This is a genomic window from Streptomyces sp. 7-21 (assembly GCF_016741785.1).
Classification (GTDB): Bacteria; Actinomycetota; Actinomycetes; order Streptomycetales; family Streptomycetaceae; genus Streptomyces.
This window is the reverse complement of the sequence record NZ_JAERRL010000011.1, coordinates 1-172,067: the sequence shown is the minus strand read 5'-3', so window position 1 is coordinate 172,067 and position 172,067 is coordinate 1. Positions and strand designations below refer to the sequence as shown.

The following is a 172,067-nucleotide window of genomic DNA, read 5'->3' as shown; positions in this document are numbered from 1 at the left end:
GGCACCGCCGGGTGTGCCCGCTCCCTCCGGTCGCGAGCAGGAGGGAGGGCGAGGGCTTGGCCTCCGGCCTGCGCCCTTTCGAACTGTAGGCTCCGAACCGTTTCTTGCATGGGACGGGCCGGTTGCGCTCCGCGCTACCGGCCCGTGCTTCGTGGTGGCGGATGCCGGGGTGGCGGGTGGGGGCGTTGGTCGCGATGGTGATGCTCGCATTTGCGGGCGGAGTGCTGTGGAGCCGCGCATCGGTGGACTACCCGCGTGTGTCTTTGGGGGACCGGTGCCGCGGGACTGTGCCGGTCGCTGACGCCCGCGCCTATTTGGAGAGCGACATCCTGACTATCACCCGTTCTTCTTCCCCCGGGGATCCTGCTCTTGCGGAGGGAGCAGCAGAGTCGTCGGAGCTACTGCGGTGCCGGATTGTGCCCTCGGCTGCAGCAGTTTGGTCCTGAGGTCACGGTCGCCATCGGCCCGACGCCGACATATCGGGGGAACTCGTCATCGGTCCCAGCAACGCGCTCGAGGTTCCGTTCGGCCATGGCTGGGCGGGCAATTTCACGGCTTCCCTCCTCGGCGCTGACGCAGAGGCCATCTTGCTGACTGAGTGCGCGGATGCGCCCGGCGGTGGGCTGATGACCGTTGTGAACGGCAGCTGGTCGGGGGAGGACGAGCGGCTGGAGCGCTCTAAACAGGCCCAGCTCGCGGTTTTGGCCGCTGCCATAGCCCGCAGTGTTGCTGAGGTCAGGGCTGCGGGGGTCAGCCTGGCGAGATTCCCGACTCGTACCGGGTGTCGCACGACCACTCCGAGGACATCCCGCCCTCGGAAGCAGACGGGACCTGCCAGGGCACCGTGGACAGGCCCGGTTTGGAGAGTGAAGCCGGGCTTGCCCTGGCGGAGTTGTGCACTTTGTTTGTCGACAGCGAGGACGACGACTCCCGCTTCGCCTATTACCTCACTGCCTATTACGGCCCTGCCGCTGATTATCAGGAGCAGGCACCGCGGTCCGGAGACGTCGCTTTCGCCACTGAGCGCACTGGCTGCGTGCATGGCCAGACTCGCGGCTATTACACCGTCGAATACGGTCAAGATGGCATATGGCAGGCCGAGGCGCCTGACCCTGGTGCCATGGAGGCTCTTCTTCACCGGTTTGCCGACGCTTCCGCCGAGCGTCACGACTGCGGGCAGCCGTAGCCACCGGCCGGTGTACCGGGGTGAGGGAGGGCGTCGTTGCAGAGGTGTGGAATGGTTGCCGGGGACGGCGGGCGGACGTCTTTCGTTGTCGTGGGTGTTGGTGACGATTATCCGGTTTACCGGTCCCGCGCTGGGGACGGGCGCGGGAGGGCGACATCGTTGTCTGGCTTCGTAATCTACTGGCTGCCTGCTGTGGGTGGGGCCTCGTTGGGTCGCTGCGGTATGGGTGCGGCTGAACTATTCGGCCTGACTGCGCACGCCGACCGGATATGAGCGGATTGGGGGTTGGCGCGCAGCGGGCGTTACGGGGTTGGGTGGGCGTTGGTTGTGTGCGTGGGCCGCCGCCAGAGGGGGACGATGGCGGCGAGGCCGGCGAGGCAGGGCAGCAGGGTCAGGGTCCCGTGCTGGTAGGGGACGATGACGTCGTAGTGCTCGCCACTGAGGGAGAGGTTGAGCAGCGCTGTGAACGTGCCGGCGGCGAAGGCGAGGGTGGCTGCGGTGCGGGCCCAGCGTTTGCCGGTGGTGAGGGCGCGGATTGTCACGAGCCACAGCGGGATGCCGAGGGCACTGGTGGCGACGAGGTAGGTCGCGATGGCGTTGCGGTCTTTGGCTACCAGGTCGGGGCCCCAGTCGGGGTAGGCGTCGCGGACGTGGCTGGTGAGTGTGTCGATGGTCGCGATGTCGATCAGTGGTGCGAGTGTGGCCAGGACGGTCAGTGCCAGGCCGGTGTACAGGGCGGCGGGGCGTGTGCCGGGTACCGCGGCCCGCGGGGTTGTGGGGGTGGTCGCGGTCATGGTGTGTCCCTCCGATTAATTCTACGCCGTAGGTTTCAGCTCTCACGGTAAATTCTACGGCGTAGGTTTTGCAAACGAGAGAACGGAGCGGACATGCCCCGACGCACGCGAGGCACGTCGGCGGGGCTCGACCGCCGGCGTATCGCGGAGGCCGCGGTGGCCCTGATCGACCGGGACGGACTGGAGCGTTTCGGGGTGCGGCGGCTCGCGGACGAGCTGGGAGTCGATCCGATGTCGATCTATCACCACATCAAGGGCAAGGCGGCGCTCCTGGACGCGGTCTCGGAGGCGGTGCTGGCCGAGGCGGAAAGCGACGCGGACGACGCGCCCGGCGACTGGGAGGAGATCGCCCGCGCCACGGCCCGCCGCTACCGGACCATGGCCTACCGCCACCCCAGGGTGTTCCCGCTCCTCGTCACGCGTGCCCAGACCTCGCCGGTGGCCGTCTCCGCGCTGGAGCGGCTGGTCGCCGCCATGCGGGAGGCCGGGCTGCCCGACCGGGTCGTGGCTGACACCCCCATGGTGCTGTTCGGGTTTCTCAATGGGCACCTGCTGGCCCGCACCAGCGCCGCGTCCGAGGGGGCCAGCGCCGTGCCAGCCTTCGATGCCGAGGCGCACCCGGCGATGGCCGCCCTGGCCCCTTTGCTGGAAGACTTCGGCTCCGCCGACGAATTCGACCGCATGCTGGGCACCGTCCTTGACGGAATCAAGATGCGGGCCGGGCTGGGCGGTCAGGCCTGAACCGTCCGCCGCTGGCAGCCCGGCGGCCGACACGGTCATCACCGGTTCTGCTGCAGGCCGGTGACGCCCCTCGGTCTCACGAAGCAGCCTTGCGCTCTGCTCAGCGGTGCCCCTGCCCCGGAAGCGTCGGTGGTGCTAGTGGAACCTGGAGCGTGGCGGTCTCGCCACGCTGGATCAGGTAGTGGATGTCCGGGAAGAACGGCTCGTCCAGTTGCCAGGTACCGCCTGGATTGAACGCCGCCGGGTCGAGGACTTCGGCTCGTGCCCCGTCGCGCTGCCGCGCACCGTGAAACTGCTCTTGCCGTGCGCCGGGGAACGGCCGTGCGCGTCGAGCAGCGAGAGGAATCTTGTACGGTCCATGCTTGGCTTCAGGAAGCGGCCCGGGGCAGCCCAGCGTCTCCCCCACGGGTCCTCTCGTACTCGTAGCGGCCTCTGTCGCGCTGGTCCGGTCCGTTGTTGCACGGCCTCGTGGTCCAGGCGGCGCGCCCGGTGAAGGCAGGAGCAGGCAGGCGCGGTCCCATCCTTCTCACGGATGCCAGGACGCCGGACGGCGTGCCCTGTGCCGTTTCACCACTCCTCGGAGTCCCGCACGTCCTGGAGGAAGGCGTTCGCTGACGCGCCGTCGTCGACCAGGTCGGGCATCAGGTCGATCGAACTGAGCAGGGCGGCGCCCCTGCCTTCCCGGCGCTGCCATTGCTCAGCGATGACGCGCTGCTTGTCTTCGGGCTGGTGTTCCAGCCACTCCCGGTTCTCAGGGCTGAGCTGCCGGAGGAAATGGGCGAGCGGGTCCTTCGTCATGGCAGTGTCTCCTTCGGCGGTCGCGGGTGTAGACGACGGGTGGCCGGGATCAGTCTGCGTGAGGCTCGCGTATGCCGGGGGACGACACTGCCGGAACGGTGCCTACGAGTAGAAAATGACAGCTGTCATGACCACATGGTAAGGGTCATGATCATGCCGATGACTATCATGAGGCAAATCACGACCAAGCTCATCAGGCAGCCAGTGAGAAAGGGGCGCTCCTCGACATACGGCACGATTCCCGGGTAATCCCGGGCAAGCTGGCGGGCGGTGACCGGCTGGCTGGGGCCGCCGGTGGGCAGCCGGAGGTGGGCGACGAGCCGCTCCAGGGCTTCCTCAGGGTAGGTGCCGCCGTTGAGCCGGGCGAGGACCGTGCCCTGGCTGCTGAGTACGAAGACCACCGGGAAGGCTGGGCCCCGGGGCGGAATGAGGACCGCCCGCACCACCTTGGCCGCGTCCGCGCGGGCGCGGACGCGGTGGCGGAAGAAGGTCTGGGTCTCGATGTGATGCTCCGTCACTACGGTGCGCATGCGGGAGGCCCGCACCAACAGCAGGACGCACAGCAGCGCCTCGGCTGCGGCGGTGGCGACCACCACGGGCACCTCGGCTACCTCCGCCACCTGTGGCAGGAGGGCGACGCTTGGGACTACTGAAACGATCACAGTGGCCCAGCGCACCCGGGCGGCCGGGCGGAGGACGAGTGGGGCCGCCGGTCCGGCCGGATAGCCGGAGGAGTCAGAATGGCGGTACCCGTGTGCGGTTGGCTCCCAGTGCATGCCCTCAAGGGTGGCACACGGTTACTGCTTACGGGCGGCCGACTGCTGTGAGCGGTTTCCCGCCGCACCGGGTTTGGGCCGGGCTGAGGTTATCGACAGACGTTGCCGGCACACGGCTGGCGGGCGGTTAGGTTCACGACTATGGACGAGATGAGCCTGCTGCGGCTGTCCGGCGGCCCGGTGACGCGCAGCCGTATCGCGCGCGATCTGGCCGCGCTGGGGGTCGGCGAGGGAGACGTGGTGATGTTCCACACCCGCCTGTCCGCGCTGGGGTACGTGACGGGAGGGCCGCAGACGGTGATCGGCGCTCTGCTTGACGTGGTCGGCTCGCGGGGCACGCTGATGGTGACGACCGGCTGGAATGACGCGCTGCCGTACGAGTTTCTTTCCTGGCCGCAGCAGTGGCAGGACGCGGTACGGGCCGAGCATCCGGCGTTCGATCCCGCGCGCAGCGAGGCCTGTCACGACTACGGGCGGCTGCCGGAGGCGCTGCGCTGCTGGCCGGGGGCGGTGCGCAGCCGGCACCCGGACGCCAGCTTCGCGGCGCTGGGGGCGGCGGCGGACGCGCTGATGGCCGAGCACCCGTGGGACGACCCGCACGGTCCGGGCAGTCCCCTGGCGCGGCTGGCCGAGTGCGGCGGCAGGGTGCTGCTGCTGGGTGCCCCGCTGGACTCGATGACGCTGCTGCATCACGCGGAGGCGCTTGCGGAGGCGCCGGGGAAACGGTTCGTGGAGTACGAGCAGCCGGTCCTGGAGAATGGACGGCGCGTCTGGCGGCGGTTCCGTGACATCGATTCGGATGAGGGGGCGTTCGACTACTCCGGTGCGGTGCCGGCGGGGCGGTGGCCGTTCGAGGTGATCGTCCAGGACATGCTGGCGGCAGGACTGGGGAGGCGGGGGACGGTCGGTGCGGCGGAGAGTTACCTGTTCGAGGCGGCGCCGGCCGTCCGCTTCGGGGTGCGGTGGATCGAGGAGAAGCTGGGAGGCGGCCGGGCACCTGACGGCAGGCGGGGGTGAGGGGGCGGGCGCCCGGGGCGGTGCGGCTTCACGCGGGGGAGCCACCACCCGGCTTGGGGGTAACGGGCGGTCAGGCGCGATTTCGTGTGCGGCCACCGACACGGCCAGGGCGCTGCTGACGTGCAGCACTGCCTGGTCAGCATGGCGGGCGTGGTCCCGGTATGAGCGGTTCCGGGCGGCGAGGTGATACTGCCCGTCTGCTTCTGGCCGTGAGCCGGTGCTGTGGCCCGTGACGGGCCGGGTAGGGGATTAACTCGCTGGTCACAGGGTGTTCGTGGGCGTGCAATGGCCACGCGCGACACTGGGAGCATGCTGCGTTTCCCTGATGTCGCTGTGGAGTCCGGCCCCGAGAGCGGCCATGGGCCGGATGTGGTGCTGCGGTGGGGCGGGCCCGGGGATGCCGAGGGGGCGCGGCGGCTGCACGCGCGGTGTTCGGCGCAAACGCTCCGGCGGCGCTATCCCGGCCCGCCGGAGGAGGCCGACAGCTACCTGGGGCATCTGCTGGACCCGCGTCACGGTGACGTGGTCGTGGCGGAGGCGGAGCCGGGTGAGCTGGTCGGGATGGGGCATCTGCTGCGGGACGGCACGGAGGCGGAGGTGGCGCTGCTGGTCGCCGATGCCTGGCAGCGGCGCGGGATCGGCTCGGCGATGCTGCGGTGGCTGCTGCGTGCGGCCACGGCCGAAGGGTATGAGGCGGTGTACGCGGTGACGGAGGACCCGCACGAGGGGATGGCCGCGGTGATGCGCGGAACCGGGCTGCCGGTGGTGTGGGACCCGGCAGGCGGGACGCTGGTGATGCCGGTGGGAGTGCTGGTGCCCGCAGGGAGCTTCGCCACGTTCTCGTGAGAGGTGGTGACGGGCGCCGGGTCGGCGTACCAGGATGGCGGCATGCCTGATCAGACTATGCCGCTGCCGCGCCAGCTGGCCGACGAGTACGTCGACGCGTTTGTGGAACTGGACCCGATCACCGGAACCTATCTGGGGGTGGCGGAGAGCGCGAGCCGCCTGCCGGACTTCTCCCCTGCGGGACAGGAGGCGGTGGCCGGGCTTGCGCGGGACACGCTGGCGCGGCTGGCCGACGCCGAGAAGCGGCCTGAGGCGGGGGAGGACACAGAGCGGCGGTGCGCTCGGCTGCTGCGGGAGCGGCTGACCGCGGAGCTGGCGGTGCACGATGCCGGGGAGCATCTGCGGCGGGTGAGCAACATGTTCTCGCCGGTGCACGATGTGCGTGATGTGTTCACGCTGATGCCGGTGGCGTCGGAGGAGGACTGGGCCGCGGTGGCGCGGCGGCTGCGGGCGGTGCCGCAGGCGCTGGAGGGGTACCAGGCCTCGCTGCGGGAAGGGCTGGCGCAGGGGCTGCTGGCGGGGCCGCGGCAGGTGGCCACGGTGATCGACCAGCTCACCGAGTGGGTGACGGCCTCGGACGGCAAGGGCTGGTTCGCCGGGTTCGTCGCGGACGGCCCTGAGTCGCTGCGGGAGGAGCTGCCGGCGGCCGCCCGGGTGGCGACGGAGGCGGTGGCCCGGCTGCGGGACTGGCTGCGGGACACGTACGCGCCGGGTGTGGAGGGCGCGCCGGAGACCGTGGGCCGGGAGCGGTACGCCCGATGGGTGCGGTACTGGAACGGCACGGACCTGGATCTGGACGAGGCGTACGCCTACGGCTGGGAGGAGTTCCACCGGCTGCGGGCGGAGATGGAGAAGGAGGCCGCGAAGATCCTCCCGGGGGCTGGTCCGTGGGAGGCGCTGCGGTATCTGGACACCGAGGGCGAGGCGGTCGAGGGCGTCGAGGAGGTGCGGGTCTGGCTGCAGAACCTCATGGACGAGGCGATCGAGGCGCTGGACGGGACGCACTTCGAGCTGGCCGAGCGGGTGCGGCGGGTGGAGTCGATGATCGCCCCGCCGGGAAGCGCGGCGGCGCCGTACTACACCAGCCCGTCGCTGGACTTCTCGCGGCCGGGGCGGACGTGGCTGCCGACGCTGGGGGCGACGCGGTTCCCGGTCTACGACCTGGTGTCGACCTGGTACCACGAGGGCGTGCCGGGGCATCACCTGCAGCTGGCGCAGTGGGCGCACGTGGCGGACCAGCTGTCGCGGTACCAGACCACGGTGGGGATGGTGAGCGCGAACGCTGAGGGGTGGGCGCTCTATGCGGAGCGGCTGATGGATGAACTCGGCTTCCTGGGCAACGCGGAGCGGCGGCTGGGGTACCTGGACTGCCAGATGATGCGCGCGGTCCGGGTGATTGTGGACATCGGCATGCATCTGCAGCTGCCCATTCCGGCGCACTCGCCGGTGGGTGCCGGGCAGCGGTGGACGCCGGAGCTGGCGCAGGAGTTCTTCCGGCGGCACAGCAGCCGTCCGGAGGCGTTCGTGGAGAGCGAGCTGGTGCGGTACCTGGGGATGCCGGGGCAGGCCATCGGCTACAAGCTCGGGGAGCGGGCGTGGCTGCGGGGCCGGGAGGCGGCGCGCCGGGCGCAGGGTGAGGCGTTCGATGCCAAGCGCTGGCACATGGCGGCGCTGTCGCTGGGTTCGCTGGGTCTGGATGACCTGGAGGAGGAGCTGGCCCGGCTGTAGCCGCGGCGGGGCGGTGCCTGCGGGCGCCGCCCCGTGCGGTGGCCGGGGCAGGCCTGGTGCTCGGGCCGCGGGCTCAGGCGCGGCGGGAGCTGAGGGAGGAGAGGTAGGCGTTGTAGGAGGCGAGTTCCCGGTCGCCGTCGCGGTCGGCGGCGCGGTCCAGGCGGCGGGCACGGCGCTGCTCGGAGACGTACCACTGGATGACGAGGGCGACGAGCACGATCACCGCGGGGATCTCGCTGAAGGCCCAGGCGATGCCGCCGGCGGCGTTCTGGTCGGAGACGGCGTCGGTGGCGAGGCTGGCGGGCGGGCTGTCGAAGGTGCCGACCATGGGTGCGGAGGCCATCATGAGGGCGATGCCGAAGAAGGCGTGGAACGGCATGGTGGCGAACAGTTCCAGCATGCGCATCAGGTGGCTGGGGCGGCGGGGGCCGGGGTCGACGCCCATGATCGGCCAGAAGAAGACCAGGCCGACGGCGAGGAAGTGGAGCATCATCGCGAGGTGCCCGACGCGGCTGCCCATGAGGGCGTCGAAGAGGGGCGTGAAGTAGAGGGCGTAGAGGCTCGCGATGAAGAGGGAGATGGTGACGAGGGGGGTGGTGATGAGCCGGACGTAGCGGCTGTGGAGGAAGGCGACGACGATTTCGCGCGGGCCGCGGCGGCCGCGGGGGGCGGCGGGAAGGGCCCGGAGCAGGAGGGTCACGGGCGCGCCGAGCAGCATGAGGATCGGCGAGACCATGCTGATGACCATGTGCTGCACCATGTGGGCGCTGAAGAGGACCATGCCGTAGTCGTTCAGCCGGGTGCAGGTGACGAGGGCGACGCTTAGGACGCCGAGCGTGAAGGCTGCGGTGCGGCCGGGGTTCCAGGTGTCGCCGCGCAGGCGGAGGCGGAGGACGCCCCAGGCGTAGAGGGCGAGGGTGACGAGACAGCCCGCGAGGAAGACTGGGTCGCCGCCGGGGTCGAGCGCGCTGGTGACCGTGAGGGGCGGCAGGTCGGTGGTGCCGTGGTCGCCGTGGTCCATGGGGTGCGCTCCGTCCTGGCCTGGGGTGTTGTTTCCCTTATGCACGATAGGACGGCCCCCGGGCGGTGCGGTCGCCGGGGGCCGGGTTCGGCGCGGGGTCAGGTGGCGGCGGCGGTGGCCGCGGCGATGCGTTCGGCCCGCAGCGCGTCGTACCAGCGGTCGTCGACGGGGGTGAGCGCGTTGACGTCGAGCGCGAGGCGGATGAGGAGGTCCGCGATGTGCGGGTTGCGGGCGAGCACGGGGCCGTGCATGTAGGTGCCGAAGATGGTGTCGCACCAGGCGCCCTCGGTGCCGTCGCCGGTGCCGTTGCCGTTGCCGAGGCGGACGCGGGCGAAGGGGCGGACGCCGGGGCCGAGGTGGGTGACGCCCTGGTGGTTCTCGAAGCCGGTGAGCTGCGGCAGGGCGAGCTGCTCGTCGATGTCGGCGAGAACGTCGCCGACGCAGCGTTCGGCGGTGCCGCGGGCGCTGGTGACGTCGAGGAGCCCGAGGCCCGGTTCGCGCTGGCCGAGGTCGTTGATGAACTCGTGGCCGAGGATCTGGTAGCCGGCGCAGACGGAGAAGATGACGGCGCCGTTGTCGGCGGCGCGGTTGAGGCCGCCGTCGCGGCGCAGGCGCTCGGCGGCCAGGCGCTGCGGGCGGTCCTCACCGCCGCCGATCAGGTAGATGTCGCCGGAGGTGGGAACGGGCTGGTCGGAGCGGATGTCGACGCGCTCGACGGGCAGGCCGCGCTGGCGGGCGCGGCGCTCGGTGACCAGCACGTTGCCCTGGTCGCCGTAGGTGCTCAGGAGGTCGGGGTAGACCCAGACGAGCCGGAGGCTTGAGGTGCTCATGGGGGCGTCCTTGGGCGGTCAGTTGCCGACGGTGCGGCGGAGGTCCTGGAAGGCGGTGTAGTTCGCGATGGCCTCGATCCGGCCGGGGGGCGACTGCTGGACGGCCTCCTGGAGGGTGGTGCAGACGCGGAAGTCGACCCCGGCGACCTCGAGGCGGACGGCGAGGTCGAGGCGGCGGTCGCCGATGACGGCGATGGGGTGGCCGGCGAGGCGCGTGTAGTCGACGTCCCACAGCCAGGAGGTATCGGTGCCGTCGGCGCTGCGGGCGTTGACCGAGAGGATGACGGGTGTGGGGGGCGGGTCGATGAGGGAGAAGGTCTCCAGCCAGCCTGCAGGGTTTTTCGCGAGCAGGAGGCGGATGTCGCGGCCCTGGTAGCTGACGACGTCGTACCGCCCGGCGACCGCGGTGACGGACTGCATGCGCTGGAGCGCGATCTGGGGGGCGACGCCGAAGGTGGCGGCGACGGCGGCCGCGGTGGTGGCGTTGGCCTTGTTGGCCCGGCCGGGCAGCTGGAGCTGGATGGGCCAGGCGGTGCCGTGGGGGTCGAGGACCGTGTCGCCGGAGAGCACCCAGGTGGGGCTCGGGCGGCCGAAGCCGCAGGATGAGCACTGCCAGGTGTCGCCGGGGCGGGAGAGGACGCCGCCGCAGGACGGGCAGGACCAGGCGTCGTCCTTCCATTCCTGGCCGGCTGCGACCCAGACGACGTTGGGCGAGGAGGAGGCTGCCCAGACGACGAGGGGGTCGTCGCAGTTGGCGATGAGGGTGGCCTTCGTTCCCTGGAGTCCTTCGCGCCAGCGTTCGGCGAGCATGCGGGTTTCGGCGGCACGGTCGAGCTGGTCGCGCGAGAGGTTGAGCAGCGCGATGGCCTTGGGAGAGACCTCGCGGGCGACGGCCGCGAGGTACTTCTCGTCCACTTCGAGGACGCCGTAGCGGGCGTTGCCGCCGCTGGAGAGTGCGCTGGTGATGCCGGCGGGCATGTTGGCGCCGAGCGCGTTGGAGACGACCTCGCCGCCGGCGCGGAGCGCTTCGGCGATCAGCCGGGTGGTGGTGGTCTTGCCGTTGGTGGCGGAGACGAGGACCACATCGAGGTGGCCGGCGAGGCGAGAGAGCAGGTCGGGGTCGAGCTTGAGTGCGATGCGTCCCCCGATCACCGATCCGCTGCCGCGGCCCGCGGCGCGTGAGACGGCCGCTGCCGCTTTCCCGGCGGTCACGGCCAGCCTGGCTCGTGCCGACAGCGGCTGCGTGCGTTCTGCCATCGTCCTTGCTCCTCCTTGCCCTTGGCCGGAGGCCAGCCTACCGAGCCTGACGGGGCGTTCCGTACCGGCTCACCTGTTGCCCGCCCGGCGGGGCGCGGGCGGTCGCGGGCTCGGGGGAGCTTCACCCGGGTGCGCGCCGGTCGTAATCATTATCCGCTTTGCGGCTTACAGTACGTACGGTGAGTAATGATCATGCATACCGGGAGTTGCCATGAATCTCTCTGTTTCCGGCGTCGTACTCCTCGGCGTGGTGGTGTTCCTGTTCTTCCGCAAGGACGGACTGAAGGTCTCGCACGCGGTGGTGTGCGCGCTGTTCGGTTTCTACCTGGCGGGGACGGCTGTGGCGCCGAGCATCGAGGCCGGCGGGGAGAGCCTGGCAGACCTGCTGGGCGGGATCCGGCTGTAGCGCGGGTGGTGCTGGCGTAGCGGCAGGCGGACGTAGGGGTGTGCTGGGGGCCAGCCCGGCCTGGAGGGCGTGCGGCCGGGTGTACGAGCCGGCGTGGCGGACGGGGGCGGCGGAGGACAGGCGCGGAGGGTCAGGCAGTGGGTTCGAGGGCTCCGAGCGGGTCGTCGAGGACGGGCTGCCAGGCGAGTTCAGCGGCGCCGACGAGGCTGTTGTGGGCAAGCGTGCAGGGCAGGACGGGGATGTCGCCGCTCCTCCCCCACAGGCTGTGCCGTTCGACGACGGCGCGGAGCCGGGGGGCGTCGGCCTCCAGGAGCCAGCGGTGCAGGCCGCCGAGAATGATGCGGTCGGGGTTGAGGATGTTGACGAGCCCGGCGAGGCCCAGGCCAAGCCGGTCGATGACGGTGCGGGCGGCGGCCTGGACGGCGGGGTCGTCAGGGTAGCTGGTGCGCAGCAGCTCACGGGACTGGTCCAGGAGGGAGCCTTCAGGGCCCGGTTCCCGGCCGGCGGCTTCGAGGAAGGCGAGGGGGTCGGTCTCGACGTCGAGGCAGCCCCGGCTGCCGCAGTGGCAGGGACGGCCGTGGGGGTCGACCGTGAGGTGGCCGACTTCGAGGGCGAGGCCGGCGCTGCCGGTGTGGAGCCGGCCGTCGAGGACGAGGGCGCCGCCGACGCCGCGGTGCCCGGTGGCGACGCACAGCAGGTGCCGGGAGCCGCTGCCCGCGCCGTGGCGGTGCTCGGCAAGGGCCGCGAGGTTGACGTCGTTGCCGCTGAAGCCGGGGACGTCGAGGCCGGCGTCGGCCAGGCACTGGTGGAACAGGTCGCGCACGGGGGCGCTGGCCGGCCAGGCGAGGTGGTGCGGGCTGAGGGCGGTGCCCTCCGGCTCTGCGACGGCGGTGGGCACGGCGAGGCCCGCGCCGATGCAGCGGCGTCCGGTCGTGGCGAGCAGTCCGGCGCCGGCGTCGACGACCTGGCGGAGCACCTGGGCGGGGTCGGCGCTGACGGTGACGCAGCCGGGGGTGGTGGCGATGATCCGGCCGCCGAGCCCGACGAGGGCGGCGCGGAAGCCGTCGGCGTGGATCTGGGCTGCCAGGGCGACAGGGCCGTCGTCGGCGATCGCGAGGCGGTGGGAGGGGCGGCCGTGGCTTCCGGCGGAGGCGGCGGGGCGGGAGTCGACGGTGATCAGGCCGAGGGACTGCAGCTCGGCGGCGACGGCGCCGGCGGTGGCGCGGGTGACGCCGAGTGCCGTGGTGAGGACGGCTCGGGTAGGTGCCTGGCCGGTGTGGACGAGTTCCAGCGCGGGGCCGAGGGCGTTGCGCCCCCGTTCGAGCCTGGTCCTGGTGCGGGTCACGTCACCCATTGTCGCTTTGTGTCTTCACGAAACAAACTGGGGGACGCCGGGGCCCGCACGCGGCGGCGGAGGCGGAGGCAGCCGCCTGCCGGCCGCCGCGCGGTGGACGGCAGCGTCAGTTGCCCGTGCCGAGCTCGTGCATGGCTATGGACGGGTACCGGTCACCGCGGGCGGCGCCGGGCGGCACCGCCGCGTCGAGCGCGGCGAGGTCCTCGCCGGTGAGCCTGACGCCGAGGGCGGGCAGTGCCCCGGCCAGCCGCTCGCGGGTCCTGGCGCCGACCAGCGGGACGATGTCCGGGCCCTGCGCGGCCACCCAGGCGATGGCCAGCTGGGCGATGGTGCACCCCTTCGGCCTCGGCGAGCGGGCGCATCGCCGCCACCAGGGCGAGGTTGTGTTCGACGTTCCCGCTTGCGAAGCGCGGGCTGCGGCTGCGGCCGTCGCGGGGGTCCTGCGAGCGCTCGGGGAACCAGTGCCCGGAGATCAGGCCGCGGGCCAGTACGCCGTACGCCGTCAGGCCGATGCCCAGCTCCCGCAGCGTCGGCAGGATCTCCTGCTCGACGGCGCGGGAGATGAGCGAGTACTCGATCTGGAGGTCCGCGACCGGGTGGACGGCGTGTGCCCGGCGGACCGTCTCGGCGTCGGCCTCGGAGAGGCCGATGTGGCGGACGTACCCGGCGTCGACCAGCTCCTTGACGGCGCCGACCGTGTCCTCGATCGGCACGCTGGGGTCGCGGCGGGCAGGGCGGTAGATGTCGATGTAGTCGGTGTTCAGGCGGGTCAGGGAGTAGCTGACGAAGTTCTTCACGGCGGCCGGGCGGCCGTCGTAGTGGCCGAACCCGAGGCCGGGTCCGGTCATAACGCCGAACTTGACGCTGATCTGGTAGCTGTCCCGGGGCCGGCCGCGCAGCGCCTCGGCGAGCAGCATCTCGTTGTGGCCGCTGCCGTAGTGGTCGCCCGTGTCGATGAGGGTGACGCCGGCGTCCAGCGCGGCGCGCACGGTGGCGATGCTCTCCTCCCGGTCGGCAGGGCCGTAACTGCCCGACATGCTCATGCCGCCCAGGCCGAGAGCGGAGGTGGCGGGGCCGGCTGTGCCGAGAGTCCGAGTCTCCATGCTGGGTCTCCTTCGCGGTGTCTGCACGCCCCACCCTGGGGCCGCCCGGCGGGTGGCGGGAGCGGAGAGTTCCTCCGGGGAGCGGCACTCCCCCGTGCGGCGCCAGCCGGCAGGCTCCGTCCCGGGGGCCCGCGCGGGGACCGCGGAAGGGGGTGCGGCGGACAGCCCGGGCCGGCATACCCGTCGCGGTCGCAACGGGGTGCGAAGGTCACGTGAGCCAGCCGGGTCGGACCAGGCCGGTCTCGTAGGCGAGGACGACGAGCTGGGCGCGGTCGCGGGCGCCGAGCTTGACCATGGCGCGGCTGACGTGGGTCTTGGCGGTGAGCGGGGAGACCACCAGGCGGCGGGCGATCTCGTCGTTGGTCAGGCCCATGCCGACGAGGGCCATGACCTCGCGTTCGCGGTCGGTCAGCTCCGCGAGGCCGGCAGGTTCAGCCGGTGCCCTGGAGCGGGCGGCGAACTCCGCGATCAGGCGGCGGGTGACGCCGGGTGACAGCAGGGCGTCGCCGGCGACCACGGCGTGGACGGCGCGGACCAGCTCGTCGGGCTCGGTGTCCTTCACCAGGAAGCCGGAGGCGCCGGAGCGGATGGCCTCGAAGACGTACTCATCGAGCTCGAAGGTGGTGAGCATGACGACGCGCACACCGCTGAGCGCGGGGTCTTCGGTGATGCGGCGGGTGGCGGTGAGCCCGTCGAGGCCGGGCATGCGGATGTCCATCAGCACCAGGTCGGGCCGGTGTTCGCGTACCAGGGCGAGCGCCTCGTTTCCGTCGGCCGCCTCCCCCGCGACCTCGATGCCGGGCTGGGCATCGAGGAGGGCGCGGAAGCCGGCGCGCACCAGGATCTGGTCGTCGGCGAGCAGGACGCGGATCACGGGTTCTCCCTCGGGGTGGTGAGCGGCAGCCGGGCGGTGACGCGGAAGCCGCCGCCGGGCCGGGGGCCCGCCGTGACGGTGCCGCCGCACGCGGCGGCTCGTTCGCGCATGCCGATAAGTCCGTTGCCGCCGCCGGTGGTGCCGCCGGCCGCGGGGCCGTCGTCGTCGACGCGGATGCCGAGGTGGCCGCCGGTGTAGTGCAGGCGGACGCGTGCGGTGCGGGCGGCCGAGTGGCGGACGGTGTTGGTCAGCGCCTCCTGGATGATGCGGAAGGCGGCGAGGTCGGCGCCGGGCGGCAGAGGGGAGGGCTCGCCCAGCGTCTTTGTCTCGACGTGCAGGCCCGCCCGGGCTGCCTGGTCAGCCAGTTGGGGCAGCTGCCGCAGCCCGGGGGCGGGCGCGCGGGGTGCGGCGCCGGGGGTGCGGAGGGCGTCGAGCACCTGCCGTACCTCGCCGAGCGCTTCCCTGCTGGCGGCCTTGATGGTGGTGAGGGCGGTGCGGGCCTGGTCGGGGTCGGAGTCGAGCAGGGCGAGGCCGACGCCGGCCTGGACGTTGATGACGGACATGCTGTGGGCGAGAACGTCGTGGAGTTCGCGGGCGATGCGGAGGCGTTCCTCATCGGCGCGGCGCCGTTCGGCCTCTGCGCGGGCGCGGCGCTCGCGCTCCCGCTGTTCGCGGCGGACGCGGAGCAGTTCGGCACCGGCCAGGGCGGCGGCGGCCCACGCGGCGTTCCCGGCGTCGTCCTGCCAGGAGGCGGGGGTGTCGCCGCCGGGCGGAAGCCAGCGGTAGAGCCAGTGGCCGGTGAGCAGCAGGCCTGTCCACAGCACGCCCATGGCGGTCCAGGCGGAGCGGCGGTGCCCGGTGAGGACGGCTGCGGCGCAGCCGGCGATGGCGCTGAGGAAGACGGGACCGTAGGGGTACCCCGCCGCGAGGTAGGCGAGGACGGCGGCGGTAGTGGCGAACGCGGTGAGGCGCGGGTAGCGGTAGCGCAGCAGCAGGAGCAGGGGCCCGGCGGCGAGCAGGGCGCGCCCGGCGGTGTCGAGGGCCACCCGGTCCGGCTGGTTCTCTGCGGCGAAGTGGGAGCCGGCCAGCTGAATGAGCAGCACCGCACCCGAGGAGAGCCACGGCAGCCGGGCCGCGGGGGGCGGCATGGTGAGCCAGCGGCGCCAGGGCGGCTCGCGGGGCTCGTCCCCGGGTGCGGTGTGCCAGGTCATGCTCCTCACGCTAGCCGCCGTGCGTGGCGCGGACGTCCGTCGTGCGGGGTGGTCCGGTGTACTCCCGCTGTCGTACGGCGACGCCCTGGGAGGGCGGTGCGAGGGCGGCCGCTGGCGGGCCCCGCTGGTGACGGGCACCGGCGCACTGGCTGAGGCCGTGGCTGGGGAGCTGTGCTGCGGACTTCGGCCCGCTGCGGCCGGGCGCCGCCGCGGCGGTGCCCGGCCGCGGCGTCAGGAGCGGTCGAGCGCGGTGAGCGCCCGCCGGGCCAGAGGGTAGGTCCGGACGATGCCGGCGAGGGTGGTGGAGCCGCGGGTGATCTGGGTGAACGCGTTCCAGGCGGGGCGGAACCCGATCATGGCGGCGTGCAGCAGCCGGGGTCTGCTGGCGAAGATGGTCAGCAGCCGCCGGCCGACGCCCATCTCCACGCCCAGGCCGGACTTGATGGCGAAGGTGTAGTTCAGGGCCTGGCGGCGGGCGTCCACGGCGTCGGCGGCCTCGGCGATCCGCACGGCCCACTGGCCGGCGAGACGTCCCGAGCGCAGCGCGAAGGAGATGCCCTCGCGCGTCCAGGGCTCCAGCAGCCCGGCGGCGTCCCCGCACACCAGCACGCGGCCGCGGGAGAGCGGCGAATCGTCGGTGCGGCAGCGTGTCAGGTGCCCGGAGCTGATGGCCGGTTCGAAGCCGGAAAGCCCCAGCCGGGCGATGAAGTCCTCCAGGTACCGCTTGGTGGCGGCGCCGTCGCCGCGGGCGGAGATGACGCCGACGGTGAGCGTGTCGCCCTTGGGGAAGACCCAGCCGTACGAACCGGGCAGCGGGCCCCAGTCGATGTGCACGCGGCCGGCCCAGTCCCTGGCGACCTCCGGCGGCACCGGGATCTCCGACTCCAGGCCCAGGTCGACCTGGTCGAGGCGGACCCCGACGTGTGCTCCTATGCGGCTGGCGCTGCCGTCGGCGCCGACCACGGCGCGCGCGAGCAGCGTCTCGCCGCTGGCGAGGACGACGGCGACCGTGCGGCGGTCCGGCACGGCGGGTCCGTGCTGCTCGACGCGGGAGACGGCCGTTGCGGTGCGCAGCTCGGCCCCGGCCTTCACGGCCGCTTCGACCAGGCGCTGGTCGAACTCGGGCCGGTTGACGAGGCCGAAGAGCATGCGCCGGGAGCGCCGGGTCCGGGCGAGCTTGCCGTTGAGGGAGAACGTGACGGCGTGGACCCGGTCCCGCAGCGGAAGTTCGAAGCCGGGCGGCAGGGCGTCACGTGACGGGCCGATGATGCCGCCGCCGCAGGTCTTGTACCTGGGCAGCTCGGCTTTCTCCACCAGCAGCACGCGCCGCCCGGTCTCGGCGGCCGCGCGCGCGGCGGCGGCGCCGCCGGGGCCCGCGCCGACCACGATGACGTCCCAGACCTCAGTGTTCCCAGCCGCGTTTCCGGATCCGTTGTCGCTGCTCACGATGGGCTGTCGCTCCCCGCTGCGTCTCGTCCTCGGCCACCCCAGGGCATCCTACGGCGCCGGGATCAGCGGGCAGGCTGTGGGAGGATCGGCGAGATTCCGGACTGTCGTCGAGGAGGTCGTCTACCGTGGAGCAGCACAGCGCCGAGCACGCCGGGATCGCGGCGGCCGTGGAGTCCCTCATGCCGAAGGCCCGGGAGGAACTGGCGGAGCTGGTCGCCTTCCGGTCCGTTGCCGATGCCGCGCTGTACCCGGCCGAGGAGTGCCGGAGGGCGGCCCGGTGGGTCGCGGCGGCGCTGCGGGCCGAGGGCTTCGGTGACGTCGAGGTGCTGGCCACGCCGGACGGGAGCGAGACGGTGTACGGGCATCTTCCGGCGCCTGAGGGCGCGCCGACGGTGCTGCTCTACGCGCATTACGACGTGCAGCCGCCGCTGGATGAGGACGCCTGGACGTCGCCGCCGTTCGTGCTGACGGAGCGTGAGGGCCGCTGGTACGGGCGGGGTGCGGCCGACTGCAAGGGCGGCGTGATGATGCATCTGCTGGCGCTGCGGGCGCTGCGCCGCACCGGCGGGATCCCTGTGGGGCTCACCGTCGTCGTCGAGGGCTCGGAGGAGCAGGGCACCGGAGGGCTCGAGCAGTACGCGGAGGCGCACCCGGAGCGGTTCGCCGCGGATGCCATGGTGATCGGCGACACGGGGAACGTGCGGGCGGGGCAGCCGACGCTTACGGCGACGCTGCGCGGCATGGTCGCGGTGCGGGTGCGGGTGGACACGCTGGAGGGCAACCTGCACTCGGGTGCCTTCGGCGGCGCGGCGCCGGACGCGCTGGCCGCGCTGGTGCGGCTGCTGGACACGCTGTACGCCGAGGACGGCTCGGCGGCGGTAGCGGGGCTGCCGTCGGAGGGGGTGTGGGAGGGTACGCCCTACGACGAGGACACCTTCCGGCGGGACGCCGGGGTGCTGGACGGGGTGCCGCTGGTGGGGTCGGGTTCGGTGGCCGACCGGCTGTGGGCGCGGCCGTCGGTCACCGTGCTGGGTATCGACTGCCCGCCGGTGTCGGGCGCGACGCCGTCGGTGCAGGCGTCCGCCCGCGCCCTGGTGAGTCTGCGGCTGCCGCCGGGCACGCCGGCGGAGGAGGGCACCCGGCTGCTCACGGAGCATCTGCGGGCGCACGCGCCGTGGGGGGCGCGGGTCACGGTGGAGCCCGCGGGTGAGGGCCAGGGGTTCCGTGCGGACACGGGCAGTCCCGCGTACGCGTCGATGGCGTCCGCGCTGCGCGAGGCGTACGACGGCACGGAGACGGCGGTGGTGGGGCAGGGCGGCTCGATCCCGGTGGTCGGCACGCTGGCGGGGCTGTACCCGGAGGCGGAGGTGCTGATGGTCGGTCTGAGCGATGCGGCCGCCCGCATTCACGCGGTGGATGAGAGTGTCTCCCCCGATGAGCTGCGCCGGATGGCCGTCGCCGAGGCGCTGTTCCTGCGCCGGTACGCGGCGTCCCGGGGTGGCACGCGGGCGTAGGCGGCGTGTGCCTGGCTCGGGTGGTCCTGGGGGCAGAGTTTGAGTCTCCAGCGGCTGGAGGGTGAAGGGTGAACGCCGTGACCGACCACACCGAGCTGTTCACGATCGGCGAGCTCGCCCGCCGCACCGGCCTGCCTGTGCGGACGATCCGCTTCTGGTCCGACAGCGGTCTCGTCGCCCCGGCCGGCCGGTCGGCGGGCGGGTACCGGCTGTACGACGCCGGGGCGGTCGCCCGCCTTGATCTGGTCCGCAGCCTGCGGGAGCTGGGTCTGGACCTGGCCACGGTGCGCCGGGTGCTGGAGCGCCGGGCGACGGTGCGCGACGTGGCGGCGGCGCATCTGCACGCGCTGGAGGCGGAGATCCGTGTCCTCCAGGTGCGGCGTGCGGTGCTGCGGTGGGTCGTGCGCAGCGGCGGTACGACCAAGGAGATGAGGCTGATGCACAAGCTGGCCCAGATGTCCGCCCGGGAACGGCAGCGCGTCATCGACGACTTCGTCAGCGAGGCGTTCGAGGGCGTCGGCCCGGACGCGCCCGGCGCCCGTATCGCGGAGAGCATGCGTACCCTGCCGGCCAGCCTGCCTGAGGACCCCGCACCGGAGCAGGTGGAGGCGTGGGCAGAGCTGGCGGAGCTGGTCGGGGACGCGCAGTTCCGGCGGCGGGTGCGCGAGATGGCCCTGGCGGGCGCGCGTGGCGGCCGGGAGGAAGCGGATCCCGGTGCCCTGGACGCGGCGTTCGTCCAGGAGCACGCCGGGCGGGCGGTGCGCGAGGGCATCGCCCCGGAGTCGGCGGCCGGCCAGGAGGTCCTGGCGCGCCTGGTGGACGCGGACCTGCCCGCGGCGGACCGGAACCGGCTGGCCGATCAGCTGGCGGTGTTCACCGACCGGCGGGTGGAGCGGTACTGGCAGCTGCTGGGGGTGCTCAACGGCTGGCCGCCGGCGCCGCCGCAGGTCCCGGCGTTCGAGTGGCTGATCGCGGCGCTGCGCGCGCACGCGTAGCGCCGGCTCAGGTGCCGACCGGGACGCCCGCTTCCAGGTTGAAGGGGCGGCCCTCCGCCCGGGCGCGCAGGGCCCACTGCAGACGGGCGTAGCGGCCGGGCGAGAGCATGCCGCGTGCCTCGTCCTCGCCGGCGAAGCGCCAGGCGCGGAGTTCGGCGCCGGGCAGGAGGAGTTCCCGCATCCGGGCGGCCTCCAGGCGTCCGCCGTCGAAGAGGAGGCGGAGCCCGCCGTAGCGCGGCGGGCTGGGCGGTTCCCAGTCGACGATGAGCAGCGGGGGCTCGTGCGCGAGGTGGAGGCCGAGTTCCTCGGCCACCTCGCGCACGGCCGCGCGGGCGGGGGGCTCTCCCGCCTCGACCACGCCGCCGGGGAACTCCCAGCCCGGCTTGTAGGTCGGGTCGACCAGCAGCACCCGGTCCTGGTCGTCGAAGAACAGCACCCCGGCGGCGAGGGTCTCGGCGCGGGGCGGGGGGGTCTGGACGATGTCGCAGATGCCCGCCCCTTCCTGGATGGCCGCGGCCAGGCGCTCGGCGGTCTGGCGGGGGGTGAGGTGGGAGGTGTCGACGATGTGGGCGTCGGCGGTGAGCCAGGACAGTGCGGCGCCGTAGCGGGACAGGTGGCCCAGGCACCACCGGCGGTTCTCTTCTCCGTCCACGAGGGCGCGCTGGTCGATCCGCTCTCGGAGGAACGTTTCTTCAGCGTGGAGCAGGAAGTGCTGCACGGGGATCCGGCGGGCCGCCAGTCCGCCGAAGATCTCGTCCCGGTACTCCTGCCGGAGCAGGGTCATGGGCACGAGCAGGGGGCCTGGCATCTCTGTCAGCAGCGCGGCGGCCGTGTCCACGACGAGCCGGCGCCACGACGGGAGGTCCTGGAAGTCGTCGACCTGCGCCAGCCGCTCCTTGGGCAGCATCGTCCGCAGCCCCGATCCGACCAGCTCGGGGTCGAAGAGCGCGCTGCCTGGCAGGAGGTCGAGCGTTTCCTGGGCCGCCGTCGTCTTGCCGGCGCCGAAGGCGCCGTTGAGCCAGATGATCACCGGTTCCCCTCCTTTCCCGCCCTTGAGTCAGGTGCCCGTTGCACCACGCGCCGGAAACGTCCCCGCCTCATTCCAGCGCGCGGCGGCGGCACCCACGAGGCCGGCGTCGGTGCCGAGCTGCGCCGGGACCACCTCGATGCCGTGCGTGAACGGCAGCGTGGCGTACTCGCCCAGGGCGCGCCGCACCGGGCCGAACAGCACGTCTCCTGACTGGCTGACGCCGCCGCCGATCACCACGGTCTCGATCTCGACGAGCGTGGCCGTGGCGGCGATGCCGGCCGCCAGCGCGCGGGCGGCGCGGTTGAAGGCGTCGAGGGCGACCGGGTCGCCCTCACGGGCGGCGGCGGCCACGCCGGCGGCCGTCGCGTCGCCGTCCGGGTCGGCAGGGCGCCAGCCGGCGTCCCTGGCGTAGCGGGCGATGCTGGTGCCGCTGGCGATGCGCTCGACGCAGCCCCGGCCGCCGCACGGGCAGAGGTCTCCGTTGACGTCGACGCTGATGTGGCCGATGTGGCCGGCGTTTCCTGTGGGACCGGGCCGGAGCCTGCCGTCCAGGATGAGGCCGCCGCCGACGCCGGTGGACACCACCATGCACAGGGCATTGGTGCGGCCGCGGGCCGCGCCGAGCCAGTGTTCCCCGGCGGCGATGGCCGCGCCGTCGCCGACGAGGGTGACGGGGAGTGCTCCCGTGGTCTTGCGGATGCCCTCGACCAGTGGGAAGCCGCGCCATCCGGGGATGTTGACAGGGCTGACGGTGCCGCTGCGCGCGTCGACGGGCCCGGCGCTGCCGACGCCGATGCCGGTGACGTCCGCCCACCGCTCGTGCTCGGTCAGGAGGGCGATGACGTCGGTCACGGCGCGCAGCACCCGTTCCCCGGTCTCGCGGGCGGGGGTCGGAAGCTGGACGCGGTGGCGCAGCGCGCCGTCCGCGCCGACGAGAGCGCCCGCGATTTTGGTGCCCCCGATGTCGATGGCAGCGACAAGTTCCGTGGTCATGGTCAGGAAGCCTGGGCCGGGGCGGGGCGGATTGTCCAGTCGGGCCGGCATGGCCCGGTGACGGGCCGTGCTGCCAGGCGGCGGGGCCCGGGCGTGCCGTGGGGCGGTGGGGGCGTGTGTGACGGCAGCCATGTCATCGTGTGTTCACGCCGCGGGGGCGGACGGCCACGGGAGATTGACCCGGGGGCAAACCCGGCGTCACATGAGCTGGGGAAGCTGGAGTCCGGCGGAGAGATCCGCGCATATGCCCGTGTCTGCTGATGTGGGAGGACATCATGGACTTTTCCCAGCTTGCGATGGGGCTCGTGCTGGTGCGGCGCCCTGAGGACGACGGCAGCGGCCCGCCGCCGGCGGTCCCCGGTCACGAGGCGGACCGGCGCGTGAGCCGCGCGGCCGCCCGGCACCAGAACGCCCCGGCCGGAGCGGGCAAGCGGCGCCGGCTCCGGCCGGGGCGCGGGCGTCAGGCGGCGCCCGCCGCCGTGACCTGACGCCCGGCGGCGGGCTCCCCGGTCAGCCCTTGCGGGCCTTGACCTCCTCGGTCAGGGCGGGGACGACGTCGAAGAGGTCCCCGACGACGCCGTAGTCGGCCAGCTCGAAGATCGGTGCCTCGGCGTCCTTGTTGATGGCCACGATGGTCTTCGAGGTCTGCATGCCGGCGCGGTGCTGGATGGCGCCGGAGATGCCGGCCGCGATGTACAGCTGGGGGGAGACGGTCTTGCCGGTCTGCCCGACCTGGTTGGAGTGCGGGTACCAGCCCGCGTCCACGGCGGCGCGGGAGGCACCGACGGCACCGCCGAGGGCGTCCGCCAGCTCCTCGATGAGCGCGAAGTGCTCGGCGCCGCCCAGGCCGCGGCCGCCGGAGACCACGATCGCGGCCTCGGTGAGCTCCGGGCGCCCTGTCGTCTCCCGCGGCGTCCGCGTCACGACCTGGGTGCCGGACGCCAGGGCGGAGAAGGTGACCTGGAGCTGCTCGACGGTTCCGGCGGCGGGGGACGGCTCGGGAGCGGCCGCGTTGGGCTTGACCGTGATGACCGGCATGCCCTCGGTGACGCGTGAGACGGTGGTGTAGGAGGCGGCGAACACCGACTGGGTGGCCACCACGTGGCCGTCCTGCTCGGCCACGTCCACGGCGTCGGTCAGCAGGCCGGAGCCGGTGCGGACGGCGAGGCGGGCCGCGATCTCCTTGCCCTCCGCGGAGGAGGGGACGAGAACGGCCGCGGGGGAGACGGCGTCGACGGCCGCCTGGAGGGCGTCGACCTTCGGCACGACGTGGTAGTCGGCGAACTCGGGGGCGTCGGCGGCCAGGACGCGGACGGCGCCGTGCTCGGCGAGGGCGGGAGCGGCCTGCTCGGCCCCGGGGCCAAGGTGGACGGCGACCGGGTCGCCGAGGCGGCGGGCGAGCGTCAGCAGCTCGAGGGTCGGCTTGCGGACGGCGCCGTCCGTGTGGTCGACGTAGACAAGGATGTCGGGCACGGTTGTTCCTCTCCGGCGAAGAAGGACGGGGCGGGCGGTCAGATGAACTTGCGCTCGGCGAGGAAAGCGGCCAGCTGCTTGCCGCCCTCGCCCTCGTCGGTGACGATCTCCCCGGCGGTGCGCGGCGGCCGCTCGGTCGCGGACAGCACGGTGGTGCGTGCCCCGGCGAGGCCCACCTGGGACGGCTCGATGTCCAGGTCCTCCAGGTCGAGGGTCTCCACGGGCTTCTTCTTGGCGGCCATGATGCCCTTGAACGAGGGGTAGCGCGCCTCGCCCGACTGGTCGGTGACGGAGACGACGGCGGGCAGCGAGGCCCGCAGCCGCTCCGTGGCGGCGTCGCCGTCGCGGCGGCCGGTGACAGCGCCGTCGGCGACGGAGAGCTCGGAGAGCAGCGTCACCTGGGGGACGCCCAGTCGCTCGGCGAGCATGGCGGGCACCACGCCCATGCCGCCGTCGGTCGAGGCCATGCCGCAGACGACCAGATCGAACCCGGTGTGCTCGATGGCCTTGGCGAGCACCAGGGAGGTGCCGAGGGCGTCGGTGCCGTGGAGGTCGTCGTCCTCCACGTGGACGGCCCTGTCGGCGCCCATGGACAGCGCCTTGCGCAAGGCGTCGGTGGCGTCCTCGGGGCCGATGGTGAGGGCGATGACCTCGGCGTCGTCAGCGTCCTCGGCGATCCGGAGCGCCTGCTCGACGGCGTACTCGTCCAGCTCGGAGAGCAGGCCGTCCACGGCGTCCCGGTCGGTGGTCAGGTCCTCGGCGAACGTCCTGTCTCCGGTGGCGTCGGGCACGTACTTCACACAGACAACGATCTTCAAGCTCACGCCGCTCTCCTTCTGCCATCGGTCCGCGCGGGGCGCCCCGGAAGATCAACCCCGTTGTTACCGGCCAGTACATACAAGGATAGCGGGTGGCATCAAGCATGCCGCACTGTGATGTGGCCAACGCGCCGGGACGCCGCCGCGGCGTGCCCTCAGCCGGCGACGGCGGCGCCGAGCGCCGCGATGACGTCGGCCGTGCGCGGGACGCCGGCCGCCCGGCGCACCACGCGGCCCTCCGCGTCGAGCACCAGGACTGTGGGCGTGCCGCTCACCTCAAGGCTGCGCACCAGGTCCAGGCGGGACTCGGCGTCGATCTCGATGTGCGCGACGCCGTCGACCATGTCCGCCACCCGCGCCAGCACCCGCCGGGCGGCCCGGCAGGGCTGGCAGAAAGCGCTCGAGAAGTGGACGAGCGTGGCCCGCTCCCCCAGACGCGGCGCCCCGAGCCGGGCGGCGTCCAGCCGGTCCGGGGACGCGCCGGGCGCACTCACCTGGCCATCTCCTCGCGGAGGGCAGCGACGAAGCCGTCCACGTCCTCCTCGGTGGTGTCGAAGGAGCACATCCAGCGGACGTCGCCCGCGGCCTCGTTCCAGAAGTAGAACGGGTAGCGCTTGCGGAGCCGGTTGCTGGCCTCGTGCGGCAGCCGCGCGAAGACGGCGTTGGCCTCGACGGGGTAAAGGATCTCGACGCCCGCCACGGCGCGGACGCCCTCGGCCAGGCGGGCGGCCATGGCGTTGGCGTGCCGGGCGCTGCGCAGCCACAGGTCCCCCGCCAGGAGCGCTTCGAACTGCGCCGAGACGAAGCGGGTCTTGGAGGGCAGCTGCATCGACAGCTTGCGGATGTGCTTCATCGCGCGGACAGCGTGCGGGGTGAGGACCACGACGGCCTCACCGAAGAGCATGCCGTTCTTGGTGCCGCCGAACGACAGGACGTCGACGCCGGCGTCGGTGGTGAAGGCCCGCAGGGGCTCGCCGAGCCGGGCGGCGGCGTTGGCGAGGCGCGCGCCGTCCATGTGGACGGTCATGCCGCGGGCGTGGGCGTACTCGCACAGGGCGCGGATCTCGCCGGGCGTGTAGGTAGTGCCGAGTTCGGTGCTCTGGGTCAGCGAGACCACCTGCGGGGTGGCGCGGTGCTCGTCGTCGAAGCCGTACGCCTCGCGCTCGACGAGGCCGGGGGTGAGCTTGCCGTCCGGGGCGGGGACGGGCAGCAGCTTCAGCCCGCCGACGCGCTCGGGGGCGCCGCACTCGTCGGTGTGGATGTGGGCGGTCTCGGCGGTGATGACGGCGCCCCAGCGGTCAGTGAGCGCCTGCAGGGCGACGACGTTGGCGCCGGTGCCGTTGAAGACCGGGTAGACCTCGGCCTCCGGCCCGAAGTGGCGGGCGAAGACACCGCTGAGGTGCGCGGTGTAGTCGTCGGCGCCGTAGGCCGGCTGGTGGCCGCCGTTGGCCAGGGCCAGCGCGGCGAGGATCTCCGGGTGGACGCCGGCGTAGTTGTCGCTGGCGAAGCCCCGGGCGTCCGGGTCGTGGTGGCGGCGGGCGTCGGTGGGTGTCACGGCTGGGGGGTGAGCCACTGGCGGGTTCCGTTCACGTCGCTGGCGGGCTTGTCCCAGAGCCCGGTGATGGCACTGGCGAGATCGGTCACGTCGGTGAAGCCGGAGAACGCGGCTCCGGGCCGCTCGGCGCGCAGGGCGTCGTGGACCAGGGCCTTGACGACGAGCACGGTGGCGGCCGCGGGCGGCGGGCCGCCCCTCCCCGCCTTGCGGAAGCTGTCCGCCAGGGCCAGGGTCCACGCCTCGGCGGCGGCCTTGGCCGCGGCGTACGCGGCGTTCCCCGCGGTGGGGCGGCTGGCCCCGGCGGCGCTGACGAGGGCGAAGCGGCCGTTGCCGCTGCGGGCCAGGGGCGCCTCGAAGGCGAGGGAGGTGTGCTGCACGGTGCGGATGAGCAGGTCGTGCAGCGCGTCCCAGTCGGCGAGGTCGGTCTCGGCGAAGGAGGCGGAGCCGCGCCAGCCTCCGACGAGGTGGACCAGCCCGTCGACGCGGCCGTACTCCTCCTCCGTCTTCGCCGCCCACTGCCGGGCGGCGTCGAGGCTGAGCAGGTCCACGGTGTCGCCGGTGACGGTGGCGCCGCCGTGGGCGTACCGGGCGCGGTCCACGCCCTGCGCCAGCCGCTCGGCGTCGGCGTCGGCCGCGACCACCGTGGCGCCCGCCTCGGCGAGGCGCAGCAGGGTGGCGTGGCCGGCGGGTCCGCCCGCGCCGGCCACGGCGACGACGGCGCCCTCGAGCGGGCCGCCGGTTGCGCCGCCTGGGGTTCTCGGGGTGCCTGGGGTGGTGCTCATCGTTCTCGCTTCCTTGGGTCCCATGATGCCGCCGCGCCGGCGGCCCGGATCAGGCGGCCTGGGGCTCGGGAGTGTCCGCGGTGATGCCCCGGGTCGATTCGATCACCTTGCGGAGCTTCCTGGCCAGGGCCTCGTAGAACAGGCTGAGGGGGAACTCGTCAGGAAGCACGTCGTCCACCAGCTTGCGCGGCGGCAGGCTCAGGTCCAGCGCCTCGGCACCCTTGGCCCAGGTGGAGCCGGGGTGGGGGGCGAGGTAGGAGGAGACCAGCTCGTACGCCTTGAGCCAGTGCACGATCTTTGGCCGGTCGATGCCGCGGCGGTACAGGTCCTCGATGTCGGCGCGCAGCCGCACGGTCACCTCGCGGGCGCGGTCCCAGTCGAGGCTGAGCTTGTTGTCGCGCCAGCGCAGCGCGTCGTTCTGGTGGAGGCAGGCGAACAGCAGCTGGCCGCCGAGGCCGTCGTAGTTGCGGACGCGGGCGCCGGTGACGGGGAAGCGGAAGAGCCGCTCCAGCAGCACCGCGTACTGCACGTCACGGCCCTGGGGGTAGCCCTCCTCAGCCAGGCGGATCGCCTCGTGGAAGGCGGTCAGGTCGCAGCGCAGCTCCTCCAGCCCGTACATCCAGAACGGCTGGCGCTGCTTGATCATGAACGGGTCGAACGGCAGGTCGCCGTGGCTGTGCGTGCGGTCGTGGATGAGGTCCCAGAGCACGAAGGTCTGCTGGCAGCGCCGCTGGTCGGCCAGCAGCTCCCGCGCCTCGTCCGGCAGGTGCAGGCTGGTGACCTCGCAGGCCGCATTGACCACGCGGCGGAACCGGGCGGCCTCGCGGTCGCAGAAGATCCCGCCCCAGGTGAAGCGCTCGGGGGCCTTGCGCACGGAGATGGTCTCGGGGAAGAGCACCGCCGAGTGGGTGTCGTAGCCGGGGGTGAAGTCCTCGAAGGTGATGCCGAGGAACATCGGGTTGTCGAAGCGGGTGCGCTCCAGTTCGGCCAGCCACTGCGGCCACACGACGCGGAAGACCACGGCCTCCAGGTTCCGGTCGGGATTGCCGTTCTGCGTGTACATGGGGAAGACGACGAGGTGCTGGATGCCGTCGGCGCGCGTCTCGGCGGGGCGGAAGGCCAGCAGGGAGTCGAGGAAGTCCGGCACGCCGAAGCCCTCACCGGCCCAGCGGCGCAGGTCGGCCTCCAGCGCGCGGTGGTAGGCGGCGTCGTGCGGCAGCAGCGGGGAGAGCGTGCGCAGCGCCGCGATGACGCGCTCGATGAGGCGTTCCAGGTCCGCGCGGGAGGGCGCGTTCTCGGCGCCGAAGTCCACGGAACCGTCAGCCGACTGGGCCGGCCGGATGGCCTCCACCGCCGCCTTGAGCTCGGCCCACGCGGGATGGCCGACCACGCGCTCGTCCGGCGATCCGTCGAGAACCTCCTCCACAGACGCAAGAGTTTCCGCCATGACCCCTCCTTCGCTGGATTTTTTCCTTCTCAACACGCTATCCAGCCCAGATCCTCCTATCAACCGGGCGGGCGCACCTCGCGCGCGCCGGGGTGCAGGGCGGCTAGGGTGAGCCCATGCCGCTGCTGACCGTCGGGCACCGCGGGCTGATGGGCGCCGAGCCGGAGAACACCCTGCGGTCCTTCCGCCGCGCCGACCGCGAGGGACTGGACGCCGTGGAACTCGATCTGCGCCTGAGCAAGGACGGCGAGCTGGTCGTCATGCACGACGCGGAGGTCGACCGCACCACCGACGGCAGCGGGGCCGTGGCGGCCCTGACCCTGGCGGAGCTGCGGGGCCTCGACGCCGGGCTGGGAGAGCGCGTGCCGCTCTTCACCGAGGCGCTCGACGCGGTGCGCGCGCCGCTTCAGGCGGAGATCAAGGACCGGGCGGCGGCGCAGGTGCTGGCGCGCGTGCTGGCCGAACGGGACGAAGACCGGCGGGTCACCGTCATCTCCTTCCACGATGAGGCGCTGCGCGAGATCAGCGCCCTGCTGCCGGGCGTCGCGCGGGGGCTGGTGGCCGGCCGCTCAGCGCCCTCGGTCCCGGAGCGCGCCGCGGCGCTGGGGGCGTCGCTGGTGTCGTGCGAGCTGCGGTGGCTGGACGAGGAGACCGTCGGCCGGTGCCACGACGCGGGCCTGACCGTGCTGGCCTGGACCGTCAACACCGGTGAGGAGCTGTCCCGGGCGCGGCAGCTGGGCCTGGACGGCATCGTGACCGACCGGCCGGAGATCGCGGCGCGCATCAGGCGAGAGGCTTGACGAGCACGGCGAACTCCAGGTCGCCGCGCAGCGGCACGCCGAACCGCTCGTCGCCGTAAGGGAAGGGGCTGGTCTCGCCGGTACGGACGTAGCCGCGGCGGGCGTACCAGGCGATGAGGTCGGCGCGGGCGGAGATGACCTTCATCCGCATCTCCCGGGCTCCCCAGCCGGTGCGGGCCCGCCGCTCGGCCTCCGCCAGCAGGCGCGAGCCGATCCCGGCGCCCTGGCGGCGCGGGCTGACGGCGAACATGCCGAAGTAGGCACTGGCCCCTTCCCCGCGCCCCGCGGTTTCCTCCGGCCCGGCCGGCCCGGCGACGCGCTGGAGGTGGCAGCAGGCCACGAGGCTGCCGTCATGCTCGGCCAGCAGCAGCTGGCTGGCCGGGTCGGCGATCACCGCACCGACCTCCGCGGCATCGGTGCGCTGGCCGGCCAGCAGATCGGCCTCGGTAGTCCAGCCCGCGCGGCTCGCCTCGCCCCGGTAGGCCGACTCCACCAGGGCCACCACGGCGGGTACGTCCGCCGGCCCGGCGGCGCGGAATCCGAGTGCGGTCAGGGGCGTCACGGCACCGCATCGTACGCAACCGGCCGCCGCCTGCCCTCGCCGCCCGGGTGAGCGGTGCCCGCGAGGGAACGAACTCCCCGCTCGCGGGGGCGCGTTCCCGCTTCGCCGGGCGCCGTTCTAGGCTGGCGGCATGCTGATCGCGCTGACGCTGCTCACGCTCGGCGGGCTGACGGCGGCCACGGCGCCCCGCATCATGGCCCGGCGCACGTGGCCGGACCGCGAGCCGGTGCTCGCGCTGTGGGTGTGGCAGTGCGTCGTGGCGGCGGTGCTGCTGTGCTGCGTGCTGGCGATGGCGCTGGCCGGGTCGGCGGCGTGGCACGAGGTGCGCGGGCACGTCTTCGCACCGGCGCCGAGCGCCGTGATCGAGGCGTACGCGCTGCCGCACCAGGGACAGCGGTGGGCGGCCGCGGTGGCGGTCGCGCTCGCGGGCGGCGGGGTGTGGACAGCTGTGATGCTCACCCGCGAGGTGCGGCGCTCCCGCGCCGAGCGCCGGCGGCGCCGGACCGAGCTGCTCAGCCGCGCGCCGCGGCTGCCGGGCGAGCCGGCGGAGCCCGGTGACCGGCTCGTGGTGCTGGAGGACGACCGGCCGGGGGCCTGGGCGCTTCCGGGCCCGGTGACGCGGCTGGTCATCACCACGGGCGCGCTGCGGCGGCTCACCCGGCGGCAGCTGGATGCGGTGCTGGCGCACGAACAGGGGCACGCGCGCGCCCGGCACCACTGGCTGCTGTACTGCGCGGGCGCCCTGGCCAACGGTTTCCCGGGGGTGCCGGTCTTCGCGGAGTTCCGCCGGCAGGTACACCGGCTCACGGAGCTGGCCGCCGACGACGTCGCCTCGCGGCGCGTGGGGCGCCTGGCCACCGCGCTGGCGCTGACGGGCCTGAACGAGGACCGCGGCGTCTTCGGCTGCCACGCCCGGCGGGAGGGGCAGCTGCCGCAGCGCGTCGACCGGCTGCTGTCCCCGGCCCGGCGGTGGACGGCGGGCCGCCGGCTGCGGATGACGGCGGCGGCGGCCGTGGTCCCCGTCGTGCCGCTGCTGGTGGCGTTCGCCCCCGGGCTGTCCGCGCTGCGCGGCTGAGGCGGCCGTGCGGTAGCGGGGGTGCCCGCCGGGCGGCAGGATCGTGGAATGGCCATCTCGGGAGTGCTCTTCGACTTTTCCGGCACGCTGATGCGCATCGAGCCCTCGCCGGTGTGGCTGGGTACGGTCCTGCGCCGGGCGGGGATCTCGCTGCCCGCTGCGGAGCGTGACCGGCTCGCCGCCGCCCTGGACCAGGCGGGGGCGCTGCCCGGGGGGTCACTCCCCCGTGAGGTACCGCCGCCGCTGGCCGGGCTGTGGCGTGACCGCGACCGGGACGCGGCCCGCCACCGGGAACTGTTCACGGCGCTGGCACGCCAGGTGCCGCTGCCGGACCCCGCGCTGTACGACGCCCTGTACGACCGGCACATGGAGGCGGACGCCTGGCACCCGTACCCCGACGCCGCCCGCGTGCTGCGGGAGCTGCGGGAGCGGGGCGTGGGCGTCGCCGTGGTGAGCAACATCGGCTGGGACCTGCGCCCGGTGCTGGCCGCGCACGGGCTGAGCGACTATGTCGACGCGTACGCGCTGTCGTACGAGCACGGCATGGTCAAGCCGGAGCCGGGGCTGTTCGCGGCGGCCTGCGAGGCACTGGGGGTGGCACCCGGCCAGGCGCTCATGGTGGGCGACAGCGTGCCCGCCGACGGCGGTGCGGCGGCGCTGGGCTGCGCGGTGCACTTCGTCGAGCCGCTGCCCGTGGAACAGCGGGCCACGGCGCTGCTGCCGGTGCTTGAGAGGGCGGGCTGACGGGCCGGCCGGGAAGGGCGGCAGCAAGCCGCGGCACCGACGCCGCATCGGGCGGTCCCCCGCGCCGCCCGATGCGGCATCTGTGCACACCGCGCACCCCGGCCAGGGGGCCGGGGGCGAGTCTGAAGGACGCGCTCAGTATATTGGCTGCGAGCCAGTCAACGCGGGAGTCCAGCATGTCCCCTCGCAGCGCATCCGTCAATGAAGAGCTGCGCCGGCGTTCGCGGCAGCGACTGCTCGAGGCGGCGGTCGAGCTGGTGTCGGAGAAGGGGTACGAGGCCACCACCATCGCGGACATCGCCGACCGGGCTGGCTCCGCGCGCGGCCTGATCTCCTACTACTTCCCGGGGAAACGCCAGCTTGTGCAGTCCGCCGTGCACCGGCTGATGCACCTGACGCTGGCGGAGGCGCTGGAGCGCGAGCCGCGCCCGCAGGGCCCGCGCGCGGGGGACGAGATGCTGGCCAGGGCCATCGACGCCATCCTGGGCCTGGCCCGCGACCAGCCGGTGCTGATGCGGGCGCACATGGCGGGCCTGCTCCAGGAGGAAGGTTTCATCCAGTGCGCCGAGCAGCAGCGGCTGGCCGAGCTGCTGCGCGAGACGGTGGCGCGCTACGGGGCCGCCGACCCGGAGCGTGACTACACGCTGCTGCGCGCCCTGCTGATGGGGGCGGTCGTGGCGCAGCTGCTGCCGGGGGCCCCGATGCCGCTTTCCCGGCTGCGGGCGGAGCTGTTCGCGCGCTACGGGCTGCCGTGGGAGCGCGGGTTCCCGCCGGCGGACGGCGGCTGAGAGCACCGGACGCCCTCTCCCGCCCGCCGCCGTCCGGCGGGCCCCTGGTAGCGCCGTGGTGACTTCCGGCGCAGGGAGCAGGCATGCCGCGAATCGCTGCTGCCGGGTCCGGGCCGAGCGGGGTGTACACGGCGCAGGCGCTGCTCGGCCTCAGCGGCGCGTGGCGGGATCTGCTGCTCGTCGATGTCCTGGACCGGATGTCCTGGACCGGCTGCCGTGCCCGTACGGCCTGGTGCGGTACGGCGTCGCTCCGGACAACGAGAAGTTCACGTCACTCCAGCACAGTCTGCGCCGCGTCCGGAGCGGCCCGGGGCGCGGTCCCCGGGCAACGTGCCGGTCGGCGAGGGCGGCGTCAGCCCGGCGGAGGTGAGACAGCTCTACCACGCGGTGGTGTAGGTGCCGCCTGTGACCGCCGGCTGGGGATCCCCGGCGGGGATCTGGCGGGGAGCGGGCCGGCGACGGACATGCCGCAGGCGCCGCTGGAAGCGCTGGCCGCCAGCGGGGTGCGCGAGGTGGACATGGCGGGCCGGCGCGGGCCGTCGCAGGCGAGGTTCACCACCAAGGAGCTGCGGGAGCTGGGCACGCTGCCGGGCGTGCGCGCCGGCGTCGTTCCCGGGGAACTGGCCGCCGGCCCCGGCTGCGCGGACCCGGCCGGGCTGCCGGGGCGGCGCGGCTGTGGCTGCGGTTCTTCCTGCGCCCGGCCCCGGTCCTTAACGACGGGCGCGGCGCGGCGCGGGCGGTGCGCTCCGAGCGGACCGCGCCCAGCGGCCCGGGGGGGGGCACCGGCACCGGGCGGTCCGTGGAGATCGCGGCCGGCCTGGTACTGCGGTCGGTCGGCTACCGGGTGCCGTTCGACGCGGACCGCGGAACGGTCGCACGCGGCGGGCCGGGTGCTGCGGGACGGCGCCGCCTCACCGGGCGAGCACGTGGCCGGGTGGATCAAGCGGGGGCCGAGCGGCGTCATCGGGTCGAACCGGCCGTGCGCGCAGGAGACGGTGTTCTCGCTGCTGGCCGACCGGGAGGTGCTGGGGCCGCTGGACGCTGCGGGCGGCGGGACCCGATCCGGTCGGGTGGCCCGGAAGGCTGCGCATCGAGGCGGCGGAGGCGGCCCCGGGGCGGTCGCTGTCGCGCGGCACGGTGACGATCCCCGGGTGGGCGGGGCTGCTGGCGGCGCGCGCCGCGTGACGCGCGGTACGGGGTACGGGACCGGGCCGCGGCGGTGCCTCGATGCGCAGCCATCCGGGCCAGTAGGGTGACGGACCGTGGCAGCACGACCATTGGATGAGATCGTCGAGGCGGGCTGGGCGAAGGCGCTGGCCCCGGTGGCCGGGCGGATCGCCGCGATGGGCGACTTCCTGCGCGCTGAGGTAGCGGCGGGCCGGACGTACCTGCCGGCGGGCGACCGCGTTCTGCGGGCCTTCCAGCAGCCGTTCGAGGAGGTGCGGGTGCTGATCGTGGGTCAGGATCCGTACCCCACGCCGGGTCACGCGGTGGGCCTGAGTTTCTCGGTGGCGCCGGAGGTCCGGCCGCTGCCGGGCAGCCTGGAGAACATCTTCCGGGAGCTGACAAGCGACCTGGGCCTCCCCCGCCCGTCGACCGGGGACCTGACGCCGTGGACCGAGCAGGGCGTGCTCTTGCTGAACCGGGCGCTGACGACGGCGCCGCGCCGGCCGGGCGCGCACCGCGGCAAGGGCTGGGAGGAGGTCACCGACCAGGCGATCCGCGCGCTGGCGGCCCGGGGCACGCCGCTGGTGGCGATCCTGTGGGGCCGGGACGCCCGGAGCCTGCGGCCGCTGCTGCGCGGTGTGCCGGCGATCGAGTCGGCCCATCCGTCGCCGATGTCGGCGGACCGCGGCTTCTTCGGCTCCCGTCCTTTCAGCCGGGCCAACGCGCTGCTCGCGCAGCAGGGGGCGCCGCCCGTGGACTGGAAGCTGCCGTGACCGGGGCGCCCGCGGCATGGGTGCTGGGGGTGGATTCCGGCGGCTCCGGCTTGCGCGTCGCGCTGGCCCGCGCGGGCGCAAGCGGCGAGCCTGAGCCGCGGGGCGAGGCGCCGGCGGCGGATCCGGTGCCCACGGGCGGCTCCGGTATCGACGCCGAGGCGCTGCTGTCGCGGGTGGTGCCCGCCGCGCGGGAGCTGCTGGGCCGGGCCGGGGCGGGTGAGCGGGTGGACGCCGTGTGCGTGGGAGCCGCGGGCATGGCGACGCTCGGCGACGACCTGCGGGCGGTGCTGCCGGGCGCCCTGGCAGCCGCGCTGGGGGTGCGCCGCCTGGCGCTGGCGGCCGACGCGGTGACGGGCTACGCGGGGGCGCTGGGCGAGCGTCCCGGCGTGGTGGTGGCGGCGGGCACCGGCGTGATCGCGGTCGGCACCGACCTGCGGCGGTGGCACCGGGTGGACGGCTGGGGCCACCTGCTGGGCGACTGCGGTGGCGGGGCGTGGATCGGCCGGGCCGGGCTGGAGGCGGCCCTGCGGGCCTACGACGGCCGCGAGGGCGGTTCCGCGGCGCTGCTGGCGCGCCTGCGGGAGGTGTTCGGCGAGCCGGCCGGCCTGCCCGGGCAGCTGTATCCGCGGCCGGACCGGCCCGCGCTGCTGGGACGGTTCGCTCCCGAGGTGGCCGCCTGCGCGGCGGCCGAGCCGCCCGACGAGGTGGCGGCAGGCATCCTGCGGGAAGCGGCCCGGCAGATCGCCGTGACGGCCGCGGCCGCGTGCCCGGGCGGCGAGGGTGAGGTGGCCCTGACGGGCGGGCTGTTCGGCGCCGGCGAGCCGCTGACCGGGCCGCTGCGTGAGGAGCTGGCGCACCGGATTCCCCGGGCGTCGGTGGTGTCCGCCCGCGGTGGGCCGCTGGACGGCGCGGTACGGATCGCGGCCCGGCTGGCCGCCGGCACGCTCCGGCTGCCCGCTGATCCGGCACTGCTCCGCGTGGCGGGCTGAACGGCGGGCACGGGCCCGGCCGCAGGGGCGTGGCGCAACGGGTCCCCCGGGGGAACCACGGCTGGCCGCAAGGCATTAACATGCCACGACATGAGCTCCCCCACTGGGCCAGCTTCCGGCCTGCCCGTTCGAATGCCGCGACCCCGCAAGCCCGGTCGCCACCGGCGCCCGGAGCCCGTCACCGCGCCCGAGGGCGCGCCCTCGCTGGTGCTGGCCGTGCCCGGTCAGCCGTCTTCGGCGAGCCGTGGTCTCGCCGAAGAGGTGGTGAGTATCGCGCGGGCGGAGCTGCCGGGCCTGGACGCCCGTGTGGCCTTCGCCGAAGGGGCCGACAATGACGAGGAGTTCCCCGCGCTGGCCGGGGTGCTCGCGCAGGTGGCCGCGGCGGAGCGCGGCGGTGAGGCCGGCGCCGAGTGGCCGCCCGCGGTCGTGGTGCCGCTGCTGACGAGCCCGGGCAGCGCCCACGGCGAGGTCATACGCCAGGCGGTGAGCGACAGCGGCACGGGCGCAGCGGTGACCGACGTGCTGGGTCCCCACCCGCTGCTGGCGGAGGCGGTGCACGTGCGGCTCTCCGAGGCGGGTCTGGCCCGCGCTGACCGGGCGCGGCTGTTCACCGTCGCCACGGCCGCCGACGGCATCGTGCTGGCCGCCGTGGGCGGCGAAGAGGCCGTGAAGGCGGCGGGCATCACGGGCATGCTGCTGTCGGCGCGGCTGGCGGTGCCGGTGCTCGCGGCGGCGCTCGACCAGGAGGGGGCGGTCGCCGAGACGGCGAACAAGCTTCTCGAGTCGGGGTCGCAGCAGCTGGCGCTTGCGCCCTGTGCGATCGGTCCGGAACTGCCCGAGGGGCTGCTGAAGTCGGCGGCCACCGAGGCGGGCTGCGCGGCCTCCGAGCCGCTGGGGGCCTATCCGGCCGTGGGCAAGCTGGTGCTGTCCGCGTACATGACCGAGCTGGGCATCAACCCGCAGCAGCCGGGCGCGCCACTGCGCTGACCCGGCGTCAGCGGGCCGCCCGTTTCCGCGCCGTTCCCGGCCGGTTTCCGCCGGCCGCACGGAACGGCGCTTTCGCGTCTGGCGCTCTGCCCCGTCCCTGCCGGGGCGCCGGCCGGGCCCCGCGGACCTGCGCTGCGGGCCGGCGCTGCGGCGAAGCCCCGGAAGCCGCGGAGGCGAGGGGGCTCCTACCGCAGCGAGCGGGTGCGGACCGGGTGCAGCGCTGCCTCGCGTATCTCGAGCACGGGCTGGGCCGTCTCAGGGCGCACCCGCGGGTCGACGTACACCCGCGTGTCGGGGTCCCAGGCGAACGCCCGCAGCCGCAGGCCACCGTCCCGGACCGCCTCGCGGTGGGGCGTCAGGTCCACCTCGAGCGGCCGTCCCGACCAGAACTGGTCGGCGATGAGCCGCTCGCCCGCGTAGACGCGGATGACGTCGCCTGTCCAGTCCAGCCGCAGGATCACCTGCTCGGCGCCGTCGAACACCTCGTCGTCCACCGGCACCGCTACCGGCGTGAGCGCCGCGAAGTCGGCGTCCGTGGGCGCGGAGAGCCGCCCGGCGCTGCCCCCGGTGCGCACGGGCGCCACGGCGGGATCCGTGAACGGCGGGACGGCGAGGCGGCGCACGCCGTCCTGGCCCGGGACGGTGTAGCGGGTGAAGACCGTGCCCGCGGCCGGTGCCTGCGCAAGGTCCGCGTGCCGCAGGGCGGGGCAGACGCCGATGACGGCCGCCCGGTCCGGTTCCACGACGCGGAAGCCGTCCTCGTCGAACCATCCGTCCCCGTGCCACACCACGAGGCTTTCCCGGCCGTCGATGGTGCCCTTCCATACCGCGTCAGCCGTGGCGGGATCGAGGAAGACCAGGGTCGTTCCGGCGACGGTGACCTCGGCGCCGAGACCGGGCGCGGCGTGGGGGACGGCGAGGAGGCTGCCGTCCTCCTCGCGGACGCCGGCACCGCTCACGTCCGCCGCCGCTACGCCTTCCAGCCGCAGTTCGACGTCCACTCCCCCGGTGGCGGCGAACAGGACGACCGGGCCGCGCGCGGTGTCGATCCGGGTGAGGGGCTGGGCGGTCGCGGTGAGGGCCGGGATGCTGCCGACGCGCTGCCGCAGCGGCCATACCCCGTAGGCCCCGGACGGCAGGGTGCAGGGGGCGCTGGGCACGGTGACGGTGCGGGTGCCGAGTTCCACCGTGAACTGCACGTCGCCGGCGTCCGGCAGCGGCGCCGCGGCCGGCTGGTGGTTGGTGAAGAAGAGGTATCCGCGCTCGCCGTCCCCGCGCACCGCCCAGCGGACCGGGTCGCCGGGTGGCGGCAGGACCGCCGGGTACGTGGCGAGCTGGCTGCCGAAGGCCTCAAGCAGCAGGTGCTGGCGGCGGAGCTGGTGGTAGTGCGGGCGCTGGCCCCCGGCGGCGCCGACCGGGGCGAAGAAGTCGTAGTCGAGCACGGGCAGGTCGTTGGGATAGCCCGTCGCGTGCGACTCCTGCGTGGTGGAGAGGTCGCCGAGGACCTGGGTGACGCCGTGGTAGAGGTAGTACCCCTGCCAGGCGGAGCCGCTGCCGAGCTTGGTCAGCGCGAGGGCGGCGACGTCATCGGGATCGACCAGGGGGCGCCGGTGGTAGGCGGTCTGCATGCCGCCGCCCAGTTCGCAGGTCGCGAAGGGCCACGGGTCCTGGCTGTCCGCCGCGCCGGAGGAAGTGCCGGCGGAGGTGCCGCGCAGGTCGGCGCCCACCGACAGGTCGTCGCGGAGCGTGGTGTAGGTGAAGTGCGTGGCGGCGGACGCGGGCCAGCCGGTCTCCGAGTCTTCCCAGAAGGCATCCGGGTAGCCGGCGTACACGGGCAGCAGCGCGCCGCGGGGCAGCTGGGCTCCGCCCCAGCCGGTCGCCGTCCACAGCGAGGCGCGCATGCCCGCCTGCTCGGCGAGCTGGCGCAGCGTGCGCAGGTGTTCCGGCTGGTCGTACAGCTCGTTGTCCACCTGGATGCCGATGACGGGCCCGGCGGGGTTGTCCTCGCCGTGGAAGAGCCCGCGTACCTGCTCCGCGATGGCGGTGTACCAGCCGCGGACGAGCTCCAGGTAGGCGGGGTCGTTGGTGCGGTGGGCCAGGGGCAGCGCCTGCAGCCAGTCGGGGAAGCCGCCGTTACGGGTCTCGCCGTGTGCCCAGGGGCCGATGCGCAGCACTACCTCCAGGCCGGCGCGGCCGGCGGTCTCGACGAAGCGGCGCAGGTCGCGCTGGCCGTCCCAGCGGACGGTGCCGCGGACCTCCTCGTGGATGATCCACAGCAGGTAGGTGGCGACGACGCTGACGCCGCCGGCCCTCATCTTCCGCAGCTCCCGCTCCCAGCGGGCGGGATGGTCGCGGCTGAAGTGGTACTCCCCCATCACGGGGAACCACGGGGAGCCGTCGCGCTCGAGGTAACGCGACGTCAGCCGCAGGCGCTGCGGCAGGCCGGCCGGGTCTCCCATGGCGAGCGGGGCGGGGATCACGGGCGCGGGCCCGGGCACGCGGATACGGCGGGGCCGCGCCGCTGTGCCGGAGTGTCCGGGCTGGTGGGAGCCGTCGGGGCGGGGGGTCTGGTTCACGGTGCGGTAAGCCATCCGATCGGTGTGACAGCGGTGGTCGCAGGGGCGGTCGTGGGGCAGTCGGCGGGGCTTGCGGCGCGGTGCTGCTCCGCCGGTGGTGCTGCTCCTTCCGCCCGGCCCGGCGGGGGTCCGGCGGGTCAGCTGGGGTCCGCGCCTGCCGCTGCCCGCCGGGCGGCTGCGCGCCGCGGTGCGCCGGTCAGGCGGTGCGACGTCCCCGCGACCGGATCAGCCCAGGAAACTGAGCCGCACCTGGCGCTGCGGGTTGTCGCCGTTGGTGTCCACCAGGCACACCGACTGCCAGGTACCGAGCATGAGCTGGCCGCCGACGACGGGCAGCGTGGCGTGCGGTGGCACGATCGCGGGGAGGACGTGGTCCCTGCCGTGCCCCGGGCTGCCGTGGCGGTGACGCCACCGGTCGTCGGCGGGCAGCAGGTCACGCAGCGCGGCGAGCAGGTCGTCGTCGCTGCCCGCGCCGGTCTCGAGGATGGCTACGCCCGCGGTGGCGTGCGGCACGAAGACGTTCAGCAGTCCGTCGCGCCCCGCGGCGGCCTGGGCGAGGAACTCCTCGCAGTCGCGGGTCAGGTCCGTGACGGACTCGGTGGAGCCGGTCGTCACGTGCAGGACGCTGGTGCGGAAGGTGTCGCTCATGTATTCCACGCTACGGGTCTGAGGGGACCGGGCGGCCGCGCCGGTTCAGCCGCGGGGACCGCGGCTGGACTCGCGGACGACCAGCTCCGGCTCGAAGACGATGCGCTGGTGCTGGTGGCGGTCGGCGCCCTCCCCCGTCTCCTCCAGCAGCAGTTCGGCGGCCTGCCGCCCCATGCGGACCGCGGGCTGGCGCACGGAGGTGAGGGGCACGGCGGCGGCCGCGGCGAACTCGATGTCGTCGTACCCGATCAGCGCCATGTCGTCGGGCACCCGCACCCCGGCGGCGAAGAGCGCCTGGAGCACGCCGAGCGCCAGCAGGTCGTTGGCGCAGAACACGGCGGAGGGCCGGGGGTCCATGGCCAGCAGGCGGCTGCCGGCCTCGCGCCCGGACGGCACGTCCAGCAGCCCGGCCTGCACGTGGTGCAGGGCGGTGTCGTCCAGCCCGGCCTCTGCCAGCGCGGCCAGCGCCCCCTCCATCCGGTCCTGGCACTGCTGGAGCGACATCGGGCCGCTGACGTAGGCAATGCTGGTGTGCCCCTGCTGCAGCAGGTGGCGCACGGCCATGGTGCCGCCGAGGACGTCGTCGACGGAGACGGAGCAGCCCTCGGCGCTGGGCAGCACCCGGTCCACGAAGACGAACGGGATGCCGTGGCGGCGGAACTCGGACAGGTTCCGGCCCGACATGTCGGCGGGCGTGACCAGGACGCCCCTGACCCGCTGCTCGGCGAAGAGGGAGAGGTAGTCGGCCTCCTCCGAGGCCGACTGGGCGCTGTTGCAGAGCATGACGCCCAGCTGGGAGGCACGGGCGACGCGCTCGGCGCCGGCGGCCACGTCCACGAAGAACGGGTTGCCCATGTCGAGCACGAGCAGGGCGATGATGCGGCTCTGCCCGGCGCGCAGCTGCCGTGCCGACTCGCTGCGGACGTAGCCGAGCTCGCTGATGGCGGCCTGGACGCGCAGGCGGGTCTCCTCGGCCACCATGTGCGGCCGGTTGATGACGTTGGAGACCGTTCCCACCGACACCCCGGCCTGCCGCGCCACCTCTTTGATGCCCACCGTGTGCGCCATCTGCCGTGCCCCGTTCGTTTCGTTACCGGCGGTTACCGCCGGGCCATCGTAGACATTCGGCCACCCGTTCACACGCCCTCGTACCAGGGAGTCTTCCGTCCGGGCGGTCAGGGTCAGTCGAGGTGGAACACCTCGGTGAGGGGTTTCATGGCCTCGTCGGGCCGCGCCCCGTCGAGCGACTCGAAGAACGGCGCCATCTCGGCCTGCCAGCGGGCGTTGACGTCGGTCTCGGCCATGGCGCGCTGCGCCGCCTCGAAGTCCTCGGTCTCCAGGTAGCCGACGAGAAGGCCGTCCGGGCGGAGGAAGAGCGAGTAGTTGTGCCAGCCCGCCGCCGACAGGGCCTCGCGCATCTCCGGCCACACCTCGGCGTGCCGTTTCTTGTACTCCTCGGCCCGGTCCTCGCGGACCTTCAGCAGAAAACACACCCGCTGCACGACGTCGACGCCCTTCTGAAAGGTTTCATTTCCAGGATTGGACGCAAGCTAGCCACCGGCCCGGCCCCGGTCAAGGCCCGCTCACTCGATCGAGTGGCGCTCCGGTACGCGACGTCTCCCTTGACAGCGCCGCTCCGCCACTCTTAGCGTCGACGCTCAGTGAAACGATTCATTACGGTCCAGGGAGCCCTGATCGCATGACCGTCCCCTCCGCCGTTAAGGCGGCCCTGACCTCACAGGTCATCGAAACCCCGTCGTGGGGCTACGGAAACTCCGGCACCCGCTTCAAGGTTTTCGCTCAGCCCGGAGTGCCGCGCACTCCGCAGGAGAAGCTCGACGACGCCGCGCAGGTGCACCGTTACACCGGTGTCGCGCCCTCTGTCGCGCTGCACATCCCGTGGGACAAGGTCGACGACTACGCGGCGCTGGCCGACTACGCCCGCGGCCTCGGCCTGCGCATCGGCGCCATCAACGCCAACGTCTTCCAGGACGACGACTACAAGCTCGGCAGCGTCTGCCACCCGGACCCCGCCGTGCGCCGCAAGGCCCTGGGCCACCTGATGGAGTGCGTCGACATCATGGACGCGACGGGCTCCCGCGACCTGAAGCTGTGGTTCTCCGACGGCACCAACTACCCCGGGCAGGACGACATCCGCTCCCGCCAGGACCGGCTCGCCGAGGCGCTGGCGGCCGTCTACGAGCGGCTCGGCGACGACCAGCGGCTGCTGCTGGAGTACAAGCTCTTCGAGCCCGCCTTCTACACCACCGACGTGCCTGACTGGGGCACCGCGTTCGCCCACTGCCTCAGGCTGGGACCGAAGGCGAAGGTCGTGGTGGACACCGGCCACCACGCGCCGGGCACCAACATCGAGTTCATCGTCGCGGTGCTGCTGCGCGAGGGGAAGCTCGGCGGCTTCGACTTCAACTCCCGCTTCTACGCCGACGACGACCTGATGGTGGGCGCGGCCGACCCGTTCCAGCTGTTCCGCATCATGACCGAGGTGGTGCGCGGCGGCGGGTACACCGACGAGGTGGCCTTCATGCTGGACCAGTGCCACAACATCGAGCCGAAGATCCCGGCGGTCATCCGCTCGGTGATGAACGTCCAGGAGGCCACGGCCAAGGCGCTGCTGGTGGACCGTGAGGCGCTGACGGCCGCGCAGGCCGCCGGCGACGTGCTCGGTGCCAACGCCGTGCTGATGGACGCGTTCAACACGGACGTCAGGCCGCTGCTCGCCGAGGTGCGCGAGGAGATGGGCCTGGACCCGGATCCGATCGCGGCGTACCAGCGTTCCGGCTGGGCGCAGCGGATCGTCGAGGACCGCAAGGGCGGCCAGCAGGCCGGCTGGGGGGCGTGACGATGACGCAGCAGAGGCAGCAGACGCACAACAAGCAGAAGGACACTACGGCCGGGCACCCGGCGGTGCAGGCGCTGCTGGAGCGCTCGCACCGGCTGGGCGCCGACCCGAGGAACACCAACTACGCCGGCGGTAACGCCTCGGCGAAGGGCACCGCGACCGACCCGGTCACCGGCGACGAGACCGAACTGATGTGGGTCAAGGGTTCCGGCGGCGACCTGGGCACCCTGCGCCCCGAGGGCCTGGCGGTGCTGCGCCTGGACCGGCTGCGGGCACTGCGCGAGGTATACCCGGGCGTCGAGCGCGAAGACGAGATGGTCGCCGCGTTCGACTACTGCCTGCACGGCAAGGGCGGCGCCGCTCCCTCCATCGACACCGCCATGCACGGCCTGGTCGAGGCGGCGCACGTCGACCACCTGCACCCGGACTCGGGCATCGCGCTGGCCTGCGCGGCCGACGGCGAGGCGCTGACCAAGGAGTGCTTCGGCGAGCGTGTGGTGTGGGTGCCGTGGCGGCGTCCGGGGTTCCAGCTGGGCCTGGACATCGCGGCGGTGCAGCGGGCGCACCCGCAGGCGATCGGCTGCGTGCTGGGCGGCCACGGCATCACGGCGTGGGGCGCGACCAGCGAGGAGTGCGAGGCCAATTCGCTGCACATCATCCGCACCGCCGAGGCGTTCCTGGCGGAGCGGGGCAAGCCGGAGCCGTTCGGTCCGGTGCTTGAGGGATACGAGCCGCTGCCCGAGGCGGAACGCCGGGCGCGGGCCGCCGCGCTGGCGCCGGTGGTGCGGGCGCTGGCGTCCGCGGACCGGCCGCAGGTGGGGCACTTCAACGACGACGACGTGGTGCTGGAGTTCCTGGCGCGCGCCGAGCACCCGCGGCTGGCGCGGCTGGGCACCTCCTGCCCGGACCACTTCCTGCGCACCAAGGTGCGGCCGCTGGTCCTGGACCTGCCCGCGAGCGCCCCGCTGGAGGAAGCGGTGGCGCGGCTGAAGGAACTGCACCAGGAGTACCGCGAGGAGTACCGGGCGTACTACGAGCGGCACGCCACCGAGGACTCACCGCCGATGCGCGGCGCCGACCCGGCGATCGTGCTGGTACCGGGGGTCGGGATGTTCTCCTTCGGCAAGGACAAGCAGACGGCGCGCGTGGCGGGCGAGTTCTACATCAACGCCATCAACGTCATGCGCGGCGCTGAGGCGGTGTCCTCCTATGCGCCCATCGAGGAGTCGGAGAAGTTCCGCATCGAGTACTGGGAGCTGGAGGAGGCCAAGCTGCGGCGGATGCCGCCGCCCAAGCCGCTGGCGACCAGGATCGCGCTGGTGACGGGCGCGGGCTCGGGCATCGGCCGGGCGACGGCGGAGCGGCTGGCCGCGGAGGGAGCCTGCGTGGTCGTCGCGGACGTGAACGCCGAGGCGGCCGAGCGGGTCGCGACCGAGCTGGGCGGCCCGGACCGGGCGGTGCCGGTGACGGTCGACGTCACCGACGAGGAGCAGGTGCGGGCGGCGGTGGACGCGGCCGTGCTGGCGTTCGGCGGCCTGGACCTGGTCGTCAACAACGCGGGCATCTCCGTTTCCAAGCCGCTGCTGGAGACCACGGCCGCCGACTGGGACCGGCAGCACGCCATCATGGCGCGCGGCTCGTTCCTGGTGTCGCGGGAGGCCGCGCGGGTGATGATCGCGCAGGGGCTGGGCGGCGACATCGTGTACATCGTCTCCAAGAACGGCGTGTTCGCCGGTCCCAACAACGTGGCCTACGGCGCCACCAAGGCCGACCAGGCGCACCAGGTGCGGCTGCTGGCGGCCGAGCTGGGTGAACACGGCATCCGCGTCAACGGCGTCAACCCGGACGGCGTGGTGCGCGGCTCCGGCATCTTCGCGGGCGGCTGGGGCGCCCAGCGCGCGGCGGTGTACGGCATCGAGGAGGAGAAGCTGGGCGAGTTCTACGCGCAGCGGACCCTGCTGAAGCGGGAGGTGCTGCCCGAGCACGTGGCGGCGGCGGTGTTCGCGCTGACGTCGGGCGTGCTCAGCCACACCACGGGGCTGCACATTCCCGTGGACGCCGGTGTGCCCGCCGCGTTCCTGCGGTAGCCGGGCGCCGCGCGCCCTGAAGCGGCCGGGGGGTGTCCCCCGGCCGCTTGGTTCCCGCCGCCGCTGCTGTCGTTGTCATCGCGTCCGTCTGTCGAGTGAGCGCCGCGAGGTGTGCTGTGTCTGAAGCCGGTTCCGGTCCTGCCCGGTGGTTCGCCGCCGTCGATCTGGGCGCGTCCAGCGGACGCGTCATGCTGGGGCGGGCGGGCCCCGGCACGCTGTCGCTGCGGGAGGTGCACCGCTTCCCCAACGAGCCGGTCCGGGCGGGCGGCACCCTGTACTGGGACGTGCTCGCGCTGTACCGGGGGGTGCTCGAGGGGCTGCGCCGGGCCGGCCGGGAGACCGGCGCGGAGGGCCTGGCGGGCATCGGCATCGACTCGTGGGCGGTGGACTACGGCCTGCTGGACGCCACGGGGGCGCTGCTGGGCAATCCGGTGCACTACCGGGACGGCCGCACCGAGGGCGCGGCCGAGGCGGTGGCCGCGGTGGTGCCGCCCGAGGAGCTGTACCAGGCGACCGGGCTCCAGTTCCTGCCGTTCAACACGGTCTACCAGCTCACCGCGGCCCGCGGCACGCCGCAGCTGGCGGCCGCCGAGCGCCTGCTGCTGATACCGGATCTGATGGCGTACTGGCTGACGGGCGAGCAGGGCACGGAACTGACGAACGCGTCCACGACGCAGCTGGTCGATCCGCGTACCCGGGACTGGCACCGGGAGCTGGCGCAGCGGCTCGGCATCGACCTGGGCCTGTTCGCGCCGCTGCGGCGGCCGGGCGACCCGGCCGGCGTGCTCACGCCGGAGACGGTGGCCGCCACCGGACTGCCCGGTCCGGTGCCGGTGACGGCGGTCGGCTCGCACGACACGGCCTCGGCGGTGGCGGCGGTCCCGGCGGCGGGTGAGGCCTTCGCCTACATCGCGACCGGCACGTGGTCACTGGCGGGGCTGGAGCTGCCGGAGCCGGTGCTGACGGAGGAGAGCCGGCGCGCCAACTTCACCAACGAGCTGGGCGTGGACGGCACGGTGCGCTATCTGCGCAACATCATGGGCCTGTGGCTGCTCCAGGAGTGCCTGCGGCACTGGGAGGCGGAGGGCGAGCCGCGCGAGCTGGGCGCGCTGCTGGCCGAGGCGGCCGGGGCCGAACCGCTGCGGTCGGTGGTGGACGCCGGGGACCCGGAGTTCCTGGCGCCGGGCGGGATGCCGCAGCGGCTGGCGCGCGCGTGCCGCCGCACCGGGCAGCCGGAGCCGAGGACCGCGGCAGAGACGGTGCGCTGCGTGCTGGACTCGCTGGCGCTGGCGCACCGCCGGGCGGTGCGGGACGCGGTGCGGCTGTCGGGCCGCGCGGTGGAGACGGTGCATGTGGTGGGCGGAGGATGCCACAATGAGCTGCTGTGCCAGCTGACAGCCGACGCCTGCGGGCTGCCGGTGGTGGCGGGTCCCGCCGAAGCGGCGGCGCTGGGTAACGTCCTGGTGCAGGCGCGGGCGGCGGGCGCGGTGAGCGGAGGGCTGGCCGAGCTGCGCAAGCTGCTGCGGGCCACGCAGCCGCTGCGGCGCCATGAGCCGGCTGGTGACCAGTCGGCGTGGGACCGTGCCGCGGCGCGCATCGCGCCCGGCGGGAGGGAGTGACGGTTGCGGGTCGCCCTGTTCGTCACCTGTGTCAACGACACGCTGTATCCGCGCACCGGCCAGGCGGTGGTGACGCTGCTGGAACGGCTGGGGGTGCGGGTGGGCTTCCCCCTGCAGCAGAGCTGCTGCGGGCAGCCGCAGTTCAACACCGGGTACCGGCACGAGACGGAGCCGCTGGTGCGGCGGTTCGCCCGGGCGTTCGCGGGCTACGACTACATCGTCGCGCCGTCGGGGTCGTGCGCGGCGATGGTGCGGGAGAACTACCCGCGGATCGGGGCCAGGGCCGAGGCGGAGGGGCGCGGCAGCGCGCTGGCCGAGGCGGCGGCCGACGTGGTGCCGCGGACGTACGAGCTGACGGAATTCCTCACCGACGTGCTCGGGGTGGAGGACGTGGGGGCGTACTACCCGCACACCGTCACCTACCATCCCACCTGCCACGGGCTGCGGATGCTGCGGCTGGGTGACCGGCCCAGGCGGCTGCTGGAGCGGGTGCGGGGGCTGACGCTGGTCGATCTGCCGGGCGCGCAGGAGTGCTGCGGCTTCGGCGGCACGTTCGCGGTGAAGAACCCGGCGGTGTCGGCCGCGATGGGCGCGGACAAGGCCCGGGCCATCACGGGCACGGGCGCCGAGGCGGTGTGCACGGTGGACAACTCCTGCCAGATGCACATCGGGGGCACGCTGTCGCGGATGGACTCCCCGGTGCGCCCGGTCCACCTCGCGGAGATCCTGGCCAGCACGGAAGAAGAGCCGTGGTGAGCGCCGCGGCCCGATGCGAGGAGGCGCTGTGAGCGGCACGTACCTGGGCATGCCCGCCTTTCCCGAGTCCGCCGGGACCGCGGTGCGCGACGAGCGGCTGCGCGGCAACCTCCGGCACGCCACGCACTCCATCCGCGCCAAGCGGGCGAAGGCGGTCGCCGAGCTGCCGGACTGGGACCGGCTGCGGGCCGCGGGGGCGGCCATCAAGAACCGGACGCTGCGTCACCTGGACGTGTACCTGGAGCGGCTGGAGCGGGCCGTGACCGAGGCGGGCGGGCAGGTGCACTGGGCCGCCGATGCCAGGGAGGCCAACCGGATCGTCACGCGGCTGGTGCGGGAGACCGGCGAGACGGAGGTCCTCAAGGTCAAGTCCATGGCGACGCAGGAGATCGGGCTGAACCAGGCGCTGGCGGCGGCGGGCATCCGGGTCAGCGAGACGGACCTGGCGGAGCTGATCGTCCAGCTCGGCGACGACCTGCCGTCCCACATCCTGGTGCCGGCGATCCACCGCAACCGGGGCGAGATCCGGGACATCTTCACGCGGCGCATGGCGGACTGGGGCCGCCCGGCCCCCGAGGGGCTGAGCGACTCCCCCGCCGAGCTGGCGGAGGCGGCGCGGCTGCACCTGCGGCAGAAGTTCCTCAACGCCAAGGTCGCCATCTCGGGCGCCAACTTCATGGTGGCGGAGACCGGCACCCTGGTGGTGGTGGAGTCCGAGGGCAACGGGCGGATGTGCCTGACGCTGCCGGAGACGCTGATCTCGGTGGTGGGCATCGAGAAGGTCGTGCCGACCTGGCAGGACCTGGAGGTCTTCCTGCAGCTGCTGCCGCGTTCCTCGACCGCGGAGCGGATGAACCCGTACACCTCGATGTGGACCGGCACGACGGACGGCGACGGGCCGCGCACGTTCCACCTGGTGCTGCTGGACAACGGCCGCACCGACGCGCTGGCCGACACCGTCGGGCGGCAGGCGCTGCGCTGCATCCGCTGCTCGGCGTGCCTGAACGTCTGCCCGGTGTACGAGCGGGCGGGCGGCCACGCCTACGGCTCGGCGTACCCGGGCCCGATCGGGGCGATTCTGACGCCGCAGCTGCGGGGCACGGCCACCGGCCTGGACGCGTCGCTGCCGTACGCCTCGTCGCTGTGCGGCGCGTGCTACGAGGTGTGCCCGGTGGCCATCGACATCCCGGAGGTCCTGGTGCACCTGCGCGAGCGCGTGGTGCAGGGCGGGGAGGCGACGGTGCGCGGGCGGCGCACCCGGATCCGGCCGGCGAAGGGGCACGCGGCGGAGCGCGCCGCGATGCGCGCGGCCCGCTGGGTGCTGGACCACCCCCGGGCGCTGCGTTCCGGGCAGCGCATGGCGGCGCGGTCACGCCGCCTGGTGCCGCCGCAGCTGCCGGGGCCGGGGCGGGCGTGGACCGACAGCCGGGACGTGCCGGCGCTGCCGGCGGAACCGTTCCGCGACTGGTGGCGCCGCACCCGCGGCGGCGAAGGAGGTGACGCGTGAGCAGCAGGGACGTGGTGCTCGGCAGGATCCGCCGCGCGCTGGCGGACGTGCCGCGGCAGGAGACGCCCGAGGACGTGGCCGTGGTCCGCGACTACCGACGTGACGACTCCCCCGGCGATCCGGTGGCGGTGCTGGCCGAGCGGCTGGCGGACTACCGGGCGGCGGTGCACCGCTGCGCCGAGGCGGAGGTGGCGCCGGTGGTCGCGCGGCTGCTGGCGGCGCGCGGCGCGCGGTCGGTGGTGGTGCCGGACGGGCTGCCGGAGGAGTGGCTGGCCGGGGTGCCGGAGGAGGTGCGCCGGGTGCCGGACGAGGCCGGGCTGACGCCGCACGACCTGGACGCCGTCGACAGCGTGGTGACCGGCTGCGCGGTGGCCATCGCGGAGACGGGCACGCTGGTGCTCGACGCCGGCCCCGGCCAGGGGCGGCGGCGTGTCACGCTGGTGCCTGACCACCACGTCTGCGTGGTGCGGGTGCCGTCGCAGGTGGCGGGGTCCGTGCCGCAGGCGCTGGAGCGGCTCGACCCCGGGCGTCCGCTGACGTGGATCTCCGGCCCGTCCGCGACGAGCGACATCGAACTGAGCCGGGTGGAGGGCGTGCACGGGCCCAGGACGCTGGAGGTCGTTCTGGCGGAACCGTGAGGGCGGTGCCGGCGCGGCCGCCTAGTCTCGCCGCATGACGCATGGCCAGGCAGCGGGCGTCCCGCAGCGGATGGGCGACGGACCCGTCCCATCCATGAGTGGTTCCGCGAGTACCTCGCGGCGGCGCGGAAGGAGCTGGCCGCGCTGTTATCCGGCGGGCGGTGCGAGCCGGACGTGACGCGCCAGCCGCTGCGCCGCTGCCGCGAGTTCTGCCACTACCTGCACGGCCACCACGCCGCCGAGGACGCCCGGATGTGTCCCGCGCTGGAGCGCGAACGGCCGGACTTGGCGGCGGTGTGCGCGCGGCGGCGCGAGCACACGGTCGTCGCGGCGCTGCCGGACGAACGCAACGCCCTGCTCGACGCGGCCGGTGAGCAGGAACCGGCGGACAGCGCCACGCACCAAGGCCGAGTTCGACCGGCTGGCCGGCGAGCTGGAGGGGCATCTCGTGTACGAAGAGGAGCACCTGGTGCCGCTCCTCACGGCGGCGCGCCTGAGCCGGGCGGTCAGTCCGACAGCTGAGCGGCGGGCGCGCCGGCCGTCAGCAGGTGAGTGACGACGCGGCCGGCGCGCGGCGCGAGCAGGGCGGTGAGCTGCTCCACGGCCGCGTGCACGGCCTTCGCCCCGGCGTCCGCGTCGACGGCCTCCAGCAGGAACAGCACGTCCCGCGCCTGGGGCGTGACCTTCGTGCGGTCGCTGTCGCGGTGGTTCCAGTGGCGGGTGAGCACCGGGTGCTCGGCCGCCTCGTCCGCGTAGACGACCTCGCCGGGCCGGGCCTCCTCGGGCCCGTCCGGCTGTCCCAGCGGGAGGAACGACTCGCCCTCGCGCGCGTAGCGCACGCGGATGTCGCCGCGTACCGCCGCCAGGTCAAAAGCCCCGGCGGGCACGCCGTGCGTCACGGACACCGCGTTGTACGCGTCGACAACGGGGCTGATGCGCGGCAGCCGCCCGGACTTGGCGAGCCGCCGGGACAGCGCGTCCACGCTCGGGCGCATGCGCCGGGGGTTGGTGCCGAAGGCACGGTAGGCGGCCTGCCAGGAGGCCAGCCGGGGGTCGTCCTCGCTGAGCGGCTGCCAGGCGCCCGAGGCGGCGTCCGCCTCCAGGGCCGCGAGCAGGCGCTCCGGTTCCTGCCACGGGCCGGAGCGCAGGCCGGTGGCCGTTACCGCGGCGATGGTCAGTGCCGGGAACGCCTCGCAGACCTCCTCGGCCACGGACAGCTGTGTCATCTCCTCGCCTTCCCGTCCCGGCTGCTGGCCTGTCCCGCGCGCCAGCCGCGCCTGAGCGGTCACCTTACCCGGCTCGGGGCGGCCTGGCGGACAGGTGACGCCGAGACAGCACGTCGGCAAAGAGACTGCACCTGCTGTGTCGACATGTTCACCTTCTTTCCCTGCCAGAGCGCCAGCCTCGCCATCCCCGGGCCATCCGCGGTCCAGCTGCACCAGGCTGGCGGCAAGCCGGTACCGGCGGACACCTCCAGCGGACAACAGCGGACAAGCGGGCGGACCGCTGGCGCCATGACGCCGGGGCGCGGGCTGGCCGCCTGCCTGCCTCAGTCGTCCGTCTCGCCGAGGGCCTCTCCGAAGGCGCGGTAGGCGGCCTGGTCGAAGAGCACGAAACGCACCTCCGCAAACGGCCGCTCCGCCACCGCCGCGCGCACGGCCGCAACGGCGATCCGCGCGGCGTCCGCCACCGGCCAGCGGTAGGCCCCCGTGGAGATGGCGGGGAACGCGACGGTGGCGGCGCCGAGCCCGGCTGCGACACGGAGCGACTCCCGGTAGCAGGACGCCAGCAGCCGTGACCGGTCCTCGGTGCGGGAGTAAACGGGCCCGACGGTGTGGATGACCCAGCGCGCCGGCAGCCGCCCCGCACCGGTCGCGGCGGCCTGGCCGGCGGGCAGGCCGCCGCGGTAGCGCGAGGCGCGCAGTTCCCGGCACTCGGCGAGGATGCCGGGACCGCCCTTGCGGTGGATCGCGCCGTCCGCTCCCCCGCCGCCCAGCAGGGAGGAGTTGGCGGCGTTGACGACCGCGTCGACGTGCTGCTCCGTGAGGTCGCCGTGCACGCGGGTCAGCGCGGTCACCGGTCCTCCTCCTGCCAGCGGGCCGCCCAGGACAGGCCGCCGAGCAGGTGCTGGCGGAAGACGGGGTCGGCGTACGACTCGGAGGTGTGGCCCAGGGCGGTGTAGAAGGAGCGCCCGCCCGCGCGCTCGTGGCACCACACCAGCGGGTGATCGGCGCCCATTCGCCCGCCCTCGTAGGTGCTTTCGTCGGCCGTGGCCAGCACCCGCACCCGGCCCCGGGGGTTGCTGGTGAAGTTGTACCACTCGTCGGTGAACTCCCAGCGGTCGCCGAGGTGCGCGGTGGCCGGGTGGTCGTGGTCGGTGACGTCGAGGACGCCGGGCTGGAGCGCGGGGTGGCCGTCGAAGACGGCGCCGACGACGCTGTCGCCGTACCACGGCCACTGGTACTCGGTGCAGGCGGCGCCGTGCACGCCCACGAAGCCGCCGCCCGCCGCGAGGTAGTCGCGCAGCGCGGCGCGGGCGGCGTCCGTCAGCACCTCGCCGCTGGTGGACAGGAAGACGGCGGCCGCGCAGCCGCCACCGAGCGAGGCGGCGAGTTCCCCGGGGTCCTCCGTGGCGAGGACGGAGAAACCGTGCTCCTGGCCCAGCGAGCGGAACGTGTCGATGCCGTCGGGGATGGAGTCGTGCCGGTAGCCGGCGGTCCTGGTGAAGACCACGATCGTGCGAGCGCTCATGAGGCGCCATGGTAGGGGCGGCCCCGCCCGGCGGCGGGGGACCGGGCGGCGGCGTTCCGGGCAGGCCCTTCCCTCGCGGCCCGCCCGGGCCCATGATCGTGAGACGTCCCGACACACAGGCGAGGAGTACAGATGCCCCCGGATGCGATGGTTGCTTCCTTCCGCCAGCAGGCCGACGCCTGCGGCCGACTCGGCTCCCCGCTGTACGCCGCACTGCTGGAGCGGGCGGCCGACGACGTGGCGGCGGGCGGGCCGTGCGCCGAGGCGGTCGCTGCCCACGCGGAGGCAGCCGCAGCGGACGCGGTGCCGCTGCGCCTGGCCGGGGGCGTGCACGCGCTGGCGCTCACCGGGCGCGCACCCCGGCTCGCGGCGCACTACCCGAGCGCGGGCGGCGTGTTCGATTCCGGCAACGCCGCGGCGGCGTGGCCGGCGTTCCGGGAGGCGGTAGCCGCGGAGCTGCCCTGGCTGCGGGCGTGGCTGGCGCGCCCGCCGCAGACCAACGAGGTCGGCCGCGCCGTGATGCTGCTGGTGGGACTGCTCAGCGTGCTGCCCCGGCCGCAGCTGCCGGTGCGGCTGTTCGAGCTGGGCTCAAGCGCGGGCCTGCTGCTGCGCGCCGACCAGTACCGGTACGTGTCGGACGCGTTCACCTGGGGCCCGCCGGACTCGCCGGTGCGGCTGACGGAGGCCTGGCGCGGCGAGGTGCCCGACTGGCTGCGCCAGGCCGCGGCGCGCAGCCCGGCGCTGCGCGTCGTGGAGCGGCACGGCTGTGATCCGGACCCCATCGATCCGCTGTCGCCCGGCGGCGCGCTGGCGCTGCGCGCCTACCTGTGGCCGGACCAGCTGGCGCGGGCCGCGCGGCTGGAGGGCGCGCTGTCCGTCGCGGCGAAGGTCCCGGCGACCGTGGAGGCCGCGGGCGCGGCCGAGTTCCTGGCGGGGGTGCAGCTGGAGACGGGGACCATGACGGTGGTCTGGCACTCCGTCGCCCGGCAGTACATCGACCCGGCGGAGTGGGCGCGGGTCGAACGCGAACTGGACCGGCTGGCCCGGGCGGCGACCGCCGACGCGGGCTTCGCGTACCTGTCGTTCGAGCCGCACGAGCGGGAGGGCTTCTGCCTGACCGTGCGGACGGGGCGGGCCGGCGAACGCCATCTGGCGGTGGCGCCGGCACACGGCCTGCCCGCTTCCTGGCATGGCCCCGGCTGATGGCGCAGGATGACCGCATGGCACGGACGATGACCGACGAGGAGTGGCGCGCGTTCGCCTCCTCGGGCACCCGGACAGCGATGGCGGCCACGGTGCGGGCGGACGGCAGCCCGCGCGTGGCCCCGGTGCGGTCCCCGCTGCTCGACGGCCGGGACGTGGTGCTCACCACGGGCACGGAGACGGTGACGGGACGGTCGATGGACGAGACAGCGCCGTACGCCTCCGTGATGCGGCACGGCCGGGTGCGGCTGAGCGAGGCCCCGGACGAGCCGCGCACCTGGGCGACACAGACCGCGGACCGGTACCCGGACTCCGGGGACGAGGCCGAGGCGTCCGGGGCACGGCACGGCGTGCCGGGTGAGCTGCTGGCGCGGGTCACGGTGAAGCGCGCCGTCGCCGTGTCCGGCGGGGCCCGCTGAGCCATGCCGCCCGCGCGTTTCAAGGCCATCGCGCTGGACGCGAGGGACCACCAGGCGCTCGCGGACTGGTGGTGCGCCGCGCTGGGGTACCGCAGACGCCCGGCGCCCGGAGACCGCGACTGGCCGGAGTCCTGGCCGGTGCCCCTCCACGATCCATCGGGCGAGGGGCCGGTGATCTGGATCAACCCGGTGCCGGAGCCGAAGACGTGCAAGAACCGCATGCACCTGGACGTCAGGGGCGACACCGGGGAGCTGCTGGCGATGGGGGCGAAGCTGCTGCGGCGCCGCCAGGGCAGCGTCGAGTGGGATGTCCTGGCTGATCCGGAGGGCAACGAGTTCTGCGTTTTCCCGCCGGAACGGCAGCCCGCGGTGCGCCCGTCGGTGCGCTAGCCGCCGGCACGAATCCCGTTGCGGTCACGGCCGTGCCCGTGCGACTATCGCCGGCCGGCGGAGGACACGCGGCCGGGTGCGCTCCGCCGCAGCAGACGGCCGGAGCGAGCGGAGGGCGGCGGCGGGTGACGCGGCTGATCGACACGGTGGCCTGGGTGCATGTGCGGGACGGGCGGGTCCTGGGGGCGCGCTCGCGCGGCAGGACGCTGTTCTACGTCCCCGGCGGGAAGCGGGAGCCGGGCGAGAGCGACCAGCAGGCGCTGCTGCGGGAGGTCACGGAGGAACTGTCGGTGTCACTGCTGCCCGGCACGGTGCGGCACTTCGGCACCTACACCGGGCCGGCGGACGGGCAGCCGGACGGGACGCTGGTGCGCATGGCGTGCTACACGGCAGACTACCGGGGCACGCTGGCCGCCAGCCGCGAGATCGAGGAGATCGCCTGGCTGTCGCTGGCGGACCGTCACCGCACCGCGCCGGTGGACCACGCCGTCTTCGACGACCTGGCGGCCGCCGGATACCTGCGCTGACGGCGGCCAGGCACCGGCGGGTGACGTGTGTCGCTGTTCGGCACGAAACGGCACAGCCCCGTAACAAGATCAGGTTTTCCCCTTCCGTACGGGCTAGTCTCCCTGCCAGCTGATATACGGAGACGTCATTTGCCGCAGAGGGGAATGCCATGCGCATCAGGACCATACGGGCAGCGATTCCGGCCGTGACGGTGGCGGCGGCGCTGGTGCTGACGGGCTGCAACGGGGACGAGGAGGAGCCGGCACAGAGCGCGCCGAACGAGGAGACACAGCAGGACGGCGGCGAGGACCAGGACGGCGGCGAAGACGAGGGCGGCGACGCCGGCTCCAGCGAGTCGGAGGGTCCCAAGCCGTCCGACGTGTCGGAGATCGACCCGGCCAGCCTGCCGGGCGACATCACCCCTGACGACCTGCGGGACCTGATCCCGGATGAGATCGCCGACCTCATCCCGTGGGAGGAGCTGCAGAACCTGCTCCCCGGCTCCGAGGAGGAGCGGGTGCCGGCGACGGTGGAGGAGCTCGAGGGCAGCTGGTACACCGGCCCCGAGGACTCGGATTCCACGCTGCACTTCGACAACGGCGAGGTCATGTTCATCGAGGACTGGCTGGCGGAGGGCGACATCTGCTACGGCGCCGCGACCGACGAGGGGACGATGGAGCTGCCCTACTGCACCATGTACGGCGACGAGGAGTGGGCGTCGCGGACGGCCACCCTCGAGTTCCAGGGTGAGACGCTGATCGTCACCTGGGAGGACGGCACGGAGCAGGAGTACCTCGGCACGATGCTGTGACCCGCAGGCCCGCCCGGCCCGCCCGGCGCGGTCGGTCCGCGGGGGACCGGGCCGCGCCGGCGCCGGCTTCCGGGCTGCGTCAGGCCGACGCCCCGGCCGCGGGCTCGGCCGCCGTGTCGCGGCGGACCAGCGCCGCGTACCGGCCGCCGAGCGCCAGGAGTTCGTCGTGCGTGCCCAGCTCCGCCACGCGCCCGCCGTCGAGGACGGCGATCTGGTCGGCGTCCCTGACCGTGGACAGCCGGTGCGCGATCGTGATGGTCGTCCGGCCGTCGGCCAGCGCGTCGACCGCCCGCTGCACTGCCCGCTCCGTGCGGGTGTCCAGGGCACTGGTGGCCTCGTCGAGGATGAGGACGGGCGGGTCGCGCAGGATCGTCCGCGCCAGCGCGAGCCGCTGCTTCTCGCCCCCGGAGAAGCGGTAGCCGCGCTCACCGACGACCGTGTCGTAGCCGTCCGGCAGGGCGGCGATGTACTCGTGGATCTGCGCGGCGCGGGCGGCGGCCTCGATGTCGGCGCGGGTAGCGTCCGGCCGGGCGAACCGCAGGTTCTCGGCGACGGTGGCGTGGAAAAGGTATGTCTCCTGGGAGACGACGCCGACCGCCCGGGTCAGGGTGTCGAAGCTCAGGTCGCGCACGTCCACGCCGTCGAGCAGGACGCGGCCCTCGGTGACGTCGTACAGCCGGGCGACCAGGTAGCCGAGGGTGCTCTTCCCGGCGCCGGTCGGGCCGACGACCGCGAGCGAACTGCCCGCGGGAACGGTCAGGTCGATGCCGCTCAGCGTGGCCGCGCCCTCCGGGTCGTAGCGGAAGGAGACGTTCTCGAACCGGATCTCGCCGCGCGGCGCTGCCAGGTCGACCGGACGGGCCGGCTCGGTGATGGCGGGGCGCAGGTCCAGGTACTCGAAGATGCGCTGGAACAGCGCCAGGGAAGCCTGCACGTCCACGCCGGTCGACAGCAGGGAGACCGTCGGCCGCAGCAGGCCCTGCTGGAGCGTGGCGAAGGCGACGAGGGTGCCGATCGACGGGGGCGTGGTGCCCAGGGCCAGCAGGGCGCCCGTGGCCCAGTACAGCAGAGCCGGGATGGCCGCCATGATCATGCCGATGACCGCCATCCGCCAGCGCCCCGCCATGCTGGCCTTGATCTCCAGGCTGGCCAGGTTGTCCGACTCCTGCTCGAACTGACGGGTCAGCGCCTCGGCCCGGCCCATGGTGCGGCCCAGGAGCACGCCGCTGACCGACAGCGATTCGGTGACGAGCGCCGCCATGGCAGCCATCTGCTTCTGCCGCTGTGCGGTGATGCGCTTGCGCTCCCGGCCGACGCGCCGGGCGATCCAGACGAAGAACGGCATCAGCGCCAGTGACAGCAGCGTGAGCCGCCAGTCCAGTGCGAGCATCGCGACCACGCTGGCCACCACGGCCGTCAGGTTCGACACCAGGGACGTCGCGGTGGAGGTGACGGTGGCCTGCATGGAGCCGATGTCGCTGGCGATGCGGGACTGCACCTCACCGGTGCGGGTCCGGGTGAAGAAGGCCAGCGGCATCTGCTGGAGCCGGGCGTAGACGCCGGTGCGCAGGTCGTGCATCACGCGCTGCCCGACCGTCGTGGAGATCAGCGTCTGGAGCACGCCGAAGACGCTGCTGACGACGGCCGTGAGAATCATGCCGAGCGCGAGCAGGGCCAGCAGGCCGGTGCGGCGTTCCGGCAGCGCGGTGTCGATGATCTCGCGGAGCAGGAACGGTGAGGCGACGGCGACCAGTGAGGAGGCGCCGACCAGCAGGCCGACGACGGCGAGGCGGCCGCGGTACGGGCGGAAGAGCCGCAGGACGCGCCGGATCTGCGCCGGCCGGGCCGGCGGCGGCGCGGCCAGGTCCGGCTGCGGCGCGGCCGGCCGGGGAAGACTGTCGTGTGGCATGAGCCCCTTCGGGTGGCCGGGAGTCGTGACAGCCTTCCAGCCTACGGCCGCCCGTGGGGGGCCGGGCGGATCATCCGCCGCCCGGGGGCGGGCCGGGTGCGCCCGGCGCGGGGCAGGACACCGGGGCGGACGGGAGGGCTCACCCCCTGGCCAAGGCGCGTGCGGAGAGCCGGGGCTCCGCTCCCCTGGCCGGTGCCGGCTCCGCTGGGCTGTGCCTCTCCGCCGGGCCGGTGGGGGCGCCGTGGGGCGCGGCCCGGCGGGAGGCGGTTGAAGGCGGGTGCGCGGGAAGGCCATCGCTCGTTCCCCGCGCACCCGCGGCTTGCGGGCGCCCGCGCTAGGCGAGCCAGCGGTAGCGGCTCACCAGCGGGGTGCGTTCCCAGACGCGTCCGAGTCCCCAGACTCTCCCGGCGGAGCAGGCCGCCAGCACGATCATCACGACGGCGTAGATCACGTGCTGGTCGATGAGGGGATTCGCCGACATGCTCGGGGAGCCGTCCGACAGGTGCCGGGCGGGCGGGAACTCGCCGAGCCACAGCATGAGCATCATCAGCGAGCCGCCCACCGCGGCGACGCGCAGCCCTATCCCGGCGACGAGGGAGACTCCCAGGCCGAGCATCCCGGCCATGTAGGCCAGGTCGACCCAGGTTTCACCGGCCCAGGCGTGGAAGACGGACTCCATCGGACCCGCCGAGACGGAGCTGAGGTAGCCCTCTGCCGGGGAGCTTCCGCTGGTCCAGGCGCTCTCGGCGGGGGTGGCGTAGCCCCAGCCGAAGGTCTTGTCGAGAAAGGCCCACAGGAAGATCATCCCGGTGGTCACGCGCAGCACGGCGAGCGCTCGCGCGGCGGGCGCCGTGAGGGCGGCGGTCCTCGGGCCGTCCTGGGGGGCGAGGCCGGGCGCCGCGTCCGGGCGCTGGTGAGGTGTGCGGACGGCCATCTGATCCTTCTTTCGGTGGTGTGAGTGCCCTCGTAACCGCTTGTCCGCCGTCGCTGTCACCGGTCGGCCCCCGCTTCCGGCTCGCTGCCCCAGACGAGTTCTCCCGCCTCGTAGAGCGTGATCTCTGCGACGCGGGCTGCCTCCTCCCCGAGGGACTGGTACGACCAGTCGTTGGCGGGATCCCAGCCGTCCCCGCCGGTGGTCCGGAACTGGATCTCGGCGCGGTGCTGCGACTGGCCGCCCGGGAAGATCTCCCGGCCCGCGCAGGTCAGCTCGGCGTAGTACAGGTCACCGGAGACGTGGTGGACGGTGCCTCCGGGCTCGACGCACTCGTGGTAGTTGGTGGTGACGGTGATGCCGTCAGGGTCGACGCCCTCGTCGAGGGTGAACCAGTAGCGGAGGGCGGCGTCGCTGAGGGAACGGGCCGGCCATCCGGACTGGTTGCGGATGGTGGCCTTGATCTCGGTGAAGCCGGAGCCGGTGGCGTTGAGCGAGCCCTCGACGAAGATCTCGTCGTCGTCCGGCTCCTCGGGGGGCGGGAAGTCCGGCAGCGGGCTGCCGCCGTACTCGCCGGCGAGATAGGCCAGGGCGCCGGAGAAGCCCGCGTTGTAGTCGGTGGCGACCTCGTTGGCCACGTAGTCCTGGCGGCTGTCGGTGTACTGGTCGTCGGGCGCGGAGGGACCGCCGACGAGCGCGCCGTACAGGACGTGGCGGTTGTCCTCCGGGAAGGTGAGCTGGTCGGTCCAGGAGCCGTGGGCCGTGCGGTGGTGCGGCTCGCGCGGCGGGTTGTTGCCGAAGCCCACGACGTAGCTGGACTGCCTGGGGTTGTCACCCAGCGCGTAGTTGATCTGTCTTTCGCCGAATTCCCGGTAGGTGCGGGCGCGTTCTTCGTCAGTGGCGGCGAGCCAGTCGCTGTAGACCAGGGCGGCGAACGCGGTGTTGGCCGCGTACCGCAGCGAGCCCCAGGAGTCGAGGACGGCCTGGCCGCCGGGTGAGTAGGGGACGGTCTGGCCGTTGACGCCGGTGGTCCAGTAGTCGAGCCAGCGGTTGGCGTCGTCGACGTACCGCTGGTCTCCGGTCTCCATTGCCAGCAGGACGTAGGCGCCGTAGGACTTGTCGTCCCAGGCGATGGTCCACCGGTAGCTGCGGGTGTCGGTCTGGGGTTCCGTGCTGAGCAGGTCGTACTCGGCCTCCGCCTTGGCCAGGTAGGCGGGGTCACCGGTGGCCTTGTACAGCCAGTACGCGCCCCATACCAGCTCGTCCTGGTAGCCGGACCAGGAGCGGTAGAAGTTCCCGGCGGGGACGCAGTCGGAGTAGACGCCGCGGTGCTCGTCGGCGAACGCGTACAGCTGCTCGGCGTGCTCGACAAGGGTGGCGGCGTAGCCGGGGTCGTCCTCGGCGAAGAGCAGGGACGAGGAGGCCATCGCGGCGGCGGTCTCGGCCGCGACGTCGGATCCCGGGCAGCTGGGATCGACGCGGTAGGAGGGCCGCTCCATGGGCATCACCTCGGCCGGGCCCCACCACTTGTGGTCCTCGTCGCCGTCCCCGACCTGGGCGTACAGGACGTCGGGCTCGGGGTGGGCGCGGATGAAGTAGTCGTTGACCCACCGCAGGTTGTCCTTCAGGTAGGTCATCTGGCCGGACTGCTCATAGCCGTCGGCCGCGGCGAGGCCGCCCCAGGCGAGCATCGTGGCGGTGAACGCCATCGGCAGGCCGAACTTCACGTGGTCACCGGCGTCGTACCACCCCCCGGTGAGATCGAGCCCGGCGTCGGCCCCGTCGTCCAGGGCCGAGTCGCCCCGCCAGGACACCCGGTTGTCCTCCGGCAGCGGGCCCGAGCGCTGCGCCTCGTAGAAGTACATCGACTTCTGCAGCGCCTCGGCGTAGTTGAACTCCGGTTCCTGGGCCCGCGCTTCGCCGGTGACGGCGGCGGGGGCCAGCAGGCCGCTGGCGAGCGCGGCGGCGCAGGCGGCGGCCGTGAGCCGTGCGCGCCGGAGCCATGAGGTCCGGCTGCGTCTGAGAGGAGAGTCGGTGCGCGTAGGGGGAGGCATCATCGCGGCCCTTCTCGCTCCTGAGTGATCAGGTCGACGGTGGGAACCGCCGCCGGGTGGCGACCGGCGCGTCACCCAGTGCGGGTGAGCGGCAGTCTCGTTGGGAGCGCTCCCACCCGACGGCGGCACCCCACATGCTGCGGACTAGTCATGATCTCGTCAATAACTATTGCACGTTCAACTTCCAACAATTTTCCGCCAATCGCGCCACACCCACCCCGGATGGCTTCACAACTTGTCGGCACCAAAGCCATCCGGGGCAGGACTGCCGGGGCTCCGTCCGTCCCCGACGGAGCCCCGGCAGTGGGGTCACCCGCGCCCGCCGGACACCCCGGGGCAAGGGGTGCGGAGCGGCGGAGCCGGCAGGGCGCGGGGGTGGCGGTGACGGAGGCGGGTGGGCTGCCCGCCCCTCAGAAGGTCTCAGAGTCCTTCGCCCCGGCTTCGGCGGTTGAACGCACTGCGCCGGTTGGCTTCCTTGATCCGCTCCCAGAGCAGCGGACGCCTGTCGGTGGCGCGCGGGGGCGCCTCGGACTGCTGCGGCTCGGCAGTCTCGTCCGGAACCGCCGCTGACGGCAGGGGGTCTGCGGTGAGACGGGGGCCTTCGCGCGCCGTCTGGATGCCTTGGGGGGGTGGCATGGTTGCGGCCCTTCTCGAGCTGTGCTCTCCGTGCAAGAGAACCTCCGCAGGGAAGTCGCGCCAAGCCCTGGAATGGGAGCGCTCCCACCCAACGGATGCCCCTCATAGTGAAGGCAGATAACGGCGCGGTCAACAGGTCGCGCGTTCCTTTTTGAAGCGACCAGCCGCCGGAAGCACCGGATCCGGCCAGGCTCCGTGCACGGCGTGAAGGGGTCACGGGCCGTCTGGCCCCCGCCTGCCACGCGAGGCGGCACCAGGCTTCGGGGGTTGAACCGGTCCGCTCGCCCGCCAGCCACCCGCGCAAGGCCCTGCCGCCCGGCACCGTGCGTGAGAGGCACACGGTGGCGTAAACAGGGACGGGCCCCCGGCCCGCGGCGGCCCGCGGGCCGGGAGGAAAATCCCGTTGATTCCGGCGCCCGATACCTGGAGTCTTGCCAGGCTGTCCACTTCGCCCCGCGCACCGAACCAGGGACGTCATGCACATTCGCGATCTTCCGCACCCCGACCCCGGAGAGCCGGACGTACGGTCCGGTTTCCGGTTTCTCGTCTGGCTCTTCCGGCGGCAGCTCGGCGGACAGGCCCGGTCCCTGGCATGGGGGACGCTGCACATGGCGTCCGTGGGCGCGCTGCCGCTGGTGCTGGGGCTCGTCGTGCAGGCGGTCGCCGACGAGTCCGGGCGCGGCCTCGCGCTCGCGGGCGCGCTCATGCTGGGGCTCACGCTCACCATGACGGCCGCAGACACCATGCTGCACCGCACCGCCGTCACCAACTGGATCACGGCGGCGGCGCGGGTGCAGCAGCTGCTCGCCCGCCGGACTGCCCAGCTGGGCGGCGCGCTGACGCAGCGGATAGCCGCGGGTGAGGTCGTCAAGGTCTCCACAGGAGACGTGGAGAAGATCGGGTGGTTCGTGGAGTCCTTCTCCCGGTTCGCCGCCGCCGTCGTCGTCACGGCAGGAGTCTGCACCGGCCTGGTGGTCTACGAGCCCCGGCTCGGACTGCTCGTCGTGGGAGGCGTGGCCGCCGTGGTGCTCAGTGTGTTCCCGCTGCTGCCCGCGGCCACCCGCCGGGCCGACCGGGAACGGGCGCTGTCGGGGCGGGCGACGGAGCTGGCATCCGACACAGTCGCGGGCCTGCGGGTGCTGAGGGGCATCGGTGGTGAGCGGCTCTTCCTGGAGCGCTACCGGCGGGCGTCGCAGGACGTGCGGGCCGCCTCGGTGCGCAGTGCGCGGATGTGGTCGCTGATCGACGCCGTCCAGGTGGTGATGCCGGGCCTGCTGCTGCTCGGCGTCGTGTGGCAGGGCGTCAGGCTCGCGCGGGAGGGCACGCTGTCCCCGGCCGGACTCGTCACGGTCTACGGCGCCGTCACTTTCCTCATGTTCCCGCTGCGGCTGTTCCAGGAGGCGGCCATGGCGTTCACGTTCTCGCGGCCGTCGGCGAAGCGCGCGGTGCGGGTACTGAGCCTGCGCCGGAGCGGCGGCGGGGGCGCGTCCGCAGACGCCGCGCTTCCGCTGGAGGGCGAGCTGCGGGATCCGGCAACGGGGCTGCGGGCGGCTCCGGGGCGGCTGACGGCCGTGGTGTGCGGGGACCCCGACGAGGCGGAACGGCTGGCCGAGCGGCTGGGCGGGCATCCGGTGCGCGGCGGCGACGGCCCGTCGGCCGAGCTGGGCGGCGTCGCGCTCGACAGCGTGCCGCTCGCGGCGGCGCGCGCCGCCGTCCTGGTGCAGGACAAGGATCCCGTGCTGCTGTCCGGCACGCTGCGCGAGCTGCTCGACGTGCCCTCCTCCGGGCGGGTGTCCGCGGCGGAGGCGCTGCGGGCCGCGCAGTGCGACGACGTGCTGGCGACGCTGGCGCGCACGGCGCCGGACAGCAGCCGCGACCCGATGCGGGCGCGGCTGACCGAGCGGGGACGCTCCCTCTCCGGCGGGCAGCGGCAGCGGCTGGCGCTGGCACGGTCGCTGCTCGCCGATCCCCCGGTGCTGGTGCTCGACGAACCCACCTCGGCGGTGGACGCGCACACGGAGGCCCGCGTCGCCGAGGCGCTGCGCGCGCTCCGGGCGGGCCGGACGACCGTGGTGTTCACCTCAAGCCCGCTGTTGCTCGACCGCGCGGACGAGGTGGTATTCGTCCGCGGCGGCCAGGTGGCCGCGAGCGGCTCCCACCGCGCCCTGCTGCACGGCGCACCGGCGTACCGCGCCGTCGTCACCCGTGAACCCGATGCCCTGTCCTCCCCCCGATTCGCCGAGGAGTCCGCATGATCGGCGTGAAGCCGCCCGCCTACGACCCCGCCTCGCAGGAGGCGAGCACGAGGCTGCCTGTGGCGGGCCGGGCCACGGTGCGCCGGTACGTGCGCGGACTGCTGCGCCGCCACCGGCGGGCGTTCGGCGCGCTGATCGCGGCCAACGCCATCGCGGTGGTCGCGTCCATGGTGGGGCCGGCCCTGCTGGGCCAGGTGATCGAGCAGCTGTCCGGCGGTGCGGGGGAGCTGCACCTGGAGCGGACGCTCGCCCTGTTCGCGGTGGCGCTGGCCGTGCAGGCGCTGTTCGTGCGGATGGTGCGGCTGCGCGGGGCCGTGCTGGGCGAGCGGATGCTCGCCGACCTGCGGGAGGACTTCCTGGTGCGGTCGGTCGGCCTGCCGCCGGGCGTGCTGGAGCGCGCGGGCACCGGGGACCTGCTGGCGCGGATCAACACCGACATCGACCGGCTGGCCCAGGCGATGCGCGAGGCGGTGCCGCAGCTGACGATCGCCGTCGTGTGGGCGGCGCTGCTGCTGGGCGGCATCGTCGTGACGGCGCCGCCCCTGGGGCTCGCGCTGCTGCTCGCCGTGCCGGTGCTGCTGACGGGCTGCGTGTGGTATTTCCGGCGGGCACCCGCGGGCTACCGGTCCGAGGCGGCGGGCTACGCGGCGGTCGCGGGAGTGCTGGCCGAGACGGTGGACGCGGGGAGGACAATCGAGGCGCACCGGCTGGAACGGCGCCGGGTGGCGCTGTCCGACCTGCGGATCAAGCAGTGGACGTCGTGGGAGAGGTACACCCTCTGGCTCCGCTCGGTGCTGATCCCGACGATCAATCTCTATCACGCCACGGTGCTCGGTGGCGTGCTGCTGCTGGGCGGCTGGTTCGTGCTGGAGGACTGGCTGAGCGTGGGCCAGCTCACGACGGGGGCGCTGCTCGCGCAGATGCTGGTCGAGCCGGTGGGCATGATCGTGCGCTGGTTCGACGAGTTGCAGGTGGCGCAGGTCTCCCTGGCCCGCCTGGTCGGCGTGCAGGAGATCGAGGACGAGCCCGGCGACGGCACCGTGGTGCCGCGCGGCCGGGAACTGTCCGCCCGGCACGTCACGTTCGGCTATCTGCCGGACACGGACGTGCTGCACGACGTGTCGCTGCGCGTCGCGCCGGGCAGCAGGGTGGCGCTGGTGGGGCCGTCCGGCGCCGGCAAGTCCACGCTGGGGCGCCTGCTCGCGGGCATCTACGCGGCGCGGCGCGGCGAGGTCACGCTGGGCGGCGCGCGCCTGACGGAGATGACCGCGGAGCGGGTGCGTGAGCAGGTCGCGCTGGTGAACCAGGAGCATCACGTGTTCGTGGGCCCGTTGCGGGACAACCTGCTGCTGGCCAGGGAGGACGCGACGGACGCCGAGATCTGGGCGGCGCTGGGGGCTGTGGACGCCGACGGCTGGGCGCGGGCGCTGCCGGACGGGCTGGACACCGAGGTGGGCTCCGGCGGGCTGGTCATCACCCCGGCTCAGGCCCAGCAGATCGCGCTGGCCCGGCTGGTGCTGGCGGACCCGCACACGCTGGTCCTCGACGAGGCGACGTCGCTGCTGGACCCGCGGGCGGCCCGGGACCTGGAACGGTCGCTGGGCCGGGTGCTGGAGGGGCGCACGGTGATCGCGATCGCCCACCGCCTGCACACCGCGCACGACGCGGACGTCATCGCCGTGGTGGAGGACGGGCGCATCAGCGAGCTGGGCAGCCACGATGAGCTGGTCGCCGCGAACGGCGCCTACGCACAGCTGTGGCGCTCCTGGCATGGCTGAGCGTGAACGGGCGGGTGCCGTGCGGATCCGGTGAGACGCGGGCCGACCGGCCCCCGGCCGGGGCCGGGGGCCGGGTGTCAGGCGGCCATGGCCAGGGCGCTCAGCCCGCTGGCGGCGCCGGCCACCATGAAGGCCGGCATGAGTATGCGGTTCTCCACCCAGGCTCCGGCGCGGAACCGCATGAAGCGCGGGGTGCCGAGCGGGTACCAGCGCTTGCCGGCTATGGGCAGCGGCCAGAGCATCGGGCAGCCGGAGATGGTGAGCGCGTCGCCGAGGGTGTGCACGACGGCGCCAAGGACGATGGGGAGCCCGATCCACAGGTAGGGCTGGCCGTCGAAGAGCCAGTCGGAGCCGTTGCCCGGCTGGTCGAGGACCGCGGCCAGGAGCCAGGCACTGGTGGCGCCCAGGAGCCAGACGAGGACGTCGCTGGAGACCCTGGCCATGCGCCACAGCAGCCCCTCGACGGCGAGAACCATGTGGATGAACAGGATGGCGAGCACCGCCCAGCGGTCGAATGCCACGGCTGCCAGGGAGAAGCCGGAGCCGATGAAAACCGCCCACACCCAGGTGTGCGTCAGGGTGCGGTGGCCGCTGGTGCGGCGCCGCTCGCGGGTGCTGCGCGTGGCGTTGTACACGGCGGCGGCCAGTCTGCCGATGAGGACAGCCAGGATCCGGGAGAGGGGGCCGAAGGCCCGGGATATCGTCGCGGACGGCTGGTCGAGGTCGGGGGCCAGGGCGGCCCCGGCACAGATGAGCGCGCCGACGAGGAGGACCGGCCAGGGCATGGGGTGGCCGGCGTAGGCCGCTGCCGCCCCCACCCCCAGCCAGGCCGCCGCTCCGGACAGTGAGTGCGCCGGTCCCATCATGGCTGCGCCCCGCCCCTTCCCGCCTTGAGTCTGTGGAGTTCGTCTCGCCCGGAGAAGCGTAGTGCTCGGTGATCTTCGTGCACCGGGCGGTTCCCGGATCGGCGGGGAGTGCGGGCAGTATGGGAGGGTGACGCTTATCGATCAGATGCCGACTGACACGGACCCCGACGCACTGTTCGACGCCTTCTCGGCGTGGACGACGGAGCAGGGTATCGAGTTGTACCCCGCTCAGGAGGAGGCACTGATCGAGGTCGTCTCGGGGTCGAACGTCATCCTCTCCACGCCCACGGGCTCGGGGAAGTCGCTGGTCGCCGCCGGCGCGCACTTCGCGGCGCTGGCCCGTGACGAGGTGACGTTCTACACGGCGCCGATCAAGGCGCTGGTCTCGGAGAAGTTCTTCGACCTGTGCAAGCTGTTCGGCACGGAGAACGTGGGCATGCTGACGGGGGATGCCTCGGTCAACGCCGATGCCCCCGTGATCTGCTGCACCGCGGAGGTGCTGGCCTCGATCGCGCTGCGCGACGGGGCGGAGGCCGACATCGGCCAGGTCGTGATGGACGAGTTCCACTTCTACGCCGAGCCGGACCGGGGCTGGGCGTGGCAGATCCCGCTGCTGGAGCTGCCGCAGGCGCAGTTCGTGCTGATGTCGGCGACGCTGGGCGACGTCTCCCGGTTCGAGGAGGACCTGACCCGGCGGACGAAGCGGCCGACGGCGGTGGTGCGCTCGGCGACCCGGCCAGTGCCGCTGAGCTATGACTACCGGGTGACGTCGCTGACGGAGACGGTCACGGAGCTGCTGGAGACGGACCAGGCGCCCATCTACATCGTGCACTTCACACAGGCCCAGGCCGTGGAGCGGGCGCAGGCGCTGATGTCCATCAACATGTGCACCCGGGCGGAGAAGGACGAGATCGCCGCGCTCATCGGCAACTTCCGCTTCACCACCCGGTTCGGCCGCAACCTGTCGCGGTACGTCAGGCACGGCATCGGCGTGCACCACGCGGGAATGCTCCCGAAGTACCGCCGGCTCGTGGAACGCCTGGCCCAGGCCGGGCTGCTGAAGGTGATCTGCGGCACCGACACCCTGGGGGTCGGCGTCAATGTGCCGATCCGCACGGTGCTGTTCACGGCGCTGACGAAGTACGACGGCAGCCGGGTGCGGGTGCTGCGGGCCCGGGAGTTCCACCAGATCGCCGGGCGGGCCGGGCGGGCCGGGTTCGACACCGCCGGGCTGGTGGTCGCGCAGGCGCCCGAGCACGTGGTGGAGAACGAGAAGGCGCTGGCGAAGGCGGGCAACGACCCGAAGAAGCGGCGGAAGGTGGTGCGCAAGAAGCCGCCGGAGGGCTTCGTCAACTGGAGCGAGGACACCTTCCGCAAGCTGATCGCCGCGGAGCCCGAGCCGCTGACGTCCCGCTTCCGCGTGACGCACGCGATGCTGCTGGCCGTCATCGCGCGGCCGGGAGACCCGTTCCAGGCGATGCGGCGGCTGCTGGAAGACAACCATGAGCCGCGCCGGCAGCAGCTGCGGCACATCAGGCGGGCGATCGCGATCTACCGCTCGCTGCTGGACGGCGGCATCGTGGAGCGGCTGCCCGAACCGGACGCGCAGGGGCGCACGGTGCGGCTGACCGTCGACCTCCAGGCGGACTTCGCGCTCAACCAGCCGCTGTCGACGTTCGCGCTGGCGGCCTTCGAGCTGCTCGACCCGAACTCGCCCTCCTATGCCCTGGACATGGTGTCGGTCGTGGAGTCCACGCTGGACGACCCGCGCCAGATCCTGGCGGCCCAGCAGAACCGCGCCCGGGCCGAGGCGGTGGCGGCGATGAAGGCGGAGGGGGTGGAGTACGAGGAGCGGATGGAGCGTCTGATGGACGTGACGTACCCGCGCCCGCTGGAGGACCTGCTGGTCCACGCCTACCGCGTGTACCGCAAGAGCCATCCGTGGGTGGGCGATCACCCCCTGTCGCCGAAGTCGGTGGTGCGGGACATGTACGAGAAGGCGATGACCTTCTCGGAGTTCGTGGCGCAGTACGAGCTGGCGCGGACCGAGGGCATCGTGCTGCGGTACCTGGCCAGTGCCTACAAGGCGCTGGAGCACACCGTGCCGGAGGATCTGAAGTCCGAGGAGCTGCAGGACATCACGGCGTGGCTGGGCGAGATGGTGCGGCAAGTCGACTCCAGTCTGCTGGACGAGTGGGAGCAGCTGGCCAATCCGGAGACGGAGGACGCCAGCGAGGCCCAGGACCGGGCGGACCAGGTCACGCCGGTCACGGCGAACGCCCGTGCCTTCCGCGTGCTGGTGCGGAACGCGATGTTCCGGCGGGTGGAGCTGGCGGCGCTCGGCCGCACGGACGAACTCGGCGAGATGGACGGCGAGTACGGCTGGGACGCGGAGGCGTGGTCGCGGGCGATGGAGGCGTACTGGCAGGAGTACGACTCGCTGGGCACCGGGCCCGACGCGCGCGGGCCGCGGCTGCTGAGCATCGAGGAACGGCCGGAGGAAGGGCTGTGGCTGGTGCGGCAGACTTTCGACGACCCGGCGGGTGACCACGACTGGGGTATCTCCGCCGAGGTCGATCTGGCGGGTTCAGCCGCGGCGGGACGGGCCGTCATCCGGGTCACCGACGTCGGCCCGCTGTGAGGCCACCGGGGGCGGTCCGCTCCGCCGGGCCTCGCGGACGGCGAGGAGCAGGAGGCTCTCGTACCACCGCGACTCGTCGGGGTCGGTAGCGCGCGTCACCTCGCGGACCGGCGGCGGCCAGTCCTCCAGCGGCGGCCGGAGCGGTACGTCTCCGGTGAGCGGGGGGCGGAGCGCCCGCAGCGCCTTCCGCTCGCGGAGGTCCGGGACTGCGGCCCGCACCGTGGCCGGGGTGAGCACTGCGGCGGGAACAGCGGCCTTTTCCCAGGGGCCGCGGGCGTGGCGGATGAGCTGGCCGGTGCGGCGGCCCCGCCAGCGCCGGGGGCGCCAGTCCTCGCCGCGGCGCAGTGCCTGGCGGAGGCCGGGCGGCAGCGGGCCGGTCAGCAGCTCGGGCCGCATGCGGGCGACGCTCAGCAGCTCGGCCGCCGGGTAGCGCCAGACCAGGACGCCGTGCCGGTTCGGGTAGAAGCTGAGGGGGGAGAAGAGTCCGCCCCGGGCGAGCCTGGCGAAGCGGGCGGAGCTGATCCGCAGCAGCTGCGCGCCTTCCGAGGCGTTCACCAGGCGGACGCGGGCCCGCAGCAAGCCGGGGAAGCCGGGATCGCCGCGCAGCCGGTCGACGTCGCGGCGGGGGACGCGCCGCTGCCAGGGGCGGTCGCCGGGGACCGTGGGGAGCAGGCCGAGGTGGACGGCGGCGTCGAACTCCCAGTAGGTGAGGCCCAGGGCGCTCGTGGCCCGCGGGCGGGAGAGCGAAGGGACACCGGACGCGGGGCGCGGGGCGGCTGCGGGGGCGTGCAGTACGGGCACGGGAACTCCTCACACGACACGAGCAACTACTCTCAGTAGTTACTCTAGCGAGAGGATCCCGTGGTGGCAACTCTCTGTAATCACACCTGCATGTGAAAGGCGCCCGGTCCGCGCTCAGCCGGAGTCGCGCGCGGCCAGCCCCATGTGCTCGCCGACCTTGCTCACCAGCAGGGTCATCTCGTACCCCACCTGCCCGACGTCCGCGTCGGCACCCGTCATGACGCACAGGCAGCTGCCGTCGCCCGCCGCCGTCACGAACAGCATGCCGTCGTCGAACTCGATCATCGTCTGCCGGACGCCACCGCACTGGAAGTGCTCCCCCACCCCTTTGGCGAGGCTGTAGAGCCCGGAGGCCACGGCCGCCAGGTGCTCGGCACTGCTGCGCCGCAGGCCACGGCTGACCGAGGTGACCAGCCCGTCGCTCGACAGCAGCAGGACGTGGCGCACCCGAGGCACGCGCTGGGCGAGGTCGTCCAGCAGCCAGTCGAGTGTGGTGCTCAGTGCCATCCCCGGCTCCCCCTTCTCGTAAGGCGACTGCTGTGTCAGCCTTCCCCAGGTCGGCGCCGCGGGCAACCATGCGGGACGGTCACGATCCGGAAGGGACCCTATCGTTTGGCCGGCGCGGGCACTAGCGGCCGAGCTCCCGGCGGCCGACGCGGCGGAGCCGGCGGCGCTGGGAGGGGTCCAGCAGCAGGTAGGCCGCGGCCGGGAGGCCGACCATCACCGCCACGGCGATCCAGAAGTTCGTCAGCAGCCACAGCACGAGGCCGATACCCAGGGCCGCGGCGGCGATCTTGGCGTTTCGGGACACGTTCCCACCTCCTCGACAGGGCGGCGGGCAGGCCGCCCCACGCGTGCACGTACTGTCCAGTGTCCACCCTCGGCAGGCGGGGCGGTGGCGGTCCTGTTGTGCCGCCCCGCCCCGGCACCGGGCGGCGGGGCCGGTCAGCGGCGGCGCAGCGGCGCTCCCACGGCGTGCATGTGACTGAGCGCCTGCCGGTAGGAGTCAAGGAGCGCGGCCTCGGTGTACTTCACGCCCTGCTCCTCGCAGTAGCGCCGCACCACCGGCCTGGCCAGCCGCAGGTGCGGGCGCGGCATGCTCGGGAACAGGTGGTGCTCGACCTGGTGGTTGAGGCCGCCCATGAACCAGTCGACGACCTTGCCGCCCGTCACGTTGCGCGACGTGAGGACCTGGCGCTTGAGGTGGCCCCAGCGCTCGCCGTCGCCGTCGGGCATTTCCATGCCCTTGTGGTTGGGAGCGAAGACGCAGCCGAGGTGGAGCCCGAAGACCGCGTGGTGCACGAAGGCGAACGCCAGGGCCCGCCCGAGCGGCATGGACACAGCGAGCAGGGTGACGTAGCCGGCGTAGTGGGCGGCGAGCAGCAGGCCCTCGACCAGCCGGCCGCGGCCCCGCCGGTCCCAGCCGTCGCCGGCAATGATCATGCGGATGCTGGAGACCTTCAGGGCGATGCCCTCCAGCAGGAGCAGCGGGAAGAACAGCCGTGCCTGGTTGGCGGTGAGCCAGCGGGCCAGCCCTTCGCGCCGCTCCGCCTGCGTCTGGGTCCATACCAGCACGCCGACCCCGACGTCAGGATCCTTGTCTACGTGGTTGGGGTTGGCGTGGTGCCGGTTGTGCTTGTCGTTCCACCAGGCAGAGCTCATGCCCAGCAGCAGGTTGCCGTGGAGGAGGCCGAGCCACTGGTTGACCCGGCGGCTGGAGGAGATCTGCGAATGGCCGGCGTCGTGCCCGTAGAACGCCGTGCGCGCCCAGAAGAGCGCCAGCACCGGGGCCAGGGCCAGGACCCACCAGCTGTCCCCCAGGACCGGGACCGCCGCGGTCACAGCAACGAGGATGACCGCGTTGACGGCGATGCCCGCGGCGTACCAGCCGGTGCGGCGTTCCAGCAGGCCCTGGCTCTTGACCAGCCGCAGCAGCGGGGCGAACTCACCCGCGCCCGCGCGGCGCGGCGCGGACGTGGTGAGGCTCGCGGAGGAAGGGGGCATGTCGTCTCCGATGAATAAGCGAACGATGAGATCTCCACGCTAGAAAGCCCAGGCCGCCAGGGACATGGCCGCAGCCCCCGTAACAGGGTGTACGCAGCCCCCTTGTGCCAGGCGGGCTCTCCTCTCTAGGATCCGCGCGCGTGCGAGAGGCGCGCGCAGCGAGCCGAATGGGGGAATCCCGTCCGTCCGGGGCCCTCACCAGTCAAACTGACGAGCGCTCCCGCGCGTGACACCCGGCCGGAGACCACCGTTCCCGCTGCCGCTGAAGGCAGCGGGCACGGGTGGCTGAACCTCACGCGCGCCGAGCACGTCGTGCACGACGACCGGGTGGAACCCCGCGCTCGAGGCGCAGCCCACCGCCCGGGCCTACCGGATCGGCCAGGACCAGCCCGTCCAGGTGCACCGGCTGATCGCCGAGGGCACCGTCGAGGACCGGATCGCCGCCCTGATGCGGCGCAAGCAGACACTCGCCGACGCGGTCCTCACCGCCGGCGAGGCGGCGCTGACCGATCTGACCGGCGCTGAGCTGGCGGAACTGGTGATGCTGCGGAGGGACGCGTGACGGGCCAGGAACGGTCATCCAGGCGCTCCCGCCGGTGCGCGGCCGCGGCTTCGCGGTCACCTGGCGGGAGTGGAGCTGGCTGGCTGCACTGGAGGACAGCGCCCTGGACGCGGAGTGCTGCGGCGCGGCAGGCGGCTCGCCCGGGCGGGGGCGGTGGGGCGGTATCCGTGCGGCCGGGCCGGCTCACGGCCGCACGGGCGCGGCGCCGACGGCACGGCGTACCGGGGCGGACGCCTGCTGCTCCGCCTGACGGACCCTGACGGACGCGGAACAGGACCGGCCGCTGACGGCCCTCGCGGGCCCGTCAGGGCGCCCGGCGGCGCTGCTCGATGGCGACCTGGCCCCGCCGCTGGCCACGGGCCCGACGCAGCCGCCGGCGCTGGCCGGGGCGGCGGAGCAGCCGCCGCCGGGAGTCGACGCGGAAGCACTGGGGTTCCCTGGTGGCAGCGGCGGCGGCGCGGGCGCGGCGGCTGCTCGCCGGGGCCGGCCCGGAGGGAACGGGCCGCTGGCGGGACGCCGTGCGCCTGGCGGCACAGCGGGCGGCGGAGCGGATCCTCCGGCGCCTGGCGCGGGGCACGGGCCGTGGCCCGCGTGACCTGCGGGCGGCGGTGCGCGCCTGGGAGGCGGGCGGCGCAGCGGCACTGGAGGTGCTGGAGGATGCCGGCGGGCCAGTTCCGGAACGGCCGCTTTGGCAGCTGGCGGCGGCGTGGCGTGACACCCCGGCGCGGCCCGCGCTGCGGGGCCGACGCCGCTGGTGGCCGTACCGGAAGGAGGGCGGCCGGCGGTGGCCGGCGGGCCCGGCGGCTTCCGACCCGGCCACCGCGCTCAGCGCCGCGCTGGATGACGCGCCCGGCGGAGCGGAGCCGCGGTGACAGGCCGGAAGCCGAGGAGGGCTCAGGCCAGGGATTCGAGCACGGCGTAGTAGCCGCCCGCCTGCCCCTCGGCGGTCGGGTGGTACGAGTCGCCGATCGGCAGCGTCACGCTGTGGAGCCACTCGTCGTCCGAGCAGATCTCATGACCGGTGAAGGCGGAGCGCACGTCGCCATAGGTGAAGCCGTGGTCGGCGGCGCTCTTGCCGATGACCTCGCTGAGCAGGTCCGCCGCGCCGTTGATGGCGGCGCGGGACTCCTCGCTGATACCGAACAGGCAGCTGCCGTTCAGCTCGTACATGCGGGGGTAGCCGAGAACGACGACCTCGGCGTTGGGCGCCCGGGAGGCGATCTCCTGGTACACGGCGTCGAGACGGCTGGGGAGGGTGCCGCTGATGTAGGCGTTGGCCTCGGCGATGCGGTCGAGGCAGGCGCTGGTGCCCCAGAGCACGCAGGTCTGCATGGCGTCGGCGAAGCCCGCGTCGTTGCCGCCGATGCTGATGGTGACCAGTGAGGTCCCGGAGTCCAGCGGGCCCAGCTGGTTGTTGAGGACGTCTGTGGTGGTGGCGCCGGAACAGGCGGTGAAGTCGAAGGAGGCCGGGGCGTTGGCGTCGGCCCACAGCTCCGGGTAGGCCACGGTGCTGCGGCGGCAGTCGCCGCTGGCGTCGTCGTACGAGCCGGCTCCGACGCCGGAGGAGTAGGAATCGCCCAGGGCCACGTAGCCGCCCGCGGCCGCGGGGTTGTCCTGCGCGGTGGCCGCGGCGGGGCTGAGAAGCGTCACGCCGGCGGCGAGGACCGCGGTAGCGGCCGCCGCCAGAACGCGGCTCAACTTCATGGATTCTCCTTGGAGTTGTTCGTGGGGGTGATATGTCCGTGCACAGTCAAGAGCTCGGGACAGCTGCGCCATACCCCGTCAGCAGACGTCCATGCCGGGGGAGTTACAGCCGTTACCGATAAGTAACGACACTGTCCCGGCCGGGTTTCGGTGCGACTTTTGCGGAGCCTTGTCGAGAACGCGCAGGCGCCTTAGCGTGACCGAACACCGAAGCACAGGAACCAACAACGCGACGCGGTCGCCACGGCCGCCGTCCCGTTTGAGGAGACGCATGCAGCACCGGCCTGGCCAGGCTCCGGCCGCCCCGCTCCCCTACTACGAGGACCCCTCCCCCGGCACCGGCGCCCTGCCCGCGCGTGCCTGGTACGCCGCCTCGGACGCCAGGCGGCTGTCCCTGAACGGCACCTGGTCCTTCCGCCTCTCCCCCACCGCGGCGGGCACCGGCACCGGGTTCACCGCCGACGAGGCCGAGCTGGCCGGCTGGGACGAGGTGACCGTGCCCGGCCACTGGGTGCTCCAGGGACACGGCGCCCCGGCCTACACCAACGTCACCTACCCCTTCCCCGTGGACCCGCCGCGGGTGCCGGAGGAGAACCCGACCGGCGACCACCGCCGCGTGTTCGACCTGCCCGCCGGCTGGCCCAGCGGCGGCGAGACCGTCCTGCGCTTCGAGGGCGTGGACTCCTGCGCCCGGGTGTGGCTCAACGGCACCGAACTGGGCACGTTCACCGGCTCACGCCTGCCGCACGAGTTCGCCGTCGGCCGCCTGCTGCGCCCCACGGGAAACGTGCTGGCGGTGCGGGTACACCAGTGGTCCGCGGGCTCGTACCTGGAGGACCAGGACATGTGGTGGCTTCCGGGCATCTTCCGCGACGTCACCCTGCTCCACCGGCCGGAGCACTCCCCCTCCGACTTCTTCGTGCACGCCGGCTATCACCACACCACCGGCCAGGGCACCCTGCGCGTGGACTGCGACATATCCGGCCGGGTCACCGTCCCCGAACTGGGCATCGACATCGCCACCGGCGAGGAGACCACCGTGCCGGCCGAACCGTGGAGCGCGGAGATCCCCCGGCTGTACGACGGTGAACTGGCCACGCCCGGCGAGCGGATCCCGCTGCGCATCGGCTTCCGCACCATCAGGGTCGAGAACGGGGTGTTCACGGCCAACGGCCGCCGGATACTCTTCCGCGGCGTCAACCGCCACGAGTTCCACCCCGCCACCGGCCGGGCGGTGGACGTGGCGACCATGCGGCAGGACATCCTGCTGATGAAGCGGCACAACATCAACGCCGTGCGCACCTCCCACTACCCGCCGCACCCCGCCTTCCTGGACCTGTGCGATGAGCTGGGCCTGTGGGTCATCGACGAGTGCGACCTGGAGACCCACGGCTTCTGCCTCTTTCCCGGCTGGCGCGGCAACCCCGCCGCCGACGACCGCTGGACTCCCGCCCTGCTCGACCGCGCCCAGCGGATGGTCGAACGCGACAAGAACCACCCCTCGGTGGTGGTCTGGTCGCTGGGCAACGAGTCCGGTTCCGGCGCGGGCCTGTCCGCCATGGCCGCCTGGATCCGCGAGCGCGACCCCTCCCGCGCGATCCACTACGAGCACGACCCCACCTACCGGGACAGCGACTTCTTCTCCCGCATGTACGCCTCGCACGAGGAGGTCGAGCGCATCGGCCGCCGCGAAGAGGAGCCGCTGCCCGACCCGGAGCTGGACGCCCGCCGCCGCACGCTGCCGTTCCTGCTGTGCGAGTACGCGCACGCCATGGGCAACGGGCCCGGCGGCCTGGCCGACTACCAGCGGCTGTTCGACACCTACGAACGCTGCCAGGGCGGCTTCGTGTGGGAGTGGATCGACCACGGCCTGCCCCGGCGCACCGACGACGGCCGGCTGTACTACGGCTACGGCGGCGACTTCGGCGAGGAGCTGCACGACGGCAACTTCGTGTGCGACGGCCTGCTCTTCCCCGACCGCACCCCCTCTCCCGGCCTGCTGGAGTACAAGAAGGTCATCGAGCCGGTGCGCCTCACCGGCGACGCCGCGGCCGGCACCGTCACCGTGGCCAACCTCCACGACTTCGCCGACACCTCGCACCTGGCCTTCACCTGGGCCTACGAGGTCGAGGGGGTGCCCGTCGCCGAAGGCGTGCTCCGCCTGGCAGCCGTGCCGCCCGGCGGCTCCGCCCAGGCGGCGCTGCCGCCCGCGCCCGCCACCGGCCTGACCGGAGAGGCGGTGTGGACCGTCCGGGCGGTCCTCGCCGGGGACACGCCGTGGGCGCCGCGCGGCCACGTCGTCGCCTGGACGCAGCTGCCCGCCGGCGAGCGGGGCCCGGCCGCGCCGCCGCCCGCTCCGGCCGACACGCCGCACCGGGAGGAGGGCGAGATCCGGCTGGGCCCGGCCGCCTTCGACGCCGGCACCGGGCTGCTGCTGCGGCTGGGCGGGCTGACGCTGCGCCAGGGTCCGCGCCTGGACGTCTTCCGTGCCCCCACCGACAACGACCTGGGCGCTTCCTGGGTCAACGAGCCGCGCGCCGGCGAGGAGTGGCGGCGGATCGGCCTGCACCGGGTGCGGCACCGCACCGACGCCGTCGAGCTGGACGACGGGGCGCTGACGGTGCGGACCCGCGTGGCCCCGGCCGGGACCGATCTCGGCCTGCGCGCCGACTACCGCTGGTCGGCCGCCGGGGACGGGCTGCGGCTGGAGGTCGGCGTCACGCCCGAGGGCGACTGGCCGTGCCCGCTGCCGCGGCTCGGCGTGCTGCTGGGCCTGCCGGAGGAGTTCAGCCACGCCACCTGGTTCGGCGGCGGCCCTCACGAGGCCTACCCCGACACCCGGGAGGCGTCCCTGCTGTCACGGCACGCGATGACCGTCGACGAGATGCAGACGCCGTACGTGCGGCCGCAGGAGAACGGCGCGCGCGCCGACGTGCGCTGGGCGGAACTGCGCGACAGCGCCGGCGCCGGGCTGCGCGTGGCCGCCGACGCGGCGCCGGTGTGGTTCACGGCCCGCCGCTGGACCAGCCAGCAGCTCGACGCAGCCGCGCACCACACGGATCTGGTGCCGGGCGACACGGTGTGGGTCACCCTGGACCACGCCCAGCACGGCATCGGCAGCCAGTCGTGCGGCCCGGGCCCGCTGCCGCAGTACCACCTCACGGCCGCGCCGGCACGGTTCGCGCTGCGGCTGACGGAGCTGGCCGGCCGCTGAGACGGCAGCGGCGGGCGTTCCCGCACAGGGGAGCGCCCGCCGCGCCCGGCCGCGCCCGGGCCGGCCCCGCCCTGTTCAGACGAGCAGGAAGTCGGCGGCCCCGGCCTTGACCCCGGTGATGAACCGCACGATGTCGCCGTGCGAGCAGATCAGCGCCGGCCCGTCCGGGTCGTCGGACTGCCGCAGCGCCACCCGCCCGTCGCCCAGACGGAGGGCCTCGACGCAGCTGCCGCCGTTGCCGCCGCTCCAGGGCTTCCGCCAGCCCGTCGTGCCCAGCTCGGTGGCGGGCATGCCGTTGTAGATGCGATCCATCGTTCAGATCTCCTTGCGAATACCACTGAGGAGGGCCTCGGTTCGGTGCACGGGCTCCGCCTGCGCGCACATCCGGTCCAGGGCCTCGCGGAACGCCGAGACGTCCTCGCGCTGCTCGTAGTACGCGGCGCCGATGAGGTTCTCGGCGCAGACGACGTCGGGCAGCTCCGGAAGCGGGAAACGGAAGATGTGGAACGGCCCGTACATGGCCGGGTGCAGGCCGGCCGAGAAGGGCAAGATCTGCAGCCGGATGTGCGGTGAGGCGGTGGCCTCGATGAGCCGGGAGATCTGGGCACGCATGACGTTCGGGCGGCCGATGGGGCGGCGCAGCACCGTCTCGTCCATCACCACCCACAGCAGCGGCGGCTTCTCCCGGGTGAGCAGCTCCTGGCGGGCCAGGCGCAGCGACACCAGCCGCTCCACCTCGCGGGCGGGCGCGTGCGGCATGCCGGAACGCAGCACGGTGGTGGCGTACGCCTCGGTCTGGAGGAGCCCGGGCACGTAGTGCGGCTCGTAGGCGCGGATCTGGTCGGCCTCGCCCTCCAGGCTGACGAACGCGCTGAACCACTCGGGCAGCACGTCGCGGTAACGGTGCCACCAGCCCGGGCGGTTGGCCTCGCGGACCAGCGACAGGAAACCGTCGATCTCGGACTGCTGCGTGATGCCGTAGCAGCGCAGCAGCTTCTCGACGTAGGGCACCTTCAGCCCGACCTGGGCCTTCTCCATGCGCCGGATGGTGGCGTGGGTGACGTCGAGGGCGCGTGCGGCGTCCTCGAACGACATCCCGGCGGCCTCACGGAGGTCCTGGAGCCGTTTGCCGAGCACGAGACGCAGCGCGGTGGCGCCGCCTGCCGGCTGACGTCCCGTCACCCGTCTGCCTCCCCTGGTGGAGTCATGGCACAGCAGTGTGCCATGCCCGCGAAGATAAGACAGATTGAAACCAACGATTCTGTAATTTGCAGGATGCCTCTTGCCGGATGCGAGGCACACGACTCACAGTAGGAACGTGGCTTTCTCCCCGCACGCTCAGCCCCTGGGGCGTGCTGACGCCGCCGTCCCCCCGCAGGGAGCGCGTGTCAGCTTCCGCCTGCCGGCCGCCGACACCTCCGCATCGGAAGCGCGCCGGCGCACGCGCCGGCAGCTGGCCGACTGGCGGGCGCCGGAGGAGACACAGGAGAACGCGCTGCTGGTGATGTCGGAGCTGGTGACCAACGCGCTGCGGCACACCAGCAGCACCAGCGTAGGCTGCGAACTGCGCATGCTCGGCACGCTGCTGCGGGTGGAGGTCGCCGGCGACGGCCGGGGGCCCGTGGCCCCGGCGGCCGCCGCGGCGGAGGACGACGAGTCAGGCCGCGGGCTGTTCCTGGTGTGCGCGCTGTCCGAGCGCTGGGGGGTGCGCCCCGCCGACTCCGGCCGCGGGCACGTCGTCTGGGCGGACCTCGCCCTTCCCTGACCGGCAGCGCGCGGGGTTCAGGCGGCCCGCGCCACGCGGGGTGCCGCCATGGCGCGCAGATGGCGCGCGCCGAGCAGGGCCACGCTCACGGCGCAGCAGCCGCAGGCGAGGCTGAAGAGATAGCCCGCCCGCGGGCCGCCGGCGTCGACGACGAACCCCGCGGCCGAGACCCCCAGGGCCTTGCCCACGCCGACTGCCGTTGCTGCCCACGCCATGCCTTCGGTCAGCATCCCGGCCGGCACCCCCTCGCGCACCAGGCTGTACCCGGCGATAACCGACGGGGCGATCAGCACACCCGAGACGAGGGACACCGCCCACAGCGCGGGCACCCCCGGCAGCGCCCACAGCGGTGCCACCCCGGCCACCATCGCGGCCAGCGCCAGCCGGAACCGCCGGTCCAGCGGGAGCTGCCAGTGGCGCGCGCCGTACCACAGCCCGCCCGCCGCACTGCCCACCGCGTAGGTGCCGAGAACGGCGCCGGTCTGCCAGGGCTCGCCGTGCTCCCCGACGAAGGCCATGGTGCTCAGCTCGTGGCCCGCGAACATCGCGGCGGTGCAGACGTAGGCCCCGCAGATCACCCGCAGCCCCGGCACCGCGATGGCCCGCCCGGAGGCGGGCCCGCGCGGCAGTACCGGCGGCTCGGTGCGGCGCTGCGCCGCCAGGCCCAGCGCCCCTGCCGCGCCGCACAGCGACACCGCCGCGACCCCGGCGGCCGGATGCAGCAGCACCGCGGCCGACACCAGCGGCGGGCCGAGCACGAAGATCAGCTCGTCGGCGACGGACTCGAAGGAGTACGCGGACTTCAGCAGCCCGCCGTCCCCGCCCGCCAGATGGCTCCAGCGGGCCCGCACCAGGGCGGCCAGCGGCGGCATGGTCGCACCGAACACCGCCCCGGCCGCCACGATCTGCCAGGCCGGGGCACCCTCCCGTGCCGCCAGGACGAACGCCGCGCCCGCGGCCGCGAAGACCCACGCCAGCGGCACCAGCACCCGCCGCTGGCCGAACCGGTCGACGAGGTAGCCCAGCTGCGGCACGAGCAGCGCGTAGCACAGCGCTCCCGCGGAGGCGACCGTCCCGGCCATGGCGTAGCTGCCCGTGACGTCGGTCACCAGGAAGACGGTGGCCAGGCTGAGCGTCGCCATCGGCACCCGCCCGACGAGCGAGGCGGAGACGAAACCGGCCGCACCCGGAACGCGGAGGACATCGCGGTAGACCCGCAGGCCGGCGGCGGATTGCTTCATGGCATCCGATGATGCCGGTGCGGTTCCCGGCCCGGCAGGCGCGGGGCACGTCACCTGGCCGCACCGAGGCGGGACTTTGCCATTCCATTACCATTGCCGGACGGCCGCCCGCGCGCGTGGGCCGGGGCGGCGCGGGGGTACGCGGTGACGGACGCGGCCGTGAGCGGCGGCCGGTTGCGTTCCGCCAGCCAAGCGAAGCACTCGTCACCGGAGGAACGTTGGACGTCACACTCGCCCTGTGGGTGGTCACCGTCGTCGCGCTGTGCGCGCTGATCGCCGTTGACTTCTTCTTCGGCCGCAAGCCGCATGAGGTCAGCGTCTCAGAGGCCGCCGGCTGGTCGGTTTTCTGGGTTGTCCTGGCCGTCCTCTTCGGCGCCGGGCTGTTCGTCTTCGGCGATGCGCAGGCCAGCGGCGAGTTCTTCGCTGGCTACGTGACCGAGAAGTCGCTGAGCGTGGACAACCTGTTCGTCTTCGTGCTGATCATGTCGAAGTTCGCCGTCCCGGCGCAGTACCAGTCGCGCGTGCTGATGGCCGGCGTGCTGATCGCCCTGGTGATGCGCGCGGCGTTCATCGGGCTCGGCGCCGCACTCATCGCCGCCTTCTCCTGGGTCTTCTACATCTTCGGCGCCTTCCTCATCTGGACCGCCTGGAAGCTGGTCAGGGAGGCGCGCGCCGAGAAGCCCGAGGAGGAGTACGAGGAGAACCGCTTCCTGAAGATGGTCGAGCGGCGTTTCCCGGCCACGGACCAGTACCACGGCACCAGGCTGGTGATCCGCGACGGCGGCCGGAAGCTGATGACGCCCATGCTGATCGTGATGCTGGCGATCGGCAGCACCGACCTGCTCTTCGCGCTGGACTCGATCCCCGCGATCTTCGGCCTGACCGAAGACCCGTACATCGTCTTCACGGCGAACGCCTTCGCGCTGATGGGCCTGCGGCAGCTGTACTTCCTCATCGGCGGGCTGCTGGACAAGCTGGTCCACCTGTCGTACGGCCTGTCGGTCATCCTCGGCTTCATCGGCGTCAAGCTCGTGCTGCACGCGCTCCACGAGTCGGGCGTCCACGCCCCGGAGATCAGCACCCCGGCCTCGCTGGCGGTGATCGTCGCCGTACTGGCGGTGACCACGGCGACCAGTCTGTACGCCGCGCGCCGGGAGCGGCAGGAGTCCGCGCCGGGCCGGTGAGTGCGGGCCGGCGCGGGCGGGAACCTGCGCGGGCGCCGGGGCGTTCCCTGAGAAGGACGTCCCGTGCAGTGCGCGCGCCGAGGGTGAACGGGAGGCGGTCATGCCGGCAGACGAGCCGCGAGACCAGGAGGAGCCGCGCCCCAGCGGCTCCGGGAGCGACGAGTGGGACGAGTGGGACGGCGTCGTGCTGGACGAGGAGTTCGTCCGCGGCGCCGATGTCCGGGAGCCCACCGCCCGGACCAGGATGCTGCAGGAGCGGTGGAAGCACGAGGCGCCCGCGCCGCAGCCCTGGCGCTCCGATGCGCCGCCTGCGGGCTGGATACACAGCTCGCCGCAGCGCCGCTCCCGCTCGGGCAAGCCGCGGCGCCGCTGGTTCCGCAGGAAGGGCCGGGGCGGCACCGGGGAGTGACGCGCGCGTCCGGGCGGCGGTATCGTCCGCGCCGGCCTTGAAAGCGCTTTCCCCCGGAGCTGACACATGACACCCGGCCCGGCCCGCACCCCTCCCCCGCCCGCCGGCTTCCACGCGCTGGACTCCGGCCCGCCGCCGGAAGACGGCGGCGCCCCCCTGCTGCTGGTGCACGGCTGGGGCAGCGACGGCGGCGACTGGTCGGCCCACGTCCCGCTGCTCGCCGGCCGTCACCGCGTGCTGGTGCCTGACCTGCCGGGCCACGGCCGCACGCCGGACCGGCCCGGCCGCTGCTCCCCGCGCGCCATCGCCGCCGATCTGGCCGCGTGGCTGCGGCGGAAGGGGACCGGCCCGGTGGTCGCCGTGGGCCACTCGATGGGCGGGCAGGTGGTGGCGGCCCTGGCCGTGGAGCACCCCGCCGCCGTGCGCTCGGTCGTGACGGTGGCCACGGGGTACGGCGGCGACAACGGCCGGCCCGAGCGGCTGCGCGCCGAGCAGCGGGAACTGGAACGGGAGGGGACGGCCTGGGCGCTGCGCTTCGTGCGCCGGGCGTGCACCGCGGCGACGCCCCCAGCGGTGCGGGAGCGGCACGAGCGCCTGATTGCGGCCATGGACCCAGGGGTGCTGGCCCGCTACCGCGAGGCCATGTACCTGGCGCCCGGCGCGTTCGGCCTGCGCCCGGCGGCCGCCCCCTACCTGCGCCGGCGCCGCTGCCCCGCGCTGTCCGTACACACCTCGCACGCCGCCGCCGCGTGGGAACGCTCGCTCGGCGGGCATCCGCTGAACCGGACTGAGGTCTGGGAGGACTGCGGGCACTACGCGCATGAGGAACGGCCCGCCGCGCTCGCCGCCCTGCTGCGCGAGTGGTGCGCGGCCACCGCCGCCGCGGGGCAGGGCGGCGACCGGTAACTTTCAGCGTCAACAGCACCGGAGTCCATACGGGCGCAGTGTGCGCGAGGAGTAAACCAGCGACTCAACTGAACGGACCGGGAGCTTGGGCACCATGCCCGGCCCTTGCCATCGGTGCACGCCTTCCGCGGCACGGACAGAGCACCGCGGCTGTCGTTCCGGTTGCCGAGCGGCTTGCGCCCCCCTGTCACACGCACCGGTATCCTGCCGATTATGCGTTCGTCCTACTGGCACGCCGTCACGCCGCCGCCCGCCCGCTGAGGGCGCGCGGACGCGTCACCCCGCTCCGTCCGCCGGGGCCCGTCAGGCCCCGCGCCGCGAGCGGTCCCGGGCCGCGCGGCGCGCGCCCTCGTCCCGAGGTTCCTTGACTGGGTACACACACGGAACAGGACGCGCATGACCTCCCCTGATCTCTCCCCTGCTCTCTCCTCTCCTCCGGTCTCACCGGCATCCCCGGACTCCGGCGCCGCCACGGCCGCTCCGGCGCCCCGGCGCCCCGGCACCCGGGCAGCGGAGCGCCGGGGCGCGGCCCTGGTGCTGGCGGCGTCCGCGCTATGGGGGACGACCGGCACGGCCGCGACGTTCGCCCCGGCCGGCGCCTCCGGGCTGTCGGTGGGCGCGGCCACCATGGGTCTGGGCGGGCTGCTCACGCTGGCGCTGGCGGGACGGTCCGCGGCGGCGGTGCTGCGCGGCGGACGGCCGGTAGTGCGCGACGCGCTGCTGGGAGCGGCCGGGGTCGTGGTCTATCCGCTGGCGTTCTACACGTCGATGGCCTGGGCCGGGGTGGCGGTCGGCACCGTGGTCAGCCTGGGCTGCGCCCCGGTGTTCGCGGCGGTGATGCAGCGGCTGTCGGGCGGCCCGCGGCTGGGCGGCCGGTGGGCGGCCGCGACGGCCGCGGCGGCGCTGGGCTGCGCGCTGCTGGTACTGGCCGGGTCCGGGCCCGGTGCGGACGGCGGCCGGGTGCCCGGCGGCGTGGCGCTGGGCCTGCTGGCGGGGGCGGCGTACGCCGGGTACGCACACTGCGGGGCGCGCATCATCGCGCGCGGCCACTCCTCGCGGGCGGCCATGGGGACGCTGTTCGGCCTGGGCGCGGTGGTGCTGCTGCCGGTGCTGGCCGCGACCGGCAGGCCGTTGCTGGGCTCAGCGGCCGGGGTGGCGGTGGCCGCCTACCTGGCGGTGGTGCCGATGTGCCTGGCGTACGTGCTGTTCGGCGCCGGGCTGGCCCGGGTGCCGGCGAGCACGGCGACGGTGCTGAGCCTGTTCGAGCCGGTCGTGGCGGCGGTGCTGGGGGTCGTGGTGGTCGGGGAGCGGCTGACCGGCCCGGCGTGGGCGGGGGTCGCGCTGGTGGCCGCGGGCCTGTTCGCCCTGACCGCGCGGCGGGGCGCGGCGTAGCGGCCGGAAGACGGCGGCGGCCGCCCGCGCCGCTGGGTGCGGGGCGGGCGGCCGTCAGGTGCCGGGCGAACGGCGGTCGCTTCAGTCGCGGGCCTTCAGCAGGTGGTCCATGGCGAGCTGGTCGAGCGCCTCGAAGGCCATCGAGCGCTCGGCGGCCGCGTCCGGGTCGAAGTCCTCGAAGGCGCTGCGGTCGGCCAGCAGGTCGGCGGCGGTCTCGCCCTCGTTCAGCGTGGGCTGGGCCAGCTGGTCGAGGCGGGAAGCGCGCAGGGCCTCCTGGACGGCGGGGTCGGCGCGGAAGGCGGCGGCCCGCTCCTTGAGGATCAGGTAGTTGCGCATGCACCCGGCGGCCGAGGCCCACACGCCGTCGAAGCCCTCGGTGCGCGGCGGCTTGAAGTCGAAGTGCCGCGGGCCCTCGTAGCCGCCCGACTCCAGCAGGTCCACCAGCCAGAAGGCGGCGCGCAGGTCGCCGGCGCCGAAGCGCAGGTCCTGGTCGTACTTGATGCCGTTCTGGCCGTTGAGGTCGATGTGGAAGAGCTTGCCCGACCACAGGGCCTGGGCGATGCCGTGCGGGAAGTTCAGCCCGGCCATCTGCTCGTGGCCGACCTCGGGGTTGACGCCGAACAGCTCGGGGCGCTCCAGGCGGTTGATGAACGCCAGGGCGTGGCCCACGGTGGGCAGCAGGATGTCGCCGCGCGGCTCGTTCGGCTTCGGCTCGATGGCGAAGCGCAGGTTGTAGCCCTGGCTGGTGACGTAGTCGGCCAGCAGGTCGAAGGCTTCCTTCATCCGGTCGAGTGCGGCCCGGACGTCCTTGGCGGCACCGGACTCGGCGCCCTCGCGGCCGCCCCAGGCGACGTAGGTCTGCGCGCCCAGCTCGGCGGCCAGGTCGATGTTGCGCATGACCTTGCGCAGGGCGTAGCGGCGGATGTCGCGGTCGTTGGCGGTGAAGCCGCCATCCTTGAAGACGGGGTGCGTGAACAGGTTGGTCGTCGCCATCGGCACGACCATGCCCGTGGCGTCCAGGGCCTGGCGGAAGCGCTTGATGTGGCCCTCCCGCTCCGCCTGCGAGGCACCGAAGGGGATGAGGTCGTCGTCGTGGAAGGTCACACCCCAGGCGCCGAGCTCGGCGAGCCGGTTGACGGACTCCACCGGGTCGAGGGCGGGGCGGGTGGCGTCGCCGAACGGGTCACGTCCCTGCCAGCCGACGGTCCACAGACCGAAGCTGAACTTGTCGGCGGGGGTTGGCTGGTAAGACATCTCGGCTCCTTGAGTCCCCGGGTTGTCACCGCGGCATGCCGCGGGTATTTCGTCATGGCCGTTGACAAATTAGTATGCACGAGCCCGGCGCGGAAGCCCCTTCGCGTCCTTGGCCTGTCGGACCAGTCAGACCCGCTAGAGAGGACCGTGCTCATGGCCGCACCCGACGGACCCCTTGTCATCGGCGTAGACAGCTCCACGCAGTCCACCAAGGTGCTGGTGGTTGACGCGGCCACCGGCCAGGTCGTGGCCAGGGGCCAGGCCCCGCACGTGGTCACGGCCGAGCACGACAGCGACCCCGAGCAGTGGTGGCAGGCGCTGACCGACGCGCTGGAGCAGTGCGGGCCCGTCGTCGGCCAGGCCGCCGCCGTGTCGGTGGCCGGGCAGCAGCACGGGCTCGTGACGCTCGGCGCCGACGGCCGTCCGGTGCGCAACGCGCTGCTGTGGAACGACACCCGGTCCGCCCCGCAGCGCGACCGGCTGCTCGCCGAGCTCGGCGGGCCCAAGGCGTGGGCCGAGCGCGTCGGCAGCGTCCCGCCGGCGTCGTTCACCGTCACCAAGTGGGCATGGCTGCGCGAGGAGGAGCCGGAGGCCGCCGCGGCGACGCGGGCGGTGCGGCTGCCGCACGACTACCTCACCGGGCGGCTGACCGGCCAGGGCGTCGAGGGCGGCACGACGGACCGCGGTGACGCCTCGGGCAGCGGCTGGTGGTCGACGGCCACCCAGAGCTACGACGAGGAGATCCTCGCCCACGTCGGCCTCGACCCGGCCCTGCTGCCGCGCGTGGTGGCACCGGGCGAGCCCGCGGGCACGGTCGCGCCCGGGCTGCCGCTGCCCGAGGGGATCCTGGTCGCGGCCGGCACCGGCGACAACATGGCGGGCGCCATGGGCCTGGGCATCGAGCCGGGGCAGGGCGTGATGAGCCTGGGCACCTCCGGCACGGTCTACGCCGTCACCGACCAGCGTCCGGCCGACCCCAGCGGCGTGGTCGCGGGCTTCGCCGACGCCAACCACCGCTGGCTGCCGCTGGCCTGCACCCTCAACTGCACGCTGGCCGTCGACCGGGTCGCCGCGCTGCTGGGCCGGGAGCGGGAGGAGGTGGAGCCGGGCGGCACGGCCGTCATGCTGCCGTTCCTGGACGGAGAGCGGACCCCCGACCTGCCGTACGCCTCCGGTCTGGTGCACGGGCTGCGCCATGCCACCACGGGCGGGCAGCTGCTCCAGGCGGCCTACGACGGCGCGGTGTTCGCGCTGCTGCGCGCCCTGGAGCTGGTGCTCGGCGAGGACTCGGACCCGTCGGTCCCGCTGCTGCTGATCGGCGGCGGCGCCCGGGGCACGGCCTGGCGCGAGACGGTGCGCCGGCTCTCGGGCCGCCCGGTGCGGGTGCCGCGGGCGGAGGAGCTCGTGGCGCTGGGCGCGGCGGCGCAGGCGGCGGGGCTGCTGCTGGGCCGTGACCCGTCGGCGGTGGCGCGCGAGTGGGACACGGCGGCCGGCGAGGACTACCCGGCGGTCGAGCGGGACGACGAGGCGCTTGAGCGGATCGCAGGCGTCCTGGCGGACGCGGATGCGCTGCTGCGGCGGGGCTGACCGGAGCGCCCCGTGGCCCAGCCCGCTCCGCAGTCGCAGGCCGAGATGCGCCAGCGGAACCTGTCGCGTGTGCTGCACGCGCTGGCCGCGGGCGGTCCGCTGTCGCGCGCGGCCGTGGCCGCCCGCATCGGCCTGACCCGGGCGGCGGTGTCGACGCTGGTCGAGGAGCTGATCCGCGGCGGCCTGGTCGTCGAGCGCGGCCCGGGCCGTTCCGGCACGGTGGGCCGCCCCGGGACGCAGCTGCTGCTGGCGGACCGGGGGCCGTGCGGGATCGGCGCCGAGATCGGCGTGGACCACCTGGCGGTGTGCGTGATGGACCTGCGGGGCGAGGTCCGTGCCCGTGCCGCGCTGGAGTCGCGCAACCAGGGCGGTGACCCCGAGCAGGTGCTCGGGCGGCTGGTCCGCCTGCTGCGGCGGGCGGAGAGCGGGGCGCGGGCCGCCGGGCTGCGGCCGGCCGGGCTGACGGTGGCGGTCCCGGGCCTCGTCGCGCGGGGAACGGCCACGATGACGCGGGCGCCGAACCTGCGCTGGCCGGAGACGGACCTGGCGGCGGCGCTGCCCACCGATCTGGGGCAGGTCGCCGTGGAGAACGAGGCCAATCTCGGCGCCCTGGCCGAGCTGTGGTTCGGGCGGCCCGGCCAGGAGGAGCCCGCCGGGCCGCCCGCCAGCTTCGTGCACGTCTCGGCCGAGATCGGCATCGGCGCCGCGGTCGTCGTCGACGGTGAACTGCTGCGCGGCGCCCACGGCTTCGCGGGCGAGCTGGGCCACATGCCGGTGCGCCCCGGCGGCGACCGGTGCTCCTGCGGCGGCCGGGGCTGCCTGGAGACCTACGCCGGGGAGGAGGCACTGCTGCGGGCGGCCGGGCTGCGCCCGGGGCAGGGCGTGCGGATCGGGGCGCTGGCGGCCCGGTGCGAGGCCGGGGAGCCCGCCACGCTGCGGGCGGTGAAGCGGGCCGGAACGGCCCTGGGGATCGCGCTGTCGGGGGCGGTCAACCTGCTCGACCCGCGCGAAGTGGTGATCGGCGGCGCGCTGGCGCGGCTCGCGCCCTGGCTGCTGCCGCCCGTGCGGCGGGAGCTGGCGCGGCGCACCACCGCGGCGGCGGGCGGCCGCAGCACGCCGGTGCCGGTGACCGCCTCGCCGCTGGGGCCGGACGGCCCGCTGCTGGGCGCGGCGCGGTCAGCGGTGCTCGCGCTGCTGGACCGGCCGTCGGCGCTGGCCGCACCGGACCCGGGCTGAGCGCGCCAGCCGGCCGCGCCAGCCGGGCCCTCAGCCCAGCTCGTGCGTGAGGGTGCAGGCGACGGCGGACTCGCCGTGCCGGGCGGTGAACTCGCCGTGGCCAGGACGGTGGCAGAGCTGGCACGGCGCTGCCCGCCGCCGGTGCCGCCTGCCTCACGCGCCGGGCACGGCGGGCCCTAAGGGTGTCTAGCATGTGGCGATGACCACCCTGTTCCCCGCGCTGGCCCGCCCGACCGCCGCGACCGCGCTGCGCGTGGGCACGGACAGCCTCAGCTACACCCAGCTCGCCGCCGAGACCGCCGCCCTGGCCCGCAGGCTGCCGCGGCCCGCGGACGGCGGGGCGGCCGGACCCGTCGCGGTCTGGGCGACGCCCACGGCTGACACCGCCGTCGCCGTGGTGGCGGCGCTGCGCGCCGGCGTTCCCGCCGTGCCCGTGAACCCCCGCATCGGCGCCCGCGAACTCGCGCACCTCACCGCCGACAGCGCCCCGTCGCTGGTGCTGGCCGCGCCCGGTGAGGAGCTGCCGGGCGCGCTGGCCGGGCTGCCGCGGCTGGCGCCCCGTCCGCAGGCGCCGGTGGCGGACGCGGCCGGCGGGGAAGGGCTCGACGCCGGCGGGCCGGAGCACCCCGCCCTGATCATCTACACCTCCGGCACCACCGGGCCGCCCAAGGGGGTGGTCCTGCCGCGGCGCGCCCTGGCCAGCACCCTGGACGCCCTGGCGGAGGCGTGGCAGTGGTCCGGTGCCGACACCGTGGTGCACGGCCTGCCGCTGTTCCACGTGCACGGGCTGGTGCTCGGCGTGCTCGGCCCGCTGCGCCGCGGCGGGACGGTGCGGCACGTGGGCAGGTTCTCGCCCGACGCGGCGGCGGAGGCGCTCGCCGCAGGCGGCACGATGCTGTTCGGCGTCCCGACGATGTACCACCGGCTCGCCGAGGCCGCCGCGTCCTCCCCCGATGTCTCCGCGGCGCTGGCGGGCGCGCGGCTGCTGGTCTCCGGCTCGGCGCCGCTGCCGCTCCCGGACCACCAGCGCCTGAAGGCGGCGACCGGCCGTGCGGTCCTCGAGCGTTACGGCCTGACCGAGACGCTGATGAACACCAGCGTGCGCGCGGACGGGCCCCCGGCGCCCGGCACGGTGGGGGTGCCGCTGCCAGGCGTGGGAGTGCGGCTGGTCGAGGAGGACGGCACGGAGGTGACCGCCCGGGACGGGGAGACGATCGGCGAGATCCAGGTGCGCGGGCCGAACCTGTTCACGCACTACCTCAACCGCCCCGACGCCACCGCGGCGGCGTTCGACGGCCCGTGGTTCCGCACCGGCGACATGGGCACGCGCGACGCCTCGGGCGCCTTCCGCATCGTGGGCCGGAAGTCGACCGACCTCATCAAGAGCGGCGGCTACAAGATCGGTGCCGGGGAGATCGAGAACGCGCTGCTGGCCCATCCCGAGGTGGCGGAAGCGGCGGTGACCGGCGTGCCCGATCCGGACCTGGGGGAACGGGTGGTGGCCTGGGTGGTGGCCCGCGACCCGCTCGCGCCGCCGGACGCGGACGACCTGGCCGGGCACGTGGCGCGCGAGCTGGCGCCGCACAAGCGGCCCAGGGAGGTGCGCTTCCTCGGGGCGCTGCCGCGCAACGACATGGGGAAGGTCCTCAAGCGCGAGCTGGCGTAACCGCCTTTGCCGGTCCGTAACTTACTAGCGGGTTACATAAGCGGCCCGGCGGTGCTTCACTGCCCTCACCCGGTGCAAGCCGCCCTCAGGCACCGCAGCGAGTGAAGGAGCGTGCCGTGACACCCCCACTGCCCGCCGCCCGCCGGGCCCTGGTCAGCGCGCTGACGGCCGCCGTCGCGGCGGCAGCCCTGGCCGCCGCCCCCGCGCCCGCCACCGCCGCCGGCCCGCCGCCCCGGGAAGCGCGCCCGGCGGCGGCCGTCCCGGAGTTCTACGACCCGCCCGCCGAGCTGCCGCCCGGCAACGGCACCCTGATCCGCAGCGAGCCGCTGCCGCTCGGCGTACGGCTGCCCGGCCCCGGCGGCACCACGCTGCCGGGCACGGCGACGCGGCTGATGTACACCTCGACCGACGCGAACGGGCAGCCCGTCGCGGTGACCGGCGCCTACCTCGAGCCGGCGGCCCCCTGGCCGCACGACGGGCCGCGCCCGCTGGTGGCCCTCGCCCCCGGCACCATGGGCCAGGGCGACCAGTGCGCGGCGTCGCTCGCGCTGGAGCACCCGCTCGCCGTCGACCTGGGCGAGGGCACCGTCTCCGTCGGGTACGAGAACATCGCCGTCTACCGGCTCCTCGCCCGCGGCATCGCCGTCGTGATCACCGACTACCCCGGGCTGGGCACCACCGACCGGGTCCACACCTACGTCAACCGGGCCGACGAGGCCCACGCCCTGCTGGACGCGGCCCGCGCGGCACACGCCGTGGCGGGCACGTCGCTCACGCCCGGCTCCCCCGTCGGCCTCTACGGCTACAGCCAGGGCGGCGGTGCCAGCGCCGCCGCGGCGGAGCTCCAGCCGTCCTACGCGCCCGAACTCCCCCTCGTGGGGGCGTACGCGGGCGCGCCGCCCGCCGACCTGACGCAGGTGATGACCGGCATCGACGGCAGCGCCCTGGCGGCGGCGATCGGATGGACCGTCAACGGCATGATTGAGTCGCGCCCCGGCCTCGGGCCGCTGGTCGACGGCTACCTCAGCGACGCCGGGCGCGAGGCGCTGGCGGAGGTGTCCGGCATGTGCGTCGGCGACGCGATCCTCGGCTACGCGTTCACCGAAAGCACCCGGTGGACGGCGGACGGGCGGTCCGTCGCGGACATCGTCGCCGCCGAGCCGGAGGTGCGGGCCTTCCTCGGCGAACAGCGCATCGGCCGCACGGCCCCGGCCGCGCCGGTGCGCGTCGCGACGGGCGTGGCGGACGACATCGTGCCGCACGGCCAGGCACGGCAGCTCGCCGCCGACTGGTGCGAGCGCGGCGCCAGCGTGACGTACGTGCCGGTGCGGCTGCCCGACCTGGGCGACGGCCTGCTGACCAACCATCTGGTCCCGCTCGTGGCCGACCAGGGGCACGCGATCTCCTGGCTCGCCGACCGCCTCGCGGGCGAACCCGCCGGCTCCACCTGCGGCTCGCTCCCCGGCCAGCCCTGACGTCGCGGACCGGCTACGCCCGGCCCGGCAGGCCGGCCAGGTCTGCGAGGAGGGCGTAGGAGTCCAGGCGGTCGCCGGGATCGTGAGTGTTAAGCGTGACCAGCACCTCGTCGGCGCCGGTACGGGCCAGCAGGCGGCCCAGCGTCGCGCGGACCTCGCCGGGCGTCCCGTGGATGTGGGAGGCACGGGCCTGGCCGATGTAGGTCCGCTCGCGGTCCGTCAGCTCCCGCGCGGCGACCTCACCGGGCGGGTCGAGCGGCGGGAAGACGCCCCGGGTGCGCGAGTACGCGGTGGCCCACGCCTCGGGAAGCTGGAGCAGCCGCGCCCGTTCCCGGGTGGACGCCACGGCCACGTTCGCCGCCAGCACGACGTATGGCCGCGCGCCGTGCGGCGAGGGCCGGAACGCCTCGCGGTAGCGGTCCAGCGCACCGCGCATGCGGTCCTCGTCGGCCAGATGCGCCAACACCAGCGGCAGCCCGAGCGAGGCGGCGGTCTCCGCGCCCGCCCCGACCGCGAGGACGAACGCCGGCACCCGCAGCCCCCGCGACGGCACCGCCCGCACCGCACCGGGGGCGCCCTCGCCGAAGTAGCCGAGGAGCTCTGTCAGCTGCGCGGCAAACCCCTCAGCGGCCTCCTTGTCCGCGCCGAGCGCCCGCCGCACGGCGGCCGTGAAGCCGACGGAGCGGCCGAGCCCCATGTCGATGCGGCCGGGGAAGAGCGACTCCAGCACGCCGAACTGCTCGGCGACCACCAGCGGCCGGTGGTTGGGCAGCATCACGCCGCCGGTGCCGACCCGGATGCGGCTGGTCGCGGCGGCGACGGCCGCGGCCAGCACCGTGGGCGCCGAGCCCGCCACCCCCGGCACCGCGTGGTGTTCAGCGACCCAGAACCGGTGGTAGCCGAGTGCCTCGGCCTGCTGGGCGAAGCGCACGGTCTCGCGCAGCGCCTCGGCGGGCTGCTGGCCCCTGCGGATCAGGGCGCGGTCCAGTACCGACCAGCGCACCGACCCCAGCGGTCTGGTCGCGTCGTTTCCGGTGCCGTTCACGTCTGGTGCAACACGCTGCGGGCCTCAGGGTTTCCCGGTGCCGGTGCCGCTGCCGCCGCCGTCGCTGCCGAGGAGGCCCGCGTCGTGGACGAGCAGGGCGATCTGCACCCGGTTGTTGAGGTCCAGCTTGGCCAGGATCCGCGAGACGTACGCCTTGACCGTGGGCACGCTCAGGTGCAGCGCGCGGCTGATCTGGGCGTTCGACAGCCCCTGTCCCACGGCGAGCGCGACGTCCCGCTCACGCTCGGCGAGCCGGGCCAGGCGCGCGCGGGCGCGTGCCGCCGTCCCCGCCGCGTCGCCGGGGGCCGTGACGTGGGCGATCAGGCGGCGGGTGACGGCCGGCGAGAGGACCGGGTCGCCCGCGGCAACGCGCCGGACCGCCTCGACGATCTCGGCCGGGGGCGTGTCCTTGAGCAGGAACCCGGCCGCCCCGGCGCGCAGCGCCCGCAGCACGTGCTCGTCGGCGTCGAACGTCGTCAGCACCAGCACCTCCGGGGCGTCCGGCCGGGCCCGCAGCGCCTCGGTGGCGCTCAGGCCGTCCATGCCCGGCATGCGGATGTCCATCAGGACCAGGTCCGGCCGCAGCCGCCGGACCTCGGCCACCACCTCCTTGCCGTCCCGTGCCTCGCCCGCCACCTCGATATCCCGGGCGGAGCCGAGCATCAGCCGCAGACCGGACCGGACCAGGGGGTCGTCGTCGACGACAAGCACGCGGATCGTCATGCGGGCAACGGTAGCCAGGCGGGCGGCGGACGGCGCGTGCCGGTCACGTTCCGGCCCGGGTGCCGGCCCCGCTGGTCTCCGCGGCCTCAGCAGCCTCAGCAGCCGCAGCGCCATCAGCGGCCCTGGTGGCCCCGCCGGTGCCGGGGTAGGTGACCACGCGGTCGCACCAGCGCCGCAGCAGCACCCGGTCGTGCCCGACGGCCAGCAGCGCGGCACCGCTGGTGCGCCGGTACTCCTCGACGACCGCGACGAGCGCGGCGGTGGTGGACGCGTCGAGCATGGCCGTCATCTCGTCGCAGACCAGCAGCCGGGGCCGCAGCACCAGGGCGCGTGCCAGGCAGGCGCGTTGCAGCTGGCCGTCGCTGACCTCGTGGGGGCGGCGGCGCAGCAGGTCGCCGCCGAGCCCGGTGGCCTCGGCCAGCTCCGCCACGCGCGCGGCGTGGCTGCCGGGGGCGCGGGTGGCGCGCAGCGGCTCGGCGATCAGGTCGCCGAGCGGCAGCCGCGGGTCCGCGGCCAGCCGGGGCTGCTGGAAGACGACGCCGACCATGGTGCGCAGCTCGCGCGGGGCGCGGTGGCGGAAGCCGCGTACCTCCCGCCCGGCCAGGCGGACCGTTCCGGCGTAGGGGCGGTGCAGCAGGGCGGCGACGCGGGCCAGCGTCGTCTTGCCGCAGCCGCTGGGGCCGAGCAGGCCCACGGCCTCGCCGTCGCCGACGCGCAGCGAGACGTCGCGGACGACGGGGGCGCGGCGGTCGTAGCCGGCGGTGACGGCGCACAGCTCGAGGGCGGGGGTGGCGTCGCGGCCGGAGGTGTCAGACATCGGCGGGCTCCGTGGCGTGGTGGCAGGCTACCCCGTCGGCCAGTGGCGGCAGCGTGGCGCAGGCGGCCGTGGCCCGGCCGCAGCGGGGGGCGAACGCGCAGCCGTCCGGGAGGGCGTCGAGCTCGGGCGGCATGCCGGGGATGGGGGTGAAGGACCGTTCGGGGAGCGCGTCGAGCAGGCCGCGGGCGTAGGGGTGGCGCGGGCCCGGGGCGCCGAAGAACGCGGCGGCGTCCGCGAACTCGACCAGGCGGCCGGCGTACATCACCGCGACGCGGTCGGCGACGCGTTCGGCCGCGGCCAGGTCATGGGTGATCAGCAGCAGGGCGCGGCCCTCGCCGACGTGGCGGCGCAGCTCGTCGACGGTGTGGTCGACCAGGTCGCGGTCGAGCCCGGTCGTGGGCTCGTCGGCGAGCAGCAGCGGCGGGTCGCCGACCAGGGCCAGGGCGGTGGCGGCCCGCTGCGCCAGGCCGCCGGACAGCTCGTGCGGGTAGCGGTCGAGGTGGCTGACGGGGAACGCGGCGCGGCGCGCGGCCGCCTCCGCCGCCTCGCGCCGCCGGCCGCGCGGCGTGCCGCGCAGTTCCCTGACCGTCTCCTCCAGCTGGGACCGGACGGTCCGCACCGGGGTCAGGTGGTTGGCCGGGCTCTGCGGGATGAGCCCGGCGCGGCGGCCCCTGATCTCGCGGGCGAGCGTGGCCTCGGGAGCGGACAGCAGGTCGGTGTCCCCCAGAAGTGCCTGGCCGCGCGTGACGGCGTTGGCGGGCAGCAGCCCGAGCAGGGCGGACACCAGCACGGATTTGCCGCAGCCGCTCTCCCCGACCAGCGCCAGGCACTCGCCGGGGGCGAGGTCGAACGACACGTCGGTCACGGCGGCGACGCGCCGCCCGCCGGGCATCAGGAAGCGCACGGACATGTGCCGGACGGACAACAGGCTCACAGCATCAGCTCCGATCGGCGGCGGGGGTTGAGGCGTTCGCGCCAGACGCCGGCCAGGCCCGCGAGGGCGAGAGTGGTGACGACGAGGAACAGCCCGGGGAACAGCGTGGGCCACCAGTCGCCGGCGGCAAGGGAGCCGCGGGCTCCGTTGATCATGGTGCCGAGGCTGGCCTGGTGCGCGGGGATGCCCAGGCCCAGAAAGGACAGCGCCGACTCGTGCCACATCGCGTGGGGCACCATCAGCACGGCGGCGAGCCCGGCCTGCGGCAGCACCGCGGGCATCAGGTGCCGGCGGGCGACGCGCCAGCGGGAGGCGCCGCCGGAGACGGCGGCGTCCACGAACGGCCGGGACCGCAGCGACAGCACCTCGGCGCGGACGATGCGGGCCGTGGAGACCCAGTGGGTCAGGCCGACGGAGACGACCACCGGCCAGACGCCGGGCCGGAACATCGAGACGATGACGATGCCCATCAGCAGGTGCGGCACGGCGGTGAAGGCGTCCGTCAGGCGCATCACGAGGCGGTCGGCGCGTCCGCCGAGCGCGCCCGCGGTGCAGCCGATGGCCAGGCCCAGCACGCTGGCGACGAGCGCGGCGGCCAAGCCGACGAGGAGGGACACCCGCAGGCCGTAGACGCTGCGCAGCAGCACGTCCCGGCCGAGGTCGTCGGTGCCGAACGGGTGGCTGGCCGAGGGCGGCAGCAGCTTGGCGGTGAGATCGACGGACTGCTGGTCGAGGGGCGCGAGCACCGGCACCAGCAGCACGGCGAGCACGGCGGCGGCCAGCAGCACGGCCGAGACGGCGGCCCGCACGGTGCGGGTGCCCCGGCGCGGGGCGCTGCGGGCGCGCCAGGCGCCGCCGTCGCGGGCGGTGCCGGCGGTACCAGCGGTGCCGGCGGCGCTTGAGGAGGTGTCTGACGGTGCGGGCGTGGTCATGGCGTGGCTCCCATCACGTCACCTCACGTCACATCACGGCGTGGTCGACGCGCGGGTCGGCCAGCCCGTAGAGCAGGTCGGCGAGGAGGTTGCCCGCGAGCACGGCGAGCGCGGACAGCACCGTCAGCGCGGCCAGCAGCGGGAAGTCGGTGGCGGTGGCGGCCCGCACGGTGGCCGCGGCGATGCCGGGCCAGCTGAAGACCGTCTCGACCAGCAGGGCGCCGGTGATCAGCTCGGGCACGCGGGTGCCGGCGAGGGTCAGCACGGGCAGCAGCCCGGACCGCAGGGCGTGGCCGAGCAGCACGGTCCGCTCGCTCAGGCCCCGCGCGCGGGCGCCGCGCACGGCGTCCTCGTGGAGCGCGTCCGACACGCCCTGCCGGACGTAGAGCACGAACCACGGCAGCTGCGAGACGGTCAGCACCGCCGCGGGCAGCGCGAGGTGGCGCAGCAGCGAGCCGGGGGTCACACGGTCGCTGCCGGGGTCGGTGAGCCCGCCCGCGGGAAGCACGTCCAGCTGGAGCGCAAAGAGCCACACGGCCAGCAGCGCGAGCCAGAACGGCGGGGCCGCCTGGAGCACGTAGCCGAGCGAGCTGACGATCCGGTCGGTCCAGCCGCCGGGCCGGCGGGCCGCGAGCACGCCGAGGGCGGTCCCGCACAGCACCGCGGCGGCGAACGCCACGGCGCACAGCAGCGCGGACCAGCCGATCCGTTCGCTGATGACCTCGCTGACCGGCTGCCGCAGCGACAGCGAGTCGCCGAGGTCGCCGGTGAGCGCGGAGGTCAGCCAGGTCCACCACTGCTCGACGAACGTCCCGTCGGCCTCCAGGTTGGCGCGCAGGTCGTCGAGCGTGTCGTCGGAGACGGAGACGCCCGCGCCGACGTACTGCCGCACCGGGTCGAACGGGGAGACCGCCGACAGCGCGAACATACCGAGTGTGACGGCCGCGAGGACCGGCACGGCGGCCAGGGCGCGGCGCCCGGCCAGCCGTGCCATCGCGGCCCAGGGCAGGGGACGTCTCACCGCCTGATCCGCCACTCCTCCACGTTCCACCAGGGACCGTGGCCCAGGCCGTGGTCGTGCGGCTCCGGCTGGGTGGTGACGCCCTCCCAGCGGTCGGCCATCACGTAGACGTGGTCGATGTGGGTGAGGAAGGTGTAGCCGGGGTTGTCGGCCAGTTCGCGCTGCACCGTCTCGTAGGCGGCGCGGCGCTCCTCCTGGTCCGCGGCGCGGCGGCCGTCCTCAAGGGCGCGGTCCACGGCGGGGTTGTCGTAGTGCGCCATGTTGTTCCAGCCGTCGCCGGCCAGGCTGGAGTGGAGCAGCCCGTACAGGTCGAAGTCGGGGTCGCCCGGGCTCCCGCCGCCGGCGAGGACGGCGTCCTCGCCCATCAAGGGCTCGATGACCTCCCAGGAGCCGGACTCGACCGTGATGGCGATGCCGATCTCCCGGGCGTCCTGGGCGTAGGCGAGGGCGTGTTCCTGCCGGAGGGTGTCGCCCGCCGGGTACCACAGGGTGAACGCGGCGCGCTGGCCGTCCCTGACGCGGATCCCGTCGTCGCCGGGCCGCCAGCCGGCGTCGTCAAGGATGCGCCGGGCCTCCTCCGGGTCGTAGGGCCGCTCGGTGCCCTCAGCGAACCAGGGGCTGCTGGTGGGAACCGGGCCGTAGGCGGGGGCGCCGGCGCCGTTGAGGATGCTGTCGACCATCAGGTCGCGGTTGGCGGCGAGGTCGAGGGCGCGGCGGATGGCGCGGTCGCCGGTCACGGGGTTGCCGGTCGGGAGGGTCACGGCGCGGTAGTCGGCGCTGTCCGCCTGGTGCGTGACCATGCCCTCCTCGTCGGCGAAGTCCTCGGCCAGCTCGGGCGGCAGCACGGCCGCGTCGAGGTCGCCGGAGCGCAGGCGGGTGGCGCGGACGTCGTCGTCGGGGACGATGACCATGGTCAGGCGGGTGACCTCGGGGGCGCCGCCCCAGTAGTCGGGGTTGGCCTCGAAGGTCAGGCGCTCGCCGCGCGACCAGTCGGTGAGCACATAGGGGCCGGTGCCGACGGGACTGGTGTTGTACGGGCCGGTGTTGACGTCCTGGCCGCCGGCCGCCTCGGCGGAGGCAATGGGCAGGACGGTGCGCTCGGCGAACGGGGCGTACGGGTAGCGGAGGGTGAACTCGACCGTGTAGTCGCCCCGGGCCTCGACGGACTCCAGCGCGTGCAGCTCGTCCTTGTAGGGGTTGTTGGTGTCCTCGTCGAGGATCGTTTCGTAGGTGAACTCGACGTCGCGCGCGGTGAAGGGCTGCCCGTCGCTGAACGTCACATCCTCGCGCAGGGTGTAGGTGTAGGTCAGGCCGTCGTCGCTGATCTCGGGCAGCTCCGTGGCGAGGGCGGGCTGCAGTTCCAGGTTCTCGTCGTGCCGCAGGAGGCCGTCGAAGATCTTGGAGTTGCCGTCCTTGCCGTAGCCGAGAAGCGGGCTGAGGGTATCGGGTTCGGTGGCGATGCCGACGACCAGTTCCTCGCCCCCGCCGCCGCCCTGCCCGCCGCCGTCCTCGCCGGACGGGGCGGAACAGGCGGCGGCCAGCAGCGCGGCGCCCGCCGTGACGGTGACCGCTCGCCGCGTGATCCCGCGAGCCATACTCGTCTCCCTGCTGAAGATCCTATGTTATTGCGAAGCCTTCGCAATTAAACAGCAGAGGCAGATGTGAGCGGGAGGGGGGAGGAGTCCTCAGCCGCTGGTCCGCGCGCCGCCGAGGCCGCGCTCGGCGAGCCAGCGCAGCTGCCGCTCGCGCTGGGCCGAGCGGCCGCCGGAGTGGTCACCGAACGGCCAGACGGCGATGTCCTTCTCCCCCGCGTACCGGTTGTACGCGGCGAAGACGGTGGACGGCGGGCAGACCGGGTCCATCAGCGCCGCGCTGAACAGGGCGGGCGCGGTGGCGCGCGGCGCGAAGTGCACGCCGTCGAAGTAGCTGAGCGTGGCGAACGTCTCCTCCGGGGTTCTGGCCTGGTGCCAGCCCAGGTACCGGGCGATCTCTACGTAGGGGCCCTCCGAGGCGGTCTCGGCGCCGCGCCGGTAGTGGCACAGGAAGGGCACGTCGACCAGCGCCGCCGCGACCGCGTCGCCCGCCAGCGCGGCGGTGGCCAGCGCCAGCCCGCCGCCCTGGCTGATGCCGGAGGCGATGACGCGCCGGGCATCCACCGCCGGGTGCGCGGCCAGCGCGTCGACGGCCCGCACGCAGTCCGTCATCAGGCGCCGGTAGTAGTGGTGGTCGGGGTGGTCGATGCCGCGGGTCATGAACCCGGCGACGTACTGCGGCGCGGGCGAGGGGTCAGGATCGGGCGTGGCGTGACCCTGCCCGCGGCTGTCGACGACGAGGTGGGCGTACCCGGCGCTGCACCACAGCAGATGCTCCAGCGCGCGGCCCCGCCCGCCCGTGTAGCCGATGTAGGTCACCACCCCCGGCAGCGGTCCGCTCACCCCCGTGGGCAGCAGCAGCCAGCCCGCCACCGGCTGCCCGTCCCAGCCGGGGAACCGCACGTCGTAGACCTCGGCCGTCGCCAGCGGCGGGTCGTCCACACGCCGGTACTCGGCCTCCCCTCCCCCGGCGGCCCGCGCGGAGGCCAGCGTCGCGGCCCAGAAGTCGTCGAACCCCTCGGGCTCGGGTATCTCCGGACGGTAGTCACGCAGCTCGTCAAGGGGCAGGTCCGTCAGCGGCATCGGGTGCGGCCTTTCGCGTCCAACCTATGTGCGCGATGAAACTATGCCGGGGGATGTCGCAGGTCAACGCCCCGGCCACGGCCGCGGAACGGCGGGAAGGCGGCAGAAAGGTGGTACCCATGGGGAATGGACTGGCTCGCCCTCGACGACGCCTGGCTGAGCAGGCTCGTGCTCCAGCGCGGCCTCGCGGCCATCTACCTGCTGGCCTTCCTGAGCACGGTCCGGGAGTTCCGCGTGCTCGCCGGCGAACGCGGGCTCACACCGGCCGGCCCCTCTCTGCGGCGGCTGCCGTTCTGGCGGGCCCCCACCCTCTTCCGCCTGCGGTACTCCGACCGCCTGCTGGCCGCCGTCGCCTGGTCAGGCGCCGCGCTGGCGGCGGCGGTGGCGCTCGGCCTGGCGGACGCGCTGCCGCTGTGGGCGTCCCCGCTGCCGTGGCTCGTGCTGTGGCTGCTGTACCTGTCGGTCGTCAACGCCGGGCAGATCTGGTACGCCTTCGGCTGGGAGTCCCTGCTGCTGGAGGCCGGGTTCCTGGCGATGTTCCTGGGCAACGACGGGACCGCACCGCCCACGGCCGCGCTGTACCTCATGGTGTGGCTGGTCTTCCGCGTCGAGGTGGGCGCGGGCCTGATCAAATGGCGCGGCGACGCCTGCTGGCGGAAGCTGACCTGCCTGTACTACCACCACGAGACGCAGCCGATGCCGGGCCCGCTCAGCTGGTACTTCCACCGGCTGCCGCGCCCCCTCCACCGCGCCGAGGCGGCGGCCAACCACGTGGCCCAGCTGGTCGTGCCGTTCGGCCTCTTCCTGCCGCAGCCGATCGCCACGTGGGCGGCGCTGGTGATCATCGTCACGCAGCTGTGGCTGATCGCCTCGGGCAACTTCGCCTGGCTGAACTGGCTGACCGTGCTCCTCGCCGTCGCGGCGGTGGACGGGGCCCTGGCGGCCCGGCACCTGCCGCTGCTGCCGCCGCCGCCCGCCCACCAGCCGGACCCGCCCGGCTACTTCACCGCGTTCGTGCTGGCGGGCGCCGCCCTCACCGCCGTGCTCAGCTACTGGCCGGTGCGGAACATGCTCTCCCGCTCCCAGCAGATGAACCGCAGCTACAACGGGCTCCACCTGGTCAACACCTACGGCGCCTTCGGCAGCGTGACCCGGCTGCGGCACGAGATCGTCTTCGAGGGCACGCGGGACACCACGCTCACCGGGGCCACGCGCTGGCACGAGTACGAGTTCTACGGCAAGCCCGGGGACGTGCGGCGGCTGCCCCGGCAGTTCGCGCCCTTCCACCTCCGCCTCGACTGGCTGCTGTGGTTCGCCGCCCTCAGCCCCTCACTGCCCCGGGCGTGGACGCGGGCCCTGGCCGAGCGCCTGCTGGCGGGCGACCGCGCCACCCTGCGGCTGCTGCGCGTCAACCCCTTCCCCGACGCTCCCCCGGCCCACGTCCGCGCCCGGGTGTACCGCTACCGCTTCACCACCCGCGCCGAACGCCGGGCCACCGGCGCCTGGTGGCACCGCACCCTGGTCGGCGACTACCTGCCCCCGCTCTCCCTGGACGGTACCCCGGGGGTGTGAGCGAGCACTGCCCCGGATGCGGTATGGTTCAAGGGCACGGTGATCAGGGGCCCGAAGCCCCGGCCGCACCGGGCACCGGGACGTGGCGCAGCTTGGTAGCGCACTTGACTGGGGGTCAAGGGGTCGTGGGTTCAAATCCCGCCGTCCCGACTGTGTGAGGTCCTTCGCAGGACGATCCTGCGGGGGGCCTTTTGCTGTGGTCCGGCGGCCCTGCGTTTCGCGGCCGTGCGGCAAGGATGAGGGACGCCTGGTGTGCCTTCCCGGGGACCGTGGGTGCCGGCACACCGCCGGTCCTGACACAGCGGGGTCAGCCATGCCGGCGGTAGCGCGCCTGGCAGCGCAGCCAGAGCCAGATGCCCCTTACGTGCGGCATGCCGAAGGTGTGCGACGTGGATGAGGTGCAGGGGGCGCACGTGCCCGGATCGCCCAGGAGCTGCCGGCCGCGCTGGTCCCTGGCCGGCCTGGCACGTTCGAACCGGAGCGGGTCCCGTACCTGGATGCTCTCCTGGACCGCCCACCGGGTCTCTGCGCTCCCCGCCACGTCGCGTGCTTGCCTCAGGCCGTCCACGGCCCGCGCTGACGCGGCCCCGGCGCCGGTGTGGCTGCCCGCGCATGACCCGCACCAGGTGTGCACCCGGTATCCGCCCGCACCGACCGGGGCCCGGTTGTATGCCCACCACCCCGCGTCAGCACCGAAGCACTGACGAAGATCACCCCGTAGGTGGCGGCCACCGGCAGCCCCACCCGCCGCAGCAGCCTGCTCTCACGGCGGCGGCCCGGCCGCTGCCCCCACCGCCACGGGGAAGGCCCACATGCCCCAGCCCACCGCACCGGGCAGCCCCAGCACGGCCCCCGGCCTCAGCCGCACCGCTCCCCAGCAGCACTGCGGCCGCCGGCCGCCCCCGGCCCGTACCACGCAGCGTCACCGTGCACACCACCGGACCGGCCGAGACCAGATGCGCCAGGCACACCCAGCGCACAAACCACTCGACATCATCGCGTGACTCCGGGCGCACCGACAGCGCCTCGGACAGCAGCGGCGCGCACAGCGCCAGCAGACCGCCCACCACGAACGTGGCCGCAAGGCAGATGCGGGCGAAGCAGGCCGCCGAGGCCATCACCGTGCCCTTGCCGCCACGGCCAGCGGCCAGCGCCGCGGCGACCTGGTTGTCACACTGACCGCCGCCTCCACGGCGACGAACACGAAGACGACCGGCATGAACAGCGACCGGGCGTAGCGCGCTTCACCCCCCATCCGGCTCATCAGGATGACGACGAGCTGGGGCACGAGCGTGCCGATCAGCTCAGCGAACGTCAGAGGCCACGCTAACCGCAGTACCGGACTGCTGCTCAGTCATGCCCGCATTCTCCCCAACGCCCGCGCAGAACGGGAGATTCCCCGGTCCCGCCGGCCCGGCAGCCGCCCGCGCCGCGGGCCATGCCCTCGCCGGCCGCGGGACGTGGGGAAACACGCTGCCCGGCCGACGGCGGTCAGTGAGCGTCCGCGCCGCGCGCGGCGGCGGAGGTTGTGCGGGCGGAGCCGAAGTAGGAGGACGACTCCCGCGTCCACAGCAGGGCGACGGCCGTCAGCCCGGCCGCGCAGGGGACGAGTCCGGCCACGGTCATCGCGAGCGGGTGCGGCTGGCTGAAGTTGTACGCGGCCAGCGCGGTCCCCAGCAGGACGGCCGCACCGCCGGCGCCCCGCACCCAGCGCCGCCCGCGGCGGCTGCCCCAGGCCATCGCCACGAACAGGCAGGCCCCCAGCGCCGCGAGCGTGAACAGGTAGGTCAGGATGCTGGATTCGGCCATCTCGATCTCGTCGGCGGCGCGCTGCGGGTAAGCCTCCCGGAGGTGTTCGGCGAGGTTGTTGTCCGTGGCCTCGACGCCGACGATCACTGCGACGCTGACCGCTGCCAGCGCGGTCGCCACGTACAGGGCGCACACGGCCTTGCGGACGGAAGCGGGCAACTGCTGCGACGGCATGGGCCCTCCCGGGATTCGTGGACTTGAGATATCGTGTCTCATACGGATGGAAGGATACGAGCCAGCATGACCGAAGAGCAACCCGAGGGACGGGTGACCCGCAGACGCCGCCGTCTCTCCGACGCCGAGACGGCACAGCGCATGCTCGACGCGGCGGCGTCGAGGGTCGAACGCACCGGGCTCACGGTGAGCCTGGAGCACCTCAGCTTCGAGGACATCATCCGCGAGGCGGGCGTGGCGCGCGCCGCCGTGTACCGGCGCTGGCCGTACAAGGACCTGTTCTTCAGCGACCTCCTCGTCCGGCTGGCCCGGAGCGCGCCCGCCGCGGTCGGCGCCGACGGGCAGGTCGGTGAGGACGCCATCCGGTCCCTCGCCCTGGAGCGGATCGGCCAGTTCGCCACCGCCCAGGGACGCCACGAGCTGCTCGTTGAGCTGCTGCGGCTCGGTGCACTGCGGGACTTCGAGGCGATGCGCGCCTCCAGACAGTGGCGTACCTACATCGCGCTGCACGCCACCTTTCTCAGTCTTGCCGACGGCGACGTGCGGCGCGAGGTCGCGGACGGGCTCGCCGCCGCCGAGCGTGACCTGACCGACCGGATCGCCGGCTCCTACCGGCGCCTGGCTGAACTCTTCGGCCTGCGGCTGCGGCCGGATCTCGGCCTCACCTTCGAAGAACTGGCGACACAGCTGAGCGCCACCATGCGCGGTTTCGTCCTCACCGCGCCCGCCCGGCCCGAACTCGCCGGCAGGCGGGTCCAGCACGGCGCCTTCGGCACGGCGGATGACGCCGAATGGTCACAGCCCGCTCTCGGCATCGCCGCCACCGCGCTGTCCTTTCTCGAACCGGACCCGGCGGTGGCGTGGGATGAGGAACGCCTCTCCTGGCTGCGCCGGACGCTGCGGGAGTGACGCCCGGCTGGCGGGCAACTGGACGGTAAGAACGTCGGATCGCGGTCCTGGCCGAACCCGCCGCCGGCGGGCCGCTTCCCGACGTGGAGGCGGGGGCCGGTCACGTGACCGGTGGCGCGCACGCGGCCGGCGGCGCTACCACCGGGGCGGGACGCGGATGAGCGGGGTGAAGCGGGCGATGCCGCGGGGCTCGCCGACCGGGGAGCCCTCGGCCTCGATCCAGGCGTGGGCGGAGAACGGCGGGGTGCGCACGCCGGTGCACCACGTCGGCCACGTCCCCCGCAGCCGGCACAGCAGCGCCGCGGCCAGCGAACGCTCCAGGCAGTACCGGCCCGCGCACCGCGTGCTGGTGGCCGTCACGTCGCGCCGGGCTCTCAGCGCCTCGGCATGGGTGGCCGCCCGGGCGCCGCGGCGGACCGCGCGCAGCACGGCGCGGATCCGGCGGGGCGGCAGCCTCGCGACGAGACGCGCGGCGAGGACCACGGCGCGGACGGCGGCCCGGGTCAGCGGGCCGGGGCGCTGGCCTGAGGTGTCGAGAACCTGGCTCATGTCGCCGGCGTTCCCTCGGTCAGCCGTGCGGCCGCCAGCTGGGCCACGAGCGCGTCGATGTCGGCGGCGGCCCGCTCCTGCCGGACGTCGTGCGTGGCCGCCAGGCCGGCGGCGATGTCCCCGGGGGCCGTGCCGTGCAGCAGGGCGCGCAGCACGCAGGCGCCGGTATCGTTCAACTGCCAGTAGCGGCCCGTGTGTTCATCGAGCAGCACCATGCCGTCCGCGGTGTCGCAGGCGGTGACGTCACGGCGCAGCCGCAGGCGGGCGGGTGGCACCTGCACTGGTGTGCTCCTTCAGGTAGGCGGGACGGGGGTGGGCTTCCAGGTCGCGCAGCCACGCCTCGGCGCCGATGGTGTGCTCCAGCACGGCGGCGCCCGTGGTGAGCAGGCCGGGTGACAGCAGGGCGCGGCGCAGCCGGCCGGGGTCGGCCAGGCCCGCCTCGGCCAGCCGGGAGGCGCCGGCCCAGGCGGCCAGGTTTCTGCGGTGCGCGGCCAGCCCGGCGTGCCACTCCTCACCGCAGTGGTCCTTGGTGGTCCGCGTCAGCACCGCCTCGGGGACGATCCCCCGCATGGCGGCGGCAAGCAGCGGCTTGTAGTGGCCGGGGTGGCCGGTCTGTTCGGGCCGGGCCCGCAGGCAGGCGGCGATGACCGTGTCGTCGCAGAACGGGGTGTCGGCGGGCAGCCCGCAGGCCGCGGCGGCGCGGGCGATCTGGCTGGCGACGGTGCCGGCGAGCCGGGCGCTGTGGACCCAGGCGTGGGTGCCGCGGTCCCGGGCCGGGGGCGCGGGCAGCGCCATGCCGTCGGCGGCGGTGCCGGTGGTGAGGGCCTCGGCGGCGTCGCGCAGGAGGCCGGCCAGCAGGCCGGCGGCGCGGTCGGTGGCCCACGGGGGCAGCGTGAGCGGCGCGCTCCAGCCGCAGCGGCGCTCCCCGGGGTGGCCGGCGGGGGCGAGGCGGCTGGCCTGGCCGGCCAGCCAGCGCCCGAGGGGGCGGGAGTCGGCCAGCTCGCGCAGCACGGGGAGCAGCGGCCACCGCCGCCGCGCCCGGTGGGCGGCCAGGTGCCGCAGTCCCTGGCGGGGGTGGCGGCGCACGAGGCGGTGCAGGTAGGCGGGCGGTGCGGTCACCACGTGGTCGCCGCCGTGTCCCGACAGCCGCCGCTGGGCGCCGTGTTCCCGCATGCGGCGCGCCAGTTCGGCCTGCTGCGCCCGGTCGCGGAGCAGCACGTGGGGTGTGTCGTCCGGCTCGGCCCGCTCGTGCATGCCGTCGAGGTGGCCGGGGAGGGCGGCGGACGGGAGCACCAGGTGGGTCAGGCCGGGCAGGGAGCGGGCGGCGAGGCGGGCATAGGCGGCGTCCTCGTTGGCGGCCGCCGCCCAGTTGAGGGTGACGGCGACGAGCTCGGCTCCGGCCTCGGCGGCCAGGAAGCACAGCGAGGTGGAGTCCATGCCGCCGGACAGGTCAGCGCCCCAGGTCTGGCCGGGCGTGATCCGGGCCGCGACCGCGCCCCGCAGTGCCTGGCGCAGCAGCCGGGCGGCCTGGCTCAGCGGCAGGTCGGACGGCGGCGGGTGCCACCACGGCCAGGCCGAAGCGGTGCCGTCGCGTGCCAGCCGCAGCGCGTGACCGGGCGGGACGGTGGTCACGCCGGGCCACATCGACGCGTGCTCCAGCGGATACGGCAGGTGCGGCACGAGGCGGGCGGCCAGCCGGGCGGGGTCCGGGCGTGCCCCGGTGAGCCAGGCGAGCGTGCGGGCGCGGTCGGCCGCCACGGTGACACCGCCGGCGTCGCTCCGGTACAGCCGCCGGTCCCCCGCTGCGGTGCCCCGGCCGCAGGCGTCGCCGTCCAGGGAGGCCAGCAGGTGGCAGGAGCCGGGGAGGCCGGCGGCGAGCGCGGGCAGGTCCGCGGCGGTGCGCACGGCCTTGCCCCGGGTCCGCAGGCCGGCGGGCGTCAGCGGGTGGGTCCCGGCGAGAGCCAGCCGTACCGTGCCCAGGCTCGCGGTGGTCATGCGCTCTGGCTGCCAGCACCCCACGAGCCAGGGTCTGCCGGAGGCGTGCGGCAGTGTGTGGCAGGCGTAGGGGGCCAGACGTGCCGCGACGCGCGCGGCGGGTGCGCGGTCCGGCAGCATCACGAACCAGTCGGCGCCGCAGGGCGTGGCCGCCGCCGCGGAACGGTTCCGCGCCATGACGTGAACTCCTCCTGTGCCGCGCGGGAATTCCGGGTTTTCGCTGGCGGATATGCCGTCAACTCCGCTGTGTGCTGGCCGTGTCAGGAAGATGCCTTTCCGGCGCGGTGAGCCGGCAAACGGCTGCCGCCAGCGTAAGGCGGCGCGAACGGTGCGTGCGCGCCGCCTTACGCAGCGAAGCGCCGGTTTCCCCCGCAGGCTCGGGGTAGGTGATTGCATGAATCCGCCCGTCGGAATGAGGGGAGGTGACGGCGGTGAGCGAGGAGAGTCATACGGAAGACACGCGAGAGGTTTATTCCCCTCCCGTGCTCGTGGCAGCGGGAAGCTTCTTGACAGAGACACAGGGAGACGACAATCTCGGTATCGCGGAGGGCAACGGCGCTTATTGGTGCGGCGCCTGCGCATGAGGCCACGCGAGGGCAAACGCCGTTCGGTGCCGCTATCGGTGCCGGACGGCGTTCGCTCGCCGTGCCGCGCACTTTGCATCCCCGTACCCCGTCTCTCGTACCTCCACATCCCCCCGCCGTTCGCGTGACAGGCCCGCGCCGGCGGGGGCACAGCGGGCTGAGCCGGCCCTTCAGCAGGGAGAACCCGTTGCCTTCGGGGACGGCCAGGACGTGCCACGGCTCGTCGCCGGCCTGCCTGATGCCGCGTGCACCGAGCGCCCGCCGGCGTGCGAGTTCGGCGCCCTGGGCGCGGCCGGTGCGCTGACGTCGGTATGCAGCCGGGATTTTCCTCATCGGGCTCTTGCCCTGCGGCTGAGAATGTGCGTCGGCTGCGGGCCGCGGAATCCCGGCCGCGGCCCGGTTTCCAGCGTCCCGTCATGCTTGCGGCCGAGAACGACGCCATCGAGGACGTCACACCGGAACCTGGCCAGCCAGCGATTCGGGATCAATTCCGCCGAGCACACGGTCACTGCTGCGGCCCGCCACTGACAGACCTCATTCCTGAACGGAAAATCCCCCGCTAGAAATGCGCCGTTCGTGATCGTGACACAGAACAGTCCGGGTATGGGTACCCGGAACTCCGGATCAGCGCACCCCTTGCGCTGCCCGCGGAGAAGCGGCGCCAGCCATTCCGCAGCGCGGTCCCGCGCACGCCGCCGGCCCGGCCGGGCGCTTTCCGCCTCTCCCGCGTCACCGTGCGCTGGCCCGATATCGGGAGCCGCGGGCGGCGTGGTGCCCGCGAGCCGGGGGCGCTGCCGAGCCGGTTGCCGCGCGCAGCGGCGGAGCCGATGAACGGGCCCGCGGGGCGGGCAGGAAAGAGGGATGGGCACCGGCCCGCGCGGGTTCTTCCCCCGGGGACGCGGCGATCAGCGCGGCGCGCTTGTTATCGGAGAAACTGGCGAAAACAAGCGGGCGCGAGGTATTGACGCTGCGTGTGGGCCGCCTAGGATCCGAGACGCCTGATATCCCGGGCAGCGTTCGTCATACCGAACTCCCCGCGCTGCCCGGCGCGTTCGCGCGGCAGGCACCTGGCACCACCTTCCCGCACGGCGGACCGACCACCCAGCGCTGCCTGCCGGGACACGGCTTCCGGCGCGCCGCGTGCCCGGCGGTCCGCCGGACTACCCCCACACACCCGCGAGGAGAGATCCATGTCGATACGCCGACGTGCCGTGCTGGGCTCCGTGCTCGGCCTGAGCGCGGCCGCGGTCACCGGAACGGCCGCTGCCGCCCAGCCGTCCGGCCGCCGGATCGCGACGCCGCGCCAGGCCCCGTCCCAGCAGTTCGCCATCGGGGTGCGCGAGTTCCAGTGGAGCCGGGGCAGCCGGCAGCTGACCACCCGCATCTTCTACCCCGCCGCCACCGGGTTCCCCGGCGGCGAGCCCGTCGCCGACGCGCCCATCGCCGACGGTGTCTTCCCCGTCGTCGAGTTCAGCCACGGCCTCGGCGGCAACCCGGAGAGCTACGCCCCGCTGATCCGTCCGCTGGCCGAGGCCGGCTTCATCGTTCCCGCGCCGGTGTTCCCCACCACCTCCACCGGCACCGAGGGCAACATCCAGGACGTCTACAACGGCAACCAGTCCATGGACGTCTCGGAGGTCCTCACCCAGACCCTGGCGCTGAACGACGCCGGGGGCGACCCGTTCGCCGGGCACATCGACACCGCCGCCGGCGTCGGCGTGGCCGGCCACTCGCTGGGCGGCATGACCACGCACGGCCTGCTGACCGCGTGGCCCGACGACCGCATCGCGGCGGCCGTGCCGTTCGCCTGCGTCGACATGGGCAACCCGGCATCGAACGTCTCGGCCAACGTCCTGTTCGTCCACGGCGACCAGGACCCCATCTGCCAGTACTCCTCCGCCCGCCAGGCGTACGAGGAGCTGCCGGCGCCCAAGGCATTCCTGACGCACCTCGGCACCGGCCACGACGAGTACATCTGGAGCGGCGTCAACCACACCCAGACCGTCGCCACCTACGTGGACTGGATGCGGTGGAGCCTGTACGGGGACACGGCCGCCCGGGACCGGCTGCCCTCTGACGCGGCCGCGCCCACCACGGTGTGGGAGTCGGTGCTGGAGTAGGCCCGCCCGCTTTCTGGCCAGGGGGCCGGAAGCAGGCTCGTGACGCCGCCGCCCGAGCGGCCCGGTGTGGCGGCGTCACGGGCCGCCGCTGGCGAGTTCGATCGTGCGCTCCACGGCGAATCCGAGCGCGGACAGCGAGGTGTCGTCGGTCAGGCTGTCCTGGAACACGACCAGCCAGCGCCGCGTCGGGTCGGAGGTCTCGATCACGGCCGCCTCGGAGTCGACCCACACCCCGGTCTTCAGCTGGCCGGAGCCGATCTTGGAGGCCGTCACCCCGAAGTTCCGGGGCGGCAGGTGCCGCCGGGAGTAGTCGAGGCACGAGGGGACGTCACCGACGAACGCGGACGTGGACAGCAGCGCGTGCATGACGTTGGAGCTGCCGGGGTCCACCAGGCTGCGGCGGAGGATGTGCGCGCAGAGGTTCGCCATGTCGAAGCAGGTCGAGGCCTGCGCCACCGGGCCGTCGTTCACGCTGTCGATGCGCACGGCGGGCAGCGCGCCCGTGAAGGTCCCGGCCAGCCAGATGCCCGTGCCGGCCGGCGGGAAGAAGAAGCCGCCTGCCTTCAGCGCGCCGTTGATCCAGCTGTAGCCCAGCGCCTGGATGACCGCGGCCGCGTCCTCGTTCTTCCCCTGGACGATCATCCGGTTCAGGTGGTCCTGGAAGTCGGGACGGAACGCGCACACCTGCCCGCCGGGGAGGGGGAACGGGCGGAAGATCCGCTGGTAGTCCGGCAGCCGCTGTGCCCGGGAGAGTCCCGGCGTGTGGGCGATGGCGGGCACCGACGCGTCGATCAGGCCGTCGAAGTCGTGCCGCAGCCGCGTGAACAGCTCCTGCGGCGTCCTCGTGCTGGCGGCCACCGTGTTGACGCTGCGCAGCAGTTCGTACGCCGCGTACATCGCGCCGGCCTTGGCCAGGCTGCCGGTGTAGCAGCTGTCGCCGTACCGCAGCCCGGCGTGCCGGAACTCCGGCCCGCCAGGCGTTTCGTCGACCGCCACGAAGGACATCGCTGCCCGCCAGGGGCGGGCCAGGCCGGGAAACCGCGTCAGCGCCTCGGCCACGGCGGCCTCGAGCGCCGTCTGCAGCACGGGGTCGTCGCTCAGCAGCGTGGGGTACGGGGCGGGGAAGGGCGTCACCTGGCCAGGATCGGCCCTGCCGGCAGGCGCCGCGTGCGCGGGCGGGCCGATCGGGTGAGGCCCGGCGGCCCCCGCGCCGGTCAGCTCCGGGGCGGGGCGGTGCTGGCGCGCGTGACCAGGCGGGTGGCCAGTTCGACGTGTTCCAGCGGCGGCGTCTCGCCCCTGGCCAGGGTGACCGCCATGGTCGCGGCGGTGGTGCCCATCTCCCGCAGCGGCTGGTGGACGGTGGTCAGCGGCGGCACGATCCACGAGGCCGGCGGCATGTCGTCGAAGCCGACGACGCTCAGGTCCCCGGGGATGCGCAGCCCCGCCTCGGCGGCCGCCTGGTAGACGCCGTACGCGGTGCCGTCGTTGCAGGCGAAGACCGCGGTCGGCGGCTCGGGCAGGCGCAGCAGGGCGCGGGTGTGCGTCAGGCCGTCCTCGATCTCGAAGCGGCCGACGCGGATGAGTTCCGGCGCCACGGGCACGCCGGCCATGTCCATCGCCGCGCGGTAGCCGTCCAGGCGGGCGCGGCTGGCCAGCGCGTCCTCGGGGCCGGTGATGATGGCGATGCGCCGGTGGCCGAGCTGGAGCAGGTGGCGGGTCGCGGCCAGGCCGCCGTTCCAGTTGCTGGCGGCGACGGAGGGCGGCTCGTGGCCGGAGTCCCCCGTGGGATCCAGCAGGACGAGCGGGATGCCGCGGACGCGCAGCCGGCGGCTCTGGTCGCCGGTGAGCCCGGAGAAGACGGCGATGACGCCGGTCGGGCGGCGGGCGAGCACGTCCTCGACCCAGCCGCGGCCGGGGGTGTGGCAGCCCTGAAGCTCGGAGAGGACCACGCCCAGGTGGTGCTCGCGCGCCACCTGCTGCACGCCGTTGAATATCTCCACGCCGTACTCGCCGCGGACCTCGTGGAACAGCAGCTCGAGGAGGGGGGCGGGCCGGCTGGCGCGCTTCTGCCGCCGGTAGCCGTGGCGGCGGATGAGGTCTTCGACCTGTTCCCGGGTCTCGGGGGCGACGTCGATGCGTCCGTTGACCACCTTGGAGACCGTCGCGAGCGAGACGCCGGCGCGCTCGGCGATCTCCGCGATGGTCAGCGGCTGGCCCGCCGTTTTCTCCGGCGCCTCACCGGGCGGCTCACCGGCCGTGTCGCCAGCCGCCGGGCTCCCTGCTGCTGCGGTCATGGCCGCAGTTTAACTGTGGGTGGCCGACATTTTCGGCGTTCCGGGCCGCCGCACGGTGCCCCGTCCTCTCACCTGCCCGCCTGCGCCGCCGGGCGCCCACCACCTGTGGTGACGCTCCGTCATCGCGCGCCGCTCCGCCGGTTTTTCGGGAAGATCGGCGAAAAAGAATCCGCTCACGGGTATTGACGCTGCGTGCGTGCCGCATAGGATCCCTGACGTCTGGAGAACCGGTCGTTGTTCGCAATCTCGAACACGCCACCGTTGGGCCGCAGTTGCCCCCCACCGCGGCCCTCACAGACGACAGCACGCGCACCATCCGTAAGTTCCGGTTGGCTCCCCCCACACTTTCGCCACCGTGCCGGAAGCGCAGACCTCGGTGATCCGTGGTGATCCGTGTGGAGCGGGATCCTCCGGCTGAGCCGTCACGGAGCCCCCATGACCGTTTCCGCACGCCGCACCCGCAAACGGCCCCTGCTCGCGGCCGCCGCCGCGCTGCTCACGCTGGGAGCCGCGGTGGCCGCCACCCCGGCGTCCGCCGAGCCGGGCCCGGCCGCCACCGAGGCGCCCGCCGCCGCGGACGCCGCCGAACCGGCGCAGGCACAGCTGCCGTCCAGCTTCCAGTGGACCTCCACCGGCCCGATCATCTCGCCCGCCGGCAACATCAACTCCGTTGCCGCTAAGGACCCTTCGGTGGTCCAGGACGAGAACGGCACCTGGCACGTGCTGTTCACCCGGGTCGACACCAACGGTGACTGGGGCCTGGCCCAGACCAGCTTCTCCGACTGGTCCGAGGCCAGCAGCGCCCCGCAGACCGACCTGGAGGCCAGCTCCGCCATCGGCGGCGGCTACCGCGCCGCCCCGCACGTCTTCCAGTTCGAGCCCACCGGCGAGTGGTACCTCGTCTACCAGGACGGCCTGCCCGCCTACTCCACCACCACCAACATCAACGACCCGACCAGCTGGTCGGCTCCCCGGCACTTCATGGACAGCGTGCCGGACATCGTCCAGGAGAACATCGGCAACGGCAACTGGCTCGACTTCTTCGTCATCTGCGACGACGCCATGTGCTACCTGTTCTCGGCGGATGACAACGGGCACGTCTACCGCTCCGAGACGACCGTGGCGGACTTCCCCAACGGCTTCGGCAACACCCAGATCGTGCTGCAGGACTCCGCCTACGCGCTGTTCGAGGGCGGCGCCGTCTACAAGGTCGGCGACACCGACACCTACCTGCTGATCTGGGAGGCCATCGGCTCCGACGGCCGCCGCTGGTACCGCTCGTACACCGCGGAAGGCCTGACCGGCCAGTGGCAGCCGCTCGCCGCGACCGAGGACAACCCGTTCGCCCGGAGCAACAACGTCTCCTTCCAGGACGGCTGGGCCTGGACGCAGGACATCAGCCACGGCGAACTCGTGCGCACCAGCGCTGACCAGACGATGACGATCGACCCCTGCAACCTCCAGCTGCTGTACCAGGGCATGGACCCGTCGGCCTCGGGCGAGTACTCGCAGCTCCCCTGGCGCCTGGGCCTGGCGACAGCGAACTCCACCTGCTGACCCCGCTCCCGCAGCGGCGGCGGGGCCCGGCACCAGCGACCGGGCCCCGCCGCGCGGGCCCCACCGGCCGCGCCCCCAGCGGCCACCCACCGCGAGGAGACACACCGACATGCCGGCACACCGTTCCGCTCCCAGCCGCCGCACCTTCCTGGCGGCCACGACCGGCCTGGCCGCAGGGGCCGCCGCGCTCCCCCTCAGCGGCACCGCCCGGGCCGCCTCCTCCCCCGGCCAGCCCGCGGTGCTCCAGGGCGACTTCACCAACCCCGTGATCTGGCAGGACTTCGCCGACACCGACATCATCCGCGTCGGCGACACCTTCTACTACTCGGCCTCGACGATGCACTACTCGCCGGGCGCGCCGGTCCTGCGCTCCTACGACCTGGTGCACTGGGAGTTCGCCGGCCACTCCGTGCCCGTCCTCGACTTCGGCGCCAAGTACGACCTCGACGGCGGCCGCGCGTACGTCGACGGCATCTGGGCCTCCACCCTGCGGTACCGGCCGAGCAACCGCACCTTCTACTGGCTGGGCCAGATCGACTTCTCGACCACGTACATCTACACCGCCCCGGCCGCCGAGGGCCCGTGGGAGCGGCACGCCGTGATCCCCGGCGCCTACTACGACGCCGGGCTCCTCTTCGATGACGACGACACCCCCTACGTCGCCTACGGCAACACGACGATCAGCGTCGCCCAGCTGTCGCCGGACGCCACCAGCCAGGTGCGGTCGCAGGAGGTGTTCCAGACCCCGCCGGAGATCGGGGTGCTCGAAGGCGCCCGCTTCTACAAGATCAACGGCAGCTACTACATCTTCCTGACCCGCCCCGCCAACGGCCAGTACATCCTCAAGTCGGACTCCCCCTTCGGCCCGTACGAGCTGCGGCAGGTCCTGCTCGACCTGCCCGGCCCGATCCCGGGCGGCGGCGTCCCCCACCAGGGCGGGCTCGTCGACACCCCGGACGGCGACTGGTACTACATGGCCTTCGTCGACGCCTACCCGGGCGGGCGGGTCCCCGCCCTCGCGCCGGTCACCTGGACCTGGGACGGCTGGCCCGAACTCCAGCTCGTCAACGGCGCCTGGGGCACGTCGTACCCCGCCCCGCTCCCGCCGGTCGAGGTCGAGCCCCTCACCGGCACCGACACCTTCGAGGGCACCACCCTGTCCCCGAAGTGGGAGTGGAACCACAATCCCGACCCCGACAGGTACCGCGTCGGAGACGGGCTCACCCTCCAGACCGCCACCGTCACCGACGACCTGTACCAGGCCCGCAACACCCTCACCCACCGCATCCAGGGCCCCGCCTCCACCGCCACCATCGAACTGGACTGCGCGGGCATGACCGACGGCGACCGCGCGGGCCTGGCGGTGCTGCGGGACGCCTCCGCCTGGATCGGCGTCGCCCGCGACGGCGGCACCCGCCGCGTGGTGATGGTCGACGGCCTGACCATGGACAGCGACTGGAACACCACCGGCACCGGCACCGAACAGGCCAGCGCCGACCTGCCCGGCGAGCGGGTCTGGCTGCGCGCCTACGCCGACATCAGGCCCGGCGCACCCGGCACCGCGACGTTCTCCTACAGCACCGACGGGACCACCTTCATCCCGCTCGGCCCGTCCTTCTCCCTCCACACCGACTGGCGGTTCTTCATGGGCAACCGGTTCGCGATCTTCCACTACGCCACGCAGGCGCTCGGCGGATCGGTCACCGTCTCCCGGTTCGAACTCGCCCAGTCGTAGCCCCTCCCCCCACACATCGCAAAGGAGCCGCAGTGAACAGCGAGACCACCACGGCACGCACCGCCCGGCGAGGGCGCCGGCCCGCCAGGGCCGCCCTCGCCGCCACGCTGGCGGCCGGCCTGGCCGCCGCCGGCACCCTCGTGTTCTCCGGCACGGCCTCCGCCCAGGCCGACACGCTCGCCGCCGCGGCGGCGCAGAGCGGCCGGTACTTCGGCACCGCCACCGAGCCGTACCTCTTCAGCCAGCAGGACTACGCGGCCGTCATGAACGCCGAGTTCAGCAGCCTGGTGGCGGAGAACTCGATGAAGTGGGACGCCACCGAGCCCAACCAGGGCCAGTTCAACTTCGACGCCGGCGACCAGCTCGTCGCGCACGCCCAGAGCCAGGGCATGTCCGTGCGCGGCCACACCCTGGTCTGGCACGCCCAGCAGCCCGGCTGGGTCCAGGGCCTGGGCGGCGACGCCCTGCGCGAGGCGATGCTCAACCACGTCACCGAGGTGGCGGGGCACTTCGCCGGCCAGATCCACTCGTGGGACGTGGTCAACGAGGCCTTCGAGTGGGACGGCAGCCGCCGCCAGTCCAACCTCCAGACCCAGCTGGGCGACAGCTGGATCGAGGAGGCGTTCCGCGCGGCCGACGCCGCCGACCCCAACGCCCGGCTGTGCTACAACGACTACGGCACCGACGGCATCAACGCCAAGAGCGACGCCATCTACGCGATGGTCCAGGACTTCCTCGCCCGCGGCGTGCCGATCGACTGCGTCGGCTTCCAGAGCCACCTCGACACCAACTCCGACCTGAGCACCTACCAGCAGAACCTCCAGCGCTTCTCCGACCTCGGCGTGGAGGTGCAGATCACCGAGCTCGACGTCGGCGGCTCCGGCTCCGCCCAGGCGGACGTCTACCGCACCGTCACCGAGGCGTGCCTGGCCGTCGAGCGCTGCACCGGCATCACCACCTGGGGCTTCACCGACCGGCACTCGTGGCGCGGTGACGAGACGCCGCTGCCGTTCGACAGCAACTACCAGAAGAAGGAGGCCTACTACGCCATCCTCGACGCGCTGAACGGCGCCGCCGCCCGCAGCGAGGACTAGACCAGGACCCGTCAGCAGCGGCCGGGTGACCAGGGGCACCGTCCCCCATCACCCGGCCCGCAGGCAGCGTCCCCGCAGATGTGCCGGGCGCGGCCGCCGTCACAGGCTGCCGCGCCCGGTTCCGTCGTGCCCGGCGCACGGCGCGCAGCGGCCGGGCGGCGATGCCGTCCCGGCCGGTGCCCGTGCACCTAACGGGCCGGGCGCTGCCTCGTGGCGCTGGCCCGGTGGCTGGCGCGGGGCGGCGTGACAGGCAGCGGGCGGTTCCCCAGCAGCCTCCTTACACCTGCCCGGCGCCGGCCCGGCGGCGGTACTCCTGCGGCGGCATGCCGTACGCCTGACGGAACACCCGGCTGAAGTGCGCCGGGTCGGGGAATCCCCAGCGTGCCCCGATGGCGTGCACCGGCCGGGACGCCAGCCGGGGATCCGACAGGTCAGCGCGGCAGCGCGCCAGCCGCCGTTCCCTGATCCACCCGGCGACCGACAGCGGTTCGTCCTGGAAGAGCCGGTACAGGAAGCGCACGGAGATGCCGTGCGCGGCGGCGATGACGGCCGGCGACAGGCCGGGGTCCCCCAGCCGCCGGTCGATGAAGTCGCGGATGCTCGCGCGCAGTCCCTGCTGGTATGCGTCGGCGGGCAGGGCCGCCGCGGCATCCAGCGACTGGCCCAGCCAGGCGGCGACGAGCTCGCGGGTGACGTGGGCCAGCCGGGCACGCGTGGCGGACGAGACCTGGTCGGCGTGGCGCGGCAGGTCCGTCAGGTAGCGGCTGGCCAGCAGGCCGATGCCGGTGCGGCCGGGCAGCCGGACCGCGGTGAGCCGGTCGAGGGCGCGGCGGTGCAGCGGCAGCGCGGCCCGCGGCATGTGGACGACGACGCCCGCGGCGGTGCCGCGCCCCGGGGCGGCCGACGCGAAGCCGCGGAACGGGCGCGAGACGTTGCACAGCACGCCGTCCGGGCGGTGGCAGACGGTCTCGCGGCGCCGCTGGCTGACGCCGACGCTGCCGTCGACCGTCACCCACAGCTGGAAGAACTCGGGGTCGTGACGCCGGGTCATCCGGGCGGTGCGCACCACCTCCATCGGCGGCAGTTCGACCTCCGCGACCGTGAGCGTGCCCAGGTCGCGGCAGCGGATCCGGGGCTGGCGGTCCCCGGCGTGGCGGGCGCGGACGGTCACCGGCATCAGGGCCGGAAGGACGTACTCGTTCCAGTGGTCGTGCCGTTCTCGCGGCGGTGCGTTCCCGGCGGTCTCGGTGGTGAGCAGCGTGGTCCCCCTTCCTCGCGTGCACGCCTCCCGGCGGGCGGTCAGCACCGAGTCTGCGTTCCTGACCAGGGGCGGACCAGTGTCCGGTGCGGTTCCCGGACGGATCCGGACGCGCGGCCGCCGCCGCGTTGTCAGGTGCCCGGGCCGTCGCCAAAGATGGATGGGGTGGGAAGCGCGAGCACCTTTCAGTGGTACGAACCGCGGGACGCCGCCGAGTTCGTCGCCCTCATGAGAGCCCTGAAGGAAGCGTCGGGGCTGTCGTTACGCGAGCTGGAGCGCCGGGCGGAGAAGAGCGGCGAGGTGCTCGCCCGCAGCACGCTCGCTGAAACGCTCAGCCGCGAGACCCTCCCCCCGCCGCACACGCTCACCGCGTTCGTCCGTGCGTGCGGCGACGAGGCACACCTGCCCGCGTGGCTGCGGGCACGCGACCGGATCATCGCCGCGGCGGCCCGCACTTCCCGCGTCCCCCGGCAGCTGCCGCTGGCGCCCATGGCGTTCATCGGCCGCGACCCCATGCTGTCCGTGCTCGACAAGGAGCTGGGCGCCGGCCGGGCGTCCCACACGCCGTCGGTGCCGATCTGCGTGGTCACCGGCCAGGGCGGCATCGGCAAGACGTGGCTGGCGCTGCGCTGGGCACACGACAACGCCGACCTCTTCCCGGACGGCCAGCTCTACCTCGACCTGCGGGGCTTCGCGCCCTTCGGCGAGCCCGCCTCCCCCGAGACCGCCGTGCGCGGTTTCCTCGACGCCCTGGGCGCGGAGCGCGTGGACCCGCTGGCCGGTCTTGACGGCCAGGCCGCCCGGTTCCGCGAGCTGACGCGGAACCGGCGCCTGCTGCTGGTGCTGGACAACGCCCGCGACACCGAGCAGGTGCTGCCGCTGCTGCCGGCCGGTCACCGCTGCGCTGTGCTGATCACCAGCCGCAGCCGGCTCTCCGGCCTGGCCGCGGCCTACGGGGCGAGGCAGCTCACCCTGGAGCCGATGACGCCCCAGGAGTCGCGCGACGTGCTCGCGGACCGGCTGGGTGCCGACGCCGTCGCCGCCGAGCCCCGCGCGGTCGACGTGATCGTGGAGCGGTGCGCCGGCCTGCCGCTGGCCCTCGCCGTCAGCGCCGCCCGGGCCAGCGAGCCGGGGTTCTCCCTGGCTGACCTGGCCCGGGAGCTGCGCGAGCCGGCGCACGCGCTCGACGCGCTGGACCTCACCGACCTCACGGTCAACCTGCGGACCGCGTTCGGCGCGTCCTGCCGGGCCCTGGACCCGCGGCAGCTGGGCGTCTTCCGGCTGCTGAGCCTGTATCCGGGCGCGGACATCGCCCTGCCCGCCGCCGCCAGCCTGACCGCGCTTCCCGCTCCCCGGCTGCGCGTGCTGCTGCGGGCGCTGGAGGACGGTCACCTCGTCCGGCAGCACAGCCCCGGCCGCTACGCCGTCCACGACCTGCTGCGCGGTTACGCCCGCGACCTGCTGGCGGCGGACGCGCCGGATGAGCGCGAGCCGGCGCTGCGGCGGCTGTTCGACTACTACCTGCACACGGCGCACGCGGCCGCGTGCCTGCTCAGCCCGTACGAGGACTGGCCGGTCCCGCCCGAGGCGGCGCCCGGGGCCCAGCCGGAGGCGCCGGCCGGCCCCGAGGAGGCGCTGCGGTGGCTGACGGCCGAACGCGCCACGCTGCTGGCGGTCGTCACGCAGGCGGCGCATGAGGGCTTCGACACCCACGCCTGGCAGCTGGCCCTGGTGCTGACGGAGTTCCTGCAGCGGCAGGGGCTGTGGCACGCCTGGGCCGGGGCGCAGCGGCTGGCGCTGGAGTCGGCGCGACGCCAGGGCCAGCACCGCTGGCTGGCGCACCTGCACCGGGCGCTGGGCAGCGCTGAGGCCAGGCTCAAGCGGTTCGCCGAGGCCGAGGCCCATTTCGAGCAGGCCAGGACGCTGTTCACGCGGGTGGACGACGGCGTCGGGCTCGCCCACATCCACCGCGCGTCCGGATGGCTGTGTGAGCAGCGGGAGGAGCACGCTGAGGCACTCGCCCATCATCAGCGCGCGCTCGCCATTTACCGCGACCACGGCCAGGTGGCCCGGCAGGCCATCGTCCTTAACGACATCGGCTGGCTGCACGCGCTGCTCGGGAACCACCGGCAGGCGGTGGCCGACTGCGAGGAGGCGCTGGTGCTGCACCGGTCCACCGGCAACCTGAGAGGCGAAGCCGACACCATGGACAGCCTCGGCTACGCCCACCACCATCTCGGCGACCACGACCGCGCGGCCGAGTGCTACCTGCGGGCGCTCGCGCTGTACCGGGACGCCGGGGACCGCCCGGGTCAGGCCGCCACGATGGCCCGGCTCGGCGACACGCACCAGGCGGCGGGGCGTGCCGGGGACGCCCGCGAGGTGTGGCAGCGCGCGCTCACGCTGTTCGAGGAGCTGGGGCACCCGGACGCCGCCAGCGTGCGGGACCGCCTCCGGCGCCTGGAACGCGGCGGTTCCGGCTGACCGTCCCGGGGACCGGTCCGGGAGCACCGGCCGGACCGGCCGCGGATGTCAGGCGAAGTGCTGGCGGGCGCGGCGCAGGTCGCGCCAGCGGACGGTGCGCAGGCCGGACGCCTCCCCCACGGTGTCGCCGTCCCCGACGGCCACCATCAGGGCGAGCATCGCGAACCCGGTCAGCCACCGCCTGACCGACCGCCAGAAACCCGGACGGCGGCCGTCGTCCGCCCGCACTACCCGCAGTCCCCACAGCAGCTTCCCGGCGCTGCCGCGCAGCAGCCACATGCCGAACACGTGGTTGACGAACGAGAAGACCAGCGCGGAGCCGACTATCACGGCCACGTTCTCCGAGAAGTCAGACGCGTCCGGCTCAACGACATACGACCCGGCGAACCCCGCGGCCAGCGCGAGGAAGAAGTCCGTGATCGTCGCCGTGAACAGCCTGTCCTCACCAGCCTTTTCCGGCGGCATGGTCATGTGATGTTCTCCTTCTGGATCGTGCCGCGGTCAATCTACGGAAGCGACGGCGACGGGCCGGTCCTGGGCTGGTCGCGGAACCGTGACGGCGGCAAGCGCCACGCCGTGGCCCCGACTGCCGCCTGGGCAGGGAGCGTTCGCGGTCTGACCGGTCGCCGCGGCGGTCTGTACAGGGCGAGCGGGCCCGCTGTACCCTCCGGCGCGTGCGTCCCCCTCACCGGAACGGATCCCCTATGTTTCCGTGCTCCTGGCGCCGTTGGCGCGCCGCCGCCACCGGCCTCGCAGCCCTTGCCGCCGCCGTCTGCGCGGCCGCGCCGCCTGCCGCTGCGGATGCGTCCCCGGAGCCGGAGGTGCGGACCGGCCCGTGGACGGAGGCCGGCTCGGACCGTGCGGACCCGCTGACCGAAAGCCAGGGCCTGGCGTCGGTCGAGGTGCCGGAGGGCAGCCCCAACCGCTACACCGGCATCGGCACCATCCCGATAGATGTGCGCGCCCGGGGCTGGAACCACGTCGGCGACCCCGACGCCTCATACGACGGCTACTACGTCGAGCCGTACCAGCGCGACGACGGAGCGGAGAAGATGTTCCGGGTGCAGTCCCCGGACGGCGCGTGGGCGGAGTACGTCCACGCCCTCGGCCCGGACGAGGCGCTGAACAACTCCTGGGTCGCGATCACGCCCGGCGGCCAGTGGATGCTGGCGGGCGAGTACGGCACGATGGACCGGCTGCTGGTCTTCCCGGCCCCGGGCGCCCATCCGGACACCTCGCCCTCGGCGGATCTGCCGCTGGTCGCCACGGTCGCCCTGGACCATCCCGTACGCGACGTGCAGGGCTGCGACTTCACGGACGCGACCACGCTGCTGTGCTCCTCCGACGACCCCGGCGGCACACTGTTCGGTATCACCAAGCCGCTGCTCCAGATCGACCTCTCCGGCGAACCCGGTGACGCCGGAGACGTCACCGGGCACGTCACCGCCCTGGGCCAGCTCCCGCTGCGCAGCGCCTGCTCCGGCACGTTCGAGGTGGAGGGCATCGACTACGACCGCCGCACGGGAACGCTGCGCGTCATCGTCATGTCCCCGGGGCTGTGCATCCTGACGGACAGCATGACCTACCGGTTCACCCTGGGCTGAGCCGCACCTGAGTCACTCGTGCCGGTGCAGCGGCAGCCCCGCGATGACGGACGTGCCGCGGGTGGGCCGTGGTCTGACAGCCCAGGCAGCGGCGATCTGGTCGACGAGAAGGAGTCCCCGTCCGGACTCGGCGTCTGCGTCCCGACGTGCCAGCGCGGGTGCGCGGCCGCCGCTGCCGGGGCCGGACACGGCGAGCCAGTAGTGCCCGTCCGCGGACCACAGGACGAGTTCGACGAGCTCGCCGTCGTGCTGACTGCCGTACCGGATGGCGTTGGTGACGAGTTCGGAGGTCAGCAAGCTCAAGTTGTCCTGCAGCGTGGGCATGAGCTGGCCCGGCAGCGCTTCGGTGACGGCATGCCGCGCCTGGCTCACGGAGGATGGACGCGCCGGGAAGCGCCAGTGTCGGGGGACGGGAGGAACGTCAGCCATGTCGGTCTCCGGTGCGGTGGGTGCGGTGACGAGGTGCGACGGCGCCAGCGCCTGTACGGACATGCTCGCGCGGTCGGCAACGGGCATTGCGGTCTGCTGGGTATCGACCGCAGCAGGTCAGCGCGGCATCAGCGAGGAACGTCTTCGGACTCTCGCCTGCAACTGCGGCTGTGCAGACGAGGCGTACGTAGAAGCTTTGGTTAAGCTCGCCCGGCCGATTCAGGGGTGGCGGGAGCGTTACCGGGGCGCACTGCGCCACGTGGAATGCTCGACATCGCCGCACTCGAGGCGAACAGTCCTCGCATGCGCATCTGGAACACGGTGCATATCCCGGGCCTGCTCCAGACCTCCGACCATGCCCTGTCCGTCGTCCGCCTGGCCATCCCGCCTCTGCCGGAGCACGAGATCGCGCTGCGTCTCGCCCACCGCACCGAGCGCCAACGAGTCATCCTCGGACCCGAACCACCGCGGTACACAGCCATGGTGCACGAGGCCGCCCTTCGCATGCGCTTCGGCAGCCTTGACGTGGTGCGGGCACAGTTGACGTACCTTGCCGACATGTCAGAGCGGGACAGCATCACCGTTCTGGTGATCCCTTCCGACAGAGGCGGTTTCCCGGGCGCCGGTCAGACCGTTCTGTACGCGGGGAACCCCGTGCCGCAACTCGATACAGTCCAGGTAGACAGCTCGCACGGGCCAGAGTTCGGGTGAGCCGACGGGCAGCTCGCGAGATACCGGGCTCAGTTGGACCGGCTGGAGGAACTGGCACTTCCCCGGACCGTTCCCGCGACGTCGTCCGCACGATCGCACAGCAACTGTGAGGAGCTCTCCATGCCCGGGATCACCTGGGAAGACGCCTTCTGCTCCGAAGGGAACTCCTGCTTTTGCATCGGCACCGAGACACCGACGGCAACGCCTACATAGCCGTCACCGGCCAGGAAGACCATTACCTCACCGACACCCGCGACGCCCTCCGCGCCTCCATCACCGACTTCAAGGCCGGCAAAGCAGACCACCTGCTGTAACCACGGCGACGGGCCGGCGACACCAACCGCCGGCCCGTCACCTTCGCGCGGGTCAGGCCGTGTGCAGGGTCAGCCCGTACACCGCGAGGATTTCGTTGACCGGCTGGAACCAGGTCCCGCCGCCGCTGGAGCAGTCGCCCCAGCCGCCGGAGGTGACGCCCTGGCCCTGGCGGCCGTGGTGCAGGGGCCGCCGGAGTCGCCCGGTTCGGCGCAGACGCTGGTCCGGGTCAGCTCGTGCACGACTTCCCCGCCCACGTACTGCACGGTCTCGTTCGTGCCGAGCAGTGTGCCGCAGTGCCAGCCAGTGGTCGTGCCGGAACGGCAGACCGAGGACCCGGTGGGGGCCTCAGCCGAGCCGCGCACCAGGGCGTTTGAGACGGTGCCCGGCCCCGACGACCGGCTCCGTCCACCAGCCGTTCCCGGCGCTGACCCACGCGTAGCCGTTCTCGGGGAACGAGGAGCCTGGAAGGTCCCGATCACCGTGCCGTCCCAGCCGGACACCGTTGCGCCGGCTGAGCCGCAGTGGCCCGCGGTCACGGACCCGCCGTGGACCGAGAAACCAAGGGAACAGCGGGCGTTGCCCGTGCAGAACGGATCGCCGCCGCAGGGGGTGGTGCGTCTCATGGGTTCTTCTCGTGTCTCGTCACCAACTCCGGGTGGAACAGGGGAGATCCGAGAGCACTCTCGTCACTGTGTTCGAGAGCAGGGGCGGGGTGTCAAGACGTCTAGACCACTGTTCGGAATCCGTGCGCGGACCCCGCTGAGCCCGCCGTTGACCGGCGTGACCGGTGAGGCCGGCGGGGCCGGTGGGACCCGTCTGAGCAGGGGGATTGTCAGTGGTGGCCCCTAGCATGGGAGGCGTTCGGTTGGTTCACGAGTCCTGGGGAGGGACGCCAATGGCCGCCGTCGTCACACCACTTCCGCTGTCCCCGATGAACGTTCCGTTCCCGCAGAAGAAGCGGCTGCCCGCCGGGCAGCCGCGCGCCTGGTACGAGTCGCACAACCGCAGGCTGAAGGCCATGCGGCTGGCGACGGCCCTGCTCGACGCCGGGGTGTACCACCCAGCGCACGCGACGGACGCGCGGATACGCGCCATCGCGCCGCTGATCGGGGTGCGCCGGCCGTCCGACGTGACGTGCCGCATGGTCCGTTCCCTGATGCGGTACTGAGATCCGGGCGCCGCCGGCCGGTGACGCGCGCGACCGGCCGGCGGCGTGCCGCGCGGGCGGCAGGGTCAGCGGACGGTGAAGCCGTCGGCGCCTTGTTCGAGTACGCCGGTCATGGGGTAGCGCAGGGTGCCGTCCCACCAGTGCCACACGACCCGCGGGGTGCCGTCGGCGGCGGTGAAGACGTCCATGCCGCCCGGGCCCGGATGGTCGCCCGGCAGGACACGCAGCGGACCGAGGCCCACCGCCCGGCCGGCGGGCAGGCCCATTCGCCCGGGCCGCCGAACGGCCCGTAGGCGGAGTCCGAGACCGCCCGGCCGATGCACTTCTGGCCGCTGCCCGCGCGCGAGGCGGTGCAGTACATGACGTCCTGGTCGCCGTAGCGGACCACGCCGGGCGCCCAGACGGCGCCTTCGGCCCAGTCACCGGGGCCGCCGGGCAGCGCGTCGCCCGAGGCGCAGTCGGTCATGCCGACGTCGTTGCCCGAGCCGTGCACGAGGAGGGGGACGTACAGTTCGCCCGTCGCACCGTCGCACCGCTCGCCCTGGCCGGCGGGCACGGTGGTGCCGTAGATGACGTACCGGCCGTCCGGACCGGGGATAGCCGCCGCGCGGACGGCGCCGCCGCCCAGCAGCGGGCCGGCCATGGCGGCGAGGACCGCCGCGACCGCGCCGAGGACGCCTGCCGCCCGCCGTCCGCACCAGCCGTGTCCCGTCCGCTCATGGCCCGCCTCCTCGGGTCGCACGGGGCACCGCGCCCGTACCGGGAGGAAACGGCGCGGAGCCTGCGCGCGCTAGGTGTACGCGTCCATGTGACGGGTGGCGCGGACGGGTGCTCGGTGCTTCACTGCGAGGACGTTGCTGACGGCTTGCCACAGGAAGGGATCTGCACTGCGATGCGCCGAGCGAAGCTGGCCCTCGGTCTGGTCACGGTGGGAGCGCTGCTCACGGCGTGCTCCGGTTCGGGAGACGGGGAGGAGCAGGGAACCGGCAGCGCCCAGGACGGCGGGGGCGGGGCCGAGCAGCAGGCGGAGGCGAGCCAGGAGCCGCCCAGCATCCAGCTGTCCGTGCCGTCGCTGTACGACACCAGCCGTGGCTGGGAGTCGGACCTGGAGGGGACGCAGATCCCGCTGCCCCGGTCCGGAGCGGTCGCCGTCTACTCGGAGCAGGAGGACGGCTACCGCTTCACCGTGCTGGACGCCGCCACCGGCGAGAAGCAGTGGAGCAGCGTCCTCCTCCAGCCGCTCGGCAACACCAACCTGCCCTACCTCGTGTCGGCCGTCGGCGGCAAGGAGTACCTGGTGGCCTGGTCCTCCGGGACCACGGACGCCGACGCGATCAACGTCGGCCGGGAGGTCGTCTCGATCGACATCTTCCCCGTGATCCTCGACGAGGTCCCGTCCGGCTCCGGGGTCGAGCCGGTCCACGTCGAGGTGGAGGGCGAGGGAGACGTCCACGGTCTCGGCACCGGGCTGGTGGTGGAGGACGACGGCGACACCGTGGTCGCCGTCGACCCGGCGACGGGAGACACCACCGAGTACCAGCTCGACGAGCTCGCGCCGCCCGCTGGCTGCCCCGACTGCGACGCCGACCGGCAGGTAGTGGCGCTGACCGAGAACGGCCCGCTCCTCACCACCGTCACCAGGGGCATCGACGACTCCGGCTACTGGGTGCCGGACGGCTGGTCGGCCGAAGACCTCCGGCCGGACAACGCCGACCCGGACGAGGAGCCGGTGGTGTCGGCCGTCACCGACAACCTCCTGCTCACCGGCTGGGACGAGGCCGGGGAGACGGACGGGTTCCTGTGGCACGTGGTGGACAGTGCCTCGGGCCAGACGCTCGCGTCGATCCGCTGCGAGGGGGAACAGGTGACGACCGGCGCCGGCTCCAGGCTGTCGGCCAACGGCCGCTACCTGACCAACGGGCCCCGTGTGTTCGATCTGGAGACGGGCAGCGGGGTGTGCTACGAGCGGACCGAGACCACGCACCAGCTGCGGTTCGAGATCGTGACCGACGAGGGCATGGCCTACGGGTACAGCTGGACTGACGACCCGGTGCAGCTCGACATGCGGTCAGGTGAGCTCGCGGAGATCGAGGACCCCACCATCGACTTTCCCTTCGGTGACACCGCTGGCTACGGCCTGTTCTGGGACGGGGTCTCCGAAACCATGGTGGCCTACCCGCACGCCTGAGGGCCCGGCCCGGGAGAAGCGGGGGCCCGCCCGCGTCAGCGGTTGCCCCGCCCTTCGGTGAGGACAACGAGCTGCTGGGTAGCGCGGGTCATCGCGACGTACCGGTCGACCGCCCCGGTGATGCCCTCGCCCCACTCCTCCGGGCGGACGAGGATGACCAGATCGAACTCCAGCCCCTTCGCCAGCTGCGGGGTCAGCGACCTTACCCGGGGCCTTCCCCGGAACGACGGGTCACCGATGACACAGGCGGTGCCCTCGGCGTGGGTGGCCAGCCAGTCGCCGAGAATGGCGTCCCGCTCCGAGACGTGCCCGCGCACGACGGGCGCGCCGCCGCGGACCGAGACCGGCACGTGCACCTCCGGCAGCACGGCCCGGATGACCGGCTCGGCCTCGGCCATGACCTCGCGCGGCGTCCGGTAGTTGGTGCGCAGGGCGGCCACGCGGACCCGCTCGAAGCCGACCCGCTCCAGCCGCTCCTGCCACGACTCGGCGAAGCCGTGTCTGGCCTGGGCGCGGTCGCCGACGATGGTGAAGCTCCGGGACGGGCAGCGGCGCAGCAGCATCTGCCATTCGGCATCGGTCAGCTCCTGCGCCTCGTCCACCACCACGTGCGCGAACGGGCCCGCCAGCCGGCCAGGGCTGGCGGCCGGCAGGGCCTCGTCGTCGGCCAGGGCGTCCCGCAGGTCCTGGCCGCGCAGCATCGTCACCGCTCCCTCGCCGTCGTCGTCGGCGGCGACCACGGTGTCGATGACGTCGGCCATGCGTGCCCGTTCGGCGGCGGCCACAGCCTCGCGGCGGCGTCTGCGCAGCACCGCCTCCGGGTCGCCGAGCCGCTGCCGTGCCGCGTCCAGCAGCGGCAGATCGGACAGCGTCCAGGCCGACGGGTCGGCGCGACGCAGCACGCGGGCGTCGTCGGCGCTGAGCCAGGGCGCGCACAGCCGCAGATAGGCCGGGACCGTCCACAGGTCGCCGACGACATCGGCGGCCTCCAGCAGCGGCCAGGCGCGGCGGAACGCGGTGACGAGTTCCTCGTCCTGCCGCAGTGAGCGGCTCAGCAGCTCGGGCGCTATCTCGCCGCCGAGCTTGTCGCTGACGATCTCGGTGAGCGCCTCCCAGATCTGCTCGCGCGCTTCGTTGTGGGGCGTGCCCGGGGCCGGCGCCTCGAACGCCTCGGCCCAGTCATCGGCGCTCAGCCAGACCTCCGACCAGCCGGCGGTGACCGTCATGCCCTCGGCGGGCGGTTCCTCATAGAAGCGGACGGCCTTCTCGATCGCCCGCACCATGTCCGCCGATGCCTTCAGGCGCGCCGCCCGGGGGTCGGGCTCGGGCACCGCCGAGGCTCCCTCGGCGACCAGGTCGCGCAGGGTGCAGGTGACGACGCTCTCCTCGCCCAGGCGCGGCAGCACGTCGGCGACGTACGACAGGTAGTGCTGGTGCGGGCCGACGAACAGCACGCCGCCCCTGCGGTCGCTGTTCAGGCGCGGATCGGAGTAGAGCAGGTAGGCGGCGCGGTGCAGCGCGACGACGGTCTTCCCGGTGCCCGGTCCGCCGTCGACGACGAGCGCACCCCGTGATCCGGCGCGGATGACGGCGTCCTGGTCGGCCTGGATCGTGGCGAGCACGTCCCGCATCCGCTCCGACCTGCTGCCGCCCAGGCTGGCGAGGAACGCCGACTGGTCGTCCAGTGCGGCGTGGCCCGCCAGCCCGTCGGGGGTGAACACCTCGTCCCAGTAGTCGGTGATCCTGCCGCCGGTCCAGCGGTACCTCCGGCGGCTGGCCAGGCCCATCGGGTTGGCGTGGGTGGCCGCGAAGAACGGCTCAGCTGCCGGGGCACGCCAGTCCACGAGCAGGCGGCGGCCGCTGTCGTCGGTGAGGCCGAGCCGCCCGATGTACACCGGCTCGGGATCGTCCGCTGTGACCATGCGCCCCAGGCAGGTCTCCAGGCCGAGGCGGCGCAGGGCGCGCAGGCGGGCGGTGAGCCGGTGGATCTCCGCGTCGCGGTCCATGGCCGCGCGGCCCGCGCCGCCGGGCGCGCGGCGCACGGCCTGCAGCCGGGCCGTGGTTTCGCCGATGGTCCGCTCCAGGGTCGCGGCGATGGCCGCGAAGTGCCGCTCGTCGGCGGCGATCAGCGCCGGATCGGCCTTGGCGGCGAGCCGTCCGGGAAGGGCGAACGCACTGGCGGCCGCGGGGCCCCGAGGCACTGCTGGGCTGGCTGACGGCTCTGACGAAGACGCACACACTGCGCAGATCCCCCCATATGCACTGGTTCCGGGTTGAGGGCAGCGATTCTGCGGCATGAGGGGGGTCTTGCCGCAAGGCCCCCTGTGCGCTATACGTTGAGAATGGCAAGGAGTGCAGTGCGTAGCACCCTTGCTTTTTTGCTGCGCCTTCTGCTGCTGCTTTGTTGCTGATGACGGCACCGCGCGTCACGGCTCGTCCGGCAGCTCCTGCGCCGCCTCGCCGGTCAGGAACAGCTCGATCACCGGCACGGCATCGGGACGGACCGCGGGCAGCGTGAGCGTCAGCGTCCTAAGCGGGCTGGCCGCCCGTGGCGGTCTGGGCGGATGTGGCCGCCGGGCCGGTCCCGTGGCAGGCGACTTCCGAGGCGTCGTGCAGCAGCTGCGCGTAGGCGACCCTGCCCGCCAGGCCGGGCAGGTGGACGTGCCCGAACGGCCAGGCGAACAGGTGGGGGTAGAGGCGGTCGCCCCCCGGCGGGTGCAGCGGACGTCGGGCGGCGGGGTGAACGGGGCGGGGCCCGCGCCGCGGACGGAACGCTCGTGGAGCCGCATCCACGCCCCGCTCTCCTCCAGGACGGCCAGGGCCGCCGGGGCGAACTCGCCGCGTCCGGTCGGGCCCACGTTCAGCAGCATATTGCCGTTCTTCGACACCCCGTCGATGAGCATCCGCAGCAGCAGCCCGGCGCTCTTGGCGTTGCGGTTGTCCCGGTCGTACCCCCAGCTGCCGTTGCGCGTCTGGCACGCCTCCCACGGCACCGGCACGCCGCCCGAGAGCAGCGGCCGGGCCGGCTGGTACCGCTCGGGCGTGGCGACGTCGCCGGGGCCCGCGGGCGCGTGCGCGGCGGTGAAGCCGGTCAGCCGCGAGTCCCGCAGGCAGAAGCCCTCGTGATGCTTGGCCGTCAGCACGGCGTACCGCATGCCGGCGCGCCGGCCTCGGGATCGAAGTAGCGCAGGTAGCGGGCGGATTCCTCGGGGGCCTGCGCTCGCGGTGCATCACCCACTCGTGGCGGGCGGCCAGCGAGTACAGGCCGAAGTGGACGAACAGCCCGAAGCGGGCGCGGGTGAACCAGGCGGGAACAGGCATCGGGTGTCCTTCCGCGGGACCGCTACGACGCGGCGGGCTCGGCGGGCGTGCCGTGCACGTACGGGGCGAGGATGTCGGCCACGGCGCGGTTCCTCGGCACAGGGATGCCCAGGGGGCCGGCGAGGTCGGCCACTCCCCCGCTGAGCCACGGCAGTTCGAGGCGGTTGCCCCGCTGCAGGTCCTGGTGGAGCGAGGAGGTCATGCCCGACGGAAGGGTGTCGCAGAACGCGAGCTGGCGGTCGGCGAACCCCTCGTCCAGGCCGACGCCCGACGCCCGCGCCACCGCGGCGGTCTCGGCCATCAGGTCGCGCAGCAGCGCCCGGGTGCGGTCGTGGGCGAGGATCACCCCGATCGGCTGGCGGACGCTGGCGGTGGCTCCCGACAGGCCCACGAGGAAGACGAACTTCTCCCAGATCACGCGCCTGACGTCGGCGCTGAGATCCGCCTCCACGCCCGCCGCGCGGCAGGCGTCGAGCAGCCGCCGGGCGATGTCCTCCTGCCCCGGCTCGTAGGGGCCGAACGCCAGCCGGCCCAGCGTGCCGCGGTAGCCGACGACGCCGGGCTCCTCGATGACGGCGGAGACGAAGCAGGTGCCGCCCAGCACGGAGGCGGCGGGCAGATGGCGGCGGAGGATGTCGTCCTTGTGCACCCCGTTCTGGAGCGACAGCACGTACGCCCCCTGCTCGGTGAGGGGACGCAGCCGCGCGGCGACCTCCTCGGTGTCCCACAGCTTCACGGCGACGAGCACGAGGTCGGTGGGGCCGAGGTCCGCCGGGTCGCCGACGGCACAGCCGGGCGGGGTGCGGATCTCCCCCAGCGGCCCGCGCACCAGCAGCCCGGAGCGGCGCATGGCCGCCAGGTGGGCGCCGCGCGCGACGAAGGTGACGTCGTTGCCTCCGGCCCGCAGCCGTGCGCCGAAGTAGCCGCCGACGCCGCCCGCTCCGATCACCGCGATGCGCATTCCCGCTGTCCTCCGTTCCTTCGCTGCGGCGTGCCCGGTGCACGCCGTCCGCACCATGAGCACACCCCACCCCGGCCGTCCCGTCCACCCCAGCGGCTGTCAGTGCCGCCTGCGAGACTCGGGGCATGGGCAGATGGGCGGTGGCGCGGTACGGCGACGGCTCGGTCCGGCTGTGCCCGCTTGACGAGCGGGGCGGCGCCGCCGGGCCGGTGGAGTCGGCGGCGTCCCTGGCGGAGGCGGTGCGCGCCCGTCCCGGCGTGTCCCGGTGGGTGTGGCGGTCCACGGCCGACGCCTATCCCCCGCTGCTGCGGGAGGGCGTGCGGGTGGAGCGGTGCTACGACGTGGAGGCCGCCGAGGCGGTGCTCCTCGGCTACGAGGGGCGGCACGGGCAGCCCCGTTCGCTCGCCGCCGCCTGGGCGCGGCTGCGGGGGCTGCCGGTGCCCGAGGACCCGCCGCCGGCCGCGGCGGACTCCGTCCAGCCGTCGCTGTTCGAGGCGGGGCCCGCCCCGCTGCCGGCGGACGCGGACCCGCTGCTTGTGCTGCGGGAGGTGTACGCGGCACAGCTGGCGCGCACGGCCGCCGCCGCCCGTCCGGAGCGGCTGCGGCTGCTGCTGGCGGCGGAGTCGGCCGGGACGCTGATCGCGGCCGAGCTGCGGCAGGCGGGCCTGCCGTGGCGGGAGGACATCCACCGGGAGCTGCTGGCGCAGCTGCTGGGCGAGCGGTACCCGGGCGGCGGGGAGCCGCGGCGGCTGGCCGAGCTGGCGGAGCGGATATCGCGGGCCTTCGGCGAGGGCGTGCGGGTGCGGCCTGACCTCCCGGCCGATGTCATCGGGGCGTTCCGGCGGGCGGGCATCCGGCTCGCCTCGACGCGTTCCTGGGAGCTGCGCCAGGTCGATCACCCGGCGGTGGCGCCGCTGCTGGAGTACAAGAGGCTGTACCGGATCTGGACGGCGCACGGCTGGTCGTGGCTGCGGGACTGGGTGCGCGACGGCCGGTTCCGCACGGAGTACGTTCCGGGCGGCACGCCGACCGGCCGCTGGACGAGCAATGGCGGCGGCGCCCTCCAGATTCCCCGGGTGCTGCGGCGGGCGGTGGTGGCCGACCCGGGCTGGCGGCTGGTGGTCGCTGACGCCGACCAGCTGGAGCCGCGGGTGCTGGCGGCCATCTCGCGGGACCGGGGGCTGATGGCGGCGGCCAGCGGCACGGGCGACCTGTACGCCGAGCTGGGGCGCCTCGGCTTCAGCGGGGACCGGGAGCAGGCGAAGCTGGCGCTGCTCGGCGCCGTCTACGGCCAGACGTCGGGGGACGGCCTGCGTCATCTGGCCCGGCTGCGGCGCCGGTTCCCCGACGCGGTCGCGTACGTGGACGAGGCGGCGCGCGCCGGGGAGCGCGGGGAGCTGGTGCGCACCTGGCTGGGCCGCACCTGCCCGCCCGCCGGGCAGCGGCCCGGGGACAGCGGGGACGGCGGATCCGGCGACGCGCCGTACGCAGTGGCGGACGGGGCGGCGGACGGGGACAGCGCCCCGCCCGCCGCCACCCCCGCGGCGCGGGCCCGGGGCCGGTTCACGCGGAACTTCGTGGTGCAGGGCAGCGCCGCCGAGTGGGCGCTGCTGATGCTGGCCGGGCTGCGCGCCCGGCTGCGGGGGTCGCGGGCTGAGCTGGTGTTCTTCCAGCACGACGAGGTGATCGTGCACTGCCCGCACGAGGAGGCCGCTGCCGTGGTGGAGGCGGTCGCGGCGGCCGGGCAGGAGGCCGGGCGCCTGGCCTTCGGCGAGACGCCGGTGCGCTTCTCGTTCACGACGGCTGTGGCCGAGTGCTACGCGGACGCCAAGTGACCTGCGGGCACGGGGTACGTACCGGCGCCCGGCCGGGGCGCGGGCGCCGGTACGGCTCACCGGTAGCTGATGTCCGACTCGCTGTAGAGGCAGTGGGTGCCGTCCGGGCCGCTCCCGGTCTGCTCCGGCTCGTCACCGTTGTCGTTGCCGATGTACCGCTGGCACGGCACGACACCGCGGCCGTCGTCGCCGATGATGGTGATGTTGCGCAGGGTGGCGGAGTCGCCGTAGTTCTCGTTGATGCCGGCCAGCCTGCTGGCCGGGACGGTCACCTCCACGCCGTCCAGCACGATGTGCCGCTGGTACTGGGTGGAGCAGTTGCCGCAGGAGCGCACCAGGGTGGCGAAGTCCTCCGCGGCGAAGCCGGTCACCGTCAGGGTGCCGCCGCCGTTGTGCTGGAAGACCTTGTCGTCACTGCCGCGCGCCGCGCCGCCGGTGACCAGGAACCGGGAGCCGTCGCCGCCGCGGAAGGTGGCGGCGTCCTCGCCGATGTCCTCCCACCACACGCTGCTGAGCGTGCAGCTGCCCTCGCAGTGGACGCCGTCCGCGCCCGGCGATCCGATGATGACGTTGCTGAGCGTGCCGCCCTCGGCCACCTCGAAGACCGGCTGCTGGTCCTCGTCCTGGCTGCCGTCGCCGAGCTCGGGGCCCGGCACGTAGCGCACGTTGCCGCCGTCGAAGGTGCCGTCCACCTCGATGGTTTCGTGGACGACGATCTCACCGGCGGGCTCCGGGAAGGAGACCGCGGTGGTCTCCGCGGCCGGGGAGGCGCTGGCGGACGCCGTCATGCCGCCGGCGACCAGGGCGGCAGCGGCGGCGAGCAGCAGCGCGCCGCGTCGTGCGGTGACTCGGCGATGTGGGGATCGCATGGTCTGTTGCCTCTCTGAACGGTTCGTGCCGTCTCGGAGCGCCGTGCCACGGTGCGGACCCCGGCTGGCCGGTCCGCCGCCGGGCAGAGAGCGGTGGCCGCACGGCGCGGAGCGGGAACGGGAATTCCGCGCGGTGCGGCACCGGGTACGGATACGGGTCCGGTTCCGTATCCGTCCCACCCTTGCAGGGTCATGCGGGGAACGCGGCGATACCGGATGTCGCCCGGCGGCTCCCGGAATCCCGCGCGCGGTGCTCGTCCCGCACCGCGCGCTCATGCTGCGGCTCTCTGCTGACGCCCAGTCAGAAAGCGCTTTCTGACTGCCGGGAAACTATCCGTCCGGCACACCGCTGTCAAGCATTCCAGCAGGGACGAACTCCCTTTTATCAAGCGGGAGTTAGCGTGCAGAAAAACCGTGGGACTTACCGCTCACCGCGTGGGCTTCGCCGGCATGCCAGGCCACGGCACCATCCCGGTTCTCCGGTCCGGGCACACGGGAAGGCAGGCCACCGTCCGCCCGGAGCACACACGCCTGGCGCACGTCTCCCGCATACCTCCCGCACCCAGGCGCCCGTCCGGCGCCTCACCCCACACCGCTCGGCTCCGCCTCACCGTCGGACTCCAGCACCGGACGCAGTTCAGCACGGCGCCGGATCCCCAGCTTCCGGTAGGCGCTGGTGAGATGGGTCTCCACCGTCCGGCGGGCCAGGTGCAGCAGCTCCCCGATCTCCGCGTTGGTGTGTCCCGCCGCGGCCAGTTCCGCGATGCGGCGCTCACTGCCTGTAAGCGCGCCGGACCCGCTGTGCGCCGCGCCGGTGCGGCGGGCACCGCCCTCGCGCAACGCCTCCTCGGCCAGCCGCCGCAGCCGCACCGCGCCGCGCCGCTCGGCGCGCACCGCCGCTTCCCGCAGCACGTCACGGGCGCGGGCCCGCTCCCCGGCAGCGGCGAGCAGCCGCCCCTGCGTGAGCAGAGCGGTGACCAGTTCGGTCTCAGCCGGGCTGTCCCGCAGCGTCCGGACGGCCTCCTCCGCCAGGTCCATGCCATGCCGGCCGCCGGTCGCCACCGCCAGGACCCGCAGCGCCCGCCCGACCGTGCGCGGCGTGTTCCACACCCGGGCCAGCCGCAGCTCCTCCTCGGCCAGCGCGAGCGCCTCCCCCGGGTTGCCGAGAGTCAGGTGGCACTCGGCGGCGGCGGTCCGCCACGGGGTGACGACCGGGCTGACCACCTCGCGGGCCGACTGGCGGCGCCCGCACTCCAGGAAGTCGTGCAGCGCGCCCGCCGCGTCGCCCGCCGCCGCCCGCTGCGCGCCGCGCGCATACAGGAAGCGGTTGAGGTACCAGGAGTCCGGCGCATCCCTGAGGTCGAAGCTTTCCGCCATCCACTTCGCCTCTTCCAGCCGCCCGGTCTCCACCATGGCAAGCACCGCGTGGGCCAGCCGGCTGGTCGGCCCGGTCTGCCCCGGGGCAACGCCGGGCGTCTCGCTCAGCAGCCGCGCGTGGTCGCCGCGGGCGGCGTCGATGTCGGCCTTGGTGTCGCGGAGCGCCTCCCGCATCGGGTGCAGCGCGAACGGCGGCTGCCCGGCCAGGCCGCGCCGCACCAGCCGTTCCGCCTCGTCGAGTTCGTCGGCCCACTGGGCGACCACCGCCGCCGTGCCGACGAGGAACGGCTCGGTGAGCGTGTCGGCAGGCTCGGCAAGGAGGGCACGCACCTGCCGCATGGCCTCCTCGGCTGACACCAGTCCGGCCGTGGCCGAGTAGCGCACCAGCAGCGCCATCCCGGCCGTGCCGACGAGCTGCGGCGCGGCGGCCGCCGTGTCCCGCAGCCACTGGTACGCCTCGGCCCGCGCGTGCTGGTCGTGGTCGGACAGCAGCACGGTGGCGTTCCACAGCGTGCGGGCCAGCTCGGGGTGGTCCTCCAGCTCGCCCGCCAGCCCGCGCAGCGTCTCCACGGCCTCGGGCGTCCTGCCCAGGCCGGCGAGCGCGGTGCCGAGCGCGACCGCCGCCCGCGTCCGGTCACGCGGCCCGGTCGCCAGCCGCAGCGCCTCGGCCAGCCGGGGCAGCCCGGCCGCGGGGTGCGCGGCGGCGTACTCCAGAGAGCCGAGTTCGGTCAGCAGGCGCTGCCGCCGCTCATCGGGCATCGGCTCGTCCAGCGCCCGGCGCAGCAGGACCGCCGCGTCGTCGAGGCGGCTGTCACGCAGCGCCTGCTCCGCCGATTCGGTCAGGGCGGCCAGCGCCCATTCCTCCCCCACGGCGTCGGCCCGCAGCAGCTGCCGCGCGGCGGCCTCGGGGGAGGCGCCGTGCCGCACCATCGCCTCGGCCGCGGCGCGGTGCGCGGCCTGCCGCCGCGTCACCGGCACGCCGGTGAGCACCGCGTCCCGCAGCAGCGGATGGGCGTAGCGGGGGCGGCTGGAGGCATCGGTCCGCAGCACGCCGAGCCGGGTCATGGCGGTGATCCAGCCGGAGACCCGGGCCGGGTCGGCGCCGGTCATGGCGCCGATGAGCCCGGGCAGCCCGGTCGTGGTGCAGGAACTCTCCACGGCGAGCTGCTGGTCGCTCCATCCCTCGTCGAGCGCGGCCAGCGCCCGCGCCACCTCTCCCGTCATGGGACCGGCGTTGTCCAGCCACCACGACACGGCCGCCGGGTACGCCCCGGGATACAGCGCGGCGCAGGTCTCCGGCACGGCCGCCAGCCGCCCGCCGCCGAGGTCGTCGAGCAGCGCGCGCAGCAGCAGCGGGTTGCCCGCGCCGGCGCGCACGCAGTCCTCCACCCACGCGGCGTGGGCCACGGGGTGCTCGGCGCGCACCAGCGCCGTCGCCGACTCAGGTGTCAGCGGCCCCAGGGTGTGGGTCCGCACCAGGGACGGCGGCAGCGCGTGGGTGACGCTGGCGCCCGGCGGGTCGACGTCGTACTGGCTCCGCTCGGTCATGGCCATCAGCAGCGGTAAACGGTCAATCCGCAGTGCGGCCTCCGCCAGCCAGCGCCGGGAGTCGGCGTCGGCCAGGTGCACGTCGTCGACGGCGACCAGCAGGGGCCCCTGGTCGGCGTAGGAGCGGAGCAGCCGCCACATCCGGGCCGCGTGGGCACGGTCGTAGGAGTCCGCCGCGAGGTCGGAGAACTCGGGAACGGGGTTGAGGAGCTGCTGGACCACGGCCATGGACATCGTGGTGTCGGCGGGTGAGCACCGCGCCCGCAGCACGCGCATGCCGTGCCGCTGCGCCTCCTCGGTGCCCGCCTCCAGAACGGTGGTGCGGCCGGTGCCGGTGGCCCCGCGCAGCAGGACGAGACGGCCGGAGCCGGCCCGGGCCCGGGCGGCCTCCGCGGCCAGCAGCGCGACGGCCTCCCGGTGTCCGGGCGGCGTTGCGGTCATCGCTGCCTCCTGTCGTGGCTGTGACGGTGACGGCCCGCTCCGGTGAGGGCCGTCTCTGGCTCACGTGCCGCCCGCTCGTGGAATGGCCTCGCGGGCAATCTCGTGGTCCTTCTCGTGGTCATCCACGATTGTGCAGGCGGGCACGTGTCACGGAGTGTTGATGCAGACCAGGGCCGCCCGGTTCACCGGCGGCGTGCACTCCGATGTCGGGAGAGACGGTTTGCGCACTTCATTTCGGACCACAGTCCCGGCGGCGGCTGGCTGCCGCACGCCGGCCGGACGAGTCCCGGTGACGGTTCTCGCCGCGGACCCGATCTCCCGCGAGGGCGCGGTCAGCCAGCTGCGCCGGCACCCGGAGATCGAGCTCCGCAAGGAGTCCGAGACGGGCCCGGGCACCGTGGCGCTGCTCATCAGCGACACCCTCGACGAAAGCGTGCTCACACGTCTGCGGCGGGTGGTGCGCAGCGAAGGAGCACGCGCCGTGCTGGTGGTGGGCACGCTGCGGGAGGCAGAGCTGCTGGAGGTGGTGGAGTGCGGGGCCGGCGCCATCGTCTGGCGCCACGAGGCGACCGAGCACCGGCTGGTGCAGGCCGTCCTGGCGGCCGCGCGCGGGGACGGCGATCTGCCGGCGGATCTGCTGGGTCGCCTGATCAGCCAGGTCGGCGCGCTGCACCGCACAGCGGCGGGAAGGGTCGGGCTCCCCGCCTCGGGGCTGTCACCACGCGAGGTGGATGTGCTCCGGCTTGTGGCCGAAGGGCTCGACACAGGAGAGATCGCCAGCAAGCTGTCCTACTCCGAACGCACTATCAAAAATGTGATGCACGGTCTGACCACGCGTCTGCATCTCCGTAACAGGGCACACGCTGTTGCTTATGCCCTGCGTGAAGGCTACATCTGACCGAAGGGGCACCCGGCGGTGTTCCCCGGGGCACGGTCCTCTTCCCGCACGCCGTCCCCGCCGCGCCTGCGGCCAGGGCGGCGCACGGTGCAGGATGCGGACGGCCGGAACGGCCAGCACGGCCAGCACGGCCACGGCCAGAACGCTGCACGGCAGGGCGGGAGCGCGACACGTGATCCACGAGGTGGACGAGGTCCTCAAAGGGCTGCTCAGCAGCGGCGCGCTGGCCAGGTCCGGCATTGACATCTCGTTCGACGCGCCCACCCGCGACTGGGCGGCACGGCGCAACGGCCCGGTCATCAACGCCTTCCTGTACGACATTCACGAGGATATGAAGCGCCGTCAGAGCGGCTTCGCCCCGGTGTACGACGAGCGCAAGGTGGTGACGAAGCACCGCACGCCGCCGCGCTGGTTCCGCCTGTCGTACCTGGTGACGGCGTGGACGCGGCAGCCGCAGGACGAACACCGGCTGCTGTCGGCGGTACTGGGCTCGCTGCTGCCCCACGACCAGCTGCCGCCCTCCGCGCTGCCGGGCACGCTGCGGGAGCTGGGCCAGACGGTGACGCTCACACTGGGAGGCATCCAGACCGAGACGCGGTCCCTGGCGGAGATCTGGTCGGCGCTGGGCGGCGAGCTGAAGCCGTCCGTCGACCTGCTGGTCACCGCGCCCTTCCCCGCGTTCGCCGAGTACGACGCCGGCCCGCCCGTCACCAAGGGCGGCGCCGTCCGCCTCAGCCGCCTCGACGAGGAACCGCAGGAGCAGCCGCGGGAGCGCGCGCACCGGCCGCATCAGGTGGCGGCCGCCGCCGCGGCGCGGCTGGGCACCGGCGCGCCGGAGGAACCGGAGTGAACGCCGGGCCGCTGCCACCCCCCGCCACCGCCCGCACGGACCCGGCCGCCGCGCTGCTGGCCCGCCTCGCCCGGATACAGGAACGGGTCGCGCTGCTCGTCGAGCGGCGCTCCGCGGACGATCCGACCGCCGGTGACCCGCTGCGCGGGCTCTACCTGTCCGAGGAGGCCGTCCAGCGCCTGCTGCGGCCCGCGGGACCGGCCGTACCGGACCACGCCGGCACGGGCCCCGGCGGCCTGGACGACGGCCCGGCGCTGCTGCTGCCGGACGTGACCGGCGCGGGCGACCGGCTGGACCAGCTCGCCGGGCGGCTGGGGCTGACCGACATCGATGTCACGCTGCTGCTGCTGGCGCTCGCCCCCGACGTGGACCGCTCCTTCGAGCCGCTGTACGGCTACCTCAACGACGACGTCAGCCGCCGCCGCGCCACCGTCGGGCTGGCGCTCGACCTGTGCGGGCTGCCCGCGCACCTGGCGACGGCGCGCGGCAGGTTCCATCCCGCCGCACCGCTCACGGCGCTCGGGCTGCTGGTCGTCGAGGAACCGGAACGCCCGTTCCTGAGCCGCGCGCTGCGGGTGCCCGACCGGGTGGTGGCCCACCTGCTCGGCGACGACACCCCGGACGCCGCGCTGGCCGGGCACCTGCGGCCCCCGCCGCCGCTGGCCCAGTACGAGGACCCGGACCGGGAGTTCACCCGGCGGCTGGCCGCCCGGCTGACCCGCGGCCCGGTCACCGTCTACCTGCGCGAGCACCGCGAGGGTGACGGGCTGGCCTGCGCCGCGGCCGCGCTGCGCGCCGCCGGGGCTGAGGCGCTGTACTACACCGGGCCCGAGGACCGCGTCCCCGACCTGCTGCGCGAGGCGCGGCTGGGCGGCCGCACGGTCGTCGTCCCGTCGCTGCCGGAGCGGCCGGCGGAGCTGCTGCGGGCGCTGGCGGCCCCCACCGACGTGTCCGTGCTGCTGACCGACCCGCGCCCGTACGACCCGCACTGGTGCCAGAGCGACCCGCTGGTGCTCGACGCGCCCCGGCAGCGCGCGGGGGCGGTGCGCGGCTGGTCGGCTGCTCTGGGCCCGGGTGAGGAACCGGACTTCGATCTGGCGGCCACGGTCGCGCCCTACCACCTGGGCGGCGACCGCGTGGCGCGCGCCGCACGCGCCGCCCGGGAGCTGGCCGGTTTCGACGGCACGCCGCTGACGGCCGCGCACCTGCGGCTGGCCGCCCGGCAGCAGTCGGCCTCGGGGCTGGAGCGGCACGCGCGGCGGATCAGGCCCGACGTGGGGTGGGAGGATCTGGTCCTGCCTGAGCAGCCGCTGGCCCAGCTGCGGGAGCTGGCGCAGCGCGCCCGGCACCGCGACCGGGTGCTGGGCGACTGGCGGCTGAGCGCGGGCGGCGGCCGGGGCCGGGGGGTGCTGGGCCTGTTCGCGGGCGAGTCAGGCACCGGCAAGACGCTGTCGGCGGAGGTGGTGGCGGCCGAACTGGGCCTGGACCTGTACGTCGTGCAGCTGTCGTCGGTGGTGGACAAGTACATCGGCGAGACCGAGAAGAACCTCGAGCGGATCTTCACCGAGGCCGACCGCACCGACGCCGTGCTGCTCTTCGACGAGGCCGACGCCGTCTTCGGCAAGCGGTCGGAGGTGAAGGACTCCCACGACCGGTACGCGAACATGGAGAGCGCCTACCTGCTCCAGCGGCTGGAGTCGTTCGACGGCATCGCCCTGCTGACGACCAATCTGCGCGCCAACATTGACGAGGCGTTCACGCGCCGCCTGGACCTGGTGATCGACTTCCCGTTCCCGGACGCGGAGCAGCGGCTGGCGCTGTGGCGGCACGGGCTGGCGCACGTGCCGGCCGAGGAGGGGGCCGGCGCCGCGCTGGAGGACCTGGCCCGCTCCTTCGAGCTGGCCGGCGGCTCGATCCGCAGCGCCGTCGTCACCGCCGCGTACCTGGCCGCCGGGCGCGGCGGGGCCGTGACGCGGGAGGACCTGCTGGAAGGCGCCCGCCGCGAGTACCGCAAGGCGGGGCGCCTGGTGCCGGGCGAGGGCGCGTGGTGACCCGCGCCGGCCCCCTGCAAGCGGGTGCCAGGGCACCGGCCCGCGGTGCCCTGGCGGCTGCTACTCCAACATCCCCCCGCCGGTCTCAAAGTTTTCGTCGTCCTCGCTGCCGACCGGCTCGACGATGCGCCACTCGTGGTCGTCGGTATTGACGCACTCTTCGATGGTGAGCGGGATGTTGATGTCGGTGGGGCTGTACCCCTCCACTTGGAGGCAGGCGTTATTGCTGGCGAAGTTGCGGATCCAGTAGACGTCCGGGCTCTGCTCGTCCAGCCACCACAGCTGGTTGTCCTCGGTGGTGCCGTCGCAGCGGTACTCCGTGACGGGCGTGCCCGGGGGGTTGGCACCGAAGTCCGGCAGATCCATGCACAGGCCGTCCGCCGCGTTGACGATCTGGATGAGCGGCTCACCGCCCGGCCCGCCGCCGGGATCGACGACCTCCAGGTTCCACAGCTGGTTGTCCGGCTGGTTGCACACCGACTGCTGCACGGGGCCGTTGAGCTGGCCCTCTTCGTAGCCGGGGATGTCGGCGCACCGCAGGGTGACGTCGTTGCGCAGCATCACCGTGGTCGCGGGCACGACCGGCGGATCCTCCGGCGGCGGGGGCGGAGCCTCGTCACCACCGCTCTCCTCCTCTTCTTCCTCCTCCTCTTCCTCCTCGTCCTCCGGCTCCGGCGGCGGTGGCTGCTCGGGGGTCTGGGTGGGCTCGGGCTCGAGGACGGCCCCGGTCTCCTCGCTGTCCTCGCGGGCCAGGCTGCGCACGTCGGGCGCGTAGAGGAACCACAGCATCACGAACGTGACCGCCAGGGCCAGCGTGATGCCGAGGACGGTCGCCAGCCAGCCCGGCAGGAAGCCGCGCTGGACGTACGTGCCCTCCACCGGCAGCGGTTCGGCGCCCGAGCGCTGCACAGCCAGGGTGTACGGCCGGGACTGCTTGGAGCCGAACCAGATGATCTCGCGCGGCCGCAGCGTGCCCTTGATGAACGCCGCCCGCCCGGGCTCGATCTGCACGCTGCTCGGCTGGAGGTCGTAGGAGAGCTGGTCGCCGTTGTCCCTGCCGGTGACCGACGCGGTCAGCAGGGTGTTGCCGAGGTTGTCGATGGCCAGGCGCGGCCGCCCCCGGAACCGGCCCTTGACCGTGGGCGGCACGATCTCGGCCCGCACCTCGGTGAACGGCATGATGGTCAGGTTGCCCTCGGGGACCGTGACGGCTTCGGGGTGCTCGGTCGGCACGATCCGCACGGCGTACGGGTTCGGCCCGGCGGCCGCGTCCGGGGTGCGCGGCGGCGCAAACGTCAGCTCGACGGTCCCGGTAGTGCCCGGGTAGAGCCGGAGCGTCTGCGGCTCCACCGTCGTCCAGGGCGCCACGTTCCCGACGGGTTCGAAGCGGTACTCGTCGACGACGTCGCCGGTGTTGCGCACGCGCAGGCGCACCCGCGTACTGCCGCCGGCTTCGACAGTCGCGGAGGAGGGTTCCAGAGAAGTCCACAGGCTCACGCCACGACGCTAGAGCGGCGGGTGCGCGCGGTCAGGAGCCTTCCGGGCACAGCAGAGTGCCCTCGTGACCCGGCGCACTGGGCCGTGCAGCCCTGGCGGGCCACCGCCGGGCGCGGTGACCAGGCACCGGAGCGCCCGCACGGCCAATTGCCCCTGCGGGCAGGGAGGCTGCCCGAGGGCAGGGACGGCAGGCCGTTACACGGGCGCGTCGCGCGGGCGAGGGTTGGTGTCGTCCAGACTCGTACCCCGAGGAGAGCAAAGCATGCCGTCCTATCTGTCGCCGGGCGTTTATGTCGAGGAGGTGGCCAGCGGAGCGCGACCGATCGAGGGGGTAGGCACGTCGGTGGCCGCCTTTGTGGGCCTGGCGCCCCAGGGCCCGCTGAACGAGCCGACGCTCGTGACGAACTGGTCGCAGTTCGTGGCCAACTTCGGCGACTTCACGGACGGGTACTACCTCGCGCACTCCGTCTACGGCTTCTTCAACAACGGCGGCACCGCGGCCTACATCGTCCGGGTCGGCGGCTCCCCCGAAGGCGCGGGCGAGGGCCCGGCCGGCGAGAACGCCTCCCGTGCCCAGGTCACCGGTTCCGCCGCCCCGGCCGCGCTGCCGTCGGGAGAGCCGCAGCGGCTCGGCACGTTCACGGTCGCCGCTCTCGCCGCGGGGCAGAGCGGCCCGCTGACCGTGGAGGTGGCCGACCAGGAGGGCGAGGGCCCGGCCGACCGCTTCAGGCTGATCGTCAAGGACGGCAACAAGACCGCCGAGACCTTCGACGTTTCGGCGAAGAAGAACAGCCGCTCCTACGTCGTCACGCAGGTCAAGGAGCGCTCCCAGCTCATCTCCGTGGCCGAGGCCGCGCCCGCCGGGCAGCTGGCCCGCCCCGAGAACCAGACGCTGACGCTCACGCCCCCCGCCACACCGCCTGCTGCTACCGACGGCGCTGAGGCGGCGCACCCCGGCCCGGCCGAGTACCTGGGCGACACCGCCGACCGCACCGGTTTCGGCGGCCTGGAGGCCGTGGACGAGATCTCCATGGTGGCCGCGCCGGACCTGATGGCCGCCTACCAGGCGGGCGCGATCGACCTGGAGGCCGTCAAGGCCGTGCAGCTGGGCATGATCGCGCACTGCGAGCTGATGGGCGACCGGGTCGCCATCCTCGACCCGCCGCCGGGCATGAACGCCCGCCAGATCCGGGTCTGGCGCCAGGAGACGGCCGGATACGACTCCAAGTACGCGGCCCTGTACTACCCCTGGATCAAGACCTTCGACCCGGGGAGCGGCAAGACCCGGCTGCTGCCGCCGAGCGGTCACATGGCCGGCGTGTGGGCCCGCAACGACGCCGAGCGCGGTGTGCACAAGGCCCCTGCCAACGAGGTCGTGCGCGGGGCGGTGGACCTGGAGCTCCAGATCACCCGCGGCGAGCAGGACCTGCTCAACCCCATCGGCGTCAACTGCATCCGGGCCTTCCCGGGCCGCGGCATCCGCGTCTGGGGCGCCCGCACCCTCTCCTCGGACCCCGCCTGGCGCTACCTGAACATCCGGCGGTACTTCAACTACCTGGAGGAGTCGATCCTCCTGGGCACGCAGTGGGTCGTCTTCGAGCCGAACGACCACCGGCTGTGGGCCCGGATCCGCCGGAACATCTCGGCGTTCCTCGTCAACGAGTGGCGCTCCGGCGCGCTGTTCGGCGCCAGCCCCGAGCAGGCGTACTACGTGAAGTGCGACGAGGAGACCAACCCGCAGGAGTCCATCGACCTCGGCCGCGTGATCTGCGAGATCGGTGTCGCGCCCGTCAAGCCCGCCGAGTTCGTCATCTTCCGGCTCGCCCAGTTCTCCAGCGGCACCAGCGAGCTGGAGGAGTAACCGCTCCCTCGCGCCGCGGCACCACCGTCAGCCTCCGTACCGTACGTCCCCGGCCCCGGCCGGGACGGATTCCCAGCAAAGGACTGAGCGTTCATGTCTCTTCCCCAGGGCAACGCCGTCACCTCGAACAACTTCGGCATCCAGATCGACGGCGTCATGGTCGAGTTCCTCACGCGGGTCGACGGACTCACCGTGGAGCAGACGGCCATTCCCTGCGCACAGAACAACGAGGACGGCAAGCGGAACGTCGCCATCCTGCCGGGCCCGTGGCAGCCCGGGACGGTCACCGTCGAGCGCGGCATGACCCAGTCGTCGACGTTCAACGACTGGATCAACGACTCGATGGCCGGCCGCATGGACTCCGCCCGAAAGAACGCCACCATCATCCAGATGGACCCCGAGGGGAACCCGGTCAAGCGGTGGCACCTGCGCAACGCCTGGTGCAGCGACCTGCGGGCGAGCTCCTCGAGCGCCGATGACTCGTCGGTGCTCACCGAGACCATCACCATCCAGTTCGAGGAAGTCACGGTCGAGTCCGCGTGATGAGGCGTACGGCTGTCAAGACTGCGGGCCCGCGCGCGGACGGCCCGGCACCCGATCCCGCGGCGGCGCCCGCGTCCGCGCCGGGCGCCGCCCCGGCCGCCGGACCGCGGCAGGAGCTGCGGACAGAGTTCCCGTTCCAGCTGCCGCGCGGCTACGTCGACGAGAACGGCACGGTGCACCGGGACGGCATGATGCGCCTGGCGACGGCCCGGGACGAGCTGGTCCCGCTGCGCGACGTCAGGGTCCAGGAGAACCCGGCCTATCTGTCGGTGGTGCTGCTGGGCCGGGTCATCACCCGCCTGGGCACGCTGAACATGGTCCACGACGGGATCGTGGAGAACATGTTCGCCTCCGACCTGGCGTTCCTCCAGGACTTCTACCGCCAGATCAACGCCGAGGGCCACACCCGCGCGTCGGTGGAGTGCCCGCACTGCTCCGAGTCGTTCGAAGTAGAACTCGGCGGGAGCCGCCTGGGGGAATCGTGACGTACGCGACCGACCGGCTGCACAGGGAGATCGCGTACGTCGCCTACCACTTCCACTGGAGCCTGGACGACATCCTCGACCTGGAGCATCACGACCGCCGCCGCTACGCCGAAGAGATCGCGTCCCTGGTGACGGGCACCCGAACGGAGGGCTGAGCAATGGCTTTCTGGGACCGCTTCCGCCAGGGCCCCAGGGAACGTCCCGCTGACGCTCCCAATGCCGCCGGAGCCATCGGCACCACGAGCGGAACGGGCGGGGCGGGCCCCGCCGGCCGGGACGGGAACGGCGCGCCCGCGCCCGGCTCCCCCACCCGGGCGGCGGGGACCGCCTGGGCACGGCTGCCGCGGATCCAGCGGGCGCTGGACTTCGGACGCGGCGTCGCCGACAACGCGTTCAGCGGGCGGCTGGCGACGTTCCAGAACCCGTCGTTCGCGGGCACGGCCTCCCCTGCGGTGCTGGACGGAACACCGCCGGAGCGGATCGGCGGCTCGCTCGCCGCGCCGTCACGGCCGGTGCCCGGTCTCGAACAGCCCGCCTACTCCCTGCCCGTGGTGCGGCCCGAGCCCACGGCGGACCCCGCACCGGCGGGGCCGGCCGCCCTGCCCGTTCCGCCGTCACCTCCGTCGCCGAGGCGCGGCGTGCGGGTGGCCCCGGCCGCCGAACGCCCCGAGCGGCCGCGGTCGCTGACGCGGACGGCACCGGCCGCGGCCCCCGTGCAGCGCCGCGTGCTTCCGGCGGTCCGCCGCGAGCCGGGGCCTGCTGGCCAGACAGCGGGCGCGCGCCCGGCTACCGGCTCGGCCACGGATTCCCCCAAGGCTGGAGGAACGGTCGCCCCCTCGGCCGGTCCTCCCGCTCCTCCCGGCGGACCGGCGGGTCCGGACGCCCCCGCCGCGAGAGGAGCCACGGGGCGGGCCTCCCGTGGCGAGGCAGCCGTCCAGCGGACGGCGGCCACGCCCAAGGCCCCATTCCCCGACAAGGCGGGAGGGCCAGCCGCCTCCTCGGCTGGCCCTCCCGCCGCCAGTGCCCCGGCGCGTCCGCCCGCGCCCGGCTCCGCTCCCGCCGCCGCGGTCACGCCGCCGTCGCGGGAAGCGCCGCGTACGTCCCGTGCCCCGCGCGTGCCGCCGCGTCCGGCGGCGGACACCGCCCCGGCCGCACCAGCGGCCCCGGCGGCTCCCGCCACGCCGCCCGCACCCACGCACCCGGTGCAGCGCAAGGCCGCACCCGCGAACCCGCCCGCGGGCAAGCCCACCGGCACGTCCGCGTCCGCCGTGCGGCCGCAGCGCACGGCGGACGGGAAGTCCGCCGCTCCCGCAGCGGCGCCGTCCCGGCCGTCCCGGCCGTCCGGACCGTCCGCGCCACAGACCGGGGTGCGGCCCGGATCCGTCACGTCCGCGGACGCCGCGGCCACGCCGTCGCGGGAAGCGCCGCGTGCCTCCCGTGCCCCGCGCGTGCCGCCGCGTCCGGCGGCGGACACCGCCCCGGCCGCACCAGCGGCCCCGGCGGCTCCCGCCACGCCGCCCGCACCCACGCACCCGGTGCAGCGCAAGGCCGCACCCGCGAACCCGCCCGCGACTACGCCTGGTTCCGCTGCCACGCCCACACCGCCCACGCCGTCCAGCCCGGTGCAGCGCACGACCTCTTCCCCCGTCCCCACCGCACCCAACGAGGCGACGCCCCCGGTGCGGCGCGAGAGCGTGGCCTCGCCCGACGCCAGCCCCACCGCGCCGCCCGCGCCGCCCGCGTCCGCGCCCCGCCCCGTGCGGCGCGAGACCGCCTCGCCGAAGGACGCGCCACGCCCCGGCAACGCCACTGCACTCCCCACGCCGCCCGCGCCGGCGCCCCGCCCTGCCACCGCTCACCCCTCTCCCGCCACCCGGCCCGCGGCCATGCCGGCGGACGCCCCTGCCGCCGGCACGCCGGCCACGCCCGCCCGCGGCAGGGCCGCGTCACCGGCCGCACCCGTGCAGCAGTCGGCGAGCACGCCGGCGGCCAAGCCGGTGTCCCCCCGCGCGCAGCAGCGTTCCTCCGCGCCGCGCGCCTCCTCCCCGGTGCAGCGCCGTGCCGACGCGCGGCGCACGGGCGCCGGGGCGGGCCCCCGGCTGGGACTGGGCGCTCCCACCTCCCAGCCGGTTCCCGCGCCGGAAGCAGGCGCGGAGAAGGCCTCCTCCCCGGCCCCCGCCCCGGCGCCCGCCGTCCGGCTGAACCCGCCGCAGCCCGCCGCAGCGCCGCGTCCGCTCGCGCCGGCGCCCCGGCCGGCCCGGTCAGCCGGCCGCGCCCCGGCTCCCTCCGCGAAGCCGCTGGGGGCGCCGCTGGGTGCGCCGCTGGCCGCCCGGCCCACGGACGCCAGGCCGCTGGGCGGCCCGCCCGGCCCGGGCGCTCCCGCCCCGGTCCAGCGCGCCGCGGCCAGCGGCGACGCCCCGCGCAGCCCCGCCCCGGCTCTCCCCGCCAGGGCGCCCGAGCCGCCCGCCGCGACGGCCCGGCCCGCGCTGTCAGCCTCGCCCGCGCCGTCAGCCTCGCCCGCGCTGGCGGCCCCGCCCGCCGCACCGGCCCCGGCGCCGCGGACGGCACAGTCCGCGCCGGACACGCCGGCCACCCCGGCTGCCCGGCCGCGCACCACGCCGTCATCCCCGCCGCTGCCCGTGCAGCTGCGCCGCCCCGCCCGGACGGACGGGGCGTCCTCGCCGTCTGTCCCGGTCACGAATCTTGTCCCGGCCCGGGCCCCGGCTCCCCTCGCGCTGCCCTCGCCCGCGCGCCAGCCCGCGGCGTCCCCCTCCCCGGTGCCTGCTGCACCGGCGCCCGCCGCTGCGGCGCCCCGGTCCGCTCCGGCGCCCCGGCCCGCCGGGACCACAGTCGCCGTCCAGCGCTCCTCCGCACCCATGGCGGTGCCGCGCCCGGCCACCCCGCCGCCGCCGTACTCCGCGACGGCACCCCCGCCGGGCCCGCCGCCGCCCTACACGCCGACGGCCCAGCCGCACAGCGACCCACCGCCGCCCTACCCGGCGGTGCCGCCCGGCGGCTTCGACCCGCGCAAGCTGTCCGACACGCAGCTCGACGAGCTGACGCACCGTCTCATCAGCCGCATCACACGGCTGGTGCGCACCGAACTCCGCCTCGACCGGGAACGGATCGGGCAGCTCAGAGACGGCCGCCGCTGACCCAGCGCACCTCCCGGCCCACGACCGCCACCCCCACGACACGAAAGGCCCAGCGCGATGGCCCAGCGACTAGACCCGGGCACCACCGTCTTCTTCTCTCTCAACATCGACGGCGAGAGCCTCGGCTCGTTCAACGAGTGCGAGGGGCTGGCGTCGCAGGTCGAGATCGAGCAGTACCAGGAAGGCGGCAACAACGGCTTCGTCTGGCAGTTCCCGACCCGCGTCACCTACTCGACCATCCGGCTCACCCGCCCGATCACGCCGGAAACGGCCAAGGTCGCCAAGTGGATCTCCTCCATCCAGACCGGCATCACCCGCCCCACCGCCCAGATCCGGGCCCTGCGGGCGGACGGGTCGGAGGTCACCCGGTGGGGACTGATCGACGTGCTGCCGGTCAGCTGGCAGGGCCCCTCCTTCAACCCGGATAACCCCGCCGTGGCCACGGAGGTGCTCGAAATCGCCCACCACGGCTTCACGGACTGAGAACACCACCAGGAGGAGCCGCACCACCATGGCCGAGGGAAACGGGGGCGCGGGCGCGAGCCTCGTCCGCGCCACGCTTGCCATCCACGAACCGCCCGGCAACTACAGCACGCAGCCGGGCGCCGAGATACGGACGATCGACTTCAGCTTTAACCCGACGCAGGTGACGATCGGCCGCACCTCGCAGTGGAAGTACACCCCGGCACCGGTCGAACGCGACGGTTCGGTCCCCGAGTTCATCGGGCCCGAGCCCCGCGAGATGTCCCTGGAGATCTTCCTCGACTCCTCGCTGAAGCCCACCAGCAAGTCCGTGATGAAGAAGGTGGAGGCGCTGCTGGACTGCTGCTCCGTCACCCCGGAGAGCATGGGCAAGCTCCAGCCGTCGCCGCCGTGGGTGGTCTTCCGCTGGGGCCGCTTCTCCACCGCGGAGTTCACGGCCTACATCAGGTCCGTCGACGCCACCTACACCCTGTTCGGGACCAACGGCGTGCCGATCCGCGCCACCTGCCGGCTGCAACTGGAGGAGATCCCCAGCAAGACCAAACGGCAGAACCCGACGTCGGGCGCGCCGAACATCCAGCGCGTCCACCGGGTCGTCGCCGGAGACTCGCTCCAGTCGCTGGCCTGGCGGGAGTACGGCGACGCGACGGTCTGGCGGTCAATCGCCGAGGCCAACAAGATCGACGATCCCTCGCGCCTGCGTCCGGGGACGGAGCTGGTGCTGCCCGCCGCCGAGGATGTGCTGCGCTGATGTCGAAGATCACCTACTCCAGCGTCCTGCAGATCACCATCAACGGCGATGACCTGCCGCCCGACTGCGTCCCGCTGCTCACCGACGGCTGGGTCGACCAGGGCGTCGGGGTGCCCGCCGCGTTCCGGCTCACCTTCCGGGACCCGCTGCGGCGGATCCTCGGCCTGCTGAACGTCGAGTTCGGCTCCCCGGTCACCATCGCGCCGGTCGCGGCCGGGCAGGGCGCCGCCGATCCGCTGCTGACCGGCGAGGTCACCGGCATGGAAGCGGACTACGACGGGACGGGCTCCTTCGCCGTGATCCGCGGCTACGACAACGGCTTCCGGCTGATGCGGCGCCGCCGGGTGGCCGCCTACCGCAACCAGACGGCGTCCGACATCGCCAGGAAACTGGCCGGCGAGGCCGGGGTGCCGGTGGGGCGGGTGGACCCGACGGGCGCGCCGTACGACTTCATCAGCCAGCCCAACATCACCGACTGGGACTTCCTCGCGCGGCTCGCCGAGGAGAACGAGATGGTCATGTCCATCGACGCCCAGGGGAAGCTCCAGTTCATCGACCCCAGGCCCGCCTCCGGCGCGCCGTCGCCGAAGACGGACGCCGACAGCAGTTTCTTCGTGCTCAGCGGCAAGCGCGACATCCTGCGGCTGCGGGCCGCGGTCACCGCCGCCGACCAGGTCAGCCAGGTCGAGGCGCGCGGCTGGGACGTCACCAGGAAGCAGGAGCTGACCGCCACGGCGGACGTGCTCACCACCCCGGGGGTCGACATCGGCATCACCCCGGGAGAGGCCGCCAAGAGCTTCCGCGGCGCGAAGCTGGTGGAGACGGACACCCCCTACGACCGGCCGGGCGAGGTCACGCGCGCCGCCGCCGCGCTGGCTGACGATGTCACCTCGTCGTTCGCCGAGCTGGAAGTCGTCGCGCGCGGCAACCCGCGGCTGCGGCCGGGCGTGCCGGTGGCGCTGTCCCACGTGGGCAAGCCGTTCGAGGGCAAGTACACCACCACCTCGGTGCGGCACACCTTCGGCGACGGCAGGCACTACGAGGCATGGGTGTCCGTCACCGGACGGCAGTGGCGCTCGCTGTACGGCCTCGCCTCGGGCGGCGCCGTCGCGCAGTCCTCGCCGCGGCTGCCCAGCGTGGCCAACGCGCTCGTCACCGACGTGCAGGACCCGCTCAAGCAGGGGAGGGTAAAGCTCAAGTTCCCGTGGCTGGACGACTCCTACGTCAGCGACTGGACCCGCGTCATGCAGTGGGGCGGCAAGGGCGGCGGCGGCATCTTCCCGCTGGATGTCGGCGACGAGGTGCTGGTGGCCTTCGACCGGGGCGCCCTGGACCACCCGTTCGTCATCGGCGGGCTCTACAACGGCCAGGACAAGCCGACCCGGGTCAAGGACGTGCCGCTGCACGACGGGCTGCGCAACCGGTCGGCCCGGCACACCCTGGCGGACCGCACGGGCAACCGCCTGGACCTGCTCAGCCAGCGGTCCGGCGCCCGCAAGCAGGGTGTCCGCCTGGCCACGGGCGACGGCAAGCTCGTCATCAACCTCGACCGGACCAAGACGGAGATCACCGTCGACAGCGACGGCGCGGTCAGCATCTCGGGCGGCAGGTCCGTGTCGGTGAAGGCCGGCACCGACCTGGAGCTCAGCGCGGGCGGCAGGCTGTCCCTGCGGGCCGGCGGCCTGCTGGAGATGCAGAGCACCGGCCTGATCAACCTCCGCTCCCTGGCCGGGCTCGTCACGGTCAACGCCACCTCGGGCGTGAACCTGACGGCCTCCAACATCGGGCTCAATGGCGTGGTGCTCGTCCGGGGCAAACCGCTGCCGATGCCATGAGATACCGCAAGCACAACAGGGAAAGGCAGGTGTGCGGCTGAATGGCCGAGCAGTTCGTCGGCTCCGGCTGGGCGTTCCCGATGCGCGTCTCCCCCACCGGAGGCATCGCGCTGGTCAGCGGCGAGCGCGAGATCGAGGAGGCGATCCGGCTGATCCTGGCCACCGCGCCGGGTGAGCGGCCGTTGCGTCCCGAATACGGCTGCGCCATCCACGACCTGGTGTTCGCCCCGGTCAACGAGCAGACCGCGGGCCGCATCGAACAGGAGGTGCTCGCCAGCCTGGACCGCTGGGAGCCGCGCATCGAGGTCCACGACGTGGAGGTGACCGCCAGCTCCGACCAGAGCGTGCTGTACATCGACGTCCACTACGAGATCCGCGGCACCAACAACCCGCGCAGTCTCGTCTTCCCCTTCTACGTCATTCCGTCCCACGACGAGCCGGACGCCACGGGTCCGGCTTCCGAAAGCGACCGCTGATGGCACTGCCTTCCCCCAACCTCGACGACCGCCGGTTCCAGCAGTTCGTCGACGACGCCAAGCGCTACATCCAGCAGCGCGCCCCGGAGTGGACCGACCACAACGTCTCCGACCCGGGTGTCACCCTCGTCGAGACGGTCGCCCACATGGCCGACCAGATCGTGTACCGGCTCAACCGCGTGCCGGAGAAGAACCACCTGGCGTTCCTCGACCTCGTCGGCATCAACCTGTTCCCGCCCTCCGCCGCCCGCACGGACGTCACGTTCTGGCTGTCGGCGCCGCAGGAGGAGGCGGTGCTGGTGCCGACCGGCACCGAGGTCGCCACCATGCGGTCGGAGACCGAGGACGCGGTCGTCTTCTCCACCGAGCGCGGCCTGTCGATCGTGTCGTGCGCGCTGCGCCACCTGGTGGTGCAGCGCCGCGACGAGCCGGTCACCGACCGGACGGCCGACCTCGCCGAGGGCAAGGACGTGCTGTGCTTCGCCGAGGCGCCGGCCGCCGGCGACTGCCTGCTCTTCGGGCTGACGGCGGCCGTGCCGCACTGCGCGGTGGCGCTGGACCTGGACAGCCGGGTCGACGGCGTCGGCGTGGACCCGCGCCAGCCGCCGCTGGTGTGGGAGGCGTGGACCGAGAGCGGCTGGCAGGAGTGCGAGGTCGACCGGGACGGCACGGGCGGCCTCAACCGGCCCGGCGAAGTGGTGCTGCACGTCCCCGGCGGCCACACGCTGTCGCGCAGCGGCGGCCAGCTGGCGGGATGGCTGCGGTGCCGCGTCACCGAACCCCTGCCGGACCAGCCGTTCTACACCACCTCGCCGACCGTCAGGGCGGCCGAGGCGTTCACGATCGGCGGCACCGTGCCGGCCGTGCACGCCGAGACGGTGTATGACGAGGCGCTCGGCGAGTCCACCGGCCTGCCGGGGCAGCGCCTGCGGCTGGCGCACGCCCCGGTGGTCGGGGACGATCCGCCGCTGCTGCTGCAGACCGCCGAGGACGACGGCTGGGTGGACTGGGAGGTGGTGCCGCACTTCGCGGGCTCCCGGCCGGCCGACCGCCACATCACCCTCGACGCGACGACCGGCGAGATCGCCTTCGGCCCCGCCGTGCGCGAACCCGACGGCAGCCTGCGGCAGTACGGGATGGTCGCCCCCAAGGGGGCGGTGATCCGCGCCCGCCGGTACCGCACCGGCGGCGGGCGCGCCGGCAACGTGGCGCGCGGCGCGGTGCAGGTGCTGCGGACCTCCATCCCGTTCGTCTCCGAGGTCGTCAACCGCGAGGCCGCGCGCGGGGGCGTGGACGGCGAGACGGTCGAGGAGGCGAAGCTGCGGGCGCCGATCACGCTGCGCGCCCAGGAGCGGGCGGTGACGCTGCGCGACTACGAGGAGCTGGCGCGGCGCGCCGCCCCGGAGACCGCGCGCATCACCTGCCTGGAGGGCGAGGAGAACGAGTACGGCGCGTACGCGGTGCGGGTCCTGGTGGTGCCGCAGGCGGTGCCGGACCCGGGCGGGCGGCTGCGTTTCGAGCAGCTGGTGCCCGGCGACGCGCTGCTGCGCCGCATCACCCGTCATCTGGACGAGCGGCGGCTGATCGGGACGCGGCTGGCGGTCGGGCCGCCGTACTACCAGGGCGTCACGGTCGTCGCGACGGTGCACGCCTTCCCCGGCGTGCCCGCCGACCGGGTGCGCCGCGAGGCGCACGACGCGCTGTACCGCCATCTCGACCCGCTCACCGGCGGGGTGACGGGCGACGGCTGGCCGTTCGGCCGGCCGGTGCAGGCGGGCGAGGTCTTCGCCGTGCTGCAGCGCGTGCCGGGCGTGGAACTCGTCGACGAGGTGGCGCTGTACCCGGCCGACCCGCTGACGGGCAAGCGCGGCGACGCGACGGACCGGATCGGTCTCGCCCCCTCCTCGCTGGTGTTCTCCTTCGACCACCGGGTGCGGGTGATCGGGGGTGCGGAGGCGTGACGGTCTCGCGCGTGCCCGGGCAGCCCGGGAAGCCTGCGGAGCCTGGAAGGGGGGCCCGGTGAGGGGATCGATCGACGGCCTGGGCTCACCGACGCCGCTGGGGATGATGCTGCCGGCCGTCTTCGCCGACGATGACCTGGCGCAGCGCTTCGTCGCGGGTCTCGACGAGGTGCTCGCGCCCATCCTGAACGTGCTGGACTGCCTCGACGCCTACTTCACGCCCGCGCTGGCGCCACTGGACTTCGCGCGCTGGCTCGGCACGTGGGTCGGCGCCGAGACCGACGGCACGGAGCCGGAGGAGCGGCTGCGCGCGGCTGTCGGCGCCGCCGCCTACCTGCACCGGATCCGGGGTACCCGGCGCGGCCTGTCCGAGGCGGTGCGCCTGGCATTCGGCGTGGCGCCGGAGATCACCGAGAGCGGGGGCGCGGACTGGAGCCCCCGGCCGCTCGGGCCCATCCCCGGTGAACCCCGGCCGCGTCTCCACGTGCTGCTGCGGCTGCCCGACCCGAAGCCTTCGGACCAACACCGCCTGGACGCGCTGGTGGCCGCGGCCCGCCCGGCGCACATGCCGTACACGGTCCAGGTGACCGCCCTCGAAAGGAATCCGGAGAGATGACCAGCCAGAACTGCGCCGAGTGCGGCACCCGCGCGGAGCCGGGCCAGTCGTTCTGCGACGCGTGCGGGGCCGTGCTCAGCTGGAGCGAGCCTGCCGCCACCCGCACGGCCTCGGCGCGGGGCGGAGCCGGCCGGGAGCGAACAACAGCTCCGCCCGCGGGCGTTACCCCGGCGGCAGACCCCGAGCCGGCGCCCAGCAAGGAGCCGGGTCCCCCGCCCCCGGCCCCCGCGGCGGCGCGGGACACCCGCCCGGAGCCGGTCCTCGCTCCCCCGCCGCCGGAGGAGGACGACGACACCATCCCCAACCTCCGGCTGCGGCCGGCCGGGACGGACGGGCGGACCAGCGGAACCGACGGAACCAGCGGAGCCGACAGGACGGACGGCACGATCGGGACCGGCGGAACGGACCGGTCGCCGGACCGGCCCGGCGGCGACGCCGCCCCGGAGACCAGCCGGGCGCGCGAGCTGCTGGTGCCGGTCGCCGACCCCTCGGCCCCTGCCGAGCCGCAGCCCGCCATCGCCCCCGCCCTGCCGGGCCGGCCGCACGCCTCCCGCCCGCAGGTCCGCCGCCCCACGCCGCAGCCCGGCGTCCCCGGCGGCCCGCCGTGCCCGTGGTGCGGCACCCCCAACCGCCCCGACCGGCACTTCTGCGTCCAGTGCGCCATGCCGCTGTCGGGCGAGGACGGCGCGCCGGGCCCCAGGCCGTGGTGGCGCCGGATCTTCGACCGGGGCCGGGAGGCGCCGTGGGCCGGTGAGCGGCCCCGGCTGCGCCGCAGCTTCGGGTACGTGATGCGGTGGGTGGTCTGGTCGCTGGTCATCGTGCTGCTGGTGGTGGCCGCCACGCGGATCCCCGACGCGGTGCGGGCGACCCGTGACCACTTCGCCCGGCGCGCGGCGGTGTCCCCCGACTCCTTCCGCGCCTCGCGTTCCTTCCCGGACCACGAACCGCAGCTGGCCTTCGACAAGCTCAGCGACACCTGGTGGGGCCCGGGCGTCTCGCAGTCCGGGCAGGGCGAGTGGATCGAGGCGCGGTTCGACACCCCCACCCGGCTCCTCGACGTCATCATCACGCCCGGCGTCTCCACACGCGCCGACCAGCTCAGCGAGCAGGCGCAGCCGCACCGCCTTGAGGCCCGGATCACCAAGGCCGACGGCACCGTCGAGACCCGCGAGGTGGTCCTCGACCAGGGCCCGGGCGGGCAGCGCCGCTCCTTCCGCGCCGAGGACGTCACCCGGGTCCGCTTCACCCTCCAGTCCGCCCACGGCGCGGCGGACGACAAGCAGGTCGCCATCGCCGAGATCGAGTTCTTCGGCCCCTCCTCAGGCGGTTCCTGACCCGGTCCGGCCCCACCGCCGTCCCCCGCCCCGCACACGCGTCACTGTGCGGGGCAGCTCTCCTCGTATCCCGCGTCCGGCACGTGTTCCTCCCACTCCCCGGGCGAGAAACCGCCGTCGGCGGCCCGGCACGCCATGCCGAGGGTGTCGGCGGCGATCTCCGGATAGCCGCCGAGGTCCCACAGGTAGGCCCGGCCGCCGCTGACGGTTACCATCGTGCGCCCGTCGCCGGCGAACTCGATGCCGGTGACGTCATCCGGGTGGCCGTCCAGGGTGGCCGCGAGGTGCGGCCGGCCCGGGTCGCCGGTGGACCACAGCCAGGCCGCGTCGTCGTCCCCGCCGCCGGCGAGCAGCGTCCCCCCGGGATGGAACGACAGCAGCAGATACCGCACGTCGCGGCCGTCGTCCTCCGGGCCCGCCCGGCCGGTGACGGCGGGCCCGCCCGCGGCCGTGAGGTCCCACAGCAGCACGGCGCCGCCGGTCTCCCCCGTCGCCACGAGGTCGCCCCCGGGATGGAACGCTCCGTTGCCGTCGGACTCCTCCAGCACCACCAGGCCGTCCTCGTCCGCGCCGGTCTCCCGCACCGCGACGGACCACTGCCCCGGGATGAGCAGCAGGCTCCCGTCCGGGCTGAACGACAGGCGGTACCGTGCCCCGGTGCCGGTGAACGACCCGCCCTCGGCGGGCGACGCGGGATCGGAGACGTCCCACAGGGCGGTCCAGCCCTCCGAGAAAGAGTTCTGCGCGCCGGAGGCGGCCAGCAGCGGGCCGCTCGGCGAGAAGGCCAGCGACAGGTGTTCCTGGCTGGTGGGCAGCCGGATGGTGCCGGCCTCGCGGAGCCGGGAGCGGTCGGTGATGTCCCACAGCCGGAGCGTGCCGTCGACGTGCCCGCTGGCCAGCAGGGTGCCGCGGGAGTCGAGGGCGAGGTCCAGCACCAGGCTGCCGGTATCGGCCGGCGGGGACAGCGGCCGGGGGTCAGCGGGGTCGCGCGGGTCCCACAGCCGCAGCCCGGTGCCGGAGGCGGCGGCCAGGACGTGACCGTCGGCGCTGAGAGCCGTCACGTCGGCGGGCACCTCCCCGACGACCTGGGGAGCGGCGGTGGCGGCGAGGTCCCAGCGGATCAGTTCCGCCTCGCCGTTGCCCTCGTCCGCGGAGACCAGCGCGCCACCGGATCCGAACGCCAGCGCGGAGACGGACTGGTGCCCCGGCAGGACGCGGGAGCGCTCCGGGGACCGCGCGTCGCTCACGTCCCACACCGTCACCTCGCCGTTGAGGGAGCCCGTGGCCAGCCGCTCGCCGTCAGCGGACAGGGCCAGACCGCTGACCAAGTCGGTGTGGGCGGACCGCTCCGCCAGCACCTCCGCCTCGCCGGGCCCGCGCACTCCGATCAGCTTCACGGCGTTGCCCTGGCAGGTCGCGAGAAGGGACCCGTCACCGCTGAACGCCAGGTGGCCGTTGGAGCCGCGTGTCAGCGCGCCGGGGCGTGGCTGCTCCGGGTCCGAGGCGTCCCACAGCCGCACCCCGGTGACGCCCCAGAGGCTGTCGGCGTCCAGGGCGCCGCTGCCCCTGAGGGTGGCCGAGGCGGCGGCCAGCGTGTCGCCGTCCGGGCTGAAGGCCACGCTGTCCGTCTCGTAGACGCGGCGGGTGACCGACAGCCGCCGGGGCTGTTCCGGCTCACCCAGGTCCCACAGCACCAGCGCGCCTCCCGTCTCCCGGCCCTCGGCGAGGTCGCCGGGCCACCAGCCGGCCGCCGCCAGGACCGTGCCGTCCTCGTTCAGCGCCACCGCCTCGGGCGCGCCAGGCAGGCCGGTAACCGCCGGAGCCGACAGCCGCCGGGGCGCGGTGCCCTCGGCGAGGCCGTCGATGTCCCACACGGTGACAGCGCCGCCGCAGGGGGCGGCGAGCGTGCGGCCGTCCGCTGAGAAGGCCGCGGCCTCGGCGCGGGCACCGTCGCAGGGCAGTGTCGCCAGCGGCCCGGCCCCGGCTCCTGCCCGCGTGACGCGGCCGGTGTCCCACAGGTGCAGGCCGGAGCCGTCCTGGCCGGCCGTCACGAGCGTGCGGCCGCCAGGGCCCAGCCGCACTCCGCCGGTGGTGCCGGCGGGCAGCCTGACGCTGCCGCGGAACGGGCTGGCAGCCAGCGTCTCGAAGAGCGCCCGGCGGGCGTCGGCGGTGGGCTGGAGGGCGTAAGCGGCGAGTCCCTGACGCAGCGACAGCCGCGGGTCGGCGGCGCGGGTGTTCTCCGCCTGGGCCAGCAGGGCGCGGTACGCCGCGACCTCGCGCTGTTCCTCGGCGATGCGCTGCTGCCGTACGGCGGCCAGCGCGGCGATGACGGTCAGGCACAGCGCCACCGCGATGACCACCACGGTGCTCCGCAGCAGCCGGACCCGCTGCCGTTCGCGGTACCGCTCCCGGGCGGCGGCCCGCTGGCCGGCGGTGAGGAACTCCAGGCTCCGGGCGTCAAGTGGCCGTCTGCGGGCCTGGCTGAGCAGTTCGGCGGCGGCGTGTTCCAGCCGGCTGCCCCGGTAAAGGAACGCGGCGTCGCGGCCGGACCTGTGCCACTCCTCGGCGGCGGCCCGCACCCGCTGCCGCAGCCGGAGCGTCGCGGCGTCCTCCTCGATCCAGCGGCGCAGCCGGGGCCAGGCGTGCAGCAGGGCCTCGTGGGAGATCTGCGCCGTGTCCTGGTCGGTGGTGATGAGCCGGGCCTCGGCGAGCCGGTCACGGATGGCGGGGTGCGGCAGCCGGTCCAGCGGCACCCGCTGGCGGACGGCGCCGCCGACCGTGCCTTGCGGCGGGAAGTACACCAGGCGCAGCAGGAGTTCCCGCAGCCCGGCGCGGCCGGCCTGGTCAAGTGACTGGTAGAGGGCCTCGGTCGTGGTGGCGACGGAGCGCCAGATGCCGCCGGTGGCCTGGTAGCCGGCGAGCGTGAGCCGGGCACCGCTGCGGCGCAGCCAGGTCTCGCGCAGCGCGTGCGCGAGGAACGGCAGGGCGCCGGCGTCGTCACCGGAGCGGCCCTCGCGCAGATCGTGGAGCAGCCGGTCGGTCAGGCCCGGCTCCAGCGTCAGCCCGGCCGCGGCGGCCGGTCCCTCCACGGCAGCGCGCAGGTCCTCCTCGCGCATCGGCGGGACGGTGATCTGGTGCGCCGCCAGGGCACGTTCGAGCAGGGGGTGGGCCAGGCAGCTGCCGTAGTGGTCGGCACGCAGCCCGAGCACCACGCGGGGCCGGGGGCCGGGGCCGCCGCCGGCCAGGGCGGCGATGAATGCGGCACGTTCGCGGGGGTCTGGGCAGCGGGTGAAGACCTCCTCGAACTGGTCGACCACCAGCAAGCGGCACGCCGGGTGCCCGGGGGCCGGCCCGGGCAGGCGGCCGGAGGCGAGAGCGGACCGCACCTCGGCGGCACCGCGTCCGGTGGCCCGGGCCCATGCGGCGGCCAGCGCTGTGAGCGGGCGGGGCCCGGGGGCGGGCAGCAGCAGCGCGGGCCAGTCCTGGCCGTGGCGGGCCTCGATCCCGGCGAGCAGGCCGGCCCGCAGCAGCGACGACTTGCCGGCGCCGGAGGCGCCGACCAGGACGATGGGGCCGGATGCGGCGGGGTCCTCGACGGCGTCGAGGAGCCTGGCGGCCAGGGCGTCGCGGCCGAAGAAGTGCGCGGCGTCCTCGGCGCGGAACGGCTCCATGCCCGGGTAGGGGCACGGCACGTCCGCGGGCGGCTCGGCGTCCGGGTCGGGTTTCCGGTAGGCGCGGTTGGGCGCCAGGACCAGAGCACCCATCGTGCCTTCGCTCTGGCGGGCGGGGCGGGCGTGTCCGTCGTCGGCGAGCCGCCGGTCCAGCACGGTGTGGAGGTGGTCGGCCGTCAGCCACGGCGGCCCGGCCGGGTCGCCCTCGGTGAGCAGCCGCAGCAGCTGCCCGGAGAAGCGGGTGTGCCGTTCCCCCTGGGGCGCGAAGGACAGGGCGTAGTGCGAGGCGGAGGTGAGCAGGAAGCTGCCGCGGGGCCGGGCAGCGGCGAAGGGCTGGGGGGCGCCGCCGTCCTTCGGCGGGGTGCTGGCGCGGCCGGAGAAGCAGCAGTCGAGGACGACGAGGGCGCCGCTGGGCGCGTCGCCGAGCAGATCCCGCAGGGTGCGGTACGGCACGGCACCGGCGACCTGCCGGTCGGAGCGGCTGGCGTAGGTGGCCAGGTACAGCTCGTCGCCGGGGCCGAGCAGGCCGTGGCCGGTGTAGTACAGCAGCACCGGCCCGGTGGCGCCGGCGCACGCCTCCTCAACGGCGGCGACGATGTCCGTGGGCCCGGCGTCGCGGGGCGGACGGACGATGTGCCCGGGGGGCATGCCGCAGCTCTCGCACAGCGCGCGGGCGAGGTCGTCGAGTGTGGTGTCGACGGAGGGCAGCGGGGGAAGCGCGGAGCCGGGGGCGTGGCTGCCGGTGCCGAGGAGCACGGCGCGGGCGCCCGGACCGGCCAGTCCGCCGTCCGGGCTGGCCGTCATCGCCCGGGTTCCCCGCTGTCCCGGCCGTCACCCGGGGGCGGTCCGGCCAGGCGCTCGGCGAGTTCGGCGAGCTCCTGCGGGCTGAGCTGGCGCGCCCGCCGCGTGGCGATGCTGATCTCGGTGCCGTCAGGGCGGGTAACGGTCACCGTGCAGTCCTGGCGGCGGGTCTGTACCCAGGCGACCAGCGCGCCGGCGAACACGGCGGCGACGCCGCCCGGTTCCAGCAGCGCGATGACGGCGTCGGCGGCCGGGCCCATCGCGCCGGGCGGGGCCTCGGCCGTGGTGTCGCGCAGCACGCGGCCGCGCAGCTCCGGGACGTCGCGCAGCCAGGCGCGCAGCTCGTGTGCCCCCTCCGGCCGCACCGTCATCGTGACGCGCATGGTGCCCTCCCGCCTCGGACGACCACTTGTGCAAATCTACCGCGCAGCCTTGCCGAACGGCACGCCAATCGCGCTGCGTGCGGCTGCGGTTGGGGCCGGGCGGCCGCGCACAGCGGACAGGGGCACAAGGCAGCTTCCGGGGGGCAGGGTTACGGCAGGGGCCCTGGGCCGCAACTGACTTCATCCGCGAACGGGAGTGACCGATGGCGCGACTGACCGACCTGCGTACCGAGCACCGCCAGACCCCCACCGGGATCGACGTGACGCCGCGGTTCTCCTGGGTGGTGACCGCGGACCGGCGCGGCGCCGCGCAGCTATCCTACCGGGTGGTGGTCCGCGCCGGGCAGGAGCGGCTGTGGGACTCCGGCACCGTCGCCTCGGACCGCTGCGCGGAGGTGGCCTACGAGGGGCCGCCGCTGCCCGCGCTGACCCGCTGCGTCTGGACGGTGACCGTGACCACCACGGACGGCACGGCCACCGCCTCCTCGTGGTTCGTGACCGGGCTGCCCAGCGAGGCGGACTGGGCGGGCGCGCAGTGGATCGGCCGGGCGGCCGGCGACGGCGCCGCGCCGCTGCTGCGCCACGCGTTCACCCTGCCCGCCGCGCCGGAGCGCGCCTTCCTCGCGGTGGCGGCCGGCGGCTACGCCCGCGTGACGCTGAACGGCCGCCCTGTGGCCGACGAGGTGCTCTCCCCGGGCTTCACCGACTACACCCGCCGCGTGCAGTACGTGGTCCACGACGTCACACACCTGCTGCGCCCGGGGCCGAACGCGCTCGGCGCCGAGCTGGGCCGCGGCTTCTTCGGCGTGACCGCGCCCAACACCTGGGACTGGCACACCGCCCCCTGGCACGGCGAGCCCCGGCTGCGGCTGCTGCTGCGCGCCACCGGCCGCACCGGCCGCGCCACCACCGTCGTCTCCTCTGCCGCGTGGCGGGCGGCGGACGGGCCGACGCGCTACGACGACATCTACGGCGGGGAGAGTTACGACGCCCGCTACGAGCGCCCCGGCTACGGCCTGCCCGGCTACGACGACGCCGGCTGGGCGGCGGCCGACGTGCTGCCCGCGCCCGCCGGGCGGCTGGAGAACCAGCGGCAGCAGCCGGTCCGCGTCCTCGGCGAGCTGCTGCCGGAGGAGGTCACCGAGCCGCGCCCGGGCGTCTACGTCCTGCGCTTCCCCCGGGTCATCGCGGGCTGGGCGGCCGTGCGGTTCACCGCCCCCGCCGGGCACACCGTCACCCTGCGGTACGGCGAGCGGCTCGACGCCGACGGGCTGCCGCGCTACGACGACCCCCACGGCTGGTACGACGGCCGGTTCCAGCAGGACGAGGTGACGTCGGCGGGCGCGGACACCGAGACCCGGTGGGAGCCGCGCTTCACCTACAAGGGTTTCCAGTACGTGGAGGTGTCCGGCTGGCCCGGCGGGGCGCCGCCGCGCCCCGGGGACGTCACCGCGAAGATCGTGCACGCCGACGTGGCGGTCACGGGCAGCTTTACCTGCTCGGACCCGCTGCTGACGCGGCTGCACGAGCTGACGGTGCAAACCGTGCTCAACAACCTGCACCACCTGCCGACCGACACCCCCAAGTACGAGAAGAACGGCTGGACCGGCGACGGGATGCTCGGCGCCGAGCTGTTCCTGCGCAACCTCGACGTCCACGAGCTGCTCGCCAAGTGGGTCACCGACATCGCCGACACCCGCCGCGACGGCGGCGCTCCCGAGGTCATCGCCCCGCACGGCGGCTGGCACCTGTCCTGGGACCCGGCGCCGGTCTGGCACGCCGCATACGTGCTCATCCCGTGGTGGCTGTACCAGGCGACCGGCGACGAGCGCGTGCTGCGCGCGCACCTGCCGGGCATCGAGGAGTACCTGCGGTTCGAACTCGCCCGCTTCCCCGACGGCATCGCCACCTCCACGCTCGGTGACTGGGTCGGCCCCGAGACCGGGCCCGAGGGCGGCAACCAGCCCGAGGACGTCCGCGTTCCGGCGACCGCGTACCTGTACGCGATGCTGCGGACGGCCGCCCGCGCCGCCCGTGCCGTGGGCGACGGCAGGAGGGCGGCGTGGTGCGCGGACCAGGCGGCGCGGGTACGGGCGGCCTTCCGTGCCCGCTTCGTCGACCCGGCGGCGGGACGCGTGCGCGGTGAGGGCGACCGGGGCTTCCGCCAGACGCACCACCTGCTCGCCATCGCCTTCGGGCTGCTGGACGGCGAGGAGTGCGACCGCGCGGCCGCCCTGGTCGCCGAGGACGTCGCCGCGCGCGGCGACCGGCTCAACACCGGTGCGCTAGGCACCAAGTACCTGCTGCCGGTGCTCACCCGCCACGGCCACGCGGCGCGGGCGCTGGCCGTGGCGCGGCAGGAGGAGTACCCCAGCTGGGGGCTGTGGCTGCGGCACGGCGCGACGTCGCTGTGGGAGCACTGGAGCCTCGGGTCGCGCTCCCGGGGCCACTACTTCCTCGGCACCGTGGACGACTGGCTGTTCGAGGACGTCGCGGGCCTGGCCGTGACGGCCCCGGGCGGCGACCGGCTGCTGGTCCGCCCGGCGCTTACCGGCCTGCTGGATGCGGCTGCCGCCCGCGTGCGGACCCCGCGCGGCCCGGCGGCCGTGGCCTGGCGGCGCCGCGGCGGCGTCCTGACACTGCGCGCCGAGGTGCCGGTCGGCGCGACCGCCCGCGTGCACCTGCCGTGCGGGGATGCGGCGGCGGTGCGGGAGTCGGGGGTGCCGCTGGCGGCGGCCGAGGCGGTGCGGCTGCTGCCGGACCGGGAACGCGGTGCGCTCGTCGCCGACGTACCGGGCGGAACCTACGAGTTCACGGTCCGGCTGCCGTGACGTGTCTCCCCGCCCCGTGCTGCCCCGGTTCTGCCCCGGGTGCCGTGCCGGGCGGTGCCGGGGCGGGGAGGCGCAGCGCCGTTCTCACCCGTCGTCGCGGGCCGGAGCAGGCGGGCCGGACGGGCGGGGGCCGCTGGCGCGTTCCGTCCGCCGCCGTTCTACGCTTCCGGTGCCTCCCGCGAGGCGCCCTGACCGTGCCCAGCGACCAATCGGCGAGGGAGCATGACCGCAACCGAGCCCGGCCTGACCGGCCGTCTCACCGCCTTTCCGCTGCCCGCGCGCGGCAAGGACCCCATCCCGGCCGTGCTCGTGCTGCCCGGCGGCGCCTACCTCAACCACGCCAGCCACGAGTCCGAGCCGGTCGCGCGCTGGCTGAACGACCTCGGTCTGGCCGCGTTCGTGCTGCGGTACCGGGTGGCGCCGCACCGCCACCCGGCCCCGCTGACGGACGCGGTGGCCGCGCTGCGGGCGATCCGCGCCAGCGCCCCGCGCCTGGGCGTCGATCCCGCCCGCGTCGGCGTGCTCGGCTTCTCAGCCGGCGGGCACCTGGCCGCCTCACTGGCCAGCGGTCCGGGTGTCGAGGCGGCGGACCGCCCGGCGCTGGCCGTGCTGGGCTACCCGGTGATCTCGTTCAGCCAGCTGCCGCACCTGGGCTCGCTGACCGCGCTGCTGGGCGAGGACGCCACCACCGCCGAACGCCGCGCCGCGTCGCGGGAGCTGGCGGTCGACCCGCACACCCCGCCGGTGTTCCTGTGGCACACCGCCGACGACGAGGCGGTCGATGTGGCGCACTCCCTGCGCTACGCGGAGGCGCTCACCGCCGCCGGGGTACCGGTCGAGCTGCACGTCCTGCCGCACGGGCGGCACGGTGTCGGGCTCGCCACCGGTGACCCGGTGGTGTCCCGCTGGACCGGCTGGTGCGCCGAGTGGTTCCGCGCGCATGGCTGGCGCTGACGGCCCGGGGCCGATGCGGATACGGCTGCTCGGCACGGGGTCGGGAGACGGCTGGCCCAACCCGTGGTGCCGCTGCCGCTCCTGCGCCTGGGCGCGCCGGACACCGGGCGCCGCGCGCGGCCAGACCTGCGTGCTGGTGGACGACACGCTGCTGATCGACACCGGCAACGTCCGCAACGCCGCCGTTCCCCTCGATGCGGTGCGGACGGTGCTGTTCACCCACGCCCATCCCGACCACGCCGACCCGCAGCCGCTGTTCTGGCGGTACTGCGCCTTCAAGCACGCGGGCCGCGTGGCACCGCTGGAGATCGCCGGGCCGCCCGCCGCGCTGGAGGTGTGCCGCCCGTGGGTGGACCCCGAGGGGCCGTTCACGTTCACGCCGCTGCGCGCGGGCCAGCGCCAGCGCCTGGCCAGCGGGCACACGGTGCGGGCGCTGCCGGCCCGGCACTGGCCCGGCGACCCGCACGTCGGGCCCGCCCTGCTGTACGCCGTCGACGAGCGCCTGCTGGCGGCCTGGGACACGGGCGCACCGCTGCCGCCCGCCGACCACCCGGCCGCGCCCGGCTACGACGTGGTGCTCCTGGAGTGCAACGACGGCCTGCGGCCCGCCTATCCGGAGCACCACAACCTTCAGGCGTTCGCCGGTACGGTCGGCGGACTGCGGGCGCGCGGCGCCATCGACGACCACACCCAGGTGGTCGCCGTCTCGCTCGGCTGCGGCAACCCGCCGGGGCCCGAACTCGACGCCATCCTGGCCCGCTGCGGCGCCGCCGCTCACCCCGACGGCACCGTGCTCACCGCACCGCCCCGCCCGCGCCCGGCGCGGCAGGGAACCGGCCGGGCCGCGCCGGGGGCCGCGTTCAGGAGGTGAGGGTGACGGTCATGCGGGGCAGCAGCCGGCCCGGAATGGAACCGGAAGGGCTGGAGCCGGTGCGGACGGCGCCCATGGCCCGGTAGAACGGTTCGGCGTGCGGGTCGGCGTCCAGCGACAGCCGCGTGAACCCCTCGGCGCGCGCGGCCGTGACCACGTGTGTGAAGAGCTGGCGGCCGATGCCCCGGCCGATGGCGGGCGGGGCGACGAACAGCATGCCGAGTTCGCCTTCCGGCGGATCGCCTTCGAGTGTGGCGAAGCCGAGGACGTCACCGCCCCGCTCCGCCACCGTGACCCGGCGCCGCGTCATGTCTTCCTCGCGCAGGGTCAGTTCGTCCGCGCATGCCGCGAGGAACGCCTCGTCGTAGCCCCAGTGCCCCTTGGAGCGCAGCGCCAGCGCGCTCAGCTTGGCGGCCTCACCCGGCCGTCCCGGCCTGACCGTCACGCGCCCGCTGTCCGCCATGAGCCTCCTCCTGCTGCCTCGCACCGCTTCCGGCCCGCGCGCCGGTCCAGGCGCCCAGCGCGGTCACTGCTCCCGCGCCGGCCGCCAGGGCGGCCGCGTACTGCCGCGCCGTGATGCGCGTCCTATGCCGCGGCGGCACCAGGCCCTCCGGGTCCTGGTATACCTCCAGCCGGTCGCCGGGCCCGGCGTGGCGGCAGCCGTCACCGTCGAGTTCGGCGGTGCTCCCGTCCGGGAGGCGGACGTCGCAGACGGCGGAGGTCTGGCCGGTGTTCACCGACTCCCGTGCGCGGACCCGCTCGATGACGGCGGTCACCTGCTCGCCGCGCTGGTCGAGCACGGCGTCGGAGAGCAGCACGGCCGCGGTCATCATGAGAGCCAGCTGGACGCCCGCCAGGGGCAGCACGCACCAGCGTGCGAAGCGCAGCGTGACGCCCGCGCTTACCACGATTACGGCCATGCCGGTCACGCCGCCGGCGAGAGCCAGCGCGGATGGCCCTGACAGCAGCGGCACGGCCAGCAGCAGCCCCGAGCCGGTCACCGCAACAGCGCTGGCCAGCCCGCCCGCCGCCCCCAGTAGCACCCGCGCCGCCGTCCCCATCGCCTGCTCCTCCCCCGCGCGCTGCGGCCCTGGCCGGGCCGGCCGAGGAGCCCCTGCCACAGCTGCCCGTCACACCGCGCCGCCCGGCAGGCGCGGCGGCCGGGCGGCGGTGGCACCGGGGGTGGTCAGTCCCCGTCGAGTTCGATGTCGAGGCCGATGTCTTCCAGGGCGTCCTCGGCCTCGTCCAGCACTTCCTCGGCGAACTCCTCTTCCAGTTCCTCGTCCACGCGCGGTCTGCCTTTCTCGCAGGTTGCTCGAAGGGAGCTGGGAGCCCCGCTGGCGCGAGGCAGACCGCATCGTACTGTGAAGAAGGCGTCAACTCACCCCTTATCACAGGGGTATTCAGATCTCTCTCAGGCTCCGCTCTCCTGCTCGGCCTCCACCTGCGCGTTCCACTCGCGTTTCGGAGGCCTGCCAGCCGTCCTCGTCGTGCCCCAGGCGCCAGTAGCCGGAGACCGGCATGTCCTCGCGCGGCACGCCCCGGTCCAGACGCAGGTAGCGGCACAGCCGCTTGACGAAGCGCGCCTCGCCGTGGACGAAGGCATGGACGCGTCCGGGAAGTCCATCGCGCGCACAGCCTCGGCCAGCCGCCCGCCGACGCGGGCGCCGCCGCGGCGGAGCCAGACGGTCTCCGCGCCCTCTGGCGCGCCGGGCTTCTGCTCCTCGTCCGCACCGGCCACCTCGATGACGGCCCGGACGACGGGCTGTGCCGGGCCCTGGAACGCCTGGGTCCCGCAGCCGCTCCAGGGCGGCGGCGATGGCGGGCAGGGCACTCTCGTCGCCCGCCAGCAGGTGCCAGTCGCCGCGGGATCGGGGGTAGGCGCCGCCGGGCCCCGCAGGCGCAGCGTGTCGCCCAGCCGCGCCTTCCGCGCCCAGGGGCCGGCCAGCCCCGCGTCGCCGTGCACGACGACGTCCAGGCAAGGCTGACCTCACACGCCGACGGTTGCCGGCAAGACGCCCTGCGGCCGGTGCCGCCCCGGGTTCCCCCACCCGCTTGGCGGAACGCGCCCGCGCGGGGGCGGGAGCCGCGCGGCCGCCTCCGTGACCAGGCGCGCGGGGCCGCAGCACCGGGAAGCGGCGCGCGGTGGGTTCCGGCGCGCGTTTGCGGGCCCGCGGGGGTGCTGCTCGACTCGGACGCAGGGGCCCTGCCCCGCATCACGTCCCCTTTCCAAGGAGATCCGCCGTGACAGCGAGCCCGAGACCGTCCGCCTCCTCCGAGCACCACCCCGACGGCAGCCAGCCGTGGCTGCACCAGACCAGCGGCGTCATACAGGAGTTCGGCACCGTCAAGCAGTTCCCGGTGGCGCTGCCGGAGGAAACGCGCCTGTACTCCTGCCAGCGTCTGAACAAGGTGCTGGCGGACAGCCAGATCCTGTTCGCGCTGTACAAGAAGTACCACTGGCTGATGCGGGGCCCGACCTTCTACCAGCTGCACCTGCTGCTGGACAAGCACGCCAACGAGCAGCTCGAACTGATCGACTCGATCGCCGAGCGGATCCAGACCCTGGGCGGCATCGCGGTCGGCGACCCGCGCCACGTCGCGGAGATCACGACCATTCCGCGCCCGCCGAACGGCGCGGAGGAGGTGCCCGCCATGCTCTCGCGCCTGCTGGAGGCCCACGAGACGATCCTGACCGACTCCCACGACGCCGCCGCCCGCACCCAGGAGCTGGGCGACGACGGGACGAACGATCTGCTCGTCTCCGACGTGATCCGCACCGGCGAGCTCCAGAGCTGGTTCGTGGCCGAGCACCTGGTGGACACGCCGCTGGTGCGCGCCTGACCCCCCGTTCCCGGCGGCCGGTCAGACCAGCACGAACACCATCACCACGGCGACGGTCACCACGACGGCGGCCGCCAGCGCCAGCCGCAGGCACGAGGAGCCCGCGCCGCCGGGGCGGGCGGCGGCCGCGGCAGCCTGGTCCGCCGGCCGCGCCGGCCCGGCGGGAGTGCCTGGCGCGAGGGCGGCAGCGCCGGCGGGGAACGGTTCCCCGGGGTCCCGCCACTCCCACGTCCCGTCCGGCCGGGGGTCGCCGCGGCGCAGCGCCCCGCTTCCCTCCCGCCGCCAGCGGGTGCCCGCGGCGTCGGTGAACCCGACGGTGAGATCGTGCGGTTCGGGCACCCGCCCCTCGCCGTCCGCCACCCGCGCGAGGTGGAAGGAACGCTGGTCACCCGGTCCGAGCGGGCCGGCGACCCCGGGCACCGCCTGCCCCCGGTAGGAGGCGGTCAGGCGCGTGACGGGCTGGTCGCCGGGGTTCACCAGCACCAGCCGGTACGTCGTCCAGCCCTCGTGCAGCGGCGACCGGGCGGCGACCGTCCGCACCTCGATCATCGATGCCTGGACACGTCCCTCGCGCCGCTCCACCTCCCGCTCGCGGGCCGCGACCCGGGCCTCCCGGCGGCGGATGGCCGCCTGGGCCCGTACCTGGCCGCGGTGGGATAAGTAGCTGACGGCGAGCGCGCCCAGGGCGACGCACACGCTGAATCCGGCGATGAGATTCTGGGCCACCGGGCCACTATGGCGGCTCGCCGCCGTCAGCTCACGGGGTCTTGCGGAATTCGTCTGCGCCCGGGCCGTGCGGGCGGTCAGTCGCCGCACAGGGCGTGCTCGACCAGGGTCTGGGCGGCCGCCGCCTGTTCCTCGAACGCCTGCTGGTCGGCGAAATCGGTCGTGAAGGCGGCGGCGTTGGCGGCGGCCGTGCCGTCCTCGGTCACGCCGGTCTCGGAAGTCGTGCCGAACGACGTGCCGCCGTGGAACCAGAAGCCCTCGCCGTCCCCGCAGCGCGGCGCCCACGCGATACCCAGGCCGTACTCGGTGCCCGGGCCGGCGAAGTCCTCGGCGGGGACCGTGCGCTGCATCTCGGCCAGCTGCTCCGGCGGCAGCAGCGTGCCGTCCATCAGCGCGCGCAGGAAGGTGTTCACGTCCTGGTTGGTGCTGATGATGCCGCCGTCCGGGCCGCCGTCGGCGGCCAGCGAGGTGTCGGTCAGCTCCTCCTCCCCGGGGAACCGGGTGTACGCGGTGGCCGTCGGCTGCGGCACGTACGGCGAGGTGCCCGGCGTGAAGGTGTGTTCCAGGCCCAGCGGCTCGATGATCCGCTCGTGCACCTCCCGCTCCCAGCTGTGCCCGGTCGCCTCCTCGATGATCATGCCGGCCAGCAGGTAGTTGGTGTTGGAGTACTCCCAGCGGGTCTCGGCTCCCGGGTCCGCCGCGTCAGGCAGCCAGCTGGGCGGGACCGTCATCGCCAGGGCGACCTTCTCCTCGTCCGTCCGGCTGTCGAACCTCCCCTCCCGGTACCCCTCGGGCGTCAGCACGTCCGGGTCGCCGAAGAGGACGTCGGTGTAGTCCGCCAGCCCGCTGGTCTGGCGCAGCAGGTTCTCCAGGGTGATGCGGCTGCCGTCATTGCCGTTTCCGGTGACCAGGCCGGGCAGCCACTCCTCGACCGTGTCATCCAGGCTGAGCGTGCCCTCGGCGACCAGCTGCAGGGCCACGACGGCGGTGTAGGTCTTGGTGTTGCTGCCGATGCGGTGGTAAGAGTTCCGCGGCACGGGCCGCTCCTCTTCGAGGCTGGCGGTGCCGGCGCGCGCCCACGCGGTCTCGCCGTCCGCGTACTGGGTGGCGGCGATGGCGCCCGTCGCGCCCGCCGCGGTGATGGCCCGCACGTCGCGCCGCAGGGTGTCCTCGTCGCCGGACACGGCGGACGCGCCGCCGGTGACCGCCTGGGTCACCAGGGCCGCCAGGCCCACCGCCGCCGCCAGCCCGAGCCGTGTGAGAACCGTCGCGCGCTTGCTCGTCATCCCTCGTCTCCCGCCGTCGTCCCGGCTGTTCTCCACGTGCTCACGACGCTACGGACGGGCACCGGCCCGCTCCATGCGGCTGGCCCGACAGCGCGGGGTGGGGTTGTCCCCCGGCCGGGGCGGCCTGCGACGGGGCGCCGCGGTCCGGCACCCCGCGCATCAGGAGCAGGTCCTCACCCCAGCCGTCCAGGACCGGGCCGTGGCCGGCCGCGCGGGCGTGCGGCTCCAGGCCGTTGAACATCGCGCGCAGGCCGGGCGCGGGCGAGGCGGCGGTGAGGGTCTCCTCCAGCAGCGGCAGCAGGCGCTCGGCCGCCCACTCCGGGCGGCTGAGCGGATGGTGCCGCAGCTCCCAGCGCAGGTACCTGTTGAAGGGGCGGACCCGCTGCTCGCAGGCGAAGACGTAGGAGAGGAAACCGGGGACTGCCAGTTCCGCCGCGTCGAGCCGGGCCGCGCACGGGTCGCCGTCGCGGTCGTTCTTCAGCGAGCGGTACACGCCGTTGCAGAACGCGTCGAGCGCGGCGGGCGCCGCGCGCGCCGCCTCCTCGGCCGTCAGGCGGCCCTTGGCGGAGACGAGGCGGGCGAGCAGCCCGTCGGGGGTGTCCCGCAGCACGACGGCGTGCGCGAAGGTGTACCGGTTCCACTCGCTGCCGGAGCCGGGCAGGGCGTGGGCGCGGAACTCGCTCAGGGGCAGTGCCCACACGTCGAGCCGGGCACCGCGCCGCAGTTCGGCGGCGGCGTCCGCCTCCGCGCCGTCCTCGGTGACCAGCAGCACGTCATAGTCCGAGCGGGGCGTGGCCGCGCCTGGCGCGCCCGCGAGCCCGTCAGCACCGCGCCGATGACGCCGCGCCGCTCCCGCAGCCGGGCCAGCAGCGCGGCGAACTCCACGCTGGCACTGGGCGCTTCGGTCATGTCCGCCACCCAAGCACCGCGGGCGGCGCGGCGGCAACCGGTTACCGGGAGAGGTCCCCGCGATCCAGGCGGTGGCGGACCCAGACGGTGGGCCCGACGTCCGCGGCTGCCCGGCCCCCGGCGCGCCGGAGCGGATCTTGACACCGCGGCCGACCGCTGTGTTGTATCGATAAAACACCCTGCCGCCCCTCCCGCTGACTGCCCAAGGAGCCGATCCGTGCCCGAGCGCGCCGCCACCGCGATCATCAACCTCGACATCGAGGGTCCGGTGATCAGCCGCCACCTCTACGGCCACTTCGCCGAGCACCTGGGACGGTGCATCTACGGCGGGTTCTACGTCGGCGAGGACTCCCCGATCCCGAACGAGGGCGGCATCCGCCTGGACGTCGTCGAGGCGCTGCGGGCGCTGAACATCCCCAACCTCCGCTGGCCCGGCGGCTGTTTCGCCGACGAGTACCACTGGCGGGACGGCGTCGGCCCCAAGGAGCAGCGGCCCGTGATGGTCAACACCCACTGGGGCAACATCGAGGAGAACAATCACTTCGGCACCCACGAGTTCATGGCGCTGTGCGAACTGCTGGGCGCCGACCCGTACATCAACGGCAACGTCGGCAGCGGCACAGTGCGGGAGATGAGCGAGTGGGTCGAGTACCTCACGCGCGACGGCGACAGCCCGATGGTCCGGCTGCGGAAGGCCAACGGCCGCGAAAAGCCCTGGCGCGTGCCGTTCTGGGGCCTGGGCAACGAGGCGTGGGGCTGCGGCGGGAACATGCGGGCCGAGCACTACGCCGACCTGGCCCGGCAGTACGCCACCTACTGCCGCGACCATGACGGCAACAAGCTGTACCGGATCGCGGCCGGCGCCGCCGACGCGGACGTCACCTGGACCGAAACGCTGATGAAGGCGCTCAGCTGCCTGGGCTGCAAGAAGCAGCCGCGCCCCTACTACCAGGGCATCTCGTTCCACTACTACACGCTCACCGGGCCGTGGGAGGCGAAGGGCAGCGCCACCAGCTTCACAGAGGAGGACTACTACCGCACGCTGGCGGCGGCCCAGGAGATGGACGAGGTCATCTCCGCGCACTCCCGCGTCATGGACTGCTATGACCCGGGTGCCACGGTCGGCCTGGTGTGCGACGAGTGGGGCACGTGGTGGGACGTGGAGCCCGGCACCAACCCCGGCTTCCTGTTCCAGCAGAACACCCTGCGCGACGCGCTGGTGGCCGCCACGACGTTCGACATCTTCCACCGCCACTCCCGCCGCCTGGTGATGGCCAACATCGCGCAGACCGTGAACGTCCTCCAGGCGATGCTGCTCACCGACGGCGAGCGGCTGGTGCGCACCCCCAGCTACCACGTCTTCGAGATGAACAAGCACCACCAGGACGCCGCGTCGCTGACGGTGCACCTCACCGAGCCCGCGCCGCGGCGCGCCGCCGGGGAGCGGGAGGTGGAGACGCTGTCGGTCTCGGCGAGCACGAAGGACGGCCAGGTGCTCATCTCGCTGAGCAACCTGGACGCCCGCGAGCCGGCCGAGGTCTCGTTCGACCTGCGCGGCCGGACCATCGGTGAGCCCCACGCCCGGATCCTGACCGCCGAACGGCCGCAGGACCACAACACCAGCGAGGCACCGGACACCGTGGTGCCCCGTCCCTTCACGGACGTCACGGTGACCGCGACGACCCTGCGCGCGGTCCTGCCGCCGCACTCGTTCGTCACCGTGCGGGCACCGCTGAACTGACTGACGCCCCCGCGGTGCGCGCCCGACGACCCGTCACTTACCCTTCGGTGCACAGCGTTTCACCTGACGAAACGGATCAGCTGCGGGAAGGCGGACGGTATGACGGAAGGCGGGACGGGCGCGCAGCCCGAGGTCGACATCAACGTGCCGAGCGTGGCGCGCATGTACGACTACGCACTGGGGGGCAAGGACAACTACGCGGCGGACCGCGAGGCGTTCGAGCGGCTGGAGGCGAACGCGCCGAGCACCAGGCCGCTGGCGGTGAACAACCGGAGGTTCCTGCAGCGGGCAGTCCGCGTCCTGGCGCGTGACTACGGGGTACGGCAGTTCATCGACCACGGCTCGGGGCTGCCCACGCAGGACAACGTGCACCAGATCGCGCAGCGCGAGGATCCCGAGTCGCGGGTGGTCTACATCGACAACGACCCGATCGTCCTGGCCCACGGCCGCGCACTGCTGGAGGAGAACACCCGCACGGCCGTGATCCAGGCGGACATGCGGGACACCGAGAAGATCTTCGCCCACCCGGAGGTGACGCGGCTGATCGACCTGTCACAGCCGGTCGCCGCACTCTTCGTCTCGGTGCTGCACTGCATCCCGGACCAGGACGACCCGGCGGGGCTGGTGCGGCGGGTGGCCGACCGGCTGCCGTCGGGGAGCTTCCTGGTGATCAACCAGCTGGTCAGCGATGACCCGGCCATCCGCCAGAAGATGACGGACTCCATGCTCGACAGCACGCGCGGCAACTGGGGTCGGGTGCGCGAGAAGCACGAGGTGCAGGCGTTCTTCGACGGCCTTGAGATCCTCGACCCCGGACTGGTGGAGATCAGCACCTGGCGTCCCGACTCCGAACTGGCGCCCAAGCAGCTGACGACCGAGTGGATCGAGTACGGCGGGGTCGCCCTCAAGCCCTGACCGCGCCGCCCGGCCCGGGGCGCGGGGCGGCGGCACGCGCTAGCCCGCCCCGCGCTCGCCGTCCGGGCGCAGCGCGGCGAGGATGGCGCCGGTCCTGCCTTGGGGTTCGGCGGTGGCGCAGAGGCTGTCCATGACGGCCATGTAGTCCTCGACGTCGTCGCGCTTG

Annotated in this window: 148 protein-coding genes, 1 tRNA gene and 7 pseudogenes; 79 read left to right on the top strand and 77 right to left on the bottom strand. The window is 74.1% G+C overall.

What is annotated here, in order from left to right; all coding sequences use genetic code 11:
- Positions 1-781 precede the first annotated feature (781 nt).
- A complete protein-coding gene (locus tag JK356_RS15930; RefSeq protein ID WP_201868638.1) occupies positions 782-1,186 on the top strand; it encodes a hypothetical protein in 405 nt (134 codons plus the stop codon).
- Positions 1,187-1,488: 302 nt separating this feature from the next.
- Here the strand turns inward: JK356_RS15930 and JK356_RS15925 are convergent, their stop codons facing one another.
- The gene (locus tag JK356_RS15925) at positions 1,489-1,980 is read right to left on the bottom strand and encodes a hypothetical protein (RefSeq protein WP_201868637.1); all 492 of its coding nucleotides are present in this window, start codon (positions 1,978-1,980) and stop codon (positions 1,489-1,491) included.
- A 93-nt stretch (positions 1,981-2,073) separates the two neighbouring features.
- Between JK356_RS15925 and JK356_RS15920 the strand changes: the two genes are divergently transcribed.
- Complete coding sequence (locus JK356_RS15920) at positions 2,074-2,721, top strand: TetR/AcrR family transcriptional regulator (protein WP_201868635.1); 648 nt, start codon at positions 2,074-2,076, stop codon at positions 2,719-2,721.
- 567 nt (positions 2,722-3,288) lie between these two features.
- Here JK356_RS15920 and JK356_RS15915 read toward each other — a convergent pair.
- On the bottom strand, positions 3,289-3,519 hold the full coding sequence (locus JK356_RS15915; protein WP_201868633.1) for a hypothetical protein: 231 nt from the start codon (positions 3,517-3,519) through the stop codon (positions 3,289-3,291).
- A gap of 125 nt (positions 3,520-3,644) precedes the next feature.
- Positions 3,645-4,112, bottom strand: a complete 468-nt coding sequence (locus JK356_RS15910) for a hypothetical protein (protein ID WP_201868631.1) — start codon at positions 4,110-4,112, stop codon at positions 3,645-3,647.
- A 324-nt stretch (positions 4,113-4,436) separates the two neighbouring features.
- Between JK356_RS15910 and aac(3) the strand changes: the two genes are divergently transcribed.
- From aac(3) to JK356_RS15895, 3 genes are all read left to right on the top strand, one after another.
- A complete protein-coding gene (aac(3), locus tag JK356_RS15905; RefSeq protein ID WP_201868630.1) occupies positions 4,437-5,312 on the top strand; it encodes an aminoglycoside 3-N-acetyltransferase in 876 nt (291 codons plus the stop codon).
- A 309-nt stretch (positions 5,313-5,621) separates the two neighbouring features.
- Positions 5,622-6,158 (top strand): GNAT family N-acetyltransferase, encoded by a 537-nt coding sequence (locus tag JK356_RS15900; protein ID WP_236671379.1) that lies wholly within the window; start codon positions 5,622-5,624, stop codon positions 6,156-6,158.
- Positions 6,159-6,200: 42 nt separating this feature from the next.
- Complete coding sequence (locus tag JK356_RS15895; protein ID WP_201868628.1) at positions 6,201-7,886, top strand: DUF885 domain-containing protein; 1,686 nt, start codon at positions 6,201-6,203, stop codon at positions 7,884-7,886.
- Between the two features lie 73 nt (positions 7,887-7,959).
- On the opposite strand, the gene JK356_RS15890 is transcribed toward JK356_RS15895, so the two are convergent.
- From JK356_RS15890 to JK356_RS15880, 3 genes are all read right to left on the bottom strand, one after another.
- Positions 7,960-8,907, bottom strand: a complete 948-nt coding sequence (locus tag JK356_RS15890) for a cytochrome c oxidase assembly protein (RefSeq protein WP_201868627.1) — start codon at positions 8,905-8,907, stop codon at positions 7,960-7,962.
- A gap of 98 nt (positions 8,908-9,005) precedes the next feature.
- Complete coding sequence (locus JK356_RS15885; RefSeq protein ID WP_201868626.1) at positions 9,006-9,737, bottom strand: type 1 glutamine amidotransferase; 732 nt, start codon at positions 9,735-9,737, stop codon at positions 9,006-9,008.
- A gap of 18 nt (positions 9,738-9,755) precedes the next feature.
- Positions 9,756-10,994: a MurT ligase domain-containing protein gene (locus tag JK356_RS15880; RefSeq protein WP_201868624.1), complete on the bottom strand. Its 1,239-nt coding sequence runs from the start codon at positions 10,992-10,994 to the stop codon at positions 9,756-9,758.
- Positions 10,995-11,205: 211 nt separating this feature from the next.
- Here JK356_RS15880 and JK356_RS15875 point away from each other — a divergent pair, with 211 nt between their 5' ends.
- Positions 11,206-11,400, top strand: coding sequence for a hypothetical protein (locus tag JK356_RS15875; RefSeq protein WP_201868623.1), 195 nt, complete (start codon positions 11,206-11,208; stop codon positions 11,398-11,400).
- Between the two features lie 130 nt (positions 11,401-11,530).
- Here the strand turns inward: JK356_RS15875 and JK356_RS15870 are convergent, their stop codons facing one another.
- The 5 genes and pseudogenes from JK356_RS15870 to JK356_RS15850 form a co-directional block, all read right to left on the bottom strand.
- Entirely contained in the window at positions 11,531-12,754 is a 1,224-nt protein-coding gene (locus JK356_RS15870; RefSeq protein ID WP_201868622.1) for an ROK family protein, read from the bottom strand.
- A gap of 106 nt (positions 12,755-12,860) precedes the next feature.
- Positions 12,861-13,857 (bottom strand): annotated as a pseudogene (locus tag JK356_RS15865) (aldo/keto reductase).
- Positions 13,858-14,065: 208 nt separating this feature from the next.
- Positions 14,066-14,731 (bottom strand): response regulator transcription factor, encoded by a 666-nt coding sequence (locus tag JK356_RS15860; RefSeq protein WP_201868621.1) that lies wholly within the window; start codon positions 14,729-14,731, stop codon positions 14,066-14,068.
- The gene (locus tag JK356_RS15855; protein ID WP_201868620.1) at positions 14,728-15,942 is read right to left on the bottom strand and encodes a sensor histidine kinase; all 1,215 of its coding nucleotides are present in this window, start codon (positions 15,940-15,942) and stop codon (positions 14,728-14,730) included. Before JK356_RS15855 ends, JK356_RS15860 begins: the two co-directional genes overlap by 4 nt.
- Positions 15,943-16,173: 231 nt before the next feature.
- Positions 16,174-17,388, bottom strand: a complete 1,215-nt coding sequence (locus tag JK356_RS15850; protein ID WP_201868618.1) for a geranylgeranyl reductase family protein — start codon at positions 17,386-17,388, stop codon at positions 16,174-16,176.
- Between the two features lie 128 nt (positions 17,389-17,516).
- Here JK356_RS15850 and JK356_RS15845 point away from each other — a divergent pair, with 128 nt between their 5' ends.
- Together JK356_RS15845 and JK356_RS15840 are read left to right on the top strand one after the other, a co-directional pair.
- Positions 17,517-18,905 carry a dipeptidase gene (locus JK356_RS15845; RefSeq protein WP_307815635.1) on the top strand — a complete coding sequence of 463 codons (1,389 nt, stop codon included), beginning with the start codon at positions 17,517-17,519 and terminating at the stop codon, positions 18,903-18,905.
- 77 nt (positions 18,906-18,982) lie between these two features.
- Positions 18,983-19,900: a MerR family transcriptional regulator gene (locus tag JK356_RS15840; protein WP_201868616.1), complete on the top strand. Its 918-nt coding sequence runs from the start codon at positions 18,983-18,985 to the stop codon at positions 19,898-19,900.
- Positions 19,901-19,907: 7 nt separating this feature from the next.
- Here JK356_RS15840 and JK356_RS22390 read toward each other — a convergent pair whose 3' ends face one another.
- Both JK356_RS22390 and JK356_RS15830 read right to left on the bottom strand, forming a co-directional pair.
- Complete coding sequence (locus tag JK356_RS22390) at positions 19,908-20,930, bottom strand: NUDIX hydrolase (RefSeq protein ID WP_201868614.1); 1,023 nt, start codon at positions 20,928-20,930, stop codon at positions 19,908-19,910.
- A gap of 27 nt (positions 20,931-20,957) precedes the next feature.
- Positions 20,958-21,923, bottom strand: coding sequence for an ROK family protein (locus JK356_RS15830; RefSeq protein ID WP_201868613.1), 966 nt, complete (start codon positions 21,921-21,923; stop codon positions 20,958-20,960).
- Between the two features lie 275 nt (positions 21,924-22,198).
- Between JK356_RS15830 and JK356_RS15825 the strand changes: the two genes are divergently transcribed.
- Positions 22,199-22,411, top strand: a complete 213-nt coding sequence (locus JK356_RS15825; protein WP_201868612.1) for a hypothetical protein — start codon at positions 22,199-22,201, stop codon at positions 22,409-22,411.
- Positions 22,412-22,433: 22 nt separating this feature from the next.
- Here JK356_RS15825 and JK356_RS15820 read toward each other — a convergent pair whose 3' ends face one another.
- From JK356_RS15820 to JK356_RS15795, 6 genes are all read right to left on the bottom strand, one after another.
- Positions 22,434-23,396 carry an electron transfer flavoprotein subunit alpha/FixB family protein gene (locus JK356_RS15820; RefSeq protein WP_201868611.1) on the bottom strand — a complete coding sequence of 321 codons (963 nt, stop codon included), beginning with the start codon at positions 23,394-23,396 and terminating at the stop codon, positions 22,434-22,436.
- Between the two features lie 38 nt (positions 23,397-23,434).
- Complete coding sequence (locus tag JK356_RS15815) at positions 23,435-24,220, bottom strand: electron transfer flavoprotein subunit beta/FixA family protein (protein ID WP_201868610.1); 786 nt, start codon at positions 24,218-24,220, stop codon at positions 23,435-23,437.
- A gap of 149 nt (positions 24,221-24,369) precedes the next feature.
- Positions 24,370-24,708, bottom strand: a complete 339-nt coding sequence (locus JK356_RS15810; RefSeq protein ID WP_307815632.1) for a thioredoxin family protein — start codon at positions 24,706-24,708, stop codon at positions 24,370-24,372.
- Complete coding sequence (locus JK356_RS15805; protein WP_307815631.1) at positions 24,705-25,769, bottom strand: low specificity L-threonine aldolase; 1,065 nt, start codon at positions 25,767-25,769, stop codon at positions 24,705-24,707. Before JK356_RS15805 ends, JK356_RS15810 begins: the two co-directional genes overlap by 4 nt.
- A complete protein-coding gene (locus JK356_RS15800) occupies positions 25,766-26,551 on the bottom strand; it encodes an SDR family NAD(P)-dependent oxidoreductase (RefSeq protein ID WP_201868605.1) in 786 nt (261 codons plus the stop codon). The genes JK356_RS15805 and JK356_RS15800 overlap by 4 nt, the downstream gene beginning before the upstream one ends.
- A gap of 49 nt (positions 26,552-26,600) precedes the next feature.
- Positions 26,601-27,998, bottom strand: a complete 1,398-nt coding sequence (locus JK356_RS15795; protein ID WP_201868603.1) for a DUF6421 family protein — start codon at positions 27,996-27,998, stop codon at positions 26,601-26,603.
- Between the two features lie 116 nt (positions 27,999-28,114).
- On the opposite strand from JK356_RS15795, the gene JK356_RS15790 reads away from it, so the two are divergent.
- A complete protein-coding gene (locus JK356_RS15790) occupies positions 28,115-28,798 on the top strand; it encodes a glycerophosphodiester phosphodiesterase family protein (RefSeq protein ID WP_201868602.1) in 684 nt (227 codons plus the stop codon).
- On the opposite strand, the gene JK356_RS15785 is transcribed toward JK356_RS15790, so the two are convergent.
- Positions 28,782-29,360 carry a GNAT family N-acetyltransferase gene (locus tag JK356_RS15785; RefSeq protein ID WP_201868601.1) on the bottom strand — a complete coding sequence of 193 codons (579 nt, stop codon included), beginning with the start codon at positions 29,358-29,360 and terminating at the stop codon, positions 28,782-28,784. The two genes, JK356_RS15790 and JK356_RS15785, sit on opposite strands and share 17 nt — an antisense overlap.
- Positions 29,361-29,490: 130 nt before the next feature.
- Here JK356_RS15785 and JK356_RS15780 point away from each other — a divergent pair, with 130 nt between their 5' ends.
- From JK356_RS15780 to JK356_RS15755, 7 genes and pseudogenes are all read left to right on the top strand, one after another.
- On the top strand, positions 29,491-30,435 hold the full coding sequence (locus JK356_RS15780) for a M56 family metallopeptidase (RefSeq protein WP_201868600.1): 945 nt from the start codon (positions 29,491-29,493) through the stop codon (positions 30,433-30,435).
- Positions 30,436-30,483: 48 nt separating this feature from the next.
- Positions 30,484-31,179, top strand: coding sequence for an HAD family hydrolase (locus JK356_RS15775; protein WP_201868599.1), 696 nt, complete (start codon positions 30,484-30,486; stop codon positions 31,177-31,179).
- 176 nt (positions 31,180-31,355) lie between these two features.
- Entirely contained in the window at positions 31,356-31,967 is a 612-nt protein-coding gene (locus tag JK356_RS15770; RefSeq protein WP_201868597.1) for a TetR/AcrR family transcriptional regulator, read from the top strand.
- An 83-nt stretch (positions 31,968-32,050) separates the two neighbouring features.
- Positions 32,051-33,152, top strand: a pseudogene (locus JK356_RS21990) (NADP oxidoreductase).
- A 77-nt stretch (positions 33,153-33,229) separates the two neighbouring features.
- A complete protein-coding gene (locus JK356_RS15765; RefSeq protein WP_201868595.1) occupies positions 33,230-33,907 on the top strand; it encodes a uracil-DNA glycosylase in 678 nt (225 codons plus the stop codon).
- Entirely contained in the window at positions 33,904-34,896 is a 993-nt protein-coding gene (locus JK356_RS15760; RefSeq protein WP_307815628.1) for a BadF/BadG/BcrA/BcrD ATPase family protein, read from the top strand. The genes JK356_RS15765 and JK356_RS15760 overlap by 4 nt, the downstream gene beginning before the upstream one ends.
- Positions 34,897-34,986: 90 nt before the next feature.
- Positions 34,987-35,883 (top strand): sirohydrochlorin chelatase, encoded by an 897-nt coding sequence (locus JK356_RS15755; protein WP_201868594.1) that lies wholly within the window; start codon positions 34,987-34,989, stop codon positions 35,881-35,883.
- Between the two features lie 185 nt (positions 35,884-36,068).
- On the opposite strand, the gene JK356_RS15750 is transcribed toward JK356_RS15755, so the two are convergent.
- The 4 genes from JK356_RS15750 to JK356_RS15735 form a co-directional block, all read right to left on the bottom strand.
- On the bottom strand, positions 36,069-38,474 hold the full coding sequence (locus tag JK356_RS15750; protein ID WP_201868592.1) for a beta-galactosidase: 2,406 nt from the start codon (positions 38,472-38,474) through the stop codon (positions 36,069-36,071).
- Positions 38,475-38,684: 210 nt separating this feature from the next.
- Entirely contained in the window at positions 38,685-39,107 is a 423-nt protein-coding gene (locus JK356_RS15745; RefSeq protein ID WP_201868591.1) for a YjbQ family protein, read from the bottom strand.
- Between the two features lie 45 nt (positions 39,108-39,152).
- Entirely contained in the window at positions 39,153-40,175 is a 1,023-nt protein-coding gene (locus JK356_RS15740) for a LacI family DNA-binding transcriptional regulator (RefSeq protein WP_201868590.1), read from the bottom strand.
- Positions 40,176-40,288: 113 nt separating this feature from the next.
- Complete coding sequence (locus tag JK356_RS15735; RefSeq protein ID WP_201868589.1) at positions 40,289-40,609, bottom strand: L-rhamnose mutarotase; 321 nt, start codon at positions 40,607-40,609, stop codon at positions 40,289-40,291.
- Between the two features lie 197 nt (positions 40,610-40,806).
- On the opposite strand from JK356_RS15735, the gene rhaI reads away from it, so the two are divergent.
- The 7 genes from rhaI to JK356_RS22565 all read left to right on the top strand — a co-directional run bounded on the left by rhaI (position 40,807) and on the right by JK356_RS22565 (position 49,096).
- Entirely contained in the window at positions 40,807-41,967 is a 1,161-nt protein-coding gene (gene rhaI, locus JK356_RS15730) for an L-rhamnose isomerase (protein ID WP_201868588.1), read from the top strand.
- Positions 41,968-41,969: 2 nt separating this feature from the next.
- A complete protein-coding gene (locus JK356_RS15725) occupies positions 41,970-44,054 on the top strand; it encodes a bifunctional aldolase/short-chain dehydrogenase (protein WP_201868587.1) in 2,085 nt (694 codons plus the stop codon).
- Between the two features lie 116 nt (positions 44,055-44,170).
- On the top strand, positions 44,171-45,673 hold the full coding sequence (locus JK356_RS15720) for a rhamnulokinase family protein (protein WP_374100659.1): 1,503 nt from the start codon (positions 44,171-44,173) through the stop codon (positions 45,671-45,673).
- A gap of 3 nt (positions 45,674-45,676) precedes the next feature.
- Positions 45,677-46,429, top strand: coding sequence for a (Fe-S)-binding protein (locus tag JK356_RS15715; RefSeq protein ID WP_201868585.1), 753 nt, complete (start codon positions 45,677-45,679; stop codon positions 46,427-46,429).
- Between the two features lie 28 nt (positions 46,430-46,457).
- Positions 46,458-47,936, top strand: a complete 1,479-nt coding sequence (locus JK356_RS15710) for a lactate utilization protein B (RefSeq protein ID WP_201868584.1) — start codon at positions 46,458-46,460, stop codon at positions 47,934-47,936.
- Positions 47,933-48,574, top strand: a complete 642-nt coding sequence (locus JK356_RS15705; RefSeq protein ID WP_201868583.1) for an LUD domain-containing protein — start codon at positions 47,933-47,935, stop codon at positions 48,572-48,574. Before JK356_RS15710 ends, JK356_RS15705 begins: the two co-directional genes overlap by 4 nt.
- Positions 48,575-48,664: 90 nt before the next feature.
- Complete coding sequence (locus JK356_RS22565; protein WP_201868663.1) at positions 48,665-49,096, top strand: hemerythrin domain-containing protein; 432 nt, start codon at positions 48,665-48,667, stop codon at positions 49,094-49,096.
- Here JK356_RS22565 and JK356_RS15695 read toward each other — a convergent pair.
- From JK356_RS15695 to JK356_RS21975, 3 genes are all read right to left on the bottom strand, one after another.
- Positions 49,081-49,800 (bottom strand): B3/4 domain-containing protein, encoded by a 720-nt coding sequence (locus JK356_RS15695; protein ID WP_201868582.1) that lies wholly within the window; start codon positions 49,798-49,800, stop codon positions 49,081-49,083. The genes JK356_RS22565 and JK356_RS15695 overlap by 16 nt on opposite strands.
- 323 nt (positions 49,801-50,123) lie before the next feature.
- Complete coding sequence (locus JK356_RS21980) at positions 50,124-50,651, bottom strand: O-acetyl-ADP-ribose deacetylase (RefSeq protein ID WP_307815626.1); 528 nt, start codon at positions 50,649-50,651, stop codon at positions 50,124-50,126.
- Positions 50,648-51,325, bottom strand: a complete 678-nt coding sequence (locus JK356_RS21975; RefSeq protein ID WP_236671376.1) for a ThuA domain-containing protein — start codon at positions 51,323-51,325, stop codon at positions 50,648-50,650. The genes JK356_RS21980 and JK356_RS21975 overlap by 4 nt, the downstream gene beginning before the upstream one ends.
- Before the next feature lie 132 nt (positions 51,326-51,457).
- On the opposite strand from JK356_RS21975, the gene JK356_RS15685 reads away from it, so the two are divergent.
- From JK356_RS15685 to JK356_RS15665, 5 genes are all read left to right on the top strand, one after another.
- Positions 51,458-52,528, top strand: a complete 1,071-nt coding sequence (locus JK356_RS15685) for a DUF2332 domain-containing protein (protein ID WP_201868581.1) — start codon at positions 51,458-51,460, stop codon at positions 52,526-52,528.
- A gap of 17 nt (positions 52,529-52,545) precedes the next feature.
- Positions 52,546-52,947, top strand: a complete 402-nt coding sequence (locus JK356_RS15680) for a pyridoxamine 5'-phosphate oxidase family protein (protein WP_201868580.1) — start codon at positions 52,546-52,548, stop codon at positions 52,945-52,947.
- A gap of 3 nt (positions 52,948-52,950) precedes the next feature.
- A complete protein-coding gene (locus JK356_RS15675; protein WP_201868577.1) occupies positions 52,951-53,337 on the top strand; it encodes a VOC family protein in 387 nt (128 codons plus the stop codon).
- A gap of 125 nt (positions 53,338-53,462) precedes the next feature.
- Positions 53,463-53,864 (top strand): NUDIX domain-containing protein, encoded by a 402-nt coding sequence (locus JK356_RS15670; protein WP_201868576.1) that lies wholly within the window; start codon positions 53,463-53,465, stop codon positions 53,862-53,864.
- Between the two features lie 149 nt (positions 53,865-54,013).
- On the top strand, positions 54,014-54,655 hold the full coding sequence (locus tag JK356_RS15665; protein WP_201868575.1) for a hypothetical protein: 642 nt from the start codon (positions 54,014-54,016) through the stop codon (positions 54,653-54,655).
- A 79-nt stretch (positions 54,656-54,734) separates the two neighbouring features.
- On the opposite strand, the gene JK356_RS15660 is transcribed toward JK356_RS15665, so the two are convergent.
- The 3 genes from JK356_RS15660 to JK356_RS15650 form a co-directional block, all read right to left on the bottom strand.
- Entirely contained in the window at positions 54,735-56,564 is a 1,830-nt protein-coding gene (locus JK356_RS15660; protein WP_201868574.1) for an ABC transporter ATP-binding protein, read from the bottom strand.
- A gap of 334 nt (positions 56,565-56,898) precedes the next feature.
- Complete coding sequence (locus JK356_RS15655; RefSeq protein ID WP_201868573.1) at positions 56,899-57,498, bottom strand: DoxX family membrane protein; 600 nt, start codon at positions 57,496-57,498, stop codon at positions 56,899-56,901.
- Positions 57,499-57,554: 56 nt separating this feature from the next.
- Positions 57,555-59,552, bottom strand: a complete 1,998-nt coding sequence (locus JK356_RS15650) for a glycoside hydrolase family 9 protein (protein WP_236671375.1) — start codon at positions 59,550-59,552, stop codon at positions 57,555-57,557.
- A gap of 1,109 nt (positions 59,553-60,661) precedes the next feature.
- Between JK356_RS15650 and JK356_RS15645 the strand changes: the two genes are divergently transcribed.
- Entirely contained in the window at positions 60,662-62,440 is a 1,779-nt protein-coding gene (locus tag JK356_RS15645) for an ABC transporter ATP-binding protein (protein ID WP_201868572.1), read from the top strand.
- Positions 62,437-64,218 carry an ABC transporter ATP-binding protein gene (locus tag JK356_RS15640; RefSeq protein WP_201868571.1) on the top strand — a complete coding sequence of 594 codons (1,782 nt, stop codon included), beginning with the start codon at positions 62,437-62,439 and terminating at the stop codon, positions 64,216-64,218. The genes JK356_RS15645 and JK356_RS15640 overlap by 4 nt, the downstream gene beginning before the upstream one ends.
- 77 nt (positions 64,219-64,295) lie before the next feature.
- Here JK356_RS15640 and JK356_RS15635 read toward each other — a convergent pair whose 3' ends face one another.
- Entirely contained in the window at positions 64,296-65,084 is a 789-nt protein-coding gene (locus tag JK356_RS15635) for a metal-dependent hydrolase (protein ID WP_201868569.1), read from the bottom strand.
- A 127-nt stretch (positions 65,085-65,211) separates the two neighbouring features.
- On the opposite strand from JK356_RS15635, the gene JK356_RS15630 reads away from it, so the two are divergent.
- Positions 65,212-67,725 carry an RNA helicase gene (locus JK356_RS15630; protein WP_201868567.1) on the top strand — a complete coding sequence of 838 codons (2,514 nt, stop codon included), beginning with the start codon at positions 65,212-65,214 and terminating at the stop codon, positions 67,723-67,725.
- On the opposite strand, the gene JK356_RS15625 is transcribed toward JK356_RS15630, so the two are convergent.
- The 4 genes from JK356_RS15625 to JK356_RS15610 form a co-directional block, all read right to left on the bottom strand.
- On the bottom strand, positions 67,672-68,526 hold the full coding sequence (locus JK356_RS15625) for a DUF6397 family protein (RefSeq protein WP_201868565.1): 855 nt from the start codon (positions 68,524-68,526) through the stop codon (positions 67,672-67,674). The genes JK356_RS15630 and JK356_RS15625 overlap by 54 nt on opposite strands.
- Before the next feature lie 114 nt (positions 68,527-68,640).
- On the bottom strand, positions 68,641-69,033 hold the full coding sequence (locus tag JK356_RS15620; protein ID WP_201868563.1) for a roadblock/LC7 domain-containing protein: 393 nt from the start codon (positions 69,031-69,033) through the stop codon (positions 68,641-68,643).
- A 121-nt stretch (positions 69,034-69,154) separates the two neighbouring features.
- Positions 69,155-69,337 (bottom strand): hypothetical protein, encoded by a 183-nt coding sequence (locus tag JK356_RS15615; RefSeq protein ID WP_201868562.1) that lies wholly within the window; start codon positions 69,335-69,337, stop codon positions 69,155-69,157.
- 134 nt (positions 69,338-69,471) lie between these two features.
- Positions 69,472-70,530, bottom strand: a complete 1,059-nt coding sequence (locus JK356_RS15610) for an acyl-CoA desaturase (RefSeq protein ID WP_201868561.1) — start codon at positions 70,528-70,530, stop codon at positions 69,472-69,474.
- A gap of 241 nt (positions 70,531-70,771) precedes the next feature.
- Here JK356_RS15610 and JK356_RS15605 point away from each other — a divergent pair.
- A pseudogene (locus JK356_RS15605) lies at positions 70,772-71,092 on the top strand (helicase-related protein); the annotation flags it as partial.
- Positions 71,093-71,532: 440 nt separating this feature from the next.
- Positions 71,533-71,964, top strand: a complete 432-nt coding sequence (locus tag JK356_RS21970; RefSeq protein WP_236671373.1) for a hypothetical protein — start codon at positions 71,533-71,535, stop codon at positions 71,962-71,964.
- 22 nt (positions 71,965-71,986) lie between these two features.
- Here JK356_RS21970 and JK356_RS15595 read toward each other — a convergent pair whose 3' ends face one another.
- The gene (locus JK356_RS15595; protein WP_201868560.1) at positions 71,987-72,796 is read right to left on the bottom strand and encodes an SGNH/GDSL hydrolase family protein; all 810 of its coding nucleotides are present in this window, start codon (positions 72,794-72,796) and stop codon (positions 71,987-71,989) included.
- A 271-nt stretch (positions 72,797-73,067) separates the two neighbouring features.
- Between JK356_RS15595 and JK356_RS15590 the strand changes: the two genes are divergently transcribed.
- Complete coding sequence (locus JK356_RS15590; RefSeq protein ID WP_201868559.1) at positions 73,068-76,010, top strand: glycoside hydrolase family 2 TIM barrel-domain containing protein; 2,943 nt, start codon at positions 73,068-73,070, stop codon at positions 76,008-76,010.
- 75 nt (positions 76,011-76,085) lie between these two features.
- On the opposite strand, the gene JK356_RS15585 is transcribed toward JK356_RS15590, so the two are convergent.
- Both JK356_RS15585 and JK356_RS15580 read right to left on the bottom strand, forming a co-directional pair.
- The gene (locus JK356_RS15585) at positions 76,086-76,322 is read right to left on the bottom strand and encodes a DUF397 domain-containing protein (protein ID WP_201868557.1); all 237 of its coding nucleotides are present in this window, start codon (positions 76,320-76,322) and stop codon (positions 76,086-76,088) included.
- A 3-nt stretch (positions 76,323-76,325) separates the two neighbouring features.
- Complete coding sequence (locus tag JK356_RS15580) at positions 76,326-77,192, bottom strand: helix-turn-helix transcriptional regulator (protein ID WP_201868556.1); 867 nt, start codon at positions 77,190-77,192, stop codon at positions 76,326-76,328.
- A gap of 136 nt (positions 77,193-77,328) precedes the next feature.
- Here JK356_RS15580 and JK356_RS15575 point away from each other — a divergent pair, with 136 nt between their 5' ends.
- On the top strand, positions 77,329-77,775 hold the full coding sequence (locus JK356_RS15575; RefSeq protein WP_307815622.1) for an ATP-binding protein: 447 nt from the start codon (positions 77,329-77,331) through the stop codon (positions 77,773-77,775).
- 17 nt (positions 77,776-77,792) lie between these two features.
- Here the strand turns inward: JK356_RS15575 and JK356_RS15570 are convergent, their stop codons facing one another.
- The gene (locus JK356_RS15570; RefSeq protein WP_201868555.1) at positions 77,793-79,016 is read right to left on the bottom strand and encodes an MFS transporter; all 1,224 of its coding nucleotides are present in this window, start codon (positions 79,014-79,016) and stop codon (positions 77,793-77,795) included.
- A 218-nt stretch (positions 79,017-79,234) separates the two neighbouring features.
- On the opposite strand from JK356_RS15570, the gene JK356_RS15565 reads away from it, so the two are divergent.
- The 4 genes from JK356_RS15565 (at position 79,235) to JK356_RS15550 (ending at position 82,907) form a co-directional block, all read left to right on the top strand.
- Complete coding sequence (locus tag JK356_RS15565) at positions 79,235-80,200, top strand: TerC family protein (RefSeq protein ID WP_201868554.1); 966 nt, start codon at positions 79,235-79,237, stop codon at positions 80,198-80,200.
- Positions 80,201-80,300: 100 nt separating this feature from the next.
- Entirely contained in the window at positions 80,301-80,609 is a 309-nt protein-coding gene (locus tag JK356_RS15560; protein ID WP_201868553.1) for a hypothetical protein, read from the top strand.
- Positions 80,610-80,675: 66 nt separating this feature from the next.
- Positions 80,676-81,515 (top strand): alpha/beta fold hydrolase, encoded by an 840-nt coding sequence (locus JK356_RS15555; RefSeq protein ID WP_201868552.1) that lies wholly within the window; start codon positions 80,676-80,678, stop codon positions 81,513-81,515.
- Positions 81,516-81,911: 396 nt separating this feature from the next.
- Positions 81,912-82,907 carry an EamA family transporter gene (locus JK356_RS15550; RefSeq protein WP_201868551.1) on the top strand — a complete coding sequence of 332 codons (996 nt, stop codon included), beginning with the start codon at positions 81,912-81,914 and terminating at the stop codon, positions 82,905-82,907.
- Between the two features lie 81 nt (positions 82,908-82,988).
- On the opposite strand, the gene xylA is transcribed toward JK356_RS15550, so the two are convergent.
- On the bottom strand, positions 82,989-84,161 hold the full coding sequence (gene xylA / locus JK356_RS15545) for a xylose isomerase (protein ID WP_201868550.1): 1,173 nt from the start codon (positions 84,159-84,161) through the stop codon (positions 82,989-82,991).
- A gap of 153 nt (positions 84,162-84,314) precedes the next feature.
- Here xylA and xylB point away from each other — a divergent pair, with 153 nt between their 5' ends.
- The 4 genes from xylB (at position 84,315) to JK356_RS15525 (ending at position 90,125) form a co-directional block, all read left to right on the top strand.
- The gene (xylB, locus tag JK356_RS15540) at positions 84,315-85,748 is read left to right on the top strand and encodes a xylulokinase (protein WP_201868547.1); all 1,434 of its coding nucleotides are present in this window, start codon (positions 84,315-84,317) and stop codon (positions 85,746-85,748) included.
- A gap of 45 nt (positions 85,749-85,793) precedes the next feature.
- Positions 85,794-86,984 (top strand): ROK family transcriptional regulator, encoded by a 1,191-nt coding sequence (locus JK356_RS15535; protein WP_201868655.1) that lies wholly within the window; start codon positions 85,794-85,796, stop codon positions 86,982-86,984.
- Between the two features lie 199 nt (positions 86,985-87,183).
- Positions 87,184-88,650 carry an acyl-CoA synthetase gene (locus JK356_RS15530; RefSeq protein WP_201868546.1) on the top strand — a complete coding sequence of 489 codons (1,467 nt, stop codon included), beginning with the start codon at positions 87,184-87,186 and terminating at the stop codon, positions 88,648-88,650.
- A gap of 116 nt (positions 88,651-88,766) precedes the next feature.
- Positions 88,767-90,125, top strand: a complete 1,359-nt coding sequence (locus JK356_RS15525) for a lipase family protein (RefSeq protein WP_201868545.1) — start codon at positions 88,767-88,769, stop codon at positions 90,123-90,125.
- 13 nt (positions 90,126-90,138) lie between these two features.
- On the opposite strand, the gene JK356_RS15520 is transcribed toward JK356_RS15525, so the two are convergent.
- From JK356_RS15520 to JK356_RS15485, 8 genes are all read right to left on the bottom strand, one after another.
- Positions 90,139-91,170, bottom strand: coding sequence for an MsnO8 family LLM class oxidoreductase (locus JK356_RS15520; protein ID WP_307815619.1), 1,032 nt, complete (start codon positions 91,168-91,170; stop codon positions 90,139-90,141).
- A gap of 24 nt (positions 91,171-91,194) precedes the next feature.
- Positions 91,195-91,893 (bottom strand): response regulator transcription factor, encoded by a 699-nt coding sequence (locus JK356_RS15515; protein WP_201868544.1) that lies wholly within the window; start codon positions 91,891-91,893, stop codon positions 91,195-91,197.
- Positions 91,894-91,936: 43 nt separating this feature from the next.
- Entirely contained in the window at positions 91,937-92,710 is a 774-nt protein-coding gene (locus JK356_RS15510; protein ID WP_201868543.1) for an ABC transporter ATP-binding protein, read from the bottom strand.
- A complete protein-coding gene (locus JK356_RS15505) occupies positions 92,703-93,620 on the bottom strand; it encodes an ABC transporter ATP-binding protein (RefSeq protein ID WP_201868651.1) in 918 nt (305 codons plus the stop codon). Before JK356_RS15505 ends, JK356_RS15510 begins: the two co-directional genes overlap by 8 nt.
- Positions 93,621-93,640: 20 nt before the next feature.
- A complete protein-coding gene (locus tag JK356_RS15500) occupies positions 93,641-94,576 on the bottom strand; it encodes an ABC transporter permease (RefSeq protein ID WP_201868542.1) in 936 nt (311 codons plus the stop codon).
- Between the two features lie 28 nt (positions 94,577-94,604).
- On the bottom strand, positions 94,605-95,570 hold the full coding sequence (locus tag JK356_RS15495) for an ABC transporter permease (RefSeq protein ID WP_201868649.1): 966 nt from the start codon (positions 95,568-95,570) through the stop codon (positions 94,605-94,607).
- A gap of 23 nt (positions 95,571-95,593) precedes the next feature.
- On the bottom strand, positions 95,594-97,192 hold the full coding sequence (locus JK356_RS15490) for an ABC transporter substrate-binding protein (protein WP_201868540.1): 1,599 nt from the start codon (positions 97,190-97,192) through the stop codon (positions 95,594-95,596).
- A gap of 90 nt (positions 97,193-97,282) precedes the next feature.
- Positions 97,283-98,272 carry an acetylxylan esterase gene (locus JK356_RS15485; protein ID WP_201868539.1) on the bottom strand — a complete coding sequence of 330 codons (990 nt, stop codon included), beginning with the start codon at positions 98,270-98,272 and terminating at the stop codon, positions 97,283-97,285.
- Positions 98,273-98,398: 126 nt separating this feature from the next.
- Here JK356_RS15485 and JK356_RS15480 point away from each other — a divergent pair, with 126 nt between their 5' ends.
- The gene (locus JK356_RS15480) at positions 98,399-99,844 is read left to right on the top strand and encodes a lipase maturation factor family protein (RefSeq protein WP_201868538.1); all 1,446 of its coding nucleotides are present in this window, start codon (positions 98,399-98,401) and stop codon (positions 99,842-99,844) included.
- 76 nt (positions 99,845-99,920) lie between these two features.
- Positions 99,921-99,994, top strand: a tRNA-Pro gene (locus JK356_RS15475).
- 967 nt (positions 99,995-100,961) lie between these two features.
- Here JK356_RS15475 and JK356_RS15470 read toward each other — a convergent pair.
- Positions 100,962-101,132: a hypothetical protein gene (locus JK356_RS15470; protein WP_236671372.1), complete on the bottom strand. Its 171-nt coding sequence runs from the start codon at positions 101,130-101,132 to the stop codon at positions 100,962-100,964.
- Positions 101,133-101,335: 203 nt separating this feature from the next.
- A complete protein-coding gene (locus tag JK356_RS15465; RefSeq protein WP_201868536.1) occupies positions 101,336-101,827 on the bottom strand; it encodes a hypothetical protein in 492 nt (163 codons plus the stop codon).
- Between the two features lie 66 nt (positions 101,828-101,893).
- Here JK356_RS15465 and JK356_RS15460 point away from each other — a divergent pair, with 66 nt between their 5' ends.
- Entirely contained in the window at positions 101,894-102,736 is an 843-nt protein-coding gene (locus JK356_RS15460; RefSeq protein ID WP_201868535.1) for a TetR/AcrR family transcriptional regulator, read from the top strand.
- A gap of 135 nt (positions 102,737-102,871) precedes the next feature.
- Here JK356_RS15460 and JK356_RS15455 read toward each other — a convergent pair whose 3' ends face one another.
- The 4 genes and pseudogenes from JK356_RS15455 to JK356_RS21965 all read right to left on the bottom strand — a co-directional run.
- The gene (locus tag JK356_RS15455) at positions 102,872-103,285 is read right to left on the bottom strand and encodes a lasso peptide biosynthesis B2 protein (protein ID WP_201868533.1); all 414 of its coding nucleotides are present in this window, start codon (positions 103,283-103,285) and stop codon (positions 102,872-102,874) included.
- Positions 103,282-103,566, bottom strand: a complete 285-nt coding sequence (locus JK356_RS15450; RefSeq protein WP_307815615.1) for a lasso peptide biosynthesis PqqD family chaperone — start codon at positions 103,564-103,566, stop codon at positions 103,282-103,284. Before JK356_RS15450 ends, JK356_RS15455 begins: the two co-directional genes overlap by 4 nt.
- Complete coding sequence (locus JK356_RS15445) at positions 103,529-105,457, bottom strand: asparagine synthase-related protein (RefSeq protein WP_201868531.1); 1,929 nt, start codon at positions 105,455-105,457, stop codon at positions 103,529-103,531. The genes JK356_RS15450 and JK356_RS15445 overlap by 38 nt, the downstream gene beginning before the upstream one ends.
- Before the next feature lie 557 nt (positions 105,458-106,014).
- A pseudogene (locus tag JK356_RS21965) lies at positions 106,015-106,373 on the bottom strand (VOC family protein); the annotation flags it as partial.
- Positions 106,374-107,054: 681 nt separating this feature from the next.
- Here JK356_RS21965 and JK356_RS15440 point away from each other — a divergent pair.
- Positions 107,055-107,984, top strand: a complete 930-nt coding sequence (locus tag JK356_RS15440) for an alpha/beta hydrolase (RefSeq protein ID WP_201868530.1) — start codon at positions 107,055-107,057, stop codon at positions 107,982-107,984.
- A 75-nt stretch (positions 107,985-108,059) separates the two neighbouring features.
- On the opposite strand, the gene JK356_RS15435 is transcribed toward JK356_RS15440, so the two are convergent.
- Positions 108,060-109,118, bottom strand: a complete 1,059-nt coding sequence (locus JK356_RS15435) for a hypothetical protein (RefSeq protein WP_201868528.1) — start codon at positions 109,116-109,118, stop codon at positions 108,060-108,062.
- Between the two features lie 80 nt (positions 109,119-109,198).
- Positions 109,199-110,278, bottom strand: a complete 1,080-nt coding sequence (locus tag JK356_RS15430; RefSeq protein ID WP_201868526.1) for a LacI family DNA-binding transcriptional regulator — start codon at positions 110,276-110,278, stop codon at positions 109,199-109,201.
- A 435-nt stretch (positions 110,279-110,713) separates the two neighbouring features.
- Here JK356_RS15430 and JK356_RS15425 point away from each other — a divergent pair, with 435 nt between their 5' ends.
- The 3 genes from JK356_RS15425 to JK356_RS15415 all read left to right on the top strand — a co-directional run bounded on the left by JK356_RS15425 (position 110,714) and on the right by JK356_RS15415 (position 114,664).
- On the top strand, positions 110,714-111,835 hold the full coding sequence (locus tag JK356_RS15425; protein WP_201868524.1) for a non-reducing end alpha-L-arabinofuranosidase family hydrolase: 1,122 nt from the start codon (positions 110,714-110,716) through the stop codon (positions 111,833-111,835).
- Between the two features lie 109 nt (positions 111,836-111,944).
- Entirely contained in the window at positions 111,945-113,570 is a 1,626-nt protein-coding gene (locus tag JK356_RS15420) for a glycoside hydrolase 43 family protein (protein ID WP_201868522.1), read from the top strand.
- Between the two features lie 32 nt (positions 113,571-113,602).
- Positions 113,603-114,664 carry an endo-1,4-beta-xylanase gene (locus JK356_RS15415; RefSeq protein WP_201868520.1) on the top strand — a complete coding sequence of 354 codons (1,062 nt, stop codon included), beginning with the start codon at positions 113,603-113,605 and terminating at the stop codon, positions 114,662-114,664.
- 277 nt (positions 114,665-114,941) lie between these two features.
- Here JK356_RS15415 and JK356_RS15410 read toward each other — a convergent pair whose 3' ends face one another.
- The gene (locus JK356_RS15410; RefSeq protein WP_201868518.1) at positions 114,942-115,970 is read right to left on the bottom strand and encodes a helix-turn-helix domain-containing protein; all 1,029 of its coding nucleotides are present in this window, start codon (positions 115,968-115,970) and stop codon (positions 114,942-114,944) included.
- 117 nt (positions 115,971-116,087) lie between these two features.
- Between JK356_RS15410 and JK356_RS15405 the strand changes: the two genes are divergently transcribed.
- Positions 116,088-118,406: a tetratricopeptide repeat protein gene (locus tag JK356_RS15405; RefSeq protein WP_201868516.1), complete on the top strand. Its 2,319-nt coding sequence runs from the start codon at positions 116,088-116,090 to the stop codon at positions 118,404-118,406.
- Positions 118,407-118,454: 48 nt separating this feature from the next.
- Here the strand turns inward: JK356_RS15405 and JK356_RS15400 are convergent, their stop codons facing one another.
- Positions 118,455-118,877: an RDD family protein gene (locus JK356_RS15400; protein WP_201868515.1), complete on the bottom strand. Its 423-nt coding sequence runs from the start codon at positions 118,875-118,877 to the stop codon at positions 118,455-118,457.
- A 233-nt stretch (positions 118,878-119,110) separates the two neighbouring features.
- Between JK356_RS15400 and JK356_RS15395 the strand changes: the two genes are divergently transcribed.
- Positions 119,111-120,010 carry a hypothetical protein gene (locus JK356_RS15395; protein ID WP_201868514.1) on the top strand — a complete coding sequence of 300 codons (900 nt, stop codon included), beginning with the start codon at positions 119,111-119,113 and terminating at the stop codon, positions 120,008-120,010.
- A 12-nt stretch (positions 120,011-120,022) separates the two neighbouring features.
- Here JK356_RS15395 and JK356_RS15390 read toward each other — a convergent pair whose 3' ends face one another.
- Positions 120,023-120,526 carry an ATP-binding protein gene (locus JK356_RS15390; protein ID WP_307815613.1) on the bottom strand — a complete coding sequence of 168 codons (504 nt, stop codon included), beginning with the start codon at positions 120,524-120,526 and terminating at the stop codon, positions 120,023-120,025.
- A gap of 216 nt (positions 120,527-120,742) precedes the next feature.
- Between JK356_RS15390 and JK356_RS22385 the strand changes: the two genes are divergently transcribed.
- Together JK356_RS22385 and JK356_RS15380 are read left to right on the top strand one after the other, a co-directional pair.
- Positions 120,743-121,150: a DUF5753 domain-containing protein gene (locus JK356_RS22385; RefSeq protein ID WP_307815612.1), complete on the top strand. Its 408-nt coding sequence runs from the start codon at positions 120,743-120,745 to the stop codon at positions 121,148-121,150.
- Between the two features lie 120 nt (positions 121,151-121,270).
- Positions 121,271-121,464: pseudogene (locus JK356_RS15380) on the top strand (hypothetical protein).
- A 52-nt stretch (positions 121,465-121,516) separates the two neighbouring features.
- Here the strand turns inward: JK356_RS15380 and JK356_RS21960 are convergent.
- Positions 121,517-122,067, bottom strand: a pseudogene (locus JK356_RS21960) (S1 family peptidase); the annotation flags it as partial.
- 293 nt (positions 122,068-122,360) lie between these two features.
- Here JK356_RS21960 and JK356_RS15375 point away from each other — a divergent pair.
- Complete coding sequence (locus JK356_RS15375; protein WP_201868513.1) at positions 122,361-122,633, top strand: hypothetical protein; 273 nt, start codon at positions 122,361-122,363, stop codon at positions 122,631-122,633.
- Between the two features lie 109 nt (positions 122,634-122,742).
- Here the strand turns inward: JK356_RS15375 and JK356_RS15370 are convergent, their stop codons facing one another.
- The gene (locus tag JK356_RS15370; protein ID WP_236671371.1) at positions 122,743-123,375 is read right to left on the bottom strand and encodes a hypothetical protein; all 633 of its coding nucleotides are present in this window, start codon (positions 123,373-123,375) and stop codon (positions 122,743-122,745) included.
- A gap of 150 nt (positions 123,376-123,525) precedes the next feature.
- Here JK356_RS15370 and JK356_RS15365 point away from each other — a divergent pair, with 150 nt between their 5' ends.
- Positions 123,526-124,821 carry a hypothetical protein gene (locus JK356_RS15365; RefSeq protein WP_201868512.1) on the top strand — a complete coding sequence of 432 codons (1,296 nt, stop codon included), beginning with the start codon at positions 123,526-123,528 and terminating at the stop codon, positions 124,819-124,821.
- Positions 124,822-124,856: 35 nt separating this feature from the next.
- Here JK356_RS15365 and helR read toward each other — a convergent pair whose 3' ends face one another.
- The 4 genes and pseudogenes from helR to JK356_RS15350 form a co-directional block, all read right to left on the bottom strand.
- The gene (helR, locus tag JK356_RS15360; RefSeq protein WP_307815611.1) at positions 124,857-127,022 is read right to left on the bottom strand and encodes an RNA polymerase recycling motor ATPase HelR; all 2,166 of its coding nucleotides are present in this window, start codon (positions 127,020-127,022) and stop codon (positions 124,857-124,859) included.
- A gap of 225 nt (positions 127,023-127,247) precedes the next feature.
- On the bottom strand, positions 127,248-127,976 hold the full coding sequence (locus tag JK356_RS15355) for an alpha-L-fucosidase (protein WP_236671386.1): 729 nt from the start codon (positions 127,974-127,976) through the stop codon (positions 127,248-127,250).
- Positions 127,977-128,085: 109 nt separating this feature from the next.
- Positions 128,086-128,142: pseudogene (locus tag JK356_RS22230) on the bottom strand (hypothetical protein); the annotation flags it as partial.
- A gap of 22 nt (positions 128,143-128,164) precedes the next feature.
- On the bottom strand, positions 128,165-129,103 hold the full coding sequence (locus tag JK356_RS15350) for a ketopantoate reductase family protein (protein ID WP_201868510.1): 939 nt from the start codon (positions 129,101-129,103) through the stop codon (positions 128,165-128,167).
- A gap of 125 nt (positions 129,104-129,228) precedes the next feature.
- Here JK356_RS15350 and JK356_RS15345 point away from each other — a divergent pair, with 125 nt between their 5' ends.
- Positions 129,229-130,938: a bifunctional 3'-5' exonuclease/DNA polymerase gene (locus JK356_RS15345; protein ID WP_201868509.1), complete on the top strand. Its 1,710-nt coding sequence runs from the start codon at positions 129,229-129,231 to the stop codon at positions 130,936-130,938.
- A 56-nt stretch (positions 130,939-130,994) separates the two neighbouring features.
- On the opposite strand, the gene JK356_RS15340 is transcribed toward JK356_RS15345, so the two are convergent.
- Both JK356_RS15340 and JK356_RS15335 read right to left on the bottom strand, forming a co-directional pair.
- The gene (locus JK356_RS15340; RefSeq protein ID WP_236671370.1) at positions 130,995-131,807 is read right to left on the bottom strand and encodes a pectate lyase; all 813 of its coding nucleotides are present in this window, start codon (positions 131,805-131,807) and stop codon (positions 130,995-130,997) included.
- 582 nt (positions 131,808-132,389) lie between these two features.
- Positions 132,390-135,173, bottom strand: a complete 2,784-nt coding sequence (locus tag JK356_RS15335; protein ID WP_201868507.1) for a LuxR family transcriptional regulator — start codon at positions 135,171-135,173, stop codon at positions 132,390-132,392.
- Positions 135,174-135,393: 220 nt separating this feature from the next.
- On the opposite strand from JK356_RS15335, the gene JK356_RS15330 reads away from it, so the two are divergent.
- The 3 genes from JK356_RS15330 to JK356_RS15320 all read left to right on the top strand — a co-directional run bounded on the left by JK356_RS15330 (position 135,394) and on the right by JK356_RS15320 (position 138,972).
- Positions 135,394-136,071, top strand: coding sequence for a response regulator transcription factor (locus tag JK356_RS15330; protein ID WP_236671385.1), 678 nt, complete (start codon positions 135,394-135,396; stop codon positions 136,069-136,071).
- A gap of 172 nt (positions 136,072-136,243) precedes the next feature.
- Positions 136,244-136,921: a DUF4255 domain-containing protein gene (locus JK356_RS15325; RefSeq protein ID WP_201868505.1), complete on the top strand. Its 678-nt coding sequence runs from the start codon at positions 136,244-136,246 to the stop codon at positions 136,919-136,921.
- Positions 136,918-138,972: an AAA family ATPase gene (locus JK356_RS15320; RefSeq protein ID WP_201868504.1), complete on the top strand. Its 2,055-nt coding sequence runs from the start codon at positions 136,918-136,920 to the stop codon at positions 138,970-138,972. The genes JK356_RS15325 and JK356_RS15320 overlap by 4 nt, the downstream gene beginning before the upstream one ends.
- 60 nt (positions 138,973-139,032) lie before the next feature.
- On the opposite strand, the gene JK356_RS15315 is transcribed toward JK356_RS15320, so the two are convergent.
- The gene (locus tag JK356_RS15315; protein WP_201868503.1) at positions 139,033-140,469 is read right to left on the bottom strand and encodes an RICIN domain-containing protein; all 1,437 of its coding nucleotides are present in this window, start codon (positions 140,467-140,469) and stop codon (positions 139,033-139,035) included.
- Between the two features lie 262 nt (positions 140,470-140,731).
- Between JK356_RS15315 and JK356_RS15310 the strand changes: the two genes are divergently transcribed.
- The 4 genes from JK356_RS15310 (at position 140,732) to JK356_RS15295 (ending at position 143,513) form a co-directional block, all read left to right on the top strand.
- Positions 140,732-142,330, top strand: a complete 1,599-nt coding sequence (locus tag JK356_RS15310; RefSeq protein ID WP_201868502.1) for a phage tail sheath family protein — start codon at positions 140,732-140,734, stop codon at positions 142,328-142,330.
- Positions 142,331-142,423: 93 nt separating this feature from the next.
- Positions 142,424-142,873: a phage tail protein gene (locus tag JK356_RS15305; RefSeq protein ID WP_201868500.1), complete on the top strand. Its 450-nt coding sequence runs from the start codon at positions 142,424-142,426 to the stop codon at positions 142,871-142,873.
- A complete protein-coding gene (locus tag JK356_RS15300; protein ID WP_201868499.1) occupies positions 142,873-143,358 on the top strand; it encodes a hypothetical protein in 486 nt (161 codons plus the stop codon). The genes JK356_RS15305 and JK356_RS15300 overlap by 1 nt, the downstream gene beginning before the upstream one ends.
- The gene (locus JK356_RS15295; protein WP_201868498.1) at positions 143,355-143,513 is read left to right on the top strand and encodes a DUF6760 family protein; all 159 of its coding nucleotides are present in this window, start codon (positions 143,355-143,357) and stop codon (positions 143,511-143,513) included. Before JK356_RS15300 ends, JK356_RS15295 begins: the two co-directional genes overlap by 4 nt.
- Before the next feature lie 1,700 nt (positions 143,514-145,213).
- Here the strand turns inward: JK356_RS15295 and JK356_RS21950 are convergent.
- Positions 145,214-146,056 carry a hypothetical protein gene (locus JK356_RS21950; RefSeq protein WP_236671369.1) on the bottom strand — a complete coding sequence of 281 codons (843 nt, stop codon included), beginning with the start codon at positions 146,054-146,056 and terminating at the stop codon, positions 145,214-145,216.
- Positions 146,057-146,234: 178 nt separating this feature from the next.
- Here JK356_RS21950 and JK356_RS21945 point away from each other — a divergent pair, with 178 nt between their 5' ends.
- From JK356_RS21945 to JK356_RS15255, 8 genes are read left to right on the top strand one after another with little or no spacing between them, the layout of a single operon-like run.
- Positions 146,235-146,513: a hypothetical protein gene (locus JK356_RS21945; RefSeq protein WP_236671368.1), complete on the top strand. Its 279-nt coding sequence runs from the start codon at positions 146,235-146,237 to the stop codon at positions 146,511-146,513.
- 57 nt (positions 146,514-146,570) lie between these two features.
- The gene (locus tag JK356_RS15285; protein WP_201868497.1) at positions 146,571-146,996 is read left to right on the top strand and encodes a phage tail protein; all 426 of its coding nucleotides are present in this window, start codon (positions 146,571-146,573) and stop codon (positions 146,994-146,996) included.
- A 28-nt stretch (positions 146,997-147,024) separates the two neighbouring features.
- Entirely contained in the window at positions 147,025-147,747 is a 723-nt protein-coding gene (locus JK356_RS15280) for a LysM peptidoglycan-binding domain-containing protein (RefSeq protein WP_201868496.1), read from the top strand.
- Positions 147,747-149,582 carry a VgrG-related protein gene (locus tag JK356_RS15275; RefSeq protein ID WP_201868495.1) on the top strand — a complete coding sequence of 612 codons (1,836 nt, stop codon included), beginning with the start codon at positions 147,747-147,749 and terminating at the stop codon, positions 149,580-149,582. Before JK356_RS15280 ends, JK356_RS15275 begins: the two co-directional genes overlap by 1 nt.
- A gap of 41 nt (positions 149,583-149,623) precedes the next feature.
- Positions 149,624-150,058, top strand: coding sequence for a GPW/gp25 family protein (locus JK356_RS15270; RefSeq protein ID WP_201868494.1), 435 nt, complete (start codon positions 149,624-149,626; stop codon positions 150,056-150,058).
- Positions 150,058-152,019 carry a putative baseplate assembly protein gene (locus JK356_RS15265; RefSeq protein WP_201868492.1) on the top strand — a complete coding sequence of 654 codons (1,962 nt, stop codon included), beginning with the start codon at positions 150,058-150,060 and terminating at the stop codon, positions 152,017-152,019. The genes JK356_RS15270 and JK356_RS15265 overlap by 1 nt, the downstream gene beginning before the upstream one ends.
- Positions 152,020-152,077: 58 nt before the next feature.
- The gene (locus JK356_RS15260) at positions 152,078-152,635 is read left to right on the top strand and encodes a phage tail protein (RefSeq protein WP_307815607.1); all 558 of its coding nucleotides are present in this window, start codon (positions 152,078-152,080) and stop codon (positions 152,633-152,635) included.
- Positions 152,632-153,969 carry a zinc ribbon domain-containing protein gene (locus JK356_RS15255; protein ID WP_201868490.1) on the top strand — a complete coding sequence of 446 codons (1,338 nt, stop codon included), beginning with the start codon at positions 152,632-152,634 and terminating at the stop codon, positions 153,967-153,969. Before JK356_RS15260 ends, JK356_RS15255 begins: the two co-directional genes overlap by 4 nt.
- Positions 153,970-154,010: 41 nt before the next feature.
- On the opposite strand, the gene JK356_RS15250 is transcribed toward JK356_RS15255, so the two are convergent.
- Both JK356_RS15250 and JK356_RS15245 read right to left on the bottom strand, forming a co-directional pair.
- Complete coding sequence (locus JK356_RS15250) at positions 154,011-158,444, bottom strand: caspase family protein (protein ID WP_201868488.1); 4,434 nt, start codon at positions 158,442-158,444, stop codon at positions 154,011-154,013.
- On the bottom strand, positions 158,441-158,824 hold the full coding sequence (locus JK356_RS15245; protein WP_201868486.1) for a hypothetical protein: 384 nt from the start codon (positions 158,822-158,824) through the stop codon (positions 158,441-158,443). Before JK356_RS15245 ends, JK356_RS15250 begins: the two co-directional genes overlap by 4 nt.
- A 203-nt stretch (positions 158,825-159,027) precedes the next feature.
- Here JK356_RS15245 and JK356_RS15240 point away from each other — a divergent pair, with 203 nt between their 5' ends.
- The 3 genes from JK356_RS15240 to JK356_RS15230 all read left to right on the top strand — a co-directional run bounded on the left by JK356_RS15240 (position 159,028) and on the right by JK356_RS15230 (position 163,480).
- Positions 159,028-161,655, top strand: a complete 2,628-nt coding sequence (locus JK356_RS15240) for an alpha-L-rhamnosidase (RefSeq protein ID WP_201868484.1) — start codon at positions 159,028-159,030, stop codon at positions 161,653-161,655.
- Between the two features lie 222 nt (positions 161,656-161,877).
- Positions 161,878-162,609, top strand: a complete 732-nt coding sequence (locus JK356_RS15235) for an alpha/beta hydrolase (protein ID WP_201868482.1) — start codon at positions 161,878-161,880, stop codon at positions 162,607-162,609.
- Positions 162,596-163,480 carry an MBL fold metallo-hydrolase gene (locus JK356_RS15230; protein WP_201868481.1) on the top strand — a complete coding sequence of 295 codons (885 nt, stop codon included), beginning with the start codon at positions 162,596-162,598 and terminating at the stop codon, positions 163,478-163,480. The genes JK356_RS15235 and JK356_RS15230 overlap by 14 nt, the downstream gene beginning before the upstream one ends.
- Here the strand turns inward: JK356_RS15230 and JK356_RS15225 are convergent.
- From JK356_RS15225 to JK356_RS15215, 3 genes are all read right to left on the bottom strand, one after another.
- Complete coding sequence (locus JK356_RS15225; RefSeq protein ID WP_201868479.1) at positions 163,470-163,943, bottom strand: GNAT family N-acetyltransferase; 474 nt, start codon at positions 163,941-163,943, stop codon at positions 163,470-163,472. The two genes, JK356_RS15230 and JK356_RS15225, sit on opposite strands and share 11 nt — an antisense overlap.
- A complete protein-coding gene (locus JK356_RS15220) occupies positions 163,897-164,541 on the bottom strand; it encodes a hypothetical protein (RefSeq protein WP_201868478.1) in 645 nt (214 codons plus the stop codon). The genes JK356_RS15225 and JK356_RS15220 overlap by 47 nt, the downstream gene beginning before the upstream one ends.
- Before the next feature lie 353 nt (positions 164,542-164,894).
- Positions 164,895-165,446, bottom strand: a complete 552-nt coding sequence (locus JK356_RS15215) for an SIP domain-containing protein (protein WP_307815605.1) — start codon at positions 165,444-165,446, stop codon at positions 164,895-164,897.
- A 278-nt stretch (positions 165,447-165,724) separates the two neighbouring features.
- Here JK356_RS15215 and JK356_RS15210 point away from each other — a divergent pair, with 278 nt between their 5' ends.
- Positions 165,725-166,324 (top strand): Dps family protein, encoded by a 600-nt coding sequence (locus tag JK356_RS15210; protein WP_201868477.1) that lies wholly within the window; start codon positions 165,725-165,727, stop codon positions 166,322-166,324.
- A gap of 21 nt (positions 166,325-166,345) precedes the next feature.
- On the opposite strand, the gene JK356_RS15205 is transcribed toward JK356_RS15210, so the two are convergent.
- The 3 genes from JK356_RS15205 to JK356_RS15195 form a co-directional block, all read right to left on the bottom strand.
- A complete protein-coding gene (locus tag JK356_RS15205; RefSeq protein ID WP_201868476.1) occupies positions 166,346-167,050 on the bottom strand; it encodes a hypothetical protein in 705 nt (234 codons plus the stop codon).
- A gap of 77 nt (positions 167,051-167,127) precedes the next feature.
- A complete protein-coding gene (locus tag JK356_RS15200; protein WP_201868475.1) occupies positions 167,128-168,336 on the bottom strand; it encodes a serine hydrolase in 1,209 nt (402 codons plus the stop codon).
- A 40-nt stretch (positions 168,337-168,376) separates the two neighbouring features.
- Positions 168,377-169,108 (bottom strand): hypothetical protein, encoded by a 732-nt coding sequence (locus tag JK356_RS15195; RefSeq protein ID WP_201868474.1) that lies wholly within the window; start codon positions 169,106-169,108, stop codon positions 168,377-168,379.
- Positions 169,109-169,462: 354 nt separating this feature from the next.
- Here JK356_RS15195 and JK356_RS15190 point away from each other — a divergent pair, with 354 nt between their 5' ends.
- Both JK356_RS15190 and JK356_RS15185 read left to right on the top strand, forming a co-directional pair.
- Positions 169,463-170,986 carry an alpha-L-arabinofuranosidase C-terminal domain-containing protein gene (locus JK356_RS15190; RefSeq protein WP_307815603.1) on the top strand — a complete coding sequence of 508 codons (1,524 nt, stop codon included), beginning with the start codon at positions 169,463-169,465 and terminating at the stop codon, positions 170,984-170,986.
- Between the two features lie 99 nt (positions 170,987-171,085).
- A complete protein-coding gene (locus JK356_RS15185) occupies positions 171,086-171,901 on the top strand; it encodes an SAM-dependent methyltransferase (protein WP_201868473.1) in 816 nt (271 codons plus the stop codon).
- The last annotated feature ends 166 nt before the right edge of the window (positions 171,902-172,067 follow it).

Coding starts and splice junctions, on each gene's coding strand:
- JK356_RS15425 (WP_201868524.1), top strand. CDS start 110,714: ATGACCGTTTCCGCACGCCGCACCCGCAAACGGCCCCTGCTCGCGGCC.
- JK356_RS15200 (WP_201868475.1), bottom strand. CDS start 168,336: ATGACGAGCAAGCGCGCGACGGTTCTCACACGGCTCGGGCTGGCGGCG.
- JK356_RS15340 (WP_236671370.1), bottom strand. CDS start 131,807: ATGCGATCCCCACATCGCCGAGTCACCGCACGACGCGGCGCGCTGCTG.
- JK356_RS15465 (WP_201868536.1), bottom strand. CDS start 101,827: ATGCCGTCGCAGCAGTTGCCCGCTTCCGTCCGCAAGGCCGTGTGCGCC.
- JK356_RS15640 (WP_201868571.1), top strand. CDS start 62,437: ATGATCGGCGTGAAGCCGCCCGCCTACGACCCCGCCTCGCAGGAGGCG.
- JK356_RS15375 (WP_201868513.1), top strand. CDS start 122,361: ATGGCCGCCGTCGTCACACCACTTCCGCTGTCCCCGATGAACGTTCCG.
- JK356_RS15915 (WP_201868633.1), bottom strand. CDS start 3,519: ATGACGAAGGACCCGCTCGCCCATTTCCTCCGGCAGCTCAGCCCTGAG.
- JK356_RS15590 (WP_201868559.1), top strand. CDS start 73,068: ATGCAGCACCGGCCTGGCCAGGCTCCGGCCGCCCCGCTCCCCTACTAC.
- JK356_RS15275 (WP_201868495.1), top strand. CDS start 147,747: ATGTCGAAGATCACCTACTCCAGCGTCCTGCAGATCACCATCAACGGC.
- JK356_RS15875 (WP_201868623.1), top strand. CDS start 11,206: ATGAATCTCTCTGTTTCCGGCGTCGTACTCCTCGGCGTGGTGGTGTTC.
- JK356_RS15400 (WP_201868515.1), bottom strand. CDS start 118,877: ATGACCATGCCGCCGGAAAAGGCTGGTGAGGACAGGCTGTTCACGGCG.
- JK356_RS15895 (WP_201868628.1), top strand. CDS start 6,201: ATGCCTGATCAGACTATGCCGCTGCCGCGCCAGCTGGCCGACGAGTAC.
- JK356_RS15255 (WP_201868490.1), top strand. CDS start 152,632: ATGACCAGCCAGAACTGCGCCGAGTGCGGCACCCGCGCGGAGCCGGGC.
- JK356_RS15695 (WP_201868582.1), bottom strand. CDS start 49,800: ATGACACAGCTGTCCGTGGCCGAGGAGGTCTGCGAGGCGTTCCCGGCA.
- JK356_RS21945 (WP_236671368.1), top strand. CDS start 146,235: ATGGCGGTGCCGCGCCCGGCCACCCCGCCGCCGCCGTACTCCGCGACG.
- JK356_RS15335 (WP_201868507.1), bottom strand. CDS start 135,173: ATGACCGCAACGCCGCCCGGACACCGGGAGGCCGTCGCGCTGCTGGCC.
- JK356_RS15455 (WP_201868533.1), bottom strand. CDS start 103,285: ATGAGCCAGGTTCTCGACACCTCAGGCCAGCGCCCCGGCCCGCTGACC.
- JK356_RS15570 (WP_201868555.1), bottom strand. CDS start 79,016: ATGAAGCAATCCGCCGCCGGCCTGCGGGTCTACCGCGATGTCCTCCGC.
- JK356_RS15395 (WP_201868514.1), top strand. CDS start 119,111: ATGTTTCCGTGCTCCTGGCGCCGTTGGCGCGCCGCCGCCACCGGCCTC.
- JK356_RS15855 (WP_201868620.1), bottom strand. CDS start 15,942: ATGACCTGGCACACCGCACCCGGGGACGAGCCCCGCGAGCCGCCCTGG.
- JK356_RS15250 (WP_201868488.1), bottom strand. CDS start 158,444: ATGACGGCCAGCCCGGACGGCGGACTGGCCGGTCCGGGCGCCCGCGCC.
- JK356_RS15345 (WP_201868509.1), top strand. CDS start 129,229: ATGGGCAGATGGGCGGTGGCGCGGTACGGCGACGGCTCGGTCCGGCTG.
- JK356_RS15755 (WP_201868594.1), top strand. CDS start 34,987: ATGAGCTCCCCCACTGGGCCAGCTTCCGGCCTGCCCGTTCGAATGCCG.
- JK356_RS15725 (WP_201868587.1), top strand. CDS start 41,970: ATGACGCAGCAGAGGCAGCAGACGCACAACAAGCAGAAGGACACTACG.
- JK356_RS15650 (WP_236671375.1), bottom strand. CDS start 59,552: ATGATGCCTCCCCCTACGCGCACCGACTCTCCTCTCAGACGCAGCCGG.
- JK356_RS15620 (WP_201868563.1), bottom strand. CDS start 69,033: ATGGCACTGAGCACCACACTCGACTGGCTGCTGGACGACCTCGCCCAG.
- JK356_RS15645 (WP_201868572.1), top strand. CDS start 60,662: ATGCACATTCGCGATCTTCCGCACCCCGACCCCGGAGAGCCGGACGTA.
- JK356_RS15280 (WP_201868496.1), top strand. CDS start 147,025: ATGGCCGAGGGAAACGGGGGCGCGGGCGCGAGCCTCGTCCGCGCCACG.
- JK356_RS21975 (WP_236671376.1), bottom strand. CDS start 51,325: ATGAGCGCTCGCACGATCGTGGTCTTCACCAGGACCGCCGGCTACCGG.
- JK356_RS15680 (WP_201868580.1), top strand. CDS start 52,546: ATGGCACGGACGATGACCGACGAGGAGTGGCGCGCGTTCGCCTCCTCG.
- JK356_RS15675 (WP_201868577.1), top strand. CDS start 52,951: ATGCCGCCCGCGCGTTTCAAGGCCATCGCGCTGGACGCGAGGGACCAC.
- JK356_RS15350 (WP_201868510.1), bottom strand. CDS start 129,103: ATGCGCATCGCGGTGATCGGAGCGGGCGGCGTCGGCGGCTACTTCGGC.
- JK356_RS15440 (WP_201868530.1), top strand. CDS start 107,055: ATGTCGATACGCCGACGTGCCGTGCTGGGCTCCGTGCTCGGCCTGAGC.
- JK356_RS15790 (WP_201868602.1), top strand. CDS start 28,115: ATGCCGCTGCTGACCGTCGGGCACCGCGGGCTGATGGGCGCCGAGCCG.
- JK356_RS15270 (WP_201868494.1), top strand. CDS start 149,624: ATGGCCGAGCAGTTCGTCGGCTCCGGCTGGGCGTTCCCGATGCGCGTC.
- JK356_RS15885 (WP_201868626.1), bottom strand. CDS start 9,737: ATGAGCACCTCAAGCCTCCGGCTCGTCTGGGTCTACCCCGACCTCCTG.
- xylA (WP_201868550.1), bottom strand. CDS start 84,161: ATGTCTTACCAGCCAACCCCCGCCGACAAGTTCAGCTTCGGTCTGTGG.
- JK356_RS15420 (WP_201868522.1), top strand. CDS start 111,945: ATGCCGGCACACCGTTCCGCTCCCAGCCGCCGCACCTTCCTGGCGGCC.
- JK356_RS15870 (WP_201868622.1), bottom strand. CDS start 12,754: ATGGGTGACGTGACCCGCACCAGGACCAGGCTCGAACGGGGGCGCAAC.
- JK356_RS15355 (WP_236671386.1), bottom strand. CDS start 127,976: ATGCGGTACGCCGTGCTGACGGCCAAGCATCACGAGGGCTTCTGCCTG.
- JK356_RS15550 (WP_201868551.1), top strand. CDS start 81,912: ATGACCTCCCCTGATCTCTCCCCTGCTCTCTCCTCTCCTCCGGTCTCA.
- JK356_RS15830 (WP_201868613.1), bottom strand. CDS start 21,923: ATGACCACGGAACTTGTCGCTGCCATCGACATCGGGGGCACCAAAATC.
- JK356_RS15310 (WP_201868502.1), top strand. CDS start 140,732: ATGCCGTCCTATCTGTCGCCGGGCGTTTATGTCGAGGAGGTGGCCAGC.
- JK356_RS15235 (WP_201868482.1), top strand. CDS start 161,878: ATGACCGCAACCGAGCCCGGCCTGACCGGCCGTCTCACCGCCTTTCCG.
- JK356_RS15560 (WP_201868553.1), top strand. CDS start 80,301: ATGCCGGCAGACGAGCCGCGAGACCAGGAGGAGCCGCGCCCCAGCGGC.
- JK356_RS15265 (WP_201868492.1), top strand. CDS start 150,058: ATGGCACTGCCTTCCCCCAACCTCGACGACCGCCGGTTCCAGCAGTTC.
- JK356_RS15920 (WP_201868635.1), top strand. CDS start 2,074: ATGCCCCGACGCACGCGAGGCACGTCGGCGGGGCTCGACCGCCGGCGT.
- JK356_RS15800 (WP_201868605.1), bottom strand. CDS start 26,551: ATGAGCACCACCCCAGGCACCCCGAGAACCCCAGGCGGCGCAACCGGC.
- JK356_RS22385 (WP_307815612.1), top strand. CDS start 120,743: ATGCGCATCTGGAACACGGTGCATATCCCGGGCCTGCTCCAGACCTCC.
- JK356_RS15515 (WP_201868544.1), bottom strand. CDS start 91,893: ATGACGATCCGCGTGCTTGTCGTCGACGACGACCCCCTGGTCCGGTCC.
- JK356_RS15530 (WP_201868546.1), top strand. CDS start 87,184: ATGACCACCCTGTTCCCCGCGCTGGCCCGCCCGACCGCCGCGACCGCG.
- JK356_RS15490 (WP_201868540.1), bottom strand. CDS start 97,192: ATGGCTCGCGGGATCACGCGGCGAGCGGTCACCGTCACGGCGGGCGCC.
- JK356_RS15365 (WP_201868512.1), top strand. CDS start 123,526: ATGCGCCGAGCGAAGCTGGCCCTCGGTCTGGTCACGGTGGGAGCGCTG.
- JK356_RS15890 (WP_201868627.1), bottom strand. CDS start 8,907: ATGGACCACGGCGACCACGGCACCACCGACCTGCCGCCCCTCACGGTC.
- JK356_RS15750 (WP_201868592.1), bottom strand. CDS start 38,474: ATGGCTTACCGCACCGTGAACCAGACCCCCCGCCCCGACGGCTCCCAC.
- JK356_RS15390 (WP_307815613.1), bottom strand. CDS start 120,526: ATGCCCGTTGCCGACCGCGCGAGCATGTCCGTACAGGCGCTGGCGCCG.
- JK356_RS15495 (WP_201868649.1), bottom strand. CDS start 95,570: ATGGCACGGCTGGCCGGGCGCCGCGCCCTGGCCGCCGTGCCGGTCCTC.
- JK356_RS15185 (WP_201868473.1), top strand. CDS start 171,086: ATGACGGAAGGCGGGACGGGCGCGCAGCCCGAGGTCGACATCAACGTG.
- JK356_RS15240 (WP_201868484.1), top strand. CDS start 159,028: ATGGCGCGACTGACCGACCTGCGTACCGAGCACCGCCAGACCCCCACC.
- JK356_RS15780 (WP_201868600.1), top strand. CDS start 29,491: ATGCTGATCGCGCTGACGCTGCTCACGCTCGGCGGGCTGACGGCGGCC.
- JK356_RS15635 (WP_201868569.1), bottom strand. CDS start 65,084: ATGATGGGACCGGCGCACTCACTGTCCGGAGCGGCGGCCTGGCTGGGG.
- JK356_RS15225 (WP_201868479.1), bottom strand. CDS start 163,943: ATGGCGGACAGCGGGCGCGTGACGGTCAGGCCGGGACGGCCGGGTGAG.
- JK356_RS15775 (WP_201868599.1), top strand. CDS start 30,484: ATGGCCATCTCGGGAGTGCTCTTCGACTTTTCCGGCACGCTGATGCGC.
- JK356_RS15770 (WP_201868597.1), top strand. CDS start 31,356: ATGTCCCCTCGCAGCGCATCCGTCAATGAAGAGCTGCGCCGGCGTTCG.
- xylB (WP_201868547.1), top strand. CDS start 84,315: ATGGCCGCACCCGACGGACCCCTTGTCATCGGCGTAGACAGCTCCACG.
- JK356_RS15460 (WP_201868535.1), top strand. CDS start 101,894: ATGACCGAAGAGCAACCCGAGGGACGGGTGACCCGCAGACGCCGCCGT.
- JK356_RS15300 (WP_201868499.1), top strand. CDS start 142,873: ATGAGGCGTACGGCTGTCAAGACTGCGGGCCCGCGCGCGGACGGCCCG.
- JK356_RS15900 (WP_236671379.1), top strand. CDS start 5,622: ATGCTGCGTTTCCCTGATGTCGCTGTGGAGTCCGGCCCCGAGAGCGGC.
- JK356_RS15825 (WP_201868612.1), top strand. CDS start 22,199: ATGGACTTTTCCCAGCTTGCGATGGGGCTCGTGCTGGTGCGGCGCCCT.
- JK356_RS15610 (WP_201868561.1), bottom strand. CDS start 70,530: ATGCCCCCTTCCTCCGCGAGCCTCACCACGTCCGCGCCGCGCCGCGCG.
- JK356_RS15795 (WP_201868603.1), bottom strand. CDS start 27,998: ATGGCGGAAACTCTTGCGTCTGTGGAGGAGGTTCTCGACGGATCGCCG.
- rhaI (WP_201868588.1), top strand. CDS start 40,807: ATGACCGTCCCCTCCGCCGTTAAGGCGGCCCTGACCTCACAGGTCATC.
- JK356_RS15485 (WP_201868539.1), bottom strand. CDS start 98,272: ATGCCGCTGACGGACCTGCCCCTTGACGAGCTGCGTGACTACCGTCCG.
- JK356_RS15740 (WP_201868590.1), bottom strand. CDS start 40,175: ATGGCGCACACGGTGGGCATCAAAGAGGTGGCGCGGCAGGCCGGGGTG.
- JK356_RS15445 (WP_201868531.1), bottom strand. CDS start 105,457: ATGGCGCGGAACCGTTCCGCGGCGGCGGCCACGCCCTGCGGCGCCGAC.
- JK356_RS15925 (WP_201868637.1), bottom strand. CDS start 1,980: ATGACCGCGACCACCCCCACAACCCCGCGGGCCGCGGTACCCGGCACA.
- JK356_RS15585 (WP_201868557.1), bottom strand. CDS start 76,322: ATGGATCGCATCTACAACGGCATGCCCGCCACCGAGCTGGGCACGACG.
- JK356_RS15685 (WP_201868581.1), top strand. CDS start 51,458: ATGCCCCCGGATGCGATGGTTGCTTCCTTCCGCCAGCAGGCCGACGCC.
- JK356_RS15655 (WP_201868573.1), bottom strand. CDS start 57,498: ATGGCCGTCCGCACACCTCACCAGCGCCCGGACGCGGCGCCCGGCCTC.
- JK356_RS15535 (WP_201868655.1), top strand. CDS start 85,794: ATGCGCCAGCGGAACCTGTCGCGTGTGCTGCACGCGCTGGCCGCGGGC.
- JK356_RS15480 (WP_201868538.1), top strand. CDS start 98,399: ATGGACTGGCTCGCCCTCGACGACGCCTGGCTGAGCAGGCTCGTGCTC.
- JK356_RS15595 (WP_201868560.1), bottom strand. CDS start 72,796: ATGAAGTTGAGCCGCGTTCTGGCGGCGGCCGCTACCGCGGTCCTCGCC.
- JK356_RS15505 (WP_201868651.1), bottom strand. CDS start 93,620: ATGTCCGTGCGCTTCCTGATGCCCGGCGGGCGGCGCGTCGCCGCCGTG.
- JK356_RS15305 (WP_201868500.1), top strand. CDS start 142,424: ATGTCTCTTCCCCAGGGCAACGCCGTCACCTCGAACAACTTCGGCATC.
- JK356_RS15880 (WP_201868624.1), bottom strand. CDS start 10,994: ATGGCAGAACGCACGCAGCCGCTGTCGGCACGAGCCAGGCTGGCCGTG.
- JK356_RS15665 (WP_201868575.1), top strand. CDS start 54,014: ATGCGCATCAGGACCATACGGGCAGCGATTCCGGCCGTGACGGTGGCG.
- JK356_RS15230 (WP_201868481.1), top strand. CDS start 162,596: ATGGCTGGCGCTGACGGCCCGGGGCCGATGCGGATACGGCTGCTCGGC.
- JK356_RS15220 (WP_201868478.1), bottom strand. CDS start 164,541: ATGGGGACGGCGGCGCGGGTGCTACTGGGGGCGGCGGGCGGGCTGGCC.
- JK356_RS15660 (WP_201868574.1), bottom strand. CDS start 56,564: ATGCCACACGACAGTCTTCCCCGGCCGGCCGCGCCGCAGCCGGACCTG.
- JK356_RS15500 (WP_201868542.1), bottom strand. CDS start 94,576: ATGACCACGCCCGCACCGTCAGACACCTCCTCAAGCGCCGCCGGCACC.
- JK356_RS15430 (WP_201868526.1), bottom strand. CDS start 110,278: ATGACCGCAGCAGCAGGGAGCCCGGCGGCTGGCGACACGGCCGGTGAG.
- JK356_RS15510 (WP_201868543.1), bottom strand. CDS start 92,710: ATGTCTGACACCTCCGGCCGCGACGCCACCCCCGCCCTCGAGCTGTGC.
- JK356_RS15245 (WP_201868486.1), bottom strand. CDS start 158,824: ATGCGCGTCACGATGACGGTGCGGCCGGAGGGGGCACACGAGCTGCGC.
- JK356_RS15285 (WP_201868497.1), top strand. CDS start 146,571: ATGGCCCAGCGACTAGACCCGGGCACCACCGTCTTCTTCTCTCTCAAC.
- JK356_RS15745 (WP_201868591.1), bottom strand. CDS start 39,107: ATGAGCGACACCTTCCGCACCAGCGTCCTGCACGTGACGACCGGCTCC.
- JK356_RS15555 (WP_201868552.1), top strand. CDS start 80,676: ATGACACCCGGCCCGGCCCGCACCCCTCCCCCGCCCGCCGGCTTCCAC.